Source organism: Bradyrhizobium sp. USDA 3240, from assembly GCF_054063295.1.
The window spans coordinates 6009633-6232681 of sequence record NZ_JBSSGD010000002.1; the positions used below are offsets into that span (position 1 = coordinate 6009633).

The window sequence follows — 223049 nt, forward strand, 5'->3', positions numbered from 1 at the left end:
ACGAGCAAGCCCGCACCGGGCCACAAGATCTACCCGTACCTATTGCGCGGATTGAAGATCGAGCGGCCGAACCAGGTCTGGGCAATGGACATCAGCTACATTCCGATGCGACGTGGATTCGTTTACCTCGCCGCGGTCGTCGATGTGTTCAGCCGAAGGGTATTGGTCCATCGCGTATCGATCACGATGGAGACGATATTCTGCGTCGAAGCGCTCCAGGAGGCGTTGGCGAAGCACGGCAGGCCCGAGATCTTCTTCAACACGGATCAGGGTAGCCAGTTCACCAGCCTCGACTTCACCGGCGTGCTGCTGGACGCGAACATCGCCATCAGCATGGACGGCAAGGGTGCCTGGCGCGACAACGTGTTCGTCGAGCGGCTGTGGCGCACTGTCAAATACGAGGAAGTCTATCTGCGTGCTTACGACAGCGTGCTCGAGGCGCGAGCATCGATTTCCAAATATCTGGCGTTCTACAATCGAGGACGTCCTCACTCGAGCCTTGACGAACGCACGCCCGACGAGGCTTACTTCGGCGCGCAAACGATGGTGACGGCCGCATGATCGTCGCCAACGATTTTGCTGCGGCTCTGGTCGGGCTTGCGCCCTCCCGACGCCACAGCAAAATCGTAAAGCCCCGCGTTCAGCATAACCCGGCAGGAATCCACTTAGTTTTCGCGGGGCCCTGTCCAAACAACCGGGACCAGCTCTGTTCTCTCAGGCCTGCTTTGGGTTCAAATAGAAAGGGGAATTGTGGTCAACCTCCAGCCTTCAGAGCGGCGACCGTACGACTGATTTGCGCAGTATCGGGGATAGGGCGCGGAGGCTCAAGACGACTGCGTTATTTCCACCACGCATCATTGCCACCACGCATCGCTCGTCGAGGATCCGTCCCTTCTCCGCTCGTGTGGCCGACCCGTAGCGCTCCGTTACCGCCGACACCACCTCGCGCCGCGCGCGCATGCTGATCTTTCCCGCATAGACGCCACCGACCAATTCGATGGCACCGCCCCAATCATCGGCGAAAAGTTGTCCAGTAACATTCTGGGTGAGGCAATGCGGGGGTCAAATTTGCAAACGATGACGTAATTGCGGTCGGCGCCCGCGGCTCGAAAGGCCCGCTATCTTCAAGCCTTCCCGCAATCTCGCGAATCGGAGGGGGCTATGAAGCAATATGTTGGGCTGGATGTCTCGCAAAGAGAAACGTCAGTATGTGTGGTCGACGAAGTGGGTCAGGTCTTGTTCGAGGGAAAGGCCAAGTCCGACCCGGGGGCGCTCACGGCACTCCTTCGCAAGCGGGCGTCACAGGCGGAGCGCATCGGATTTGAGACCGGGGCGATGGCGAGTTGGCTATGGCATGAACTTCGTAGGGTTGATCTTCCGGTGGTCTGCATCGACGCGCGGCATGCCCACGCGGCTTTGTCCGTACGCATGAACAAGAGCGATTGGAATGATGCTCGAGGTCTGGCCGAATTGGTGCGGGTTGGCTGGTATCGAGAAGTCAAAGTCAAGAGTGAGGAAAGTCAGAAGATCCGCGCGATACTCATCGCGAGATCTCGGCTCGTGGCCATTCGTATATCGAGAACCAGGTCCGCAGTCTAATCAAAGAATACGGCTTGCTCTTCCCACGCGCGATCGGACTGAAGTTTCGCAATCAGGTCTGCGAGCTATTGGGCGAAGATCATCAACTCCTCGGTGTGATCGCGCCGCTTCTGTCGATCCAGGAGCAGATCTGCAAGCAGCAAAGCAAGTTCGACGACGAAGTCCGCCAGTTGGCGAAGTCGGATGAGACGACGCGCCGCCTGATGACGGTTCCTGGTGTCGGCGTCGTGACCGCCTTGGCCTTCCGCCATACGATCGACGACCCATCGCGCTTCCGATCGGCATCAAGCGTCGGCGCCTATCTGGGTCTTACGCCCCGACGAAACCAGTCTGGTGAAACTGACATCAACGGCAAGATATCACGATGGGGCGACCGTCTTCTCCGAACATACCTGTACGGGGCGGCGACCGTCCTGCTTTATCGAACGAAGAAATGGTCCTCTCTCAAGGCTTGGGGCATGAAGCTCGCCAATCGGATTGGCATGCGAAAGGCAAAGGTCGCCATCGCGCGCAAAATCGCCATCGTTCTTCACTGTATCTGGGTCGACGGCGGATTCTCGCCTTTGACGGCCTTACTGCCGGAGAAGGCTTCTAGCCGGTCGAAGAAGCTCGAGTCGTCCGCGGTGACTGTGAACGATTCCCATTTGGACTGACCGATCTTGGAAGCGAAGGCGGCGGGGTAGCCGAAATCCGGACTCTTGGCAGCCAGGCGCTCCCAAAGTTTCCACGTCCTCCAGTTCGCTCCGTATTCAGCACGGGAACCGTGTCCATCGAACCGTAGCTCGTATCGGATGTCATTGACCCGTTGGTCACGAACACAAGATCCCGTTCGGCCAGATCGATGGCGCGATCTTCGCCGCAATGCCGATAGCGCAAGCGCGTCGCGGTCTTCGTCCCGCCTTCGGCGACAATGTCAACATCGGTCACTTCCGTCCCCATCTCCAGCCGCACGCCCCGCGCCGTCAACCATGCGACGGTCGGACGGACCATGGCGTCGAACTGGTTGAGCTGGGTGCGGTAGATCCCCGCGAAAGTGTCGATCGTCGAGAACAGATGCAGGAAGCGCAGACAGTATCGCTTGAACTCGACGGCACTGTGCCATGGCGCAAATGCAAAGGTTGTAGACCAGATGAGCCAGAACTTGCTGCGGAAAAGTGGGGTTCGAACCAGTTCTGGATCGTCCTGGCGTCGAGCACCGATTCTGGAGCCGCGCAAGGCGCGATCAGGTCGAGCCGATCTTTCTCAGTTCGTCTTTCGCCGATTTGGTCTCATCGGCAATCGAGGGAATGAAGGATAACAAGTCGTAGGTACAGTTGAACTTTTCCTCGAACATGCGCCCGCCGCGCATGACATATCCGTCCTTCGGATCGCCATGTGCGTCGAGGCTTCCGCCGAACTGCTCCATTTGCTCGAACAGGACGACATTCGGGCCGGATAGCCCGCCCTCCTTGACGAGGTAAGCCGCTGCGGCCAGGGCGGCGATGCCTGTTCCGACCAAATAGGCCTTGCGAGGAGCCGCCTGCTTCGGTGGATTAAGGCGAGAAACGAGAGAAGCAGAGGACATAAAGTTCGCCAGCATCTAGCGGTTGGAATGTCTATGCAATCGGCGCGCCGATGGCGCCGTGCAAAACAATATGATCGCGAAGCACAGCTCCCGGACTGCATCATAATCAACAAGCGCCAGAAGCCCTTCGGGGTGCACAGCCACATGCAATCGCCGTCGAGCGCCTGACCATAAGCAGCAACGGCGCAGCGATCATCGAATTGGATCAAGCCATACCAGCAGCGGCTGCGCGGCGCGCAAAAGCTGATTGCGGGCTTTGCTCGAAGACGTAATAGGAGCGCCGTCATGTCGGGCTTACAACCATCTCCGTCTTCAACCAGACAAGACAGAAAGCAACCGGACAAGACGGAAATTGAGACGGTGCCAGTTGTCGCCTTTGCCGAAGTCGAGCATACGTCAGTACGAAGATGCCCAAGGCGACCTTACAAGGTGCTTGGCCAGCGGCCGGGTTGAGTTCGAGCGCAAGCACGTACCCGGTCCTTTGCGCATCGCGAAAGTCTTTCGGGATGGCGCCACACTTCTGAACCAGGGTCCGTGCTACCTCCTATCTCATCTGTGAGGCGCTCCATACCCTGAGAGCCCGGGCTGTGAGGCTGGCGTTCGCCAGTTCTCTCCAGGACTTCCGTACTTCCATCCAACGGATTTTTCGAGCGGGCAAGGTATCAAGCAGTTTTCGGGCAATTGGTACAAACCGCACAGCTTCCGAGTTCGGGTCGCGCTTGGCATCTTCGAGAATTTTGAGAGTGGCCGCTTCGGACCGTCTCCAGCCCGACTCGGTGAACCTGCTCTCCGCGAAATACTCAAAACAGGTCCGGAACCTCAAAGCGCGGCCGATGATCGTATGGGCTGGCAATCCCGCCTCGCTCAGCCACCTCCGAAGATGGTCACACCACCCTTTGCTGCTGCATTCGAGAAGACCACCACCTTCCAAGACCAGAAGCGCTGCCATGCCAGCGATCTCGCATCGTACCTCCTCATTCTGGCCTTCGAACCAGTTCCGGACTGCATGCAGTGGCGTCACCGGCCGATTCACAATCGATACCTGTGCCGCGCCGGCGCGATAGAACGGAACCACGTTTTTCAGCGATGGCAGGCGCGGCCACGGCCTCCCTTCTGCGTCCCACAAGACCCAACGCTCAGCGATCCTCTTTGCCTCGTCGGGCGACCTGCTTCGCCAAAGCTCTTTGAGCGCCTCATTAACGTAATATGAGACGTCAGCTTTCAGACCGCATGTACGTGCTATTGCTGCGAGGCGACCGGCGTCAATGAGCCGCGCCGCGAAGTTGTTCTCCGCGTTCATTTGCCGACGTGCTTGGTTTGCTGCTCAGTTCCGATCATCAACCTTCAGAAGGTACCACAATCTCCAACTTGTTATACCCACCTCATTCGGTACGGCGTGGACGTATGCAAAGCCAATGGAAGTGGGCTGGCTGGGCCTTCGCGCTCTTATTGATTTTCGGAGAAGTCACTGACGGCGAAAAGGACAATCCACTTTCAGGCTAAGAAGTGCCACTTGGACTTTGCCAAGAAATCCTGGTCGAGGTCGTTCCGCGAGGGATCGAAGATGCTGGATCGTCGCAAAACACAGCCCCCCTCTGCGGTGAGGTAAGCTATTCACGCATCGCCGCACGAAGGGGACGATTCCGTACAAAGACCCCGCTGCTGTCCCGCTCAGAACTGAACGCCATGCCGAATTCGGTTGCTATGATACAGCGCCGCCTCAGGAGCGCGTTGGTTGGGCGTATAGCTAGGACGACTCCACATTCATTGAAGCCAAAAGCAGATTGCGGCGAGATGGACAAACGCGAGGAAGTTCGGCCCGTCGGTCGAATCGCGTAGCGAAGCGGCGGAAGTGTTTTGAGCTTGTTGAGCAGCGCTCGATGCGGTTTCTCAGCTTGTAGATCTGAGCTGCTGCCGGTTTGATGGACACCCGGTTAAGCTAATCCCACCTTGCGCTCGAACTCAACCGGGCTGAGATAGCCGATGGTCGAGTGCCTGCGGGTCGTGTTGTAAAATCGTTCGATGTAGTCGAACACATCGGCGCGTGCCTCATCTCTGGTTCGATAACTCTTGTTGGCCGTACGCTCGGTCTTGAGCGAGGAGAAGAAGCTCTCCATCGCCGCGTTGTCCCAGACGTTGCCGGAGCGGCTCATGCTGCAAACGATGCCGTGGTCGGCCATCAGGCGCTGGAACTGCTCGCTGGTGTACTGGCTGCCCTGGTCGGAGTGATGCAACAGTGCATCCGGCTTGCCGCGCCGCCAGACGGCCATCAACAATGCGTCCGTCACGAGCTGTGCCGTCATGGCGGCACTCATCGACCAGCCCACCACGCGGCGTGAGAACAGGTCGATCACCGCTGCGACATAGAGCCAGCCTTCGGCCGTCCAGAGATAGGTGAAGTCGGCGATCCACTTCTGGTTCGGCCGCTCGGCGGCGAACTGCCGGTCAAGGAGGTTCGCCGGTACGGTCTCGAGCTGTCGATCGCCGCTGTCCTTCGGCAAGCGCCGACGTCGCGGCCGCGCCCGCAAGCCTTGCAGGCGCATCAGCCGCTCAATCCGGTGCAGGCCCCAATCCGCCCCGTCGGCGAGCAGGTCACGCCACACCCGGCGTGCGTCATAGGTGCGGTCGCTGGCGGCGAAGCTGGCCTTGACCTTGCCGCCGAGCTCCTCGTCGCTGCGGGATCTGGTGCTGGGAGAGCGATTCAGCCAGGCATGGAAGCCCGACCGCGACACTCCCAGCGCATCGCATAGCCATGCCACCGGCCAGATCGTCCGGTGCTTCGCGACGAAGGCGAACTTCATGTCGCTTCCTTCGCGAAGTAGGCTGCGGCCTTTTTTAGGATATCCCGCTCGGCCTTCAGCTTGGCGACCTCACGGCGCAGCCGCTCGATCTCCTGCTGCTCCGGCTTCATCTGCCCGTAGCCGGGAAAGGCTTGCGCCGGGTCGGAGCCCAACTCCTTCACCCATTTGCGGAGAACATTCTCATGAACATCCAGGTCACGGCCGGCTTGCGCCACCGACACCCCACGGTCCCGCACCAGCTTGACCGCCTCGACCTTGAACTCGCGGCTGAACTTCCGTCTTTTCATCGCCACCTCCGGCTTCATGAAACACCTAATCTCGGTGTCCATCAAACCGGCAGCAGCTCAGTCGTTTCGTCGTGGGGGATCGGGACCTTGCGAGAGCGGCTGAGGAATTCTGCTTGGGAGTTCCTGTCTGCGATGGTTTTGCGCAGATGTCGTTGTAGTCATAGGCCTTGTCGGCTAGCACGGCCTCGGCCTCAAAGCCTTCGAGCAGGGCTTTCGTAGTGAGATTGCCGTGTCGTTGACCGGCCATGAGACGACCGAGGCCGTTGCAGAGCATCTGGATCTTGGTCGTCAAACAACCTCCGGAGCGCCCGAGTTCTTGAGTTTTGGCCCCCTTCTCCGCTCGCGGCCTGCTGGTGGACGCGAACCAGAGTGGTGTCGAGCATCAGGTATTTATTGTCGCGATCCCGGATCAGTTCGGCAAACACTTTCTCCCACACGCCGCTTTGGCCAGCGGGAAACCGCGCAGGCACGCTGTTCCACTTGCCATAGCGCTCCGGCAGGTGCAGGTGCTGCCAGTAGGCGCCGGACCGCGGAACCCGCAACCCCGTTCACGAACAGACGGTTGTCGACACCGCTGCGGTCGCGATCACCCACCTTGCCCGCCAGCATCTGCCCGAGGATCGATAGAACGCGCTGTCCAGGCGCAGGATCACGCAATTGATGAATGGGCGATTGCGGCCGACGTCATGATTCTTCTTCGACACTTCCTCGACCGGCTGCGCGACTCCCGAGAACCGTCCCAGTTAAGCCGCGCTCCACCTAGAAGGTGCCGGCATAGTCGCTTGCCTGGGTTAGTGCGGTATGGGCGATCTCCGGCAACTGGATTTTCCCGAGCTTTTTGAGCAACGAAGAATGCGGCGCGCCTGCTCGACCAGCTTCAGCGCGAACTTTCTGACCGAGAAGCCATTGCCCTGCTCCGGACTCATTCCGAAAAACTTTCTCGCTTTCGCGATGGTCGACGAAGAGAAATTGGTAAGTGGAGCTTCGGATCTGACCTGGAGAATGACAGCAAAAATGAGCGCCATGGCGCGGAGCGCCTGAGGCTAAGCGCGCGAATGAATGAAGCTTACGCGGCAATCACACGATTGCGACCTTCATGTTTTGCGCGATAGAGCCGCTGATCGGCGACGTTCAGCAATCCGTCAAGCGTGTCTCCATCGCGCCCGAACTCCGACACCCCAACGCTGATGGTGACGCCGACCGACGGCTGAGCTTCGACGTCGAATGCAGTGCCTTCAATCGTCGATCGAAGGCGTTCGGCTACCGCGTAAGCCGTGTCGAGCGTCGCCCCGGGCAGCAAGACCATGAATTCTTCACCGCCCACGCGTGCGACAGAGTCATAAGGGCGAATTGCCTCCAGACACTTTCGCACAAATGCGCGGAGCACCCCATCGCCGACGCTGTGACCACGTGAGTCATTGATAGCCTTGAAATGGTCGAGATCGAGCGACAGCAGAGATAATGGAGCACCGGTTCGTTTGGCCCGCGCGATCTCGGCGCCGATCTGGTCGAGGAAGTGTCGCCGATTTCCGGCACCGGTCAGTGGGTCGGTGGCGGCAAGGCGTTCTAACCTTTGATTGCTCACCTGCACTTGCTGTAGCGCCCTTTGAGTGTGGGTCATCGAATCGGCCAGGCGGGCCATCATTTCTTCCTGGCTATAGATGGTCGAGAAGGATTGCGTCGTTCGGAAAGCCTGGACAACGCCATAGCTGAGCAGGAAGAACCCGCCAGCAAAGATCGCGTGGGCGAGCCACCACATATGATTCCACGGTGCCGCCAAAATGAATGCGAGCGACGATAACGCAAACCACGCGACCGAGATGCCGAAAACAAGCATGAGCGGCGAGTGAATCCCTCGCATGAGCATGACCGCGACGTTCAGCGCGCTGAACACCAGTGCACCGCCCTCCATGGACAAGCGTACCGCCGGGTGTCCCGCATAGGGGGAGTAGGCGATCAATGCGACAGCTATATCCACGGTCAGGAACAGGCTGGTCCACATCAGCCATGTGCGCGCATCCGAACGCTTCTCGACCTCGTCTGATGGCTGGTTATAGCTGAGCAGCCCAACGAAGAGAAGAATCGACATCGCGAGACGCGACGCCGGTCCATAGAGCAGAAACAGCCAGATGTTGCGGTGTGCCATCCTGGTGAAGGCGCCGTGCAGTAAATAGATCAATACGAAGCCGAGAAAACCCAGCGTCAACCAACGCAACAGAGGTTCGCCGGAAGACCGGTAGCAGCGACACGTCACGTAGGTGACGAACAGCCCTTCGAGGGTGGCGAGGGCAATCGCGAATTCATGGAATGGGTGATTTTCGAATTTTAGCGTGGGATCCTGCTGGAAATACAGGTAGGCAATGAACTGGGCAGGCATCAAGGCGAAGGCGATGAGGAGAAGGCTCATATACGCCTGTGTGATCAGCCGGAGCGCATTAGGCGGCTCGGGTACCGCACGATTGGTGCTCATATGCAATACCGTCTCCCATGATGACGTCAGATCGTTTCGTGGACACTTGAGCGTCTCCGAAGGATACTGTCCCAGAGCACCTTCGGTCCTTGTGTACTAGCCAGTTGAAGGAACCAGGATGCGTCGCGGCCGGAGGCCGTTCAACAACTCGGAGCCCGCGATCACCGCTGCGACGGAGGCATGAGCTTGACCTTTCCGTCCTGCGGCACCCCATCGAGCAGGCGGCGGCGCGGATAGGGTCGGCCTTTTCGTCCAGCAGCGGCCAGCTCCCGCCGCCGCCGGGATCAGCAGCGCTGCGGACTGCGTTTATGTATTCGAGCCCACCGCGTTCAGGCCGCCCGCTCCGCTGGGTCAACGTGTCGTGTGTTCAGCAGATTATTCCGGCCCCTCCCGCGAGTTGTCACGGTCTGCGAGGCGCTCGAAAACCTCCATCGAAAGACAAGGAAATCACGATCCCGTTGGAAAGGAGTCTGCGTATTACCGTACTCAATCGTCTGCCTACCGCCCCCCGGTAGTGCCGCCGCCACAATCAGTCCGTTACCGGTTCGGCTCCGAGTCAACACGCGTAATGAGCAAAACCGTAAGCGTCAGCCCGCTTTGATTGGCGAGTTTCTTGTAGGCCATCTGCGATCTCCTTCGTCTGGGATGTCCCCGCACTGCGCGACCGGGGCCGTAGGATACCTAAGCTGGTTGAGTTAGCCGCCTGCCAAACCTTGTAGGTTCCCTAACGCAACCTGTGAGATTGGCTTACGGCAAGGACGAGTTACTCGATCCGTCATGGATCACGCACGAGGATATATCCGCGAGAAGGTAATCGCCGGTTGGCTCTATCGAATGCTTGGGCGGGGCGGGCAAGTGCTTCGGCCGAGCGGATCTACGCGCACTGGGCGTTCAACATCTACGACTATGACGATAAAGGTACGCTCGAGATCGGGTTCGTGCCGTGCCCGCTGCATTTGCCGGAAGAGAGGCTCATCGCTGGCGACGCGTCGGTCCGTATCCTGATGGACCGCGTCGAAGCCCATCGACCGTGAGGTCGGCATGCCAATTGGTTGGTTCTTCTTGATAATTCATGGTCATCAGGCTAAGCGAGAGGTTGGCCAAGCGATCGCCAAGGGGCTGCGTAATCTTTGACAGTCACTTCGGAGGAAGGCTCCTTGCTGGTCGATGCATGGATCTGGATCTTCCTCGAGGCCTTCTGCGATTCCAGGCCTGAGAGTGGCAAGCGGGAGCTGCGCCGCCGCTCCGCCATTCTTCCGATTTCGCGTCTGCTCTCCTGACGGCCCAATCGAGCGGTGCAAAGGTCGTCGCTTTGCCCGATTCGGGGGCAGACTTCGCCAATGCCCTGAAGCGGGCTGAGGAGTTCGGGCTCACGCAGAAGCAGCAGCTAGCTCCGCTGGGATTGATGATCAATCAGACGCACAGCATCGGCCTGCAGCCGCTGCAGAATGTACGTCTGACCACCACGTTTTACCGGGATAGGACGGACGAGACGCGCGCCTTCGCGAAGCGCTACGAGGCAGCATTCGATGGGCGGATCCCGAACGAGGCGCACGCGAGCACCTACAGTGCAGTTATGCACTATCTCAAGGCGATTGCCGCTGCGCAGACGGACGAAAGGCGAGGCGGTGGTGCGACAGATGAAGAACACCCCGGCTAATGATTTCGAGATGAAGAATGTTAGGATCCGCGCCGACGGTCAGGTGATGCGACCGCTCTATGCCGCGCGCATAAAGGCGTCGAACGAGTCAAAATATCCTGATGACTACTACGAGATCACGCGGACCATTCCGGCCGAAGATGCTTGACGGCCCGGCCGCGGACAGCGCCTGCAATCTCCTGAAGACGCAGTAAGTCGGACGGGCGGGCCAGCCCGATCTGTCTCGATCGGGCTACAGACAGTCAATCCGCCAACAACAATAGTTCTGCCCGACAACAGGGCGCTGGATAGACAACGTGTTCATCGAACGCCTGTGGCGCGCTAAAATATGAGGACATCTCAAGGGTTATTCGGATGGCCATGAGGCTGTAGATATGACGCTTCTCGCAAGCGAGACGCTTGGACAACGCTGCGCGTTGCCTACATCGCCAGGGCCACAACAGCAGCAAGCAAGAGTAGCGTAAGGCTATTGAGAAGAACGAACGGCAGCGGCTCCACTTAAGAAACCGGACCCAGCGGTCCTCAGTCTAGGGTCCATTTCAGTTATCCGAGCTAACCGGGCGAGCGGCGTAAGCGCGGCCGCTGATCCGCTGCAAACTACCGTTTCTCATAGGCTTTGCAGGTCACCGAATGTGGTCGAATGGGTATGGCGGAACGCACCATCGCCGGAGACCACCGATGTATTTCCACCTCTGTCAGGACGACAAGCGAGAGTGGTGTTGGTCGCTGCACGGCGGGAATCACCATAAGATTGCCAGCTCCGGTGAAGGCTACCATCGCAAGACCTGATGCTGTCCCTGCCCTTGGACTAGTCCAAGGGACGAACGAACGGTAAAGGATTGAAGACTGCGAATTGACCATCGTCGGAGACTTACGATGCATTTCGAATTATACCGAGACGAGCACCAGGAATGGCGTTGGAAGCTTCACGCGCGGAATGGTCTCTATATCGTCACCTCCGGCGAAAGCTACCACAAAAAGGATGATGCTATTCGCGCCATCAGGCTCGTCCAAGCCACGACTGACGAAACTCCGATCCGTATATCCACTACCTAGCGTCGGTAGCGTTGATAGGGAAATCGAGACATGTAACCGTAACTCATCGGCGATCATCAATGCTGCCGATCAAAATCAGGAGAGACGCCTATGCCGATCCATATTAGCTACGCTGAGAAAGAGCTAACCAACGAACGGCGCGCGTCGCAGCCGGCGAACGCCGCGCTAGCTCAAGCAACCCAATACTCGCTGTTGCTCAAGAATCGATCCGCTCAGCCCTGGATATTTTTCGTTTATCAGAGGTTGCCGCGCCTGCACGCGGGATATCTTCTCCTTGGCTTGGTTCTGCTCCCCCTATCAGATCCAAGTCGGCGATCAGATCAGGTTCACGTGGGAAATCGACTAAGTGCGGGGGCAATGTTCAGCGTCGATTCACAATCGAGGTCTCCGGCCTCGACCTCCCCGGCCTGCTCTACCAGCTGACCACCGCGACCTCGAAGCTCAACCTCAACATCGCCTCGGCGCACGTCGCGACCTTCGGCGAGCGCGCCCGCGACGTGTTCTATATCACCGACCTGCTCGGCGCCCAGATCACCGCGCCGACCCGGCAGGCCGCGATCAAGAGCGCGCTGCTGCATCTGTTGTCGACCGAGGACCAGGCGGCGAAGCCGGCGGCCTGACGCGTCGCCTCTCTCCACTCGTCATTCCCCGATGCGCAATTGCGCATCGGGGAATGACGACGGATGGGACTGCTGCAGGCCCACCTCATTCATGCCGCTCTAGCCGAACAGCCGCATCAGCAGGGCCTTGCCGACCGGCGCTGCGCGGACACTGCGGAAGGCGCGGACATATTCGCCGGCATAGAATGCGCGCACGACATTGATCCGCGTCGCAACCGCGTCCTCGAAACGGACGCCGAAGCCATCGCGGGTGCGGCGGACCACGAGCGCGGCCACGTTCTGTCCGTAGACATTGCACTTGATCGAGGCGCCGATTGCGGGAGGGGCGGGATCGATGAAGCGCGCGCCCGAGATCGAAATGTCGACCATCCGGACCAGCCGCGGCTCCGTACCATCGTGAATCAGGATCGGCTCGTCACGCTCGAAGCGCTCGGCCTTGCGACGCCGCGGCTGCTCGATGCAAATGAAGCACACGATCGCGAGCGCGACGCAATTATAGAGGCTCCAGGCCAGCGCCAGCCCGCCATAGGCGATGCTGTCGCCGCGCAGATGCAGGATGAATGCGTAGGCGATCGCCAGCAGCGTGATGAGCAAGGCGCTGCCATAGAGCCGCAGCAGCGGCCACTCGATGAAGCGGCGATTGCGGTCGCCGCCCTTGGCCGTCACCTTGAACTTGTGGCCTTGCGGCTTGGCGAGGCCGGTCACGACCGCCTTCAAGACCGCGGGGGCTGCGATGTATTGCGACACGTCGGTCATGATCGCGAGCGAGCGACCGCGCGAGATCCAGGCCATGGTGAAGGCGTGCCAGACATAGAACGGCATGAAGTACTTCAGAAGCTCGAACAGATCGGCGTGAACCGCCTTGATGCCGAACAGCAGATAGAGCCACGGCACGACGAGGCCGAAAACCTTGGTGCCATAGACCGCCGCCCAGCTCATGAAGGCGTCGACCAGCGACAGCCGGTCCATGAAGGCGAGCTTCGATTGCCGCGAGAACGGTCCGCTGCGACCCCTGAAGATCTGCATGAAGCCGAGACACCAGCGCCCGCGCTGCGTGATGTATTCCTTCAATCCCTCCGGCGCGAGGCCGATGGTCAGGCGCTCGTTGAGATAGACCGTGCGCAATCCCCTTTCCTTCAGGCGCAGCGTGACGAGATAATCCTCTGTGACTGAATCGGTCGGAAAGCCGCCGATCTGCATCAGGCCGGAAAAGCGGATCAGCGATGAGGTGCCGCAGCAAAATGCCGTGCCCCAGGCATCCTTGGCCGGCATCAGGATGTCGAAGAAGAAACGCTGTTCGTCGGGCCAGACGTCGGTTGCGGCGAGATTGGTCTGGATCGGATCCGGATTGATGAAGTGCTGCGGCGTCTGCACGACGCCGACGGTGCCGTCCTGCATCAGGCTCATCGCGCGCGTCAGGAAGTCCGGCATCGGGACAAAATCCGCATCGAGGATCGAGACGAACTCCGGCCGGTCCGGCAGCCCGGAAACGTGCTGGAGCGCATGATTGATGTTGCCGGCCTTGGCATGGCGGTTGTCCGGACGGGTCAGATAGTTGCAGGCGAGCTCCTGGGCGAGCCGGCGCAGCCACAGCCGCCGTCCGTCGTCGAGCACCCAGACGCGATAATTTGGATAGTTCAGCCCAGTGGCGCCGATGATGGTGCGCTCGAGGATCGCCTTCTCTTCATTGTAGGTGCAGATGAAGACGTCGACGCGCGGCGCATCCGTCAATGCCCTGGATTGACGCAGGATGGCATTGACCGCGGGCGAACGGTCGATGGTCCGGCTGAGGAACAGCAACGACAGGCACACCGCGATCATCGAGGCCGCCTCGGCCGCCACGAAGGGATAGCCGACCACCGCGTCGGCGGTGAGCCCCAACGGCGGCAAGGTCTGGGTCACCCGCCAGACGAAGTAGTGCAACAGCAGCAGGAACGATATGCCGGTCATCATGACGCGCCCCAGCGTCTGCTCGCGCCGGAGCATCGGCAGGATCGCAAGACAGGCGCCGAAGGCGACCAGCCCGGGCGCGAATGCCGCCATCATGGCTTTGCCGCGTCCGTGTTGAACACCACCCGCCCGGTGCGGCCGACTGCGCATTCCTTGCCCGTGGTATCGAGCTCCGGCATCGAGACCGTCACCCGGTACGGTTCCTTATTCAGCGCATCCGGATTGATCGCAAGGTTCGCGGGCGCCCCCGATGCACCGGTGAGGTTGACGATCTCACCCTTGATCGAAGCGCTGCCGTCGTTCGGCTCAAAGCTCGCCTGCTCACCAAGCCTGAGGCGGTTATAGACGCCTTCGGTGACATTGGCGGTGACCACCGCACCGTTGCAATCAAGCAGCTTGAGCAGGGGCTGCCCGGCCCTGACGTCCTCGCCTGGCGACGTCATCATCTCCCAGATGCGCCCGGCGACCGGCCCCTTGATGTCGGCTTCGGCCCGGTTGATGTAGTGCAATTGCTCCGAGGCAATCTCGTGGGTAAGCCAGTCGATCTCCGCATCGGAATGCACCAGATCGGCGCGCAGATCGCTGACGCGCTGGCGCATCTCCTCTTCGCGTTGCACGGAACTCGGCCGGTCATTGTAGCTGTCGCCAAGATAGGTGCCGTTCCTTGCCGCGGTGAGTTCGACCTTGGCGGCGTCGAGCCGGCGCTGCGCGCCTATCTCGGTCTGATGGGCGATCGCCTGCTCGCGCGTCAGCCGGGCCATTTCGACCGTCGAGACGCTGCCCGATTTGATCAGCGACGAGGCGCGTTCAACCGCCGCCGTCGCTTCTTCCCGTCGCGCGGCCGCGGCCTCGATCGCGGTCTGGATTTCGGCGATGCGCGCCTCGAGCTGGAGGATGCGGCCGTCGCGGAAGTGGGCCGCCTGGCGCGCGAGGTCCTGTTGCGACGTCTCGGCGGCCGCAAGCTTTGCGGCGAGGCTCGGGCGCTCATTCTCCATCCGGGACATCTGCCGCCGGAGATCGTCGAGCCGCACCCGATCGCCGCGCGCGTTGACGACATGAAGGATCGTATCGCCTTCGTGGACCACACTGAGCTGCGTGGAGATCTGCGGCTTCGCACTCACGGTGCCGTCGATCGGCGAGCGCAGGGTTACGATCCTGGCATTGACCACGGCCTCCACGCTCGAGGTCTGCAACACGGCTTTCAGCGGCAGCCATCCGAAGATCGCGACGAGGGCGAGGCCAATGCCGACCTTGAGCAGGCGTCGAACCCACCGGCCCGAGCCTGCAGGCGCTTCGGGATGGGGGGGGCTATCATTGACAGGCTCGCTGACCGGCTCGTCGTCCGCCGGACGCAAGCGGTCCTGCAAGTCGCGCTGCAATCCCCCGCGCGCCCGCTTCCTCGTCCTTGATGACGGGAATATCGCCTTCGGGAAGCGGCTTCTGCGGCTGTGCCTGATCCATGATGACCGGACCTGAACTGTCAGTGCGCGCGGGTTCAGAAACCATAATCCTGAACGGCCAATGTGCTTTTGAGGTGCCCCTTAGACATAGGCGCACCGTCCCACCGAACGGGGCCGTTATACGCTGGCCCATTGATGGCCACTGATGCTATCTTAGGTTTCTGAGGCCCAAGCCGAGGGTTGCAAACAACCTGGACGTTTGCAACAGTTAGTTTCTACTTAGGGTGCGGCGAAACCGCGCGCTCTCGTAAAGCGGTTGCAAGGCTCGACGCTGACGAAAGCCCCTGTGAATAGGCGTGGAATCCGGACGCCGATCGGCGTCCCAAGTGCTTGATTGACTTCGCGCGTGCGGAGTCACACCTGTGAGCGTGCCGCGCTCGATGCCACTAGCAGCGGCCGTTCTCGATTACGTCAAAGCACCCTGGATGGGCACCTGCCGTTCCTGGACGCGCAGTGGTCGTGCGTAGTCCTGCGCGCCGGGCTCATCCGCAAAGTGCTGCCATTCGGCCGGTGCCGAGGGGGCGTCTCCCAGCCAGTGCGCGGCAGCCTCATACAGAGATTGCTGCGCAAGCTAAGGTGGCGCTTCAGCCGCCGCCAGATTAGCGAGGACGTCGTCCGGCAGCGGGTTATCCCCGAACTCGAGGTTCTCCAAATGCGGGTAGCTAAAACTCGATAAAAGACCCTCAGGTAGGCTGGTCAGCCGGTTACCGCTGAGATTGAGCGATTGGAGCGGGCTCGGAAGAGGGGCGGGGAGGTTGGCCAATTGATTGCTGCTGACATCGAGTTCAATGAGCCCCGATGGGAGGGAGTCGGGGAGGTCGGTCAGCTGATTGCCACTAACCGCGAGCGAGGTGAGCCTGCTCGGGAGAGCGTCCGGCAGGCTAGTTAGTCGGTTGTCGCTTGCGTTCAGGATCTCGAGCCGAGCCGGAAGGTTGGCCGGCAGACTGGTCAAGCTGTTATCGGCCACCTCCAGCCGAGAGAGGGTCGCCGGAAGAGCGTCCGGCAAACTGATCAACCGGTTATGGCTAATGAGAAGATGCTGAAGACCGGGTGGGAAGCTAGCGGGCAGGCTGCTTAGCTCGTTGTGCCTGGCGCGCAGTTCAAGCAATCAGGGCGGCAGGCAAAGCGGTCAGGGAGAGGGAGGACAAATCCAGCAAGTGCGAGCCCGCGTTGTCCGAAACCCAGTTGTCCAGGATCTGCGCGCGCGCGGAGGCCGCGGTCCGATATCCCGGAGGACCGTCAACGTGGCAGCGTTCTGCCCTTAGCAGGCCTACCTGTCGATCAGCTGACGAGTGTCGCTGCAGAACCCCGGGTCGCTCGGTTGCCAGCGGTGACAGAAGTAAGCCCAGTTTGAGGTTGAACCGGTCAATCCTCTCAACCTTCGAGGAGGGAGCGCTCTTTTTTGAGGTCGCGCGCGTGCTATCTACGTAGCCCAGTCGGCCGCAAAAAGCCGTCACGCGGTTTCGAATTCAAGACATCGGAGGCTCCCGACCGCCGTGAAGCGGTCGTGATTTGCCGACCATACTCGCCCAGCAGCGGCTGGAGATGCTGTCCGTGAGCTGCTGCCGGTTTGATGGACACCCGGTTAAGCTAATCCCACCTTGCGCTCGAACTCAACCGGGCTGAGATAGCCGATGGTCGAGTGCCTGCGGGTCGTGTTGTAAAATCGTTCGATGTAGTCGAACACATCGGCGCGTGCCTCATCTCTGGTTCGATAACTCTTGTTGGCCGTACGCTCGGTCTTGAGCGAGGAGAAGAAGCTCTCCATCGCCGCGTTGTCCCAGACGTTGCCGGAGCGGCTCATGCTGCAAACGATGCCGTGGTCGGCCATCAGGCGCTGGAACTGCTCGCTGGTGTACTGGCTGCCCTGGTCGGAGTGATGCAACAGTGCATCCGGCTTGCCGCGCCGCCAGACGGCCATCAACAATGCGTCCGTCACGAGCTGTGCCGTCATGGCGGCACTCATCGACCAGCCCACCACGCGGCGTGAGAACAGGTCGATCACCGCTGCGACATAGAGCCAGCCTTCGGCCGTCCAGAGATAGGTGAAGTCGGCGATCCACTTCTGGTTCGGCCGCTCGGCGGCGAACTGCCGGTCAAGGAGGTTCGCCGGTACGGTCTCGAGCTGTCGATCGCCGCTGTCCTTCGGCAAGCGCCGACGTCGCGGCCGCGCCCGCAAGCCTTGCAGGCGCATCAGCCGCTCAATCCGGTGCAGGCCCCAATCCGCCCCGTCGGCGAGCAGGTCACGCCACACCCGGCGTGCGTCATAGGTGCGGTCGCTGGCGGCGAAGCTGGCCTTGACCTTGCCGCCGAGCTCCTCGTCGCTGCGGGATCTGGTGCTGGGAGAGCGATTCAGCCAGGCATGGAAGCCCGACCGCGACACTCCCAGCGCATCGCATAGCCATGCCACCGGCCAGATCGTCCGGTGCTTCGCGACGAAGGCGAACTTCATGTCGCTTCCTTCGCGAAGTAGGCTGCGGCCTTTTTTAGGATATCCCGCTCGGCCTTCAGCTTGGCGACCTCACGGCGCAGCCGCTCGATCTCCTGCTGCTCCGGCTTCATCTGCCCGTAGCCGGGAAAGGCTTGCGCCGGGTCGGAGCCCAACTCCTTCACCCATTTGCGGAGAACATTCTCATGAACATCCAGGTCACGGCCGGCTTGCGCCACCGACACCCCACGGTCCCGCACCAGCTTGACCGCCTCGACCTTGAACTCGCGGCTGAACTTCCGTCTTTTCATCGCCACCTCCGGCTTCATGAAACACCTAATCTCGGTGTCCATCAAACCGGCAGCAGCTCACCGCGAGTGAGTGCCCCGACGGGGCACTCATAAGCGCGGCAGGAGCTTTGGTTGGCCCTACGGGGCGAACGTCGCCGAGGTTCCCTGCTTATCGATGCAAGTTGTCCCTATCTTCGGGCCACCGATTGGACCAACCTGATATTCGCCAAGCACGTTGATTGCAGCAGCATGGCTTAGATTCTGCACCAGGATGGGAGGATTGAAATTGCCGTCAGCAACATAGCCGGTGGAGATAGTTGCAGTCCCAGCTTCGTTCAGCACCTCGGCATTTGTCGCGGTTGTACCTTCGACAAGCCTTCCGCGTCCATCAGCGGCGCGTACGACGGCAAAAGGCTTGATTGTCCACGTACCGTCAGCGTTGTATACGACGCTGAAGCTTGAATAGCCCGGCGTCGCATCGCAAACGGCGGCAGTGGCCGAAGATGCCGTGAAGTTCATCACCGTACCAGCGGTGTAATTGCCGGTCTGGACATAGAAGATGCGAATGGGCTGACAATCCAGATTGGTATTCGGCTGGGCTGTCACGAAATTGGATAATGTGACGCCACCGGTAAGAGTCTGCAGGGCCGATCCTGCATTGTAGTTCTCCAGGGTAGGGTTGTAGACCGGCGTTATAATCCGGAAAGAGCCGGCTTGCGGTCCGGACGTGGAAACCGGCGACGAGAGCCCGAGCGATGGAGTTACGGTCATCGTCGTCGTATTCTTGGTTGGTGTTCCGCCGGCCGCCGGCGTTACGTTGATCGCCTGCGTGGCCGAAAGTTGACCTGAGGGTTTACCGACCGTTGGGGGGGTAACCTGCTGTTGAACACCTGCGTAATCCTGCAGAATTAGTGAAAAGGTCAGGATCGCGCCGGATGTCGCATAGGGTAGGAGCGCTTGAGAATACAGACTATTCGTATACACCTCAGGCCCGCCCGTGTAGATAGCCGGCTGCTGGAAGAAGAAGAAGTTCTGAAGCGAGGGGCTGTTGTTTTGCACGTTGATTGTGATTGTCGTAGCCATGACGTTCCTCTCAATTCCGATGTGTTAAGTTTCTGAGACCGGCCATCAAGCATGTGAGCAGGGATCGTCCTCACACCCTGGCTCTGAGTTGGCTCATCTGAGCTTCAGCCCGCAATTGTGAGGCCGAAATGGTCGCACGAATCGGGTCCCTGCGCTTGATCAGCAAGCGGTGTGCCATTGCGGATACTGAGATGCTGTATTTGAAGAGAAGGGAAAGCATGTGCTTAGCCCTACGCTGCCGAAGCGCGTGCTCCGCCAAGTTGGACTTGTGCCATCAAGGTATTAAATCGGACAGGGTAGATTGCGACATGGTCCAAGCGCCAAGGGCGCGCGCCCATCGGAATTGGCGTGCGCATACCGGTCGAGAAGTCTAGCTGAGAAGGTCGTTGTGCCGATCAACTCGACGTGCTCGAGATCGAAGCAAATCCTCAGGCGCGACGGCCTTGCTACTTCACTGCCAGAATCATTACTCAGGTGATGCGGCCGTTAATGTCGGTTCGGCTCATCAATTTCATGTCGTTAAAGAGGGAGGTCTGTTGACCATCTGCCCATTGGATAACAACGCCAAAACGGCCCACGCTCCTTACGACGCCAAGGCCCGCCTCGGCAGTCCCTAGCCCTCAAACATAGTCGCCCCGCTTCAATTGCCTTGCCTCGTCTCCCGTCATAAGGCATTGACCGCAGAAGTATTGGGTAAAAAAGCACCGGCTAAAGCTGTTGGATGGGCGGACGTCCTCGCCCCGCATCGCCGATCTTCCCGCATCGCGTCTGCTCACGAACTATGCTGCCCTGGGAATGGAAGCTCCTGCGCAAAGCCGACAAACCCGCCGATCAGCAGGCGGCCTGACCTTCACGCAACAAGCCATCATAGAGCTCGACGCTCTCACGTGCATGTGCCAATCTGGCGGCCTTCGTCGTATGCGTACTCTTGATGTGAGCGGCGTAGAATTTCTCAATCATCATGGTCAAGCGCTGGCTGCCCGGACTGTGGGCTTTGAAGGCGCGCGCGATTGCATGTATGCGATCGATCGCAAGGCATTTGAATGGCAAATCACGTCGCTGCTGGACGGCGAAGAATACGATTTGCCCAAGCCGCGAAACGGACGTGCCATAACGGCTGTCGCCTATCCGGCATGTCCGCCTCACTAGGTCTATGGTTCGAATTACCGTTTTTCGCAGGATTGAAGGGCCCGGCTTTGGTCTAGGTCGAGACGGATGCGCGCCACAATCGGATACAGCGGTCCATCGACCCTTTCGCGTGCGCGCCGGGTCTTCTTTGCGTTCGCTCTCTCAAAGGCGCCGTCGGGCTCCTCCTGCCCCGGGCGGCTTGGCCGCCGACGCGGACACTGTTCCGCATCAACATCCCGAACTGCCGTCCGATCACCCGCATGTACGTGGAGAAGCATCCGGACATGCGCACGCTTATCTGATCGATGACCTGCACCACCGATGGCCTTAGCCAGACCACAGATTAGCCTTGTACGCCAGAAGGCCAAGCGCGACCGTCATCATATGGAGCGGCCCTTTTCCAACTTAACCTCTGGCCCCAAAATCGGGGTCCATTTCAGATGCCCAATGCGGTACCTGCACCAGAGATTTAGTTGCGGCTGTTCTACGCCAGCGCTTGGCCGGCCTTCCAATCCATGACGCCCGGCACAAACCTTAACTATAGATGAACTGGCTTCTCTGAGCGGGCCCGGCCGGCCCTGCCCCCTGAGGTATGCTAGCGCTCCATCTCGCCCATAAGGATTTCATCTGATGCGTATCGTGGATTGGAAATGAGAGTCCGCATTTCCGCATTCTTGTCCTCGTCCGTAAACCGGAATCCCTTCTTGTAGAAAAATTCTGAAGCTCCCTCATCTTGAGAGAGAAGGGATAGCGTGGAAAGTCCCGCGGACTCCCTAATGTGATCGGCGACTTCGATCATAGCCGTCCCGACCCCCTTGTACCTCGACCGGCCAACATTCTCTATGGTAAGAATTCGCAAACTGTCGCGCACCGGCGCCACGGTCATAGTCCCCACCTTATTGTGTTGACTGGCATCAGAAAACAAAGAAAGATTTTGGACGTTGCCAAAATTGCTACTTGCTCTGTGTAGCCTGACTGACTCACCTGTCCTCTTCTCAACAGCAAAAGAGGTCGGCCCTTCAGCAGCTAAAGCGGCCGTAAAAGCAGTCATATCTGCGCCAGAAGTGCCGGCCAACGCATCGCGCTGCTGGTCCACACTTTGCCCGTAGGCATTGTTGTAATTGGTTCTCATCGCAACGAGTTGTTATGTAGACAAGCTGACAAAAAGCTGACAAGTCGATATTTCTTGCCAATGCGCAGGCGTCGCCTGACACGCTCGCTTTGCGTCGTCCAAAGCAGTACTCAGCGCTCTAGGTGGTGTGGACTCTAAGGATTCCCTTTTAGGCGCAAATCAGATTCAAGACTGCTTTTGGGTAGGCAGTCTTGGGTGTGCCGCCGCATTGCCTCATTATTCAGTGGGCGCGCTTGAAGACCCGATGGAATCCGACGAGATCAAAGGGGGGCTTTGCGGGCTTAAGCCATACAGGGATTTCTGTCGCCATCAAAAAGTACGGCCCCCCAGAGTGGGTAGGGTCCCGATCCACTGCTGATGCAGTACCGTCAGTCCTCGTTAGCCTTTTCGAGCTGACACCGTGGGGCTTACCAGCGGGCAATGTGGGAAGGCCGAGCAAATTATGACAAGCGAAAGCGCGCCTTCAAGGCCGATTGAAGCCGCGTGGGAGGCGGTGACACTCGGAGAGGCGGCCAACGTCGCGCTAGCCATCTGGGCCGCAATAGTCGCGGCCCACATCACCGCAGCGTCGGTGTATTTTTGGCGGGAGCAGCGCAGCCCAGCATGGTTGGCCGCTCTTGCGATTTTAGCATACTGGCCGATCTTGGTGCTGATCACATGTCTCAGCCTCGCTTTTAAACATCTAATCCGGCCTCTGATTGAGCAAGTCAAACGAAGAAGGCCCGGTACCAAAAGCCGCCCATTAGTAAGGGCGCCTCAGTTGGCGGCCTCTTCGTCATCATCGATGTCGTCGCCGTATTCAAATGATGGCTGAGTTGGTTCAGTAATCGTGGATGCAATCGATCAAGCTTTGCTTTGAAGGCCGTTTCGATTCGGCGCGGGTCATGGACAAACAACCGATACCCATCGGTGAACAGATCATCACCATCGTCTTGCTGGTGATCTTCGCGCTCGTGATTTGGTACGGCACCATGATCTGAGACTTCTTTCTTTGGAGTGGGCCTTGTCTAGCCAGAGACGCCTTTGGCGAAATTGATCACAGAGCTGGTCTCGGTTGTTTGGACAGGGCCCCGCGAAAATTAAGTGGATTCCTGCCGGGTTATGCTGAACGCGGGGCTTTACGATTTTGCTGTGGCGTCGGGAGGGCGCAAGCCCGACCAGAGCCGCAGCAAAATCGTTGGCGACGATCATGCGGCCGTCACCATCGTTTGCGCGCCGAAGTAAGCCTCGTCGGGCGTGCGTTCGTCAAGGCTCGAGTGAGGACGTCCTCGATTGTAGAACGCCAGATATTTGGAAATCGATGCTCGCGCCTCGAGCACGCTGTCGTAAGCACGCAGATAGACTTCCTCGTATTTGACAGTGCGCCACAGCCGCTCGACGAACACGTTGTCGCGCCAGGCACCCTTGCCGTCCATGCTGATGGCGATGTTCGCGTCCAGCAGCACGCCGGTGAAGTCGAGGCTGGTGAACTGGCTACCCTGATCCGTGTTGAAGAAGATCTCGGGCCTGCCGTGCTTCGCCAACGCCTCCTGGAGCGCTTCGACGCAGAATATCGTCTCCATCGTGATCGATACGCGATGGACCAATACCCTTCGGCTGAACACATCGACGACCGCGGCGAGGTAAACGAATCCACGTCGCATCGGAATGTAGCTGATGTCCATTGCCCAGACCTGGTTCGGCCGCTCGATCTTCAATCCGCGCAATAGGTACGGGTAGATCTTGTGGCCCGGTGCGGGCTTGCTCGTGTTCGGACGGCGATAGATCGCCTCGATCCCCATGCGCTTCATCAGCGTCGCGACGTGGCGGCGGCCAACCTGCATGCCCTCACGCTGCAACAGCGATCGCAGCATGCGCCCCCCTGCGAAGGGATAATCGAGGTACAGCTCATCGAGCCGGCGCATCAAGACGAGTCCTCGGCCGAAACCGGCCGAGGTTCGTAGTAAACCGTACTGCGGGCAAGGTTCAGGACCTTCGCCTGGCGCACGACAGACAGATCATGGTCGCGGTCGATCATCGCTTTGCGCTCAGCAGGGCCGCCTTGGTGAGCGCGCCGGTCAAAAAATCGTTCTCCAACGCAAGCTCGCCGATCTTGCCATGTAACGCTTCAAATCGACCGGCGCCTCGGCCGGTCCGTTGTCCTGCCCAAACACTCCGGCGGCGCCTTCCAGGAGTTGGGACTTGCAGGTCGTGATCTGGTTCGGATGGACATCAAACAGTTGCGCCAGCTCGGCCAATGTCTTCTCCCCCTTCACGGCCGCCAAAGCCACCTTTGCCTTGAATGCCGGAGAATGCGTCCGGCGACTCCTCTTCGTCATCTTCGCTCCTGTTTCGCGGCAAGAAGCCTCGCCGCTCTCAGGCAGAAAATCCACTCAAGCTACTGTCCGAATTTGCGGAGCCAGCTCTCTGCGTGTGTGTCGCTCTCGCAACGTCACACTTGTTCGCTTGAGTGCAACCTGCCTAAGGCAGGAGACCAGAAACGTCCCGATTACGTCCGTGGTGCTCTTAGCCGTCGCGGGTTTATGCAGCGCAGTTAGGAGACGTTACGCATGTTAACGAGCGATGACATTTATGGAAGTCAGCGCTCGCTGACATTTTCAATTGTCGTCGAACGCGGACATATGGTAATGTAAGCGAACGACAACGTTTTGAATTGCCATGCTCATACGCACATCGGCCGATCTCGGGGCCATGATTCGGGATACCCGCAAACGGCACAAGCTTGATCAGTCCAGCCTCGCCAAGCGCATTGGCGTCAGCCGTCAGTGGGTCATCGAGGTCGAGCGCGGCCACGCGCGCGCCGAACTCGGCCTCGTACTCCGCGCTCTTGACGCTCTCGGCATCCATCTAGACGCAGGCAGCGAACAACCACATGGCCGCGGTTCAGAAAAGTCAGCCGTCGATATCAATGCAATCGTGTCAAAAGCCAAAAGAAGCAGGCCATGACCAGCGAACTCGTCGCGCTCCTGGACGGCAGGGAAGTCGGCCGCGTGCACAACGACGCTCGTGGCCGCCTCACCTTCGTCTATGACAGCGATTGGCGTCAAACGAGGGGCGCGTACCCCATTTCGCTCTCCATGCCACTCGCGGCCGAGGAACACGGTCCCGCCGCTGTTCAGGCCTTTCTATGGGGCCTGCTCCCGGACAATGAGCGCGTTCTCGATCGTTGGGCGAAGAAGTTTCAGGTCTCGGCTCGCAACGTCTTTGCCCTGATTTCCCACGTCGGCGAAGATTGCGCCGGCGCCATTCAATTCGTCACGCGCGATCGTTTGGAGGAATTGCGAAGCGGTACGAATGACAAGGTTGAGTGGCTTGACGAAACCGCCGTCGCAAAACGTCTGCAAGCATTGAGAGAAGATCATGCCGCGTGGCGGTTGCCGCGTGACACGGGGCAATTCAGTCTTGCCGGCGCCCAGCCGAAAACCGCGCTGCTTCTGCAAAAGGCGCGATGGGGGATACCGTCTGGAGGCATTCCGACAACCCATATCCTTAAGCCGCCGACCGGCCATTTCGATGGCCATGCCGAGAACGAGCACATCTGCCTCAATCTCGCGCGCAATCTCGGCTTGCCCGTCGCCGGAACCAAAGTCGTGCGGTTTGAGAAAGAGATCGCCATTGTCGTCGAACGCTACGATCGGCAGTTCAGTGGCAATGACGTCATTCGCGTCCATCAAGAGGACGCGTGCCAGGCACGCGGCATCATGCCAACCAAGAAATATCAAAGCGAGGGCGGCCCGTCCGCTGCGGATATTATCGAACTTTTACGCACCTACTCCACCGACAGTGTTGATGATCTCGATACATTCATCGATGCCCTCGGCTTAAATTGGCTCATCGGAGGCACCGATGCACACGCTAAGAACTACTCACTACTCCTAGCCAGCGGCCCCACGGTGCGACTTGCGCCACTCTACGATGTTGCCAGCATCCTTCCCTACGACGATGTCGACTTGCAGAAGATGAAGCTCGCTATGAAGGTCGGCGGGGAATACAGGCTAGCCCAGATAGGTGCGCGCGAATGGCAGAAATTCGCCCGCGAGACCCGTTTCGATGCGGAAAAAGTGATTGCTGGATTGAACTCGCTGGCCGAACTGCTCCCCGACAACGTGAGCGACGTGTGCACTGCCGCGCAAGCGGAAGGGCTAGATAACGTCATTATCGAGCGCCTTTCCGCCAAGTTGATCGAGCGAGCCAAAGAATGCCAACGCCTTCTGAAAAGGTGAAATGGACCCGCGGAGCGGGGCCGCTTGAGCCGGTTTGTTAGTTGGAAACTGACCGCTCCTGATTACTTCCTATCACGCTGCCAGAGACACTGTCGGCTGCTGTTGCTGCTGTGGGCATGTGGTCAACGCGTCGGCGTTGTCCACCATTCCACAGCCTTCGCGGCCTGCATCCGTTCGCGCCAGACCGCCATCGACGTGCGATAGCCGAGCGCCTGATGAAGGCGACGATCGTTGTAGAAGGCGATCAGCTCGCGATCCCTGCCTTGGCCTCGCGGCCGTCGGCATAGCCCTTGAGATAGATGTCCTTATGCTTGAGCGACCGCCACAGCCGCTCGATGAAGACGTTGTCCATCCAACGACCGCGGCCATCCATGGAGATCTTGATCCCTGCGCCCGCCAACGCGCCGGTGAAGGCCGCGCTGGTGAACTGGCTGCCTTGGTCGGTATTGAAAATCTCCGGCCTGCCGTACTTCGCCAGCGCCCCTTCCAGAGCCGCCACGCAGAACGAGACGTCGATCGTGTTCGATAATCGCCACGCCAGAACCGCACGGCTCGCCCAGTCGATGATGGCGACGAGATAAAGAAAAGCCACGGCCGATGGGCAGATACGTGATGTCGGCGGCCCACACCTGGTTCGGCCGGTCGATCGTCATGTTGCGCAACAGATAAGGAAAGATCTTGTGGCCCGGCGCCGGCTTCGTCGTGTTCGGCTTCGGTCCCAGCGCCGCGATGCCCATCTTGCGCATCAACCGCTGCACGCGCTTGCGATTGACCTGAAGCCCCTCAGCCTTCAGCATTGCGGTCATTCGCCGCGAGCCCAGGAACGGCCAGGCGATGAACAGCTCGTCGATCCGCCGCATCAGGGCAAGGTCGTTGTCGTTGGCCGGCCGGGGCGGCCGGTAGACCCCGGAGCGCGCGATGCCAAGCAACAGGCATTGCCAACGGATCGACAGCGCCTTGTCCGCGCGATCGAGCATTCCTCGACGGTCCGGCGTGCTCATCTTCCGGACCTCCGCGCTAAAAAATCGCGCTCGACCGTCAGTTGTCCAATCTTGGCGTGCAGCTTCTCGATCTCGCGTTCGCGCGTTTCCTCGCTCTCGCGCCCGACACCCGCATCAAAGGCCCGCGCCGCATGGTCCAGCAGTTGCTTCTTCCAGGCATAGATCTGGTTCGGGTGAACCCCATAGCGCTGGGCCAGATCGGCCACCGTCGCCTGCTCCCGCACGGCTTCCAGCGCAATCTTTGCCTTCAGTGCCGCGTCGATCTTGCGTCTCGTCTTCGTCGTCATCATGCCCTCCGTCTATCAAACGGAGCGGCCCTTTTCCAACTAACCTCTGGTCCCAAAATCGGGGTCCATTTCACTCGCGCCCCGTTCGCCCAACCCATCCCTCAAGCGCGTTGCAAAGTACCGGTCGTCAGGCGGTGAAAAGCCGAAGGCACCCGCGCGCCTCGTCAGAGCAGATGTGCGGCCCATCAATCGGACTAAAAAAACGCACTCTCACGAATAGGACGGGTTAGTCCCGGCATCTGCTGGAGCGGGTTGAGTGTGAATCGTTCTGGCTGGCAAGTCCAGCATTTGCAGATGTGTTCGTAAGGCGTGAGGCCGTTCAGGGTCTTCAAGCGCCGAGCGTAGTTGTAGGCGGTGATGAAAGGTGAGCTTCGAGCTGATCGTGTCGATCATAGTGGTAGCGTTGGACGGTCGCTTCCTTGATCGTGCGGTTCATGCGCTCGACCTGGCCATTGGTCCAGGGATGCTTGATCTTGGTCAGCCGATGTTCGATCCCGTTTTCTTGGCATCGCATATCGAACATATGCGTCACGTATATTGCTGTCGGGCCGTCCGCATAGCGGGGCGGGAAGGTGAACTGGATCCCATTGTAAGTGAGCACTGTTTGGATCTTGTAGAAATAAGCGATCGGATAAGCCTTGAACTTTTTCTTCGAAGGCTTGCCGCCTTCAACCTCCGGCAATCGGCTGATGCCGTGGCGCTGGAGGCAGCGATGCAGGGTGACCGCGTCAGATGCGGGATGGTCAGCTGCAAATTCCGTTTGCTATCCTACCCCAGCTCGTTGAGCCGGAGTATCGCCGAAACCTCGTCCAGCTCCAGCGTGACCTCCCTCCGCGGATCTTCGAACCGCAGAGGACCTGAACTGATTCGCTGCATAAACCCCGTTCTGACCGTGTCGCGAGGGGATCAATTCCTCGTCTCGTCAGGGAGCAATTTTCCACGTCGCCCGACAGCGCTCGTCAGGTACTCGACAGCTTCCTCTCATAGCAAAAATTGTGGGGAAGAACACCCGAGTGTCCGACTGCCTGCGGCGCGGACGGTTCGGACCCACGCTGGTTTGTTGCTGGATCCAACGTTGAGAGCACATTCTGTGCTGTGGATTTGGTCGCCGCGCTGCCGTCTCGATTGCCCCGCGCATGAGATCCAAACCGAGCTCTGATGCGCCTATATCTTCGAAAGTGAGAACGGATGGATTTCACCTCAACTAGCCGACTGCAGCAACAATCGAACAGTGCCGCCCAGCAAGAGACTGCACCGGTGTCCCCGTCGACAGACGCGGCGGCCTTTGAGCGGCAGCTAAGCGAGATCACCCGTCCAGGTGATCGTGTGCTGATGCAGACCCCCCCCCATCAAGTCGCCGCATCGCCATCGGAGGCGCAGCCCATCATGCAGGCGAGCGGGCGCGAATGCCCTCCAGCGTCGCAGGGTGAAGGCGGCGGGCCGATGCCAGGCGCCTCGGCGCTGCAGTCTGGCCAGTCAACAGAGGTTTACATAGGTATCAGCAGGCGTCCTCTTTATTCCCAAGATGCTGACCTTATTTTGGGGCTTGAGGAGGCCCTCATCAAAGGGGGGGCTGCCGAGCGCACGGCCAAGAACAATGTGAGTAATCTTCTCACTCTCGACCGCTGGCTCTTTGAAAACAAAAAGCAGGCCATTGCTGCTCGGCTTAACGACGAGTCGCTGACCAATGATGTCCAGGAGTTCATAAGAAAGGGCGGTACCAAGAAGGTCCGTACAGCACTAGATCATCTCCGGACCTCGCAGTCGACGGGCGGAATCGTGCCGATCGCAGGCCTCACTGAGTTGATTCCTTATCCCAAGGACGCGGCTCTCATCAAAGAGTGCAAAAACGAAACACCAACACATATCGTCCAGAACTATGCAACTGCTCTTCGCAGTTTCAGTGACTACCTGCGTGAAAATAACAAGAAGGGCATTGCTGCTCGGCTTTCCGACAAGTCGTTGGATAAAGATGTCGACGGCTATAAGAAAACGTCCGGTCGAGACCCGAAGATCGGGGCCGCTCTAACTTATCTCCGAGGCTCGCGAGCGGGCGCCCGAGCGATGGAACTCGAGCGCGTTATCTCACCCGTTCCTGATTCTGAAGACGCGGTCCTCATGGAGCCGACGCGAGTCAGGGACGCCGCCGCGCCGCGCAGCGCGTGGGAGAGATCTGGCAGCTGGCCAGAGGTCCTCCCCGTGGAAGGTCACGATCAAGATTTGCCTTTGGGGATGATGGACGAAACCCGCCCGTCGTCGCCTCCCGGACCAACCGCGCAAGTCGGTGCATCGCCATCGGAGGCGCAGCCCATTATGCAGGCGAGCGGGCACGAATACCCTCCAGCGTTGCGGGGTGGAGACGGCGGGCCGATGCCAGGCACCTCGGCGCTGCAGCCGGGCAAGTCACCTGGGGTTTTGGTAGGTCGCAGCAAGCGCCCTCTTTATCTCGAAGATAAGCCCCTTATTTTGGGGCTTAGCAAGGCACTCACCGGGGTCGCCGAGCGCACCGCCCAGGACAATGTAGGTCATCTTCTCAGATTGGGCCGCTGGCTCTTTGAAAACAAAAAGCAGGCCATTGCTGCTCGGCTTAACGACGAGTCGCTGACCAACGACGTTCGGGAGTCGATAGGAAAGGGTGATCCCAAGAGAGTCCGTAAGGCACTAGATCATCTCCGGACCTCGCTGTCGACGGGCGGAATCGTCCCGATCGGAGGCCGCGCTAAGCTGAATCCGCATCCCGGGGACGAGGCCCTCATCAAAGAGTACAAAAACGAAGCAACGACAGGTACCGGCATTACCTATACGGTTGCTCTTGGCAGTTTCAGTGACTACCTGCGCGAAAACAACAAGCCGGGCATTGCTGGTCGGCTTCCCAGCACGTCGTTGGATGGAGATGTCGAGGACTATAAGAAGGACGCCGGTGGTTACCGCAACATCAGTGCCGCACTGGCCCATCTCCGAAAATCGTCGGCCGGCGCTAAGGCGATGGAGCTCGATCGCCATATTTCTCATCCTGATCCCGAAGACGCGGCCCTGATGGAGCCGAGGCGGGTCGGCGACGCCGCTGCGGAGCACAGCGCGTCGCAGGAAGCTGGCAGTTGGCCAGAGGAGCTTCCTGCGGAAGCCCACGATCAGGATTTGCTTTGGGGGCTGATGGACGAACCCGGCCCGTCGTCCTCGGCGCTGCAGCCGGCTCGATCAACTGGGGTTCGCAGGAAGCAGCCTCTTTATTCCGAGGACGCTCGCCTTATTTCGGAGCTTGAGAAGGCCCTCATCAAGGGCGGGGCTACCGAAATCACCGCCAAGGCCAATGTGTGGCCCCTTCGCAGCTTTGGCCGCTGGCTTGTCACAAATAAAAAAAAGTCCATTGCTGCTCGGCTCGACGACAAGTCGCTGACCGATGATGCTGAGTTCTTTGGAAAGGGTAATCCCACGAGACTCCTTACGGCAATTGGTCATCTCCGGACCTCGCAGTCGACGGGCGGAATCGTGCCGATCGGAGGCCGCGCTAAGCCGAATCCTCCCCCCCAGGACGCGGCTCTCATCAAAGAGTACAAAAACAAAGCTGCGACAGGTACCGTACGTACCTATGCAGTTGTTCTTAACAGTTTCAGTGACTACCTGCGTGAAAATAACAAGAAGGGCATTGCTGCTCGGCTTTCCGGCAAGGCGTTGGATGGAGATGTCGAGGATTATAAGGACGCTGGTGGTAATCGGAAGATCGGTGCCGCACTGGCCCATCTCCGAAAATCGCCGGCCGGTAAGGCGATGGAGCTCGATCGCCATATTTCCCCCATTCCTGATCCCGAAGACGCGGCTCTGATGGAGTCGAGGCGGGTCGGCGACGTCGCTGCGCGGCACAGCGCGTCGCAGCAAGCTTTCAGCAGGCGAGAGGAGCTTCCTGCGGAAGGCTACGATCAGGATTTGCTTTGGGAGCTGATGGACGAACCCGGCCCGTCGTCATCTCTTCTTGAGCCAGCCGCGCGCCATGACCAGTCATCGGATCCCGGAGAGTCCATTCGTCCCTTGAATTGGGGCTCCGACCGCCAGCAGTTCCCGGACGAGCCGATCGGTGCACTTGCCAAGAGCAACCTCCTGCCAAGCAAGGAGGTCCTCATCAACGATGAGCATGACACAGCTGAATTGAGGCCAGCGAAGAGGCCGAGGACCCTAGACAATCTGCACGGCGTTGCCATTGAGCGGCAACTGAGCGAGATCGTCGCTTCAGGCGGTCGCCTGCTGACGTCGGCCCCCACCCATCAACTGGGTGCATCGCCATGGCAGGCGCAGCCGACGATGCAGGGGAGTGGGTACCAAGATGCCACGGCGCTGCAGCGAGCTGTCAGTCGGCCATTGGTCCTCCCGGAAGGTTATGATCAGGATCTGCGTTTGATGGTGGAAGACGGCCCACCGTGGCCCGGGGTTCCCCCGGAGCAGGCGCAGGACATAGTCCAAGCTGGACAGCAGGAACCTGCCTGGTCCGCCTCAACCTGGTCGCCGCAGATGCCGCTCAACTTTGATTGGGGTATGTGGCCGGTCCTGGAAGCATCGCCGGCGCACTCTGCCAGGGTTCACTCAGACACCTATGGCGGTCTTGAAGCAGCGGTTAATCCGAATTCGCCCGGATCATTTGAGTTGCGTGACAACGCTTGGAGCCCGCCGCCCGACTTTGCGCCGCCGTTTGCCAGGCCGGTACCGGGTCATCACCATGGCGCTCGACAGCTCGGCTCGCCGCAGCGGCTTTCTCCGATGCCAGCCTCCTCGGACGATGAAGCTTTGGCGTGGTTGAGCGAGGAGTTGTCGCGGCGGAAGATGCAAGCACCGGCGTCACCATCAACTGCCAGGGTTCAGCATCTCGCACTGGTGAATCCGAATCCGTCCGAGTTGCGCGACGATGCTCACTTTGAGCCAGCGCAGGCTGCCGGGGCTCGCTCAAGCACCTACGGCGGTCCTCCATTGGTTGATCTGACTGCGGCCACGCCGTCTGAATCACGCGACGATGTTAATTCTGTGCCGGCGTTTCCGAGCACCTCCTACGATGCTCAGATCGGGGCTTTAGGTCCGACAGCCTCGCCTCACGGCCGCGGGCTGGTGCTCGAGGACATGGAATGGCTGGGCGACGAGCATGTCTTGAGAGATTACCAGCTCCTGGCGCAAGAGTTGGGGGGGGGCAATCCGAATCTCGCCGCCCGGACGCGGTTCGTGGATCCTCTCATAACCCTTGTTAGCCTGCGCTTGGGCACCGAGAGCGAAATGCTACGCGCATTCCAGCGCATCGTCCATGATCAGAATGGTGACGACACAGCCGACTTCCTGTTCCTGCCAGTGAACAATGCCCGTGCTACGAATCTCCCCGGCACCCATTGGTCGTTGCTGTTTGTTGATCGCCGCGACCGCGAAAGGCCGGTTGCCTATCGCTACGACTCCATGGGGGAATACAACAACACGCCCGCAGCAGAGCTCGCAGCAAGGCTGGGCGCCCGCCTGGAGTCACGCGGCATGACCCAGCAGCTGAACACTTATGATTGCGGCGTCTTCGTGGTGGACGGCACGCGGGCGCTGGTTAGGCAATTGGAGCAAGGACGAGCACCACACCTGCTGAACCTCAGCAGCCTCGTTGCCAATCGGCAGGCGCTGCAGAACCGACTCAGGGGCTGATGTCGTACGCATACGACGAAGACCGCCTGATTGAAGCGTGCGCGCGGGCACGACGAACTCTATGATGGTTTGCGTGAAGGTCAGGCGGCTTGCTGACCGGCGGGCTCGGCGCAGGAGCTTCCATTCCCAGGGCAGCAGTTCGTGCAGATGCGATGCGGGAAGATCGGCGATACGGGCGAGGACGTCGGCGAGTCAGGCCTTGGGATCGACTTTGTTGAGGCGACAGGTCGTGATGATCGTCAGCATGATGGCGGCACGGTCGGCGCCACGCTGGCTGCCGGCGAAGGTCCAGTTGCGCCTTCCCAAGGCGATGCCTCTCAATGCGCGCTCAGCACAATTGTTGGTCAAGCAGATCCTGCCTGTCATTCGGCCCAAACAGGGCTCTGCGTCGAGGGTAGAGGGTACCGCCGCGCTACCGGACAGGGCTGGTATCGGTAGGGTCACGAGATCGGGACGAAGCGCGAAATTGGTTTGCATTTGCACGCCGCCAAGCCGCACCGATCGCGTCCAAGACAAGCCGCCCGAGATCGTATCGCCCCAAGATTGCGCGGCGGCGATCAGGGTGAGACTCCAGCGACAATCAAGGTGAGACTGCGTCGATGGGGACGGACCGAAGGGAGGGCGCAGCCCGACCGGAGGACCGTCCCCATCGGCGTCGCGTTTTTGGACCCGTCTGGCGGCCGGGTGCGGCTGGTGCAAGCTGTTGATTCGCCTCGACAAGAGGGAATCGATGCCTTGCCTGGCCTCCACATCACCGACCACCAGATGAGGCTGTACATGACCTACCGACTGACACTGTCCCCCGAGGCCGCCGCGGCCAAGGCGGGGTTCTCGAAGGCAAGCGCGGATCGAATCGAGGGCGATTGTCGCCCGCCATCGCAGAAGAAGACGCCGAGGGGCCGGCGCCGGTCCGATCCGCTCGGGCAGTATTGGGACGCCGAGATCGTTCCGATCCTGAAGGCTGCGCCCGGCATCCGCGTGATCGGCGGCTGGACGAGCTGCGCCGACGGCATCATGACTTGAACCCGAACATCCGCCGCACGCTGGAGCGGCGCATCAACGCCTGGCGCGCGCTCAACGGTCCCGAACAGGACGTGATCTTCCGCCAGCAGCACGAGCCCGGCCGCCTGGTCTGTCCGACTTCACCGGCGTGAGCGCGCTCGGTATTACCATCGCGGGTGAGCCGCTCGATCACCGGCTCTATCACTTCCGGTTGGCGTTCTCCGGCTTCGAGCATGCCCATGTCGTGCTCGGCGGCGAAAGCTTCGTCGCCCTGGCGGTGGGCTTGCAGAACGCGCTGTGGGCGCTCGGCGGCGTGCCGCGGGAGCATCGCAGCGACAGCCTGTCGGCAGCATTCCGCAATCTGGCCGCCGACGCACGGGAGGATCTGACGCAGCGCTACGCCGGGCTGATGGGCCACTATGGCATGGCGCCAACGCGCAACAATGCGGGCATCGTACATGAGAACGGCCCGATCGAGAGCGCGCACGGCCATCTCAAGCGGGCACTGGAAGATGCGCTGTTGCTGCGGGGGACGCGCGACTTCGCCAGTCTCGATGCGTACCGGGCTTTTGTCGACGAGATTGTCGGCCGGCGCAACGCCAACCTCGCCAAGCCGATCGCGCTCGAGAAGGAGGCCTTGGCGCCGCTGCCAAAAGGCCGCACGACCGACTTCGAGGAGAAAGTGATCCCGGTGACGTAGTCAGGCGGCTTCATCCTGCGGCGCGTGTTCTACACCGTGCCTTCAAGATTGATCGGCCATCGCCTGCGTGTGCGCATCTTCGACGACCGGCTCGAATGCTTCCTTGGCGTCACGCCGGTCGTGACGCAGCGGCGCGGTCGGCCTATGTCCGAGAGCCAGGGCGGTCATGTCGTGGATTACCGGCACGTCATCCATGCCCTGCGGCGCAAGCCGATGGCGCTCCTCAATCTCGTTTATCGCGACCAACTCTTCCCGCGTGCAGCTTACAAACGTCTGTTCGAGACCTTGCGGGAGCATGGTGATGACCGGCGCGCCTGCAAGGTGACGGTCGAGCTTCTGGCGCTGGCTCACGAGCGCGCCTGCGAAGCAGAACTCGCCGAGGTGATCGCGATGGATCTGGACGCGATCTTGCCGCGCTGCGCGGCCGCTTCCGACCCGAGGCGGCCTCGATCCCACGTGTCGCCGTGTCGCCGTCCAGCTGGTGCCGCTCGACGTCTACGGTGAACTCGCCTCCGTCAGCGTCATGTTGGGCCGCTCGAACCTGGGAGAGGCAGCATGACCGGTATCGCTACCTCCGTCGATGCCGCCCGTGTCGAGCTGCTTCTCAATGAGCTCCGCCTGCCGGGCGTCAAGGCGATCTGGCCGAAGCTCGCCGCACAGTCGGACAAGGAAGGGTGGCCTGCCGCCCGCTTCCTCGCCGCCCTTGCCGAGCACGAGGCGGCCGATCGCACCCGCCGTCGGATCGAGCGACACATGGTGGAAGCGCGTTTGCCCGCCGGCAAGACGCTCGCCACCTTCGACTTCGAAAGCGTGCCGATGCTATCAAAGGCACAGGCGATGGCGCTCGCCGCTGGCGACGCCTGGTTGAAGGCCGGCGCCAATTTGCTCTTGTTCGGTCCACCCGAGTCCGATTCATACTGCTCACCTCGCTATGCCGTTATAGTTCAAGCTCTCTTTGGCGCAGATCGTCGGACGGCGGCCGCCGGAAGCGTCGCGCCTGCGCGGCCTTCTTGACCTCGGGTTGCTCCAGATCAAGCGCTTTGATCACCCAAGGTGCGCCTTTGCACAGCTGGTGCGCAGGTAAGCTCTGCTCCGCGATCAGACGGTGAACCGTCGATGGGCTGACCTGCAAGGCTGCGGCGGCTTCATCCAGAGTGATTTCTCCTCTCTCCTTGCGTTCGCCCTCTCGGTAGGGCGCGATAGCCTGCTGGTTGCGCAAGTGGCAAACGCGGGCGCGGGTCCAATTGTTACCCCGCCCCGTCGACTTGCCGGCCCGGTTGAGGACTGCCGCGATCGTGTTGTCGGGCATCTGCCGTGCCAGAACACGCACGAGATCGATGGCATCCGCGGACGTCCTCCAGCGGTGTTGACCCGTACGGTTCTTCCTGGTCTTCAGTGCTGTATGATCGCCGCCCTGCCAGTGGATGACAAGCTCGATCGCCTCATCGTGGACGCGCACAACGATCTCGCGGATCACAGTTCGGATGATCCGCTTGCGCGTCGCAGGCGTCGCCCCAGGGCTGTTCCAGGCTCACTCCAAATCGGAGCCAAGCGCGAGTAACCGCTCGCGATCCGCCTCGCTCAGAGTCGTCTCCGGCTTGGCTAAAAACGCCCCGCGCTCATCCTCGAGCGCGCGGACAGCCAGCAGGCGTTCATTCCAACGCCGCTCCAACTCGCCAGCTACCAAGCGATGGTCGGGATCGACGGCCTCATAGTGCCGACGAGCACGAGTGGCCTCATAGCGCGCTTGCTCCAGAGCCAGTTCAAGTTGGCGCAGCTTCTCGGCGTGCTCACGGCCGCGAGCCTCCATGGCAGCCAGCGCAGCCTTGACACCGAGCGGCTGCAAACGTGCGATGACTTCCGCGCTGATTGCGCGATCCACGCGCAGGCCGCCGAATGAGATGCACGGATCTCCGCCATGGTTGATCTGGCTACCGCGGCAATGATAACGCCCAACAGTGCCGTGCGTGCCACTGTAGGCAACGTGAAGTTTGCGACCGCAGTGACCGCAACGAAGGAGCCCTGCAAGAAGGGCCTCGCCGCAGCGGACCGAGCCACGACTCATGAAGCTCTTCCCATTGGCGTTATCGGTGATCAAGCGCTGATTCCTCTCGAACTCCGCCCACGTAATGTAGCCCTCATGGTGATCCTTGATCAAAACTTCCCAGTCGCTGCGCTCCCGCCGGAAGCCCCGCACGATCCTCTTGCGGCCGGCCTCGATCGTCACCCGACTGCCCGAGCGCCCGAAGGCGTAGGCGCCAGCATAGATGGGATTGGTAAGGATGTGATAGATCGTATTGTAGACTGGTAACTTCCACTCGACGTGGCGACCCTCGGGGCCATGGCTGACCGCGGGCAAAGTGATTCGTTCTTGCCGTAACCACAGGTGGACCTGGCGAAGTGTCTGCATCTCAGCAAACCTGGTGAACACGAGTGCGAGCGCCTCCTGAATGCGCCGATCAGGGTCCTTCTCGATCCGATCGTGGGAGACTTTGAGATAACCGATTGCAACGTTGAGGAAGAGCTCCCCCCTGCGGGCCTTCTGCTTCAAGGCTTCAAGCGAGCGCTGCCGAAAGATAGACAGCTCCATCTCGCTCATTGTGCCCTTCATGCCGAGCAGAAGGCGATCATTGGGGTGGCGCGGATCATAGACGCCGTCCTCATCGGCGATCAGTGTTCCGACGAGCCCGCAGAACTCCAGGAGCGTATGCCAATCCCTGCCGTTGCGGGCCAGCCGAGAGGCCTCAATCGAGACCACAGCGCCAACTCGCCCTTCGCAAATGGCGGCAAGCAGCTTCTCGAACCCGGGACGCGTGGTGCCGCCACCAGAGCGACCGAGATCATCGTCGATCACGACCACCTCGCTCCAGCCCAGCTGCCGCGCACGGTCGGCCAAGCCGTACTGGCGGCGCTGGCTCTCTCGGTTGTTGATAACCTGGTCGGCCGTCGACTGACGAACGTACACGACGGCCTGGCGAGCAAGGTGCTCAGGCGTGATCTTGCTCACCGCTGTCCTCCCGGTTCACGTCGTTTGCGTCGACCGCGCTGTCGGTGAGTGCTTCGGTCAGAAGCTCCTTCAACAGCTCCAACATTTGCTGGTGGGCTTCGATTGGAATGCTGCTGTATTTTGGAGGGCTCCCGAAAAGATCCCCCTGACGACGTGATGCGTCCGCCATGACCGCCTCCTCGCGATTGGGACGATTCCCTGGGAGAGGAGGCTAAGACCGCGTCGGCAAGAACGCGCGCCTCCAGCAGACGATCCACCGGAAGCCGCGGATCAGCCGTCAGTCGGAAGGAAGCGGCGGCGGGGGCCGTCATCCATGCCGGCAGAAGCGTTAACGTCGCATCAGGTTGTCTGATAACAAAATGCGTCTCACTCCCGAGCCGCTTGCGGGCGACAACGACGACTAACGCTCCACATCGCGGATGAAATGGGTAGAGGATCTCAACCTCAGATCCCAGACACCCGGCATTATGACGCTGGCCCGCCTGGCGGCGGCAAGACCCATCTCGGCACGGCGATCGGCCTGGCTCTCGTCGAGAACGGTTGGCGCGTTCTCTTCGCGCGCACCACCGATCTGGTGCAACGGCTGCAGCTCGCGCGGCGCGAGCTGGCGCTGGAGTCCGCGATCGCCAAACTCGATCGCTATGACCTCCTGATCCTCGACGACATCACATATGTGAGCAAGGATCAGCCGGAAACCAGTGTGCTGTTCGAGTTGATCGCCGCCCGCTACGAACGACGCTCGCTGCTGATCACGGCCAATCAGCCATTTGGCGAATGGGGGCGTATCTTCCCGGACCAGGCAATGACGTTGGCTGCCATCGATCGTTTGGTCCACCACGCCACGATCCTCGAGATGAACGTCGAAAGTTACCATCGAAAAGTTGCCCTCGATCGCAGACGCGGTCCAGGCCGGCCGCCTGTTCACACTACCCCCAACGAACTCGACGGCGGCCAGCGTCAATTATCTCCTGACTCGGCCGCCTCGTCTCATCTTGATTGACGCGCCGCTCCCATCCTGATTGTCGCGTTATAAACGATAGGCGCTCGGTATCCGAATACGCCCACGTGGAGGCGAGGCGCGTCAGACCGCCAAACTCCTGTGATACAAAACCGCCCCGGGTTTGCCGGAGGCCATTTAGTTTAAGTTCTGCCGCCATGGCGGATTGTTCCAGCATGGCGTAGTAGCGTTTCTCGGCTTCGGCCGGCGGTATGTTGCCGATGGGCTCGAGGAGCCGTCGGTTGTTGAACCAATCCACCCATTCCAGGTCGCATGTCGCAATCTCGACGGCCTCGAAGCTGCGCCATGGGCCGCGCGGGATCACCTCGGCCTTGTAGAGACCGTTGATGGTTTCGGTGAGAGCATTGTCATAGGAATCTCCGAGGCTGCCGACAGAAGGCCCCACACCAGCTTCAGCCAAGCGCTCGATGTACTTAATGGATACGTATTGGCTGCCTCTGTCGCTGTGGTGCACGAGCCCGCCACGATGGACCGGCCGTCGATCTTGCAGTGCCTGCTCCAGCGCATCGAGCACGAAGCTGCATGCGCCGCGCGCGAGGCTCGCCAGCCCACAATCCTGCGGGCATAGGCGTCGATGACAAAGGCGACGTAGACAAAACCCGTCCAGGTCGCGACATAGGTGAAGTCGGAGAGCCAGAGAACGTTCGGCCTTGGCGCCTTGAACGGGCGATTGACGTGATCCAGCAGGCGTGGCGCAGCCTTGTCGCTGATCGTGGTCTTGATGGGTTTGCCGTGGATCACCCTTGCAAACCCATGTTCCGCATAAGTCGCGACACTGTGCAACGGGCAACATCGAAGCCTTCGCGCTTGAGCTGGCGCCAGACCTTGCGCACGCCGTAGAGGGAAAAGTTTTGATCGAAGGCGCGCCGAACCTCGATCTTCAGGGCGGCGTCCGGCTTGGCGCACGTCGACAGCCTGGCGGGATCGCGCCGTTTGGCCACATGGGCGTGGTAGGTCGAGGGGGCGATCAGGCAACACCTGACAGATCGGCTCGACCCCATGCGCCCCACGATGATCGTCAATGAAGGCGATCATGGCTTGGACCGGCGGTCGAGCTCCGCCATCGCAAGATAAGCGCTCGCCTTGCGCAGGATCTCGTTGGCCTGTCGAAGCTCACGGTTCTCCCGTTCCAGGGCCCTCAGCTTCTCGGCCATCTCCGTCGGAACGCCGGTCCGCTGCCCGCTGTCGATCTCGACCTTCTTGACCCAGTCATGTAGCGTCTGCGGTGTGCAGCCAATCTTGGCGGCAATCGATCTCACCGCCGCCCACCGCGAAGGGTGCTCGCTGGCGTGATCCGGAACCATCCGAACCGCACGGGCCCGAACCTCGGGTGAAAACTTGTTCGTCGTCTTGCTCGTCATGGCTCCATCCTCTCGGGAGTTGGAGCCTCCGGCAAACCCGGGGCGGTTCAGACTGCAACAAAAGTGAGTCAGAGCCAATTTTTTACGTCGTCCCACAGCGCTCGTCAGGTACTCGACAGCTTCCTCTCATAGCAAAAATTGTGGGGAAGAACATCCGAGTGTCCGACTGCCTGCGGCGCGGACGGTTCGGATCCACGCTGGTTTGTTGCTGGATCCAACGTTGAGAGCACATTCTGTGCTGTGGATTTGGTCGCCGCGCTGCCGTCTCGATTGCCCCGCGCATGAGATCCAAACCGAGCTCTGATGCGCCTATATCTTCGAAAGTGAGAACGGATGGATTTCACCTCAACTAGCCGATTGCAGCAACAATCGAACAGCGCCGCCCAGCAAGAGACTGCACCGGTGTCCCCGTCGACAGACGCGGCGGCCTTTGAGCGGCAGCTAAGCGAGATCACCCGTCCAGGTGATCGTGTGCTGATGCAGACCCCCCCCCATCAAGTCGCCGCATCGCCATCGGAGGCGCAGCCCATCATGCAGGCGAGCGGGCGCGAATGCCCTCCAGCGTCGCAGGGTAAAGGCGGCGGGCCGATGCCAGGCGCCTCGGCGCTGCAGCCTGGCCAGTCAACAGAGGTTTACGGTACCCGCAGGCGTCCTCTTTATTCCCAAGATGCTGACCTTATTTTGGAGCTTGAGGAGGCCTTCATCAAAGGGGGGGCTGCCGAACGCACTGCCAAGGAGAATGTAGGTCATCTTCTCAGATTGGGCCGCTGGCTCTTTGAAAACAAAAAGCAGGCCATTGCTGCTCGGCTCGACGACGAGTCGTTGACCGTTGATGCGTGCGAGTTCTTCGGAAAGGGTAATCCCACGAGACTCCTTACGGCAATAGGTCATCTCCGGACCTCGCAGTCGACGGGCGGAATCGTGCCGATCGCAGACCGCGCTAAGCTGAATCCTTATCCCCAGGACGCGGCTCTCATCAAAGAGTACAAAAACGAAGCAACGACAGGTACCGCCAGTACCTATGCATTTGCCCTTAGCAGTTTCAGTGACTACCTGCGTGAAAACAACAAGAAGGGCATTGCTGCTCGGCTTTCCGGCAAGGCGTTGGATGGAGATGTCGGAGACTATAAGAAGGACGCCGGTGGTAATAGGCGGATCGGTGCCGCACTGACCCATCTCCGAAAATCGTCGGCCGGCGCTAAGGCGATGGAGCTTGAGCGCCATATTTCCCCCTTTCCTGATCCCGAACGCGCGGCCCTGATGGAGCCGAGGCGGGTCAGCGACGCCGCTGCGGAGCACAGCGCGTCGCAGCGAGCTTTCAGTCGGCCAGAGGAGCTTCCTGCAGAAGGCTACGATCAGGATTTGGTTTTGGGGCTGATGGACGAACCCGGTCCGTCGCACTCGGCGCTGCAGCCGGCTCGATCAACTGGGGTTCGCAGGAAGCAGCCTCTTTATTCCGAGGACGGTCCCCTTATTTCGGGGCTTGAGAAGGCCCTCATCAAGGGCGGGGCCACCGAAATCACCGCCAAGGCCAATGTATGGCCCCTTCGCAGCTTTGGCCGCTGGCTTGTCGCAAATAACAAAGAGTCCATTGCTGCTCGGCTTAACGACGAGTCGTTGACCGTTGATGCGCGCGAGTTCTTCGGAAAGGGTAACCCCACGAGACTCCTTACGGCAATAGGTCATCTCCGGACCTCGCAGTCGACAGGCGGAATCGTGCCGATCGCAGACCGCGCTAAGCTGAATCCTTATCCCCAGGACGCGGCTCTCATCAAAGAGTACAAAAACGAAGCAGCGACAGGTACCGCCATTACCTATGCATTTACCCTTAGCAGTTTCAGTGACTACCTGCGTGAAAACAACAAGCCGGGCATTGCTGTTCGGCTTTCCGGCAAGGCGTTGGATGGAGATGTCGAGGATTATAAGAAGGACGCCGGTGGTAATAGGCGGATCGGTGCCGCGCTGGCCTATCTCCGAAAATCGTCGGCCGGCGCTAAGGCGATGGAGCTCGAGCGCCATATTTCCCCCTTTCCTGATCCCGAAGACGCGGCCCTGGTGGAGACGAGGCGGGTCGGCGACGCCGCTGCGCGGCACAACGCGTCGCAGCGAGCTTTCAGTTGGCCAGAGAAGCTTCCTGCGGAAGCCCACGATCAGGATTTGGTTTTGGGGCTGATGGACGAACCCGGCCCGTCGTCCTCGGCGCTGCAGCCGGCTCGATCAACTGGGGTTCGCAGGAAGCAGTCTCTTTATTCCGAGGACGCTCCCCTTATTTCGGGGCTTGAGGAGGCCCTCATCAAGGGCGGGGCCACCGAAACCACTGCCAAGTACAATGTAAATCGCCTTCTCAGCTTTGGCCGCTGGCTCTTCGCAAATAACAAAAAGTCCATTGCTGCTCGGCTCGACGACGAGTCGTTGACTGTTGATGCGCGCGAGTTCTTCGGAAAGGGTAATCCCACGAGACTCCTTACGGCAATAGATCATCTCCGGACCTCGCAGTCGACGGGCGGAATCGTGCCGATCGCAGACCGCGCTAAGCTGAATTCTTATCCCCAGGACGCGGCTCTCATCAAGGAGTACAAAAACGAAGCAACGACAGGTACCGCCAGTACCTATGCATTTGCCCTTAGCAGTTTCAGTGACTACCTGCGTGAAAACAACAAGAAGGGCATTGCTGCTCGGCTTTCCGGCAAGGCGTTGGATGGAGATGTCGAGGACTATAAGGACGCCGGTGGTAATAGGCGGATCGGTGCCGCACTGACCCATCTCCGAAAATCGCAGGCTGGCGCTAAAGCGATGGAGCTCGAGCGCCATATTTCCCCCGGTCCTGATCCCGAAGACGCGGCACTGATGGAGCCGATGCCCGCCGGCGGCGCCGCTGCGCAGCACAGCGCGTCGCAGGACGCGGGCAGTTGGCCAAAGGAGCTGCTTCCTGTAGAAGGCTACGATCAGGATTTGCTTTGGGAGCTGATGGACGAACCCGGCCCGTCGTCATCTCTTCTTGAGCCAGCCGCGCGCCATGACCAGTCATCGGATCCCGGAGAGTCCATTCGTCCCTTGAATTGGGGCTCCGACCGCCAGCAGTTCCCGGACGAGCCGATCGGTGCACTTGCCAAGAGCAACCTCCTGCCAAGCGAGGAGGTCGTCATCAACGATGAGCATGACACAGCTGAATTGAGGCCAGCGAAGAGGCCGAGGACCCTAGACAATCTGCACGGCGTTGCCATTGAGCGGCAACTGAGCGAGATCGTCGCTTCAGGCGGTCGCCTGCTGACGTCGGCCCCCACCCATCAACTGGGTGCATCGCCATGGCAGGCGCAGCCGACGATGCAGGGGAGTGGGTACCAAGATGCCACGGCGCTGCAGCGAGCTGTCAGTCGGCCATTGGTCCTCCCGGAAGGTTATAATCAGGATCTGCGTTTGATGGTGGAAGACGGCCCACCGTGGCCCGGGGTTCCCCCGGAGCAGGCGCAGGACATAGTCCAAGCTGGACAGCAGGAACCTGCCTGGTCCGCCTCAACCTGGTCGCCGCAGATGCCGCTCAACTTTGATTGGAGTATGTGGCCGATGCTGGAAGCATCGCCAGCGCAGGCTGCCAGGGCTCGCTCAAGCACCTACGGCGGTCTTGAGCCATTTCTTGCTCTGAATGCGCCGACACCGTCCGAGTTGGGCGACGACGCTCACTTTGCGCCAGCGCACTCTACCAGGGCTCCCTCAGACATCTACGCTGGTCTTGAGCCATTTCTTGCTCTGAATGCGCCGACACCGTCCGAGTTGCGCGACGATGCTCACTTTGAGCCAGCGCAGGCTGCCGGGGCTCGCTCAAGCACCTACGGCGGTCCTCCATTGGTTGATCTGACTGCGGCCACGCCGTCTGAATCACGCGACGATGTTAATTCTGTGCCGGCGTTTCCGAGCACCTCCTACGATGCTCAGATCGGGGCTTTAGGTCCGACAGCCTCGCCTCACGGCCGCGGGCTGGTGCTCGAGGACACGGAATGGCTGGGCGACGAGCATGTCCTGAGAGATTACCAGCTCCTGGCGCAAGAGTTGGGGGGGAACAATCCGAATCTCGCCGCCCGGACGCGGTTCGTGGATCCTCTCATAACCCTTGTTAGCCTGCGCTTGGGCACCGAGAGCGAAATGCTACGCGCATTCCAGCGCATCGTCCATGATCAGAATGGTGACGACACAGCCGACTTCCTGTTCCTGCCAGTGAACAATGCCCGTGCTACGAATCTCCCCGGCACCCATTGGTCGTTGCTGTTTGTTGATCGCCGCGACCGCGAAAGGCCGGTTGCCTATCGCTACGACTCCATGGGGGAATACAACAACACGCCCGCAGCAGAGCTCGCAGCAAGGCTGGGCGCCCGCCTGGAGTCACGCGGCATGACCCAGCAGCTGAACACTTATGATTGCGGCGTCTTCGTGGTGGACGGCACGCGGGCGCTGGTTAGGCAATTGGAGCAAGGACGAGCACCACACCTGCTGAACCTCAGCAGCCTCGTTGCCAATCGGCAGGCGCTGCAGAACCGACTCAGGGGCTGATGTCGTACGCATACGACGAAGCTTTCAATTACCCATAATTTCGCCGACTCGCGCTGATCCGCGAAATCTTGAATCGAAAGTATCACTTGTGATTCGGGGATGTCCCGGGTTCTGTTGAATTTCTGAAGAGGTCGGCGTTGCCCACCTTGAGCCGGTAGGCTCGGGGTGCTGATTCCACAAAGAAGAGCAACGCCATGATAGAGATATCACACCGGCTGGTTGGCCGGCGACCGGGGCGGTGGACGAAGCGTTTGCAGAAGTGCGGGCGAGCTTCGATCGGTTCTGCCTTGCGGCAGGGATCGAGGCGCTCGGCACGATGATGGAGGCGGATGTTGTGGCGGGCCGCGCCACGATCGCGAGGCGGCGCGGCGGACGCACCTTGGGCCGAACGCGGGGACGGATCGGCTTCCACGGCGGCAAGATCGAGGTCGAGCGCCCGCGGGTCCGGGGCGTGGATGGCGGCGAGGTCACGATCCCGAGCTGGGAAACGGCGGCGCAGGAGGATTGGCTCGGTCGCGGGGCGATGAACCTGATGCTGATCAATGTGTCGACGCGCCGGTTCGGCCGCGCCGTCCGGCTGCCCGAGGGTGACGTGCCGGTACCGCCCGGATCGGGGGTTTCGAAGTCGGCGGCCTCGCGGAGGTTCGTAGCGCTGTCGGCGGTGCGGCTGGCTGACTTCATGGCTGCCGATCTGTCCACGCTCGACCTTCTGGTGGTCCAAATCGACGGGCTGCATCTCGGTGCGGATTCCGATGATCTCGCCCGGGTGTACCGATTTGATCTCGCCCAGGATTCCGAGATGATCTCGCCCACCATTCCGATTTGATGTCGCCCGGGGGCGCGAGTGAAATGGACCCCGATTTTGGGACCAGAGGTCAGTTGGAAAAGGGCCGCTCCGTTTGATACACGGAGGGCATGATGACGACGAAGACGAGACGCAAGATCGACGCGGCACTGAAGGCAAAGATTGCGCTGGAAGCCGTGCGGGAGCAGGCGACGGTGGCCGATCTGGCCCAGCGCTATGAGGTTCACCCGAACCAGATCTATGCCTGGAAGAAGCAACTGCTGGACCAGGCGGCGCGGACTTTGATGTGGGTGCCGGGCGCGAGAGCGAGGAAACGCGCGAACGCGAGATCGAGAAGCTGCACGCCAAGATTGGACAACTGACGGTCGAGCGCGATTTTTAGCGCGGAGGTTCGGAAGATGAGCACGCCGGACCGTCGAGGAATGCTCGATCGCGCGGACAAGGCGCTGTCGATCCCGTCGGCAATGCCTGTTGCTTGGCATCGCGCGCTCCGGGGTCTACCGGCCGCCCCTGTCTTCGGCAGGCTTGATGCCGCCTACAACAATGCCGGCGTCCAGAATGTCGCGGTGGAAGCTGCCGAGTCCACACGGGAGGATTTTGACCGAGTGATTTCGATCAATCTGCGCGGCGTATGGAGTTGCATGAAATTCGAGCTCCGACAGATGCTCAAGCAGGCTAACGGTGCAATCGTCAACTGCTCTTCCATCGGCGGCTTGGTCGCCGGCCCCAAACGCGGAACATACCAGGCCTCGAAGCACGGGGTGTTGGGGCTCACGAAAAGCGCAGCGCTCGACTACGCCGCAAGGGGCATTCGCATCAATGCGGTATGCCCGGGTATCATCCATACGGCAATGTTAGACAAGATGATGGCCACTCAGGCAGACGCCCTCAACGCGATGCTGCAGAACGTTCCCATCGGCCGGCTTGGCCGCCCCGAAGAGATCGCAAGCGCCGTGCTCTGGTTGTGCAGCTCAGAAGCAAGTTTCATGGTCGGTCACGCGCTCGCCGTGGATGGCGGCTATACCATACGTTGAACTGTGGGATCGCCCACATCAGGGACGATGCCGGAGCGCCTCTACCAACAGCGCAAAGGCCGCAGAGGGTTGGCGCCGGCTGGGATAGTACAGATGGTAGCCCGGATACGGAGGGCACCAGTCGTCAAGCACCCGTTTAAGCCGGCCCTTGTTGATGTGTGGTTGCACCAGACCCTCCGGCAGATAGGCCAATCCCAAACCTGCGAGCGCGGCGTGGAACATCTGGGTCGTGGTGCTGAAGAACAGTTGGCCTTCGACGCGAACTTTCAGTGCGCGTGAGCCCTTGCCGAACTCCCAGGCGTATAAGCCACCATGGGTGGGCAGACGCAGATTGATGCAATTGTGCTCAACCAAGTCTTGCGGCTTCTTCGGTACGGGCTGATTTTTGAAATAGGACGGAGCGCCGACCACGGCCATGCGTGCATCCGGTCCGATGCGAACGGCGATCATGTCCTTCGCCACCTGCTCGCCGTCCCGCACCCCGGCATCGAAGCGCTGCGCGACGATATCCGTCAGCCCGTAATCGCTGACGATCTCGACCTTGATGTCCGAATTTTCGCGAAGCAGCTTCGCGAGCTTCGGCAGGAGTACGGCGTCGGTGGCATATTCGGTGGCCGTGATGCGGATCGTGCCCGAGGGTTTTTCCCGAAGGTCGCTCAGGGCCGCGAGCTCCCCTTCGATCTCCTCTATCCTCGGGCTGACGTTTCGCAGAAGGCGCTCGCCGGCAGCCGTGGGCGACACGCTCCGCGTAGTCCGCGTCAGCAGGCGCAGCTTGAGACGGGCTTCGAGCTCCTTGATGGTGTAGCTGAGCGCCGACTGCGACACGCCTAGTTTCGCCGCTGCCTTTGTGAAACTCCCCTCCTGGGCGACGACGAGAAAGACCGAGAGATCGTCGAGATTGCCACGCCGCATTTATCGATCCTGTTGATAGGTCCATCCCGATTATAGCGTCTAATCCCTATAGATGTGCGCGCTAAATTAGGAGCAGCGATTACCGAAGCGGCCCCCCCCCCCGCGACGCGACGGAGTTCGTCCGATGGACAGGGCGCACACGCTCTTACGGCTTTGCGGAAGCGCCCCGACGCCGGCGCAGCATGCCTTCACCCGAAGGAGCGTTCTCTGGGCCGGTGCCGCATTGGCGACGCTGATACCAACGCCTGCGGCCTTTGCACGCGCTGCGACAGTCAACAATGGAAGGTATGGAACGATGGACATCAAACGCAACGGCTCGCGGCCGTCCGGCAAAGGTCCCGAAGCATGGTTCAGCGGTAGCGTCCGGGTGGATCCGCTGTTTCAGGTGGGCGACCCGACACGCATCAGCGGCGGTCAAGTGACCTTTGAGGCAGGTGCCCGAACCATGTGGCACACCCACCCGCTCGGCCAGACTCTCATCGTCACGACCGGACTTGGCTGGGTGCAGAGCGAGGGTAGCCCGGTCGAGGAAATCCGCCCCGGCGATGTCGTCTGGTTTCCGCCTGGCGAGAAGCATTGGCATGGCGCGACACCGACGAATGCGATGACGCACATCGCCATCACGGAATCGCTCGACGGCAAGAATGTCGAGTGGATGGAAAAGGTCAGCGACGAGCAATACCACAAGTGACCCTGTGCGCGGACACCTCGCTGCGTCGACGCGTCCGAGCGAATCGGCCGCGGGCCGCGGGGGCGACCGTCAAACAAGGAGATTTAGCATGCAAACGCGCAAGCTTGGCGATCTTACCGTCTCGGCCATCGGCCTGGGCTGCATGGGCCTCAACTACCATCGGGGTCCCGCTCCGAACCGCGCCGACATGATCGCGCTCGTCCGGGCCGCTGTCGAGCGCGGCGTCACCTTCTTCGACACCGCCGAGGTCTACGGCCCGTTCACGAACGAGGAACTCGTAGGCGAGGCGCTGGAGCCGTTCCGGAGGGACGTCGTCATCGCCACCAAGTTCGGCCACGATCCTTGATACCGACGGGCTCGACAGTCGCCCCGAACGCATACGACAGGCCGTCGAAGGCTCGTTGAAGCGGCTGCGGGTCGAGGCGATCGACCTGCTGTACCAGCATCGGGTCGATCCCGACGTTCCGATCGAGGACGTCGCCGGCGCGGTGAGGGATCTCATCGCCCAAGGCAAGGTCAAGCACTTCGGCCTGAGCGAGGCTGGCGCCTCGACCATCCGCCGCGCCCATGCCGTGCAGCGGGTCGCGGCGGTCCAGAGCGAATATTCGCTCTGGTGGCGCCAGCCCGAGAAGGAGGTGCTGCCGGTCTGCGGCGAGCTGGGGATCGGCTTCGTCCCCTTCAGTCCCCTCGGACGGGGATTTCTGACAGGCAAGATCGACGAGACCACCTCGTTCGGTGGCAACGATAACCGCGCGAGCCTGCCGCGCTTCACTCCCGAGGCGCGCAAGGCTAACCGTGCTGTGGTCGATTTGCTGGAACGGATCGGCGCGCAGAAGCGCGCCACGCCTGCGCAGATCGCGCTGGCCTGGCTGCTGGCGCAGAAGCCGTGGATCGTCCCGATCCCCGGCACGACCAAGCTCGGCCGCCTCGATGAGAACATCGGCGCGGCCGCGATCGAGCTTACGCGCGAGGACATCCGCAACATGGATGCCGCCGCCGCGAAGATCAAAATCGTAGGCGACCGCTACCCGCCGGCAGAAGCCGAGCGCGCGCAGCGCTGACTGCACGCGTGCCGGAACGACGAACATACAGGAGAGCTACCATGAAGATCTCATTCGAAGGAAAGGTCGCGCTGGTGACGGGCGCGGCGTCCGGTTTGGGCCACGCCACGGCAAAGGCTTTCGCGGAATCGGGAGCCTCCGTCGCGCTCGCCGACTGGAACGAGAGGGCAACGCACGCTGCGGTCGACGAACTGATCGCGCAGGGCCATAAGGCCATAGGTATTCGGTGCGACGTCTCGGATGACGCGCAGGTCGAAGCCATGGTCGCGGAGACGGTCGCAGCCTTCGGAAGGCTCGACGCGGCCTATAACAACGCGGGAGTCCAGAACGTTCTGGCCGAGACGGCCGACACGACCCGCGAGGATTACGACCGCGTCATGGGCATCAATCTTCGTGGCGAATGGAGCTGCATGAAGTTCGAGTTGCGTCGGATGCGCGAACAGGGAAGCGGGGCCATAGTCAATTGCTCATCGCTTGGTGGACTCATCGGCGGCGCCGAGCGCGGCATCTACCACGCCGCAAAACATGGGGTAGTCGGATTCACCAAGAGCGCGGCTCTGGAATATGCGGCTCGGGGCATCCGTATCAACGCCGTTTGCCCCGGACTTATCCGGACGCCGATGTCCGATCAAATGGTTGCGGCCGGACAAGGCGACGAGCTCAAGGCCATGGAAAAGAGCATTCCGAAGGGACGGGTCGGCCGGCCCGAGGAGATTGCAAATGCGGTCCTCTGGCTCTGCAGCGACGCCGCCAGCTACGTCACCGGCCAGTCGATCTCCGTGGACGGCGGCTTCATAATGCGCTGACAAAGTCGGTGAGAGTCATTTTCGAGGGATTCAGCAGGCGATCTGCAGGTTGCCATCCGCTTCTGCCCGTAATGCCCGACCGGCGCCGGCCCAGAAGCGTTGCGGACGGCCAGGCCACTGTGATTCAAGTTCCCAAACTGGGGGCTCGAATCATGCGCTACGAACTCGCCGACTAGGAATGGGCTGCCATCAAGCCGCGTGGCGTTCCTCGGGTAAATGACCGTCGTGTCCTCAATGGCATCTTCTGGGTCTTGCGATCGGGAGCGCCCTGGCGTGACCTGCCGGAGGCGTTTGGCCCATACACGACTTGCTACAACCGTTTCATCCGCTGGCGGCGGGCCGGTGTCTGGGGCCGCATCATTGACGCACTTGCCTCTGCCCATGATGCCACTGTCCAGATGATCGACACCTCCATTGTCCGCGTGCATCAGATGGAGCCTGCATCACAAAGAACAAGCGCCAATTGACAGGAAGGTCACGCGGCGGCTTGACGAGCAAGATTCATGCGGTGGTCGATAGCAATGGTCTGCCAGTACGGCTGGCGCTGAGCCCCGGTGAGGCCCACGACGTTAGACTTGCCGGAAGGCTGCTGTCTCGCCTGAAATCCGGGTCGATGCTTGCCGACCGCGGCTACGATGCCGACTGGATCAGAGAACTCGCCATGAAGAAAGGCGCATGGGCCAACATCCCGCCGAAAAGTAATCGCAGCGACCCGATCTGCTTCAGCCCCTATCTCTACCGCGCTCGCAACCGGGTCGAGCGGTTCTTCAACAGGATCAAACAATGTCGTCGGGTCGCAACGCGCTACGACAGGCTTGCTGCCAACTACCTTGCCTTCGTTCAACTCGCGTCAATCAGGCTATGGCTGCGCCTTAATGAGTCCGCGTCCTAGGAGTGGATCCCGACAGCCTCGTGGAGACATCTAAGATCAGAGAGCGCGGCGCCCGCTATCACATTGTCAACATGTGCCGGCTTTTGGGCCAACAAGGCCGTAACGTGTTCCGCCCAGCGCTGAAGCGCCTTGCGCATTTCGGTTGCATACCGAGCGCGGTTATATACCCCGGCGACGCCGGCCCTGTGGCCGCTGACATGGTTTAGGATTGCTTCCACGACGTGCGGCAACACGCCAAGCCGGTCGGCCATCACCGTGGACGCCGATCTCCGGAGATCGTGAACCGTCCAATGGGGCAGGGGTTCGCCTAGGGCCTCGGCGATGCGCTCGTCAAGCGCGGCCTTCGACTTTGACCAGCCGGAGAACCCACGGTGTGGGTCACCGCTGCGTCGGGGTCCGTCACCGAAGAGGAAGTCTCGGCCGGTTCGGCGGGGCGGGAGTAGGGCCAAGGCGGCGGGAACCAGCGGGAGGGAGTGCTCGCGATGGTTCTTGGTCCGGGCGCTTGGCAGCGTCCAGATCCCCGAAGAGGTATTAAGTTCGGCCCATTGCATGCTGCCCACTTCATCGCGGCGTTGGGCTGTGACCAGCAACAAACGCACAATGCGCCCGTAATCGTCATCGCCACAGGCGTGCCAGATGACTGATAGCTCCGTCTCCGTGAGGACCCGTTCGCGGCTTCCCGGTTGCGCAGGTCGGTTAGTGCCGAGAACCGGGTTCGCGGCGATATCGAGGCCCTCGCGTATTGCCCAGTTGAACATTGAGGACAGGGCTGTACGGGCGCGGGCCGCTGAGACCTTTCCATGACGTGATGCGATGTCAGCGATACGAGCCGAGATATGACCCCGGGTGATCTGGAAGACCGAGACAGGATGCAAAGGTTTCCAACTGACCAACAGGTACCGTTCTATTCCCGCATAGGTCCCGGGCCTCAACCTTTGTTTGGCGTTCCGGAGATATTGATTTGCGATCACCCGGAGGGTGTCGGCCGCCTGCATGCGGGCCTTGGCCTTCTCGTCCGCCGGGTCTTTGCCATCGGCAACCAGGCCCAAAAGCCGCTTGGCTTCCCTGCGTGCAAGCTCGGGCGTCCAGGGGGCGCCATGAGGACCGATGGTAACAAAGCGCTGCCGGCCGAACATTCGGTACTTGAGGACGTAGGTCGCCTGGTCACGTTGACGCCGAACGCCAAAACCCCGCACCGCTTGGCGGTGGTCTGCGTCCCAAATAGCTTCGCCTGACTTGAGCGCTTGTACTGCGCGAATCGTTATACTTGAGACCGCCATCGATCGCCTCTGTAGCTACCATATAGCTACCACCATAACCCCAATTGGAGCGCAGTTAAGGCGAGGCGCGGCGGGCTTAACTATTGATAATAATGAGATTTTCGCGAAAACGGCGGGAATATCGTAATGCCGGCGGAGCTCTTGTTTTGTCTGTGGAACAGGAGGTCGGTGGTTCGAGCCCACCCAACTGTACCATCCACACCATCACCCACCGCGACTTCGCAAGCTCGGGGCCATCGCAAGATCGCTTGCCGTCTCGCTTGATCGCCGGTGGCGTGTCATCTCGCCCGCTTGCACTTCCTCGTGCCATCACCCACACTCCCCGAAACGACGCCTTAACGACACCTTAGTGCCACCTTGGGGGGACGCATGGGGACCGCCGGTTCAAGGAGATTTTCGTTTGCGTTGATATCAGCGGTCGGCTTTGCCGCGCTGCTGCTGCCGGGCCGGGGCGAGGCTTACACGCCCGATCAGCAGCAGGCCTGTACGCCGGATGCGTTCCGGCTCTGTGGTCCCGAGATTCCCGATGTCGATCGCATCACGGCCTGCATGATCAGGAACAGGGCGCAGCTGTCGCCGGCCTGCCGCGCGTTCTTCCGCGCGGGTCCCGAGCCGCGTGAGGCGAGCGAGCGTGTCGAGCGGCGGCCGGTCGCTGCGAAGCGGAAGGTCTCCAAGTCGCACAAGGCGAAGAAGTCGACCCACTGACGTCCGCCACTGATTTGATTCCCATCGCGCGCACGCGAGAGGCGCGAGCCCGGTGCTTTGTCTTGATGCGAACCGGTGTGGCTTCGCGGTGGAATGCTCAGCGCCAATTTCAAGACCGTCATGCGCGACAGACTGACGCCTTGTGACGCTGTCACGCAGCATCATCTCTGCTGTTGGTGTTGTCTGCCAAATCCGTTTCGCGACGGAACGGATGGAGTGAGGCGCGTGAGCGAATACGACAAGCAAGAGATCGATCGGCACTTCGCCTGGTTCGAAGCCAAGCTTCCGGAAAGGCCGGCACGCTTCGTCGCGTGGCTGCGCAAGCCGTCGTCGCGCTATGTGCGGATTCCACTCGCGATCCTCCTGATCATCGGCGGTATCTTCAGCTTCCTGCCGATACTCGGACTCTGGATGCTGCCGCTCGGACTCCTTTTGTTCGCGCAGGACGTCCCGTTCTTGCAGAAACCGACGGCGCAATTGCTCGGCTGGATCGAGCGCAAGTGGATCGCGCGGCAGCGCGCCAAGACTCGCGCCAAAACTGCCGAAAAGCGCTAGGCCTGAGTCTTATCAAACGCTTAGCGCTTCCATTTTCGGTTGTGTCATAAGTTGAGTGTGACTCAAAAAGCAGAATGCACCGGTAATCTTGGCCGCTTTGCGGATTGCAAGAAGTTTCTTCTTTCGCGAATCAGCGTGCTGATTCATTTTCGCCTCCTGGGGTCAATCTGGAGGCCAACGTATGAACGTGATTGTTTTCGCTTCGCGTAAGGGGGGCTCGGGGAAAAGTACCCTGGCTGCTCACCTCGCCGCGCAAGTGCACAAGGCAACGAAGCCCTGTCTGCTGATCGATGCCGATCCGCAGGGCTCGCTGACGCTCTGGCATAAATTACGCGGCACCAACGAGCCGGCGATCAAGACGGCGGTGAACTCGGTCAGCGGGATCATTGCTCAAGCCAAGCGCGACGGCATCGAATGGGTGTTCATCGACACGCCGCCGAATCTGTCGGCCGTGGTCGACGACTCCATCAAGAACGCCACGATGGTGATCATTCCGGCGCGGCCCGGCGTGTTCGACGTCAACGCGGTGCAGGAAACGATTCAGACCTGCCGTTCGATGCGCAAGCCCTACGCCGTCGTGATCAACGGCGCGCCTGCGCAGCGTGACGGCGCCGAAAGCCGCATCGTCGCGATCGCGCGTGAGGCGCTGGCGAAATTCCGCGCACCGGTGTGGAGCGGCCAGATCACCAACCGCGCCGACCTTCTGATGGCGCTCGGCCAGGGTGAAGGCGCCCGCGAATATTATGCGGAAGGCCGCGCCGCTGCCGAGATCAACCGGCTGTGGGCCGCGATCGAACGCTCGATCAAGGCAATTCGCGGCACGGCGTCGGCGTCCGGCGCGATGCACAAGCAGGCGGCGTAACAACGCCGCCTTGGTTCGAACTGGAAAGAAACGCGCGGCAGTCGCGCGTTTTTTGTGTGCTGAAGCGACGAGGCAATCGCAGATTGCCTCGCTGACTTTGGCGATGACGCGATGGATGGCGTTACGCCACCATCAGCAGATAGAATGCGATCACCGGCGCCAGGGTCAGGATCACCGACCAGATGCCGACAGCCCATAGAATATCCTCGGTCGTGAAGCCCGGCTCGGCACCCGGCCTCACGGCAAAAAAACCGTTCCTCGAATTCACGACGCCCCCGCGTTGATCTTAAGCGCAATGCGGAGACTGATACGCGAGCGGTTTTAAGATCCCGCCCGGAATTTCGCTGGCATTTTCGCAGCGGTGCTACTTCGGATTAACCACAGCCGGGGCGGCGGGCCGCATCCGGCCGGAGGCCGAACGCTTCAGTGCATGCTTCCGTCGCGATCGCGGATCGCGCCGAGATGCTCGTTGATCCGGAATACGATCAGGATGAACTCGGCGGCGATGCGCGAGAACACGATGCCGACGAAGACGCTGGCGATCGACGCGAGCAGCTGGATGAAGCCTACGAAAGGGCTGATCGCCATCGCGGTAAGGCTCCAGAGGATGCCGGAGATCCCGAACAGCACGATGACCGCGATCACCAGCCAGTAGAACGTCTTGATGATCGTGGGCGTGATGAAGCGGTCCCACTGAAACAGATCCTGGAAATCGAACATCATGGTTCTCCCGGCCAGCCGAAATATGATTCGCGTCGCGTGCATCCTACTGCGTCACCCCCGGCGTGATCACTTCGTCCCGCCAGCCTGCGCAGCAGGCTTCCGTCAGGACGAGGCGTCTCGCCGGGCCAATGGTTCGGGGTGGCGCCAAAGCGCCGCCGCACCCAAGGGGATCGATACCGCAGAAGCCCAATCAGTCTCGCCAAAGCCAGGCCCGGGACCGGGCGCCGGCAGTCCAGGGGCGAGCTATGCGAGTGGGCAGGTTGTGATTGCTGCAAATAACGGCCACAATCGGGCTTCCCTCCAGCATATCCTCACCCAATGACCACGCTGACCTTCGAAGACTTCAAGCCCGGCCGTTTCGGCACGTTCGGCCCGCGCCATGTTTCGCGCGAGGAGATCCTTGCCTTTGCCGCTGAGTTCGACCCGCAGCCGATGCATCTCGACGAGGAGGCGGCGAAGAAATCCATGCTCCGCGGCCTGTCGGGCTCGGGCTGGCATCTCGGCTCGCTGATGATGCGGATGATGTTCGACGGCTTCATCGGCCGCACCGCCTCGCTGGGCGCGCCCGGGGTCAACGAGATGCGCTGGGTGGCGCCGCTGCGTCCGGGCGACGATTTGACGCTGGATGTCGATGTCGTCGAAGCGCGCGTCTCGAAGAGCCGCCCCGAGACCGGCATCGTCACCTTCAAGAGCACGATCCGCAACGCGCGCGGCGAGATGCTGTGCGAGATGGAGGCGCCGATCATGATCGGTCGCCGTAACACTGCGAGCGCATAGGAGAGATCATGCGCTTTTTTGAAGACATGGAAATCGGAGCCCACCGCGCGTTCGGCTCATTCACCTTCACCGCCGAGGACATCAAGCGCTTTGCCGCGCAGTTCGATCCGCAGCGCTTCCATCTCGACGAGGAGGAGGGGCGCAAGTCGCTGTTCGGCGGGCTCGCCGCATCGGGCTGGCACGTCGCCAGCGTCTGCATGAAGCTGCTCGTCGCCGACGGCAAACGGCTCGCCGCCGAAGCCGCCGCGCGCGACGAGACGGTCGCGGTCTGGGGACCCTCGCCAGGCTTCCGCGAGCTGCGCTGGATCCGCCCGGTGCTGGCAGGCGACACCATCAGCTTCACCAACCAGGTCGAGACCAAGCGCACGTCCGAGAAGCGGCCGGAATGGGGCATCATTCAAGCCCGCAATACCGGCGTCAATCAGCGCAATGAGGTGGTGTTCTCGTTCCTCGCGACCGCCTTCGTACCGCGCCGGAATCCCGGTTCCTGATGTTGCCCGCACGCCTCTGATGTTGCACGGACGCCATGGTCGGCAGCTACTTCTGCTGCCGACGTAGTTGTGCGTTGCGTGGAACTCATTTTTTGCTAACGCATTTTGAACCTTTGTCCCTGCCTTATGGCCGGGGGCACGAGCACTTGAGCCGAACAGCTGGGGACTACTATGGCAGATCGCAGCGCGCTGAAACTCGTCGGCATTATCTTTGCGACGGTGACTGTTGTCGTGATGGTGGCCACCGGAATGGTCGTGAAGGGCTTCGCCGACGGCAATTATTCCTTCGAGACCACCGCGAGCATCGACCGCTGATCGACCGTCAGTGACGTCGGCGCTCGAGGGAGCGCCAGGTAGCGCGCATCCGCGCTTTTCAATGTGACCCCTCGGCAGGCTGCGTCACACTTCTCCCGATCCCGACATTTAACGATTCCAGATCAGCACCATCACGACGGTCGCGGCTGCCAGGATGCCGATGAACCGGATCATGATCGTGCCGATGCCCTGCTGCGGCTGGCGCAGCGGTATAGGATCGGCGGCGTTGTCCGGCCGGACGCTCTGCATGAATTCTCTCCAAATGGATGCCCCACCCAGGCGCGGTCCGGATGCGAATTCCGGATTGGACGCGGGCTCGGCATCCCAAGTTCAAATCGGCTTCTGCAAGAATTGACGCCACGCAGTTTACACCGCGCTGAATAACGAATCGTTCTGCACCCAATCGGCCCGCGCAAAACGAAGCCGCCGCCCCCGTTCGGGAGGCGGCGGCCATCAGTCTGGAAAACTGATCGGGATCAGCTGTTGCGCAGGCCGTCGGCGGCGCGCTTCCATTGCGAGACGTTGTCGGCGATCATCCGCGTCGACTTCATCGCTGCCTGGCTGAGCTGGGCATAGCCGGAGATCTCGCGCTGGACACGCTGGCCCTCGGCATGCAGCAGGTCGCGCAGGCTCTCGAGCTCGCCGATCAGCTTCTCGATCTCGGCGAGCGAGGTGCCGGCGACGCGCTGGATCAGCGAGTTGACGTTGCTGACGGTGGCATCGGTATTGGTGTCGGTCGGCGCGGTCTCCGGGCTCGCCACCGGGCGGCGCAGATAGGCGATGTCGTTGCGCACGAAGTCGCGGATACCGGCTTCGACTTCCGAGACCGCAGCAAGGTTGGAATCGACCTCGGACGTCGTTTCGGCTTCGGCTTCCTCGGTACGGTTGGTGGCGTTCATCGGCTTTCCCCTGGTTCGCAATAGCGAAGCGCGGCTTGTCCCCCGCACGACGAATTGATGAAGTTACGGACCTATCAGTGCCGCCGAATTTGACCGCATCTGGGCCAAGTTGGGGCAATGCCTGATCATTAGCGCGACAGGGCTAACAGATCGTTCACCATGAGCGCTTGTAGCCGGCGCCGATGCTCTTGTTGATCGTGCCCTGGGGCGTCTCGCCGACCGAGCCGGAGACGGTGACGCCGTCGAACAGCTTCTGCTCGGCGCCGACCCGGCGCAGCCATCTGTCATCGGAGGTCGACAGCGTCTGGCCGGCGGTGATGCTGGTGCCGGAGTCGGTCACGGACAGGCGTGCCGACTGATCGGCATCGTAGCTGCGCGACGGATTGCCAATGATGCCGGGCACCGGGACGAAGCCTTGCTGGATCAAATTGTAGCCGCTCTGCAACGTCAGCGAATACTGCTCCGACAGCGGCACCGATTTGCTCAGCGAGGTGCCGATCTTGCTCTGGTCGGCGCCCGGATCGACCCGCGCCTCGACCGAGGTCTTGTCCCAGATCGAAGCCACGCCTGGTGCCGACACCGAAGCCCAGGCCGAGCCGCCGGATTGCGGCAGGCTGCCGCCATTGGCGAGCCGCTCCGCCAATTGCTCCGACGTCGTCATCGTGCCCTGCTTGGCGACCGTCATGTCGGCGCCGATGCGGGTGTCGAGGAACGGCGAAACCGACTGCTTGACCGACACCGCGGACGAGCCGTTGGCGTTGTTGTTGGTCGACCAGGACGGATCGTTGCCGGCGACGCTGCTGCGTTTGGCCGCACTCTTCGGCGCCAGCGTGGGCAGGCTGGTGGAGTTGGTGTCGAGCTGGCTCCAGTCGAGCTTGCTCTGGTCGATGTCCTTCAGGATGTCGGCGTCATTGGCGTCGGCCGCCGGCGGCGCCTCATCGGCGGCAGCCTCGGCGTCGTCAGCGGGTGCGTCTTTCGCGGTCTCCTGGGCGGCGGGAGCGACCGGCCATGGTGAGGTCTGCGCCGTGGCCGAAAACGCTATAGCCACGCTGAAGCCGGCCGCCAGCACCGGCAGCCTCGTCCAGCCAAATCGTGATGTAGAAGTCATTCCCAGCCCGCAGATTCCAGCGCCGCAACATGCGGTTTTCTTGGTGCGAAATTGTGGCAGCGCAGTGCTTCAGGCAAGTGAGAGCCGCGTGATCGCCTAAGTGATCGTCATGTCCGGGACAAGCGCGCGCGTGCGCAAGGCCCCCCCGCGCGGCCGGTTCGGGGCTGGCAAAACCGGCCGCGTCCCGCCCGGAGCGCCGAACACGCGAAGACGCGCTTCGCGCTCGAGCCCGGACATGACGAAGGCGTGAAATCGTGGATCCGTCAGACCGCGATGCGCGGCAGATGGATCGGGTAACCGACCGTCTGCTCGACGAGGTCGAAACTGTCGACCAGCACGCGGAAGCTCGCGAGCTTGCCGGACTTGAACTGCGCGAAATGCGCGATCCTGAGCGAGATCGGCTTGTTGGAGTCCAATGCCGTCAGCGAATAGCGCAGCATCGAGGCCGCGGAATCCGCGCCCAGCATGATGGACTCCCGGTCGAAGCGGTGAACCCGCAGGTTCTCGCCGATCTGCCTGATCACCTCGAGCACGGCGGCCTTGCCGCGGCGCGAGCCGAAAAACGAAAACAGGTCGATCGGCCCGTAGATGGCCCATTCGACCTCGTCATCGAGCAACGGCTCGATGTCTGCAAGCTGGCGTTCGTTGATCGCGCGATGCAATGCGCGCGAAAAACGCCAGAGGCTGTGCTCTGTCATTTTGGTCTCGTCCTGAAACTGGATTTTCAAAGACAAACGAATGGCAGGCGGTCAGCGCCGACGCCCTGCCAGGTTGCTGCACGTCACTATTACGGCCTCAAATAGTGCGGCGCGGCCAAAACGCAAATGACTTTTTTGCAATGCACAATTGCGCCGGTCCTGACCGAAATGTGACCACCTGCCCGCAGAACCCGGTTCCGGTTCCGATGGGATCGGAACCGGGTCTTCTTCAGCGAACCGGTGTCCACCTCGCTCGAAAACGCTTCGGTCACCGCAATTCAGCGATCGCGCTGCCGCAGCGGCTGCCGCTCGATCACGATCTCGGCGTCGTGGATCGCCACCACCGCGAACAACAGCGCGCCGCCGATGCCGCCGATCGCGGCGCCGAGCGGCATGAAGGTGAAGAACACCAGCGTTCCGCTGTCGAGACCTGAGGTTTTGGCCAGTCCGATCCAGGTGAGCCCGGCTCCGATGCCGAGAGCGGCGCCGCCAAGGGCGCCCAGCGCAAGGCCAAGCACAGCGAGCAATGCGACTTTCATGGTGATTTCAGCCCCGACCGCAACAAGCCCAGTGATAGGTCAGCGCCGGGCCTGCGAGGTTCAACGGTGGCGGGGACGAATTTGCGGGGCGGGGGGCGTCGCCATGCGTTGCCCGGCTTTCCGGGAGCTATTCCGCGTTCTGCCCGGTCAGCGCCGCCGCGACGTCGCGCTCCAGCACCTGCTGGACGAGGTCGAATGTGTCGATGATCTCGCGGATCTCGGTGATCTTGCCGTCGCGCAGCGTGTAGAACACCGCGACATCGAACTGCACGACGCGCCGGTTGTTGCGCTTGCGGAAGAACACCCGCAGCTGCGCCGCGACCTTGTCGCCTTCGGCCACCACCATCGGCGCTTCGTAGCGCATGTCGGAATAGCGCTCGTGGATCGTGGTCCACATCTGGCGCAGCGCGGCCTTGCCGCGGTGCTGGCCCATATGCGGAAGAATGTCGATCGGGGCGTTGGCGAGAAACGCGACGTCGTCGCTGCAACGATCGAGCGCGCCCTCGATGCCGCCGGCATAGTAGACGTCGAGGAAGTTCAAGACGCGCTGCCGGTTCAAATCCTCGCCCATGATCGACTCCGCCGGTTCAGTCCGACTCGCCTCTGACTGGCCCTGGCCCGCATTGTGAACCGAAGCGTTTCACTCTCAAACATATGTTTTGACGCACGAGACGCAACTAGGTTCGGCAACCGGAACGTGCATTGCGGCAAAAAATGCGCACGGCGCCATCTCACTCGTTGGCGCCGCATTTATTCCGCAGGCGCGGCCTTGCCGGTCACGAGATCGATCGTGAACCGCTTCGTCTTCTCGGAGCCCGGCGGCACGAAGGCCTCGCCGGGTGCCAGGTCGTGGTAAAGCTCTTTCGGCTTCGGAAAGCCTTCGTCGCAGGCGGTGCGGATGGTCTCGTCGTCGGCAAGTCGACGTCGACCGCGACCGTGTTGTGGCGCGGACCCGCGGCGAGGTTGGAGAGGCCGAAATATTTCGGACCCTCGTTGCACATCACGACATTGGAGCCGTAGGCGTTGACCGCATCCTCGGCCCTGAGCAGGAAGTCGGGCGCGATCTCGATCCGCTTGCCGGATTTTTTGCTGAACTCCATCCGCGTCACCGCGCTTTCGAGAATGCCCTGGCCCATGTGGCCGACCGTGCAAATCAGCAGGTCCTGCTGCTCGTCCTTGGCCAGGACGATGCAGTCGTGGCCCTGCGCGCCGGGCAGGAAGCGGATGAAGCGATGGGCCGTGCCGTTCTGCTCGAACAGCGCGACACCGCCGAAATCGGTCGCGTGCGGTTCGCATTCGCTTTCATAGTTGACGGCGAGCAGCGCATTGCCGGCGGCGAGGAAGCGGCCGGCGTAGCGCTCCTGGGTCAGCTTGACGTCGCAGGCACGGCCGTCGGGATAGGATTTCGCCCGCGTGCAGGTCGATCCCTTGATGTTGGCGATGGCGCAGAATGTCAAAAGCAGCGCGCGGTCGTTGTCCGCTGCGCGGGCCGGGCTCGGTATGATCAGCAGCGCCGCGCCGAGTGCCGGCGCGAGAAGGGCCGGGATGAAGGCCGAGAGGAGAGCAATGTGTGATGTCCGCATGATCTTCAAGACGCTGTCGCAATGCGGCGGCATTTAGAGCATGATCGTGTCAGGCGCGCAGCGAATTTCTGCGGCGAAGCGGCGGGAACCGGCGGGGCGGCTCGGTCGTTACTGCCTTGAGAATTTCATCGGAGCCGCATCATGAAATCCATTCTTCTCGCTTCCGTCATTGCCGTCAGCGCGATTGCCGCCACCTCGTCTGCCGACGCCAAGGGCTGCATCAAGGGCGCGGTCGTCGGCGGTGTCGCCGGTCATTATGCCGGCCATCACGGCATGCTCGGCGCCGCCGCCGGATGCCTCTACGGCCGCCACCACGCCAAGGAGCAGGAACGTCAGCGCCAGCAGCAACAGGCGCAGCCCGCGCAGCAGGACAAACTGTAAGGCGAGTTGCGAGATGTCCGGAACGCCGCCCGCACGGGCGGCGTTGTCTCCTTGCGCAACGGAGACCGTGATGACGAAACCACTGAACAAGACCATCCAGCCCGTTCCCGACGCCAACCAAAGCCACAAGGGCCCCGGCAGCGCCCCCGGCGTTCCCCTCGACACCACCAGGGGCCACCGCGACGACGAGAAGCACAACATCCGCGAGCAGGCCGCGCACGGCAATTTGATCCAGAACACCAGCAACAAGCGGTCGGGGTAGAATTCCGGATCGCGCAGCAAACTCCGCCGTCGTCCCTGCGAAAGCAGGGACCCATAACCACAGGGTTGCGTTGTTGAGGAGGCTGTGGCCCCAGCGTCGCGCAACAATTGCCATTTGTGGTTATGGGTCCCGGGTCGCGCTGCGCTTGCCCGGGACGACGTGGGTGAAATTCCGCTTCACATGTCAAACGGACATGTAGGATGGGTAGAGCGCAGCGAAATCCATCAACTTGCAACCGCATGGCCAGATAACGGGTAGCCGCGCCGCGATCCCGCTTTCCCCGTGACCTGCATCACGCCGCAAGCGAGGGCGCGCGGCTAGCATGGCGGCATCGGATCACCCGTGTGCCTGACAAGGGATCGCCGCCATGAACGCCATCGCTGCACCGAAATCTCCGCGCAGAACCGGCTCGAAGGCTTTGCGCTCAGCGCCATCCTCCAGGGCCTGCCGACCTTCGCCGCCGCCGTGCTGATGCTGAAAATGTTCGGCGCCCCGGAGATCGTCGGCGAACGCTATGGCGCCGCGATCTACGTCGTGCTGGCGTCGCTGGTCTACGCCGCGATCACGCCGTGGCTTGCCGCCAAATTCCCGAAGCGCTTCGTGCACATCCACGCGCCGATGTTCTTCGACGCGAGTCTCACGTTCTCCGAGAAGATCGCACAATGGCGGAGCCAGCCGGGCGTCTCGCTGCAACTCATGACCACGATGATCATGATGTCGCTGCTGGCGGTCGCCGTCGTCAGCGTCGGCTAAGCTTGCGCGTCGCCGCCGATCGGCCTTATCTGCGCGCATGCAGATCAGAGACGAACGCGATGAAGACGCCGCCGCGGTCAGCCGCATCACGGCGGCCGCATTCGCGACAGCGCCGCACAGCAGCGGCACCGAAGCCCGCATCGTCGAGGCGCTGCGCCAGGCCGGCGCGCTGACCGTCTCGCTGGTGGCGATATCGGACGACGGTCACATCATCGGCCACGTCGCCTTCTCGCCGGTTCAGATCGACGGCGCGACCGGCCGCTGGTACGGCCTCGGCCCGGTCTCGGTCGCGCCCGGCCTGCAACGCCAGGGCATCGGCGGCGCGCTGATCCGCGAGGGGCTTGCCCGGCTTTCGGCCCTGAACGTCGACGGCTGCGTCCTGCTCGGCGATCCCGCCTATTACCGCCGCTTCGGCTTCGTCAACGATCCCGCGCTGACCTATGGCGGCGAGGCGAGCCCGTATTTGCAGCGGTTGGTGCTGAGGAGCGAGCCGCCGAAGGGGGACGTGAGGTACCATCCGGCATTCGACGTCGCGTGATCTGGCGCCGTTGCGGTGGCCTCCGTTTCCATGACAACCCCTGTCGTGATAACAACCTGCATCGGCAGTAGCCTGCGGCTTCAGCGAAAGCCATCGTCCGGGGCGAGGATGTCATTCGCGGATCTACACCTTCTGAAGTTGTTCTGGGGCAAGATCTTCGTAGCGATCTTTATCGGTCTTGTCCTGTGGTTTGCGAAGAACGCAATTTTCGCGCGCGGCATCAAGTACAACTGGTTTGCCGTTGCGGCGTCGTTTCTGGCAATCGGCCTCGCGCTCTATGTGGTGTTCTTCGTCCAGCCATAGCGCTCGCCGGCCATGCGATAGGCTGATCAACCAAGCTGCATCTCCTCAACCCGCGCCGGCGCCTCGCCAAAATCGCTGAACCGCACCCAGGTCGGCCGCACGCGGACATAGCCGATGTTCGGCCATGCCTCGCGCTCCGGGCCGTCGGGCCATGCCGCGAAGTAGACCTGCTTGCAGGCGGCGAGCTCCGCGCCGGTTGGAAAGTCGGCGACGCCCTCGAGCTGCGCGGTCTGCTCGGCGTCCCATCCGACCACCAGCGCGGCGCGGGGATCGGCGCGGAGGTTCTGGTACTTGCGCGAGGTGGTCAGCGTGTCGAAGATGATCTCAAGCCCATCACTGACCGCGATGCCGATGACGGCGGCCTGCGGCGCGCCGTCGTGGACGGTGCTGACAACAGCGAGCCGATGCATCCGCAGGAAGGCGAGAAGCTCGGCGCGCGTCATGGTCTACCTCTTCTTCCACCCGCCGCGCTTGCCCGGCGCTCCTCCGCTGGACCGCGGGCTCGGCCCGAACTCCGGCCCCGACTGCCGTGAGTCGGTCGGCTGGATGATGCGGCTGGTGGTGCCGAACGGTTTGGCCGGCAGCGCGCCGTCCGGGCGGAAGGGCAGCGATTCCGGGCCATGCATCTCGTCGAGGTCGGGCTTGTGCACGCGCGAGCCGGACTTGCCGCCGCGGCTCGCCTTGAGCGAGGTCTGTGCGGTCTTGTTCTTCAGCGCGGCGACCGGCAGGTTGGCGGCGTCGCCGTATTTCCTTGTGCCGGCATAGGCGCCGGCCTGCTTCTGCACGTTGCGCTGCTTGGCGGTGGGATCGTCGACCACGGCCATCTCGGTGGCGCGCAGCCGCTTGACCTCGTCGCGCAGCCGCGCGGCTTCCTCGAAGTTCAAATCGGCGGCGGCCTCGCGCATCCGTGTTTCGAGGTCGCTCAGCACGGCCTCGAAATTGTGCCCGATCGAGATCACGTCGTCGGCCATGCCGCCGTCGCCGATCTCGACCAGCACGTGATCCCGCTCGTAAACCGAGTTGAGGATGTCGCCGATCGACTTCTTCACGCTCTCCGGCGTGATGCCGTGGGCCTCGTTGTATTCGACCTGCTTCTCGCGGCGGCGGTTGGTCTCGGCGATGGCGCGCTCCATGGAGCCGGTCATCTGATCGGCATAGAGGATCACCTTGCCGTCGACGTTGCGCGCGGCACGGCCGATGGTCTGGATCAGCGAGGTCTCGCTGCGCAGAAAACCTTCCTTGTCGGCGTCGAGGATCGCGACCAGCGCGCATTCGGGAATATCGAGGCCCTCGCGCAGCAGGTTGATGCCGACCAGCGCGTCGAACGCGCCGAGGCGGAGATCCCTGATGATCTCGATGCGCTCGATGGTGTCGATGTCGGAGTGCATGTAGCGGACGCGGATGCCCTGCTCATGCAGATATTCGGTGAGGTCCTCCGCCATGCGCTTGGTCAGCACCGTGATCAGCGACCGGTAGCCGGCCTGCGCAGTGGCGCGGACCTCGCCGACGAGGTCGTCGACCTGGGTGCGGGCGGGGCGAATATTGACGGGCGGATCGATCAGGCCGGTCGGTCGGATCACCTGCTCGACGAACACGCCGCCGGACTCGTTCAGCTCCCAGCCGCTCGGCGTCGCCGACACCGCGACCGACTGCGGCCGCATCATGTCCCATTCCTCGAAGCGGAGCGGGCGGTTGTCCATGCAGGAGGGCAGGCGGAAGCCGTATTCGGCGAGCGTCGCCTTGCGGCGGAAGTCGCCGCGGAACATGCCGCCGATCTGCGGCACGGTGACGTGGCTTTCGTCGGCAAAGACAAGCGCGTTGTCGGGCACGTATTCGAACAGCGTCGGCGGCGGCTCGCCGGGGCGGCGGCCGGTGAGGTAGCGCGAATAGTTCTCGATGCCGGCGCAGCTGCCGGTCGCTTCCATCATCTCGAGATCGAAGGTGGTGCGCTGCTCGAGCCGCTGCGCTTCCAGCAGGCGGCCCTGGTCGTTGAGCTGGTCGAGCCGCATCTTCAATTCTGATTTGATCGACTTGATCGCCTGCACCAAGGTCGGGCGCGGCGTCACATAGTGCGAATTGGCGTACATCTTGATGAATTCGAGCTCGTCCTGCTTGTGGCCGGTGAGCGGATCGAACTCCTCGATGGTCTCGATGGTGTCGCCGAACAGGTTCACGCGCCAGGCGCGGTCTTCATAGTGCGCCGGGAAGATGTCGATGACGTCGCCACGGACCCGGAAGGTGCCGCGGGTGAAGTCGGCCTGGGTGCGCTTGTATTGCAGCGCGACCAGGTCGGCGATCAATTGCCGCTGGTCGATCCGCTCGCCCTTCTTCAGCGCGAAGGTCATCGCGGTGTAGGTCTCGACCGAGCCGATACCGTAGATACACGACACCGAAGCGACGATGATGACGTCGTCGCGCTCCAGCAGCGCGCGCGTCGCCGAGTGGCGCATGCGGTCGATCTGCTCGTTGATCGAGGAATCCTTCTCGATGTAGGTGTCGGTCCGCGGGACGTAGGCCTCCGGCTGGTAGTAGTCGTAATAGCTGACGAAATACTCGACGGCGTTGTCGGGGAAGAAGCTCTTGAATTCGCCATAGAGCTGCGCGGCCAGCGTCTTGTTCGGCGCCAGGATCAGCGCCGGGCGCTGCGTCGCCTCGATCACCTTGGCCATGGTGTAGGTCTTGCCCGAGCCGGTGACGCCGAGCAGCACCTGGGTGCGGTCGTTGCGCGCGATGCCCTCGACCAGCTCGGCGATCGCGGTCGGCTGGTCACCCCTGGGCTCGTAGGACGACTTGATCTCGAACCGCACGCCGCCTTCGGATTTTTCGGGGCGCGGTGGCCGGTGCGGAGTCCACACCCGCATCGAGCCGTCATCCCTGCGGAATTCCGGGCGGCCGTCGCGGATCAGGTTCTCCAGCGCGTCGGCGGTCGCCTTGACGCCGAGCGCCTCCATCTTGCTGCGCGGCGGACGGGCCAGTGCTTCGTCATCGTCCTCGGCGGTCGGCAGGCCGAGCTGCCGCGCCAGTTCCGGATCGAGCGTCGGGATGGTGGCCGAGGTGCCGTAATTGGCCTGCGGGGCTTCCTCGAGACCGGACGCGTCGCGCCTAGCGACGTCCTCGCTGGTCTCCCGCGTCGACGCCCGCGCGCGATGCGCGGCGGCCTCGCCGCCGGCGCGGCGGTCCCAGGAATTGTCCGGCGGCGGCTGCAAGCCGGTGCCCGAACCCATGCCGGCATCGCCGCGATTGATCGCGGGATTGAGCAGCTCGGCCAACGCCGGTCCGATCGGTTGGACTTCGGGCCGGTGTGCCTTGGATTTGGGGGATTTGCCGGGCTTTTTCGGAGTGTTCGGTGTCTTCGCCATGGCCGGAATATGGGACGAGTCCGGCGGCGAGAAAAGGGCAATCGGCGGCTGGATCGGTGCGCAGGCGATGCTGCTGACAGCAGGGTGTCAGCAGGCGGCGCTTTCGCGGATTTCAGGCCCGCGGCAGGTCGACGATGTCGAGATGGATGCCGCCGCAGCCGTCGCAGCGCATGGTCCAGTATTCGGCGGCACGGCCGGGAATCACGCGCAGCAGCGAGAGTTGGGCGGCGCATTCCGGGCAGCTGGTCCTGACCTGCGCCGGCCAGACCGGATCCGGCTCGCATTGCGGGACGACTGCGATCACGACGTTGCCGGTCACGCCGACGGAATTGTCATGCCATACCGTTGTGGGAACCGGTCGATAGTCCGCTTCGCGTCGTCGATCGCCGCATCCGGATCGGACCACGCAAAGCCGATGTCGAGCATCGGAAACGGCATGCCGTCGATGACGACCGGCCTTTGATCGACCCGTTGAATCCTGGCGTGCCATTGCCCCTTCCCCATCTCGAACGACTTGATCTCAAAACCGCTGTAAATCATCGCGACCTCGGGATGTCCCTTCTCATAGGAAGCACGGGCGCAAAGGCGCCCTATGTGAACCAGATCACAAGTCGCGCGGTTTATTTCCGTGGAGCAGAGGAGTTCCAGCTTTTTGTTTTGACACGGTTTCTTGAGGTGAACCGCACCAACCCGCTAGGCGCGGGCGGCGATGTGATCGGCGAGCACGGCCGCGTCGTCGCCGACGCCTGACAGGAACGAGGATTTCATCTTCGACAGCCATTGCAGGCCGAGAAAATACAGGCCCGGCACGTCGGAGACGCCGTGGCGGTGTCGTGGTGCTCCATTGCCGTCCAGCACCGGTATGTCGATCCAGTTCAGATCGAGGCCGTAGCCGGTGGCCCAGATCACGCTGCTGATCCGTTCGGTGCGCAGGTCGATGGTATCAAGCGGCGCAGTGAGGCAGGGCGGATCGGGCAGGCGGATCCGCGCCAAGGGATCGTCGGGATGATCGAGGCCGCGGGCCGCGACGAAGTCGTCGACGATCCCGAGGAATGTCGCGTAATAGGCGTCGCCATTGGCGATATTGGTGTCGAGATCGGGCGCGATCTCGAGCACGCCATCGCGCGCCGCCGTCACGCGGCCGAGCAGCGTCACGCCATCGGCGGCGAAGCGGCGGAAATCGATGGTGTGGCCGCCATGGGCGCCCGAAATCACCGGCAACAGGCGCGACGGGCCGCGCTGCTCGACCGGCGTCTCGTCGACGCCCATCGCGGCCAGCCACCAGATCAGGTCGCGGCCGCGATAGCGGCGCGGCAGGCGGTTGTGACGTCCGACCGAGAGCAAGACATGGCGGCCGGCGCGCACCAGCTCGTCGGTGATCTGCGCGCCCGAGGCGCCGGCGCCGATCACCAGCACCGCGCCGTCAGGCAATTGCGCGGGATTCTTGTAGTCGCTGGCATGGACCTGAAACAGGCCGGGCTGCTCGCGCAGCACGTCGGGCTGCAGCGGCCGCTGATACGGGCCGGTGGCGATGACGACGTTGCGGGCGGCGATGGTGCCGCCGGCGATCTCGGCAAGGAAGCCGCCGGCGTCGCGGCGCAGCTTCGTCACTTCGACACCGCAGCGGATCGGCGGTGCGACGAAGTCGGCGTAGGCCTCGATGAAGGTGATGATGGATGCGGTGTCCGAGAAGCCGTCGGGATCGCTGTGCGGAAACGCAAACTCCGGCAGCCGCACCGACCAGTTCGGAAACTGGAACATCAGGCCGTCCCAGCGTTCGCTGCGCCAGCGCTCGGCGATCCGCCGCCGCTCCAGCACCAGATGGGCGATGCCGCGCTGCTTCAGCCTATGGCTCATGGTGAGCCCGGCCTGGCCGCCGCCGATGACGAGTGTGTCGATGGTCTCGTCAGGCATTGCGCGCTCTCTTGCGGCGCGCGGCGGGCTCCGCAGCGGCGCGGATGATCCAGCGCCGGAACGCGGCGAAATCGCGCTGCTCGGCGTGGAAGCCGCGATAGACCAGGTACCAGCGCATGCCCTTCGGCACGCTGAGCGCAAATGGCGCGACCAGCCGGCCGGCGGCGAGATCGTCGTCGATATAGGGCCGGATCCCCATCGCGATCCCGAGCCCGTCGCTCGCCGCCTGCAGCGCCTGGCCGTAGAACTGGAATTCCGGCCCGCGCGCCGTCAGGCGCGGCACGCCGGCCGCCTTCAGCCAGGACGGCCAGTCGTCGGGCGAATGCGCGACGCGGATCAGGCTCGGTCCCTTGAGGTCGGCCGGGCGCTTCAGGGCGTTGGCGAGCCGCGCGGTGCACACCGGCATCAGGTCGGCGGCGAACAGCGGCTCGGCGACGAGGCCCGGCCACTGGCCGTCGCCGAGCTGGATGCCGCAGCTCCAGTCGTCGGCGAACGGCACCGCCATGCCGCCGGTGGTGATCCGCACCTCGATGTCGGGCTCAGCTTTGCGGAACTCGGCGAGGTGCGGGATCATCCATTTCAGCGCAAACGTCGGGCCGACGCCGACGGTCAGCACGCGCGCGCTCGCGGACGCCGTGACCTGCGCGGTGAGGCTCGCCAGCGCGTCGAAGATCGGCGTCAGGCCGCCTTGATAGGCACGTCCGGCCTGCGTGGTGACGAGGCGGTTGGCCTTGCGCTCGAACAGCGCGACGCCGAGCCGCTCTTCCAGGAGATGCACCATCCGGCTGATCGCGGCGGCCGAGACGTTGAGCTCGTGGCCGGCGGCTGCGAAGCTGCCGGTTCGCGCCGCCGCCTCGAATGCCTTGATGCCGTTGAGAAAGAGCAGCCGCCGCATGAACCCTCAGGAAAACTGATGCAAGGGCAAGATAACTCAGTTTGCCGGAATAGGCCAAGCGGCGCAGAAATACCGGAGACGATTTTGAATCCCTGCTGACCCCGGCGAGGACCAAATGACTGAGACCACGGACGCCCTGGTGCTCGACCTCGTGGAATGGGTTGCGCGCGAGCCGCGGCCCTATACCGAGGTGCTCGAGGTGTGGCGCACCTCGTGCCCGCGGCTGACGATCTGGGAAGACGCGGTCGACCGCGGCTATGTCGCGCGCCGTCCCTCGGTCGAGGGCATGCGGGTGATGGTGACGGAAACCGGCGAGACATTTTTGCGCGCGCATGGGCGGCTGCATTGATGCCGTCTTTCTTTGCCTCTCCCGCTTGCGGGGGAGGCCGACGCGCGTAGCGCGGCGGGTGGGGTGCTTCCACATCAAGATTCCGACTCGCGGAGAGAGCCCCCACCCCGACCCTCCCCCGCAAGCGGGAGAGGGCGCGCAGTCCCGTTGCGGCACTAGCGCGCCGGCTCGGCGAGCCGCGGTCGGATGATCTCGACCATGCGGTCGGCCGAGGTGCCCGGCGGGAAGAAGCCGAGGTAATTGCCGTCGCGGTCCATCAGATAGATGTAGGCGGTGTGATCGACGGTGTAGTCGCCGGCATCCTTCAGCGGCACGCGGGCATAGTAGACCTTGTAGGCATCCGCTACCTTGCGGATCGCATCATCGCTGCCGGTCAGCCCGATCAGCCGCGGGTGAAACAGCGGCACGTACTCCGCGAGATGCGCGGCGGTGTCGCGCTCGGGATCGACCGTGATGAAGATCGGCTGCACCTGATCGCCGTCAGCGCCGAGCTTGTCGAGCGCGAGCGCGATCGCCTGCAGATCGGTGGGGCAGACGTCGGGGCAATAAGTGAAGCCGAAATAGACCAGCATCAGCTCGCCGCGGAACTCCCTGTCGGTGCGGTCACGGCCGGCCTGATCGGTCAGCGCGAACGGCCCGCCGACCGGTTCCCTGTTCCACATCAGGATGTCCATGATCTCGGCGGCCGAACGCGTCGATTGCTGTGGCGCATCGTCGGCCAGCGCGGACGCCAGCGTCAGCCACAGGCCGGCGCCGGCGCATGCGAATCCGCGCAGGATCAGTCGGGTCATATGCCGAAGGAGAGGCGGCTGCCGGTTGTCGTGACCAGCACCTTGTCGCCCATCTGCGCGGTCGCCTCCTGCACGAAGTTGAGCCCGGAGCAATGCATCGGGATCAGCACGTCGGGGTCGAGCTTCTTGATCTCGGCGACGACCTCGGTGAGGTAGTCCTTCGGCGCCGGTCCGAGATGGAAGCCGCCGACGATCGCGTGCATCTTCTGGATGCCGGAGACTTCCTGCGCCTGCTTGACCGAATTGACGATGCCGACATGGCCACAGGACGAGATCACGACCAGGCCGAAATCCTTCAAATTGAAGCAGGTGGCGTGCTCGTGGATGTGCTCGTCGGGCACGATCTTGCCCTCCATCTCGGCCGGCAGATAGTGACTGGCGTTGCAACCGAGCCCGTCCTTCATGCCGAACTCGACCCAGGTCTGCGGCAGCACGCGCTCGATGCTGCGGCGGGTGATCTTGCCGGTCGTGAACGCGTGGCCGGCGATCACGGTCGGGGTCTCGCACAGCACCGTGGTGACGCGCTGGGCGGCGAGCTGGCGGCGATCCAGCGTGCCGAAATCGGCGAACTGGCCTTTGGTGGGCGTCGCGCTGACGCGGTGGCAGAAATTGTCCTCGCCGCCGGCATAGAGCTTCACGTCGGCCGGCAGTCTGTCGCGGAATTTGTCGAGGAAGCCGTTGAGGCCGCCGAAATGGTCGTAGTGCCCATGGCTCACGATCAGCGCGTCGAGCTTGGCGGGATCGACGCCGACCAGCTCCATGTTGTTGAGCAGCACCTCGGGCGTGTAGCCGTAGTCGAGCATCAGGCTGCGCCGGCTGCCCGCGGCCTCCGATTCCAGCCACAGCGACAGGCCCCATTCATTGTGCAGCGATTTGCGGAAATCGGCGCCGCGCACTGCCGGCGCGATCGAGACGCCGTTAGCCTGTTTCGGCTTGAAGAAGGCGTCGAAGCTGGAATCGACCAGCACGCGGATCGACAGCTTGTCGACGGTTGGCACCTCGATCGGCGCGGCGCTCGCGATCTCGACGCAGGAGAATGCGCCCGCGGCGGCGGCGCCGGCGATCGCCGCCGAGCCTTTCAGGAAATCACGTCGTGCCAAATCCCGTGTCATTATTATCCCCCAAGTTCTGAAAATTCTTCAATGCGAACCATGCGGAGCCTAGGTGCTATCGGGGCGCAGCTCAATCGGGCGCTTGCGTCGTTTGCAGATCACATTCGCGCGCGGCGCAATGCGCCGCCATTGACTTGGGTGCGGTTATGCGCCCAACTCCATGCATTCGCATCTTTCTCGCCGATGCGTCAGCAATCCCTGGAAATGCAGGATCACGCCCATGATCGATCTCCACTATTGGTCCACGCCGAACGGCCACAAGATCACGATGTTCCTCGAAGAGACCGGACTGGAATACAAGGTTTTCCCGGTGAATATCGGCAAGGGCGATCAGTTCAAGCCGGATTTCCTGCAGGTCGCGCCGAACAACCGCATCCCGGCGATCGTCGATCATGCGCCGAAGGGCGGTGGCAAGCCGATCTCTCTGTTCGAATCCGGCGCCATCCTGCTCTATCTCGCCGAGAAGACCGGAAGATTCCTGCCCCAGGATCTCTATGGCCGCTATGACGCCATCCAGTGGACGTTCTGGCAGATGGGCGGGCTCGGGCCGATGGCCGGGCAGAACCATCACTTCCGCAACTATGCGGTCGAGAAATTGCCTTACGCGATCGACCGCTACGTCAACGAGACCAACCGGCTCTACGGCGTGCTCAACAAGCGGCTCGCCGACCGCGAATTCATCGCCGGCGACTATTCGATCGCCGACATGGCGAGCTATCCCTGGGTCGTGCCCTACAAGAACCAGGGCCAGGAGATCGACGATTTCCCGCATCTGAAGCGCTGGCTGGAGACGATCGGAAAACGCCCGGCGACCGAGCGCGCCTATGCCAAGGCGAAGGAGGTCAACCCGAATTTCGGCCAGCCCGCGATCCGCACCGAGGAAGAGCGCAAGCTGCTGTTCGGACAGACCGCGGCGGTGGTGCGGTAGGGCGAGCTCCTCCGTCATTGCGAGGAGCGAAGCGACGAAGCAATCCATCTTTCCGCGCATGCGGGTCGATGGATTGCTTCGCGGAGCCTGTCATCCGGCGGCGCTTCGCGCCGACCGGGTGGCTCGCAATGACGAATGTAGCGCTAGCGGGTTTTCACGCCCCGAGATACTTCGCCGGCCGCCGCTCCTTCCACGCCGCGAGCCCCTCGGCGAGATCGTGGCTCGGCACCAGCGCGGCGAATTGCTCGCTCTCGACCAGCAGACCCTCGGCAATTGGCATGTTGAGGCCGCGGGTCGCTGCGGTGATGGTGCCGGCGACGGCGTCGGGCGAATGCCTGGTGATGCGGCCGGCGAGTTCGCGCGCGGCGGTCAGCAACTGATCGTGCGGCACGATCCGGTTGACGAGGCCGATCTCGCGCGCATGCTCGGGCGGGAACGGATCGCCTGATAGCAGCAGCTCGAGGGCGCGCTTGCGGCCAGCCAGCCGGGGCAGCCGCTGCGTGCCGCCAAAGGTCGGAGGCATGCCGAGCTTGATCTCGGGCTTTGCAAACAGCGCACGGTCGCTGGCGATGGCGAGATGCACCGCCTCGGTGATCTCGCAGCCGCCGCCGAAGGCGAGCCCGTTGACTGCGGCAATGACCGGCTTCTTGAACGCCTCCAGCCGCGCGGTCATGGCCTGACCGCGGCGGACGAAGTCGCGCACGGCGACCGCGGCGCCCTGTTTGACGCTCTCGGAAAACTCCTTGATGTCGGCGCCCGCCGAAAACGCCCGCTCGCCGGCGCCGGTCAGGATCACGGCGCGCACTTCGGCGTCGCCCTCGATGCGGTCGAGCGCCGCCATCAGCTGATCGATCAGCTGGTAATTGAGCGCGTTGAGCTGCGCGGGACGGTTCAGGGTGATCAGGGCGATCCCGTCGTCGATGGCGAGCAGGATGGGGTCGGGCATGGCGCAGTCTCCGGCATGGGGGTTCGTGGGCCGAACCTAGAGGCTGGCGGAATTTGTGTATATTCACTGGTGAGTATACATACGACGGATGCCCAGACCCTCCGAACCCACCCGCGAGCGCATCGTCCAGGCGGCGAATTCGCTGTTCTACAGTGAAGGCATCCGCCGCGTCAGCGTCGACGAGGTCGCCGCCAAGGCCGGCCTCACCAAGCGCACGCTGTATTATCACTTCAAGAGCAAGGACGACCTCGTCGCCGCCTATCTTGCCGCGCGCGACCAGCCCAATCTCGCTCTGTTCCGCAAATGGTTCGCGGAGGCCGAGGGCGGGCTGCCGGTGAAAGTCGAGGCGATCTTCAAGAACCTCGCGCGCTCGGCGCGGCATCCGAAATGGAAGGGCTGCGGTTTCCTGCGCACCTCCGCCGAGCTTGCCAACATGCCCGGCCACCCCGCGATCCGGATCGGCGGCGCGCACAAGAAGAAGTTCGAGGACTGGCTGCGCGCGACCTTCGCAGAGCAGGGCATCGCCGATCCGCTGAAATTGGCGCGGCAGATCCTGCTGCTGCTGGACGGCTCGTTCGCGGTCGTGCTGCTGCATCGCGACGCGAGCTACATGGAGACCGCCGGCGAGGCCGCGCGCACGCTGATCGAGACGGCGTTGCCGAAGCGGAGGCGTAAGCGGGGCTAGGGCCGCGTCCGCTTCATGTCGCCATGCGGCCACGAGCACCTTCCGCAAGGTGGGGAGGCAATGATATTACTGAAGGTTGCGGAGTTGAACGGTTACGTTGGTAAGGCTGAAGATTGATGAACGCAATCAAGTTCGAACTGCGCGACATTAGCGCTGAAATGGTTGAGGCGTGGCAGAAGTATTTCGTTGGCATTCCCAATGTTCGAATATCTCAAGGTGAGATATTCGACAGTTCGGCAGATGCCATCGTCAGCCCGGCGAACAGCTTCGGTTACATGGACGGTGGCATCGATCTGGTCTATCTGCATCGGTTCGGCTGGGAATTGCAGACGAGACTTCAGACACACATCAAGGCCGACTACGATGGCGAGTTGCCTGTGGGGCAAGCCACCATCATCGAGACTTTCGACGAAACAATCCCGTATCTAGTCAGCGCACCGACGATGCGCGTTCCGACGAACGTGGCAAATACGATCAATGCTTACTTGGCGTTCCGGGCAGCAATGCGCGCGATCAAGCAGCACAATAGCGAGCAACCTGGGTCCATCCGTACTGTCCTTTGTCCCGGACTATGTACAGCCATCGGACGAATGCCGGCCGAGCTCGCAGCTAGGCAAATGGCCGCCGCCTTTGAAGTTTGTATCCTCAATCAGACCGTGAGCCCGGCCGGGCACTGGTACCTTCTCGGCAATTGATCCAGCAACGAAGGTTGATGCCGGCTATGGGTCAAGAGCGATCAATGACGGCTAGAGCGCGCCGCGCTCTTGCAGCAGCGTCAGCACGGCGTTGAGGTCAGGCAGAACGGCCGCGCATTTCGCGCGGGTCTCATCGGTCGGCGGCGCCATGTCCGGCACCATCAGCGTGATGGCGCCGGCGGCGTGGGCGGCCGTGACGCCGTGGTTGGAGTCTTCCACGGCGATGCAGGCCGCCGGCGTCACGTCGAGCCGCGCGGCCGCCTTCAGATAGAGCTCCGGGTCCGGCTTGCCGTGGGTCACGTCGTCGAGCGTCAGCAGCGTCTCGAAGCGATCGCGGATGCCGGCGAGCGTGAGATGACGCTCGGCCGTGCGGCGGGATGACGAGGTCACGATCGCGGTCCGGCAGTCGCCGGCGGCGAGGCCGTCGAGCAGCGCGAGTGTGCCGGGCTTGAGCGGCAGGCCGGCGTCAAACATGCGATCGCGGGTGACGATGAAGGCGCGATTGACCTCCTCGAGCGGAAACGCCGCGCCGTAGTGATCGCGCAGCATCGCTTCGCAGACCGGGCCGGGGAGGCCGACCATGGAATGGCACAGCGCGACGACGCCGTCGGTGTAGCCACATGCATTCAGCGCCGTGACCAGGCTGTCGAAGTAGACTTTCTCGGTGTCGAGCAGCGTGCCGTCCATGTCGAGCAGGACGGCGTCAACGGTCCAGGGTGCGTTCACGTGGCGCTCGCCGCGGCTTGCTGTTCCGCCAGTCTCCGCAGGCAGGTGGGGCAGAGGCAGTCGCCGCCATCGGCCGGCATCGGCAGACGGAAGCTTTCGTCGGAACACCAGCACGATCCCGTGAGCGAGCAGGAAAATTCGCTGCCGCAGGCCGTGCAGGCAAGCCGGCGCGGTGAGGCTTGTTCGGAACGATCGTGTGAAGAGAGGTCCATTCTAACCGCGATTTAATGCGCGAATTAATCTCGGGTTCATCCCGGGCCGCGCTATGATGCCGGGCAACAGATATAGCCGGGATAGACGGTCAAGGGAATCGTTTAAGGGAATTCTGATGGCCCGTGATTCGCAAGCCGCGCTGATTGCCCTCAACCGGTTTGGATTCGGCGCCCGCGGCGGGGCGGCCGGCGACTTCACCAACGCGGCCTCCGATCCGCGCGGTTTCGTGCTGGCGGAGCTGGCGCGCCCGAACGGCGCGCTGCTCGAAGTGCCGGGCCTGCTTTCGACCCCGGAGCTCGGCAAGCAGGTGTTCGACTATCAGTTCGAGATCCAGCAGGCGCGCAACGCCGCGAAAGTCGCGCAGCAAGGCGCGAGCGAGACGCCGGCGCAGGGATCCGACGCGAAGCAGCCGCAGCGGCGCAATCTGTCGCTGTCGACTGCCGCCAAGGAAATCGCCGGGAAGGATCCGGCGATGCAGCCGCAGCCCGCCGACAACGCAAATGCAGCGATGACGCCGTCCGCGACGATGCAGCCTCCGACGATGCAGACGGTGGCTGGTCCGCCCAAGCCGCCGGCGCAGCCGCTCAACATCATTCAGAAGACGTTCCGCGCCGAGGCACTGGCGCGGCTGCAGCGCGGCGTGGTCGCCGATTGCGGTTTCGTCGAGCGGCTCGTCGTGTTCTGGTCCAACCACTTCTGCATCTCGGCCAACAAGGGCGCGCTGGCGCGGATGTGGGCCGGCTCGTTCGAACGCGAGGCTATCCGCCCGCACGTGCTCGGCCGTTTCTCAGACATGCTGAAGACCGTCGAGCAGCATCCGGCGATGCTGTTCTTCCTCGACAACCAGCAATCGCTGGGTCCGGAGTCGCGCGCCGGCATCAACCGCAACCGCGGCCTCAACGAAAACCTCGCGCGCGAGATCATGGAGCTGCATACGCTCGGCGTCGGCGGCGGCTACACCCAGGACGACGTCACGGCGCTGGCGCGCGTCATCACCGGCTGGACCTTTGCCGGCCGCAAGGGCCAGCTTGGTACGCCCGGCAGCTTCGTGTTCAACGCCAATGCGCATCAGCCCGGACCGCAACAGGTGCTGGGCAAGACCTATGCGCAGGCCGGCCTCGCGCAGGGCGAGGCGGTGCTATCGGATATCGCGCGGCATCCCTCGACCGCAAAGTTCATTGCGACCAAATTCGCCCGCCATTTCGTTGCCGACGATCCGCCGCCCGCGCTGGTGGCGAAGCTGCAGGACACCTTCACCAAAACCGACGGTGATCTCAGGGCGCTGGCCACCGCGCTCGTTCAGTCGAACGAGGCGTGGCAGGCGCCGCTGACGAAGATGCGCTCACCTTATGAATTCCTGCTCGCCTCCGGCCGTCTGCTGGCGCGTAATCCCGAAGATCCCGGCCGCTATCTCAACGGTCTCAATGTGCTCGGCCAGCCGCTGTGGTCGCCGGCCGGGCCGAACGGTTTCCCGGATACCGCTGCGGCCTGGGCGGCGCCTGAGGGCATCAAGCTGAGGCTCGACATCTCGGCGCAGCTTGGCTCCCAGCTCGCCGACCGGTTCGACCCGCGCGACCTGCTCGAGTTGATTGCGGCGGATGCCGCTTCGGTCGAGACGCGGCGCACCATCGAGCGCGCGGAGTCGCGGCAGCAGGCGCTGGCGCTGCTGCTGATGTCGCCGGAATTCCAGAGGAGATGATCATGGATTGCTCCGAGAGCCTGATGCTGCAGGCGACGTCGCGGCGCGCGCTGCTGCTAGGCGGCGCCTCGTTTGCGGCCTGGGCCTATCTGCCGAAATTCGCGCGCGCCGCCGATGGCCGCGATCCGCGCTTCGTCACCATCATCCTGCGCGGTGCGCTCGATGGCCTTGCCACCGTGGCCCCGATCGGCGACCCCGAATATGCCGGCCTGCACGGCACGATCGCGCTGAGGGCCGATGGACCGAACGCGGCGGTGATGCTCGATCCGTTCTTCGGCCTGCATCCGGCGATGCCGGAATTCGCGCGGATGTATCGCGCCAAGCAGGCGGCGGTGGTTCATGCCGTTGCGACCTCCTATCGCGATCGCTCGCATTTCGATGGCCAGGACGTGCTGGAGAGCGGCTTCCCCGGTCCCGGCCGGGTGCAGTCCGGCTGGCTCAACCGCGCACTCGAAGCCTTGCCGAAGGGGGAGCGGGTGTCGAGCGCGCTCGCGGTCGGCCCGACCACGCCGCTGGTGTTGCGCGGCGCAGCGCCGACCGTCGGCTGGGCGCCGACGGCGCTGCCGCAGGCCGCCGACGACACCGCGATGCGGCTGCTCGATCTCTACCAGCATCGCGATCCGACGCTGGCGAGTGCGCTGACGCAAGGTTTGCAGCTCGAGAAGCAGGCGCAGGGCAACGAGATGGAACCGCAGCCCGGCGGTGGTGGCCTCGCGGCGATGCGGCTGGTGGCGCGCGGCGCCGCCAAGCTGATGGCGGCCGATGACGGCCCGCGGATCGGCGCGCTCGCCTTCGACGGCTGGGATACGCACGCCAATGAAGGCGGGTCGGTCGGCCGGCTCGCGCAGCTGCTCGGCGGGCTCGACGGCGCGCTGGCGGAATTTCAGAACGGCTTAGGTGCGCGCTGGCGCGACACCGTGATCGTGGTCGCCACCGAATTCGGCCGCACCGCGCGCATCAACGGCACCGAGGGCACCGACCACGGCACCGGCACCATCGCGCTGCTCGCCGGCGGCGCGGTGAATGGCGGCCGCATGATCACCGACTGGCCGGGCCTGAAGCCCGCCAATCTCTACCAGGCCCGCGACCTCGCTCCGACCACCGACCTCCGCGCCGTGATCAAGGGCGTGCTGCACGACCAGTTCGGCCTCGGCGAGCGCGTGCTGGCCGATGCGGTGTTTCCGGACAGCGCCCCGGTGAAGCCGATGAAGGGGCTGGTGGCGTAACCTTTCCACCCGTCATTCCGGGGCGCGACGAAGTCGCGAGCCCGGAATCTATTGGGCCTCAGCATGATTGGAGAAATGGATTCCGGGCCTGCGCCTTCGGCGCATCCCGGAATGACGAGGACTACTTCGTAATCCGGTCGATCTCCGCCATCTCCTCCGCCTTCAGCTTCCAGCCGATCGCTTTGACATTCTGCTCGATCTGCTCGGGGCGCGTCGCGCCGGCGATGACGCTTGCGACTTGCGGGCGGGCGGCGAGCCAGGAGAAGGCGAGCTCCAGCATGGTGTGGCCACGCTCCTGCGCGAAGGCCTGCAGCTTTTCGACGATGTCCTCGTTGCGCGGCGTGACGTAGCGATCCTTCAAGGCCGGCGCCTTGGCGAAGCGGGTGTCGGCGGGCGCCGCAGTGCCGCGCTGGTACTTGCCGGTCAACAGTCCGCTGGCGAGCGGGAAGAACGGTAGCAGGCCGAGATTGTAGGCTTGAGCCGCCGGCAACAGGTCCTTCTCGATGCCGCGCACCACGAGGCTGTATTCGTCCTGGCAGGACACGAACCGGTTCACGTTCAGCTCGCGCGCAACGTATTCCGCCTCCGCGATCCGCCATGCCGGGAAGTTCGAGTTGCCGATGTAGCGCACCTTGCCCTGGCGCACGAGATCGTCGAGCGCGCGCAGCGTCTCGTCGATCGGGGTCAAGGGATCGTAATCGTGCTGCTGGTAGAGATCGATGTAGTCGGTCTTCAGGCGGGTCAGGCTCGCTTCGACCGCCGACATGATGTAGCGCCGCGAGGCGCCCTGTTTGGTGCCGTCGGTCGCCATCGGCTTGGAGAATTTGGTGGCGAGCACGATGTCCTTGCGGCGATCGCCCAGCACGGTGCCGAGCACCGTCTCCGAGCCACCCATCCCCGCATAGATGTCGGCGGTGTCGAACAGGGTGATGCCGAGATCGATCGCCTTGTGGATCACCTTGCGCGAGGTTTCCAGATCGGTGCGCTGGCCGAAATTGTTGCAGCCGATGCCGACCGCGGACACGCGCAGGCCGGAGCTGCCGAGATTACGAATTTCCATGAGACAATCCTGTGGGATAGGCGAGGGATGCAGCGCATTGTGACAAGCATGCCGAAGGGCGGCAAGGTGCGGCCCTACCGCCGATCGCGCATGGCACCTATCACGCATGGCAATGTCGAAAAAAAGCGGTCCCGGTCAGACGCGGCGACTGACGGGGACCGCTCGGGGCGCGAGATCTGAGACGGGGGGCCTGATCTTACGCACGCGGAAGCCTAGCCGGGCTTTGTAACGCGCCGGTGACATCTCCATGCCATCCACAGGCCGCGCAGGCGCGCTCAGATGATCTTGCGATAGATGACGAAGCCGGGCTTGTCCGCGACCTTGTCATATAGCTGCATCGCGGCGCGATTGGTCTCATGCGTCTGCCAGTAGACGCGCGGCGATCCAACGAGTTTCGCCTGTGCGTAGACGCCGTTGATCAAGGCGCGGCCGACGCCCTTGCCGCGCGCGGCCTCACTCGTGAAGAGATCCTGCAGATAGCACGTTGGCGCGATCGCCGTGGTCGAGCGGTGAAACAGATAGTGCGTCAGCCCGAGCAGCGTGCCGCCGGCGTCGGCGACCAGCGCATGCATCGGCTCGTAGGCGTCGAAGAAGCGCTGCCACGTCATCGCGGTGATCTCGGGCGCGAGCGCGGTCGGTCCTGAACGTTCATAGAAGGCGTTGTAGCCGTCCCATAGCGGAAGCCATTGGGCGTAATCGTCGCGCGTGACGAAGCGGATGGTGACGTCGTCGGACATGAACGAACCTTGGATGATCCCGCGTTGCACGATGTCTGCGCATCGCTCGCGACGGTTCTAGCGTCGCTCTCGCGTGGGATCAATTGCCGACGTGGTCGCGCCTCACTCGGCGGCGCGCAGCAGCCGCGCCAGATGGCGTTCGCGCCCGGCGCGCTGCGCGCGATATTCGTCGGCCTTCGCCGGATCGTCGGTGTGCCGCACGAGGTCGGTCACCGGGGTATAGCTCAGCATGCGGCCGCCGTCGGGCAGCGCCGTGCAGCTGAAGCGCAGCACCTGGCCGTCGGCGAGATTGAGGTTGATCGGCGTGGAATCGCCCGAGCGCATCATCGCGATGCGCTCGGCGATGAACGCGCTCAGCTCGTCTTCCGGCAATTCGTAGGCGCCGGTATCGCGGCCATGATACATCAGCGCGACGAACGGCGGCTTGCTGTCGGCCTGCGCATCGGAGAGCGCGAAATATTCGCGGAAGGCGCGGTTGATGAATTCGGCGCGGGTGTCGGCGTCGAGCAGCACGATGCCGATGTCGACCTGGTCGAGCGCGGCGGCGAGCCGCGCCGAGGTGGCGTGATGCTGCTGGTCCGCGGCGAAGGCGTCGATCCATTTCTGCCGCAGCATTCCGGTGATCAGGGCGGTGCCGGCCGCGGTCGCGGCCAGCATCAGCATCCGCGCGACGTCGGCGGCGTCGTAGCCGGGCAGCGCGCGATGATCGAGAAAGAACAGCGCCGAGGCGGCCACCGCGATCGCGGCGGAGACGAGCCCCGAGGCGATGCCGCTGATCGAGCTGGCGAGCGCCACGATGCAGACGAACAGCGGCGCGGGATTGGGGACGTGGACAAGGAGGCGATCGATCAGGAAGGCGGCGAGCGCCGTGATCGCCGTCAGGGCCGGACCTGAAATTGCACGCCAATCAAACCGCATGCGCGTTCTCGCCATCTGTCAAACGAACGATAAGGCAGTAGTTTGACGACAGCTCCGCAACGGCGCCGGGATTTCCGCCCCGACCGTTAAGCGGGCCTTGCAGGGGCCGAACCAGCTTTCGCTGCTTTCAAATCAAATGATATGCAGATCGGGATGGAACCCGGTTCCGGGCCTGCGGGTTACCGCGTGCCGTGCTTGTAAGAGGACATCGATGCCCGCCATTTCGCCTTCGCTGCTGCCGATCCTGATGCTGTTTGCCTCGAACGTCTTCATGACCTTCGCCTGGTACGGCCATCTCAAGTACAAGGATCATTCGCTCCCCCTTGTCATCATGGTGAGCTGGGGCATCGCCTTCTTCGAGTACTGGCTGGCGGTGCCGGCCAATCGCTGGGGCAGCGAGGTCTACAGTGCGGCGCAGCTCAAGACCATGCAGGAGGTGATCACGCTGGTCGTGTTCGCCGGCTTCTCGGTGTTGTATCTGAAGGAGCCGCTGGGCTGGAATCACGCGCTCGGGTTTGCCTTCATCGCCGCCGGCGCGTTCTTCATCTTCCACAAATGGAGCTAGCGCGCTTGCGCTAGAATCTATTTTGACGCGTTTTCTTCACGCGAACCGGTGTCCACTTCGCTCGAAAACGCTTTAGCGGTGCGGGGCCGGTTTGGCGGCAGGCGTCGTGACGTGCGCCGGGTGCGCGCGGTCCTCGCCCTGCGTACCGGTCACGATCAGGAGTGAAGCCGCAAGCAGGATCGCCGCCGACAGCGTCACAGTCACAAGTCCCACGGGGGTCTTCATCATGTCGCGCCGCTGTCTCTCCCGCGCCTTGCCGCGGATCAGGTGCCAAAAGGAAATCGCTGGGTTACGCCGGGATCGATGTCGCCATGCCGATGTTGCTCGCCAGCACCGTCACGGCGACGACCAGGCACAGCGTCAGTGCGCCAAGCGCGAGCGACGCGGCGATCGCGTTCGTCAGGCGGGATGATGCCACTGGGGCAGGGCGGCCATGGAAGCCTGCCGTGCCGGACCACCGTTTCATGGTCGAAATCCCTCAGGCCGCGAGCGAATCACTCGCGACATCCGAGCGAATCTGCCCAGCGTCACCGGCAACATTGCGGCGGCGAGGCCCCTCGAAAACGGCGAAAATGCGGTCTCGACGAGGGTTTTGCCCGTTATTTGGGCAGTTTCCCCGCTATTCCCGGAATTCAGATCCGTTGTTCAAACGCCTGCCACAAGGCGTGCCTGGGGCTCGGCCCCGGCACCAGGCTGCCAATCCATCGAGACAAATCCGGGGGTCTGCTCGACCCGTTTCAGCCAGGCGCGGATCGACGGGAAGGTCGCCAGGTCGAAGTCGCAGCGGTCGGCGACGTGGGTGTAGCCGTAGAGAGCAATGTCGGCGACCGTGAACTGCTCGGCCGCGAAAAAGGCGTGCCCCTTGAGGTGATTTTCCATCACCTGCAGCGCCGCATAGCCGCGCTCCATCCAGTCCTCCAGCGCGTGCGTCTGCAGGTCGCGCCCGCCCTTGACCAGCGACAGCCAGAAATAGGCGGCGCCGATATTCGGCTCCAGCGCGTGCTGCTCGAAGAACATCCATTGCAGCGCCTCGGCGCGCTCGATCCGCGACTCCGGCGCCAGCGGCGTGCCGATCGCGACATACCAGAGGATGGCGTTGGACTCGGCGAGATGGCGGCCGTCGGCGACCTCGAGCAACGGCACTTGGCCGCTCGGATTCTTGGCCAGGAAGTCCGGGGTGCGGCTCTCGCCGCGCAGGATGTCGATCTCGATCGCCTCGTATGGCGTGTTCAGCACCGCAAGCGCCAGCCGGACCTTGTAGCTGTTGCCGGAGCGCTGCATCGAATAGAGCTTGTACATTGCGTCGTGGTTCACTCGGTGCGTCAGGTTCACTTGGTCTGAGACGGTACGCTTGGAAGTTGCGCGGCCTGTCACACCGCAACGCCGCTAAACAATGATGCCGACAGGGGTGCGTCGCAAGCCCTGGAACGTGGAAAAAGTCGAAACGTCTACCGCACTGCACGCGTGCAGAACGATTCCATCAACACGGCAGAACAACTCGGATCACGGCCGCGCGAAGCTGTGCACGGTGTCGGTCAGTGCCATCGAAGTCGAGGTCGATACCGTGGCCGGCCCGCGGCAATTTACAAACGTTAACGCGCCATCCCGATCGGGCGATATGCCCACCGGTGGCTATAACGGACCGCCCGCCGTCGGCACCATCAGGCATGGGCCGCGCGGCAATTGTACTCGGAGCAATTCGCGCTGGCGCACGCGACCGCAGGCCTCGCCGGCAAGGCTGGAGCGGCCACAGCGGTGCTTGCCGGATATGAGTCATTTGGGGCCGGAACTTGCGGAAAATTGCGCATGTTGCGAGCCATGCCGGAAAGTTTTCGTGCTTTGTCGCCAAGCTTCTTGCGATGCAGCGGCGACAGGCCTAGGGTGCCGCGATCCCATTCAAATCAAGTCGTGGCCCAACGGCTCACGACGTTTGCCAGGAGATGATAATGGCCTTCCTGTCCGCTGCGCTCGACCGTGTGAAGCCGTCCGCGACGATCGCGGTCACGGACAAAGCACGCGCGCTGAAAGCCGCGGGCCGCAACGTCATCGGCCTCGGCGCCGGCGAGCCTGACTTCGACACGCCCGCCAACATCAAGCTGGCTGCGATCCACGCGATCGAGGCCGGCAAGACCAAGTACACCGATGTCGGCGGCATTCCGGAGCTCAAGGAAGCCATCATCAACAAGTTCTCGCGCGAGAACGGCCTGACCTACAAGCCGAACCAGATCATCGTCGGCACCGGCGGCAAGCAGGTGCTCTATAATGCGCTGATGGCGACTATCAATCCCGGCGACGAGGTGATCATCCCGGCGCCGTACTGGGTCAGCTATCCCGAGATGGTCGCGCTCGCCGGCGGCGAGTCGGTGCCGGTGGTTTGCCCGGCCTCGACCGGCTTCAAGCTGCGCCCGGAAGATCTCGAGAAGGCGATCACGCCGAAGACCAAGTGGGTGATCCTGTGCTCGCCGTCGAACCCGACCGGCTCGGCCTATACCAGGAGCGAGCTCAAGGCGATCACCGACGTGCTGGTCAAGCATCCGCATGTCTGGGTGATGACCGACGACATGTACGAGCATCTCGTCTATGACGACTTCGTCTTCACCACCGCGGCGCAGGTCGAGCCGAGCCTCTACGAGCGCACGCTGACCGTGAACGGCGTGTCGAAGGCCTACTGCATGACCGGCTGGCGCATCGGCTATGCTGGTGGCCCGGCGCAGCTGATCAAGGCGATGGCGACGATCCAGTCGCAGTCGACCTCGAACCCGTCGTCGATCGCGCAGTGGGCCTCGGTCGAGGCGCTCAACGGTCCGCAGGACTTCATCGCCGCGAACAACAAGGTGTTCAAGGAACGCCGCGACCTCGTGGTGTCGATGCTCAACCAGGCGAACGGCATCGAATGCCCGCGGCCGGAAGGCGCGTTCTACGTCTATCCGTCCTGCGCCGGCACGATCGGCAAGAAGGCGCCGTCGGGCAAGGTGATCGACAACGACGAAGCGTTCGTCACCGAGCTGCTCGAGAGCGAAGGCGTCGCGGTCGTGCAGGGGTCGGCGTTCGGTCTCGGACCGGCGTTCCGCATCTCCTACGCGACCAAGACCTCGGATCTCGAGGATGCCTGCAAGCGCATCCAGCGCTTCTGCGGTAATCTGCGGTAATTCGTTCTGAACTAAGAAACCAAAAACGCTCCCGCACTTGGTGCGGGAGCGTTTCCTTTTATGCGCTGAGATCGCGCGGCGGTAAAATTGGTGAGTCAAATCACATCGCGCTCATCTCACGCGTGTGTGTATGAACATCGATGCCACACGCTGGAAGTTTTTACGGCCTCTTTGCGAACTGCCTTGTTTTGGACACGACCCTTGCATTCTGTCCGCCGCACAAATTCAGTTCAGTTCACCTTGCGGAGACAGATAATGCGACTTTCGACTCTCACCCTTGCAGCGCTTGCGTTGCTGGCGCCGTTCGCCACCGCCAACGCGGCACCCCAGCAGGTTCAGGCCGGGGTTCTGCAATGCCAGGGCGGCGAGAACGTCGGCTTCGTCGTCGGCTCTGTTGCCCGCCTCGAGTGCGTGTTCCAGAGCGGCGGCCGCCGTCCCGAGCCTTATGTTGCGACCGTGAAGCGGATCGGCGTCGACCTCGGCGTCACCGCGACGACCCAGCTCGCTTGGGCCGTGAGCGCGCCGACCACGGTGGTTCCGCGCGGTGCGCTCGCCGGCAGCTACGGCGGCGTCGGCGTCAACGCTTCGGTCGGCCTCGGTGCCGGCGGTAACTTCCTGTTCGGCGGCCCGAACAACGCCTACGCGCTGCAGCCGATTAGCGTTCAGGGCCAGACCGGCCTCAACGTTGCGGCCGGCATCGCCGGGATCGATCTCGAGCCGGTCCGCACCGCGGGTCCGCGCCGTCATCATCGTCACCACCGTCATCATCACCACCACTAAGCTGGTCGGTGTTCGATCAAAGAGGCCCGCGAAAGCGGGCCTCTTTTTTTGCGGCCCGTCGCTTGTTGTCTGTTGCGTGACAGCTTCTGCCGCGCGCGCGGCATAGCAATGCCGCCACATCCTGCAACAATTGGTGGCCGAGCACCGCAAATTCTGGCTGCACATTCGATGTTATGGCATAGGATGCGCAGGGCGCCGCAGACACGGCGCCGTTCTGTTCTCTGCTCGCGTCATGCCCCTCAGCCGGAGACTCCCCATCATGCGTCGCTTCACTCTCCTTGCCGGTGCCGCCATCGCCACGCTGTCCGCAATCGTTGGCGTCAACGCCCAACAGCCGAGAGCCAGCGCGTTCAGGTCGGCGTCCTGGAATGCCGCGGCGGCGCGAGTGTCGGCTTCATCGTCGGCTCCGTGACCCATCTCGGTTGCGTGCTGCGCGCCAACGGCCTGCCTGAGGATCGCTACATCGCGACGATCCAGAAGGTCGGCATCGATCTCGGCATCACCCAGGAATCGGCGCTGGCCTGGGGCGTCTACGCACCGGTGGAGCGGCTCGGGCCGGGTGCGCTCTCGGGCAATTACGCCGGCGCGCAGGGCAGCGCGACGCTCGGCGTCGGCGTCGGCGGCAACGTGCTGGTCGGCGGCTCCGACAACACGATCGCCCTGCAGCCGCTCAGCGTGCAGGGCCAGGTCGGCGTCAACATCGCCGCCGGCCTTGAGAGCCTGGAGCTGCGTCCGGGCCGTTAAAGCGCGCGTGCACCGGTCCGCAATCCGCCGAAGAAGCCGCGGGCTTCTTCGGCAACGATCCCGGGCGCCTCGGCGTGAACATAATGCCCGGTGTCGACGAACCTGATCGAAGGTTCGCGCCAGTAGTCCCCCAGCCTGTCCGACCATTCCGGCGCGATCAGCGGATCACGGCGGCCCCAGAGAAAGCGCGAGGGGATTTCGATGCGCGGCTGCGCCCGCAGTCTGCCTTCCAGCCAGAGCCGGCGATTGGGCGCCGACGAGAGATACCAGTCGAAGCCGCCCTGGATGTTGCCCGGCTTCATGAAGTTATCGACATAGGCCTCTAACAGGTCGCCGAACACGGCGGGATCGTCGCCCGACCAATGGTCGAGGAAATGGCGGAAGTAGAGCCGGCAGGACTCGCGCGAGCTTCCGACCAGTTGCGCAGCCCATGGCAGCTGCTGGAAGTATTGATACCAGACCTCGATCAGGTGGCCGGGCTGGCCGTAGCGCTGGCCGAGGCCCGGATACGGCGTGCAGAGATAGAGCGTCCCTCGCAGCCGCCGCGGCTGACGATGCGACATCGCCTGCATGACATAGGCGCCGAGATCGCCGCCGATCACGCCGAAGCTGATATGACCGAGCGCGTCCATGAGCGCGAACATATCCAGCGCATGCCGATCCGCAGTGGCGGACGAGTCAGGTCCCGGCGCTGGCTTGCCGGTGTCGCCGCAGCCGCGCAGGTCCGGCGCGATCAGCTCAAAACTGTCGCCGAGCCGCAGCATCAGCGGACGCCACACCAGCCAGAATTCCGGCCAGCCGTGAAGCAGCAGCAGCGGCGGGCCTTTGCCGAAGCGCGCGACGTTGACGGACAGGCCGCCGATCTCGATCTTCTGCTGCGTGATGCCGGCCGCGGCTGCATCCGCGAAGGCTTTTTCCAGTGCCGTCATGGCGACCTCCTGTGGTTTGCCGCAGGCTGTCCGCGTTCGCGCGTCCGGTCCAATACTCGTTCGATACGCTAGCAGAGCTATTGCGTATGGCTGCAAGCCCCGGCCGGCGTGCTATATCGCCGGCATGGAATTGCGACACCTCAGATATTTCGTGGCGCTCGGCGAGGAATTGAATTTCACGCGTGCGGCCGAGCGGCTGCACATCGCGCAGCCGCCGCTCAGCCAGCAGATCCGTCAGCTCGAGGACGAGCTCGGCGTCACGCTGCTGCAGCGGAATAGCCGTCCGATCAGGCTTACCGAGGCCGGCGAGCTGCTTCTGGCGCGCGCACGCGTGCTGCTCGCAAATTTCGAGAGCGCAGTTGCCGACACGCGGCGTGTCGGCCGCGGCCAGGCCGGCAAGCTCGCAATCGGATTCGTCGGCTCCGCGATGTTTGCCGGCCTGCCCGATATCGTCGGCGCCTATCGCGATGCCTGTCCCGATGTCGAGCTCGTGCTCGACGAGATGCTGGCGGCGGAGATTGCCGAGGCATTGCGGCGGCGCCGGATCGATCTCGGCTTCGCACGCCCGGCGCTGTTGCCCGAAGTGGGTCTCGCGCAGCGCCTGATCCTCGATGAGCCCTATGTCGCGGCGCTGCCGCGCGCGCATCCCCTCGCGGCGCGCGGCGACATTGCGCTCGCCGAACTGTCCGACGATGCCTTCGTGCTGTATCCGGCGCAGCCGGAGCCTTCGGTCACCGGCCTGATCGTCGCGGCATGCCAGGCCGCCGGCTTCACGCCGCGGCTCGCGCAGGAAGTTCTGCATCTGCAAACCGCGATCGGCCTGGTCGCCGCCGGTGTCGGCGTGTCGCTCGTGCCTGAAGCCGCGGCGCGCGCGCAGACCGGTCGCGGCGTGGCGTACGTTTCGTTTGCCGCGCCTGTTGTGACGGCTCCGCTCACGATTGCGTGGCGCGAGGAAGATGTGTCGCCTGCCGTGCAGCGCCTGCTCGACATCGTGCAGCGCTGGCGCGAGATCACGCCGTTAAGGAACTGACGCTTCGGACGCTTTCGTTCGGCGAACCACGGCGCGCAACTCCGCCATCGCAAACTCCCGCGACGCCGCACCGCAGCGACGTTTTCCCGCTTGCCAAATGTCAAACGCAGGCAGAGCATAAACGGTCGCCGACCCAATCATGGGCCGAGCTCCAACACGAGGAGGCGGCAATGGGACAAGACGTCAGAAGTCCCCGAGGTCCACGGTGCATCGCATTGGTGGGCCCTTTCCAAAGCGGTAAAACCACACTTCTGGAAGCGATCCTGGCGCGCACAGGCGCCATCAAGTCAGCCGGCAGCGTCGATGCCGGAACCTCCGTCGGCGATGCCAGCCCCGAGGCACGTCAACACAAGATGGGCGTAGGCCTGACCGCCGCGACCACCACCTTTATGGGGGACAGCTACACCTTTATCGATTGCCCCGGCTCGATCGAGTTCGCGCACGACATGCGTGCCGCGTTGCCGGCGGTCGATGCCGCGGTCGTGGTCTGCGAGGCTGACGAGAAGAAGCTGCCGCAGTTGCAGATCATCCTGCGCGAGCTCGAGGAGCTCGGGATTCCCCGTTTCCTGTTCCTGAACAAGATCGACCGCGCCAACAAGCGCGTCCGCGAGACGCTTGCGACGCTGCAGCCGGCGTCGCGCGTACCGCTGGTGCTGCGCCAGATCCCGATCTGGAATGGCGATCTGATCGAAGGCTTCGTCGATCTCGCGCTGGAGCGCGCCTTCGTCTATCGCGAGCACAAGCCGTCGGAGGTGATGGCGCTCGAGGGCGGCAATCTCGATCGCGAGAAGGAAGCGCGCTTCTCGATGCTGGAGAAGCTCGCCGATCACGACGATGCGCTGATGGAGCAGTTGCTGGAGGATATCCAGCCGCCGCGCGATGCGGTGTTCGACGATCTCGCGCGCGAACTGCGCGATGGGCTGATCTGTCCGGTGCTGCTGGGTGCGGCGAGCCGCGAGAACGGCGTGCTCCGCCTTTTGAAGGCGCTGCGCCACGAGGCGCCCGGCGTCACTGAGACTGCCGCGCGGCTCGGCATCAAGGACCAGAAGGATGCGCTGGCCTATGTGTTCAAGACCGTGCATCTGCAGCACGGCGGCAAGCTGTCGCTGGCGCGCATGCTCGCAGGCCGGCTCGACGACGGCGCGACGCTGCAATCCTCAACCGGCGAGAGCGGACGCGTCTCCGGCATCCTCGCGGTCTCGGGCACGCATGACAGCAAGCGGCCGCAGGCGGAGGCCGGCGACGCGGTCGCGCTCGGCAAGCTCGATGCGATCAAGACCGGCGATACGGTGTCGAGCGGCAAGACGGCTCCGGCCTCGCTGGTCAAGGTCGAGCCCGTCGCGGCGGTGCTGTCGATCTCGATCGCCGCGACCGACCGCAAGGACGACGTCAAGCTCGGCCAGGCGCTACTGCGGCTGAACGAGGAGGATCCGTCGCTGACGATGATCCAGAACCCGCGCACCCACGACACCGTGCTGTGGGGGCAGGGCGAGATGCATCTGCGCGTCGCGCAGGAGCGGCTGAAGGACCGCTACGGCGTCAACGTCAAATCGCATCCGCCGGCGATCGGCTATCAGGAGACCATCCGCAAGGCGGTCACCCAGCGCGGACGGCACAAGAAGCAGTCCGGCGGCCACGGTCAGTTCGGCGACGTCGTGCTCGACATCAAGCCGAAGCCGCGCGGATCTGGCTTCGAATTCCACGAGAAGGTGGTCGGCGGCGCAGTGCCGCGCAACTATATCGGCGCGGTGGAGGAGGGCGTGGTCGACGCACTGGTCCGAGGGCCACTCGGCTTTCCCGTGATCGATGTCGACGTCACGCTGACCGACGGCTCCTATCACAGCGTCGACTCCTCCGACCTGGCGTTCCGTACCGCGGCGCGGGCCGGCGTCAGCGAGGCGCTGCCGCAGTGCCAGCCGGTGCTGCTGGAGCCGATCCATATGGTGGAGATCGTCTGCCCGACCGAGGCGACCGCCAAGGTCAACGCGATCCTGTCGGCGCGGCGCGGCCAGATCCTCGGCTTCGACACCCGCGAGGGCTGGAGCGGCTGGGACTGCGTCCGCGCCACGATGCCGGAATCCGAGATCGGCGACCTCATCGTCGAGCTGCGCTCCGCCACCGCCGGCGCTGGCACCTTCACCCGCCAGTTCGATCGCATGGCCGAAGTGACCGGCCGCGCCGCCGACCAGATCATCGCCGCGCATCGCGACGCGGCGTGAAACTGCTGCAACGATCACGCCGCGCGTAGGCGTGATCGTTGGCAGGATGGCCTGAGGCCGCTAGCCTGCGTCCCTGATGGGGGCGCAACGACATCATGCTTGAATCCCGCCGCAACCTGGCGCTGGCCTGTGCGCTCAGCGCGCTGGCCGGCTATGTCGATGGCATCGGCTATCTGCATCTCGGCGGGCTGTTCGTCTCCTTCATGAGCGGCAACTCGACGCGTCTCGGCGTGACCTTGGCTGAGGGGCACTGGCAGCATGCCCTGGAAGCGCTGGAGCTGATCGTGCTGTTCGTCGCCGGTGCTGCGGCCGGCAGCCTGGTCGTGCTCAGCCGCATCGCGCATCGCCAGCCGCTGATCCTGCTGGTCGAGGCACTGCTGCTGACATCGGCGGCCTTGGCCTATGGGTATGGCCTGCCGAATGCGGCGGTCGCCGCCATCGTGCTGGCGATGGGGCTCGAGAACGCCGTGTTCCAGCTCGAAGGCGGGGCCGGGCTTGGGCTGACCTATGTCACGGGCGCGCTGGTCAAGGCGGGGCAGCTGATCGCCGCCGCGCTGACCGGTGGTGCGCCCTGGGCCTGGCTGCCCAACGTATTGCTGTGGGCGGCGCTGGTTGCGGGCGCGCTCGGCGGCGCATTGGCCTACCGCTGGATCAATCTCGGTGCGATCTGGTTTGCCGCGGCCACCGCGTTCGCCCTTAGCGCGCTGGTTGCCGCAACCGCGAAGCGGACGGATTGACAGCGCGCCTGCCTTGGCCAATGTCACGGCCATGACATCCCAAGGCGACACTCACGGTAACACCCAAGGCAGCGCTCAAGGCAAAACCCGCGCCGCGTGCCTGATCGGCTGGCCGGCGGCGCATTCCCGCTCGCCACTGATCCATCATTACTGGCTGCGCACGCTCGGCATCGAGGGTGGTTACGTGATCGAGGCGGTGCCGCCGGAGGATTTCAAGGATTTCCTGTTCCGCCTGTCGCTGCGCGGCTTCGTCGGGGCCAACGTCACCATTCCGCACAAGGAGCACGCGCTGGCGCTGTCGACGCCGGATGCGCGCGCCCGCGCCGTCGGCGCCGCCAACACCTTGTGGTTTGCCGATGGCGAGTTGCGTTCGACCAACACCGATGTCGAAGGCTTCATCAACAATCTCGACGCCTGCGCACCCGGCTGGGACAAGACCGAAGATGCGCTGGTGTTAGGGGCCGGCGGCGCGGCGCGCGCGGTGGTGTTCGGCCTGATCGAGCGCGGGATTGCGCGCGTGCATGTGGTCAACCGCACCATCGACCGAGCCCGTGCGCTGGCCGACCAGTTCGGCGCACGCGTTCATCCCGCGACGTGGGGCACGGTCGGCGAGCTGCTGCCGCGCGCAGGGCTGCTGGTGAACGCCACGTCGCTCGGCCAGCATGGCCAGCCCGCGCTCGAGGTCGATGTGCGGTTGCTGCCGCAAAATGCGGTTGTTTCCGATATTGTCTATGTGCCGCTGGTGACGCCGCTGCTCGCCGCAGCCGAGGCGCGTGGCCTGAAGACCGCCGACGGGCTCGGCATGCTGCTGCACCAGGCGGTGCGCGGTTTCGAGCTGTGGTTCGGCCAGCGCCCGCAGGTCACGGCGGAATTGCGTGCGCTTGTCGAGGCCGATCTCACAAAGACTTGAGGCCTGGAATAGCGTCTCCGGAACGGGGTCTCGTGTTAGTCCCCCGCGTTCCCTCCCGGAGATCCCCATGACTGCCAGCCGTTCCCATTTCATTCGTCCGTTCATTGCGCTTGCGATGGTGACGGCATCCACGCTCTACGCGCTTGCGCAGCAGCCGCCGACGCCGACGCGCGTGCGTGGAACCGTCGAGAGCGTCGATGGCGATACGCTCGCGGTGAAGTCGCGCAGCGGCCAGGACGTCAAGCTGCACATGGCGGGCAATATGGTGGTGCTCGGCCTCACCAAGATCGGCCTGGCCGACATCAAGGTCGGTTCCTTCATCGGTACGACCACGGTGCCGGGGCCCGACGGCGCGCCGAAAGCGGTCGAGGTGCATGTCTTCCCCGAAAACATGCGCGGCACCGGCGAAGGTTCTCGGCCGTATGATCTGAAGCCGAACAGCAGCATGACCAACGCCACCGTCGCGGAATCCGTCGTCGGCAATGACGGTCATACATTGCTGGTCAAGTACAAGGACGGCGAGAAGAAGGTGCAGGTCACGCCCGACACGCCTGTCGTGACCTATGTTCCCGGCGACAAGGCGGACCTCAAGACCGGCGCCAAGGTCATCGCCTTCATGAAGAAGCTGCCCGACGGCTCGTTTGAGACCGACCGTGTCAGCGTCGGCCGCGACGGGCTCACGCCGCCGATGTGAGGCGAACGGCGGCCTCTCAACGTATCGTCCCGGCCTAGTGCGCAATTGCGCACGGGAGCCGGGACCCATAACCACCGTTCATAATTGTTGAGAAGAGCCGGGGCCACAGCGTGCCGAATCTCGCAGGGTCGTGGTTATGGGTCCCGGCTCGCGCTTCGCTTGCCCGGGACGACGAAGACTATTCGGGCCACGGGCCGTGGAGCGCTCAAGCATATCACCTGTCCGTTACCGCAGTAACGGCATCCTCATCCGGCCCGTAGTTGTCGTGCGCGCCACTTTCCCGCGAAGGGGAGGTAGCCGCACGGAATACCTGCAACTCCCCGGTGTTCCCTGATTCGCCAGCCAAACCCATGAGGAACACCATGCCGAAATCGACGCTGTTCGCCGCATTGCTTATCGTTGCCTTCACTTCGGCCGCATCCGCCCAGCAGCCGCCGATGGTCCGCATCCGCGGCACCATCGAGGCCGTCGACGGCGCGATGCTGTCGATCAAGTCGCGCGACGGCGCCGACATGAAGGTGCGCACCACCGACAACGTCGCGGTGTTCGGCGTCGCCAAGACCGATCTGTCTGAGATCAAGGCCGGTTCCTATATCGGCGTCACCGCGATGCCCGAGCCGGACGGAACCCAGAAGGCGATCGCGGTTCACATCTTCCCGGAAAACCAGCGCGGCGCCGCCGAAGGATTCCGACCCTGGGACCTGCGCGCCAACTCGACCATGACCAACGCCACCGTCGCCGAGACCGTGAAGGGCACCGACGGCCAGAACATCCTGGTGAAGTACAAGGACGGTGAGAAGAAGGTGGTGGTGCCGCCGGACACCCCGGTCGTCACCTTCGTCTCCGGCGACAAGTCGGAGCTGAAGCCGGGCGCCAAGATCATCATCTTCGGCGCGGTGAAGAAGGACGACGGCACGCTGGAAGCCAACCGCGTCAATGTCGGCCGCGACGGCATCGCGCCGCCGATGTGACGCGAAGCGTCATCCCGGGGCGACGCGAAGCATCGAACCTCAGATGCGCAATTGCGCATCGGGGGATCTCGAGATTCCGGGTCTGGTCCTTCGGACCATCCCGGAATGACGGGCTACGATAGGTCGCGCTTCGCTTGCCCGGGACGACGTGGGAGTACGTGGCTGCGCCCTAAACCGCCAGCACCTTGTCGTCGATCTCGGCGATGGTGTTGACGCCGCACAGCCCCATCGTGGTGGTGAGCTCCTTGCCCAGGATGTCGAGCGCCTTGGCGACGCCGGCCTCGCCGCCGGCGCCGAGGCCGTAGGCGTAGGCGCGGCCGATCATGCAGGACTTCGCGCCGAGCGCGAGCGCGCGCATGATGTCCATGCCGGTGCGGATGCCGCCGTCGAACATGATCTCGAGCTTCGAGCCGACCTCGTCGACGATCTCTGGCAGCACCTCGATCGAGGACGGCGCGCCGTCGAGCTGGCGGCCGCCATGGTTGGACACCACGATTGCCTGCGCGCCGGTCTTGGCGGCGAGGTCGGCGTCCTCGACATCAAGAATCCCTTTAAGGATCAGCTTGCCCGGCCAGATGCTGCGGATCCAGTCGATGTCCTTCCAGTTCAACGTGGTGTCGAACTGCGATGCGGTCCATTCCGAGAGCTTGACGATGTCGTCCATGCCTTTGACGTGGCCTGCGATGTTGCCGAAAGTGCGGCGCTTGCCTTGCAGCACGCCCGACACCCAGGCGGGCTTGGTCGCGAAGTCGATCAGCTTCGACAGCGACCATTCCGGCGGCACGGTCATGCCGTTCTTGATGTCCTGGTGGCGCTGGCCGATCACCTGCAGGTCGACGGTCAACACCAATGCCGAGCATTTCGCCGCGATCGCGCGCTCGATCAGCGACTTGATGAAGCCGCGGTCCTTCATGACGTAGAGCTGGAACCAGAACGGCTTGTCGACGCTGGCCGCGATATCCTCGATCGAGCAGATCGACATCGTGCTCTGGGTGAACGGGATGCCGGCCGCTTGCGCCGCGCGGCAGGCGTGGATCTCGCCGTCGCCATGCTGCATGCCGAGCAGGCCGACCGGCGCCAGGATCAGCGGCATCGCCGAGGGTTCACCCAGGATCGTGGTCGCCAGGCTGCGCTTGGACACATCGACCAGGATGCGCTGGCGGAACTTGATCTGCTGCAGGTCTTCGGAGTTGGCGCGCAGCGTATCCTCGGTGTAGGAGCCGCGGTCCGCATAATCGAAAAACGCCTTCGGCACCCTGCGCTTGTGCAGCTGGCGCAGATCTTCGATGCAGGTAATGTGCTTCATGGACGTTCCCGGCCCTTCTTCTCGGTCGCAAGTTAGATGCAGACGTCTTGCGGGTGTTCGGTCTTGCCGTCATCTAGCATGGTTGGAAGGCCCGCCAAATCTGAAGACGGACAGGAGAGCACGATGACGCAATCAGGCTCCAAGCCGAAGCCAGACGACAACGCCGAAAAGCGCCGGCTCGACGAGGCCCTGGAAGAGGGCCTGGAGGAGACGTTTCCCGGTTCCGACCCGGTCAATGTCACCCAGCCGGCCCCCAGCAAGGGCGACCAGCACGTCAAACGAGGCGGTAAGAGGTAGGGGACAGCAGTCGTTCCCGGGGATTGCCTGAAGGGCGATAATGTTATATTTTTCAGCGCGTTAATGCCGAAAAACGCGGTTCGGCCGCGGTAATGATTCATCATATTTTTTGAAGTCATTTTAGCGCCTGGCAGTCTATAAGGCCGATGCACGCTACACTGGTAGGCGTTCAGGACTCTCTCGCCGGGTGGTTCGAGAGGTCCGTGTTGGGGGTATCATGAGCCGCAAATATTTCGGGACCGATGGAATTCGGGGCCGCGCCAATGGGCTGATCACGCCGGAGCTCGCGCTCAAGGTGGGGCAGGCCGCAGGGTTGGTGTTTCAGCGTGGCGACCATCGCCATCGCGTCGTGATCGGCAAGGACACGCGGCTGTCCGGCTACATGATCGAATACGCCATGGTCGCGGGCTTCACCTCGGTCGGCATGGACGTGCTGCTGGTCGGCCCGATGCCGACGCCGGCGATCGCGATGCTGACCAAGTCGATGCGCGCCGATCTCGGCGTCATGATCTCGGCGTCGCATAATCTCTTCGAGGACAACGGCATCAAGCTGTTCGGCCCGCAGGGCTTCAAGCTCTCCGACGATGTCGAGAAGCAGATCGAGCAGCTGCTCGATGAATCGCTCGACCGCCGCCTGGCGCAGAGCGCGAGCCTCGGCCGCGCCCGCCGCATCGACGGCGTCCATGACCGCTACATCGAATTCGCCAAGCGCACCCTGCCGCGCGACCTCTCGCTCGACGGCCTGCGCGTCGTGGTCGATTGCGCCAATGGCGCCGCCTACAAGGTGGTGCCGGAAGCGCTGTGGGAGCTCGGCGCCGACGTGGTGCCGATCGGGGTCGAACCCGACGGCTTCAACATCAACAAGGAATGCGGCTCGACCTCGCCGGAAGCGCTGTCGCGGAAGGTGCGCGAGATGCGCGCCGACATCGGCATCGCGCTCGATGGCGACGCCGATCGCGTCATCCTGGTCGACGAGCGCGGCCACATCGTCGATGGCGACCAGCTGCTCGCGGTGATCGCGCAGAGCTGGAAGGAAGAGGGGCGTCTCGCCAAGCCCGGCATCGTCACGACCGTAATGTCCAATCTCGGACTGGAGCGCTTCCTGCAGGGCCTCGGGCTTTCGATGGTCCGCACCCCGGTCGGCGATCGCTATGTGCTCGAGCAGATGCTGAGCGGCGGCTACAATCTCGGCGGCGAGCCGTCCGGCCATATCATCATGTCGGACTATTCGACCACCGGCGACGGCTTCGTCGCTGCGTTGCAGGTGCTGGCCGTGGTGCAGAAGCTGCGCCGCCCGGTGTCGGAGATCTGCCGGCGGTTCGATCCTTTGCCGCAGATCCTGAAGAACGTGCGCTATCGCAGCGGCAAGCCGCTCGACGACGCCGAGGTCAAGTCCGCGATCACCGACGGCGAGAAGCGCCTCAACGGCCATGGCCGTTTGTTGATCCGCCCCTCCGGCACCGAGCCGGTGATCCGCGTGATGGGCGAGGGGGACGATCGCATCCTGGTGGAAGAGGTCGTCGACAACATCGTCAGCGCACTCGGCCACGCCGCGGCGGCGTAAGGCCCTTCCGGCTGCATCAGCCAGTGATCCGTCATCCCCGCGCAAAGGCTTCGCCTTTGTCGCTGGAGGAGCGCGCTCTTGCGCGCGTCTCGAAGGGTGCACGGCCCGGCTGGTGGCCGATTCATCCTTCGAGACGCGGCCCAAGAGGCCGCTCCTCAGGATGACGGCGAGAGAGTTCGCGCGTCGGCCACATAGCGCATCGCTGCCATCGTCCAGCGCAACTGGTCCGTTTCACCTCCGCGTCGTACGACACGGAGGTAGTTTTGCGAATCCTGCCGGGAATGCTGCATTGAACAAGCCCGTCGTAAGCGAGCAGGCACTGGGCGAACCGGTGCCGGTGCCGGAGTTGACTGCCGCGCAGGCCGCGAAGGCGGCCGCCGCTGCGGGGCCGGCCTATGTCGTGCTTGCCGGCATCAGCTTCTCACACTTCCTCAACGACACGATGCAGTCGCTGATCGCGTCGGTCTATCCGATCCTGAAGGACAATTACGCGCTCGACTTCGCGCAGATCGGCATGATCACGCTGGCGTTCCAGTTCACGGCGTCGCTGCTGCAGCCGCTGGTCGGGCATTTCACCGACAAGAAAGCGCAGCCGTTCTCGCTTGCGACTGGCATGGGCTTCACCTTCTTCGGGCTGCTGTTGCTCAGCGTCGCGCACTCTTACGGAATGATCCTGATCGCGGCGTCGCTGGTCGGTCTCGGCTCTGCGGTGTTCCACCCGGAATCCTCGCGCATCGCGCGGCTGGCGTCCGGCGGGCGTTACGGTTTCGCGCAATCGGTGTTCCAGCTCGGCGGAAGCTTCGGCACCTCGATGGGACCGGTGCTCGCCGCGCTGATCGTGGTGCCGTTCGGCCAGCCCTCGATCGCCTGGTTCTCCTCGATCGCGTTCCTCGCCATCGTGATCCTCTGGCGCATCGGCGTTTGGTACAAGCCGCAGATCGCAGGCAAGAAGGCGGTCACCATCGAGCGGCATCCCGACCATCCGGATCGGCGGCGCGTGATGACCGCGCTCATCGTGCTGGTCGCGCTGCTGTTCTCCAAGCAGCTCTATGTCTCGAGCCTGTCGAGCTATTACATCTTCTATCTCATCGACCGGTTCGGCGTCTCGACGCAGGCGGCGCAACTCTATCTGTTCATCTTCCTGGCGGCGAACGCCGCGGGCGCGTTCATCGGCGGACCGCTCGGCGACCGCTTCGGCCGCAAATACGTGATCTGGTTCTCGATCCTCGGCGCGCTGCCGTTCACGCTGGCGCTGCCTTATGCGGGTCTGTTCACGAGCGCCGTGCTGACGGTCGTGATCGGCCTGATCATCTCGTCGGCGACGTCGGCGATCATCGTGTTCGCGCAGGAATTGATGCCGCATCGCTTCGGCATGATCTCCGGCGTGTTCTTCGGCGTCGCGTTCGGCATCGGCGGTCTCGGCGCCGCGGTGCTTGGCCAGCTTGCGGACCACACCTCGATCGCCTTTGTCTATCAGCTGTGCTCATTCCTGCCGGCGATCGGCCTGCTCGCGGTGTTCCTGCCGAAGATGCCGAAGGCCGTTCGCTGAACGTCCGCGGCGAGGGCGCCGCCCTTCATTAAGCATTCGCTAACGCTCAGCGCTTGCGTGCGCTGCATACCGCGCGCGTGCGTCAACGCTTCATTAGCAACTGTGGCGAGATCGCCATCTTTCGCCGCTGCACGCGCGCCTTTATGGACCCATAAGCAACAGCCGCAGCAAAAGGTGAGAGAAAATCAACCTTAAAAATTAGGGTTAAGTGCCGCTTAAACATTTGCTGCCATCGTCCGCCCGTGAGTTTCAGACGTGGGGCCTTTCGTGTCGCCTCACTTGGGCCAAAAGGACGAAGCCAATGCGTAGCGTAAAGACCCTGATCGCCGCCGGAGCGGCATCCCTGTTGTCCTCGGCGGCGTTCGCTGCCGACATGCCGATCATGCCGCCGCCCCCGATGGCGTATGCTCCTCCGCCGGTCCAGGATTTCGGCGGCTGGTATCTGCGCGGCGACATCGGCATGACCAACACCCAGGCCAAGCTGCACGCCAATGCCTACGACACGCTGCCGGCCGGCACCACGTTCAACCAGTTCGGCACCGGCTTCGACAGCGGCATGCTGTTCGGCGTCGGCGTCGGCTATCAGTTCAACAGCTGGTTCCGCGCCGACATCACCGGTGAGTATCGCTCGAAGGTGAGCTTCAACGGCACCGACTTCTTCACGTTCCCCGGGCCGAGCTCCTTGGGCGACACCTACCACGGCGGTGTCCAGAGCTGGGTCGGCCTCGCGAACATCTACGCCGATCTCGGCACCTGGGGTTGCTTGACCCCGTTCATCGGTGCCGGTGTCGGTGCCGCGGTGATCAAGACCTCGGCCTTCTCCGACGTCGCGACGTTCCCGACCGGGTCCGGCGTGACCAGTTCCTTCGTCGCCGACGGCGCCACCAAGACCAACTTCGCCTGGGCGCTGCATGCCGGTGTCGCCTACAAGGTCACCAACAACTTCACGGTTGAACTGGCCTATCGCTACCTCGACATGGGCACCGCCGGCCACGGCCAGGGTCACTTCTTCGACGGCACGCCGACCGGTCCCTCGAGCTTCCAGTACCGCGACATGACCTCACAGGATGTGAAGCTCGGCGTGCGCTTCGCCTTGCCGTGCTGCGACGTGCTGCCCCCCCCGCCGCCGCCCCCGCTGATCCGCAAGGGCTGATCTGAGGGTTAATTTCGAGCCTTCACGGTTAACGATTGAAACGGCGCGGGATCATCCCGCGCCGTTTTTCTTTGCCGTGTCATGTCACGAGCTTCTGGAACTTGAGTGGTCGAAAGCTGCCGGCGACAACGATTGGTTAAGGTTAACAGGCGATGATCAACGCGCATTCGGTGAGTGGGATGGAGCGTTGCAATGCGTAGGTTCTTGCTGGTGGCGATGATGTTCGGGGCGGTGACCGGCGCGCAGGCGGCCGACATGCCTGATTTCCTTCGCGGCAGTCTTCCCGCTTCCAGCGCGCCGACCAGAAACTGGGACGGCTGGTATGCCGGCGGTCAGGTCAGCCAGACATGGATCAACACCGACTTCGGCGGCAGCGTTGCTTCCCTGACCAATTCCATCTTCCGCAACACCACGCTGCAGGCGCCGACGTCGCAATTCAATCTGCTGGGCCGGGTCAATGCGCAAAGCTCGGGCTTTGGAGCATTCGTCGGACGCAACTATCAGTTTGACGACGTCGTGGTCGGTGTCGAAGCAAACTATACTTATTGGTCCGGCCTGACGACAACGACCTCCGGAAGTCTGGGTCCGATTCAAGTCGCTCAGCCGACCCTGGTCCTGCCGGTCGGTGCCACTGCCGCCGACGGCGTGACGTTGAATGGAAGCGCGTCGCTGAAGCTCAAGGACGAGATGACATTCCGCGGCCGCGCGGGTTGGGCGACCGGTGACTTCCTGCCCTACGCCTTCGGCGGCCTCGCAGTCGGCCGAATGGATGTTTCGCGCACGGTCACAAGCTCCGTGAACCGAACGATCAACTTTGCTGACGGAAGTTCGACCACCTTTGCACTGCCGCAGTTTTCGCAAACCGCGACAGATGCGAAGACGGACGCCTACGTTGCCGGCTGGACCGCTGGTCTCGGCCTGGAATACATGTTGTGGAACTGTGTCTTCGTGCGCGGCGAGTGGGAATACGTCAAGTTCGCACCGGTCAAGAACACGTCGGTCACGCAGAACAGCGTGCGCGCCGCCATCGGCTACAAGTTCTGACGCACGCCGCCTCGCTTGACACTGCAATGTGCGGCTGATCGGATGTTGCTCCGCAAGCGGAGCGACCTCACATGAAAATCCACGGCGACGCCAATTCAGGCAATTGCCTGAAGGTGAAATGGGTGTGCGACAAGTTGGCACTGCCGTACACATGGGTCGAGATCGACACCATGAAGGGCGGCAGCCGCACCGCGGAATTCCTCAAGCTGAACGGTTGGGGCCAGGTGCCGACGGTCGAACTGGATGACGGCCGCACGCTCGCGCAATCCAACGCCATCATCGGCTACCTCGCGCGCGGCAGCGATCTGATCCCCGGCGATCCCTATCGCGCGGCGCAGATGGATGCCTGGATGTTCTGGGAGCAGAACAGCCACGAGCCCTATGTCGCCGTCTGCCGCTTTCAGACCGTGTATCTCGGCAAGGCTGTGTCGGAGATCGATCCGAACCTCATCAAGCGTGGCTATGGGGCGCTCGATCATCTGGAGCGGCATCTTGCCGGCACGAAATTCCTGGTCGGCGATGCGTTCTCGCTCGCCGACGTCTCGCTGCTTGCCTATACGCGCGTTGCGGAGGACGGCGGACTCGCGCTGGAACGCTATCCCATGATCCGCCGCTGGATCGCCGATGCCGAGCGTGTGCTCGGCCTGCCGGCGGTGCGCTAATCCCGAGTGAACGACGCCATGCGTGCAGCTTCATCGATCACGATCCGCCGCGCCCGCCGCGAGGATGTCGCCGCCATCGTCGGCATGCTGGCGGACGATCCGCTCGGCAGTGCGCGCGAGCGGATCGCGGATCCGCTGCCGCAAAGCTATTACGATGCCTTTGCGCGGGTCGAGCGTGATCCGAACCTGCAGCTCGTCGTCGCCGTCGACGGGGAGGGCGCCGTCGTCGGATGCCTGCAGCTTGCGGTTCTGCCAGGCATCAGCTCGCAGGGCTCTTCGCGCGGCCTGCTCGAGGACGTCCGTGTCGCAACACACTGCCGCAGCCGCGGTATCGGCGAGCAGCTCGTGCAGTGGGCGGTTGCGGAGGCGCGCGCGCAAGGCTGCATGCTCGTTGAGTTGCTGACGCATCACACGCGCGTCGATGCGCAGCGCTTCTATGAGCGGCTCGGATTCGCGCGCAGCCATGTCGGCATGACGCTCCGCTTTTGACGTGCACGCAAGAAGTTGTGCCGCATACAGGACAATGCCTGCGGTAGCCGCTGCTGCGCTATCCGGTTAACAGCCAATAAACTAAGCCGGTCTCCGTGAATTTACGGGGCGGAACGAGTCCGGTATGTCGGGCGTCTCCCACGGGGCGGCGGCGACTGGGGATTGGAATGTCGGATTATTCGATCGTGCGGGTCGGCAACGAGTACATCGTGCAGGCCGGCGATAAGAGCATTTTGAAAGTATCGAGCCGGCGCAGGGCAGTTAAGATCATGACTCTCGCGGCAGATTTGCTCGATCAGGAGACGATGCAGCAGGTCGAGGACGCCCCATCAATCAGCCGTGATCCCCCGATTGCCCCGGAAAAGTCCGAACTTCCTTGACGTTTTGGGGCCCTTCCACTATTTCCGACGGCGGGAAACCTCTCCCCACCGAGAGGCAGCTATCTGGAAGGGTAGATTATGACTGCAGCGAAGCCCGCTTCGCGGCCCAACGTGCCGCATTTCTCCTCCGGCCCCTGCGCCAAGCGCCCCGGCTGGAACCCCAACAATCTCAAGGACGCCGCCCTCGGCCGTTCGCATCGTGCGAAGGTCGGCAAGGCCAAGCTCAAGCTCGCGATCGAACTGACGCGCGAAGTGCTCGAGGTGCCTGCGGACTACAAGATCGGCATCGTGCCGGCGTCGGACACCGGCGCGGTCGAGATGGCGCTGTGGTCGTTGCTCGGTGCGCGGCCCGTCACCACGCTCGCCTGGGAGTCCTTCGGCGAGGGCTGGGTCAGCGACATCGTCAAGGAACTGAAGCTGAAGGACGTCACCAAGCTGAACGCGGCTTACGGTGAAATCCCCGATCTCGCCAAGGTCGACCCTGCGTCCGACGTCGTCTTCACCTGGAACGGCACCACCTCCGGCGTGCGCGTGCCGAACGCCGACTGGATCAGCGCAACCCGTGAAGGCCTCACGATTTGCGACGCGACCTCGGCCGCCTTCGCGCAGCCGCTCGATTTCGCCAAGCTCGATGTCGTCACCTTCTCCTGGCAGAAGGCGCTCGGCGGCGAGGCCGCGCATGGCATGCTGATCCTCAGCCCACGCGCGGTGGAACGGCTCGAGACCTACAAGCCGGCTTGGCCGCTGCCGAAGATCTTCCGCCTCACCAAGGGCGGCAAGCTCAACCAGGGCATCTTCGAAGGCGAGACCATCAACACGCCTTCGATGCTTTGCGTCGAGGACTATCTCGATGCGCTGAACTGGGCGAAGTCGATCGGCGGCCTGAAGGCGCTGATCGGGCGCGCCGACGCCAACACCAAGGCGCTCGCCGACTGGAAGGCGCGGACGCCTTGGATCGACTTCCTGGCCAAGGATCCCGCGATCCGCTCCAACACCTCGGTGTGCCTGAAGTTCACCGATCCCGCGATCACCTCGCTTCCCGCTGATGCGCAGGCCGACTTCTGCAAGAAGCTGGTCGCGCTGGTGGAGAAGGAGAACGCCGGCTTCGACTTCGCGTATTACCGCGATGCGCCGGCGGGCCTGCGGATCTGGTGTGGTGCCCACCGTCGAGGCCAAGGACGTCGAACTGCTGACGCAGTGGATCGATTGGGCCTTCGCCGAAACCAAGGCAGCGCTACCCAAGGCGGCATAAGTTTTCTCTTGTCACCTCTCCCCGTCCTTACGGGGAGAGGTCGGATTGCGCAGCAATCCGGGTGAGGGGCCATTTCGGCTTTTTCCTTGCCCGTGGCTGCCCCTCACCCCAACCCTCTCGCCGTAAGAACGGGGAGAGGGAGAAGTGATCTGAGACTTCACCACATTGGTCCAAGAGACCCGCCCGCTGCAGGGCAGAGGAACAGTCACATGACAAAACCCAAAGTTCTGATTTCCGACGCGCTGTCTCCCGCTGCCGTGCAGATCTTCAAGGATCGCGGCGTCGAGGTCGACTTCCAGCCCAATCTCGGCAAGGACAAGGAAAAGCTCGCCGAGATCATCGGCAACTATGACGGCCTTGCGATCCGCTCGGCCACCAAGGCGACCGCCAAGATCATCGAGAAGGCGACGAAGCTCAAGGTGATCGGCCGCGCCGGCATTGGCGTCGACAATGTCGAGATTCCGGCGGCGACCGCCAAGGGCATCATCGTGATGAACACGCCGTTCGGCAATTCGATCACGACCGCCGAGCATGCCATCACCCTGATGCTGGCGCTGGCGCGCGAGATCCCGCAGGCCGACGCCTCGACCCAGGCCGGCAAGTGGGAGAAGAACCGCTTCATGGGTGTCGAGATCACCGCCAAGACACTCGGGGTGATCGGTTGCGGCAATATCGGCTCGATCGTCGCTGACCGCGCGCTCGGCCTGCGCATGAAGGTGATCGCGTTCGATCCGTTCCTGTCGCCGGAACGCGCCAAGGACATCGGCGTCGAGAAAGTCGAGTTCGACGACTTGCTCAAGCGCGCCGATTTCATCACGCTGCACACGCCGCTGACCGAGAAGACCCGCAACGTCATCGACGCGGCCGCGATCGCCAAGATGAAGAAGGGTGTGCGCATCATCAACTGCGCCCGCGGCGGCCTGGTCGACGAGCAGGCGCTGGTCGATGCGCTGAATTCCAAGCATGTCGCGGGCGCCGCCTTCGACGTGTTCGTCGAGGAGCCGGCGACCTCGAACGTGCTGTTCGGCCATCCCAATGTGATCTGCACCCCGCATCTCGGCGCCTCCACCACCGAGGCGCAGGAGAACGTCGCGCTGCAGGTCGCCGAGCAGATGTCGGACTATCTGCTGTCGGGCGCGATCTCCAACGCGGTCAACTTCCCCTCGATCACGGCGGAAGAGGCGCCGAAGCTGAAGCCGTTCATCGAGCTCGCCGAGAAGCTCGGCTCGTTCGCCGGCCAACTCACCGAGAGCGGCATCCTCAAGACCACGATCACCTACGAGGGCCACGTCGCCGAGATGAAGATCAAGGCGATCACCTCGGCGGTGCTGTCCGGCCTGCTGCGGCCGATGCTGGGCGAGGTCAACGTGGTGTCGGCGCCTGTCGTCGCCAAGGAGCGCGGCATGGTGGTGGACGAGGTCGTTCGCGCCGCGCAGAGCGACTATGAGAGCCTGATCACCGTCACCGTCACCACCGAGCGCCAGGAGCGTTCGGTGTCCGGCACAGTCTATGCCGACGGCAAGCCGCGTCTCGTCGACATCAAGGGCATCCGCGTCGACGCCGAGTTCGGCAAGTCGATGATCTACGTGACCAACGAGGACAAGCCGGGCTTCATCGGCGCGTTCGCGAGCCTCTTGGGTGACGCGAAAATCAATATCGCGACCTTCCATCTCGGCCGCGTCAAGCAGGGCGGCGACGCCATCGCGCTGGTCGAGGTCGACGGTGCGGTGCCGGCGGATCTGCTCGCCAAGGTGCAGTCGCTGCCGCAGGTGAAGCAGGCCAAGGCGCTGACGTTTTGAGAAGGCGCTGACGTTTTAAACGTTGTTTGAGCGGCTCTCGTCATCGCCCGGGACGGGCCGGCATGACGCGGGAAGATACCGCTCAAGCACATCCAAATTCCGACCTGCGGAACATGACGCCGCCTCCGGTCCCGGAGGCGGCGTTTGCCGTTCCGGGGCGCCTGGTATAGCTGTTGCGCCCGATGAAAAATGTGTACGAAGGCGTCAAGACGCGCCACTATCCGGCGATCTCAGAGGGAGAAAACAATGCGTGAAGCCGTAATCGTTTCCTACGCGCGCACCGGCCTGGCGAAGTCCGGCCGTGGCGGATTCAACATCACCCCGCCGATGTCATTGGCCGGGCACGCCATCAAGCACGCGGTCGAGCGCGCCGGCGTCGACAAGGACTATGTCGAGGATTGCTATCTCGGCAATTGCGCGCATGGCGCGCCGAACATCGGTCGTCAGGCCGCGCTGCTCGCCGGCCTGCCGAAGTCGACCGCGGGCGTCTCGGTGAACCGTTTCTGTTCGTCGGGCCTGCAGACCATTGCGATGGCTGCGAACTCGATCCGTTCCGACGGCTCCGATTGCATCGTCGCCGGCGGCGTCGAGAGCATCTCGATTCCGGGCGGCGGCGCACCGAAGGAATCGATCGATCCCGACTTGCTGAAGACCGCGCCCGCCATCTTCATGGCGATGATCGATACCGCCGACATCGTCGCCGAGCGCTACAAGCTCAGCCGCGAATACCAGGACGAGTATTCGCTGGAGTCGCAGCGCCGCATGGCAGCCGCGCAGCAGGCCAACAAGTTCAAGGACGAAATCGTCCCGATGAAGACCAAGATGAAGGTGGTCGACAAGGCGACCAAGGCCGAGTCGATCGTCGACTACGTGGTCGATCGCGACGAGTGCAACCGCCCCGAAACCACGCTGGAAGGTCTTGCCAAGCTTGAGCCGGTCAAGGGCCCGGGCAAGTTCGTCACCGCCGGCAATGCCAGCCAGCTGTCCGACGGCGCCGCTGCCGTGGTGCTGATGGAAGCCAAGGATGCCGAGAAGCGCGGCCTCAACCCGCTCGGCCGCTTCGTGGCCTGGGCCTCGGCCGGCTGCGAGCCCGACGAGATGGGCATCGGTCCGGTGTTTGCCGTGCCGAAGCTTTTGAAGCGCCACGGCCTGAAGGTCGAGGACATCGATCTCTGGGAGCTCAACGAGGCGTTCGCCAGCCAGTGTCTCTATTCGCGCGACCAACTCGGCATCGATCCCGAGAAGTACAACGTCAACGGCGGCTCGATCGCGATCGGCCATCCCTTCGGCATGACCGGTGCCCGGCTTACCGGCCACCTCTTGCAGGAAGGCCGCCGCCGCAAGGCCAAGTGGGGTGTCGTGACCATGTGCATCGGCGGTGGTCAGGGCGGCGCAGGCCTGTTCGAGATCTACAGCTAAACGCGATCGATCCTGATCGTCTCAGAACGAGCGGCCCGGCGGTAACGCCGGGCCGCTTTCTGTTTGAAGCTGGTTATGTTGCCGGCAAATTCGCCGCGCGTTCGCCGAACTCGAGCGCCGCGATCAACTCGAGCGTCTGCCTGAGATCGGCGGCCTGTTTCGTGCCGAAAGCGGTCTCGAAGCGCTCCTGCGCCTCACGCCAGGCGGCCTGCGACTCGTCAAGCCGGGCTTCGCCGCGTTTGGTCAGCCGCACCAGGCGGCTGCGCCGGTCATTCTTGTCGACGGTGATGGTCAAAAGGCCGTCGCGCTCCAGCGGCTTGAGGTTGTGGTTGAGCGCGGTGCGGTCGAGCACCAGGGCTGCGGCCAGCTCGCCAATCGTCGGCGCGCCCGAACGTCTGATGTGGACCAGAATGGCGCGTTGCGTGCCGCGCAGGCCGGATGTCGCCAGGACCTGATCGTAGAGCTGCGACACGCGCCGCGTCGCCTTGCGCAACGCCGTGAGATTGCACCGGCTCGGTTCCGTTTTCACCATCGCTGCCTCCAAACTAGGCTTGACAGATACATGCATATGCACCTAATGGCAATAGATGCATATGCACATATTTTGGAGGATGTGATGTCGGAGATCGAGGCGGAGACGATCAGGCTGGCTATCGGAACTGACGCGCGGCCACGCTCCCGTGTCGCAACACCGCGCCAGGTGCTCGCGATCGTATCGGTGGGCATCTGCCTCGCAAACCTCGACCTGTTCATCGTCAATGTCGGGTTGCCGAACATCGCGCAGGAATTCCGTGGCGCCTCGCTCGAGGATTTGTCCTGGATCCTCAATGGCTATGCGATCGTCTATGCGGCGCTGCTGGTGTTTTTCGGCCGGCTCGCCGAACGCCACAGCCGCAATCTGAGCTTCCTGCTCGGCGTTGCGCTGTTCACGGCCGCGTCGGCGGCCTGCGCGCTTGCGCCCAACGTCGAATTGCTGGTCGTCGCCCGCGTCGCGCAGGCCGCCGGTGCGGCGTTGATGACCCCGACCTCGATCGGCCTGCTGCTGGCGTCGTTCCCTCCCGAGCAGCGTCCCGGCGCGGTGCGGACCTGGACGGCGATCGGCGGCCTTGCGGCCGCGCTCGGGCCGCTGGCGGGCGGCGTGCTCGTCACCTTCGACTGGCGCTGGATCTTCATCGTCAATGTCCCGATCGGTGTGGTCGCGCTCATCGTCGGCTGGCTGAAACTGCCCGAAGTGCCCGGCCATGACGTGCCGCGTCCGAGTTCATGGGCGGCGCTGCTGGTCACCTGCGGCATCGGTGCGCTCACCCTTGCGATCGTGAAGGCCAATGACTGGGGATGGGGTTCGCGCGGCGTCGTGCTTGGCTTTGCCATCGCAGCCGTCTCGCTCGCTGCCTTTACGTGGCACTGCCTCAACTCGAAGAATCCCTTCGTCGATCCTGCGTTGTTCAAGGTGCGCCCGTTCACCGGGGCGACGTTCGTCATGGCGCCATACTCGGCGGCCTTCGGCGCCATGCTGCTGTCGGTGGCGTTGTGGGAGCAAACCGTGTGGGGCTGGTCGGCGCTGAAGACCGGCCTCGCGATCGCGCCGGGTCCGCTGCTTGTCCCGTTCACCTCGCTGTTGTTTGCCCGACGCCTGATTGCGCGATTTGGCGCCGCGGCCGTTGTGTCCGCCGGGATCGCATCGTTTGCGGGCGGACTCACGATCTGGGCAACGCTGCTTGGGGCCGACCCCAACATGCCCGCCTTCGTGGTCGGCATGATGTTCACCGGTATCGGCGTCGGGCTGACCTTTCCGACCCTGATGGGCGTCGGCGCCGGTTCGCTGCCGCCTTCGTCGTTTGCCACCGGCTCCGGCGTCATCAACATGGTTCGGCAGGCGGCGCTGGCGATCGGTGTCGCGATCTTTGTCGCGATCCTGGCAACGCCGACCACGATGACTGAGCGGATCGCGGCGTTTCAGCACGGTTGGTGGATCATGATCGCCATCACCGTTGCCGGCTTCGTGCCGAATGTTCTGTTCATCCGGCGCCGGGCGGATCGCTGACGCCTGAAAGTCATCGCCGCGCCATCCGGCGCGCCGTGCCGCTGCCATTGTCGTGCCGCAGGGAAACCTCAATCGAACCAGTCCCTTCCTCGCTGCGTCTCACCACGAGAAACGGCGCGCCTTCGAGCCCGGCGCGCCGTTCGTCTCGCGCGCCATGCGGCGTTTTTTCCGGAGGGATGTCATGCGAAGGATTGCGAATTGTCTTGTGACCACCAGCCTGGTGCTGGTGGGTACGCTGGTTGCCGGGCCGCTGCAGGCGGCCAATCTCGATGCGGCGTCGCAGGTCGATGCCGTGACCGTCTATCCCGACGGCGCGAGCGTCACCCGCGTCATCACGCTGGATCTGCCCGCCGGCGACAACACCCTCATCGCCAAGGATTTCCCGATGGCGCTCGACACGGGCTCGCTGCGGGTGGAAGGCGAGGCTGGCGCCAAGCTCACGATCGGGGCCATCGACGCGCGGCATCCGCACCCGGTGTCGCCGGCCAACCTGCCCGAGATCGACAAGCGGATCGAGGCGCTGCGAGACCAGCGCGAGGATCTGCAAGGCATGATCACCTCGGCCGAGGCGCGGCGCAAATTCGCCGAACATTTCGCCGAGGCCGCGCCGGTCGGGATCGGCGAGAAGGGCGAGGCGCGTCCGGTCAGCGAGTGGCGCGCCGCGTTCTCGGCGGTCGGCGACGAGGTCGCGACCGCCGACAATGCGATCCGCGACGCCGCACGCAAGCAGCGCGACATCGATCGCGAGATCGTGCGGCTTGAAGCGGAGCGCGCCGCCAAGCCGCCGAGCAAGCTCGAGGTGCGGATCGAGCTGGCCTCCGCCGCTGCCACCCGCGCGACGCTGCGGGTGACCTATGCGGTGCGCAACGCGCGCTGGACGCCGCTCTACGACGCCCGTCTCGATACCGGGACCAAGGACCGCAAGCCGGCGATCGAGCTGGTGCGCCGCGCCGAGATCACCCAGACCACCGGCGAGGACTGGTCGAACGTCGCGCTCGTCGTCTCCACCGTCCGCGTCGCGCGCGGCGGCAACGCGCCCGATCTCCATTCGCTGATCGTGCAGTACCCACAGCCGCCGCGGCCGGCCATGGCCGGCAAGCTGCTTGACAGCGTGCAACAGCGATCCGCGCTTGCGCCCGCTCCGACGGCCGCCGCGCTCGAGGAATTCCGCCTTGGCGCAGGAACGGCCCTTGACGAGCAACAGGCAACCCCCGAGATCGGCGCCTTCCAGGCCACCTTCAAGATTCCCGGCCGCGTCAGCGTCACCGCCAATGAGGGCGCCAAGAGCCTGCGCATCTCGACGGCCATGATCACTCCCGATCTCGCCATCCGCGCCGTCCCGGTGATCGATCCGACCGCGTTCCTGGAGGCGAGCTTCGTGCAGGCCGACGACGCGCCGCTGCTGCCGGGGCTGGTCGCAATCTACCGCGACGGCATCTTTGTCGGCCGCAGCCGGATGGCGACCGCCGCCAAGGACGAGACCGTGCGGCTCGGCTTTGGTGCCGACGACAAGGTCAAGATCGAGCGCGCGGTGGTGAAGCGCAACGAAGGCTCCGCCGGCCTGATCGTGACCACGTCGAAGACCGACGAGCGCGCCTTCAAGACCACGGTGCGCAACGGCCACGACTTCCCCGTCAAGGTCGCGATCCAGGACCAGCTTCCGGTCAGCGAGAACGACGATATCGTGGTCGAGATGCTGTCGTCGTCGACGCCTGCGACGACGACCAACTTGCGCGACAAGCGCGGGGTGCTGGAATGGGCGTTCGAGGCCAAGGCTGGCGAAGTCCGTGACATCAATTTCGCCTGGCGGATGCGTTGGCCGAAAGACAAGGGCGTCGTGATGGTGCCGGCGGGCTGATCTGCACCGGTAGCCGATGACATCCCTCCCGATCTCGGGCAACACTTTGCCAAAGGCAAAAAGGCCTGAGATCGGGAGGATTCATGAGCTACGAGCACATCATCGTCGATGATCCGCGACCGCGCGTCCGCCGCATCACACTGAACCGGCCCGAGAAGCGCAACGCGCTGAACAACCGGCTGCGCGGCGAGATCTTCGAGGTGCTGGAGCAGGCCGACCGCGATCCCGACATTTCGATCTCGATCCTGCGTGGCGCGGGTCCGTGCTTCTCGGCGGGTTATGATCTCCGCCGACAACCGCGTCGACCAGCCCTATCATTCGGCATCCGGCCCCGGCCAGTGGTCGCGCCATGTCGTCGAAGGCTGGTTCTCGATCTGGGATCTCGCCAAGCCCGTGATCGCGCAGGTGCACGGTTATTGCCTCGCCGGCGGCACCGAGCTCGCGACCGCCTGCGACGTGGTCTATGTCGCCGACGATGCCCAGATCGGCTATCCGCCGGTGCGGCTGATGAGCCCGCCCGATATGCAGTATCACCCCTGGCTGGTCGGCATGCGCCGCGCCATGGAATTGATGCTGACGGGCGATGCGATGTCCGGCCGCGAGGCCGCCGAGTGGGGCTATGCGACCCGCTCGTTCCCGCTCGCCGAGCTCGAGGCGAAGACGCTGGATTTCGCCGAGCGCGCCGCGAAGGTGCCGGTCGAGCTGCAGCAGCTCAACAAGCGCTCAGTGCATCGCGCGATGGAGATCATGGGCGCCCGCGCCGCGATGCGCGCCGGCACCGAAATCCAGGCGCTGGCCTTCACGACCGAGGCGAGCAAGGCCTACATGGCCGGCTTCCGCCGCGACGGCGCCAGCGTCAAAGCCCAGCTCGACCAGCGCGACACCACGTTCGGGGATTACCGGACCAGGAAGGAATGATGGCTTTTGCGAATGCGGGCTAGAAGCCCGCGTCCTCCTCCAGCCATTGCTGATTGTCCCAGCGCGCGCGGCGGCCGACGACATATTCGCGAACATCGTCCATGAAGCGCACTTTGCTGGTGAGTGCTCCGATGAAAGCCGCCAGCGCCGCGATCCAGGGCCACAGATGCATCAGCAACGTGGCGGGTATTTGGTTGGCGAACCCCGCCTGCAGCGCGCCGGTGACCAGGTAAGCCAGCACGCCCCACGCAACGGCCAGTATCGTCGCCACGATCTCATAGCTGTTTTGGTGAAATCTCACCAACCGTCGCATCAGGCATAGGTAGGCAACGTGGACGATCGCGCCGAGAAGCAATGCGGCCAGTCCAGGCGGAAGGCCCCAGCTCTGGTCCCAGCTCAAATACGCAACGAAGCCGGCGGCGATCAACGCCTCGATGTAGGTCAGGCTGGATTTTTCTCGCATGATTTGCCCCAGGCGATTCACGTATCCGCCGAGGCTATCATCATTGAGCGCTTCGGTAGAAGGGCAATTGCAGAACAACCTTTGGAATGGGCTGGCTTCCGCAAATTCGCTGTCATGCCCCGCCTTGAGCGGGGCATCCAGTACGCCGCGGCTTGTCCGTTGAACTCGAACGCCTCTGGAATACTGGGTCGCCCGGTCGAGCCGGGCGACGACGCTGTTGTGTGTGACGCGAGCAGCCGCCTCACTTCGCCTTCAGGAAGTCACCGACTTCGAGCAGCACGAACTCGTCGTCATCGGCCTTGTTCGGATCGCGGCTCGAGGAGAACGGCAGGTTGTTGTCGTTGCCGACGATGATGTGGGTCTCGTCGACCCGATCGACGTTCTCGATGGTGAAGAACGGGAAGGTGTAGACGCCGTCGCTGAGCGGCTTGCGGGCCTTCTTGTTCGGGTCGCGGATCTTCATCAGGTCGATATAGGCGATCTTGCGTACCGGCTTGCCGACATTGGCGTCGGACAGCTCGATCTTGTAGACGCGCTTGAACTTGGCGAGGTCAGGGAAGCAGTTCTCGCCGCGCTGGCCTTGCGGGCAGGCCTTGTCGGCGGTGCCTTCGCCATTGTCGCGCTCGATCACGAGGCCATGGCTTGGATTGATCATGTTGAAGTCGCCGATCGCATTGCCGTTCTGCTCGAACACATATTGCCAGTGGCGACCGGTGAACTTCTCCGCCGCGACGTCGAATTCGAGGATGCGGGAGGCTTCCTTGCCGTCGACCTTCTCCCAGTCCTTCTTGTCGGCATCCCACAACGGCCCTTCGAGCAGGCCGTAGAGGAACTTGCCGTCCTTGGAGGAGGCAAAGCCCTCATAGCCCTTGGAGCGGCGCAGATTGACGTTGGTGTAGGTGGCACCGGGCGCGCCAGGCGACTGCACGGCCCAGTGATCCGGCGAGCGCACCGGCTTGCCGTCGGCGACCGTCTCGAACACGGCGAGGATCTTGCCGGTCTTGTCGGCCTTGAGGATGTAGGGCCCGAACTCGTCGCCGATCCAGAAAATGTCGTTGATGATCTGGAAGCCTTCGGTGTCGAAGTCGGCGCCGGTGAGGTAGCGCTTGGCGGTGTCCTCATGCACGATGCGGAACGGCACCTTCTTGTCGGGGTCGTGCAGGAACACGGTCTCCTGGCGTTCGATCTTGCCGTTCGCCCAATCCATCTTGTAGCGGTTCAGGTACAGCATCGAGTCCGCCGAGTTGTAGCGCGCGCCCATGCCGTTGTCGGTGATCACCCAGAACGAGCCGTCGGGCATCGCCTTGATGCCGGAATGGCCCTGCAGCGGCTGGCCCTTGAACGGCAGCGACACGCCGGTCGGCCGCTCGTAGGACTTGCCCATCACGGTGCCGATGGCGTCGACGCGCTTGCCGGTGGTGTATTTGCCCGACGTCTTCAAATCGTTCGGGGCGTCAGTGGGGGCGTCGATGAAGCTCTCTGCCGGCATCACGGCGTGTCCTGCCAGCGTCGCCGGGAATTCGCCCTCGCTCTGCGCGAACGCCGATGTGGTGAGCAGGATCGAGGCGACGGAGCAGAGCAGTGACAGGCGCATGGTTGATCTCCCAAAGGACAAACGATGCGGTGTTCTCCGAGCCGCCTGTTACAGCCGGCTGACAGTTTTGTGAATCCGCGGTGTTGCGACGGGATAAGCCTTGCGGCGTTACGTCGCCTTGCCCGCCGGCCGCATCGTCTGCGGCAGCAGGAACGGCACGCCACCCCCGGTGTAGCCGATGGTGGCGTCGATCTCGAAGATCTGCCTCAGCGTGTCGGTCTGCATCGCGGCGGCGCGGTCGCCGTCGACGGCAAGTCGGCCGCGATGCAGCAGCAGGATGCGGTCGGCGAACCGCATCGCGAGGTTGAGATCATGCAGGATCGCGATCACGGCGGTGCCGCGCGCGGCGCGCCGCCGGGCGGTCTCGACCAGGTCGATCTGATGCCGCAAATCGAGGCTCGAGGTCGGCTCGTCCAGCAGCAACAGCCCCGGCCCATGCAGCGCCTCGCCGCAGGCGAGTTGCACCAGCACGCGCGCGAAATGCGCGCGCTGCTGCTCGCCACCGGACAGCGTCGGCAATTGCCTGAAACGGAAATGCGCCAGCCCGACCTCGTCCAGCGCGGCAGTGACCAGCGCCCGCGTCACCGCGCGCGGGCTCTCGCCGGCGCCCATGCTGACGATTTCCTCGACGGTGAACGGGAAGGTGACGTTGACGTGCTGCGACAGCATCGCACGGTGCTGCGCCAGCTCGCGCGGACCGTAGGCATTGAGGTCGCGCTGCCTGAGCCGGATCGTTCCGCGCGACGGACGGAGATCGCCCGACAGCATCCGCAGCAAGGTCGATTTACCGGCGCCGTTGGGGCCGACGATCGCAACCATCTCGCCGGCGCCGATCTGCAGCGAGACCGCATCGACCAGCGTGGCACCGCCGATCGTCATCGATGCCGACTGCGTCGCCAGCAGCGCGCTCACAGTGACACCAGGGAGCGCTGGCGCAGCAGCATGGCAAGGAAGAACGGCGCCCCGATCGCTGCGGTCAGGATGCCGATCGGCATTTCCGCGGGGGCCACGATGGTGCGTGCCACTGTGTCGGCGCCGACCAGCAGGATGGCGCCGAGCAACGCGGAGGCCGGCAACAGCAGGCGATGCCCGGGTCCGATCACCAGCCGCAGCAGATGCGGCACCACGATGCCGACGAAACCAACCACACCGCAGACCGAAACCGCGACCCCGGTCATCGCCGACACCAGCACGATCGAGATCCGCTTCAGCCGTTCGACGTCGACGCCGCTGTGGAACGCCTCGGCCTCGCCGAGCACCAGCACGTCGAGCCCGCGCGCGATCGAGAGGCAGGCGATCAGGGCCGCGGCCAGCACCGGTGCCAGCGCCGTGAGCTTGCTCCAGGTCGCGCCGCTCAGCGAACCCAGCATCCAGAAGGTGATGTCGCGCAGCTGGCGGTCGTCGGCGACGAAGACCAGGAGCCCGATGCCGGCATTGGCGATCGCGGCAATCGCGAGCCCGGCCAGCAGGAAGATCGCAATCGAGGTCCGGCCGCCGCGGCTCGCAATGCCATAAAGCACGATGGTCGTGATCAGCGACCCGGCGAACGCCGCGATCGGCAGCAATTGATGTTGCAGGAAGCGCAGGCTCTCGCCGAGATGGCTGTCGGTGAACACGATCGCCACTGCGGCGGCAAACGCGCCGCCGGAAGAGACGCCGACCAGCGCGGGATCGGCGAGGGGGTTGCGGAACAGGCCCTGCATGATGGCGCCGGAGACGCCGAGCAGAGCGCCGACCATCGCAGCCGCTGCGATCCGCGGGATCCGGATCGACCACAGCACGAGCTGGTCGCGCGCGAGCAGCGGGCTGGCCGCGCTGTCGGCCCATAGCCCGAGCGCGGCGGGAAGCCGTGCCACTGGGATACCCGCGGCACCGACCGTCAGGGCGACGAGGGCGGCCCCCGCGAGCGCCGCAAGCAGGCAGAGCAGGGTGAGCGTCGCCGCCGGCCGTAGCGAAATGCCGGCGCGCCGTTGTTTCGCACGCGCGGAGCGTTCGGCCAGCACGCTCATTGCCGGCAATTCGCGGTCAGCGCCGCCGGTTTGAAGGTTGCGGCCTCCGGCGCCAGCGCCGGATAGAGCTTGACAGAGAGGTCACGCGCCGCGGCCGCGGTGCGCGGTCCGAAGCCGAGCAGATAAAGCCCCTCCATCGCGATGAAGGCCTTGTTGGCCGCAACCGGCGTCAGTGCGAAAGCCGGATGGGTGAACACGGCCTCCGACGTCAGCGAGTCCTTGCCGCGATCGATCGACAGCACGACGTCGGGTTTGGCGGCCACGATGGCCTCGTCGTTGACCGGCTTGTAGCCGTCGTAACCGTCGATCGCGTTGACGCCGCCGGCGAGCTTGATGATCTCGTCCGCGGCGGTCTTGTGGCCCGCGGCCAACGCCCGGCCGTTCAAGAACGACATCACGAACATCACGCGCACCGGCATTGTGACCTTGGCGCGCAAGGTGCGTAGTTGCGCGAGGTCGCTCTCCACCGCTGTGGCGAGGCAGGCGGCGCGCGGATCGGCGCCCATGGCATGGCCCACAAGTTTGATCTTCTCGACCAGCCCGGCCTCAGAGAACGTCTCGGGCACCAGCACCAGCGGCACCTTGGCCGCCTCCAGCACGTCCATGGTCTCCTTCGGCCCGGAGCCCTGCACCGCAAGCACCAGCGATGGATGCAGGCCGAGCACGCCCTCCGGCGACAGCTGGCGCATGTAGCCGACGTCGGGCTTCTCGCGCAGCGCAGACGGTGGGTAGAGGCTGGTCGCATCGACACCGGCGATGCGGTCCTCGAAGCCGAGCGCATAGAGGATCTCGGTGATTGCACCGCCGATCGAGACGATCCGGGTGGGATCGTCGATCACGACGTCACGGTCGCGTGCGTCGTGCACGGTGATGCCCTCGGCCGAGGCTGCGCCGATCGGCAGCAGACAGGAGAGCGCGAGCAAGGCGAGCGTGCGACAAATTGTCATCGGGGCGGTCATTTGGTCAGGATCAGCTTGTTCTGCGAGGTCAGCCGCAAGCGGTAATGCTCTTCGCCATGCACGATGATGATCTCGCGCTCGGCCGAGAACAGGTCGCGGCTGTCGAGGCGATTCCCGTGCATGACGAGCGTTTTGGCCGCTTCAGACGCTGATACGGCCTGCTTTCCCGCCGCGCCGATGTTGTCTCCGGAAGTTGCCGACATGCTCGTGGTGCTGCGCCTTCGAAATCTTCAAATGATGCTTGCTTGTATAAGCGGGCGAAGGTGCATTCCAACGGCCGCACTTTACAATCGATGTAAACAGCGCCGCCGCATTCTTGACCGTTTTGTTGCCGGCTCGTAACCAATCATCACACGATGCGAGCCTGTGGCTTGCATCGCAACGTAGCCAGCAAGCCGCTCGGTGGAGCGCACGCCAGCCAAACCAGAAAAGCGATGATCGGGCTGGGGCTAGAATGGCTGACGGGGCTAGGGTTTCGCGCGCCTTGATGTTGGGTGCGTCGGTGTTTTCATTTTCGGCAGCGCTGCCGGCAAGCGGTTTGGCGCAAACCGCCGATGCGTCGGCTGCGCGTCCCGCGACCGAGCGGCCGAAGCAGGCCCAGCGCAAGCCGAAGCTTGCGGCCAACCCGCAGGCGGCGGCGTCATCTGCGATGAATGCGCGCGCGCAGATCGGCGCGGTGCCGGTGCAATCACTCGACACTATCACGGCGGTCGCCTCCAAGACCGAAGAGCGCGCGATCGACGCGCTGGCGCCGGTCAGTTCCGTCACGCTGGAGAAGATTCAGGGCCTGCAGCCGAACCGGGTGTCCGACATCTTCTATAACGTGCCCGGTGTCTCGTTCCAGGAGCGCGGCGACGATCCGGCGACCGTCGTCAACATCCGCGGCCTGCAGGACTTCGGCCGCGTCGCGGTCGTGGTCGACGGCGCGCGGCAGAACTATCAGCGCACCGGCCACAACGCCAACGGCTCCTTCTTCCTCGACCCCGAACTGATCGGCGGCGTCGACGTGGTGCGCGGCCCGACCGCGAATATCTACGGCTCCGGTGCGATCGGCGGCGTGGTCTCGTTCCGCACCAAGGATATCGATGATGTGGTGCGTCCCGGCGAGCGCTGGGGCGTCGACATGTCGGGTTCCTACGGCAGCAACAAGGACCGCGGCATGGGGTCGGTGTTCGGCGGCGTGCGCGCCGATCCGAACGTCGATGTGTTCGGCGGCGCGGTCTACCGCACCCAGAGCAACTACAAGGACGGCGCGGGCACCGAGATCGGCAACACCGGCAACGATATCGCGGCCGGCCTGATGAAGGTGACAATCCGCCCGGCCGAAGGCCACGAGTTCAAGATCGGCGGCGTCTTCCAGGACTACCAGTATAATATCGGTCAGCCGAACCGCGGCCCGACCACGACTGCGGCGCCGCTGGCCGCGATCGCGGGCTCCTCGGTCTATGCCTCCGATGCGAGGAACTACACGGGTACGCTGAGTTGGCGATATTCCAAGCCCGACGACATGCTGTTCGACTGGAACATCTCGGTCTACGGCAACCGCACCGACAACGACCAGGTCAAGACCTACAACAACCGCATCACGTCAGGCGGCGGCGTCTGCACGCTCGCCAATCCCGGCAACAATATCTCCGGCTGCGTCGGCGACAAGCGCGGCTATTCGCTCGACACCGTCGGCCTCGACGTCAACAACACCTCGCGGTTCAATTTCGGCGACTGGCGCAACGCCGTGACCTACGGCTTCGACGCCTTCCGCGACGATGTCGAGACCTTCGACTCGCGCGGCAATTCCAACATCACGACACCAGGCGGCCAGCGCACGGTGTCCGGCGGCTTCGTGCAGTTGAAGCAGAACTATTCGACCTGGCTCGAGCTCGTCAGTGCCGTTCGCTACGATCACTACGAGCTCACCTCGGTCAACACCACGACCAGCGGCGACCGGCTGTCGCCGAAGATCACGGTCGGCGTCACGCCGGTGGCCGGCTTCACGCCTTATGTGAGTTATGCCGAAGGCTATCGCGCGCCGTCGATCACCGAGACCCTGATCTCGGGCGGCCACGCCACCGGCGGCGGCCCGGCGCTGTTCAATTGCCCCGACGGCACCAGCGGCCTGTTCTGCTTCCTGCCCAACGCGGCGCTGCGGCCCGAGGTCGGCAAGAACAAGGAAGCCGGCATCAACCTGAAGTATGACGGCATCTTCACCGCGAATGATTCATTCCGCGGCAAGATCAACGTGTTCCACAACGACGTCGACGGCTATATCGACCTCGTCGCGTCGACGCCAACCACGACGCCGTTCGGACGCTTCAGCCAGTTCTACCAGTACCAGAACATCGCCCACGCCCGCATCGAAGGCTTTGAGCTCGAGACGATGTATGACGCGGGTGACTGGTTCGTTGGTGTCGCCGGCCACCTGATGCGCGGCCGGAACACCGCGACCAATGTCGGGCTTGCCACCATCACGCCGCGCAAGGTGACGACGACGGGCGGCGTCCGCCTGCTCGACCGCACGCTGATCATTGCCGCGCAATGGTCCTCGTTCGGCGCCAACAACGATCTGCCGGCGGGCTATCTGCCCTCGACCGGCTACGAGCTGGTCAACCTCTATCTGACCTGGAACGCCACCAAGGACATCACCTTCACGGCGTCTGTCGACAACCTCTTGAACCAGTACTACCGGCCCTATGCGATCCCGGGCTCGTCGAGCGACGGCACGACGCAGAACGACGTGCTGTTCTCGAGCCCCGGTCCGGGCACCGTCTACAAGGCCGGGTTGAAGATTCACCTAGGTGGAGCGTAACGCGACGAGCCGATCATTCCATCCAGGTTGCTCCGGCCGCGCTGGTGCCCCCAGCGCGGCTTTGGCGCGTTCATGATATCAACGAGATCAACCGGCAGGATCCAAGGCATCGTCCGAGGTATCCGCCGTCAAAACAGGAGAAGGCTTTCATGTTCATCGCAATGAACCGGTTTCAGGTGATCAAGGGCAAGGAACAGGCGTTCGAGACGGTCTGGAAGACCCGTGAATCCTATCTCGGCGATCTGCCGGGATTCATCGAGTTTCACCTCGTGAAGGGCCCCGAGGCCGAGGACCACACGCTCTATGCGACCCACACCGTTTGGGCCAGCAAGGCGGCGTTCGAGGACTGGACCAAGTCGGATGCGTTCCGCCGTGCCCATTCCCGCGCCGGCAACGAGACCGGCGGCAGCCTCTATCTCGGCCATCCCAGATTCGAAGGCTTTGAGGTGCTGATCACCGAGCGCGCCAAGAGCCCGGCGTGACGGAGGCGGCCGTGCAGAACGCGGAGCTTGCCGGGTTGAAGGCCTACATGGCCGACAATCCCGGCGCTGTGATCGAGGACGTCGCGCGCGAACGCAAGATGACGCCGCGTGCGGTGCTCGAGGCGTTACCCGACAGCATGGTGCGGATCGGCGCCGGCGAGTTCGCCGCCGCGATGCAGGACATCGCGGAATGGGGCGAGGTGACGCTGATCGTGCACACCGATGACGCGATTTTCGAGTTCACCGGCGCCATTCCGAAAGGCGAGGTGGGCCGCGGCTATTTCAACCTGATGCAGCCGAAGGGGCTGCACGGCCACCTCAGGCATGAGCGCTGTGCGGCGATCGCGTTCGTCGAGCGGCCCTTCATGGGCAAGGTGTCGGCCTTCATAGCCTTCATCAATCTCGACGGCGGCATCATGTTCAAGGTGTTCGTCGGCCGCGACGAGACGCGCGCGTTGCGCGGCGATCAGCTGGCGCGTTTCCACGCGCTGGCGGACCGCATCGCACCGAAAGCGAGCTGAGACCGACGAAGGACGGGAGGCGACCATGTCGCATCGCAGGCTTGGGCGACGCATCGGGATGGTGGCGGGCGCCATGTTCGGAATGCTGCCGGGCGCAAGCCTTGCCGCAGCCGACGCCGCGCTGTTGCCGCGCAACCTCTCGCCCTGGGGCATGTTCGAGAGTGCCGACATCGTCGTGAAGGCGGTGATGATCGGACTCGCCTTCGCCTCGCTCGTCACCTGGACGGTCTGGCTTGCCAAGACCATCGAGATCCGCCGCAAGACCACGCTTGCGCGGCAGCGGATCGGGCTGCTGGAGCGCGACACGCAGCTCGCCGAGGTCGAGCAGGCCAGCCGCGACGGCAGCGATGCGGTCGCACAGATCGTGCAGTCGGCGTCGCGCGAAGCCGCGCTCTCCGGCGGCATGTTCGACGACGGCTTCAAGGAGCGCATCGCGTTGCGGCTGGAGCGGGTCGAGGCGGTGATGTCGCGGCAGATCGCGCGTGGCACCGGCGTGCTCGCCACCATCGGCGCCACCGCGCCCTTCGTCGGCCTGTTCGGCACGGTGTGGGGTATCATGAATGCCTTCATCGGCATCTCCGAGGCACACACCACCAATCTCGCCGTCGTCGCGCCCGGCATTGCCGAGGCGCTGCTGGCGACCGCGCTCGGCCTCGTCGCCGCGATCCCGGCGGTCGTGATCTACAATCACCTGACGCGTTCGATCGCGGCCTACCGTGCGCTGCTCGGCGATGCCTCGGTCATGGTGATGCTGCTCGTGAGCCGCGAGAACGATCGCAGCCTGTTCCGGCTGGCACGCGCTGCGGAGTAGGCGATGGGCGCGAAGCTCGGTTCTGGCGGTGCATTCGGCGGCCGGCGTCGCGGCGACGACGATCTGGTCGAGGCGCATGAAATCAACGTCACGCCGTTCATCGACGTGATGCTGGTGCTGCTGATCATCTTCATGGTGGCGGCGCCGCTCGCGACTGTCGATCTCGGCGTCGATCTGCCGGCCTCGACCGCGGAGCCGCAGCCGCGGCCGGACAAGCCGGTATTCGTCACGGTGAAGCCCGACCTCTCGGTCGCGGTCGGCGAGGACGTGATCGCGCGCGACGCGCTGACCGCGACCCTTGATGGCGCGACGCAGGGCAAGAAAGACGAGCGCATCTTCCTGCGCGCCGACAAGGCCGTCAGCTATGGCGACCTGATGGAGGTGATGAACCTGTTGCGCAATGCCGGCTATCTCAAGATCGCGCTGGTCGGCCTCGACGGGCGAAGCTGATCTCGATGAACGTGTATGCGCTCCATGGTGCGGGCGACGATATCAGGCTGAGGCGGTGGAGCCTGTCGGCGCTCGCGATCCTGGCCGCGCATGCTGCGCTGATTGCGCTCGGCATCACATGGGTCTCGGTGCCGCCGCCGGGCGTCGCGGTGCCGGCCGTGCTGGTCGACCTGACGCCGATCACCTCGGCGCCGGCGATTTCCGAGACCGAGCTGCCGCCGGGCCCGGCGATGCAGGAGGCCGACGCGTCGCCGCCGGAGCCTGCCGCCGCGCGGCCCGTGCCGGAGGAGATCGCGCCGACGCCGCTGCAGGAGAAGCCCGAGGTGACGGCGCCGCCGGAGCAGAAGCAGCAGGCCACGCCGCCGAAGCCCGAGCCCGCAAAGGTCGTTCCGGAGCGGAAGCCCGAACCGATCAAGCCCAAGGTGGTCCGTCGCGAGGCCAAGAAGCCGTCCGAGGCGACGCCGGCGCCGCGCACCAGCGCGCCCAGCCGGGCCGAGCGCCAGGCGCCGGCGGCATCCGCGATCAGCGCCGGCGCAGCGGCGTCGGCGATCGCGGCTTACAACGCACGTGTCCGCGCCCATCTGCTGCGTTTCCATTCCTATCCCGCCGGCGGCAACGGCCAGCGCGGGGTTGTCCGCCTAGTGTTCACGCTCGGTCGTGGCGGGCAGGTGCTGTCGAGCCATCTCGGCGGCTCCTCCGGCAATCCGACCTTCGATGCGCGGGCGTTGGCGATGGTGCGCCAGGCCCAGCCGTTTCCGGCGTTTCCATCCGAGGTCACGCAGGGCTCGATGGGCTTCAGCGTGCCGGTCGCGTTTGTGCCAAGGTAGCGTCCGATACTCTTGACGGGTGATCTCGCTATCCCGTCATCCTGAGGAGCGCGCAGCGCGTCTCGAAGGATGCACGGCCCGGCTGGTGGCCGTTCATCCTTCGAGGCTCGCTCCGCGCTCCTCAGGATGACGGTGACAGACTGAGTTCGCTTCGACCGATGCCCCCGCTACTCCTTCACAGCCCCCGTCAGCGACGACACGTAGTAGTCGACGAACAGCGAGTAGAACAGCGCGACCGGCAGCGAGCCGAGCAGGGAGCCGGCCATCAGCGCGCCCCACTGGTACACGTCGCCGGTGATGAGCTCGGTCAGGATCGCGACCGGCACGGTCTTGTTGGCGCCGCTCTGGATGAAGGCGAGCGCGTAGATGAACTCGTTCCAGGACAGCGTGAAGGAGAAGATGCCGGCCGAGATCAGGCCGGGCACCGCGAGTGGCAGCGTGATCCGCCACAGGATCTGCAGCCGCGTCGCGCCGTCGACCAGCGCGCATTCCTCGAGCTCGTAGGGGATCGACTTGAAATAGCCGATCAGCAGCCAGGTGCAGAACGGCACCAGGAAGGTCGGATAGACCAGGATCAGCGCCAGCGGTGAATCGAACAGGCCGAACTGCACGATGACGGTGGCGAGCGGAATGAACAGGATCGACGGCGGCACCAGATAGGCGAGATAGATGCCGAGCCCGACATAGGGGCTGCCGCGGAAGCGCAGTCTCTCGATCGCGTAGGCGGCAAGCGTCGAGGCAAACAGCGACAGGAAGGTCGAGCCGATCGCGACCAGCATGGTGGTCTTCAGCCAGCGCGGATACGAGGTGTCGAACAACAGATGCTTGACATGCGCGAGCGTCGGCGAGGTGATCCAGAACGGATTGTGCTCCTTGTAGTTCAGGAGCTCCGCGTTCGGCTTGAACGAGGTGATCGCCATCCAGTAGAATGGGAACAGCAGGATCAGGATGAAGCAGGCGAGCGGCAGATAGATCATCACCACGCGCCGGGCGCCGGAGTCCCACGACATCGTGTCCGGTGCGGCGCGCGCGACGTTGGAGGCTGCCACGTCAGTCATTGGCTTCTCCCTGCTGCCATTTGCGCCGCGCGAGGCCGAAATAGCTGAACAACGTCGCGAACACCAGGAACGGGATCATCGAGACCGCAATCGCAGCACCTTCGCCGAGTTCGCCGCCGGCGATGCCGCGCTGGAACGCCAGCGTTGCGAGCAGATGGGTCGAGTTGACCGGGCCGCCGCGGGTGATGGCGTAGACCAGCTGGAAATCGGTGAAAGTGAAGATGATCGAGAACGTCATCACGATCGCCAGGATCGGCATCATCATCGGGAAGGTGATGTAGCGGAAGCGCTGCCAGGAGGTGGCGCCGTCGAGCATCGCTGCCTCATAGAGCGAGGGCGAGATGGTCTGCAGCCCGGCCAGCAGCGAGATCGCGACGAACGGGATGCCGCGCCAGATGTTGGCTGCGATCAGCGAGAACCGCGCCGGCCAGGGCGAGCCGAGGAAGTCGACATTGCTGTCGCGCAGGTGCAGCACGTCGACCAGCAGATAGGAAATGATCGAGAACTGCGGATCGTAGATCCACCAGAATGCCAGTGCGGAGAGCACCGTCGGCACGATCCACGGCAGCAGCACGATGGCGCGGATCAGGCTCTTGAACGGGAAATGGTTGTTGAGCAGCAGCGCCAGCCAGAAGCCGAGCGCGAACTTTCCGAAGGTTGCGACCGCGGTATAGAAGATCGAGTAGAACACCGCGTTCCACCACAAGGGATCCTTGAGCAGATACTGGAAATTCTCGAGCCCGATATAGATGCCGCGCTGGCCGATCGTGGTGTCGGTGAAGGCGAGCCAGATGCCGAGGCCGAGCGGATAGGTGAGGAACACCAGCAGCAGGCCGATCGCGGGCGCCAGGCACATCACGATCAGGAACGGCTTGTAGTCGAACAGCCGCACGAGCCGGCCCGGCTGGCGCAGCACTCGTGCCCGTGAAGGGAGTGTCGTTACAGACATTGAATGCTCGTCAGCTGCCGTCATTGCGAGGAGCGAAGCGACGAAGCAATCCGTTCGCTCGTGTTACTATGGATTGCTTCGCTTCGCTCGCAATGACGGTTGGTCCAGATCCACGGTTCAATGACCGCCGTTACCGGCCCTGCCGCCGGAAGTACCGCTTGGCGCGCTGCTCGGCTTCCGCGGCCGCGGCTTCCGGCGTTGCCGCGTCGGTCGCCACCGAGGCGCACATCTGCACCAGCACATAGTCGGCGGTGACGGCGCCGGTCGCGGTCGAGATCGGCCCCTTGTAGCCGTTGTAATAGGGGCTCTTCATCGTGTCCTTGAAGATCGCGACCTTGGGATCGCCCGACCACACCGCAGCGTCCGCGTAGGCCGCAAGCGGCTGCGACCAGTAGCCGGAGTTGGCGTTGAGCCACGGCTCGTACTGCTCCTTCTCCAGCATGAATTTCAGGAACGCCTTCGCCGCGTTGGGATACGGGCTGTGCTTGAACGCCATCGCATTCAGAGTCAGGCCCGACATCGGCGAAGTCGATGCCAATCCCCTGGGCAGGAGCTGATGCTCGGTGTCGTCGGCGACCGCCTTGGTCGCGGGATCGTTCTTCAGCGAGAAATACAGCGAGACGCCGTTGGCGGTCAGGCCGATTTCCTGCGACGAGTAGGCGCGGTTGTTGGAGACGTCGTTCCAGGACGGCGTGCCGGAGATGAAGGTCGGATAGAGCTCCTTCAAATATTTCAGCGCCGCGATCGTCTCCTTGCTGTTGACGATGATATTGCCTTCCTCATCGAGCAGCGCTGCGTTGTGCGACCACAACAGCCAGTTGGCGAAGCCGTTGCCGTCGCCGACGGCGTTGCCGAGCGCGAAGCCCGCCGGCTTGCCGGCCGTCTTCAGCTTCTTGCAGAGTTCGAGAATGCCGGCGTGGTCTTCCGGCACCTTGTCGAAGCCGGCCGCGTTGACCAGCGACTTGCGGTAGACCAGCGGGCCGCCCGAGGCGCCGAACGGCAGGCCGATCCAGCTCTTCGACTTCGAGCGCATGCCGTAGCGGCGCGCCAGCGTCAGCCATCCGCCGTAGCGTTTGTCGAGATAATCGGCGACGTCGGTCAGTTCGATCAGCTTGTCGATATAGATGTGTGGCGCGTCGCCGAAGCCGATGATGATGTCGGGGCCGGCGCCGGAATTCGAGGTCACCGCGGTCTGCTGATTGATGTCTTCCCAGCCGACGAAGTCGACCTTGACCTCGACGCCGGTCTTGTCGGTGAACTTCTTGGCATTGGCGCGGAACACGTCTTCGTCGGCCTGCACGAAGCGCACCGGCCGCAGCATGCGCAGGGTCGCCCCCTTCTCGATCGGCAGCGACGGCGCCGTCACGTCGGCAGCCTTCACCTTCGACGCTTCCTGCGCCGAAGCGCCGGTGATTGCCAGTGCCGCCGCGGAAGCTCCCAGCGCCAGCGCGTCGCGACGCGTGACCTCGTACGTCATGTCGTTTGCACTCCCTGCCTCTATTGTTCCTTCCCGGCGTTGGCCGCCGGTGAAGGGTCTTGTTGTCACGACGCCCATCGTGCGAAGGGCTCGTATCGTCGGTGACACGAGCCTTCGTGCGAAGCGTGTCGCCCGCCTCAGCTGTTCGGACCGCGATCCATGCTGACGGGTTGCCAGCGGCGCAGCGCGGTGTCTTGCAGCACCGACGGGTTGACGCAGCTTACCGGCCACATGCCTTGCAGCACTAGTGACAATTCGTAGCCCACCCGACGCTTGCGCGCCTCGTCAAAACGTGCCGATGCCGAGGCGACATGAGCGGTCAAGGTAACATTGTCCATCCCGAGCATCGGATTGTTGTGGGACGGCGGCTCCTTCTCCAGCACGTCGAGCGCGGCGTGGGCGATCCAGCCCTCCTGCAGTGCCTTGATCAGCGATTCCTCATCGACGGTGGCGCCGCGGCCGGTGTTGATGAAGATGGCCGACTTTTTCATCTGACGAAAATGCTTCTCGGTCAGCATGTGATGCACTTCGGGCCGCGCCGGCGCGTGCATCGAGACGAAATCGGATTGCGACAGCACCTCCGACAGCGTCGAGGGAATCACGCCGTGGTCGTACATCAGCGTTTCCTGGATGAAGGGATCGTAGGCCACCATCCTGAGGCCGAACGGCGCGGCGCGCTTGGCCACCGCGCGGGCGACGCGGCCGAACGAGATGAAGCCGAGCGTCTGGCCCATCAGCCGTGGAATCTTCAAGAGCGCCGGGCGGCCCTCGGCCCAGCGGCCTGAGCGCACCATCTTGTCCTGCTCGATCAGGCGGCGGAAGCCGGCGAGCAGCAGCATCATGGCGTGGTCGGCAACTTCCTCGATGAAGGTGTCGGGGATGTTGGTGACCGGGATGCCGCGGGCGGTCGCGGCCTTGACGTCGACCGAGTCGACGCCGACGCTGCCGAGCGTAATCACCTTGCAGTTCTCGAGCGCATCGATCACCGCCTTGGTGATCGGCATGCCCTTGGCGTAGATCGCGTCCGCGGTGCGGGCGGCGGCGATGAATTCGGCCTCGTTGGCCGGTGCCTCGACGATTTCGGCGCCGATCGGATCGAGCGCCTCCCGCTCATAGTCATAGCCGCCGCCGGCGACCGTGAAGCTCGCACCCTTCGGCGTCACCACCCTGAATTTCGACATTGTCTGCTCCCGATTGAGGTCTTCTGTTCTTGCTTCTTGCTGGTCTGCTTCTTGATGTTCTTGATTCCCGGAGCGCGGCCTGGATCACCGCTGTCCCTACTTCTACGCGAGCGGCGCCGGTCTCTCCACAATTGCCGGTTGGTCCGCGGCCCGATTCTCCGGGCTTCTACGGGGAACCTCCGTAACCATCAGGTAAAGGGTCTCACATTACGGTGAGCGGAATCAATCCGCCTATCGCGTCGCGTTCCCCGCCTCTTCTGGAGATCCCCGTGAAGCTGTCAAATCTGAAGATCACCCCCAAGCTCGGCATTCTGGTGGGGGTGACCCTCCTCGGTCTGTGCACGGCCGGCATCCTCGCCGGTCAGCTGATGCAGCGTGAGATGACAAATGCTCGCATCGACCAGGCCAAGGCCATGGTCGAGATGGCGAAGAACATGGCAGCGAGCCTGAAGAAGGATGTCGACGCCGGAAAGTTGACCAAGGAAGCGGCACTGGCCGAGTTGGGTAAGCGCGGCAACGCGATGACCTACGATAATGGCTCGGGCTATTTGTTCGGCACCGACTACAACGGCATCACGGTGCTGGCACCCGATCCGAAGCAGGTTGGCACCAATCGGATGGACGTCGTGACCAATGGCCGCAAGCTCTCGCAGGAGCTGATGGACGGCGTGAAGGCCAAGGGCGACATTCTGCTGTTCTATGAATACGTGAAGCCGGGTCAGGAGACACCGATCCGAAAGCTTGGTTACGCGGTCGCAGTGCCCGGCTTCGACATGTATCTCGGCACCGGCGCCTATCTCGACGATATTGACGCCAAGATGCGTCCCATTGCCTGGTTGCTCGGGCTCGCGATCCTCGGCATCGGCATCATCTCGAGTTCGGTTGCCTGGCTGATCGGGCGCAGCATCTCCCGGCCGCTCAACCTGCTGGGCTCCCGCATGCGCGACATCGCCGACGGCAAGCTCGACGGCGACATCCCCGGCGTCGGCCGCGGCGATGAGGTCGGCGGCATGGCGGCGACCGTGCAGATCTTCAAGGACAATGCGATCCGCATCCGCGGCCTCGAGCAGGCCGAGGCCGAGACGCAGGCGCGCGCCACCGCCGAACGGCGGAGCGCGATGCAGGGCCTTGCCAGCGATTTCGAGCGCAGCGTGAACGGCATCGTCCGCACGGTGGCCTCCGCCGCCGCCGGCATGCAGACCACGGCGCAGTCGATGACCGCAACCGCCAGCGACGCCAGCGCGCGGGCCGCGACCGTGGGTGCTGCATCCGATTCTGCCTCCAACAATGTCGGCACCGTCGCCGCAGCGGCCGAGGAGCTCTCCAGCTCTGTTGCGGAAATCTCGCGCCAGGTGGCGCGTTCCAGCGAGGTCGCAAGCCAGGCGGTGGCCGATGCCGAGCGCACCAACGCGACCGTGCAGGCGCTCTCCACCGGCGCCGAGAAGATCGGCGAGGTGGTCAAGCTGATCCACTCGATCGCAGCGCAAACCAATCTGCTCGCGCTCAACGCCACCATCGAGGCGGCGCGCGCCGGCGAATCCGGCCGCGGCTTCGCGGTGGTCGCCTCCGAGGTGAAGGCGCTGGCCAACCAGACCGCGAAGGCGACCGAGGAGATCTCGGCGCAGGTCGCCGCGATGCAGGCCTCCACCGGCGAGGCGGTGACCTCGATCGGCGGCATCACCGCAACCATCGCGCAGATGAGCGAGATCACGGCCTCGATCTCGACTGCGATCGACCAGCAGGGCGATGCGACGCGCGAAATCGCGCGCAACATTCAGCAGGTCGCAGCCGGCTCGAGCGAGATCTCCGCCCATATCGGCGGCGTCACCACCGCGGCCGCCGCCACCGGCACCGCGGCCGGCGACGTGCTGTCGAATGCGCGCGAGCTCGACACCCAGTCCGGCATGCTGCGCAACGCAGTCGACGAGTTCCTGCAGAAGGTACGTGCGGCGTAACGATCGCGTAGGGTGGGTTAGCTAGCGAAGCGCAACCCACCCTGCGCATTCCACGACTGTGACGGAATTGACAGGCTTCGCAGGGGCGCGCCGCCAAAAATATCGAAAACAACCCCATGCAAAGTAGCCGGTGACAGCCGGCGTGCGCCCAGCCAACTTGACACGTCGGGCAAATCAGTGTCACATTTCTAATATTCCGAAATCGGCCGTAGGCGACGCTACGATCCCGCCGGGAAGACCTGCGCGACGTGAAACGCCTTGGTGGTGATGAGCCACCTGCCGTCGATCCGATGAAACACGAGATGGTCGATGAAGCCGGTTTGGCCGGCCCTGACGCGCACCTTGGCGATGACGAGATCAGACGCGGTCTGGTCGATGCTGATGATGGCCTCCTCGCGCGGCGACTTCATCGACGCCGGCGAGGGACGGCTGCGGATGAAGTCGCGGAATTCAGCGGCCGACCGCACGGTGTGCTTGCCGTCCCGGATGCCGTGCACGATGCAGGCATCGGAGAAGACGTCGCGGAACCGGCTGTCGTCGACGTCATACATCAGGTTGAAATATCCATCGATTGCGGATGCGATGGCCTGGATGTCGCTCATTGCAAAATCTCCGTAGCGGACGATGTGGGGTGGCCTCACCGGATCGAACCGGTGATCTGCGCCGACAGTGGCCGATATGGCGGCGGAGTGCTACGACTGGGCGGTCATCTCTTGGATGACTGAGAGGCATCGGCATGGACGAAGTTGACGGCCGGCTGGTTGGCGGCCTGGTGGTTCTCGCGGCGCTGGCGGATGCGCGCAGTTTCGGCCGGGCCGCCGAACGGCTCGGCATGACGCAATCCGGCGTCAGCAAGGCAATCGCCAAGCTCGAGGCGCGCCTCGATGCCAGGCTGGTTCACCGCACGAGCCGCGCCGTCGAGCTCACCGAGGAAGGACGCGCGCTGTGCGAGCGCGTTGCCGCGCATCTGGCCGGGATCGGCGAGGCGGCGGCGGAGACCTCGAAATCGCGCGATGCAGTGCGCGGCAGGCTGCGGGTCAATGTCGACCCGCTGTTCTCGCGCATGGTGCTGTCGCCGAAGCTGAGCGAGTTCCTGCTGCAGAATCCAGGCATGGAGCTGCGTATCGAGACCCGCGATCGGATCGCGGATCTGGTCAGCGACGGTTTTGATCTGGCGGTGCGTTTCGGCGAGCCGGCGCCGTCGGCGCTGATTGCACGCCGCGTCCTCGATGCGCGCGTGCTTACCGTGGCCTCGCCGATCTATCTCGAACGACACGGCCGGCCGCTTGATCCGCGGGAGCTCGCGAGCCGCGACCATCAGTGCATCCAGGCAATCGACGCGGCGACCGGGCGTCCGTTCGATTGGGAGTTTTGGCGCGGCGGCGAGGTCGTGCCGGTCGCGGTCAACGGGCGGCTCACCGTGACCGATGCAGGAACCAAGCTCGGCGCCTGCCTGGCCGGCTTCGGCATCGCGCAGGTGATCGATCTCGGCCTCGACGATCACCTGCGGAGCGGCGCGCTGGTCGAGCTGTTTCCGGACTGGCCCGATGAGCGCTTTCCGCTCTACGTCTATTACGCCTCGCGTAACCACGTGCCGGCCAAGGTGAGGCGGTTTATCGACTTCATCACGGACGCGCTGGTGGCAAAGCCGCATGCGCCCCGCAAATCCGCCGGCATGCGCAAGGCAGGCTAGCCGCATCCGCGGCGTCGGCTAACCCTTCGCGGATCCTTGCCGTGAGGCGATGATGACGCCGGCGAGCACCAGCGCGTAGCCGATCAGATGAAACGGCGCGAGCGTCTCGCCGAGCAGCAGGATCGCCATCGCCGAGCCGAACACCGGCACCAGATGGAAGAACGGCGCCGCGCGGTTCGGTCCGATCAGCGCGACGCCGCGGTTGAAGAACAGATAGGCGAGCGTGGACGGGAAGATCAGCACATAGGCGAGCGTCGCGCCGGTCAGCAGGTCGAACTTCAGCGTCACGCCGTTGGCGAATTCCCAAATCGCCACCGGGAGCAGCATCAGCGCGCCGCAGCAGGTGGTGAACGAGATCAGCGAGAGCTGATGGATTTTCGGCCGCCGCGGGATCAGCGCCGAATACAGCCCGAACGACACCAGCGAGGCGCCGAACATGATGTCACCGCGGTTGAAGCTGATGCTGGCGAGCGCCGAGAAGTCGCCGCGCAGGATGATGGTCAGCACACCCGCCAGCGAGATCGCGATGCCGGCAAGCTGCGCCGGCGTCAGCCGGACGCCGAACAGGATCAGCGACCACAGCGCCACGAACAGCGGCCCCGCCGACTGGATCAGCAGCGCGTTCAACGCCTCGGTATATTGCATCGCCCAGTAGGAGATCGCGTTGTTGAACGCGAAGCCGACGGCGGACAACAGCAGCATCAGCGGCAGCGCCCTGCGCAGCTTTGGCCAGTCCTCCTTCAGGTGCGGCCAGGCGAACGGCAGCAGGATCAGGAACACGCCGAACCAGCGGATCGTGGTCAGCGTGACCGGCGGCACATGGCTGCCGACATGCCGCGCCAGCACGATATTGGCGGCCCAGAACAGCGACGTCAGGCTGAGCAGCAGATAGGGCTGGTTGTTGAGCCAGTGCAGCGGCGAGCGGCGTGGGGTTGTGGCTGGGGCGGGCAAGGCGGTCATTATCTGGCGGATGTTGTGCCCGAATCCGCCGCCGCCACAAGACGAAAGAGCGGATTGGAGCCATGCGTACTCACACCGGTTGTCGTTCGCGGCGTTGCGACAGCTCGCTTCCGTCATCCTGAGGTGCGAGCGGAGCGAGCCTCGAAGGATGCACGGCCCGGCTGGTGGCCGTCGCCCCTTCGAGACGCGCGTGCCGCGCTCCTCAGGGTGACGGTGATGGGTTCACCTGCGCGGCCTCCAACCTACTTCTGCGGTCCCGACAGCGAGATGTCGCGCTCGGCGCGAAAGACGTTGCCGTAGAGATTGGCGATCCATTGCCGTCCGCTGGAGGTGATGTTGAGGTGGCGGATCGCCTTCTGCACGTGCGGCGCGACGCTGTCCCAGTAGAAGCGCGGATAGAGGTCGACGAGATCGGCCGGCGAATCGTAGCCGAGCTGGCGGTTCAGTCCAGCCTCCTCGAATTCGAGGTACAGCGCGTTGGCCTTGCGAATGTAGTGGGGATCGCCGAGCTGGCCGATCAGGTCGGCGGCCCGCAGCAGGATGGCCTCCTCGCCGAACTCCTCATTGCCATCAGGCGCGCTCTGCGGAAAGCGGGTGCCCTCTATGGCGCGCGCGATGCGCTCCTTGTCGAGGAGGGCGACGCCCTTGAGCCGCTCCATCACGAAGATCTTCGAGCGGTCGACATGATAGGACATCAGCGCCGCATCCGACGAGCCGCGCGGCAGGATCACCTTGCGGCCGTCGGCTGCGACCAGATAGCCATTGTGGTCGTCGGCATCGAACAGGCCGCGCACATAGCCGATGTCATGGGTGAGGCAGGCGACGATGACATGCGCATAATCCTCGGCGCTCATGTGCGAGTGCAGCGCGCGGCCGCGCAGGATGGCGTGGCCGGCCAGGGTCACCAGCATGGTGTGCTCGACATTGTGATAGAGCGCGTCGCTGTTGCCGATGCATTCGATCGCGATCCGCGCGATCGAGGGCACCATCTCGACCAGCTGGGTCTGCGAAGAGCCGAACCGGCGCTGCATGTATTCGCCGAGGAATTTGCCGAGCGCGTCGGCCGCAAGTTCGGGAAGGGTCATCACGGCATTGACCTCCGAGATTGGGCGGTGAGCTTACGGCCTGCCAGCATTTCAGGGTAGTCCCGCGATGTGACATAATCGTTGCGGCCGGACCGACCCGGCGCGGGACGGGAGCTGGTGGATGGGCGTCGATCTCTTGAACGTCAAAGGCTTGAGCGAGCTGGACCAAGAGGCTCCGGTCGTGATGGTCAACCTGATGCGGTTTCGCCAGCGGTCACTCGACGGCGACGGCTCGGGCTGGGATGCCTATCTGCGCTACAGCGCGCTCACCGTCCCCATGATCAAGGCGCGCGGCGGCACGCTGCTCTGGACCGGCGGCGCCGAGACGGTCGCGCTGGGTGAGCCGGCCGGCCAGCGCTGGGATTACCTCGCGCTGGTCTACTACCCGAGCGTCGCTGATTTCCTCGACATGATGACCTCGGCCGATTACGAGACCCGCTGCGACCCGCATCGCCGCAACGGCTGCGAGGAGCACGTCATCATCGCGACGCGCGAGGCCTACAGCAAGTTTAGGGTTGGGTGAGGGGGAGCGTGAACTTTTCCCGAGGCCTCGCCTTCAAGTCTATCACCGTCACCCTGAGGTGGCCGCTTCTTCAGCGGCCCTCGAAGGGTCGACGGCCCGACTGTGGCCGATTCATCCTTCGAGACGCCGCTTCGCGGCTCCTCAGCGACTGTGTTCTTCGTCAAGCGGGTTGCCATGGTTTTTGGTCCCTGAGCATGGCGTTGAGGGTGGTGAGAACTTTGCGCGCAACGGCGCTGAGGGCGACCATCTTGGGCTTACCAGCGGTCACCAGGCGCCGATAGAAGACCTTGAGCTGCGGATGGTATCGGCTGGCCGACAGAGCGGCCATGTAGAGCCCGGCGCGCAGCTTGGCTCTTCCGCCGCCGATCATGCTCTTGCCCTTCCAGCGGCCCGACTGGCGGGTGAACGGGGCAAGACCGGCGAGGCTCGCGATCTGGCGCCGATTGAGTGCGCCGAGCTCCGGCACCTCGGCAAGGAAGGTCCGCGCGAGGGTGTTGCTCACGCCAGGAAAGCTGACCAGCAGTTCCTCCTTAGCGCGCCAGACTGGCGAGCCGCGCACCAGCGTGTCGATGTCGTTGTCGATCTCCGGCAGCTCCTTCTCGAGGACCTTGATATGGCGGGCAAGGCTCTTGCGGACGCGGACATTCTCGGCCCGCTTCTCGCGCTGACGCTCGGCAACGATCATCTCGATGATCTGCCGTCGGCGACTGACCAGTTCAGCCAGCAGCCGGGCTTCCTGATCCGGCATGGCACGTGGCTCCGGCTTTACGGCCTCGACAAACCGCGCGATGACTGCCGCATCGATCGGGTCCGTCTTGGCACGCTGACCAACCGCCTGCGCGAAGTGCCGGATCTGGGCCGGATTGACCACCACCAGCGGCAGCTGAGCGCCCGCCAGCGCAGCAGCGACGATGGTCTCGAAGCCGCCGGTTGCCTCCACCGCAATCAGCGCTGGCGAGATCACCTGCAAGCGCGCAACGAGCTCTTCCAAGCCTTTGCCGTCACGCGCCACGGCAAAGGCTTCCCCGCTCGGACGCACATGCACGTCCAGCCGGTCCTTCGACACATCAATGCCAACGTAGATCGCGTCCATCTGCACCCCTCCTTGCGCAACCGGGCTCGCCAGGCGGCCCTCGCGACTGTTCGGGTTCAATGGAACAACGGACGGGGCGCCGCGCTGAGGATCGGGCTTCAAAGCCCTGGGATGAAGCGGTCTCCCGTCCGCTACCGCACCGGACACTCTATCCGATCCGGCGATTCGAGACTTACAAGGATGACGGGTTTGCTAGCGGCGCAAGGGCCGCGCGGCAGGCCGCCTGCACCACGCGGCAGACCTCATCCCTTGATCGTCCCGCGCTCAGCGAGGCAAAAGTCGGATAGCTCGTCAGTGCGAAGATCAGGTCGACGGCATCCTTGCGGGCCTGCGGCGATGCGCCCTTGCCCGCGATGCGGTCGATCAATGTGGTGACGCCGCGGCGGCGGCGCTCGTTGCGCTCGCGCAGGGCCTCGGCGAATTCGGGATCGGTCGCCATCGCGTCGTGCAGGCGGGCGACCGCGGAATCGCGGCTCCAGAAGCCGCAGAAGATCTCGACCATGCGGTCGAGCGCAGCGCACGGATCGGCCATCGCCATGGCGTCGGCGAGCTGGTGCAGCCCGCCATGACGCGCGATCTCGTCGAACACGGCTTCCAGCAGCCCGCGCCGCGAACCGAACTGGTTGTAGACCGTCAGCCGCGTCACGCCGGCGGCCTTCGCCACCGTATCAAGCGAGAAGCGCGCAATGCTCGCGCCTTCGCGCAGCGTGCGCGAGGCCGCCTCGATCACGCGCTCGCGGGTCTCGGCGGCGGCCGCGCTGCGCGCGGGGCTCACATAGCTGCGCGACGGCATCGGTTGGCCTTGCTTTCGTCGGATTGACTATACATTATGTATATCTAATTATCAATGCCCAGTTGGAGCGAGATCATGCAGACCGTCCTCATCATAGCCCTGTCCCTTCACGTCCTGTCATCGGTGTTTTGGGCCGGCTCCAGCTTCACTTTGGCGCGCACCGGCGGCCTCGGAGGCGAAAAGCTGCTGGTCCCGCAAATCGGCGCGGCGACGGTTGCGATCGTCACCGGCACCACGCTGTGGCGCCTGGTCCATGAAGGTTCGTTCGCATTGTCGGAGCAGATCCTGGCGGGTGGCGCGATCGCAGCGCTGGCAGCCGTTGCCGTGCAGATCATCGTCGGCGGCGGTGCGGTCAGGCAACTGCGTAATGGCGCGACCGATACGTCAGCTGCACGCTCGCAGTTGGCGGTCGCCCAGCGCATCGCAGCCGGGCTGCTCGCGATCACCGCGCTCTGCATGGGCGCGGCGCGCTACGCCTGATGATTTCTTACCTCTCCCGCTTGCGGGGTCGAGACGAGCGAAGCTCGCTCTTAGGTCGCTATGCCCGAAGGGCGCAGCGGGTGGGGGCTCTCGCCACACAACGACTCTCTCGCGAGCAGAGATACCCCCACCCTAACCCTCCCCCGCAAGCGGGAGAGGGGACGTAGTCCCGTTGCGGATGCAATCGTCTCAGAACTTCCGCACCAGGTCCGGGGTGATCTCTTTGATGCTGCGGATGCCGAGCAGTGCGAGGTCGCGGTCGATCTCGGCGTGCAGCAGCGAGATCGCGCGCGCTACGCCAGCTTCGCCCGCGACCACGGCGCCATAGAGGAACGGACGGCCGATCCAGACGAAATCGGCACCGAGCGCGAGCGCCTTGATCACGTCGGTGCCGCGGCGGATGCCGCCGTCCACCATCACGGTCATATCGCCCTTCTGCGCCGCGATCTCCGGCAGCGTGCGCAAGCCCGAGACGGTGTAGTCGAGCTGCCGGCCGCCATGGTTGGAGACCATCACGCCGTCGCAGCCGTGCTCGCGCGCCAGCCGCGCGTCCTCCGGCGAGATCAGCCCCTTGACCACGAGCTTGCCGGGCCAGCGCTTGCGGATCAGCTCGACGTGTTTCCAGGCGAGCTGATCGCGGCTGCCGATGTTGCGCATCAAGTTCTTGGACAACACCGGCGGCCCCCGCTTGGCGTCCATGTTCTCGAAATGCGGCATGCCGTGATTGAACACGGTGCGCGCCCAGGTGTTCAGCAGCCAGTCCGGATGGGTGATGGTGTCCCAGAACACCCGGGGCGTGATCTCGAGCGGCACCTGGAAGCCGTTGCGGATGTTGTTCTCGCGGTTGGGCGGCACCGGCACGTCGGCGGTAACGACGAAGGTGTCGTAGCCGGCCGCCGCGACGCGATCGACCAGCGGTTCGATGCGCTCGGGAAGCCCGGCGAGATAGGCCTGGTACCAGGCCTGCTGATTGGCGGCGCGGACGTCCTCCAGCGTAATCAGCGAGGAGGCCGAGAGGATCATCGGGACATTGGCCGCGGCCGCGGCGCGCGCCAGCACGATGTCGCCGCGATAGGCGCACAGCGCGGATGAGCCCATCGGCGGGATCCCGAACGGCGAGGCGTAGCTCTTGCCGAACAGCGTCGTGGTCTGGTCGCGGCCGGAGACGTCCTTCAGCACGCGCGGCACGAAGCCGTATTCGTCGAATGCCCGGCGATTATCTGACCGCGCCGCGTCGGTCTCGGCGCCGCCGGAGATGTAGCCGTAGAGGAATTTCGGCAACAGCCGCCGCGCTTGCGGCTCGAAATCGTCGAGCGTGAGATAGCGCCGCAAATGCCGGGGCACGGCGCTTGCCGCGCGGTTGACGGTTGCGGGAGGCGGGGAGAGCGCTGCGGTCCGGTCGTGCACGTTGGGCGTTTCCGTCGTTCTTGGTTCTTGGTTGGAGCGCGAGGCTAGCGCCTGCCGCCGCGCCCGACAATCTTCTCGTTGAACTGGTTGACGGACTGGCTGACGTCGCTGAGCGTCTTGCGGGTCTCGGCGATCATGGTGCCGGACTTCTTGTCGAAACTCTGGATCAGCTCGCGCAGCGAGATCACGGTCGGCAGCAACTCGCCACCATATTTGTCGCTGCCGAAGCTCTTCAGGAACTTGTCGGCCGAGGTCAGCTTGGCGTCGACAGTGCTGATGCCGTCGTCGGCGGCATCGATGAAGCCCGCGATCAGCTCGCCATTGCCGGACAGCGAGTTGGTGAAGTTCTCGAGCCCGAGCAGCGAGTCCTTGATGTCGGCCTGGTTCTCGGTGATGACGCGATCGACATTGCGCAGCGCGACCCGCAGCTTCTCCTGGATGCCCATGGTGCCTTCGGGATCGGCGGTCAGCTCGGGAATGCCGTCGGCGCCGAGCGGCGGCGGTGGGGCTTCGTCGGTGCCGCCGGTGAAGGAGATCGCGGCGATCCCGGTCAGGCCCTGGAATTCGAGACCGGCCTGGGTGTCCTTCTTGATCGGGGCGTTGCCCTCGATCCGCGTCATCGCCACCACGCGGTGACGGTCGAGCCTGATCGAGACCACCTCGCCGATCCGCACGCCGGCGAAGTTGACGCTGGCGCCGCGGCGCAGGCCGGAGGCCGAGCCCTCGAACACGACGCGGAACGGCACCATCCGCTTGATGCCGGCATAGCGCTGATAGCCCAGCCAGCCGCCGAGCGAGCCGGCGATCAAAGCGAGCGTCAGGGTGCCGATCACGAGATTGCTGGCGCGCGCCATGCGTTTGGGGACCTGTCCGCGAAGCAGACTTCAAGAGATAGCGGATTTGCCGCCGCTAGTCACCGCGCCTCCGGCGGGCGAGTTCAGGCCGACTGCCGCCGCGACGCCGCGAAGACCCCGGCCAGCACCAGTGCGAAGCCGATGAAATGGAAGGCCTGCGGATGCTCGCCGATGAACACGATCGACATGATGGTGCCGAACACCGGAACCATGTGGAAGAACGGCGCGGCGCGGTTGGCGCCGATCAGCTGCACACCGCGGTTGAAGCACAGATAGGCCACCGTCGAGGGGAATACCGCGACATAGAACAGCGACAGCAGATTGCCGGTCGTGAGCTGCATCACCGGACGCGCGCCGAGTTCCCAGACCAGGAACGGGACCAGGAACAGCGCGCCGCAGCCGAAGGTGAAGGCCGCGACCGACAGCCCGTGGATCCTGGGCCGCTTCAGGGTCAGCACCGAGTACAGCGCGAAGATAACCAGCGCGGCGATGAAGATCAGGTCGCCCTTGTTGAACTCGATCTTCGACAGCGTCGTGAGATCGCCGTGCAGGAGGATCACCAGCACGCCGGCGAGCGACAGCAAGACGCCGCAGAGCTGCGCCAGCGTGAGCCGCGCGCCGAGCAGGATCAGCGACCACAGCGCGACCATCAGCGGCACGGAGGATTGCAGCAGCAGCGTGTTGAGCGCCTGGGTGTGCTCGAGCGCCCAGTATTGCAGCGTGTTGAAGGCGCTGATGCCGGTCATCGACAGCAGCAGCATGATGCCGAGATTCTTGCGGATCGCGGGCCAGTCGCGGGCGAGGTGCTTCCAGGCAAGCGGCAGGATGATCAGGAACGCCACGAACCAGCGCAGGAACGACAGCGTCACCGGCGGAATATGGCCGGCGGCGAGCCGGCCGACGATCGCATTGCCGGCCCAGCACATCGCGGTGATGCACAGCAATAGATACGGCTGGTTGGCGATCCAGGAGCCGGACGCAGGCGTTGTGGTGGAATCGGTGGCAGACATTGCGAAAGGCCCGGGTTCACGACGCCGCGGCCCACCCGCCCGTCGCCGGGCCGGTACGGATCGCCCCGGCGTCCGTCACAGACACGGATTCCGCCCTTCTATCAATGGGGATGGACGCATCGCGACCATGCGCGAAGGCCCCTTACGGAAGGCGCGGTGGCGCTTTGCCGGGTCGCTCCGCAGCGGCGGCACGCGCCGCTTCGCACTTTTCCGGATCGTGCTCTAGCCGGTCTCCGATGGCGTGGTCTGGCGCTTGACGATCTGCTCGGCGAGCTCGATCAGGATCCGCTTGGTGTCGGGGTCCTTGACGTCGCGGAACACCCGCAGCATGCGCAGCTCGAGCAGGGATTGCAGCGATTCCGACGCCTGGCCGCCGTGTGTCTGCGCCGGGGTGGCAGGCCGGCGATTGAGGATATCGGCGGCGACCCCGAGCATCTCGGCGACGGTCGCCAGGCGGCCGGTATCGATCTTGACGGTGCCGTCCACGCCGTTCTTTTGCAGGGAGGCGCCCGCGCACAGGATCTCGGCGAGATCTGCCTGCGACAGGCCGATTGCGCGCCAGCGCGCCTGCACCAGTTGATCGATCTGGTCGTCCTGCGATGTGCTCATGGTGCGCCTGGGCGATCTCCAGCTACGTCCGTCGACAACATGTCCGCGACGATAATTGGTAGCAAATCGAACAGCGGTTCGTCGCGACGGGACTTCTACGGATAATCCGGATCGACAAACGGTCCCGGCGACCTGGAGGACGATCCGTGTTTTCACGATAGCCAGGCAGTCGTGCCGGGCGGGCACTGCAATACGCACCCATGGCCTGAGATCCCTGTCATCGGGCCGCAAGTAATTATGCAGCCTTAATATCAAGATCGTACGCAAATGCAATCTGAGGGCGATCGTTGAGGCAAATCCAACCCGGATGTGTGACCTTGCTACAGTTCGCGGCGTTACCGCTTACAGGTCGATGATTCCGAGCGCGATGCTCTTCGCCACCCCGTGCGTCTTGTTGGAGGCCTCGAGCTTGCGCAGCGCCTGCTTGATGAAGCCTTCAACCGTCTCCGGCGAAATGCCGAGGATCTGCGCGGTGTCGGCCACGGTCTTGCCGCGCGCCGCCCAGGCGATCACTTCCTTCTCCCGCGCCGTGAGCTTGATGGTCTCGGCGGCGTCGGCGGGCTTCAGGATGGTCGGCGCGTTGCGCTGGTCGCGGTTGACGATGTCCATCGCCCGCTGCACCCAGTAGATCATCAACAGATGCAGTTCATGGCGGTGGCAGATGAACAGCTTGTCGAAGTCGCGCGGCTGATCTTCCCAGAAGAACACCGTCGAGCTCGAATGCACGGCGCCGAGCCGGTCGCGGTAATGGAACGGCACGACGAAGCCGTCCTTGAATCCAAACTCGCGCGCGGCATCCATCGTCTTGGCCTCGGGTGCCCGCTTGTGTCCGCTTCGCTCCGGCAGCTTCAGGCTGCTCCAGCTGAACGGCGTGTTGGTGCGTCGTGACCGCGCCAGCGCCGGATCGGCATGGACGAACTCGTTCTGCACATACGCCCGCTTCCAGGCGTCGGGAAAGGTGCCGATGTGATAGGGCAGATCAAGGTCGGGCCGACCGGCATCGACAAAGGCGAAGCCCGAGAAGCCGTAGTTCTGGATGACACGGTGCAATGACGAGCTGAGCTCGTCGATGGTATCCGACGCCTCGATGGTTGCAATCGCGTCTACCAGGCCCATTGACTAAAACCCCCGGTTTCCGGGGGTACCACAGTTAACCCCTTTCGTTCCAGATGTTCCGCATTTGGAGGAAAGGATAATGCCGCATTCATTGGACGGATATCATGCCCTCATCACCCGGGAAGAGCTTGATCCGGCGCATGTCGGGGCGATGTTGCGGCTGCGCAAGCGGCTGTTCGTCGACCATTGCGGCTGGCTTCTGAACACGACCCGGCGACGTCGAACGCGATCAGTTCGACTGCTGGTACACCGAGCACTGCCTGTTGTTTTCGGGTGTCGATCTGGTCGGCGGCTTCCGGGCGATCCGCACCGACTATCCGTATCTGACCAAGTCGGTATTCCCGCAGCTTGCGGTGCGCCGCTTTCCGAGCCGCCGCGACGCCTGGGAAATCAGCCGTTTCGGCGTGCTGCCTGGTGTCGCGAGGTCGCGGACCGCACGCGTCAACTACGCGCTGATGTTTCGCTTCGCCGAGCTGCGCGGGGCGGCAGCGCTCGTGGCGCTCGCCGACCTTTCCTACGAGCGTTTCCTCACCCGCATGGAGATCCGCACCCGCCGCTACGGCCCGCCGCAGGTGATCGGCAACGATCGCATGGGCCGCCCGCTGACGGCGCTCGCCGGAGAAATCCCGCTCGGTCTCGCCGACAATCCCGGCCTGACCAAATTCCTCGACCTTGGACGGCAATTGGAGATTCACGATGCCTCACATGTTCTCGGACGTTCGAGCATTCCAGCGTGATCCGCTGCGTCTGCTGCTGACGCGCGGCAACGAGGCCGAGCGGGGGCTCGTGCCCCTGCGGCTCGGTCCTGCGCCCGTCTTCCTGGTGAACGATCCCGATCTGCTGCGCCCGATCCTCAAAGCGCCGGAGACCGACATCGGAAAGGGCAAGCTGATCAAGAAGCTGACGCCGGTGCTCGGCCGCAGCTCGCTGATGTTGAGCGGCGAGGAGCACAAGCGGCGCCGGGCGGTGCTGCAGAAGCACATGGCCAAGGGCAGCGTCGAGAAATTCCTGCCGCACATGTGCGCCGAGATCCGCGCGGTCGGCGCCAGCCTGGCGCGGCTCGGATCGTTCGATCCGCACCATGTCACCGCGATGCTGGCGTTGCGGACCATCTGCGTCGCGATCTTCGGCTCCCAGCTGATGTCGTCCGGCGACGAGGAAGCGCTGGTTCAGGCCGTCGGCGTGATCGAGGACGATCTGGCCGAGGAGATGTTCCGCGCGTTGCCGTTCGGTCCGGTGGCTTGGTACCGGCGCCGGCAGAACCGGGTTTGCGCCAAGCTTGCCATGTCGACGGTGGTGCAACGCCTGCGCAGTAAGGCGGGCTCCAGCAGCGCGCTGCGGGATCTCGAGGCGCTCGGCCTGAGCGATCGCGATCTCGAGGACGAGATCCTGACACTGCTGCTGGCCGGTCATCACACCACGGGTTCGACCGCGGCGTGGATGTTCTACCAGATGGCCGCCGATCCCGCCCTGATGGACGACATTGCCGACGAGGCGGCGGAGTGCCTTGGCGACGATGGCGAGCTGCGGCTTGACGCGGTGAAGCGCGCCAATCTGAGCGCGACGTTGGTCAAGGAGGTCTGCCGGCTCTATCCAAGCGCCTGGTGGTTCTCGCGCGAGGTGATGCAGCCGGTGACGATCGGCGGGCGCGAGCTCAAGGTCGGCACCTCGCTGTTGATCTGTCCCTGGCAATTGCAGCGCGATCCCAGGCATTTCCCCGACCCGGACCGCTTCCTGATGACGCGGCGCTACAACACCGACGCCTACATCCCGTTCGGCGCCGGCCCGCGCGCCTGCGCCGGGATGGGGGTTGCGATGCTCGAGCTGCAATTGCTCGCGCTCGAGATCGCTGCGGCCTATCGCTTCACCACCGTCAGCCCGAATCCGGCGCCGTGGCCGAAAGCCTCGGTGACGCTGATTCCGCCGCCGATGACAATCGGCATCGAAGTCCGCGAGCTGCCATCGCGCATCCCGCATCTCGGCGAGGAAGCCGAGCGGCTGCCCTACATTCCGTCCGCCAGCGCGGCGTCCATCAGCACATTACAATCGGTATCCCAATGACAACACACATCACGACGGCCGGCATCGGGCAGAGGGCCATGGATCAATTGCAAATGCGCAGTCTGCGCGACGTCATCGCTGTCTTGATCGAGCAACGCAGCATCGTGACGGCGGCCGGCGCGACCTTCGCCGCACATCTGCTCGACCTCGCGATCATGCAGCTCAGGCTCAACGTCAACGATATTTCGGCGGAGGAATTGTCCGGCCTGTCCGACTATGTCGGCGCGGAGTTCAACAGGGACAAGCCCTCGCATTGATCGCGCAAATGCGTCAAAACAAGAAGCTGGAGCTTCGGTTCTGATTCTATCAGAACCGAAACTCTATTCCTGCGTCGCCACCAGCGCCTTCATCGTGGCGCCGGCGGCGAGCGCGGCGTCGTTCGGATCGATCTCGATCTGCAGGCCGCGCTGGCCACCATTGACGAATACCGTGACATGGGTGAGCGCGGTCTCGTCGATCGCGGTCGGCACTTTCTTTTTCTGGCCGAACGGGCTGATGCCGCCGACATGGTAGCCGGTCAGCCGCTCGGCATCGGCCGGGCGCATCATCTTCGCCGACTTGCCGCCGAGGGCTGCGGCAAGCTTCTTCATGCTGACCTCGCAGTCGGACGGCACCACGGCGCAGACCGGCTTGCCGTCGACCTCCGCCATCAGCGTCTTGAGCATGCGGTTGGGGTCGACGCCGAGCGCCTCCGCCGCCTGCAGCCCGATGCTCTCGGCGCTGGAATCGTACACATAGGTGTGGAGCTTGAAGGCAATGCCTAGCTTGCGCAGCGCTATCGTCGCTTGTGTCGAATTGGGCATGATCCGGGCCGGTTGATACGGCCGAATGATCGCCGCAATGGGCCCGGCGATCAATCGGCCGTAAGGACAGCCCAAGGCCAGCCCAAGCCCACCCCAACATTAAATTCCCGTCAGCCCGCCGCGGCCGGGCACGGCATGGAATTTTGGGGGATATCAAAGGGATGTAGCTCGTCTAAAAGGCGCAAACGACCCCCTTCTTGCTTGCGCAGCCGACCCGCTTCCTTTATCCGGTAGGCGCCTTGCGTGTGCGCGGCCGGGCGCCGCGATTTGGGCTGGGCATATCATGCATGGTCGCTGTGGGCGGACGCGTTTTCGCCGCGATCATGGTCTCTGAAACACCTGAAGGGAACATCTTCGCAATGGCCAATGTTGTCGTCGTCGGCGCCCAATGGGGTGACGAAGGGAAGGGCAAGATCGTCGACTGGCTGTCGGAACAGGCCGACATCGTCGTGCGCTTCCAGGGCGGCCACAATGCCGGCCATACGCTCGTGATCAATGGCGAGACATACAAGCTGGCGCTGCTGCCCTCCGGCGTGCTGCGCCCGAACAAGCTCGCGGTGATCGGCAACGGCGTGGTGTTCGACCCGCAGGCTTTCCTCGACGAGGTCGCCAAGCTGAAGGGGCAGGGCGTTGCGGTCGGACCGGACAATCTGCGGATCGCCGAGAACGTCACGCTGATCCTGCCGCTGCATCGCGAGCTCGACTCGCTGCGCGAATCCTCCAACGCCGTCACCTCGATCGGCACCACCCGCCGCGGCATCGGCCCGGCCTATGAGGACAAGGTCGGCCGCCGCGCCATCCGCCTGATGGATCTCGCCGATCTCGATACCCTGCCGCACAAGATCGAACGCCTGCTGGCGCACCACAATGCGCTGCGCCGTGGCAACAATCTGGAGGAGATCGACGGCAAGGGCATCCTCACCGAGCTGACGGCGCTGGCGCCGAAGCTGCTGCCCTATGCCGAGACGGTGTGGCGGCTGCTCGACCTCAAGCGCCGCGAGGGCAAGCGCATCCTGTTCGAGGGCGCGCAGGGCGCGCTGCTTGACGTCGACCACGGCACCTATCCCTATGTGACGTCGTCCAACACGGTGGCGGCGCAGGCTGCGACCGGGACCGGCATGGGTCCGGGCGCGGTCGGCTATGTGCTCGGCATCTGCAAGGCCTACACCACCCGGGTCGGCCAGGGTCCGTTCCCGACCGAGCTGAACGACGAGATCGGCGAGGAAATCGGCCGGCGCGGCAAGGAATTCGGGGTCAACACCGGGCGCAAGCGCCGGGTCGGCTGGTTCGACGCGATGCTGGTGCGGCAGACCGTCCGGACCTGCGGAATTGCCGGGCTGGCGCTGACCAAGCTCGACATTCTCGACGGATTCGACAGCATCAAGGTCTGCATCGGCTACAAGCTCGACGGCAAGGAGATCGACCATCTGCCGGCGGGCGAGGGCGCACAGGCCCGCATCGAGCCGATCTATGAGATCATCGAGGGCTGGAAGCAGCCGACCGCCAACGCGCGGTCCTGGGCGGACTTGCCGGCCCAGGCCATCAAGTATGTCCGCCGGGTCGAGGAGCTGGTGGGGTGCCCGGTCACCCTGCTTTCCACCAGCCCGGAACGTGAAGATACTATTCTGGTACAGAATCCGTTCGAGGCTTAACGGGATATTACCTTTATCCCACCAATTGTGTGGAAATGGCTGACTACTACCCGCTGATCGCCCGTGCCATCGCCGGATTGGACCCGACCGCCCCCGGCGAAGCCCGCCGTGCGCTGTACGCGCGGGCGCGGACGGCGTTGATTCAGCAACTCCGCGGCGTGCAGCCGCCGCTCTCCGAATCCGAGATCACCCGCGAGCGGCTGTCGCTCGAAGAGGCGGTGCGCAAGGTCGAGTCCGAGGCCGCGCAGCGCGCCCGCGAGGCCTCGCGCCCGGGCGGCGGGGCTGTCCGCAGCAGCGACCCGCAGCGCCGCGCCAATCCAAGGCCGCCGGAGGCAAATGCAAGGCCGCCCGAGGCCAATCCCGCCGACAATGCCGCGCGCCCGCGGCCGTCGGCCGATCCCCGACCGCCGCGCAATTTGCGTCCCGATGCGCCGCCGGCCCAGCCGCGGCCGCAGAACCCGCAGGCTGCTGCCGGCGCCGACACCCAGGCGCCGCAGGGCCGGCCGACGCCGCCGCGCCGTGGCCCCGAAGGCGCGCCGCCCCCGACGCCGCCGGCGGCCCCGGGCGTGCGCGGCTTCCGCGACATCACCGCCGACGCCGACGACCTCGGGCGGGCCGCAGCGCAAGCCAGCCGCAACGCGCGCAAGACCTACGCCAACGTGCCGTCGCCTTCGCCGGAATTCGACCGGCTCGAGCCGAGCCTCGAAAACCGCGGCGGCGATCCCGAGGCGCCGTATTCCTACGACGAGGCGATCGAGGAGGCGGAGCGCTACACCCCGCAGCCGCCCCAGGCGCCGCCGCCACGCGCGCGGGTCAGCAATGCCGAGCGCGAGCCGAAGCCGCCGCGTGTCGGTTCGAGGTTCCCGTTCAAGACCGTGTTCGTGATCGGCGTCCTGCTGATCCTGGCCGGCGCCGGCCTGGTCTGGGGCAAGCCGGCCCTGACCTTTGTCAGCAGCCTGTTCAAATCCTCCGCCCCCGTCGAGGCGCCGAAGGATGCCGCGGCGACGCCTTCGAGCAAGAAGATCACCGACCGCGTCGGCCAGCCGTCGTCGTCGGGCGAGCCGGTCGCGCCGGTGGCGCAGCGCGTGGTGCTCTATGACGAGGACCCGTCGGATCCGAAGGGTAAGCAATATGTCGGTTCGGTGGTCTGGCGCACCGAGCAGGTCAAGGGATCGGGCAACCAGAAGCCCGACATCGCCGTGCGCGCCGACATCGACATCCCCGATCGCAAGTTCAAGATGACGATGTCGTTCCGCCGCAACACCGATTCATCGCTGCCGGCAAGCCATACCGCGGAATTGACCTTCATCCTGCCGCAGGACTTCGCCAATGGCGGCGTCGGCAATGTGCCGGGCATCCTGATGAAGTCCAACGAGCAGGCCCGCGGCACGCCGCTGGCCGGGCTCGCGGTCAAGGTCACCGACGGCTTCTTCCTGGTCGGCCTCTCCAATGTCGACGCTGACCGTTCGCGCAATCTGCAGCTCCTGAAGGAGCGCTCCTGGTTCGATGTGCCACTGGTCTACACCAACCAGCGCCGCGCCATCATCGCGATCGAAAAGGGCGCCCCCGGCGAGCGCGCCTTCAACGACGCCTTCGCGGCGTGGGGTGAGTAAAGGCTTCAGCGCTCACCTCGGTTCGCACGATCTCATCGCCCGGCTGCGTCCGGGCGATTCCGTATCGCAGCGAAGCGAAGTCTGGCTGTTGCAGCGCATCGACGCGATGATCCCGGAACATTGCGGGGCGCTTTCGATTTTCCCTAGAACCGTCGCGTGACTGCGTTACACTCGCCTGATGTCGGGCAGGGGCACGCCATGAAACGCTATCTGATCTTCGCAGCCATCGGGCCGTTCATCGGGGGCTTCCTGCTGCTGCTCATGACCACCTATCAGTCCGGCTACTGGACCGAGACCAATGGCGGCGAAGTGGCGAAGCTGCTCGTCGTGTTCGTGAAGTCGCTGCAATACAATTATCTGTTCGGCATCGTGCCGTCGCTGATGTTCGGCGCGATCGACGACATCCTGATGCACATGCGCCGGATCACGCCGACGGTGCGGATGCTGATCGTAGGCCTCGTGGCGTTCGTCGGCGCGGCGCTGACCTACGCCTCGCACGGCTCCGAAAGCGGCGCCGTGCAGTTCATCCTCTACGGACTGGTCGGCTTCATCCCGGGCGTGATCACGTCCTGGCTGGCGCACAAATATGCCGAAGAGCAGCACGTGCCGGCGACGCCGGCATCCCAGCATTAGCGCGTGTGCCCATTGTTTTTTGGAAAGCAGAAGTTGCCGGCTTTGACGCGATCGGCGATTTCTAACCGGTCGGCGCAATGAGCGCATCGTAGCCGGACAGGAAGCCGTGTCTAACGCATGGCGACCAGCGGCTCGCGCTATTAGAGTAATCTTGTCAATATATTAGGCGCCCGCCGCAAGTCGCGCGCAGCGTCTTTCATGGAACTGTCACACGGGCGTCATGTAAGCGTAGTCCCAATGTCACATGGCCGCTTTTGTCCTCCCGCGGCCGTGAGGGCGATCATATGAGCGATGTAGCGTTACCTGGTTCGATCGAGCCCGCGCGGCGCCGCGGCCCAGATCTCGAGAAGGGCTTTCATCCTCTCACCGGCATCATCTATCTCGGCGTGATCGGCGCCGCGCTGCTGTTCGTGGCCTACAGCATCTACGCGGACGTTGGCGCGACGGGCGCCGGCAAGACCTCGTATGCGGCGTTCCTGCTGCTGTTCGTGGCGCTCCTGATCTCGCTCGGCTTCGAATTCGTCAACGGCTTTCACGACACGGCGAACGCCGTCGCGACCGTGATCTACACGCGCTCGATGCCGGCTCACATTGCCGTGGTCTGGTCGGGCCTCTTCAACCTGATTGGCGTGCTTCTCTCCAGTGGCGCCGTCGCCTTCGGCATCGTCTCGTTGTTGCCGGTCGAACTGATCCTTCAGGTCGGCAGCAGCGCCGGTTTCGCCATGGTGTTTGCGCTTCTGATCGCGGCCATCATCTGGAACGTGGGCACCTGGTATTTTGGCTTGCCGGCCTCGAGTTCGCACACCCTGATCGGATCGATCATGGGCGTGGGGATCGCGAACGCCCTGATGCACGGACGGGAGGGGACGTCCGGCGTGGATTGGTCGCAGGCCGTCAACACCGGCAAGGCGCTGCTGCTGTCGCCGCTGTTCGGATTTGCGCTCGCTGCCATCCTGCTCTACGGGCTGAAAACCGCACTGTTGCGGGCAACGCCGGCGCTGTTCGGCGAGCCGAAAGGCGATCAGCCGCCGCCATGGTGGATTCGCGGCGTCCTGATCCTGACCTGCACTCTGGTCAGCTTCTTTCACGGATCGAACGACGGTCAGAAAGGCATGGGTCTCATTATGCTCATCCTGATCGGCGTGGTCCCAACCGCCTACGCTCTCAACCGCGCGATGCCTGCGAGCCAGATCGCGGCATTCACCGCGAATTCGGCGGCGGCGAGCAAGGTGATCGAGAGCAGGGGCGCCGATCGCAAGGTGACGGGCAATCCGCGTCCGGCGGTGACGAACTACATCGCGCTTCGGCAGCTCACCGACGACACCTATCCGTCACTCGCCGTTCTCGTCGGCGAAATCAGCGACCAGGTCGTGCAGTACGGTTCGCTGGCAAAATTCCCGGCCGAGACCGTCGGCAACACGCGTAACGACATGTATCTGGTATCGGAGGCGTTGCGCTCGCTGATGAAGAGCAGCGACAGCGGACTGAGCGATGCCGATATCGCGACGCTCAATCGCTACAAGGGCTCGCTGGACGCCGCGACCAAATTCATTCCGTCCTGGGTGAAGATTGCGGTCGCCATCGCGCTCGGGCTCGGCACGATGGTTGGCTGGAAGCGAATCGTCGTGACGGTGGGTGAGAAGATCGGCAAGACCCATCTGACTTATGCGCAGGGTGCCTGCGCCGAGATCACGGCGGCGGCGACCATCGCCGCGGCAGATGGATACGGCTTGCCGGTGTCGACGACGCATGTGCTGTCGTCCGGCATCGCAGGCACCATGACCGCGAACGGGTCCGGTCTGCAATGGTCGACAATCCGCAACATCGCGATGGCCTGGGTTCTGACCCTGCCGGTGGCGATGCTGATCTCGGGCGTACTCTACTTCGTTTTCGCGCATCTATTTTAGCCGGAGCAGCAAGACAACCGGATGCATGAGATCTGCATCCGGGTTCGGGGAAAGGAATTTCGAGTGGCAGATGCGAGCTTCAGCCTTCTGACAGGCAACGATATCGAAACGCGCCTGGTCCGGGCCGGCGGCATTTTCTTTCGCGAGGGCGAGCAGGCCAACGAGCTGTTCGTGATCAAGAGCGGCTATGTGCGCATTCAGGTCGGCAACAAGACCATAACGGACCTGCCGGCCGATACGATCTTTGGCGAAATGGCATTGATCGACAACGAGCCGAGGAGTGCGACCGCCACGGCGCTCACCGATGTCGAGCTCGTCCCGGTCTCGGAAAAGCAGTTTCTCTTCCTCGTCAGCCAGACGCCGCATTTTGCGCTGAAGGTGATGAGGACGCTGGCCCAGCGGCTCAGAACCATGAACAAGGGCGTCTTCTAGAGCGTTTTCGAGCGAAGTGGATCGAAAGCAAAAGCGGCGGACGTTTCCGTCCGCCGCCGGCGTGATGCAAAAGGCCTGGATGCTGAAATGCTCAGGTGCCGTTGGCGCGGCAGCGGCCGCCGGGACCGAGATACCAGCCGCGCGGACAGGCATGCATCCACGGCCGCGCGTAGTTGCGGCGGCAGCCGCCATAGGGACCGCGATGCCAGCCGCCGCCGCAGCCACCGGCGACCGCGATGACATCGGAATTCGGGGTGGTGGTAACGGGCGCGAGCGGCATGGCGCCGGCGCTGCCGAGTGTCGCAAGAAGGAAGGCGGCTGCAATCAATCTGGTCATGAGTGTCGTCCTTTGCTGATGTCAAAAATCATTCGTTGATCTCTTCAAAAATTTGCTGCGCTTCTCCAATTCGTGCGCTAGCCGCCGCCGGCGAACGCGATGCCGGCACGCACCTCGCCCATCGCCTGATCGATCAGGCCGAGCGCACGCTCACGGTGGCCGCCTTTGTTCGGCGTCGCCCTGGTGAGCTCGGCGCGCGCCGATTGCAGCATCGCAAGGCTTTCGTCCATGTGCGGCTGGGCGCCGATCGCGTAGCCGATCCCCACGCTGGTGGTGATCGCAACCCCGAGCAGCACCTTGCGGATCGCGGAAGTCTTCATCTCATGGTCTCCTCTGGCTGGCCCGCTTGTGTGCGGTGGCTCACTTTTGAATGGTCTTTCCGGCTGCGAGCCGGCGCCATCGGTAAGCCGCCGGCGGCGCGCGCGTCTTGGACTGGGAGGCGCCGGGGATTCCGGACTTGGACTGTCCGGCGCTGTGCACAGGGTCGGTTACTTCATCTGCCGTTCATCTCGTGGTAGCCAGATTGCCGGCCTGCACCTTGGTCCCGTCCTTCCGATGTCCGTCATCAAGAAAAGGCTGTCGACCGACATGCTGCCGCCCGGTCTGGGCGAGCGGCAGCGCTACATGTTCTTCGCCGAATTGTTCGAGCATTTTTCCAACACCGGCGAGCTCGACCCGTCACCGGCGGTGCCGTTTCGCGCGACGATGAACTCGATTCATATCGGCACCACTCTGCTCGGCCGTTGCAACGGCAGCTTCACCACCGTGCGGCGCGAGCGGCGCCAGGTGCTGGCGACCAATGACGACCGTTATTGCCTGGCGCGCAACACCGGCGACCGCGCCTCGACCGTCACCCATCGAGGGCGCGAATTCCAGATGCGGCCGGGCGCGATGGTGCTGCTCAAGCTCGACGAGCCGTTCTTCACCGCCGACGGCGCCCACCACAAGCGCTTCACCAACGTCCACCTGCCGATGGCGACGTTGCGATCGATGGTCGCCGGGGTCGACGACCTGGTCGGCCGCGAGCTCGCGCCGGGCGGCGCGCTGTCGCTGGCGATGGACTATAGCGACCTGCTGCTGCAATCGCCCGATGCCGTCGATGAGGCCGGCTTCGCCATCGCGGCGCATCTGTTGGATCTCGCAGCCCTCGGCCTCGGCGCCCGCGGCGATCTTGCAGCCGCAGCGCAACGCCGCGGACTTCGCGCGGTCCGGCTGAAGTCGCTGCTGATGATCCTCGCCAAGCGCTTCACCGAGCCGGATTTCTCCGCGCACAAGCTCGCCGCCGCGACCGGCCTGTCGGAGCGCTATGTCAACGAGCTGCTCTATGAGGCGGGCGCGAGCTTCACCATGCGGCTGACCGAATTGCGGCTGACCAAGGCTGCCGAATTGCTGGTCCATGACAGCGAGCGGCGGATCAGCGACATCGCGTTCGATTGCGGCTTCAACGATCTGTCCTACTTCAACCGTTGCTTCCGCCGCCGCTTCGGCCTGACGCCGTCGGCGGCGCGCGGCACGTGATGCGGCCTTGCGCGTGGCAGCCTTGCATGCAACGGCCTTGAATGTGACACAGTGGTAATGTGACGCAACTTGAACCACCTGCCTGCGTTACCATGTGATGGCCATGCCCGAGGACGACATTTTCTCCCCCCACGCCACGCGATCGCGGCCGCCTTTCGGCGGGGCGCAGGCGCGCGGCAAGGTCATCGATCAGGACGGGCGCGAGCTCGGCGATGGCCCGCTGCATCCGCAGTTCCAAGGTTTTCAGGGAGCCTTTCCGGAAGGCTTCAGCTTCGACTTTCGCAACTCCACCGCCAACCCGTTCGGCAATCTGACGCGCGAGGAGCGACTCGCGCGGCTGGAGATGATCGCAAAGCTGCTCGACGTCGCCTTCGTCGTGCCGGGCACCAATGTCCGCTACGGCATCGACGGGTTGATCGGCCTGATCCCGGTGATCGGCGATCTCATCACCACCGCGATCTCGCTTTGGCTGGTGCGCGAGGCCCGTCTGTTGGGCGCGCCCTGGCACATCACCGCGCGGATGCTCGCCAATGTCGCCGTCGACGGCGTGGTCGGCATGGTGCCGGTGGCAGGCGATGCTTTCGACGTCATGTTCCGCGCCAATATGCGCAATGTGCGGATGCTGCGGCGCTGGCTCGACAAGCAGCCAAGGCTTTAACGTAGCTTCCCAAAACAAAAGCCCCCGGATCGGTCCGAGGGCTTTTCGTTGTGAGACGAGCAGAATGGTTATGCGGCGTCGGCGTCGGTCTGGACCGGCTCAGCGCGCGGACGGCGCGGCAGCGGGAAGCCTTCGCTCTCATACAGCGAACGGATGCCGTTCTGGTCGAAACGGGCTTCCTCGACCTGGAGATAGGCGCCGTTCAGCGAATCCGCCGGCAGCTGCTCCATCGCGAACTGCACGGCCTCGGCAGCAGTGCCGAAACGGCGGTAGGCGAAGCCGGCGCGCTTCTTCTTGCGGATCGCGGCAGGGAACAGTTCGGCGGACGTGTTATAGTTGAACGGACGCAGGGGACGCATGGTCGACGACCTCTTGTGTTCTTGGCATAGAGCGGCGAAAGGGATTTTGGGGGACGGCGGCCTATAATCGGCGGCGCGCCGTACATGTCATTTCGATCCCTAATATAGGCCTCTTTGACAAAAATGCGACCCCAGAAGCGCCCCCGGCAGGGCACATCCTGAATCCGCGCATAGCACGCGGTCAATCAAAATAACTCCATTTTTTTCAATGGCTTATGGCCATTAAATCTTGTCGAGCCAGGCCAGGATCGCGACCACGATCAAAATCACCCCGAAAAGGCCCATTCCGGAGTGGCCGAGACCATAACCATAGCCGCGGATACGGCCGCTATAGCCGCCCAGCAGGATAACCAGCAGGAGGATGATGAGGATCAGTCCGAGCGACATGGCGCCCTCCTCAGAAGAGGCGGCAGCCGCTCGGCGAGACGCCGACGGCCCCGCGAATTCGGAGCAAAGCACATTCCGGGGCGCGAGTCGTTAAGGCTGCCGGCCGATCACGAGGATGTTGTCGGGCGGCTATTTCTTGCTCTCGTCGATCGGGAGCACCTTCAGGGGGGTCGGATAGGGCTCGACCCGCAGCGAGTCGCTGGCGATCAGGCCGATCTTGTGCAGCGGCGCCTGTTCGAGATCGCCGGAAGCGGATTTGTGTACCGCGTATTGCCAGACGCTCATCGAGCCCTTGGCGACCAGCATCTTGGCGATGCCGCCGGCATTCTGGCCTTCGACCTGGGCGAGGTCGGCGTCCGTCAGGCCGATGACGATTTCGTCCTTGGAAGTGATGACCTTGAACAGCGAGATCTTGTCGGCGGCGAACGCCGGCAGGCTCACGGCGCTGCCGATGATGAGACTGGCAAGACCGAGACCAAACAAAAGCTTTGCTGGAATCCGTGACATCAAAATTTCCTTGTGTTTACGCGCGCGGACGGACGGCCGGGCAAAACAAAACCCCGCGCGACCGGTTCTTGGTCGCGCGGGCGGAGAAATTGTTCGATATGAGGTCAGATATTTGCCAGACCCGCCGTCGTCATTGCCGGGCTTGACCCGGCAATCCATCACGGAGAAGCGCTCTCTCTTTCGATGGATGCGCGGGTCGAGCCCGCGCATGACCATCGGAGTTAGCGGCCGCTACTTCTTCTCGTCGAGCTTCAGCGCCGCCGAGTTGATGCAGTAGCGCAGGCCGGTGGGGCCGGGGCCGTCGTTGAAGACATGGCCGAGATGGCCGTCGCATTTCGAGCACAGCACCTCGGTGCGGACCATGCCGTGGCTCACATCGTGCTCCTCGTCGACATGGCTCTCGACCGCGGGCTTGGAGAAGCTCGGCCAGCCGCAGCCGGAATCGAACTTCTGGTCTGACTCGAACAGCGGCTGCCCGCAGCCGGCGCAGATATAGGTGCCCTTGCGGGGATCATGCTCATATTCGCCGGTGAACGGGCGCTCGGTCGCCTTTTCTCGCAGCACGGCGTACTGCATCGGCGTCAATTCCTTGCGCCACTCGGCCTCGCTCTTGCGGACCTTGCCGTCGGTTTTGGTATCGGACATTCAACCTCCTTTGCGAGATGCTCAGTTGGTGGCCTTGGTGCTGCCCACCAGCGTCGGCTTCTCGATGTAGTTCTCCGCGAAGATCTTCTTCAGGTTCTCGACCTTCGGGATGTCGTTATACGCAATATAGGGCTGGCTCGGGTGCAGCGTCAGATAGTCCTGGTGGTAGCCCTCCGCCGGATAGAACGCCTCCAGCGCGCCGACCTTGGTGACGATCGGCTTCTTGTAGACCTTGGCCGCGTTGAGCTGGGCGATATAGGCATCCGCCACCTTCTTCTGCTCCTCGCTGGTCGTGAAGATCGCCGAGCGATATTGCGTGCCGGAATCGGGGCCCTGGCGGTTCAGCTGGGTCGGGTCGTGCACGACGGAGAAGAAGATCTGCAGGATCTTGCCGTAGGAGATCTTCTGCGGGTCGTACTTGATTTCGACGGACTCGGCGTGGCCGGTGCTGCCGGTCGAGACCTTCTCGTATTCGGCATTCGCCTTGCTGCCGCCGGAGTAGCCGGACACCGCGCTGACGATGCCGGCGGTGTGCTGGAACACGCCCTGCACACCCCAGAAGCAGCCGCCGGCGAGCACCGCGGTCTTGATGCCGGTTTCCGGCGCGCTCGCGGCCGGCGGCGGGATGACCACGGCGTCCTCGGCGGCAAGCGAGGGCGCAACGGCAAAAGCGGCAACGGCCAGCGCGCCGATCGCGGCGGCGCAAAGCGAGAGGCGGCTGAGGGAGCTGGGCATGGGTTCCTCGTGGGATCGCAATTGGGGGCCAGTCTAGAGCGGGAGCCGGCATTGGCAAACCGGGCCGGGCGGCTTCGACACTTCAAAATACGGGCGAGGGGGCGTTTTGTTACGGTGCCGGCCACACGGTTTCGTGAGGGAAATGCCGGTCATTCAAGGGGGTAGGTGCCTTGCGCCCGTCATCCTGAGGAGCCGCGGAGCGGCGTCTCGAAGGATGCACGGCCCGACTGTTGGCCATGCATCCTTCGAAGCTCGCTTCGCTCGCACCTCCAGCGACAAAGGCGAAGCCTTTGCGCGGGGATGACGGGTCTATGGAGCGCGCGGGGCCTCTACACCACGATGCTGAGCCGCTTCGCCGCGCGCGTGATGCCCGTATACAGCCACCTCGCGCGCGAGTCCTGGAACGCAAAGCTCTCGTCGAACAGCACGACGTCGTCCCATTGCGAACCCTGCGACTTATGGACGGTCAGTATGTATCCGTAGTCGAACTCGTCATAGGGCTTGCGCTGCTCCCACGGAATGCCCTCGATGCCGCCGTCGAAGCATTCGCCGCGCACCGACACCTTGGTGACCTTGTGGCCGAAATCCTCGTCCGGCATCACGCGCATGGTGATGATCTTGGACTTCGACTGCGCGCGCGCCTTGACCCGCCACAGCCCGCCGTTGAACAGCGCCTTCTTGCGGTTGTTGCGCAGGCAGACCAGCTTGTCGCCTGCGACGGGGAGAGGATCTTCGATGTTCAGCCGCTGCCGCATCCGCATGTTGTAGGCGCGGCGGGTGTTGTTGCGGCCGACCAGCACCTGGTCGGCGCGCATCACGCGGTCCGGATCGAGCTCCTTGCGCGACACCACCTCGCTCTCGCCATGGCGGCCGATCTCGAGCTCGCGGCCCTCGCGGATATCCATCGACATCCGCACGATCGGATCGTCCTGCGCCTGGCGGTGCACCTCGGTCAGCATCGCGTCCGGCTCGGCGTCGGTGAAGAAGCCGCCGCCCTGGATCGGCGGCAATTGCGCGGGGTCGCCGAGCACCAGCAGCGGACATTCGAACGACATCAAATCGCGGCCGAGCTCGGCGTCGACCATCGAACATTCGTCGATCACGATCAGCTTCGCTTTCGAGGCCGGTGCGTCATCCCAGAGCTCGAAACTCGGCTGCTCGACGCCGGACTCGCGGGCGCGGTAGATCAGGGAATGGATCGTGGAAGCGCTGTCGCAGCCCTTGTTGCGCATCACCAGCGCCGCCTTGCCGGTGAAGGCTGCGAATTTCACCTCGCCGTCGACGCCTTCGGCGATGTGCTGGGCGAGCGTGGTCTTTCCGGTTCCGGCATAGCCGAACAGGCGGAACACCGGCGGCGTTCCGTTCTTGCCCGGCTTGGCTTTCAGCCAGTCGGCAACGGCTTTCAGCGCGGAGTCCTGATGCGGCGTAAAGGTGGTCATGTGACTTTCGGAAGAATGAGCGCGCGACCGATAGCGCCGCGACTCACACCCGCACAAGCTAAACATTCATGCGTTCCAAGCAAGCCGTCTCCCGCCGCGCGGAATTGGGGTTTCGCGCCCGAGGCTAGACTTGACCCGGGGCGGCACTAGACTGACCGAAAACAACAGGGGTCGGGACCACCACAAGTGGTCGGGGACGACCTTGGGAGTGACGCCATGAAATTCGGCATCTTTTACGAGCTGCAACTGCCGCGCCCCTGGAACGACGGCGATGAGCTCCGGCTCTACCAGAACGCGCTGACACAATTGGAGACCGCCGACCGGCTCGCTTACGACTACGCCTGGGTCGTCGAGCATCACTTCCTCGAGGAATATTCGCACTCGCCGGCGCCGGAATCCTTCCTCGCCGCCGCGAGCCAGCGCACCAAAAACATCCGACTCGGCCACGGCATCTTCCAGCTCACCACCAATCATCCCGCGCGCGTCGCCGAGCGGGTCGCGGTGCTCGATCTGCTGTCCAACGGCCGCTGCGAGTTCGGGATGGGCGAGAGCGCCTCGATCACCGAACTGACGCCGTTCGGCCGCGACATGGAGACCAAGCGCGAGGTGTTCGAGGAAGCCGTGCAAGCGATCTTCCCGATGTTCACCAAGGTCGGCACCGAGCATCACGGCAAGTATTTCGACATCCCGCTGCGCAATGTCGTGCCGAAGCCGGTGCAGAAGCCGCATCCGCCGCTCTGGATGGCCTGCTCGCAATTGCCGACGATCGAACGCGCCGGGCAGAACGGGTTTGGCGCGCTCGGCTTCCAGTTCGTCAGCGCCGAGGCGGCACACGCCTGGGTGCACGCCTATTACAACGCGATCACCAAGCGGCTGAAGAAGCTCGCCGACTACGAGATCAATCCGAACATGGCGCTGGTCTCGTTCTTCATGTGCGCCGAGACCGATGAAGAGGCGCGCAAGCGCGCCGACGGCGCGACCTTCTTCCAGTTCGCGCTGCGCTATTACGGCCAGGCGCAGAACCGGCAGCGCCCGGCGCCCGGCACCGTCAACATGTGGGACGAGTACAACAACTGGAAGCGCGAGAATCCCGAGGCGCAGGAGGCCGCATTGCGCGGCGGCCTGATCGGCTCGCCGGAAACATTGCGCAAGAAGCTGCGGCGTTTCCGCGCCTCGCATATCGACCAGGTGATCCTGCTCAACCAGGCCGGCAAGAACACCCATGAGCACATCTGCGAGTCGCTCGAACTGTTCGGGAAAGAGGTGATGCCCGAGTTCCAGCACGATCCCGAGCACGATGCCTGGAAGAAGGGCGTGCTCGACGGCTCGATCCAGCTCGAGGAGATCGACACCCAGGCGTTCTCGGACCGCTATGGTAAACTCGCGGTCAATGTCGGCCCGAAGACCGCAGCCGCCGGCTGATCGATTCCTGTGCAGCGACCTCGCGATCGCGTGAAGAAAATAATTCGCTACGCGCGACCTGCGCCTTAAACGAAACGGCACGCGCGATGCCTGCAGCGAAGTGCAGGCATCGCTATTTTTGTGCGGTGCTCGACAGCTTCATTCGCGCGCCCCATCATCCTGGCATCGCATGATCGCGTGTTGAGAAACGCGCTTGATCGTCAGGAGAGTTTTGGAATGAAGCGTCGTGAGTTCCTCCAGCTGTCGTTCGTCGCAGCCGCCACTGCCGCGCTGTCACGAAACGCGCAGGCCCAGACGGACGCGAAGGAAATTCGTATCGGCTACCAGAAGAACGGCGTGCTCGTTATCACGCGCCAGCGTGAGGCCTTGGAAAATCATTTCAAGCCGCAGGGAGTGAGCGTGAAATGGGTCGAGTTCTCATCGGGGCCGCCGATGATGGAAGCGATGAATGTCGGCAGCGTCGATTACGGCGCGGTCGGCGATTCCCCGCCGATCTTCGCGCAGGCCGCGGGTGCGGCCATCGTCTATGCCGCCGCGCAACCCATCATCAATGGCTCCGGCATCCTGGTGCCGCAGAATTCGGCAATCACGGGCATCGCCGACCTCAAAGGCAAGCGTGTCGGCTTCACCAAGGGATCCAGCGCGCACAACGTCGTGATCCAGACGCTGGAGAAGGCCGGGCTGACCTATGACGACATCACGCCGGTCTATCTGACGCCGCCGGACGCAGGTCCTGCCTTTGCCAATGGCGGCATCGACGCCTGGGCGATCTGGGATCCGTATTTCGCGATCGCCGAGACCAAGCAGAACGGCCGGATTCTGGTCAAGACCCGCGACATCACCAAGACCAACTCGTTCTACATCGCCAACCGCGACTTCGCGAACAGGCACGGCGCGCTGCTGCAGCAGATCGTCGATGTCACGACATCGACCGCGGCATGGGCGCAGGCGCACCCTGACGAGGTCGCGAAATCGCTGGCCGCCGTCACCGGCGTCCCGCTCGATATCCAGACCATCGCGGCGAGGCGGGCCGGATTCTCGGTCGGCCCCGTGACCGACGACATCATTGCGACCCAGCAGGGCGTCGCCGACCGCTTCTTCAAGCTCGGCCTGATCCCGAAGCAGATCGCGATCCGCGACATCGTCTGGCGCAATACCCAGACCTGATCGGCGCGCTTGGTCAATTCAATGCAGAGGATATTCCCATGACGCGTTTGTTTCGACGCTGGGTTGCCCGCGCGGTGCTGTCGGTCAGCATCGTCGCGGCGACCGTCGGCGCCTCCTACGGCCAGGAGAAGGTCGTCCGCATCGGCTATCAGAAATACGGCAAGCTGGTGCTCTTGAAGAGCAAGGGTTCGCTCGAGGAGAAGCTGAAATCTGTCGGCACCAAGGTGGTGTGGACCGAGTTTCCGTCGGGGCCGCCGCTGCTTGAAGCACTCAATGTCGGCGCTATCGATTTCGGCAACACCGGCGAGGCGCCGCCGATCTTCGCGCAGGCCGCCGGCGCGCCGATCCAGTATGTCGCCTATGAGCCGCCGGCGCCGAAAGGCGAGGCGATCCTGGTGCCGAAGGACAGCCCGATCAAGTCGGTCGCCGATCTCAGGGGCAAGAAGGTCGCGCTGAACAAGGGCTCCAATGTCCACTACCTTCTGGTGAAGGCGCTGGAGAAAGCCGGCGTCAAATATTCCGAGATCGAGCCGGTGTTCCTGGCGCCGGCCGATGCCCGCGCGGCGTTCGAGCGCGGCGCGGTGGATGCCTGGGTGATCTGGGATCCGTTCCAGGCCGCGGCGGAGGCTGCGACCGGCGCACGCACCGTCGCCGACGGCACCGGCGTCGTCGCCAACTATCAGTTCTACTTCGCCTCGAAGAAGTTCCTGCAGGCCGAACCGAAGATCGTCGAGCTCGTGCTGGCGCAGCTCAGCGAAGTCGATGACTGGGCCAAAGGCGACATCCACGCCGTCGCCGAACAGCTCGCGCCGAGCATCGGCCTGTCGGTGCCGGTGGTCGAGGTCGCGCTGAAGCGGCAGGCCTACGGCATCAAGCCGGTCACGGACGCTGTGATCGCGGATCAGCAACAGGTCGCCGACACGTTCTTCGCGCTCGGCCTGATCCCCAAACAAATCAAGATTTCCGACGTCGCATGGAGACCGGGCACGTGAGCACCCCAACCAACGCCAACATCCTCTGGTTCTTGCCGACCCACGGCGACAGCCGCTATCTCGGCACGGCGATCGGCGGCCGCGAGGTGAATTTCAACTATCTGCGCCAGATCGCGCAGGCCGCCGACCAGCTCGGCTATTACGGCGTGCTGCTGCCGACCGGGCGGAGCTGCGAAGACTCCTGGGTGGTGGCCTCAGCCGTCGCGCCCTGGACCGAGCGCCTGCGTTATCTGGTGGCGGTCAGGCCCGGCCTGCAATCGCCGAGCGTTGCCGCCCGCATGACCGCGACCTTGGACCGGCTGTCGAACGGTCGTCTCTTGATCAACGTCGTCACCGGCGGCGATCCGATCGAGAACAAGGGCGACGGCATCTTCCTCGACCACGACGAACGCTACGCGGTGACGCGCGAGTTCCTCAACGTCTATAGCGATCTGCTCGCCGGCAAGACGGTCAATGTCGAAGGCAAGCACATCCGGATCGAGGACGGCCGCCTGCTGTTCAATCCGGTGCAGTCGCCGCGCCCGCCGCTGTATTTCGGCGGCTCGTCGGACGCCGGCATCGACGTTGCGGTCGACACCGTCGACAAATATCTGACCTGGGGCGAGCCGCCGGCGCAGGTCGCCGAGAAGATCGCCAAGGTGAAGGCCGTCGCCGCGCAGCGCGGCCGCAAGCTGTCGTTCGGCATCCGGTTGCATGTGATCGTGCGCGAGACCAACGCGGAGGCCTGGAAGGCCGCCGATGAGCTGATCCAGTACGTCACCGACGACACCATCGTTGCCGCGCAGAAGATCTTCGCGCGGATGGATTCGGTCGGCCAGCAGCGCATGGCGCAGCTGCACGGCGGACGGCGCGACAAGCTCGAGATCAGCCCGAACCTCTGGGCCGGCGTCGGCCTGGTGCGCGGCGGGGCCGGCACCGCGCTAGTCGGCGATCCCCAGACCGTCGCTGCGCGCATCAAGGAGTATCAGGACGTCGGCGTCGATACCTTCATCATGTCGGGCTACCCGCATCTTGAGGAAGCCTATCGGTTCGCCGAGCTGGTGTTCCCGCTGCTGTCGCTGGCGCAGCCCGGCAACGTGACGCCGATCCGCGTCAACACCGGGCCGTTCGGCGAGACCATCGGCAACGACTACCGTCCGCAGAAGCAGGCATCGCAATCATGAGTCTCATCGACAGTCTCCCGCGCGTCGGCGCGCCCAAGCTACCGAAGGTCGACGGTCTGATTCCCTGGATCGTGCCGCTTGCGATCGTGCTGGTCTGGCAGCTTGCCTGCGTCACTGGCTTCGTACCCTCGCGGGTGCTGCCGGCGCCGACAGATGTCGCGCTGGCCGGGTGGAAGCTATTGCTGTCCGGCGAACTGGTCCGCAACATCTGGGTCAGCTTCTGGCGCGCCTCGATCGGCTTTGTGATCGGTGGCGGCATCGGCTTCGCGTTCGGGCTCGCCAATGGGCTGTCGCAACTCTCGGCGAAGCTCACCGACACCACGCTGCAGATGGTGCGCAACATCCCGCATCTGGCGCTGATCCCGCTCGTCATCCTGTGGTTCGGCATCGACGAGTCGGCAAAGCTGTTCTTGGTCGCGCTCGGCGTGTTCTTCCCGATCTATCTCAACACGCTGCACGGCATCCGCACCGTCGATCCGCAGCTGATCGAGATGGGCCGCATCTACGGCATGACCGACGGCGAACTGTTCCGCCGGGTGATCTTCCCGGGCGCGCTGCCCTCGATCTTCGTCGGGCTGCGCTTTGCGCTCGGCATCATGTGGCTGACGCTGATCGTCGCCGAGACCATCGCGGCCTCGTCGGGCCTCGGCTACATGGCGATGCAGGCGCGCGAGTTCATGCTGATCGACGTCGTCGTGCTCTCGATCCTGATCTACGCCTTGCTCGGCAAGCTCGCCGACAGCGCCTCGCGGGCGCTGGAGCGGCTGACCCTGTCGTGGCACCCCGCCTTCCAGAAGAAGTGAGAATGAGAATGCAAGAAGCGCTTCGTTTCCAGCCGGTCGACGCCGAACCGGTCGACCACGCCGACATCGTCGTGAAGGCGCGGCATTTGCGGCGCGTGGCGGAAGGCGCGGCCCGCGGCCTGTCGCTGACCATCCGCGGCTTGCGCAAGGCGTTCGGCGACAATGAGGTGCTGCGCGGCATCGACCTGCACATCCCGGCCGGCCAGTTCGTCGCGATCGTCGGCCGCAGCGGCTGCGGCAAGAGCACGCTGCTGCGCTTGGTCGCCGGCCTCGATGCGCCGACGGCGGGAAGCATCGCCTTTGGCGAACAGCCCCGGGCGCAGGATGTCCGCGTCATGTTCCAGGAGCCGCGCCTGCTGCCCTGGGCGCGGGTGCTGTCCAATGTCGAGGTCGGTCTGGGGCGCGAGCGCTCGTCGGCGGATGCACAGGCGCGCGCCGAGCGCGCGCTGGTCGAGGTCGGTCTCGGCGACAAGCGCGACCAATGGCCGGCGGTGCTGTCAGGCGGCCAGAAGCAGCGCGTGGCCCTGGCGCGGGCGCTGGTCAGCCAGCCGCGCGTGCTGGCGTTCGACGAGCCGCTCGGTGCGCTCGATGCGCTGACCCGCATTTCGATGCAGCAATTGCTGGAGCGCGTCTGGCGCGACCAGGGCTTTACCGCAATCCTGGTGACGCACGATGTTGCCGAGGCGGTCGCGCTCGCCGACCGCGTGCTGGTCATCGAGGACGGCCGGATCGCCGAGGATGTCACGATCGACCTGCCGCGGCCGCGCCGGCGCGGTTCGGCCGAGCTCGCCGCGCTGGAAGGCGAGATCCTGAAGCACCTGCTCGAGGGCAGCGAAGACACGTCCGGTCTGTGAGGTCGCCATGAATTCCATCGTCCGCAATGTTTCGATCGAGCCCGCGGTGGCGGCCGATGAATTCCGTGGCGCGATGCGCCATCTCACCGGCGGCGTCAGCGTCATCACGGCCGGCCGGGGCAAGGAGATCTCGGGAATGACGGTGACCTCGGTGTCGTCGCTGTCGGTCGAGCCACCGTCGCTGATCGTCAGCATCAACCGCGCTGCCTCGTCATGGCCTCTGATCGCGCGCCATGGCGTGTTCGGCGTCAACATCCTGACCGCGGATCAGCTCGACATCGCCGAGCGCTTCACAGGCAAGGGCGGCATGAAGGGCGCCGATCGGTTCACTGGCGCCGAATGGACGACGCGCGCCTCGGGCGTGCCGTTGCTGGTCGGCGCGCTGGCAGCGATCGACTGTGAGGTCGAGGAGGTCATCGAGCGGCATTCGCACGCGATCGTCATCGGTCGCGTGCTCGATGTGATCGCATCGGAGCGCACCGCCGCGCTGGCGTATTGGCACGGCGAATATGTCGCGATCGACCGCGATGAAGACGCCGCCAGGTTGGCCGAGGTCAGCCTGCCGTCACGCCACGTTCACGCCCGGGGCGTGCGTTAGAGCGTTTTCGAGCGAAGTGGGCACCCGTTCGCGTGAAGAAAACGCGTCAAAACAAGAAACTAGAGCTTCGGTTCTGATGCAATCAGAACCGCAGCTCTAGCTCATGATCGCCGTCAAGGTCGCGGGCGTGTCAATGATCACGTTGCTGCCGCGGACGCTGGACCAGACGGCCTGAATGGTTTGAGGGGCATTGCTGAGCGGGATGCCGGCCACCAGTGTCGTCGGGACACGGCCGCTGGCTTGCGGGACCGGCTCGTTGTAGGTGAAGCCCGCGACGACCCCGGACATCACGCCGTTGACGGTGATCCCGAAGCTCCCGCCGGGCGTATCGTTGCCCGTGGCGTACGGGAACGGGACGTTCAGGATGATGATGGCGGTAACGCCGACGCCCTCGGGGAGCGTTATCGCGAGGCCTTTGATCGGTGTAAAGGAAGCGGAGTTGGTGGACAGGGTGCCGCTGGTCTGCACGTAAAGGGCCATATCGCTCTCCAGTTGTCGAAATACAAAGGCACAATAGGAGATTGAATACGGCAACTGCCCGCAAGACTCAAGGGATGAGTGGCAAGGGGAACGGCAAGGGGGCTGGCGCGGCATGTTGGCCGTGGCGCTTTGCCGGCAAGCGCACTAAAAGCCGCGGATGTTTCGCAGACGTGACGGTTCGATGAAGCGCGTGGGAGCCTGGCTGTTCTATCTCGTCGGCGCAATCGCCGTCGCTTATCTCGCGCTCTATGCGTATGTGACCTTCACCGGCCGCGACATCACACCCGGCGATCCGATCCGGATCTTTCGCAAGCCCGATGCGCCCAACTATTCGTGAGGCGCGGCAGTCGCGGCGGGTTTGGTCCGCCGCTCCTCTTTCTCAGCCGGCGCTTGCCATGCGCTGATAATCGGGCGCGCCATTGCCGGCCGGGGTGATCGGGATGCCGCCATCGGCATATTCGTTCAGCTTGTTGCGCAACGTGCGGATCGAGATGCCGAGGATGTTGGCGGCATGGGTGCGGTTGCCGAGGCAGTGCTTCAGCGTTTCCAGGATCAAATCGCGTTCGACGTCGGCAACGGTGCGGCCGACCAGCGCGCGGGTGACCTGCTCGGCGGCCAGCGTGGCGTGCGCGACCGCGGGCGCGGTCTTGGCGAGGTCGAGACGGTCGCCGTCGGGGGTTAGGATCGCGTCGGTACCGATCTCGTCGCCCTGCGCCATCAGGACCGAGCGATGGATCGTGTTCTCGAGCTCGCGGACGTTGCCCTGCCAGCGGTTCGCGGTCAGGACGCGGCGGGCGTCGGCAGAGATCGGACGGACCGCCACGCCGTTGGCTTCGGCATATTTCTTGGCGAAATGCTGCGCCAGTTCGAGGATGTCGGCCGGACGATCGCGCAGCGGCGGGATCTTCAGGTTGACGACGTTGAGGCGGAACAGCAGGTCCTCGCGGAAAGAGCCTTCGCGCACCGCCTCCGACAGATTGCGGTTCGAGGTCGCGATGATGCGGATATCGACCGGGACCGGCTTGGTGCCGCCGACGCGGTCGATCACGCGCTCCTGAATCGCGCGCAGCAGCTTGGATTGCAGGCGGACGTCCATCTCTGAGATTTCATCGAGCAGCAGCGTGCCGCCGGTCGCTTCCTCGAACTTGCCGATGCGGCGCGCCACTGCGCCGGTGAAGGCGCCCTTCTCATGGCCGAACAGTTCGGATTCCAGGAGGTGCTCGGGGATCGCCGCGCAGTTGATCGAGATGAACGGCCGCTTGGCGCGAGCCGAGCGGGAGTGGACATAGCGCGCCAGCACTTCCTTGCCGGTGCCGGACTCGCCGGTGATCATCACGGAGGCGTCGGAGCCCGCGATCTGCTGCGCGAGCTTAATCACCCGGCCCATCGCCTCGTCGCGATAGATCAGATCGCGTGCGTCGTTGGCGACCGCGGCAAGCACCGCTGCGATCAGCTCGGGGTCGGGCGGCAGCGGGATGTATTCCTTGGCGCCGGCGTGGATCGCGGCGACCGCGGCGCGGGCATCGTTGGAGATGCCGCAGGCGACGATCGGCACGTGGATGTGTTCGGCCTCGAGCCGCATCACGAGGTCGCGGATGTCGAGGCCGACATCGACCAGCAGGAGGTCGGCGCCCTTGCCGCTGCGCAGCACGTTCATCGCCTGCTCGGCGGCCTCGGCGTGAGTCACCGAGGCGCCGTTGTCCATCGCGATCTTGGTCGCGGTCGTGAGCTGGCCCTTCAGGGTGCCAACGATGAGAAGCCGCATGATGATCTCCTGTTCGTCTGGTCGCGCAGGTTCCGCGCGCTACCGTGAATTTGTTACGAGCGTTCTGCCTTGATGATTTCGGTCATGGTCACGCCGAGCTTGTCTTCCACCAGCACCACTTCACCACGCGCCACCAGGCGGTTGTTGACGTAGATGTCGATCGCCTCGCCGACGCGGCGGTCGAGCTCGAGCACGGTGCCCGGTCCGAGCTTCAAGAGGTCGCCGACGTCCATCTTGGAGCGGCCGAGCACCGCCGAGACCTGCACCGGCACGTCGAACACGGCCTCGAGATCGGCGGCGATGCGCGCGGCATTTTCGTCCTCGTTGTAGCCGATGTCGTCGATCCCAGGCGCGTCGGCGGCGTTGAGATCGGGAAGCGGGACGTGGGTGTCGGTGTCGCTCATGGTTCAGCCCTCAATCCTTCAGCCGGTCTGGCCGCGGGACGCCAGATAGCGCCCGACGAGTTCGTTGATCTTGCCTTCGATCGCGGCGCGTTCCAGCACCACGCCGCCGTCGGCCCATTCGATCCGGCAGTCGCCGGTCGCAATCGTGGGCTCGGCCAGGATCACCAGCCGGCCCTGGAAGCCGGAATGCGCCGCCAATCGCTCGATATTGTCGTGCGCCGCCTCGTAGAGCGCGTCATTGATGCGGACCACGAGATGCGGCGTCGCCACCAGATGCGAGAAGCAGTCGGAGACCAGCGCGGTGATCTCGCCGAGCGGCTCACGTGCGACCAGTTCGGAGCAGAGCTTGCGGGCGACCGCGACCGCGACGTCGACCGCCTCGGTCTCCATCCGGGTCTCGATGCCGCCAAAGCGGGCGGCGATGCCCTTGATCGCGGTGCCGATCTCTTCCAGCGCCTGCGCCGCGCGGCGGTCGCTCTCGACCTTGGCCTCGCGCAGCGCGGCCTCGTAGCCGGCGCGATAGGCCCGCGCCTCGGCGTCGGCGACCTTCTGCGCGACCTCGGCCGGGGTCGGCGCGCGCTCGCGCGAACGGTCCGGCGCCGAGAAGTCGGTGTCGAACAGGAATTTCGCGGGTGCGGCCATCAGTACACCAACTCGTCGTCGGCGCGGTTCTTGGTCAGGGTGATCTCGCCGCGGGCGGCGAGGTCCTTGGCGAGGTTGACCAAGAGCGCCTGGGCCTCGTCGACGTCGCGCAGGCGCACCGGGCCCATCGCGGCCATGTCGTCCATCAGCATCTTGCCGGCGCGCGAGGACATGTTGCCGAGGAAGAAGCTGCGCACCTCCTCGTTGGCGCTCTTCAGCGCGACGCCGAGCTTGTCCTTGTCGATGTTGCGCATCAGCGTCTGGGCCGAGGCGGAATCGAGCTTGATCAGGTCGTCGAAGGTGAACATCAGCGCCTTGATGCGCTCGGCGGATTCGCGGTTTTCCTCTTCCAGCGAGGTGATGAAGCGGGTCTCGGTCTGACGGTCGAAATTGTTGAAGATCTCGGCCATCACCTCATGGGCGTCGCGACGGCGGGTCTGCGACAGGTTCGACATGAACTCGGTGCGCAGCGTCTGCTCGACGCGCTCGATCACTTCCTTCTGCACCGCCTCCATCCGTAGCATGCGGCCGACCACGTCGAGAGCGATGTCCTCGGGCAGGATCGCCAGCACGCGCGCGGCGTGCTCCGGCTTCAGTTTCGACAGCACCACGGCGATGGTCTGCGGGTATTCGTTCTTGAGGTAGTTGGCGAGCACCTCTTCCTGCACGTTGGAGAGCTTCTCCCACATGTTGCGCCCGGCGGGGCCGCGGATCTCGTCCATGATGCCGGTGACGCGCTCGGCCGGCAGATATTGCTGCAGCAGCCGTTCGGTGGCGTCGAAATTGCCCATCAGCGCGCCTGAGGCCGACATCCGCGAGACGAATTCCAGCATCAAATCCTCGACCACGTCTGCCTCGACGGTGCCGAGCGTCGACATGTGGACCGACAGCTCGCGGACCTCCTCGTCGTCGAGCATCGACCAGATCTTGCCGCCGTACTGCTCGCCGAGCGCGAGCATCAGGATCGCGGCGCGCTTGGGGCCGGGCAGCGGCTTGCCCTTGGCGCGGCCGCTCTGCCGGCTCGCCAGCGTCGAGAGGACGGTGGCGATGTCGTTGGCGTTGGTGGTCTGGGGTACGGCGGCCATGTCAGTTCTCCACCGGCTCGCTCAGCCATTGACGCACGATGGAGACGGTCTCGTTCGGATTGCGTTCGGCGAGTTCGCCGACCCGGTGCACGGCCTGGGCGTGGACCTGGCCCTGGATCTGGGCGACGTCGATCAATTGCGCCGCGCCGCTGCCGCTCGGGATCAGCGCCTGGCTGGATGCACCGGCGCTCTCGGCATGGGCTTCGGCCAGCGCGGGCAGGCCCGCACCGCCGGCCAGCGCCGGGATCACGTCGGCGGCCACGATGCGCTTGACCAGCGGGCGCACCACCATGAACAGCACGACGAGGCCGAGCATCATCATGACGCCGAGCTCGATGACATACATGACGTCATCCTTGGTGAATTGCAGCATGCCGAGCAGGCCGGTCGGCTCGGCGATCGGCTGCGCGGTCGGCGGCTCGGCGAAGCGGAGGTTGACGACCTCGACCTGGTCGCCGCGCTTCTGGTCGAACCCGATCGCGGAGCGGACCAGGGCGGCGATGCGGTCGAGCTGCTCCTTGGTGCGGTCCTGGTAGACCATCTCGCCTTTTTCGTTCTTGGCGTAGGCGCCGTCGACCAGCACCGCGACCGAGATGCGGTTGACGCGGCCGGCCTCGGTCACCTCGGTCTTGGTGGTGCGGGAAATCTCGTAATTGTTGGTTTCCTCGCTCTTCTTGCTCTGGTCGCGGGCGCGGACCGCGTTGTCCTGGTTCTGGTTACCCGGCAGCTCGTTGTTGACGGTGACCTGGCCGGAATTGTCGGCGGTGGCGCTCGATTCCTCACGGGTCTGGGTCGAGCGCAGCACGCGGCCTTCGGGGTCGAACTTGTCCGAGGTCTGGGTGATTTTGTTGTAGTCGAAATCGGCGGAGAGCTGGACGCGGGCGCGGCCGGCGCCGACCACCGAGGAGACGATGTCCTCGACCTGCTTGCGCATCCGCTTCTCGAAGGCGGCGCGGCGCTCGTCGCCGACCGCGGCATCGGCATCGGATTGGGCGCCGTCGGCAAGCAGCTGGCCGGCCTCGTCGACGATCGAGACCCGCTGCGGCTTCAGCCCGTTGACGGCGGAGGCGACGACGTGGCGGATCGCGCGGATCTGCTGCGGCTCCAGCGCGCCGCGGACCCTGAGCACGATCGAGGCCGAGGGTTCCGGCGTCTCGCGCGAGAACAGCGGCTTTTCCGGCAGCACGAGGTGGACGCGCGCGGCCTGGACGCGGTCGATGGCGCGGATGGTGCGGGCGAGCTCGCCCTCCAGCGCGCGCAGATGATTGATGTTCTGGACGAAGCTCGTGGTGCCGAGCGCGTCCGATTTGTCGAAGATCTCGTAGCCGACACCGCCGCCCTTGGGCATGCCGCCCTCGGCGAGCTTCATCCGGAGCCGCGTCACCTTGTCCTTCGGCACCATGATCGCGGCGCCGTCGCTGCGCAGTTCGAACGGGATCGCCTGGCGCTCCAGCTCCTTGATAATGGCCGAGGAATCCTCGGTCGACAGGTCGGTGAACAGGGTGGTCATCTGGGGCGTGGTGACGCGCATGATGACGAAGGCGAAGAAACCGATCAGGGCTGCGGTGACCGCAACCATGGCCGCGAGGCGGGCCGCACCTAGACCTCTGAAGAAAGCAACCAGACTTTGCACCAACGGCCCCCAGGGATTCGGCCCACGCGGGTCCGACTGGGCAAATATTGCCTAGGGTATGGTTTCCATATGGTTAACGAAGGTTAAGAACCGCGGCAAAAACGCGGACATGAAAAAAACCGGCTTCGCAAAGCGAGGCCGGTTTTCGTCAAATACCACTGTTTTCGCGAAACTTACTGCCGGTACTGCTGGATACGTGTAGTCCGCAGTCCGGCCAGACCATGCTGGTCGATCGAGAACTGCCAGGAAAGGAATTCATCGACGGTCAACGTGTAGCGGCTGCAAGCCTCCTCAAGGGAGAGCAGGCCGCCGCGGACCGCAGCGACGACTTCGGCCTTGCGGCGGATGACCCACCGCTTGGTACCGGGGGCCGGCAGGTCCGCAATCGTTAACGGGCTGCCGTCAGGCCCGATGACGTATTTCACCCTCGGGCGATGGGGTTCTGTCATGGCGTACTCACAAACTCTCAACCACTGAACTCGCGATAGGTAACCTACGCCCACCGGTTTAAAATTTGCCTAAGCCCAAGGCTTCAATACGATTCTCGTTGGAACGGCCGGGAACAGGGTGGCGGATTGGGCGCTTGGGAGCGGTGTGATGCCGGTCTTAACCCCTCCCATCTGGCCGCCTGGCAAGCCGCATCTGCGGTTGATCCAGCCCCGCTGGGAATAGAAACCGACCTTCGGTCGGGCGTTTTCCCGCTGTGTCGTCGACCTCACGCGAGGTGAACATTGGTCAAGCTTCCCACGTGTTCAACTATCCTTGATCTCCCCAGCGACGTCGCGCGTAACCAATCGCCTTTGTGTGCGTAGAAGAGATTGTCCGCTCACCGCAGGTGCGCGTTTCCTCAATCACTCCATCCGAGCCTTTATCATGATGATGAACAGACGCATCTTCTCGACCGCCCTGCTTGCCGGCGCTGCAGCTTCGCTGGTGTCCTCGCGCGGCATCGCCGCAACCACGCCGCCGGTGAAGGCGCGCAACGTCGTGCTGGTGCACGGCCTGTTCGCCGACGGCTCGTGCTGGTCGGAAATCATTCCGCGCCTCCAGGCCGCAGGGCTCAATGTGACGTCCGTGCAAAATCCGTTGACCACACTGCCGGACGCGGTCGCCTCGGCGCAGCGGGTGCTTGATCGTCAGGATGGCCCGACCGTTCTGGTCGGTCATTCGTTCTCAGGCATGATCGTCACCGAGGCCGGCATGCATCCGAATGTTTCGGCGTTGGTCTATGTCGCCGCGCGCGCACCCGATGCGGATGAAGACTACACCGCACTGGCCAAAACCTATCCGACGCCGCCCGCGAGCGCCGGCATCGTGTTCGATGGCGATGAGGGCCGGCTGAGCGAAGCCGCGTTCCTGCGCGATTTCGCCGGCGACCTGCCGGAGGCGAAAGCAAAGGTGCTCTATGCCGTGCAGCAGCCGTTCCACAAGGAACTGCTGGCCGGCAGAACCAGCCACGCGGCTTGGCGCAGCAAGCCGAGCTACTACGCCGTCTCGACCGAGGACCGCACCATCAATCCGGATCTCGAACGCTTCATGGCCAAGCGCATGGGCGCCACCACGATCGAGGTGAAGGCCAGCCATCTCGCGCTGATCTCGCAGCCCGATCCGATTGCACGGCTGATCCTCGACGCCGCGGGACGATCGGAGTGAGGGGCGGCTCCTCCCCGCACCGATAACGAAACTCCCCCGGGAACGTGGAGACGTTCCCGGGATCGCTTTGCATGCGCTCTTGTCCGCTTGATCCGGAGCCGCTTGATCCAGACGACGAGTCTCCGGGGCACTGCCCTGTCGAACGTGACAAATGCCCGATATCCGGCACGATTCAAATTTTGATCAAGGGCGATACGCCGACGGAGCAGCGACGGCTCTCAGCTGCGGATCGAGAACGGTCCTGCGTGCGCGATCCTCAACTTTGGGATTTGCAACGGCGGCGGAAATGTCCCGATCGACCGCGCCCACCGCAGGCTTGCGCTTGGTGCTGAGCGCGTTCAGGAGCGCCGCGGCGGCGATCATCATCAAGACGCCTCCGAGACTGACCGCGATCTGCATCGAAAGCCGGTTCGAAATGTCGAGCAGATCAAGCTGGCTAACGAGCGCCAGCACAACGCCGAGACAATAGATCGGCAGCGAATTCTCGCCACAGCACCGCGCGCTGCGCAGGATCGGCGTCGATAGTCCTCGCCAACCGGCGGGAACGAGCCATGACGTCACGATTGCAAGAGCGAGGAAATGCAGCAGCCGCAACAGGCTCAGATTCGATTTGTCCAATGGAAATAGCAGATCCGTCACGGCCTGCGGCAGCACCTTGAGGTCCTGGCCGAGCGCGAGGACGAGGCTCATCACCAGAAAGAGAGCGGAAAGGATCAGCGCAGGGCGCGACGTCATCCATTCCCGGATCGTCTTCCCCTCGACGACGTACCATGCGCCCAGCACGACCAGAAACTGCCATGCCAGCGGATTGAAGAACCAGAAGCCGTCAGGCCAGGCAGGAACACGCCAGCCGAAGACATGCGCCAGCGCATAAAGCAGCAGCGAAACGCCAAGCGTCACGTTTGGTGCGCGCAGCAGCAGCCACAACAACGGTGCGAACAAGACGTGACAGATCACAAAGACCGGCAAGACATCGGTATTGACAGGGCGGAATTGCAGGATTGCGGCGTGAGCGAGCGTCGCGCCCGGACGCTCGAACAGAACCTTTGTATTGCTCTCGTCGGCAAGATCGCCGCCCGCGACATGGACGAGCACGGCGCAAGCGAGCACAAGCAGGAGGAACGCGACGTAGATGTCCCATCCCCGCCGCAGCGAACGGCCGATCATGCCTCTCCAGCCGTCACGTTGACGGGCTCTGCCGTAGGCCAGCGCGCAAGTCACGCCCGAGATGAACATGAAAATCTCGGCCGCATCGCAGAAGCCGTAGTTGCGCAGCGTCAGCCAGCTTCCGACGTTGTTTGGAATGTGGTCGAGAAATATCCACCATAACGCGATCCCGCGGCAGACGTCGATGCGCGGGTCGCGATCCGTCGATCTGAATTCCGGCGGAGTTTCGCCGATCAATCGCTTCGAGGTGTGGGTTCGATCATGCATTTGTCGATCTGCCTGGCGCGCGCACGGCTTCCCGTCAGGCACAGGTCCACGGGACGCTTTTGATGCTCCAGGGCGTGCGCGTGCCGGATCAGCCTCCGGCCAAGCCATGGGATTGGACGCTCCAGCTACCCGAGGGTTGGCGGCGCTTTTGCCTGCCAGCCGCAGTCACGGGGCCCGGAACGATCGCCGTCTTCCGGCGGCACCTGCAGGACTTCGCCGACGAGCGGTATCGAAAGCTGCTTTCGCATTTCCGCGAGGCGGGCACGACAGTACTCGTGATAAAGCATGTCGAATATGGTGGACATGATCGAACGCCTTCCTGATCACTGAGGTTGACTTCCCACGTGACAGATTTCGACCATTTCAACCGGCGGCCAAAAGCCAGCAGTGCCGCAGGCACTTTATGTCCGACAAATTCTGCTTAGCGATTTTGGCTAAAGCAGCGAAATAAGATCGGTATCTGCAATCTTTCAAAAATGACCTGCCCGCGGCTCCGTAAACCGGATCAATTGCGAACAGGGGCATCAACTGCTCCACCCTTGCGCGTCGCCAGGGATGTCCAATGAATCCGATGGCGGCAATTACAGATAGAGCCATCACGACCGTCTCCTCCTAAGGGAGAAATAAAGGCCGCGACTTTCGCGATCAGTATAAACGTAATATTCTGACCGGTACGTGAACCAGTTCACATCAGCATCGATCGCAGGCAAATCAGACTAGCAGATCGATAGCATGGCTTCTTGGACTTGCGCGCACGGATCGAGAGAACGCCGGTGCGTGAATTGCAAAATGCAGACATGAAAATGGTGTGCCGCAGCATTTCATCCTGACGCTCTGTGAAGGCTGGAGGTCCCCATGCCTACGGACGCAGCCGATTTTGCATCGTATCGATTTTCAACGCGCGACCTTCCGGAGCGTATTCGTCTCTCTCTATGGCGCGAGCACTTTGGGCGATGCGTCGTGCACGCCGACATCGAGCCGCTGTCGAACACTCCGATCCAGGCCGATGCGTCGCTACGGACGATTCAGGGTCTGCGCATACTCGCGCTAAAGGGCACGTCGATGCGCTTTGAGCGCTCGCGAGCGAGCCTCGCCGATGGTGATGATTCCATCGGCGTCATCTTCTGCTCCCCCGGCAGAAGTCGGCTGTCGCAGCGCGGCCGTGACGTCGAGCTTCGCGCGGGTGATGCGATCGCAATCCTGCATTCTGAAGCGGCCAGCGTCACCTATGTTGATGGATTGCAACTTGGTCTGGCGGTGCCGCGCGCGGAGCTTGAGCAGCGCGTATCGGGTGTCGAGAGCCTGGTCATGCAGCCGATTGGGCACCGAAAGGAAGCATTCCGGCTATTCGCGGCCTATCTGAAGTCGGTGCTCAAGGCGAGAGCACTGACCGCCCCAAAACTTCGTCATACGATCGTGACCCACATCCACGATCTCGTCGCACTCGCGATCGACGAGTGTCCTGCCTTGGGCGAGAGCAGCGCGAGCGCCGTCATGGCTGCGCGGCACAACGCAGCCCTCGACTACATCACCCTACACTTTCAGGAGCCTGGGCTCAGCGTTCAAACGGTCGCCCGTTGTCAGGGCATCTCGCCCCGCTATCTACAGCGCCTGATGGCGTCATCGGGAACGTCGTTCACCGAGCGCCTGAATGAATTGCGTCTCCAGCGCGCGCTCGAATTGCTAACCGGGTCTCACGTTGGCAGTCAGCGGATTTCCGATATCGCGCTGGAGGTTGGTTTCTCGGATGTTTCGCATTTCAATCGCTCGTTCCGAATTCGTTTCGGCGATTCTCCGCGCGGCGTTCGGCTTGCCCGAAAGGTGGCCAGCTGAGCCGTGCTAACGTGATCGGCACGTGTGCAATGCCCAGCAAAGGACCTCTTGAAGAGATTGTAGGGCCATCGACGGTCGATTCTTCACCGGGGGCTCGATGTCGGCCGCCAGGACAGGTCGTCGGACCAAAGGTAGATCGCGATCGCCGCCAGGCACAAGGCGATGCCGATCCAGAAAACCGGCGAGTGATGGATGGGGCGTCGATCGCTCGGAACTCCCTTCATTCAATCAACTCATTGCGCGCGAATATTGAGGTCGGCAATACCTGGAACCGGAAGTGTCGCTCAGCCCGGACGCTCTTTGCAAGCCATCCTTTGCTGGCGCCCACGGACGCCGCTGGCGCGGTTGCGTCGGTTGCAAAGCAGAGTGAGCTAGATCACGGCGTGTGCGCGCGTCACGTATCATTGTCGGGGCGTGGCATCGGAGCGACGAATGGAAAACGAAGGACCCCGACATCATCTCCAATATCGACCATAAGCAAGGCACCTATACCATCGCCGCCAATTCGAGCCAGCCGTTCACGTTCTGGTGGGGCAAGGATTCGAAAGCGCCGAACGAGTTTTTCGACGTATCGATCGCGCCGCACTTCGAGAAGAACCAGACCTCGATGGAGCCCCTGCACGAAACCGACCGGGCCGTGTACTGGGATCACCGCGGCGGTGTCGGCGTCGTGCTCATCCTGACCTTGCAGAATCGCAACAACTTTCCGGTGACGTTCGAGCCCAATCACGTCCGGATCTATTGATGCGGCACGCGCATGGAGCGGGCCGCGCCGGTTGCGTGGCCGGCACAGGCCAGACCTGTCAGCCATGACGGACGTTCGGGGGGCGTGAGTTGGGCGGGACAGCCTCGCTTTGTCACTCCACTCCGGCCGCGTTGTTACTCGCCGGCAGTCGGCGGCAGCCGTTCCCGAAGCACTGCGATCTCGAGCATGACCGTGATGGCGATGGTCCTGAGGCGCGCATTCTCGGTCATTGTCTCGGCAAGCTGCGGGTGGGGTGTCACCGCATGCCGTGGCGTGGTCTGGGCGTGGTCTGGCGGGGTCGGGCGTGTCGGGGTCACTGGCTAACTCTTGCCGGCGGTCAAAGCGCAAAGCTTGGCAGCTGCGGAGTTTCAGGGCGGAATCGGCGTTCAAGCGCCGAACTTGAAGATAATGCCCGCTTGCTTACAGGAAGCTGACGCGCAGCGATTTATTGCTGTTTATGTCTGCTAATGCCGCTTGGTAAGCATCGGTCTCGGCACTGATTTGCCCGACGGCGCAAGCCCCCTCGCGAGAACGCGGATGTATGACTGGCAGGCCGGTCTGCAAATTCGGTGTCGTCCCTGCCTATTGCGCAATTGCGCACGGGAGCAGGGACCCGTAACCACCGAAGGTCGTTGTTGCGCGTTGCTGATATGCCGAGTCCCGCCAACGACACGAGCCGCGGAGTATGGGTCCCTGCTTTCGCGGGGAGGACAGGTGTGTATGCGGCAACTCGCGATGCGCGAAAGTGCACACGCAATTCCCGCGAGGTTGAACACCGGATCGGCTGGATGCCGCGCAGCCTTGACTTAGCTGCTGCTGCTCGTCGCGCCGCGCACCACGCGCTTGATCTTGTCGGTGGTGTAGGTCTGGCCGCCGATCGAGAGCAGCGGCGGGGAGGCGGTGAGGTCGACGGAGTCGACCACGCCCTGAATCTCGGTCGAGATCGCGAGGTCCTTGCCGGTGGAATCCTTGCCGGTGGCGGTCAGCGTGTAGGTGCCGGCCGGCCATTGCGTGCCGTCCGTGCCCTTGCCGTCCCAGACGAAGCTGGCGTTGCCCTGCTTCAGGTTGAAATTGCCGGAATAGGCGGTCTGGCCGGTCGAGCTCGTGATCGTGATGGTGGCGCTGGTGGCTTGCGGGGATACCAGATTCCAGGTCGCGGATTTGTTGAACTGCGTCTTGCTGCCGTCGACGGCCACCGTGTTGCCGACATAGACCAGCGCCTGGGTCGATTGGGCGCTCTTCTCGATCGCGATCAGCTGCTTGAGCTGATCGTTGGATTTCAGCTGCTGCTCGACGCCGGCGAACTGCACGAGCTGCTGGGTGAACTGGTTGGTGTCGAGCGGGTCGAGCGGGTTCTGGTTCTTCAACTGGGTAGTGAGTAGCGTCAGGAAGGTCTGGAAATTGTCTGCGATGCCCGCCGTCGTCGTCGACGCACCGCTGGTGCTGGTGCTGCTGCTTCCAGAACTCGTTCCGTTGCCGGTGCCCGGTGCTGAGACGACGGGCGTCGGCATGGTTGCATCAACTGCCATGGTGAACTCCTTACACTCTGATATCGACGCCGCCGAGGGCGCCGGTTGCGCGGCCGTAGGAGCGGCCTGCCGCTGCGGCGGGAGCGTTGTCCTCTTCGGCGACGATCAAACGCTGGGCATTCGGATTGGACTGGCCGTTGTTGTTCTGGCCCGACTGCGACTGATCGCGCAGGCTGAACTGCAATCCGCCATTGCCGGTCGACAAGCCGGCATTGTCGAGCGCGCGCTGTAGCTGGTTGGCGTCCTGGCGCAGCATCGACAGCGTTTCCGGCCTTTCGACGGTGAGATGCGAGGTCACCTGGCCGTTGCGATCGACATCGATGCGGACATCGATGCGGCCGAGCTCGGCGGGGTCGAGCCGGATCTCGAAGCGGCTCTTGCCGCTCTTGGCGGAGGCAGCGATCTGCATCGCAAGCCCGTTCAGTGGCACGGCGGCGGTTTGCGCGGCGTTGGTCACGGTTAATTGCGCGGTTGCCGACGGCGTCGTCTGGCCGGTCGGCAGTTGCGGCTGGAGTGCATTCGCCGCCTGCGCGCTGGCATCGGGCGTGGTGAGCTGCGCCTGCGCAGCCGCATGGCCGCCGGCCGTCGGCGTCGGTGCAGCGTTGCCGTCGCCGCTTGCATCGGCCTTGATGGCATCGGCTGCGCCGTCTGCGGTGGCCTTCGCCTTGCCGGATACAGCCGTCGGCTGCGTGGCCGCAGGTACGATGTTGGTCGGAGTGGCCTGTGCGGTGGGGTTGCTGCTTTGGGCCGCGCCGTCCTGGCCGGTCGGCGGTGTCGCGGTCGCGTCCTTTGCGGCCACCTGCGCCTTGGCCTGCGTCGTCGTCTTCGTGGCAGGCGTTCCGGCAGCGACGGTGGCGGCGAGTGTCGCATCGCCGGTCGCCGTCGCTGCGCCCGAAACCGTTGCCGCATCCGTCGTGATGGCCTGTCCCTCGGTCTTGACGCCGGCCGCCTTGGCGACCTTGTCGGCGTTCGCCGTGGTGGTCGCCGCCGTTGCGGTGTCGGCGCCGGCCGGCGCACCGGTACCGGCAGCGGCACCAGTGCCGGCGATCGCCGCGCTTGCCGCGATGGCCGCCGCTGCGATCGCCAGTGGTGCCGCCGGTTGGCCGGATGGCGCGCTCGCCGTCGCTGTCGGGTCAGTCGCCGCTGCAGCGGCGACGGGAACGGCAACCACGGCGTTGGCCGCTGCCGCATTGGCTGGATCCGGTTGCGGCACGGCTTGCGCCGTGGCCTTGTCGCCGGTGGATTGCGCATCGGTGCTCGACTTCGAGTCATCCGATTTCGATTTCGACTTGGTCTTCGGCGGCGCGTCGCTGTCGACCTTGTTGTCGTCGCGCGAACTGCCCGAATCCCGCGACGTGCGGTCGGGGGCCGTGCTGGTGTCGCGGGAGCGTGCATCGGTCGTCGAGGTCGAATCGTCCGACCGGCGCGCAGGCGCCGGTTGGGTGTCGTACCTGGTGTTGTCGCTCGTGGACGCGGAATTGCTGTCGACCAGCGCGGCAAAGCCGTCGTTCCCCGCCTGCGAAGCGGGATCGGGCCGCGCCGACCGTGTCGTCGGGCCCTGAAAAGACCGGCTTGCCAATGCTTCCGACGTCACGCTGACCACTGCCAACCCTCGCAAATGAGACTTCCGGCCTTTTGTCAGCAAGGAGCGGGCCAACCATCGGGTGGACAAAATACTCAGCTATATCAGCTGGTTAGGTGCGGCTATCGCGGTCCGGGACAGGTTCCCGACAGGTCTCCTTTTTGCCCGGCGGCAAGATTTGCCGTCCGCGCACGGTAAGCCACGGATTCCGCCGGATTGCCTCGCCGGAATACGGCCTATATTAAGGGTGGCCTCCGACGCGTCCCGAACCGACCGAACCGGCCTTGGACGCGTTCTAAGGCTCTCTGGACAAAGGCTTTTTCCAATTTCGTCGCGGAGCGCATAAGCTCGCCGCGACAGTGACCAATGACCGCTTAGAGATGCTCAACAGTCTGGATCTTGAAAGCCGCCCTGAAGACACACGGATCGTCGTTGCCATGTCCGGCGGCGTCGACTCGTCGGTGACGGCTGCGCTGTTGAAGTCGCAGGGCTATGACGTGGTCGGGATCACGCTGCAGCTGTACGACCATGGCGCCGCGACCCATCGCAAGGGCGCCTGTTGCGCCGGCCGCGACATCCACGATGCGCGCAATGTCGCGGAGCGGATCGGTATCCCGCACTACGTGCTCGACTACGAAAGCCGCTTCAAGCAATCCGTGATCGACAATTTCGCCGACAGCTACGCGCTCGGCGAGACGCCGGTGCCGTGCATCGAGTGCAACCGTTCGGTCAAGTTCCGCGATCTGCTCTCGACCGCGCGCGAGCTCGGCGCGCAGGCGCTGGCCACCGGTCATTATGTCGCCTCGCGCCGGCTTGCCGACGGATCGCGCTCGCTCATCTGCGCGGCGGATGCCGATCGCGACCAGAGCTATTTCCTGTTCGCGACCACGCGCGAGCAGCTCGACTTCCTGCGCTTCCCGCTCGGCGACATGACCAAGCCGCAGACCCGCGAGCTGGCGCGGCGCTTCGATCTCGAGGTCGCCGACAAGCAGGACAGCCAGGACATCTGCTTCGTGCCGACCGGCCGCTACACCGACATCATCGGACGGCTGAAGCCGAATGCGATCGCGCCGGGCGACATCGTCGATCTCGCCGGCAACGTCATCGGCCAGCACCAGGGCATCGTTCATTTCACCGTCGGCCAGCGCAAGGGCCTCGGCATCGCATCAAGCCATCCGCTCTATGTGGTCAAGCTCGATGCGGCGACGCGCCGGGTCGTGGTCGGGCCTCGCGAGGCGCTGCGGATGGATCGCATCGCGCTGCGCGACGTCAACTGGATCGGCGACGGCGCGCTGGACCGCGTGATCGGCGAGGGTATCGAGATCTATGTCCGCGTGCGTTCGACGCGCGCGCCGCAGCCGGCATGGTTGCGCGCCGTCGATGGCGGCTATGAGGTCGAGCTCGTCGCCGGCGAGGAGGGCGTATCGCCCGGCCAGGCCTGCGTGTTCTATGATGCAGCCTCCGGGCAGGCGCGTGTGCTCGGCGGCGGCTTCATCAGAAGTGCGAGCGCGAGCCGCGTCGTGCGGGCCGCGACGCAGGATGCGATGGCGCCGCTCGCGGAAGCGGTTCGCGGCTAGACAGAAGAAACATCGGGGCAGGGGAATGGCTGGGGACATCGACCGCGAGGGGGTCGAAAAGGCGTATGGCCGCTGGGCACCGATCTACGATCTGGTGTTTGGCAAGGTGTTCGATCAGGGCCGGCAGTCGACGATCGCGGAAGCCGACCGGATCGGCGGGCGCGTGCTCGACGTCGGTGTCGGCACCGGATTGTCGCTGTCGGACTATGCGCGCACCACGAAACTTTGCGGCGTCGATATTTCCGAGCCGATGCTGCGGCGGGCGCTCAAGCGCGTGCACGCGCTGGGCCTCAGCAATGTCGAGACGCTGGCGGTGATGGACGCCAAGAACCTCGCATTTCCGGATTCGTTTTTCGACGCGGTGGTCGCGCAATACGTCATCACCGCGGTGCCGGATCCCGAGGCGACGCTCGACGATTTCGTCCGCGTGCTGAAGCCGGGTGGTGAGCTGATCCTGGTCAATCACATCGGCGCCGAGAGCGGCCCGCGCCGCATCTTCGAGCTCGCCTTCGCGCCGCTGGCGCGGCGGCTCGGCTGGCGTCCGGAATTTCCGTGGGAGCGGCTGACCAATTGGGCCGCCAAGCATGGCGGCGTCAGCCTCGCGGAACGCCGGCCGATGCCGCCGATGGGGCATTTCTCGCTGATCCGTTTCCGCAAATCGTGAGGCTGCGGCGATTTTGACGGGAACATCGGCGCGTCGTGCCGGTTTTCTCGTCATGAGGATCAATCGAACGCTCGCTTTGTCCTGTGCCCTGATCATGGCGCCCGTCGTTGCCGCGGCGCAGGCGCCCCCGACATCAGCCACGCCGCCGGCACAGACCGCGCCGCCGGCGCCGTCTCGCGCCGCCGCCAATTGCGCGCCGCAGCAGCCTTCGCGTCCGGGCGTCGCGGTTCCGGAAGGAACCACCACCGGGCAAGCTTTGGGCGACAAGCTCGCCAGATCCGACGGCGTGCTGTGTCCGCCGGCCGGCGTCGACCCCGAAATGCGAGCGCCGACCCCGCAAGGCGGCAACACGCCGGTGATTCCTCCGCCCGGCAGCCCCGGTGGCGACCCCTCGGTGAGGCCAAAATAGCCCCTGCGTGCAATAAGTTGCGGTCCTGTCCGGGTTTGCTTGACAGGCGAGCATGCCACTCTTTATATGCCGCGCGTTCGCACCCGCGGCTCCATGCCGCCGATCGCGAGCCTGTGGCGGGGTAGCTCAGCTGGTTAGAGCACGGGAATCATAATCCTGGGGTCGGGGGTTCGAGTCCCTCTCCCGCTACCACCTTTACCCCCGACGTCTCGTTACTGGGGAATTGGCGGTACCGCCCTCCCGCTAGCATATTTCCCCACGCTCCTTTGACCCGGTTCGGATAAGCCTTCTCGCCCAGGAGGGCGTTGAGCCGGCCTGCGATCTCCACGGTTACACCGCCTGGCCGCTCCGGATCGCGGAAGACGGTGACGGTATCGACCAGATCCCTGATCGCCTCGGCGGCCTCTCCATCGCCCGCGCTGACACCCTTTCCTAGTGCTTCCTCAAGACGGCCGAGTTGCTCCTCATATCGCTTCAGGATGGCGGGATGCAGCGCAACTTCTTTTGGGGTTGGCGGTGCACTCTGCAAGTCCGCCGAAATCCGCTTTCGTTCGGTATCCAATGCAGTCGATCGAGGGCCAAGAACGGATGGATCGCCGAGTCCTTTTGCGATCGCATCAACCAGCCGGTCGATTTCCCGGTTCAGTTTTCCGAGTTGCTGCTCAAGACCTTGTCGCTTCGCAACTGATGCAACTGCGAGGCGCCTCCGTTCGTCGAGATATGTGCGCACATACTCGGAAATAATTTTCGGCGCGCGCAGTTCAGCCTTCAGGCCGCTGAGAACTGCACTCTCGACCGTGTCCAAATAGAAGGTCTTGGCATCAGGACACGTTCCGCTCTCCGTCGCGGCCGAGCAGCGAATGCGAACGCGCCCTGATTTGTCTCGTCCACTGGTTGCCATGCCCGAGCCGCATGAACCGCAACGGATCAGGCCGGACAGCATCCGACGTGGCCGACGTTGATAGCTAGGATGGGTGCGGCCACGCTCCTCTTTGCGTTGCTGAGCTGCCGTAACAGTTCCGAACTGATGATCGCAAGATGCGGCACTTCAGCGGTCTGCCAGTCGCTCTTCGGATTGGGACGTGACAGACGCTTTCCGGAGTCCGGATCCTTCACCATCCTGACCTTGTTCCAGACGAGGCGCCCTACGTAGAGCTCGTTCTGCAGAATGCCGGCACCCCGCTCGAGATTGCCGTTGATGGTTGAAGCATTCCATGACCGCCCTCGCGGAGGTGATATTCCCTCCTTGTTGAGATCATGCGCGATTTCGCGAGGCGTCCGACCATCGACGTATTCCTGAAAGATGCGCCGGATCACTTGTGCCTCGGCCTCGACGACGACCCGCTCGCCGCTTCTGCCGGCGATCGCCGCGTACCCGTACGTCAAGCCACCTCCAGCCAAGCCTTGCTTGATCCGCCCAGCCAGGCCACGACGCACCTTGTGAGCGTTATCCTCGCGATAGAGCTGCCCGACCAGGCCACGAAGGCCGACCAGTACAGTATTGACGACGCCTTCGTGCACCGCCCGGATCTCGATACCGAGAAAAGACAGCCGCTTATGGATGCCAGCGAGATCTTCCATGTCGCGGGAGAGACGATCGAGTGCTTCGACGACAACAACATCAAAGGACTTCTCTCTTGCATCGTCCAGCAGTTGCAGCAAGCCGTCGCGCCCCATCAACGAGCCGCCCGAGCGGGCCCGGTCTTCATAGGTGCGGATGACGCTTAATCCTTCGCGACCAGCATAGTTCTGACAGAGCGAAAGCTGATCCTCAATCGATCGTTCATTCTGAAGGTCTGTCGAGAATCGGGCATAGATTACCGCTCTCTTCTTTGCTTCTCCGATTGGCTTGCTCTCTTTCATGATCTTCCCTTGCAGCCACACGAGCGAGTACGCGCGCAAGGCGTAAGATCGCCCCGTCCGGAATCGGCTGCAAGGACAATTTGCGATGCGCGTCGCTCACAATCGAACCTTTAGGTCTGCGCGCAACTCAGCAAGGTGCACGCACCTGCGATGGCGCCAATTCACGAATGTTGGCGGTGGTGATCAACTCGAGCATTTTGCTCGAACGACACGTGAGCGAAACGGCCCCAATGAGCTCGTCGTGCTATTGGATGCCGCAGCAAAGAAAAAGGAACGGAGACTCAGGGCTTCGCACACCGAGCTGCTCGGTGGTGGGAGTCGGTTCGCGCAGCGCTTTGTGATCCGGTAGATACTGGGGCGAAACTCCGGGTGCGATTACAAACAGACTCTGACTACCTGTTGATTTCTTAGCTAGTTTGGCCTGAGTTGAACCTGTAACCAGACCATTATGAGAGGCGGGAAAACAATCGGCTTCGTTGATGTTGCTGTCTTTTTGCCTCAATCCGATCGCGCTTTTTGCGCGTCAATTGGGTCGTTTCTGGTGCGAAACTGGTGCGGTCACGCCTGCCTGCACGGACGAGTGGAATTGACATCTATAGGTCTCTATCGCGGAACTCTTTTCAGGATGATTTTCGAGTGGTTTGACTTACCCTCTCAAGGCTGAAACAGGGGTTCGATTCCCCTAGGGAGCGCCAGCAAACTCAGGTACTTAGGTCGCCATCAGCCACGTTCGTCGAATAACGGTTGAATAAGACGCTGGTGAACAGCGGCGAACGCTTAGGGAATTTGCTGCCGACATTTAGCAGACTGGCCTCGGAGCAATGCCTCGCTGTGGCTGGCGCATTCGCGAAAAATTTCCTCGTCGCCCCTTTGTGTCCGGGAATATTCAAACCGCCGCTGACGTGCGCTGTGGTACGCGAGCGCCCTCGGATGCTCGCATTGACGTTGCTCAGCGCACAATCAACCCTTCCGTCGAGCTTTGCGCGAATAGGAGGGTCACGTGAGACACAATCGACGAGAGAAAACTGGCGGACAACAGTCACAAGTCAGTCCATGCGCTCCGAAAGCCGCAGAACCCAGCACGATGCCGTTCGCCCAGCGGCTCACCTGCACGATTGGCGATGCATGCGAAGTGACCGGCTTGGGACGCACGAAGCTTTACGAGTTGATAGGAGCTGGGCGTATCGTCACGACAACGATCGGACGTCGGCGACTAGTAGTGGTTCGCTCTCTTCTAGCGCTTCTTGACACCAACATGTCGAACTAATGGACGTGCGACTTGATGGAGCAACCCCACTTTGAACGCGCTCCTCACGCACTCATTTTGATGACACGACCGTGCTCCCTCAGCCGATCGAACTCATCCGCCCACCACCGCATCATCCGCACGGCGCTCCTGCCAGAATTCGGAGGCATGGGTATAGGTGCCACGGATTTCATTCGCCTCCTGATGCGCAAGTTGACGTTCGATCGCACCCGCTTGCCACTTGCCGCTTTCGATTGGCGAAAGATTCGCGGTCAATCAGTGAGTGCAGATACCGGCTTTGAAAGCGATCAAGCAGGTCATTTTCGTTCGTCATAGAAAGCTTTAAGCCGTAGCAAATACGTCAATCCGCTTCTCTTTTGAGCTTCTTCCTTGTCGTTCTTTGCCGCAACCTCAACGAAGAACTGGGCCGCGGTCGCCGTAATCGCTTTAGTCAATGCCGCGTGCGGGCCGCCGGCAAGAAAAGCTCCTCCGACTTCGGGGATAATCTTGATGGCGTCAATCGCGCGCTTGTGCCACGGACGGGCGGGATCGTTCATCGTGGCGTTCAGCTCGTCCATCGCGGGGACGATCTGGGTTTCGATGAAGAATTTCGTATGCTTCTCGAACGCCTCGCGGTCCATGTCTTTGATCTTGCCGTTAAGGTCCGCCGCGTAACGAAGCATCGACCTCCGGAATCCTCTGAGTAACGCTGCATTGGCGTCGCGGAATTCCATCAAGTCTTCAGGCAGCAGCAACGGCGTCGGCGGGAGAGCGATCCGAGTACACTCGACGGCCAGAATAGAAGCCAGAAGCTTCGCGTCGTCTACCGGCGCAATGTCGGGCATGCCCGGTATCTGCAAGCCGGGAATATCATTAAGGAGAGGCACTCCGGTTCGTCCGGAATGCACGATAGCTCCGGCAATGTAGTGGTAGTCGCCGGGATAAATGAGCGTTTCAGCACCGTCGCCGAGCCCTTTGGCGTGCCCCGTACTGAACGATGGAATGAAGTCAGGTCGTGGGGGTCCATGAATTGAGTCGTAAACGGCCTGGACCAGTTGGCCGGGCACAGGGTCCTTTCGCAGGAATGGATCATCAGGATCGGCGGTGAACTCGCAGAAGCCGTCAAGCGTCTTCGCCTGCAGCAGTAACTTCATTGCTCCGATGAGCAATTGTGTGTCGTGCCAGCGGTCATTTAATCCTTCAAGACGTGCGATTTCCTTCTCGACCTCTTTGGGGTCATAGCCGGACTTCGGCATATGAACTCCCGGGAAATACACCTTGTCGAAGACGGCTCCGAGCACCGTGAGGACGCCGAGGTTACGCGGCACTGGGCCGGTCAAATAGACCGCCTCAAGTTTCAGCGTTTCATCTAATCCTGTTTGCGCCATCGGTCCCGGTATCCACTGGAAAGAAATATGTCTATCCGTATCGCTCTGGCGCGGGCTGAACTTAGGCCGCGCTAAACGACGTTCTTAAAGCCCGGCGGAAGGATGATTGTCGGCTGGCCAAGTGCTTTCACCGGATAAAGCAGAACAATGACATTGTGTGTCGTGTCGAAAGCCTCCGCCACGCACTCGTGAGCCGTGCCGTTGCGATCCTTCAGTGAAAGGGTTGTGGGGCGTGTCATCTTTCGGCCAACGGGCAGGATACGGCCAAGACTATGATCGGGCGTGATAACGGTATCTGTGGGCTTGCCAAACTGAAGCATGAAGGAAAGGGAAGGTTCAATACGGCGGACGGCGGCCCGCGCACCGTGACCCGGAACGAACTCGATAGGCTCGAGGATATACACGACGCAGGCGCGATGGTGAGTACGCGCGAATTCCCGCGCTGAGGCGTAGTTGGATGCGCCGAATTTTTTCGCGAGTGTGATCGGTGTCTTGATGTCGAATTTGCAGTCAGCGGCATGCCGGGCATAAGTGTCGCCCTTAAACAGGGCGAACCTAGCAAAGTTGTTCGCCTCGCGTTCAAACTGGTCCGAGATCTCAGGATCGAGATGTTGTTCGCTATCCTGGAAGAACCGAAACATGCGCTTGTGCACGGGAAGATCGTGATGCGCGGTTTCGTGAAGCGTCAGGAAGGTCTTTTTTGATTTTGACTTTATAGCGCTGTCGTCGATGTGGATCAGCGTGTCAGCGGAATCGTATAGGCCGAACAACTTGCCAAGGGCAGATTTAACGACGGTTTGCGTCGGCATGGTGCTCTTCAACGAGGCCTGGAAAAAAGGCAGCCGAGGTTTGGGGGCGGCCGCGCTCCAAGGTTGCGCCGTGATCGCGTCGTCCACGGCTTCAATCGTTGGCATCTGGCTGATTGCAACGTTCAGTGACGAGTGGAGCTGGCGCATCGGTCTGCTGAGTGGCGGCGTGCCCATTCTGCTGATCATCTTTATTCGCTTCTTCATGCCTGAATCCAAGATCTGGCTGGAGTATGAGGCGCAACGCAAGGCCGGCCGGGCCACGGCAGAAGCTCGCACATTTCCCCTCGCGGATCTCTTCCGGAATGGGCTGGCACGGCAAACCGTCATCGGCTTCGTCTGGTTGATGAGCTATATGCTCTGCTACTACAGCGTCGTCTCTTTTATTCCGACGCTGCTGCTGCGTGATATGCATACGCCGGGTGATGTCGTCCGTACGACGGCCGTCCTGCTCTCCGTAGTCAGCGGCATTTGCTACCTCGCGAACGGCTTTTTCAACGACAGAGCCGGCCGCCGCTTCGGAGCTCTCGTGCCCGCGCTGTTTTGGGTCGGGTCTCTGGTCGGTATGGCCGTATGGGGCAGTCAGCTCTACGCCGGATCGAAGACCGAATGGCCGATGTTCTGGCTCTACATCGGTTTCGGCATTGGCAACGTGGCGCTGGGTGTGACCGGCGTCTGGATTTCCGAACTCTATCCGGTCAACCTGCGTGCGACTGCAGTGTCTACATTCTATATGGGAGGTCGAGGGCTCGGCAGCATCGCACCCGTGATTGTACCGCTTGCGGCCGGGCATTTAGGTGGGAGTCTGCTGAACGGCATGGTCGCCGTGGCCCTTCCCGCTGCGACTATCTTCATTCTCTCCTCACTTCTGCTTCCCGAGACCCTGGGTCGTGATTTATCCGCAAGGGGTTTTAAGGTCGACACGGAAACGGAAGGCAACATGAAGGCAGCTTCGGTTTCGGGTGTTTGACAGACGAACGAGCGGATGGCGGCACGCGCATTATGCGCATGCGGCATATCTCGAGGTTGTGCCGGCTGCACTGACATTGGATGAAAAGATATTCCGCGCACCTATGTCGACAACTCGGCCGAGTATAGTGGCCTCGAACAGAAGCGCATCGCAGCAGCTGCGGCTGAACGCAAAATTCTGGTGGTCCTCGGCGTGAGCGAACGCGACGTGGCTGGTCGCATCTACATGGCGCAATTTGCCGATCGCACCGAATCCACTTGCGCCACTACCCGCGCAGTCAGGGATATCTGCGTGGCCTATGTTCGCGATTTTCCGCATGGATGTTGCTGCCGGGAAGATCGAGGAATAGGGCGGGATGAATGCATCGATCGCTGTTATCGTTGCCGCATTCGTGGGAGCCGTCCTGGTCGGTCTTCTGGCACGGGGCGGCCGCAAGTGCCAGGCGTCATTGGCGATTTTCTTGAAGCGTTTCGTCCAGTCGCGGCCACGGCGGGTGTAGATATTCACCTCTTCATGGGCGAGGTGGATCTGGACGCGATAGCCATCGAATTTGATCTCGTGCACCCAGCGTTCGCCGCTGGGCACCCTGTCGATCGGCGAAGCCAATGCCGGCGCAATGAAGCCCGGAAACAGCGCCTTGATGCCGATCGCCGCCGGCTTTTTTGCGCTGGAACGGCATGCTTAAACCAGACGGAGCGTCAGCTGCCGCCGATCTCCACTCGCATGGCGATCGACAAAGGCCTGCAAGTGCGACGGAACGTCGGTCAGCTGGAGATCGCAGCGGCGTTGGATCTCTCGAGCGATGTCCTCTGACCAGCGCTCCGACGTATTGAAGGCAGCCACCCGGATGGGATTTGAGTACTCGCCGGCGAGCATCTCCTGGATGACGGTCTCGAGGTCCGCGGCCTCAAGGTCCGCTTCTCGCCAGGCGCGTCCGATGGGGCCAAAGTCGTCGGCAACGAGGTAAATGGCCTGATCACCGCTGGGGACGATCGACGGTGTCCAATTGGACTTACGCATAAATCAACTCCACGCAACACAATCGGGATTCAAGCAGGCGCCGCCCGATTCGTTCCGGAGCAACGCCTTGCAAGGAACCCTTGAAATGTACTTGCGTTTGGCCCTCGCGACAGGGAGGCCTGAATGGCAAAGAAGGCGAAGAAGCAGACCTCGCGCGGTCGCAAGCAGGACCGCGCGCGTGTCGCCGATGGACAAGATTATGAGGTGCGGTACGAGGCGAAGAAAACCGGCAAGTCGGCGGCGTCCGTGAAGAAGGCCGTCACGAAGGTCGGCAACAGCCGCACGCGAGTGGAGCGGCGGCTCGGGACATCGCTGAAGAAGTCTTTGGGAAAGAGACCTTCGAAGTGACGTTGGCCTACGTCGCTCGTGAGGGAGCGGCATTGGCGGACGAACGTGTCGCGGTCTTACACAGGAACGAATCCGGTTTTCGGAAATTGGATAGTCCGGCGAGTGCACCGATTCTGCCAAGCCGCGTTTCATTCGCCTAAAGTCCCAGTGCTTTTTCCCCGGGAGCGCTGGGATTTTCTGTTCCGGCTTACTCGCGAACCAACTGAGGCGGCCTCACACAGGGCGAGTTCGCTCTTTCAGTTTGCGGTTGATCAGCGCCTCGGCGCGCCGCTTCGCCAGTTCGACCAATCGAGTCCGCACGGTGTGACGAGACTTTTGTCCGTCAAAATGAATATCGATCTTGAATACGTCGTCGAAGGTGTGCGTCACGGTGAACACGACACCTCTATGAGTGAAGCTGCTGGGCATGCGCGGGACATAGCAAGCAGCGCGCGAGCTCTGCACCGGGAACGCACGGGGAAATTGTCCCACTACGGGAATGGGCCTATGCCCGAGGAACTCCGTTCACGACGGAGAATTCGGAAGGTCGGGTAGCTTTGCGGCGAAGGAGGCCGCCAACCGAGGCGGGGCGGCCTTACTTCGACCCCTTCTCCACCTTGAAGGTAAGCCTGATGTCCATCACGGGGCCAGTTTCGTCCCGCACTTCTATCGCCATGTTGCGCGTGTTTTTGGGCTGCGCGTCGTACAACTCGTCCCGGGCCATATCAGCTAGGGACCTAGCGGCCTCCAACTGTGCGGATTGTATGCTTTTAAGTTCCAAACCCTCTTCGTCTGGAACTAGTTCGTCCCCGTCGCGCAGATCGAAGAAATAGCGAGGCATATTCCGCCTCCCCGCGTTTATGATGATGAACAAGAGCAGACACGTGGAATACGTTCCTACCGGCGCGCTTCTCGGCCGATCGGGCGGCGAGGAAGGTGGTCACGGCCCGGGCGCGCGCCAACTCCTTGGTCAATGCCTTACGGTTGCCGCCGGATAGAGGTGTGGGATGATGTTTTTAGGCCATAGGCTTCATTTTCCCGCTGAATCGGGCGAGCGGGAAGTCGCTAGAGATTGTCGAGTGGCCTCGGTGCCCCGCTAGAAGTTGGTCAATCGGGCGCTGGTTCCTGAGCTCAGGACGGACGATGTCCCGTCGGAATGGGGCAGGTCCGCGGTCGTGGTCGACTCCGGAAGTACACTGGCTAAACTGCCCGTCGTTGGCCCCCTCCAGCGGCGAGCGCTTTGTGAGTTGCGTATGAAGCGGATCGAGATGCTTGGGTTCATTAAACCCCAGCTAGCGACCCTACGGAGCAAAGCTCCCTCGGGGCTGCAGTGGATTCACGAAGTCAAATACGACGGCTACCGCGTACAGCTCCATCTCGACCGCGGTAAAGCCAAGGCCTTTACCCGTAATGGCCTGAACTGGATAAAGCGGTTCTCCGTCATTGCCAGCGCCTTCGACATCTCCGGGCAGGCGATCATCGATGGGGAGGTCGTCGTCGTCCATGAAGGCCGTACCAACTTCTCCGAGCTGCAGGCAGAACTCGCCAGAGGCGACCAGGACCGCTTGCTTTATTACGCCTTCGACCTCCTATGGCTCGATGGGCAAGACTTAAGGAAAACGCCGCAGCTTGAGCGCAAGGCCATGCTGCAGGGCCTGTTCGATACCTACCAGCTCGAACCGCCAGTCCTCTTCAGCGAGCACGTCACCGGGAATGGGGAGCAGCTGTCCGAGCACGCCGCGAAGCTCAACTACGAGGGCATCATCTCCAAGCGGACCGATGCGCCATACCGGTCGGAGCGGGGCGAGGCCTGGCTAAAGGTGAAGACGGTTCAGCGCGAGAAATTCCCGATCGTCGGCTTCGTCAAGGACCCCACTGGCGTGGCAGCCCTTTACCTTGGCAAGCAGCAGGGGAAGGAGCTTGTCTACATGGGTAAGGTCGGCACCGGCTGGAATCGGACTACCTCGGCGCAGATCCGTAAAGCCCTGGATACCGTCGTCAGCCCGAAGGCCAAGCTCACAAAGCCGATGCGGAAACCGAAGGCAACCTGGGTCGAACCCAAGTTCTTTGCCGACGTCGAGTACCGCGACATCACGTCCGAAGGTCTACTTCGAGCCAGCTCGTTCAAGGGGCTGTCCCGGAAGTAGCTTGGGGCTTTCAACCCACATCGGGGTATCAGCCTTTGGGTCCAGTCCATCGCAGGAAATACAACGTAAGTCGGTCCGCTGGTCGAGTGACATGACGGCCTTGAGCGGTTTGCCGCAGCGCTGGCATCTGGTGAGGTCCATGGTCTTTTCCATTTTCCCCATAACCAGCCGAAGGAACAAAAAGTTCCTGCGCGGCGTTGTGGGATTTTCTCGGGAGGATTTGAATGGAGACTGTGGTTGAGCGGGTTGTTCGTACCTACGGCATGATGGTCACGCTGGCGCCGAACGAAGAGGAAGAAGTCAGGCAGCGAGTTATGAAATTCGTCGAGGGACAGGCGGGCGATGACAACACCATCGCGGTCGAGGCAATCAAATTCCTCAGAGGGTCGAAGCCGTCCCGCAGGCGCCGGCCGAAGTGATAAATCCGAACTGTCCGATTTGCCACGGCCTTGGCTGGGTGTGTGCAAGCCATCCTCATCTTGCCTGGACGGATGAGGCCGGAGGCTGTCAGTGCGGCGCAGGGATGCCGTGTGAGTGCCAGCGGTCGGGCGATGTTGATGCCGGGATTGAAGAGCCGAAAACCAGCTCAATAATCGACGTCGTCGAACGCATATAGTGGTTCGATAGCTCGGACTGTGAAGAAGCGTGGCGGTCGCCGCGGGGCGAACTCGCAGTCTAATCGTTGTGGACCTCAGGCGACGTTTTTCATCTCGAAGACGTTCGTTTGAGATCGGATTCAAGAGGTCGCTGTGGCGGCTTCCATCGGCTGGACGGCGTAGTGGGCACGATGCTGTTCTATATGATATTTGGCCCAAGCTGACGGGATAGCGTGGGTCGCCGGGCCATGCGCACCCACCGGCTGCTTTTTCATGCAGCCGGCGTTCGGATCGGCGAGCATCATGCGGCGCGCTGGTTTACGCTGTTGACGGCCATGTCGTTGAGCTTCTTGTCTGTCGCCTTCTCCTCGTCGAGGTTTTCCTGGAGGACGGAGGCGCAGTCGTCGCGTCCGAGCTTCTTCGCCCAGGCGATCAGCGAGCCGTAACGTGTGATCTCGTAGTGCTCGACGGCTTGCGCCGCCGCGATGAGGGCCGCGTCGAGGACCGTCTTGTCGTCGACATCGCCGGCCACGTCGCTCGCTTCCTTGAGGATGCCGTCGATGGCAGGGCAGTTCACGCCCTTAGCCTCGACACCGTGCATCTTAAAGACCTTCTCCAGCCGCGTAATTTGAATCTTCGTCTCCGCGAGATGGGTCTCGAACCCGTTCTTTAGGGATTGGTCGCTGGCCTTGTCGATCATGTCCGGCAAGTTCTTCGCAATCTGCTGCTCGGCGTAATAGATATCCCGCAGGGTGTGCACGAAGAGGTCGTTCAGTGTCTTGATGTCTTTGGTGAAGAATCCCATGGATGCCTCCTATTATGGAATGGTCGCACGGCAAACGACGATGAATAGGAAGCGTTCCTAAGTGGCCGGCAAGGTTACGCGGGCTACGAAGAAGAGTGTTTACGTCGTTCCGCATCGGCGCGGCAGAAGCTCCTGATGGACAGGAGTTAATGCGATGACGTCGTTTGGACGCACTAGGGTGTTGCTGTCGTCACATCAGGCCGTTAGACGGGCACGATGAAAAGAATTGAAATGATGAGATCTGTCTTAGAAGAGGCTGCGCGAGAGTTGTCGGTCAGTGTTGCAACGCAGACGAAGATGGCTCAAACCATCGTTATGAGAGCAGCAGCGGGCGATACGCGCGCTGAACTGAAGTCTGCGGCACTGGAGACCGGCAAGACGCCTGCAGCCTAATTAGGGACCCGCCTTCACGGAGCGAGAGGAACGGCGGCGCTTCGAGGGTGTTCATATCCAATGACCGAACCACTGCCGCCCCTCGTCGAAAGCTCGCTGCAGATCGCCTGGGATTTTCTCAGCGGTCTGGACGAGATTGCCGATCCTCAGCAAACCGCAGAATATCTACTTGGGAACATTAAATCACAGGTGATGAGAGGGGAAAGTCGGAAGCTTGTATTGGCGAACCGCGCCATAGATAGCTTTCGCCGGCGCCCCCCAACTCGTCACCGATTAATTCCGCTACCCGATCTGCCATGGTCCGCGACTTGCACTTAGCTTTCGCAGCGACGGGGTTGGCGGTTCCGAGCGAGATGCAGATTTAATTTTGTGGACCAATCGGCGGACGGCTGGTCTTCAATAGCTCGCAGGCTGGGCATTCGGTTCGGCGAGAGCATGCGTCTATCCCACCTCAGGCACGTTCGCCGAATGGCCGGTTCAGCCGGACAATTTTGAAGTTGAGAAACGCCGCGTAGGTCACCCATAGCAGGTAGGGCAACAGGAGCCAGACGGCCAATGACGAATACTGTCCAACCGCGAGCATAAGCGCCGCGATCGAGAGCCAAAGAAACGGGACCTCGGCCAAAGCCCAATCCGGTCTCTTCAAGGCGAAGAAAAGCGGGCTCCACAGCATATGCAGGACGATGTTCGAGGCGAATAGCGACAGAATGAGGATTCGACCCGGCTTATCGCCGATGGCATTCGTCCAGGCCGAGACGCCCGACCAGCCGGCGAGAGCCAGTATAGCCGTCCACGCCGGTCCGAAGACCCAATCCGGCGGATTCCAAGATGGCTTGCGTAAGTCCCGGTACCAGGTGCCCACCGTCGTAGTCCAGCCGCCCACGGCAAGGACGAGGATAACGAGGGTGCTCGCTACAACGATGGGAACGGCCACTTGGTTTTTCTCTATCTATAAGATTTTCAGACCGAGCTAATGTAGTCAGCGCGGAGATTCAGTGCGCAACGCCGCCCGCTTAAAATACACACGGGCAGCGTTGGCTCTGGCCCCAGGATGTAAAGTGCAAAATCCTGACGGATAGAATACTCCGCAGGGGCGCAATCGTTTCTTACCTCTGAGGAGGTAGTTCGCTGATCGTTGTTTCTAGGAACGAATGGATACGGAAAGAGTCGGCTTTCAAGCTCCCGGTCTGCTCCTCAGCCGCTGGGAGTAGCGATCCCTGGCGCTGTGACTAAAGTCCGGCGCTGGGGGCGCTGGTTTTAAGCTATCGTTACGTGCGCGGGGCTGCGGCAGCGACTTCCATCATGATCTCCAGTTTTCTGAAAATGGCACGCGGCACCCCATGTCATGCCAGTTGGGTGTAACGTGCACTGCGCCGGCCACACCGCAGACCTTGCGGACCAAACGCCAGCCGACGCGCGACCGGGGCTGATCCTGGGGCAGGGCATCCAGGCGTACATCCACCATCCGATCGCAGCTACCATGGCGCTGGATGTTGCAGGTGACATGGCCGCCAGCGAGCCATTCCGCGGGACTGACAGACGGGAATGAGCGGCCGGACCATTTCGTCTATCGACGCTGGCGCACCAGTGATGATCGCGCCGATCGCGAGCGAGGGAAAGCCACTAGAAATTACGGCAACAATGGCGCAACAGACAAGACGTTGGTCAACAAGCCAGTCGGACTGCGCGCAGCCCAGCCAATTTGGATTACCGTTTTGGAAGCGCCTCGCCTGTAGCGCTTGTTGGCTTCAGAAACACTTCAGTTCGCGATAATGAGCCATATACGTAAGGCTGTTGAGCGCCTCTAGTAGCGAACATGACGTCATCGCGAACTCGCCGGAAAAGGAAATTCACCTCCAATCCTGGCGTCTCGATGTGCTTTAACAACGCCGTAGTAAATGGGCTGTTTCTACCATCACCGTCGTTCGCCGTGGTGCCGTCTTTGGCCGCGAACGCAATTAGAACATTGCCTGATGGCTCGGTAAGCGCAAGACCTCGCTTTACTGATCGAGAGGGTTGGCTAGCGTCACTTCCGGAGTCAGATGAATTGATCGCGGCGCTCTGGGTTTTGCCAGGCATGAGGGGATTGTCCCGGCAAGCATCCAAAATAATCAACCCAAGCAATTTTGATTTTGCAACATCCGTGCTGAGAGTCTTTAAGTTGATCGCCTCGTCACTCAAATCTCCATCACGAAGAGCTTGAGCGTCGATGGGAATCATCCAATTCTCACCGTAAGCTTCAACGCCGTGACCGGCGTAATAGATTACGGAAATGTCGGAATCCAACGCGTCTCTTTCAAACTGAGCGACTAAGTCTTTCGTGCGCTGGAATGTGAGATTGTTGGCCAACGCGACAGAAAAACCAAGTCGGGTCAGTGACGCATCGATAGCGGCTGCATCGTTTGGCGGATTTGAAAGTGTAGGAACGTGCTCATAGGCGCCGCTACCGATGACCAGCGCAACTCGCTTTCCAAGGTTCGCAGGAGAGTTCGATATTTTGGAAGACTCGAGCGTAGCGGTAGTCGCGGGGCTTCGACTTCATCGCGTCGTTAATCTGGCCGCGATCTGCGACTTTCGCCTGAGATTCGGCGGCGCGCTCAGCGGTGTTTTTCCTGGACTGAGCTTGAACTGGTTGCTGTACACCGCGCTCCGCGACGACCTGAGGACGGCTGCTGCCCCCACCATGTGCGACCACGCATTTTCGAACGCGCGGACCGAATTCCGGAAATTGATATCCCGCTTGACGAGGAATCCCCATTTCCGCTCGGACGATGGCACTACATCCGTAAGGATCATCTCGCTTCGCCTCAGGCCTGTTCCAGCCGGCCGCCTCAGACCTGTTCATGATGATCGCTTGGCCGATGCTTGATAGCAATACGGCGGCCAGCAAGCGCGAAAATACCTTGACCATCGGCGTCCCCCTTTAGCGTCATTCTAATTGGGGTAGGTTGACCGGCAAGTGACCAAGATCACATAGCGCCCTTGTCTGGTCGAAGATTCTATCGCGAGTTAAGTCGTACCGGAGGGCGGCCATGCCAGATTTCAGGATAGTCGAGGGCAGTGGGCCCAACAAAGAAGAGCGCGATATGCAACAGCGGGAGCTCCAGGAGCAGCGTGCGCTGGGACCTTTTGGCTATCTGCGGTGGAATACTCGCGAGTGGCGCGATCGCTTGGAGCTTGTGGGGAAATCCGACGAATGTGCCGCACATGCACGGGCTCCAAACCATGGCGGCGGATCAAGATTTGAGACTCGTTTCCCGGCGGAGTCCATATATGCGGGATGAGCGTTAGAGCCGATCATCGCTCTCACGGCCACCAAGTTGAAGGCGGATTCATTGTGGAGATTTTGGTCGTCCGCAGCGCTACAAGGTGGCTGCGCTTGAAAGGGTGGCCGTGCCGGCGCGATCACTGCTTGCACCGCATGTAGCGTTCGAGCTCGTGGATCGGCGTCCACTTCGGCCGCCTGACGATGTCCAGCGCCGCTTCTGTTGCGTCTCGCAGCGGGCATTCATGCTCCGCCGGTTTTCCTTGCAGCCGCCGGCGCTCCCGACTTAGGCTGCCGCGTTATCTCAAGAGGAGAGGCGACGTGGCTACAGGTACTGTTAAGTGGTTTAATCCAACCAAAGGATACGGATTCATTCAGCCCGACAACGGCGGCAAAGACGTATTCGTGCACATTTCGGCGGTCGAAAAGGCCGGTCTGAGCAGTCTCAACGAGGGTGCAAAGGTAAGCTATGAAGAGAGGGAAAATCGGGGCAAGACGTCTGCCGAGAATCTGAGAGTCGGCTAACGAGGTTCGGAGCCGATCCCCGCCGGTTCACGCCCGGCGGGCCTTCGTTTTAAAGCTAGCGCACGCGCGCCGGTTAGTGGCGATGGTGCCCCCAACCATAATGGTGGCCGCGGCCCCAGCCGTAGTGATGCCCGCGCCCGCCGTGATGGCCCCATCCATGGCCGTGGCCATGACCGCCCCTGACTCGGATGACGGTATCGGCGCTGCCGAGAGCACTCGGCGTTGCGGCGGGCAGCGCGGATGCACTTCCAGGCGATATAGTCTCTGACGCGCCGTGGAGGCTCAGATGTCCGGTTTTGGCCCCTTTTCGGACGTGCCGAAGGTTCAGCTTGGATCCGGAATTCGCCAAAATGTTCAATCTGACATTCCTTGGTACCTCGGCCAGCGTGCCGTCCGCCGATCGCAATCATCCGGGCCTTCTCATCGAGGCCGGAAGCCATCGGTTCCTGGTGGATTGTGGGGAGGGAACGCAGCGGCAGCTATTGCGCAGCGGCGCGGGCTTCCGGCGGCTCGATCGCCTCCTGCTTACTCACGCGCATTTTGACCACGTGCTTGGGATTCCAGGACTCTTTTCGACGCTCCGGCTGCGCCAGAGCGAGGATCTCGTGACCATCCACGGCAGTCCGGGCACGCTCGACGTCGTCGTCAGGATGTTGGCCGGGCTCTGGGGCGAAAACAGAGCGCCGATCCCCTTGCAACTCGTGCCGCTGCAGCCAGGCTTGGTCCTCGACGCCGACGAGTTCTCGGTCGGGTGCTTTCCGGTCCGCCATCGCGACACCGACAGCTATGCCTTCGTCTTCGAGAGCGCGGCGCGCCGCCATCTTCGCCCCGACCGCCTGGCGGCATTCGGGGTACCTGACGGGCCGATCCGGAAGGACTTGGTTGAGGGCCGCTCGATCACCCTGGCGGACGGCCGAACGATCGCTCCGGAGAGCGTTCTGGGGCCGCCCGAAGGAGCCCGGAAGCTTGTTATCGTCGGCGACGCCGAGACAACCGACGGCTTGGCGGGGTACGTGCAGGGTGCCGATATGTTGGTCATCGAAGCCACCTTCCTGGCGCGCGACGCTGGACTAGCGCGCGACTACGGACATCTCACCGCGGCGGAGGCAGCGTTACTGGCGGCGGAAAACGGCGTGAAGCAACTCGTCCTGACACACATCTCGGGACGCTATCCGGATGAAGAGTGTGTTTCGGCATGGAATAAGGACCCCGTTTCGGGGTGATCGGCATCCAATCGGGACCCCGGGATAAGGGTCCACAGTGGCTTCCATCGAGTCATGGAAGCCGAGGTTGGGATGCTGGTGGTGGAGACGATTGGTAAGATCCGTCGCGCCTACTTTGTTGATGGTCGTCCGATCAAGGCGATCTGCCGAGAACTTGGCGTATCGCGGAAGGTGGTTCGCAAGGTCATTCGTTCTCAAGCGACGGAGTTCCGGTACGAGCGCGAGACGCAGCCGCTCCCGAAGATGGGTGCCTGGAGTGCCGAGCTTGATCGGTTGCTGGCAGGGAATGAGAGCAAGGCGGCGCGGGAACGGCTGACGCTGATCCGGCTATTCGAGGAACTCCGCGGCCTGGGTTATGCCGGCGGCTATGATGCGGTTCGTCGATACGCCCGACGGTGGACCAAGGAACGCGGCACCTCGACAGCGTCGGCTTATGTGCCGCTGAGCTTTGCACCAGGCGAAGCCTACCAGTTCGACTGGAGCCACGAGGTGGTCCTGCTGAGCGGCACCACGGTGATGGTGAAGGCTGCTCATGTTCGGCTCTGTCACAGTCGCATGCTGTTCGTGCGGGCCTATCCGCGGGAGACGCAGGAGATGGTGTTCGACGCCCACGACCGGGCATTCGCCCTGTTCAAAGGCACCTGCACCCGCGGCATCTACGACAACATGAAGACCGCGGTGGAGACGATCTTTGTCGGTAAAGGCCGTCTCTACAATCGCCGCTTCCTGCAGATGTGCAGCCACTATCTGGTCGATCCGGTCGCCTGTACGCCAGCGTCGGGCTGGGAGAAGGGGCAGGTCGAGAACCAGGTCGGGCTGGTCCGGGAGCGCTTCTTCACGCCGCGGCTGCGGTTCAAAAACCTCGACGAGTTAAACGCCTGGCTGCTCGACAAGTGCATCGCCTACGCCAAGGCTCATCGCCATCCGGAGCTGGTCGATCAGACGATCTGGGACGTGTTCGAAGCCGAACGCCCCAAACTCGTTCCCTATGCCGGCCGCTTCGACGGCTTCCATGCGGTGACAGCATCGGTCTCGAAGACCTGCCTGGTGCGCTTCGACAACAACAAGTACTCGGTCGCAGCCAGTGCAGTCGGACGACCGGTCGAGGTTCAAGCCTATGCCGATCGCATCGTGATCCGTCAGGATGGACGTATCGTTGCCGAGCACCCGCGATCCTTTGGCCGCGGCGATACCGTCTACGACCCCTGGCATTATGTGCCGGTGCTCGCCCGCAAACCCGGCGCCTTGCGCAACGGTGCTCCCTTCAAAGACTGGGTGCTGCCGGCCGCGATCGAGCGGATCCGGCGCAAGCTGGCCAGCACCGACGATGGCAATCGGCAGATGGTCGACATCCTCACCGCGGTGCTGACTGACGGTCTGTCCGCGGTGGAAGCGGCTTGTGCCGAAGCGCTCAGTCACAGCGTCCATTCCGCCGATGTCGTTCTCAATATCCTGGCCCGTCAACGTGAACCCGCCCCACCGGCCAACATCATGACGCCGGCCGCACTGACGCTCCGTCATGCACCGATCGCCGATTGTGCCCGCTACGACAACCTCCGGAGGACCATCTGATGGAACGAACCCAAATCTTCGACCTCATGGGCGAACTTAAGCTCTACGGCATGAAGGCTGCCTTCGACGAGATCATGGCAACTGCCGTCAAGCGCCAGCACGAGCCTCAACGCATTGTCGGCGACCTGCTCAACGCCGAGATCAACGAGAAGCAAGCCAGGTCGATCAAATACCAGCTCACCATTGCAAAGCTGCCGCTCGCCAAGGACATCGCCGACTTCCAGTTCGACGGCACGCCGATCAATCAGACTCTCGTCAATGATCTCGCTGGCGGCGGCTTCATCGCCCAACAACGCAACGTCGTGCTGGTTGGCGGCACCGGTACAGGCAAAACCCACCTGGCGATTGCCATCGCCAGAAGTTGCATCCGCGATGGCGCCAGAGGACGCTTCTACAACGTCGTCGACCTCGTCAACCGGCTCGAGACCGAGACCCGCAACGGTCGGCAGGGACGGCTCGCCGAGCATCTGACCCGCATGGACTTCATCGTTCTCGACGAGCTGGGCTATCTGCCGTTCGCGCAATCCGGCGGTCAGCTCCTGTTCCATCTCATCAGCCGGCTCTACGAGCGCACCTCCATCATTGTCACCACCAATCTTGCGTTCGGCGAATGGCCCAGTGTGTTCGGTGATGCCAAAATGACCACCGCGCTACTCGACCGATTGACCCATCACTGCGACATCGTCGAGACCGGCAACGACAGCTGGCGATTCAAAAGCCGCGACGATGTTCAAACAACCCGCGCTCGCGCCGTCTCCGCAACCCCGACCAGCTCCGACGACCCGAGCGCTACCAGCAGAGCACGCCGATCAAAGGGGTCCCTTTTGGATGCCGATAGGGGGTCCCAGTCGAACGCCGATTGACAGTCGACCGCGCCGAGCCGCAACGCCTCGAGCGTGGCGTCGGCCCCTGCCGTCGTCATCGACGACACCATGACGACCGGGCAGGGCGTCTCGATCATGATCCTGTCGAGGCAGGAGAGGCCGTCCATTTCCGGCATGTGAACATCTAGCGTCACCACGTCGGGCCGAAAGCCCTTAATCGCGGCAAGCGCCTCACGCCCGTTTCGGGCGAAGCCGACCTCGAAATCGGCCTCTCTTGAAAACGCCTGGCCGATCAATTTCCGGACGAGCGCGGAATCGTCGACGACAAGGACTTTGATCACAGCTTCGTCTGCCGGCTCTCTTTGCTGAGGGCTTCCTTGTCAAAGGAATCCAGCAGGCCTCGTTCGGTCCGGGTCAATAACTCGGCAGGGTCGAGCAGCAGGACGATCCTGCCCGACGCCTCGAGATTGATGACCGAATGCACAACGCCGAGTGCATCCCCGGTTAGATCGGGGGATGGCTTGATCGATTCAGGCGCGCAACGCAGGACCTCCTGTACGCTGTCGACGATCAGGCCGGCACGATGCTGCTTGGTCCGAACCACGACCAGCCGGCGGTTCTCTCTCCCGCGATGGTTGCGGTCATGTCAAAGCGGCGTCTTTGATCGACAACCGGAAGGACTTCTCCCCGAAGATTGACCACGCCTTCAAGGAACTTCGGCGTCTTCGGAAGGCGGGTCATGCGATCCGGCACCCTTGCGACTTCCTCTACTGCCTCGATGGGTAGTGCGAACTCACCGCCGTCGAGCCGGAAGACCAGAAACTGCAGCTCCGCGGCCTTAGCCTCGCCGTGACTGTCCTCGACCTTCGCTTTCATGGTTGCATCGCCCTGCATGAGCTTTTGCATGATATCCTCGCGAAACAAGCGCTCCGGCGCCAGAATCGAAACGAGCCTGCCTTGCGCTGCACGATAGATTTCCTTGATTTGCGCTTCCCCACCGGCGCGGGCAGCGAGAACGGGGGGCGCCGGTTCGACCCGGCTGGGATCGACCGAAAGAACTGCGCGGCTGCGATCGGCGACAAATCCGACCACGACGTCGCCAATGGCGACGATCAGCACCTTCTCTCGCGAAAGGACGGCCGACGGCAGCCCTAGCAGCCGCCGCAACGATAGCAATGGCAACAGCCCGTCACGGTAGGGCATGACGCCACGTACCGCCTCATCGCTCCCGGGAACGAACGTCAAGCTCTCGGGCGCAGTGACGATCTCCCGAACCGCCTCGAGCGGAAGCGCATATTCCTGACCGGCGACCTCGAAGGTGACCAGACGCTGCCGGATGCCCTCGACCGCGGCATCGCGTATGGTTGCCGCTCCGATCGGCGCAGCCCGCATTTGCCGTTTTGTTGTGCTCTGCGCGAAGCCCCGGCGCAACAGTTCGGCAACGTCCAGAATCTTGGTGACGTGAGTGCCGCTGTCGAAAACCCCGGTCAGATGTTCGCCGGCTTCGGACGCCATCTCGGCCTCCGCCGTCTTGACCTGTCCAGGCACAACACGAACCAGGTTCGCGATCTCGTCCACCGCCAACGCGACGGGCGATGCGCCAGCAAGGACGATCAGACGGGTGGTCGGTGTCGAGGCGGCTTCCTCGCGTCCCAGAAGCCTCCGGACGCTCGCCACGGGGAGCACCGCGCCGCGATGGTTGGCGAGACCCAAAAGGCTCCCGGGGGCCTGCGGGATCCGCGCGACAGGCGGCATCCGGGCCACTTCCGACACCAGCGCGGCGGGCACGGCGTAAAACCGACCCTCGCTCTTGAACGTCAGAAAACGTTCGTCGGTCAACTCTCTGGCTTCGACGATATCAGCCATTCTGCTTCGTCAATGCCTCAGATAAGGATGCAATCTCTTCGATCGCGGCTGCAAGGTCGTCCGCACCCTGAGCTTGCTCGGCGGACGCCGTCGCGGCTTGCCGCGAGGCTGTGCTTGCTTCCTCCGCGGCGGATGCGATCTGTCGGGCTGCGGCCGCGGTCTCTCCCGCCGCGGTCAAAATTGCGCCGGCGCCTTGCTCGATGAGCTTGTTGGCATTTCCCAATGCTGCGAACTCGCCGGTGGCATCTTCGAGCGCCTTGATGACCGATCGATTGTCCTGAACTTCGACTTCTCCCGCGGTGATGATCTGTTCGAGATCGCGCCGAAGCAGCGCGATATGATCAAGAATGCCGCGTACTGTATCCTTGATGCGTTCGACGCTTTCCGACGCCTCGCGGGCGAGGGAGCGAATGTCATTTGACACAAGGGCAAAGCCCCGGCCGGCTTCGCCGGCGCGCGCTGCTTCCACGGATCCACTCACAGCAAGCATGTTGGTCTGAATATTGACCAGGGCGATCGCATCGACGATCTTCTCAATCTTGCGGCCGATCGCTTCGAGGGAGATGATTTTTTCGAGGCTCGCACGGGTCTTGTCGAGGGCCTTGGCTACACCTTCGATCAGGCTTTCAACAGCTTCGCGACCATCCGCGAGCGACTTGACCATGATCGTGATACGGTCGGTAGCCAGTCGCCCCTTTTCCTGCGCGATTCGCGCGCTCTTCTCGATTTGGGCCAGCGCGGCCGAAGTCTGCTGCGCGGCCGCAGCCTGCTGTTGCGACCCGCGATTTATTTGTTCGACCGCGGTCGAGATCTGACTGGCTGCGCTGGACAGCTCCTGAATGGTCGCCGAAAGCTGCTCCGCCATGCTGGCGATCTGCTCGGCCGCCGAAGCGCCGGCGCTGCCGGTGCGAAGACTTTCCGAGATAGACGCAAGGGACTGGGCGGCTGCCTGGCCTTGATCCAGCGATTGAGCCTGCTGACGGATCGCCGACTGGGCCTCGTTTGCAGCGGAGGCCTGTTCCTCGGCCGCTCCAGCAACGAGTTCGGCACCTTTTTGTGCCTCCTGGATGGCGTGCTCGGCTTCGATGGCCGCCGTGAGCGTCTCTTGGCTGCCGTCGGCGAGCTCAATCATGCCGGCCCGCAGCCTGCCCAGAATTTCGACGACAGACTGCCCCGTCTTGGCATGTTCGACGGCCATATCCGCCGCCGCTTTGACCGTTCCGGCGGTCTCACGAACGTTCGACTGGATGTCCTCCGCCAGTCCCTGCACTTCAATGGCGCTCTTGTCCGAAACCTCAGCGAGAGCTCTGACCTCTTCGGCGACGACGGCAAAACCGCGCCCGTGATCGCCGGCACGTGCGGCTTCGATGGCGGCGTTGAGAGCAAGCAGGTTCGTTTGATCTGAAATTCGGCTCACCGCGCCGGTGATTTCGCTCACATCCTTCGCCCGACGTTCAAGCTCGCGTATAATCGCGATCGAGGAGACCTGGCGTTCAGAATTTCGCTCGACGGATTGAATGGACGCGCCGATCTGGGCCGCGGTCTCGGCAAGCAGAACCTGGGCGGTTTCCGTCCTGCGCCGGGAATTGTCGGCTTCTCCGCGGGCCGTTGTCAGGTTGGCTGTAACCTGCCTGATTGCCGCCAACTGCTCTTGGGAAGCGCCCGCCGCCTCGTCGGCACCCGCCGCAATCTGCTCCATGGAGCGCCGAAGTTCTTCCGCGGCTGCCGAGGCTTCCGAGAGGCCGCTGGACAATTCTTCCGTGGCGGCGGCCACCCTCTCGGACACCTTGTCGTTGCCTAAAGCATTCCCGGCCCTCGACGTCCGCCGTGCCGGGGGCTGCACGCCCCCAGCTGCGCGCTGACCTTCGGCCGAGCGCCGGGCCTTTGCCGCCGAACCTACTATTTTGGACGTCTTTACAAGGGCCATATGGAATCTCGCTTGAACGGGCGCCGGGCTTACGAGCCGGACCATACGCCATATTTGCACAGATTGGGTATTGCCATTGATCCGACGCGCCGCTTGAACTGAAGGAGTGGCGAGTGAATGACCTACCGGCACTGGGATACATACGGGGTGGCTGAGTGCCCCGAACGGCAACGCCTTGGCTTGCAGGATACCGACGTAAGAAGAGCGGCGAGCGCACCGATCCACCACAGCAAGTTCGGCCTCGCAACGTGCCGGTTGGCCTGCCAGGCAGGAAAAGCCTCACTCAATGGGATCGCCGGGCTTCGATCAAAAGCCCGGCAACCGCAAGAACCCGTTTAGTGGACCCAGGCGTTGCTATGCCGCAAGGTCGTGTTCAGCTTCGACATTGACCAGGGTCTCGGCGAGTCTGGAGAGGGCCGAATCCGTGGCTCGCTCTTCGTCCAGCGTCGCCTGCAAAAGTTGGACGGCATCCGGCATTCCGAGCTCTTCGGCCCATGTCCGCAACGTACCGTAACGCGACATCTCGTAATGCTCGACGGCCTGGGCCGCCGCCAACAGACCGGCGTCAAGTGCGGGCATACCCTTGAAGGCCTTCATGATCTCCGCACCCTCTTCGGTAATGCCATTGATGGCAGCACAGGTCTTTCCGCGTGCCGGCTTGCCGATGATCTTGAAAACCCGATTGAGCCGCTTGATCTGGCCCTCGGTCTCCCGCAGATGCTTGGTAAAGGCCTTCTGCAAGTCTTTCGACTGTGCCGCCTTCGCCATCTTCGGGAGTGTCTTGACGATCTTGTTCTCGGCAAAATAGATGTCCTTGAGCGTTTCGTGGAAAAGGTCGCTCAGCAGCATTGGCTTTTTGGCCATGGGTTTTCCTTAGTTTGAGAACTGTCCGCGTCCGAATCCGGCTTAGCGCAAGAGCAGGATCAGGATGATGATCGGGATCGGTATTCCAACTAACCAGAGAAGAATCGGCATTATTTTGCTCCTGTCAGGTGCGCATTGCGGGTTTAAGCCGGGAGTGAGAGCCCCATGTTCCGTCCCGCAAGCCACCACCTTCGGTCGCGGCAAGACTGGCGCAGAAAGCTCCCAATAGCAGCGACGCGGTCAGCCAGAACGCAAGCTGGGCCGTAGCCTTTCGTGCCGCATCGGTATCGGCCTTGATCTGCATGACGACGTCGTTGACGCGTTTGTCGGCCGCGGACTGGTCGAGCCCGGTTCGCGCTGCCACGACTTTTGAGACGTACTCCCGATCAGTCGCCTTCATCTCGCCGCCCGCCTGGAAGCTCGACGTGAACAATCGGAGCATTTCGAGGCGAGAGTCGTTTGCTGTCGCTTGCGCCGATGGAGTATTCGGCCGTAGCAGGGTGTCGACGTAGCCGTCCATTGGGCCGGATCGGTTCGCAAACGAAGCCGCGCCTTGGCCGGCGGCGCCGAGTCCACCTCCGATCAAACTGGTTGCGGGAGTGGCTAAGAGAATTACGCCGACGACGGATGCAAGCGCCCAGGCGATAAAGCCGTGAGCCGTGTCCCTGAAATAAACCTCATCCGTGTGGATGCCGATCCAGCGGGATCGCAATCGGCCTGCAATGTAGCCACCGATCGACGACGTCAACATGGCGATGACGATCAGATAGAGGCCAGTCCCGATTTTGAAAGTGGTGGTGGAGACGCCGGCGCCGGTCCACGGAGAGACGACAGATAAGCCAAATCCGACGCCGAATGCCAACAACACCAAGGTCAATGCGCAAGAGACCACGGCCCCGGCCGTGACTGCACCCCACGACACGCCCGAGACGGAAGGTTCACCGGCATCGGATGCTGGTTGGACGACGACGGTATCGATCATGATGCTCATCCCAATTTGCGATGAGATCAGCTCATCGTGCCGCAACAATAGGCAGCCGTGGCAATGGTTCCTCGGTGAACACGTTATGATTTGGCATCCAAGCGTCACCGTTTACAGGTGACTAAAGTGAAGCCGGCGCGGATTGAGCCGGCTCAATCCGCGTGGAAGTGCTGAACGACACGCGGGTGCTGGCGATGCCGTTCGTTACTCTAATCTGTCTTGCGGCGGTTCAGGTGCGGCCTCCGTGCGGACTTCGCGCTCTGCTTGCAACCAGAAATCCATCTCCGACCCTTCGGTCTTGCCGCTTTGCTCCCAAAGCTCGTAGGCGCGTTGTCGAATCTTGTCTTCGAGGCTGGTCATAACCGTCTCCGTTCCTAGGGCATCTTGACGTTTGGCTCACGTTCCCAGACGCGGAGCTTGGCGAGGCCATCGACAAACGATTTGGCATCCTTGGCGCTTTCCAAGGCGACACAGCCTTCATCAAAATCTTCGGTGGCGATGCCGGCTTTCTCGAGCAACGGCAGCGCAGAGCCGACGTATCCGATGAACTTGCAGTGAGCAAACGCGTCGGCGACGAAGTCCCGTGCTGAAGACTCATGGAGCAGGTCGTCCATGGCTGCCTGGGCCGGCAGCAAGGCAACGGCATCGTACAACACCGAGGGGCCACCATCGATCATTTGATCGGCGTCGATCCAGCTGCCGTCGCTCGCTTTGGCTCCCGTGACCGTCGGCGCGATGATCTCGTACGTCGCTCCGGCCTTCTCGAGCGCGGCCTCAAGTGCCTGGAGGAGACTGGCATCTGTTCCATCGGAAATCAGGATACCCAACTTCCGGCCCTCGAAGCGCTCGGGTCCGTTTTCGACGATGCTGAGCGCCGGCGAGGGATCGAGATCCTGACGCGTTGGCACAGCAGCGTCTGCCGGTTTTGGCATCTTCTGCAGACCAAGTTTGCCGGCGACGTTGTTGGCCAGAGCCTCATCGATGTTGAGGAGATGCGAGACCATCCGTTCCCGGATCGCGGGCGTTTTGACCTTGCTGAGTTCGAACGTCAAAGCGGCGACGATGTGTGCCTGCTCTCCCATGGTTTGACTGATGAAGAACTGACGCGCCTGGCTGTAGTGGTCTGCGAAGCTCTCGGCACGCAGACGACGTTTTGGGCCCTGTTCGACGTCGGCGAATGACGTGAAGCCGCGCTGTGGCGACTCTCTCGGACCTTCGCCGAAGGAATTCGGCTGGTAATTGGCGCGCCCGGCCGGGTTGCGCATGGCCATGTGACCGTCCTGCTGAAAATGGGCGAACGGACATTTGGGCGCATTGATCGGGATGTGCGTAAAGTTCGGGCTTCCGAGCCGCTTGAGCTGCGTGTCGAGGTACGAGAAGTTGCGTCCCTGTAGCAGCGGATCGTTGGAGAAGTCGATCCCCGGCGGAACGTTCTGGGTCATGAAGGCGACCTGTTCGGTTTCAGCGAAGAAATTGTCGGGCATCCGATTGAGCACCAGCCGACCGACAGGGAGGGGAGGCAGGATTTCCTCCGGTATGAGCTTCGTCGGATCAAGCACGTCGAAATCGAAGGAATCAGCGAAGGCCTGATCGAACAATTGCAGCTGAAGTTCCCATTCCGGGAAGTTGCCGCTCTTGATGGCGGTCCAGAGATCCCGGCGATGGAAGTCAGGATCGGCACCATTGATCTTGACGGCCTCGTTCCAGACTACCGATTGCATGCCCAATTTGGGCTTCCAGTGAAACTTGACGAAGGTGGACTCGTTCTTCGCGTTCACAAGCCGGAAGGTGTGGACGCCGAAACCTTCCATGAAGCGGAACGAGCGTGGAATGGTGCGATCGGACATCACCCACATGATCATGTGCATGCTCTCGGGGGTGAGGCTGACGAAATCCCAGAAATTATCGTGTGCCGATTGCGCCTGCGGAAAGGCGCAGTCCGGCTCTTCCTTTACCGCGTGGATCAGGTCGGGAAACTTGATTGCGTCCTGGATGAAGAATACCGGGACGTTGTTGCCGACGATGTCCCAGTTGCCTTCCTGTGTGTAGAGCTTTACGGCGAAGCCGCGGACATCACGGGCAAGGTCGGATGAGCCCTTGCTTCCGGCCACGGTCGAAAAGCGCACAAACGCAGGCGTTTTTTCGCCGGCGCGCTGGAACAGGTCAGCCCTGGTGTATTTCGACAACGGCTTGTAGTTCTCGAAGAAACCGTGCGCCGCGTAGCCACGTGCGTGCACGACTCGTTCTGGGACCCGTTCGTGATCGAAGTGGAAGATTTTTTCCCGAAAGTGCAGGTCCTCGAGTAGCGTCGGACCGCGCGGGCCGATTTTCAGGGAGTTCTGGTCGTCGGAAACGGGACCGCCCTGCGCTGTCGTGAGCACCGGCGTTTTATCTGATGCGACCTGATGAAGTTCGCCTCCTTCACCACGGTCAAGCTTTTGATCGTGGATCGTTGCCGTCCCGCCAGATCTGCGGGCCTTCTTCGTTGTCTTCGTCATTGTTTTGCTTCCCGGGACGGAATTGAGGAATCCTTAATCCGACGAGGTGCGGTGCTGTTCCTATTTCGAGCATGATCGTGATGCCGTCTGGATGCTTACAGCGACATCGAAACCGGTCGCCCACGGTAGCGGCAAGGGAGCTCTCGCATGTCCATCGATCATGCTGACACCGGTGCGCTCAGTCCGATGGCGATCCGTCCACCGCTTCCGCACAAGCTCGCCCGCAACCAACTTAGGAACTTTGCGTCTCGATTGAAACTATCTCAGCGGGGTGAACTCGCTTGGGCAGAGGCGAGTTTCCGGGAGTTGACGTCAGTCTGCGCTGCGGGAGTATGGAGAGCGTCCGGAAAGTTGGGGAAGCGTAGACGGCCTGGTCATCCCCGGAAGCTGTTCAGGCGAACGTGGCGCGAACCGCGACGTGTCACGGCCTGCATGTCTCGGCTGGCGTGCTCCGGCCGCTGACCACTGGCGCAGGTTCTGGCAAAGGGATTCCGGGGCCGACATCCAGTGCCGCATCTCTTGCTTCGTGCTGTTCTGGGTGACGGAGGTCTCGATCGTCCGTCTGCCCGGAGCGGGCAGATGAACGATCAAGGCAGGGCGCGGAGCCTTCTCTTGGTGGAGGCGCAGTTCGTCAGACCTGCGACCCGTCCCCCGGAGCGCCCGACGGACGCTGATCCAGTCCGCCGACCGCTGCAAGCTAATTCAAGCGAGAGGCTGCAAACTTACCAATCTTCCTCGCGCCGTCCCAAAGTTCGACTGGCTGAGCATTAGTAGTCAAGTTTTGAGCCTGCTCGCGCGCATCATCGTCATTGCTGCAGAACAGATCGACCCGCCACAATATGCGCGAGAACGTCGTCCACGCGGTATTGGTTCCCGACGCTCCGGAAGAGGCGTTGCGCCCGAAACCAAGAAAACTCCGCCAGTTTCGGGCGCCCTCCGAGGACTTCGCTGGGTGCTCGATCTCGTCAAGTTGCTTCGGCTCTACCCCAATAACCTTGCTCCGACACCCTTCTTCAAGGACTTGGGAGATGACCTTGAAGGCTAGAGCTCCGGGATCGGACGTGCCGCGGTTAGCTTGCGGAGTCTGCCTTCACATGATGCTTCGGTGCGCCCGAGCTGCTGCGCGATCTCACGCATGTCTTTGCCTTGCGCGCGGAGTTCGAGGAGTTTCCGTTCCTCCTCGGCACTCCAGCGCACAATTCTCCAGCCGCCTTCAACGTGACGCATAGGCGCACGCTTATTTTACTTCGCCTGTAGTCGGCGTGTTTTCTGGATTCTGCGCCCCGCCAGACTTCGGGATCACGGTGTCCTTCATGTTGGTGGGAGGCATGTTGGGCAGTACCTCGACCTTGTTCTCCGGCTTAAGCGCGGCGCAGTCCATGCCGTAGATGAGCTCACCCTTGGCAGACTGGCCGATAGGCTTGCAGGCTTGCAGGGCAGAGGGGTCGACCCCCTTGTCATCGGCCAGCGCTGGTGACACGAGTAGCGCAAGCGATAGCGCGAACGAAATGCGTAACATGGGCTCCTCCGGCAATTATTAATTGTACCGGTGGCGTAACCAGTACCGAAGCGACTAGTTCCATGATCCCCTAACGGTGCCGCGAAGAAGCGCTCGCAATTGAAGAAACCCGCTTACCAGGCACAATAAAATGGTGGCTAGTTCAGGCCTGTCCAAAAATCGGCGCGAAGAGGTTTACGGGCGTTCATCGCGAGAAATAACAGCCTGACGTCGCGGGCAACAACGCCTTCGTCGACAACATCCCCCGCCGCACATTACGACTGTGCAAAGCATCGATGCGTGTCCCAGTTAAGCGACTAGTAAAACCCAAATTGATTGAAACTGCCATTGGTTCCCTCTCACCGCTCTCCTGACGCTCCGGCACGGGCATTAGGACCCAGGTCGAAGCTGGCGCGTTGGGCTAGATGGAGATCCGGCTTTGAGAACCATGCCTACGACCGCGCGCATTAAAGCAAGCCGCATTCGAGGCGCACCAATTTTCCCGATAACCGTTCGTCCGACAGCGGCGGATGCCGCAATCGCGCGCGTGATCAGCCGCAACACCGCGCCCGCGCCCGAAGCAATCGCGCGCGGGCTGACCTGGGGCGCTGACGAAAAGGTTCTACTTGTTCTCGCCGCCGCCGGCTGGATCGCCTCGCGCGGACACGATACCTCGCTGCAGCGCGCCGGCAATCACGCGCTGTTGGTGACGATCGCGGCGTCGCTCCTGCCGCACGGTCTTAAATTGCTGTTCAACCAGACCCGCCCAGACCGCCTGACTGTGGTCGGCCACGCCCACGGTATCTCAGTTTCGGGCAACCGTGAGGACGCATTTCCATCCGGCCACGCGCTGCACATGGGCGCGCTGGCTTCAGCGGCAGGAACACTGCCCGCCGGCGCGCGCCGCGCAACACAGGCAGTAGCGGTCGCTCTTTCCGTGACGCGGGTTTTGGTTCTCGCACACTGGTCGAGCGACGTGGTCGCAGGATTCGCGCTCGGAGCAGTTCTTGAGCGACTGCTGCGATTCTGGACCGGCTATCCGACGGTTGGCGCGCGGTGGAGCAAGACGTGATAGCCGAATACGTCCTCCGCTTTCCACAGGGCGGAGCCGTGGCATTGACCTCCGCGACGCTGGGAGACTTCTGCGCCCGACGAGCTTCGCCGGTCTGCTCGGAGCGACGCCGTCCGTTGCGCTGGCGACGCTCGGCAGCACCGTGTACCAGCATCTGCTTGACTACCAGTGGCTCTCGCCTCGCAGAACCGATGCGAGGGAAGTGCGATGATCTGACTGAAGTCATGATCCAGTCTGGCCACTGGATGATGCAGGAATGGCCGGTTGCAGTGAACAGTGCACTTGCGAAATGGCTGGGAGGGAAGTTGCCGAACGTCTGGATATCGTGACGGACGATCGATCTGACGCCCAACGATCGCGTTTGCTAGCGCCACATGAGGTGCTCATATCTCGGATCAGGCGCTCTCAAATGAAACAAGAAAGCTTCTGGACGACTACATCCGCCATTGGCTGCGGGTGATTGGATCTCCATAGCGGCGCTCTACCATATACCCTGTATCCCCATGCGAGGGGCCGAGTCGCTGCATTGCTTCCAATCAGACAAAGAGATTGAAGAAGAAGTTTTTCAAGGCGTGGACGCACGCTACGACAGGGAAGGCAATCTCGGGCCGGGTCGCGATCACAGCCTGACGACCCAACTCATCGGCGCACAAAGTTTGCTCGCTAACGTTAGCGCGGCAAATGGTTCAGAAGGACAGGAGCGTCCTTCGCGAGAGCCGCAATCAATCTCGTGCGCACTAACGGAAGATAGCAGATACTAGTTGCGACAATCCATGTCGAATAATCGGATCGAGCACCTTTGCGCCTATTCGAACTTGCCGTTGTCAATCGAACGGCAGCGCAGCATGAGTCTGCTTTTGACCCTTAGCGGCCGTTACGTCCGCGTGACTACCACGCAGCTACCATGTTGCGCTTCTATGGACACTGGGTGCCAAGCCTAACCCTACATTGCCCACTACACGGTCTCGAATAGCAGTACTATTGGCCGCCGGATTATCGGCAAGGCAACCCGGGAGTCAGTCATGAAAGCTTACGCAATGGCATTGCTCGCAGGTGTCACCATCGGGGCCATCGCAGTCCAGGGCCTCCACGCTCAAGGAACCAAATTGAAAGCGTACACGGTCAGCGAAGTTGAAGTCCTCGACCCCGCAGCCCAAGCCGCATACCTGCCGGCCGCCCGGAAGGCGATTGAGGCGGCCCATGGTCGAGCCTTACGCACCGCAGCGGGACGGGTGGTTCAAATTGAGGGCGCGTCGCCTCCCAAGAGTGCGGCCATCGTCGAATGGGACAGCATGGATGACGCCGTAGCATTCTACAAGTCGAAGGCCTGGTCGGATCTTGCACCCCAGCGAGACAAGGCAACCAAGGTCATACGACGTTACGTCGTCGAAACCGAAAAGTAGCCTGTTGCGCGAATATCGTTGCCGATTTCCACCGCGCAACGTGCGCCCCCGGCGGGCGGGATTGAGGGCTAACGCTGAAGGCGGCGGGCTACGCTAGCGGCCCGCCGTTAGCCGCCTCCTTGATTGCTTTTGCGGTGTGCTGGGTCTCCTCCTGGCCCATCGCTTCCGGTGACGTGCTGCAGCTAGTTTCTCCTGATGGGAACGGACCGGAAGTCCGTCGCTGATCGCCGCGATTGACCCGACACGGGCATTGGGGCGCCGTGGTTTGCTTTCCCAAGCCGTTCATCAGTATTAAATTTCACCGAAACCGTTCCCGCCAACGGCGATCGAAGGAAACTATTGCTGGATTGTCGGTTGAAGTTCCGGGAACAACGGAGGCTTCGGAAATGAAGAAAGCAGCATTGGCGTTCGTGACCGCTGCCACCATCGGTGTCTCTGCCTTGGTGGCCCCATCGCCAGCCCAAGCGTGGCGCGGTGGCGGCTGGGGCGCTGGACTTGCGGCCGGACTAATCGGAGCGGCGGTGGTTGGTGGCATAGCCTCCAGTGCCTACGCCTATGGCCCAGGTTACGGCTACTACGGCGGACCGGGTTATGGCTATTACGGGGGTTACGCCCCAGCGTATTACGGCGGCTATGCACCGGCATACTACAATTATGGCTACGCCCCCGCATACTACGGCGGATACCGGTCGTACTACGCTCGTCCAGTGTACCGGCGCGTTATTCGCCCCGCATACGCTTACGGCCCCAGATACTATCGCGGGTATGGCTATCGCTGGTGATCGCCAGCGGCGACCGAAGTCTGGCCAACGAACGTCGCGGGCGGACGCGCTCAGTGTCGTGCCGCGGTTGCTTGAGTGTTTGCGCGGCCGGCCAGTCGCCACTACCGGGAGAACTATCTTGGCTGTCGGGGTCAGAGCCTGTCTTTCGTGTCCGGGATTCGAAGATATCCGGCGGCGGCGCTGGCGGACGTGCATCGGAATTTTGTTGTTCGGCAGGTTGGTCTTGAGCCTTCGGCCGTTGCCCGCGGCGCGACTATTGTGGTGCGTCTCGCACCCGAGGCACTTCACCTCAGGTTAGCGTTAGCACGGCGACGGCTTCTGCCGTTTTTTGGCAACGGTCCACAAGACGAAGGTCGTAGCTTCGCCTCATTCTGAGGTTGGCATAGTAGCAAGTCAGCGCGGGGCAGGCGCGCGGGCGACTGCGCCCGGAGTGAAGCGCTTGCACCGCCAGCCGCGATCGCGCTCCTCCGGGCTGCGCGTCGCGTTGCAACCGCCGCTTTTCGCTACCGTTCTCCGTTGAATAGCGCAACGCGCGGCGTAGCGTAGGGAAGCGCCAGGCTGGCCCGCCGCCCAGCGAGGCGTTGCCCCGGCTCGGCCGCCCACGGCCCCCAGCCAGCCGGGCTGGGGCAGCCGGCGTTTTGACCCACTTCTTGCGTAGAAAGCTGCCTCCACGCGCGAGCTCGAGGTCACAGAACTGTGTCGGCTCCGCAACGTCACGACAGTTCCTTTTGTGGATAGACTTGTTTGGACTTCACGGAGTTGCCAATTCATCGTTTAAGAATGCCGGACCTGCGGCGGCGATTTTATTTCCAAGACGTTCATTTGAGATCGGGTCTAAGAGGCCGCTGTCGGCGGCCAGCGGCCTCTTCATTTCTTTCTTTTTCATTGCAGGAGGAATACTCCAATGCCAATCCAGGCGTGGGCGCTAGCCACTTCGATCGGCTGGACAGCCGTTGTGGGCACGATGCTGATTTATAGGATTTTCGGACCGAGCTAATGTAGTCAGCGCGGAGATTCAGTGCGCAACGCCGCCCGCTTAAAATACACACGGGCAGCGTTGGCTCTGGCCCCAGGATGTAAAGTGCAAAATCCTGACGGATAGAATACTGCGCAGGCGCGCAATCGTTTCTTACCCCTGAGGGGGGAGCTCGCTGATCGTTGTTTCTAGGAACGAATGGATACGGCAAGAGTGCTCACCACCCGGCCCGCCCAATGGCTACCGGATCTCTGGGGAAGGCTCTGGCGGCATTGCTGGCTTTGCCAAGGACGGGGCCACAGTGAGACTTGCATCGGATGGCCCAGATGCGACCATCCTCATCTATGAGGTCGATGCGCAGATTGGGGGAAGCTCGCCCAGCTCGGTGGGCGTCTGATCGATTCCACAGCCAGGAAGCTGGCAAGCCAATTCTTTGCCGCCTTCGGCGAAGCGGTCGGCAACGTCGCGGTACCCGATGCTTCGGGCGTCCTTCAATCTGCGCGCTCCGCATGATTGCGGGTGGCAGGCTCTGTGCCGCCGAAAGGTGGAATTCCGGGCTCGAGTGGTAGTCCAGACGGTGGGTCTTGGTCCCGAAATGACGAAAATGGCTTGTCTTTCATCAGGAAGCCACTTCGCGAGTTGAGCCGCCCTCGGAGAAGAAACCAGGATTCCGAGCATAGCCGGTTTAGACCCGCGACTCGAACCTCCGAAGTTTCATCTCATCTTATGGCCCTTCTGAGCTGCCCCAACTCGTATCGGGCCATTCCGACACGAGGAAATCCAGTTAAGGGTTAACGTCGGTTCAACAGGACGCTTGTCGGAATGGTCGTCGATTTTGGCACCAAAACATGCGTTTCTTAATCAGCGGCTGTGTAGGCCTATGGTCAGAGCTTAACGCTATGCGGAAGATTGAAGCTGATACCGTAGATCCGCCGAGTGTGGGGAAAGGCGGTAGCGCTCTCCCGCTACCAAGGCTGCGAATTGGTGCGCTCGTCCACCATTTCTGGCGATTTTGTGCCCCCGACGGTCGGTCTGTCAGTTGCCATCGATGAAATGCAGAAGGGCCGCATTGAACAATGCGGGATCCTGCAGGAAGGCGAAATGACTGACGTTGGGCAGGATCAGCAGCCCGGCGTTCGGGATGGTGGCGGCGATATATTCGGTGTGAGCGCGCTTGATCGCTTCATCATGATCGCCATCCACCACCAGGACCGTCGCCTTGATCGAACGTAGCTGATCATCAGTCCAGTTCGGTTCGGTCTCCCACATCTTGGTGATCTGCGTGACGAAGGCGTCGTAATCCTTCGGTGTGGCGGACAATTTGGCGTACTCGCCGCGGGCTCGCTCGATGAAGCGCGCGAACACAGGGGCTCTCTCCACGCCCTCCTGGACACCCGACGTGACCGTGTTGGCAGCGAACGCGAAGACCTTTCCGACACGGTCTGAATGACGGAGTGCGATATCGAGCCCGAGAATGGCACCGTCGCTCCAGCCGACGACGTCGGCCTTGGCGATATGCAACGCATCGAGAAGCGCGACGACGTCATCGGCCATCAGGTCGTATCCATAGGGGCGGTCGTCACGTGTGCTGCGGCCGTGGCCACGGCTGTCCACGACGATCACCATGTGCCGGCGGGCGAGCGCCTTGACCTGATGACCCCAGTAGTCCGAATTGGAAAGCCCGCCATGGAGCAGGACGACCGGCGGTCCGTGGCCGATGGTTGCGTAGTACAGGCTGATGCCATTGACCTTGGCATGGCCGCTGCGTTCACCGGAGACAGCGGGCGGCGTCGGCGGAAGGGTTTGCCAAAGCGGCGCGGCGGAAACCTGCACGGGAAGCAGCAGCAGGAGAGCCCACAGGAGCAAGCGCATCGATAGTCCCTTTGACGAGCCGGATGATGACGATGCATCGATTGGCCCGACGAGGCAAGCGAGGCGCGGCCTGGCGAGAGTTGCGCTCGCGTGGCCCGAACTCTCTTATCGCGCGAAGTGCGCCGATCTGATCGTCAATCGTGCGCCACGCTTGGCTACGCTGGTGCAAGTGCCGGGACGGGCAGGGCGGTCACCGACTTGATCTTCTCCATTGCGAAGCGTGAGGTCACATTCTTCAGCGCAATCGCGCCGATCAGCCTCTTGTAGAACAGATCATAGCTCTGCATATCAGCGACGACCACACGCAGGACATAGTCGATGTCGCCGGCCATGCGGTAGAACTCGATCACCTCGGGCATCGCGCTGACGACCGACGCAAATCTCCTCAGCCACGTGTCGGAGTGGTCGTCGCTCTCGACGGACACGAAGACCGACAGACCCAGACCGATCTTGTTCTGGTCGACGAGGGCGACCTTGCCGGTGATGACCCCCTCGTTCTCCAGACGCTGCACGCGCTTCCAGCAAGGGGTCGAGGAAAGTCCAACGCGCTCGCCGATCTCGGCGACCGATAGCGATGCGTCTTCCTGGAGAACCCGCAAGATCTTGCGATCGATCGCATCGAGGCGGCGAGGCGTGGCCGCCGAAAGCGTTTGGATGTCGGTCATATGCAGAACTTTCGTTCAAATGAAATGCCTGCATCAATGCTAGATGAAAGAATCTTCTACGCAAGCCGCCGCTATTTTGAAAAAAGCGATCGCCGGAGAAATCCCTTCTGCGGGTTCTGCGCTTTGTAGTTCATCTATCCGGTTGCTGTAGGTCGGAAGGCGTCGCGCTCAACGCTCGAGAACGTGCGCCAGCAGATATCGTAGGCTTGGTCGGTGTGGGGAAAGGCGCGGTAGCCTTCCCCCGTTACCAAGGGCACCGATCTTGTGCGCCGAGCCGCGGTTTTCAACGAATAGGCGACGCGGCCTCCGGGCTGCTACTTCAGCATCGCCGCAACGTTGTCCTTGGTCACGATGTCGAGACCGGTGTGGATGATCTCCGGCACCTTCTGGCCCTTCTTGATGGCAAGCAGCGTATCCATCGCTTTCTCGCCCATCTCGAACGGGCGCTGGCCGATCAGTCCATTGGCATAACCCTCGTTCAGAAGCTCAAGCTGCATCCTGAGGGTGTCGGCCACGACGAGCGTGAACTTGCCTGCGTCGATCTCCTTCTTGCTCTTGCTGGCGAATGCCTTGAAGCCTTCCGGCGCGAACATCGGCCAGCCGCCGACCGGGATGATCGCAGCAAGGTCGGGAGTTGCGGTGCGCAGATCGGTCATCTGCTGAACGCCCAGCGCAGGGTCGTCGTTGCAGAAGGTCGGCGATCCCGCGACTTCGGTCCACTTCGAGCCCTTGAGCGCTTCGCGGACGCCATCGACGCGTTCGGCGAGGTTGGCCGCTCCCGGTCCGCCGGAGATCATCGCGTATTTGCCGCCATTGGGCCGGAGCGTCAGCAACTGCTTGCCGAGCGCGACGCCGAACTCCTTGTTGTCGGTGCCGATATAGGCAATCCGCTTCGAACCCGGCGCATCGGAGTCGAACGTGATGACGGCGATGCCGGCCGCCGTCGCCGCCTCGATCGACTTGGTCATCGCGGCAACGTCGGCGACCGAGATGGCGAGGCCGTCCACCTTCTGGGTGATGAAATCCTGGATGATCTGCGCTTGCGTCGCCGGCTCGTGCTCGACAGGACCCTTGTAGATGCATTCGATGTTGGCGCGCTTCTGGCAACCGTCGCGCGCGAAATCGAAGAACGGATTGTTCATCGCCTTGGGCACGATCACGAACTTGTAGCTCTGGGCAAAGCCGGGCGTCGCCATCATGACGAGGACCGCGGCGGCAAGAAGTGTCTTCCTCATTGCTTCCCTCCACATTATTTTTGTGCCTATTCCTTGAAATCAGTGGCTCCCGGAGGCGGATAGGCGGACATGGGTGATCCCCCGGGGACGAACTCTTCAGGCCATGCGCGAGCGGAGGCGATCGACCAGCACCGCTGCGATGATGATCACGCCCACCAATGTCTGCTGCCAGTAGGAGTTGACCTGCGCGAGCACGAGGCCGTTGCGGATCACCTCGAGCAGCACGCAGCCGACGATGGCTCCGAGCGGACCGCCGGCGCCGCCGGCGAGATTGGCACCGCCGATCACGGCGGCCGCAATGACGTTGAGCTCGTAGGACGTCGCCATGTTTGCCGGCGCCGATCCCAGCCAGCCGCAGATGATGATGCCTTGCAGACCCGCCGCCAGCGCGCAGATCACGTAGATCTCGATCTTCACCCGCACGACCGAAATGCCGGTCAGCGCCGCCGCCTTCTCGTTGCCGCCGATGGCAAAGACGTGGCGGCCGAAACTCGTGTGGTGCAGCACGACCGCCATCGCGACCGCGAGAACGACGAGGTAGATGAACGGCGCGGGCATGCCGAATACGACGCCCGACGTCAGCGTGTAGAAATAGCTCGCTTCGGGGCCGCTGGGAAAGCTGCCGCGGCCGTTGGAGACGACGTAGCCGAGGCCGCGCACGATCGAGAGCATGCCGAGCGTGGTGACGAAAGGCGATAGCCCGAGCACCGCGATGCAGAAGCCATTGACGAGGCCGACGATCAGCGCGACGCCGAGTCCTGCCAGGATCGAGACCAGCAGGATCAATCCGGGCAGATTGGCGATCACGGTCTTGCCGTCGCCGGCCAGATGCACGAACCAGTCTGCGCCGGGCATGCCCGGTGTCGAGATGTGAGTCATGACCATCGAGGTGCTCATCGCGGAGAAGCACATCACCGAGCCGACCGAGAGGTCGATGCCGCCCGTGATGATGACGAAGGTCACGCCGAGCGTGGCGATGGCGATGAAGGAAAAGTTCTTCGCCACATTCTGTATGTTGCCCTCGGTGAGGAAATAGGGGCTGGCGAAGTTCATCACCACGAACAGCGCGACCAGCGCGAGCAGGACGTAGCCGGTCTGCGAGGCAAAGAAGCCGCTCTGCCACCATTTGGCCTTGCCGACATTGGTGAAGGTGATGGGAGAGTCCAGGGGCGTGGCCATCACGCAGCCTCCTTCGCTCCCGTGATGAGGGAGGTGACTTCCTCGGGGCTGGTATCGCCGATCGCCTTGTCGGCGCGCTTCTCGCCGCGGCGCATGACGACGACGCGGTCGCAGACCGCGAACACGTCGGGCATGCGGTGCGAGATCAGCATCACCGCGACGCCCTGTTCCTTCAGGCGATGGATCAGGCCCAGCACCTGCTCGACCTGCCGGACCGAGATCGCGGCCGTCGGCTCGTCCATCATCACGAGCTTGGCATTGGACAGCCGCGTCCGTGCGATCGCGACCGCCTGGCGCTGACCGCCCGACATCTGCCTGACGAGATCGTGCGGCCGGGTCTCCGAGCGCAGTTCGCCGAACAGCTCCAGCGCGCGGGCTGCCATCGCCTTGTGGTCGAGCAACGCGAACGGACCAAGCTTGCGCTTGAGCTCACGGCCGAGGAAGACATTGGCCGCCGCCGTGAGATTGTCGGCGAGCGCGAGGTCCTGATAGACCACTTCTATACCGATCGCGCGGGCATCGATCGGCCGGGCGAAATGAACCGGCTTGCCATCAAAGCGGATCTCGCCGTGGCTTGGCGGGAAGTTGCCGGCGATGATCTTGACCAGCGTCGACTTGCCGGCGCCGTTGTCTCCCATCAGGCCGACCACCTCGCCGGGAGAAACGCGCAGGTCGACGCCATGCAACGCGCGAATGGCGCCGAACTCCTTGCCGATGCCCTTCAACTCAAGGACCGCGAGCCCGGCGTCGTGAGGGGTTACCATGGCTGGTTTCGCTCAGACATGCTGGCAACCCCTCCCGATCAGAAGTGCACCAGCGTGCGCAGACCAAGAACCCAGGCATTCTCGGTCTTGATGCCGGCGGCATTGTAGCCGCGCCCGCCGGGATTGATCACGTACTGGGCGTCGAACTTGAGGTTCATCCAGCCAGTTGCCTGCCACCCGTACCAGGCTTCGATCGGAACTTCGTTTCCGCCCGCATTCAGGGTGAGCGCAGCCGAATTCACGTGGGTCGTGCCCACCGCGAAACCGACTTCGTCTTCGGGGCGCCACGAGAACGTTCCGGTGTGCCTGAAGCCCAGGGCGACCTGGTAATCCTGATACGACGTCCGGTGATCGGCGACGGTCGTATTGAGGAACATGTACCAACCCTGTGCCTTTGCACCTTCAACGGTCAGCCGCTGCAGGATCGATTCATAGATGCCATAGCGGCCGCGTTGATCGCCCAGATTCTGGTCCGAGACGCCGCCGATGCCGGGCGCGATCGCGATGATACCGGGGAGGCCACCGTCGATCGTCGACGCGCTGTCATACCAGCCGCCGAAGCGCCAGGTCCCGTTCAGCGGACCGCTCGGCGCCCAGACCACCTCGACCGGCACCAGCACGCCGGAGGCCCGGCTCGAGCCGGGAACGCCCGGCAGGAAGTAGGTCGCGGAGTCCGACGTCGTCAGATAGTTCGGGTTGGCGTCGTAGACGCCGACCGAAAGCTGCCATTCCTTGGCGAAGTTGTAATGTGCGACACCGGCCCATTGGCTCACCGGCCAGTTGTAGATGTAGCCGCCCTGGATATTGCCGGGCTGACCGCCGCAGAAGGTCAGGTTGATGAACTCGCACAGGCCGAAGAAGAAGTCGGAGCCGACCGGCAGACGGCCGCCCTTGAGTTCAAGGCGGTCATCGAACAGCTTCTGCGAATAGTAGAGTTCGGTGAGGCGAAGAATGCTGCCGCGGCCGAATACTTCGTTGGTCAGCTGCAGCGCCGGAATGCCTGCCTCGTCATTCAGGTTGCGGCCGAAGCGGTCGACCAGCGTGAGGCCGACAGTACCGCCCTGGATGCCGGCAAGCTTCGCCATGTCGAACTTGGCCTGAAAGAACAGCTGCCCGGCCTGGGTCGCAGTGTTCCTGTTGCCGCCCGACAAATTGCCGACGGCTTCGTCGCCGAGCGTCAGGGCCAGCGAGATACCCCGCTCCTTCAACTGCGTCCTGCCGAGATCACCGAACAGATACGGTCGTGTCCAGAAATCATCGGTCTCCGTGTAAGGCACAGGCGGAGCCTTCGTTAAGAGATCGGCTGCATGCGCGCCGCCGTCGAACAACGATAACAGAGCGATCCCCACGCCGCATGCACGCGCGGTGTTTACAGACCAAAGTGACATTTTCTGCACTCCCAGCGTCCCCGGCTTTGTCCATTCTTGTGTCGCGTTCCGGCCCAAAGCCCTTCAGCCTGGAACGCGCGCCCGTCAGTGTAGCGACACGTCAACTTGAGATTGAAAATCCACGCGCACCAAAGCCATTCAGGACAGTGGTGAGGTCTGCCCGCGGCCGGGCTCGGCCCACAGCGCCGACATGGACGCGAGCGTCGGATGCTTGATCAGTCTTGCGCATCGAACTCTTCCCTTGTCTCTCTACCCAAGTCGCCGCGGTCATATTCCCGATCCTGGTTCTTCGTCATCGAGTTAAGCCTGATCGCCCGCGCTCGTCGGCAACGCTGCGGCGCCGCGCGGAGATGCGTTTTGCAGGATTGTGGTTTCCTTTGATCGCGGTGCCGTGCGAGCGAGGCCGGCGAGCGCCGCCTTGCGTCGCCGACGCGCCTGCAATTGCTGATCCGCCAGCACGCCGATCAGGATCACGGTTCCCATCACCGCGAAGTTCAGGGAGTTCGGAATGCCGAGGATGTTCACGAGGTTTTGCAGCACCTGCAGCAGCGCCGTGCCCAGCACGATGCCGAGAATCGAGCCTTCGCCGCCGCGCAGGCTGCAGCCGCCGAGGACGGCCGCCGCAATCGCATAGAGTTCGTAGAAGTTGCCGAAGGAACTCGGAGAGACCGAGTTGGTGTAGAAGACGAACATCACGGTCGAAACGCCGGCGAGGCCGCCGCTGATGACATAGGCGGTCGCAATCACGAGGTTCGTCCTGATGCCGGAGTAGCGCGCCGCCTCCTCGTTCTTGCCCACGGCATAAAGCCAGCGTCCGTAGACCGAACGATGCAGCAGCACGCCGAGGACCAGCGCCAGGATGATCAGGAAGATGAAGGTGTTCGGAATGCCCGCGATATTGCCGGAGGCGATGTTGCCCAGCGTGCTGGCCTCGTCACCATAGCCGAAGCCGCGCGTCGAATCGCTGGTGTAATAGCGCGCGGCGCCGCGATAGATCAGCAGCCCGCACAGCGTCACGATGAAGGGCTGCATCTTCAGCCGGGTGATCAGGAAACCCTGGATGCCGCCCAGCGCCAGCCCGCCCATCAGGACCAGCATCAGTGCGAAGGGCCAAGGCACCTGATATGTCGTCAGAAGATCGATGAAGACGACGCCAAGCAGCGCGAACATCGAGCCGAGCGAAAGATCGATGCCTCCGGTGATGATGACCAATCCTTCGCCCAGCGCGAACACACCGAACAGGCCGATCAAATTGGCCATGTTCAGCAGGTTCACGAACGACAGGAAGGCCGGATTGATCGCGCCGGTGATGGCGGAGATCACCGCCAGCAGCAAGAACAGGCCGAGTTCCTTCTTCATCATGGCGCAGCGGTCTCCAGGGTTTCGAGCGCCTGGCCGACCGCCAGCCTCAATACGTTGTATTCGCTGAACTGGTCGCGCTCGAGCACGCCGCTGACGATGCCTTCATGCATCACCGCAACCCGGTCGGAGACGCCGATGACCTCTTCCATGTCGGAGGAGATCATCACGATGGCGACGCCCTGGTCGGCGAGGCTGCGCATCAGGGCGTAGATCTCGCTCTTGGCGCCGACGTCGATGCCGCGGGTCGGCTCGTCGAAGAACATCACGCGCGGCTGCATGGAGAGCCACTTGCCGAGCACCACCTTCTGCTGGTTGCCGCCGGAGAGCGTCACGGTTTCGATGTCGATGCTGGGCGCCTTGATCGACAGGCGCCTCGCTTGTTCCTTCGCGATCTTGCGCTCGGATCCGCCGTTGACCAGCCACATCCGCGCATGATCCAGCAGGCT

General features: G+C 63.0%; 216 protein-coding genes, 2 tRNA genes, 23 pseudogenes and 1 other annotated feature (2 of these 242 cut by a window edge). Of the genes and pseudogenes, 119 read left to right on the forward strand and 122 right to left on the reverse strand.

Features of this window, described 5'->3' with window-relative positions; translation table 11 throughout:
* Both ACVIGA_RS28980 and ACVIGA_RS28985 read left to right on the forward strand, forming a co-directional pair.
* Window positions 1-561: pseudogene (locus tag ACVIGA_RS28980) on the forward strand (IS3 family transposase); it begins 570 nt to the left of the window's first position.
* A gap of 600 nt (window positions 562-1161) precedes the next feature.
* Window positions 1162-2150 (forward strand): annotated as a pseudogene (locus ACVIGA_RS28985) (IS110 family RNA-guided transposase); the annotation flags it as partial.
* On the opposite strand, the pseudogene ACVIGA_RS28990 reads toward ACVIGA_RS28985, so the two are convergent.
* The 4 genes and pseudogenes from ACVIGA_RS28990 to ACVIGA_RS29005 form a co-directional block, all read right to left on the reverse strand.
* Window positions 2129-2814: pseudogene (locus ACVIGA_RS28990) on the reverse strand (oleate hydratase). The pseudogenes ACVIGA_RS28985 and ACVIGA_RS28990 overlap by 22 nt on opposite strands.
* 7 nt (window positions 2815-2821) lie before the next feature.
* The gene (locus ACVIGA_RS28995; RefSeq protein WP_456668720.1) at window positions 2822-3163 is read right to left on the reverse strand and encodes an oleate hydratase; all 342 of its coding nucleotides are present in this window, start codon (window positions 3161-3163) and stop codon (window positions 2822-2824) included.
* Window positions 3164-3707: 544 nt separating this feature from the next.
* A complete protein-coding gene (locus ACVIGA_RS29000) occupies window positions 3708-4463 on the reverse strand; it encodes an HAD family hydrolase (protein ID WP_166103985.1) in 756 nt (251 codons plus the stop codon).
* A 634-nt stretch (window positions 4464-5097) separates the two neighbouring features.
* Window positions 5098-6251, reverse strand: a protein-coding gene (locus ACVIGA_RS29005; protein WP_456670909.1) for an IS3 family transposase whose coding sequence is annotated in 2 segments (ribosomal slippage) — window positions 5098-6002 and window positions 6002-6251 — 1155 coding nt in all. Because the reading frame shifts where the segments join, the coding sequence is not laid out codon by codon here.
* Window positions 6252-7052: 801 nt separating this feature from the next.
* On the opposite strand from ACVIGA_RS29005, the gene ACVIGA_RS29010 reads away from it, so the two are divergent.
* Window positions 7053-7292: a hypothetical protein gene (locus tag ACVIGA_RS29010; RefSeq protein ID WP_456668721.1), complete on the forward strand. Its 240-nt coding sequence runs from the start codon at window positions 7053-7055 to the stop codon at window positions 7290-7292.
* A gap of 25 nt (window positions 7293-7317) precedes the next feature.
* Here ACVIGA_RS29010 and ACVIGA_RS29015 read toward each other — a convergent pair whose 3' ends face one another.
* Complete coding sequence (locus tag ACVIGA_RS29015) at window positions 7318-8721, reverse strand: GGDEF domain-containing protein (RefSeq protein ID WP_456668722.1); 1404 nt, start codon at window positions 8719-8721, stop codon at window positions 7318-7320.
* Between the two features lie 821 nt (window positions 8722-9542).
* Here ACVIGA_RS29015 and ACVIGA_RS29020 point away from each other — a divergent pair.
* The 6 genes and pseudogenes from ACVIGA_RS29020 to ACVIGA_RS29045 form a co-directional block, all read left to right on the forward strand.
* The gene (locus ACVIGA_RS29020) at window positions 9543-9755 is read left to right on the forward strand and encodes a hypothetical protein (RefSeq protein ID WP_166051786.1); all 213 of its coding nucleotides are present in this window, start codon (window positions 9543-9545) and stop codon (window positions 9753-9755) included.
* Window positions 9756-9878: 123 nt separating this feature from the next.
* The gene (locus ACVIGA_RS29025) at window positions 9879-10001 is read left to right on the forward strand and encodes a hypothetical protein (protein WP_338696346.1); all 123 of its coding nucleotides are present in this window, start codon (window positions 9879-9881) and stop codon (window positions 9999-10001) included.
* Window positions 10002-10033: 32 nt separating this feature from the next.
* Window positions 10034-10381, forward strand: a complete 348-nt coding sequence (locus tag ACVIGA_RS29030) for an ABC transporter substrate-binding protein (protein WP_414643265.1) — start codon at window positions 10034-10036, stop codon at window positions 10379-10381.
* Window positions 10362-10529 carry a hypothetical protein gene (locus ACVIGA_RS29035; protein WP_456668723.1) on the forward strand — a complete coding sequence of 56 codons (168 nt, stop codon included), beginning with the start codon at window positions 10362-10364 and terminating at the stop codon, window positions 10527-10529. The genes ACVIGA_RS29030 and ACVIGA_RS29035 overlap by 20 nt, the downstream gene beginning before the upstream one ends.
* Window positions 10530-11257: 728 nt before the next feature.
* Complete coding sequence (locus ACVIGA_RS29040; RefSeq protein ID WP_173640838.1) at window positions 11258-11437, forward strand: YegP family protein; 180 nt, start codon at window positions 11258-11260, stop codon at window positions 11435-11437.
* Window positions 11438-11814: 377 nt separating this feature from the next.
* Window positions 11815-12057, forward strand: a pseudogene (locus ACVIGA_RS29045) (hypothetical protein); the annotation flags it as partial.
* A 99-nt stretch (window positions 12058-12156) separates the two neighbouring features.
* Here ACVIGA_RS29045 and ACVIGA_RS29050 read toward each other — a convergent pair.
* From ACVIGA_RS29050 to ACVIGA_RS29070, 5 genes and pseudogenes are all read right to left on the reverse strand, one after another.
* Entirely contained in the window at window positions 12157-14103 is a 1947-nt protein-coding gene (locus tag ACVIGA_RS29050; RefSeq protein WP_456668724.1) for a glycosyltransferase, read from the reverse strand.
* Window positions 14100-15374, reverse strand: a complete 1275-nt coding sequence (locus tag ACVIGA_RS29055) for an HlyD family secretion protein (RefSeq protein WP_456668725.1) — start codon at window positions 15372-15374, stop codon at window positions 14100-14102. The genes ACVIGA_RS29050 and ACVIGA_RS29055 overlap by 4 nt, the downstream gene beginning before the upstream one ends.
* Before the next feature lie 550 nt (window positions 15375-15924).
* A pseudogene (locus tag ACVIGA_RS29060) lies at window positions 15925-16699 on the reverse strand (E3 ubiquitin--protein ligase); the annotation flags it as partial.
* 353 nt (window positions 16700-17052) lie between these two features.
* A protein-coding gene (locus ACVIGA_RS29065; protein WP_456670909.1) for an IS3 family transposase occupies window positions 17053-18206 on the reverse strand; the annotation gives its coding sequence in 2 pieces (ribosomal slippage) (window positions 17053-17957 and window positions 17957-18206; 1155 coding nt in all).
* A 117-nt stretch (window positions 18207-18323) separates the two neighbouring features.
* Entirely contained in the window at window positions 18324-19268 is a 945-nt protein-coding gene (locus tag ACVIGA_RS29070; RefSeq protein WP_176396269.1) for a hypothetical protein, read from the reverse strand.
* A gap of 795 nt (window positions 19269-20063) precedes the next feature.
* Between ACVIGA_RS29070 and ACVIGA_RS29075 the strand changes: the two genes are divergently transcribed.
* Complete coding sequence (locus tag ACVIGA_RS29075) at window positions 20064-20417, forward strand: hypothetical protein (RefSeq protein WP_456671019.1); 354 nt, start codon at window positions 20064-20066, stop codon at window positions 20415-20417.
* Between the two features lie 574 nt (window positions 20418-20991).
* Here the strand turns inward: ACVIGA_RS29075 and ACVIGA_RS29080 are convergent.
* Window positions 20992-21528, reverse strand: coding sequence for a GNAT family N-acetyltransferase (locus tag ACVIGA_RS29080; RefSeq protein ID WP_166103967.1), 537 nt, complete (start codon window positions 21526-21528; stop codon window positions 20992-20994).
* A gap of 833 nt (window positions 21529-22361) precedes the next feature.
* Here ACVIGA_RS29080 and ACVIGA_RS29085 point away from each other — a divergent pair.
* On the forward strand, window positions 22362-22508 hold the full coding sequence (locus ACVIGA_RS29085) for a hypothetical protein (protein ID WP_166051656.1): 147 nt from the start codon (window positions 22362-22364) through the stop codon (window positions 22506-22508).
* 207 nt (window positions 22509-22715) lie between these two features.
* On the opposite strand, the pseudogene ACVIGA_RS29090 reads toward ACVIGA_RS29085, so the two are convergent.
* A pseudogene (locus tag ACVIGA_RS29090) lies at window positions 22716-23846 on the reverse strand (IS3 family transposase).
* A 373-nt stretch (window positions 23847-24219) separates the two neighbouring features.
* On the opposite strand from ACVIGA_RS29090, the gene ACVIGA_RS29095 reads away from it, so the two are divergent.
* Both ACVIGA_RS29095 and ACVIGA_RS29100 read left to right on the forward strand, forming a co-directional pair.
* Entirely contained in the window at window positions 24220-24474 is a 255-nt protein-coding gene (locus tag ACVIGA_RS29095) for a helix-turn-helix domain-containing protein (protein WP_456668726.1), read from the forward strand.
* Window positions 24471-25751, forward strand: a complete 1281-nt coding sequence (locus tag ACVIGA_RS29100; protein ID WP_456668727.1) for a type II toxin-antitoxin system HipA family toxin — start codon at window positions 24471-24473, stop codon at window positions 25749-25751. The genes ACVIGA_RS29095 and ACVIGA_RS29100 overlap by 4 nt, the downstream gene beginning before the upstream one ends.
* A 122-nt stretch (window positions 25752-25873) precedes the next feature.
* Here ACVIGA_RS29100 and ACVIGA_RS29105 read toward each other — a convergent pair.
* Together ACVIGA_RS29105 and ACVIGA_RS29110 are read right to left on the reverse strand one after the other, a co-directional pair.
* Window positions 25874-27039: pseudogene (locus tag ACVIGA_RS29105) on the reverse strand (IS3 family transposase).
* 194 nt (window positions 27040-27233) lie between these two features.
* A pseudogene (locus ACVIGA_RS29110) lies at window positions 27234-27792 on the reverse strand (integrase core domain-containing protein); the annotation flags it as partial.
* A gap of 435 nt (window positions 27793-28227) precedes the next feature.
* Here ACVIGA_RS29110 and ACVIGA_RS29115 point away from each other — a divergent pair.
* On the forward strand, window positions 28228-32697 hold the full coding sequence (locus ACVIGA_RS29115; protein ID WP_456668728.1) for a Ulp1 family isopeptidase: 4470 nt from the start codon (window positions 28228-28230) through the stop codon (window positions 32695-32697).
* Window positions 32698-32811: 114 nt separating this feature from the next.
* On the opposite strand, the pseudogene ACVIGA_RS29120 reads toward ACVIGA_RS29115, so the two are convergent.
* Window positions 32812-33057 (reverse strand): annotated as a pseudogene (locus ACVIGA_RS29120) (transposase domain-containing protein); the annotation flags it as partial.
* A 375-nt stretch (window positions 33058-33432) separates the two neighbouring features.
* On the opposite strand from ACVIGA_RS29120, the pseudogene istA (ACVIGA_RS29125) reads away from it, so the two are divergent.
* Both istA (ACVIGA_RS29125) and ACVIGA_RS29130 read left to right on the forward strand, forming a co-directional pair.
* A pseudogene (istA, locus tag ACVIGA_RS29125) lies at window positions 33433-34869 on the forward strand (IS21 family transposase); the annotation flags it as partial.
* A gap of 85 nt (window positions 34870-34954) precedes the next feature.
* Window positions 34955-35302 (forward strand): annotated as a pseudogene (locus tag ACVIGA_RS29130) (ATP-binding protein); the annotation flags it as partial.
* 34 nt (window positions 35303-35336) lie between these two features.
* Here ACVIGA_RS29130 and ACVIGA_RS29135 read toward each other — a convergent pair.
* The 3 genes from ACVIGA_RS29135 to ACVIGA_RS29145 are packed head-to-tail and all read right to left on the reverse strand — an operon-like array spanning window position 35337 to window position 37575.
* The gene (locus ACVIGA_RS29135) at window positions 35337-35876 is read right to left on the reverse strand and encodes a helix-turn-helix domain-containing protein (protein ID WP_456668679.1); all 540 of its coding nucleotides are present in this window, start codon (window positions 35874-35876) and stop codon (window positions 35337-35339) included.
* Between the two features lie 54 nt (window positions 35877-35930).
* Window positions 35931-37406, reverse strand: a complete 1476-nt coding sequence (locus ACVIGA_RS29140) for a recombinase family protein (protein WP_456668729.1) — start codon at window positions 37404-37406, stop codon at window positions 35931-35933.
* The gene (locus ACVIGA_RS29145; protein ID WP_207835012.1) at window positions 37387-37575 is read right to left on the reverse strand and encodes a hypothetical protein; all 189 of its coding nucleotides are present in this window, start codon (window positions 37573-37575) and stop codon (window positions 37387-37389) included. Before ACVIGA_RS29145 ends, ACVIGA_RS29140 begins: the two co-directional genes overlap by 20 nt.
* Before the next feature lie 306 nt (window positions 37576-37881).
* Here ACVIGA_RS29145 and ACVIGA_RS29150 point away from each other — a divergent pair.
* A pseudogene (locus ACVIGA_RS29150) lies at window positions 37882-38406 on the forward strand (ATP-binding protein); the annotation flags it as partial.
* Between the two features lie 148 nt (window positions 38407-38554).
* On the opposite strand, the pseudogene ACVIGA_RS29155 reads toward ACVIGA_RS29150, so the two are convergent.
* Window positions 38555-39785: pseudogene (locus ACVIGA_RS29155) on the reverse strand (IS3 family transposase); the annotation flags it as partial.
* Window positions 39384-39501, reverse strand: a sequence feature (AL1L pseudoknot). Its footprint overlaps the pseudogene before it by 118 nt.
* Window positions 39786-40118: 333 nt before the next feature.
* Between ACVIGA_RS29155 and ACVIGA_RS29160 the strand changes: the two are divergent.
* The 4 genes and pseudogenes from ACVIGA_RS29160 (at window position 40119) to ACVIGA_RS29175 (ending at window position 46169) form a co-directional block, all read left to right on the forward strand.
* Window positions 40119-44330 (forward strand): Ulp1 family isopeptidase, encoded by a 4212-nt coding sequence (locus ACVIGA_RS29160; protein ID WP_456668730.1) that lies wholly within the window; start codon window positions 40119-40121, stop codon window positions 44328-44330.
* Between the two features lie 205 nt (window positions 44331-44535).
* Window positions 44536-45078, forward strand: a pseudogene (locus ACVIGA_RS29165) (IS256 family transposase); the annotation flags it as partial.
* A gap of 170 nt (window positions 45079-45248) precedes the next feature.
* Window positions 45249-45497: a transposase gene (locus tag ACVIGA_RS29170; RefSeq protein WP_173640844.1), complete on the forward strand. Its 249-nt coding sequence runs from the start codon at window positions 45249-45251 to the stop codon at window positions 45495-45497.
* Between the two features lie 36 nt (window positions 45498-45533).
* Window positions 45534-46169: an SDR family oxidoreductase gene (locus ACVIGA_RS29175; protein WP_173640845.1), complete on the forward strand. Its 636-nt coding sequence runs from the start codon at window positions 45534-45536 to the stop codon at window positions 46167-46169.
* A gap of 18 nt (window positions 46170-46187) precedes the next feature.
* Here the strand turns inward: ACVIGA_RS29175 and ACVIGA_RS29180 are convergent, their stop codons facing one another.
* Window positions 46188-47081 (reverse strand): LysR family transcriptional regulator, encoded by an 894-nt coding sequence (locus tag ACVIGA_RS29180; RefSeq protein ID WP_173640846.1) that lies wholly within the window; start codon window positions 47079-47081, stop codon window positions 46188-46190.
* A 295-nt stretch (window positions 47082-47376) separates the two neighbouring features.
* On the opposite strand from ACVIGA_RS29180, the gene ACVIGA_RS29185 reads away from it, so the two are divergent.
* From ACVIGA_RS29185 to ACVIGA_RS29200, 4 genes and pseudogenes are all read left to right on the forward strand, one after another.
* Window positions 47377-47772 carry a (R)-mandelonitrile lyase gene (locus tag ACVIGA_RS29185; protein ID WP_173640847.1) on the forward strand — a complete coding sequence of 132 codons (396 nt, stop codon included), beginning with the start codon at window positions 47377-47379 and terminating at the stop codon, window positions 47770-47772.
* Between the two features lie 88 nt (window positions 47773-47860).
* Window positions 47861-48833 (forward strand): annotated as a pseudogene (locus ACVIGA_RS29190) (aldo/keto reductase).
* A gap of 41 nt (window positions 48834-48874) precedes the next feature.
* Window positions 48875-49639 (forward strand): SDR family NAD(P)-dependent oxidoreductase, encoded by a 765-nt coding sequence (locus tag ACVIGA_RS29195; protein ID WP_456668731.1) that lies wholly within the window; start codon window positions 48875-48877, stop codon window positions 49637-49639.
* A 188-nt stretch (window positions 49640-49827) separates the two neighbouring features.
* Window positions 49828-50531, forward strand: a protein-coding gene (locus ACVIGA_RS29200; RefSeq protein WP_371821831.1) for an IS5 family transposase whose coding sequence is annotated in 2 segments (ribosomal slippage) — window positions 49828-50071 and window positions 50071-50531 — 705 coding nt in all. Because the reading frame shifts where the segments join, the coding sequence is not laid out codon by codon here.
* Here the strand turns inward: ACVIGA_RS29200 and ACVIGA_RS29205 are convergent.
* Entirely contained in the window at window positions 50528-51811 is a 1284-nt protein-coding gene (locus ACVIGA_RS29205) for a tyrosine-type recombinase/integrase (RefSeq protein WP_224924249.1), read from the reverse strand. The genes ACVIGA_RS29200 and ACVIGA_RS29205 overlap by 4 nt on opposite strands.
* A 369-nt stretch (window positions 51812-52180) precedes the next feature.
* On the opposite strand from ACVIGA_RS29205, the gene ACVIGA_RS29210 reads away from it, so the two are divergent.
* From ACVIGA_RS29210 to ACVIGA_RS29220, 3 genes are all read left to right on the forward strand, one after another.
* Entirely contained in the window at window positions 52181-52516 is a 336-nt protein-coding gene (locus tag ACVIGA_RS29210; protein ID WP_456668732.1) for a hypothetical protein, read from the forward strand.
* A 216-nt stretch (window positions 52517-52732) separates the two neighbouring features.
* Complete coding sequence (locus ACVIGA_RS29215) at window positions 52733-53071, forward strand: hypothetical protein (RefSeq protein ID WP_456668733.1); 339 nt, start codon at window positions 52733-52735, stop codon at window positions 53069-53071.
* A 181-nt stretch (window positions 53072-53252) separates the two neighbouring features.
* A complete protein-coding gene (locus ACVIGA_RS29220) occupies window positions 53253-53933 on the forward strand; it encodes a ParA family protein (protein WP_021081815.1) in 681 nt (226 codons plus the stop codon).
* Window positions 53934-54356: 423 nt separating this feature from the next.
* Here the strand turns inward: ACVIGA_RS29220 and ACVIGA_RS29225 are convergent, their stop codons facing one another.
* Entirely contained in the window at window positions 54357-54653 is a 297-nt protein-coding gene (locus ACVIGA_RS29225) for a DUF4282 domain-containing protein (protein WP_050404422.1), read from the reverse strand.
* A 321-nt stretch (window positions 54654-54974) separates the two neighbouring features.
* Here ACVIGA_RS29225 and ACVIGA_RS29230 point away from each other — a divergent pair, with 321 nt between their 5' ends.
* The 3 genes from ACVIGA_RS29230 (at window position 54975) to ACVIGA_RS29240 (ending at window position 56239) form a co-directional block, all read left to right on the forward strand.
* A complete protein-coding gene (locus tag ACVIGA_RS29230; RefSeq protein ID WP_456668734.1) occupies window positions 54975-55433 on the forward strand; it encodes a MaoC family dehydratase in 459 nt (152 codons plus the stop codon).
* A gap of 8 nt (window positions 55434-55441) precedes the next feature.
* Window positions 55442-55924 carry a MaoC family dehydratase gene (locus ACVIGA_RS29235; RefSeq protein WP_456668735.1) on the forward strand — a complete coding sequence of 161 codons (483 nt, stop codon included), beginning with the start codon at window positions 55442-55444 and terminating at the stop codon, window positions 55922-55924.
* 171 nt (window positions 55925-56095) lie between these two features.
* Window positions 56096-56239 (forward strand): hypothetical protein, encoded by a 144-nt coding sequence (locus tag ACVIGA_RS29240; protein WP_223969772.1) that lies wholly within the window; start codon window positions 56096-56098, stop codon window positions 56237-56239.
* Between the two features lie 108 nt (window positions 56240-56347).
* Here the strand turns inward: ACVIGA_RS29240 and ACVIGA_RS29245 are convergent, their stop codons facing one another.
* From ACVIGA_RS29245 to ACVIGA_RS29275, 7 genes are all read right to left on the reverse strand, one after another.
* Window positions 56348-56488, reverse strand: coding sequence for a hypothetical protein (locus ACVIGA_RS29245; protein ID WP_167350365.1), 141 nt, complete (start codon window positions 56486-56488; stop codon window positions 56348-56350).
* Window positions 56489-56715: 227 nt separating this feature from the next.
* Window positions 56716-57138: a hypothetical protein gene (locus ACVIGA_RS29250; RefSeq protein ID WP_223969771.1), complete on the reverse strand. Its 423-nt coding sequence runs from the start codon at window positions 57136-57138 to the stop codon at window positions 56716-56718.
* Between the two features lie 154 nt (window positions 57139-57292).
* The gene (locus ACVIGA_RS29255) at window positions 57293-58246 is read right to left on the reverse strand and encodes a hypothetical protein (protein ID WP_456668736.1); all 954 of its coding nucleotides are present in this window, start codon (window positions 58244-58246) and stop codon (window positions 57293-57295) included.
* 263 nt (window positions 58247-58509) lie between these two features.
* Complete coding sequence (locus ACVIGA_RS29260; RefSeq protein ID WP_456668737.1) at window positions 58510-58944, reverse strand: nuclear transport factor 2 family protein; 435 nt, start codon at window positions 58942-58944, stop codon at window positions 58510-58512.
* Window positions 58945-59222: 278 nt separating this feature from the next.
* Complete coding sequence (locus ACVIGA_RS29265) at window positions 59223-59483, reverse strand: hypothetical protein (protein ID WP_298378539.1); 261 nt, start codon at window positions 59481-59483, stop codon at window positions 59223-59225.
* A 127-nt stretch (window positions 59484-59610) separates the two neighbouring features.
* Window positions 59611-60054 carry a nuclear transport factor 2 family protein gene (locus ACVIGA_RS29270; protein WP_456668738.1) on the reverse strand — a complete coding sequence of 148 codons (444 nt, stop codon included), beginning with the start codon at window positions 60052-60054 and terminating at the stop codon, window positions 59611-59613.
* Window positions 60055-60259: 205 nt separating this feature from the next.
* The gene (locus ACVIGA_RS29275; RefSeq protein WP_456668739.1) at window positions 60260-61066 is read right to left on the reverse strand and encodes a hypothetical protein; all 807 of its coding nucleotides are present in this window, start codon (window positions 61064-61066) and stop codon (window positions 60260-60262) included.
* Window positions 61067-61207: 141 nt separating this feature from the next.
* On the opposite strand from ACVIGA_RS29275, the gene ACVIGA_RS29280 reads away from it, so the two are divergent.
* From ACVIGA_RS29280 to ACVIGA_RS29300, 5 genes are all read left to right on the forward strand, one after another.
* On the forward strand, window positions 61208-61447 hold the full coding sequence (locus tag ACVIGA_RS29280; RefSeq protein ID WP_223969765.1) for a hypothetical protein: 240 nt from the start codon (window positions 61208-61210) through the stop codon (window positions 61445-61447).
* 70 nt (window positions 61448-61517) lie between these two features.
* Complete coding sequence (locus ACVIGA_RS29285; RefSeq protein ID WP_456668740.1) at window positions 61518-61709, forward strand: hypothetical protein; 192 nt, start codon at window positions 61518-61520, stop codon at window positions 61707-61709.
* 342 nt (window positions 61710-62051) lie between these two features.
* Complete coding sequence (locus tag ACVIGA_RS29290) at window positions 62052-62462, forward strand: hypothetical protein (protein WP_456668741.1); 411 nt, start codon at window positions 62052-62054, stop codon at window positions 62460-62462.
* Between the two features lie 37 nt (window positions 62463-62499).
* The gene (locus tag ACVIGA_RS29295) at window positions 62500-63000 is read left to right on the forward strand and encodes a GNAT family N-acetyltransferase (RefSeq protein ID WP_456668742.1); all 501 of its coding nucleotides are present in this window, start codon (window positions 62500-62502) and stop codon (window positions 62998-63000) included.
* Window positions 63001-63108: 108 nt separating this feature from the next.
* Window positions 63109-63303, forward strand: a complete 195-nt coding sequence (locus ACVIGA_RS29300; protein ID WP_456668743.1) for a hypothetical protein — start codon at window positions 63109-63111, stop codon at window positions 63301-63303.
* Between the two features lie 26 nt (window positions 63304-63329).
* On the opposite strand, the gene ACVIGA_RS29305 is transcribed toward ACVIGA_RS29300, so the two are convergent.
* The 6 genes from ACVIGA_RS29305 to ACVIGA_RS29330 form a co-directional block, all read right to left on the reverse strand.
* Complete coding sequence (locus ACVIGA_RS29305) at window positions 63330-63746, reverse strand: pyridoxamine 5'-phosphate oxidase family protein (protein ID WP_456668744.1); 417 nt, start codon at window positions 63744-63746, stop codon at window positions 63330-63332.
* Window positions 63747-63749: 3 nt separating this feature from the next.
* Window positions 63750-66662 carry an excinuclease ABC subunit UvrB gene (gene uvrB, locus ACVIGA_RS29310; protein WP_456668745.1) on the reverse strand — a complete coding sequence of 971 codons (2913 nt, stop codon included), beginning with the start codon at window positions 66660-66662 and terminating at the stop codon, window positions 63750-63752.
* Window positions 66663-66774: 112 nt separating this feature from the next.
* Window positions 66775-66981 carry a hypothetical protein gene (locus ACVIGA_RS29315; protein ID WP_456668746.1) on the reverse strand — a complete coding sequence of 69 codons (207 nt, stop codon included), beginning with the start codon at window positions 66979-66981 and terminating at the stop codon, window positions 66775-66777.
* On the reverse strand, window positions 66978-67202 hold the full coding sequence (locus ACVIGA_RS29320) for a hypothetical protein (RefSeq protein ID WP_456668747.1): 225 nt from the start codon (window positions 67200-67202) through the stop codon (window positions 66978-66980). The genes ACVIGA_RS29315 and ACVIGA_RS29320 overlap by 4 nt, the downstream gene beginning before the upstream one ends.
* 153 nt (window positions 67203-67355) lie before the next feature.
* Window positions 67356-68576, reverse strand: coding sequence for an NAD(P)-binding domain-containing protein (locus ACVIGA_RS29325; RefSeq protein WP_456668748.1), 1221 nt, complete (start codon window positions 68574-68576; stop codon window positions 67356-67358).
* Window positions 68569-69471 carry a LysR substrate-binding domain-containing protein gene (locus ACVIGA_RS29330; RefSeq protein ID WP_456668749.1) on the reverse strand — a complete coding sequence of 301 codons (903 nt, stop codon included), beginning with the start codon at window positions 69469-69471 and terminating at the stop codon, window positions 68569-68571. Before ACVIGA_RS29330 ends, ACVIGA_RS29325 begins: the two co-directional genes overlap by 8 nt.
* Before the next feature lie 115 nt (window positions 69472-69586).
* On the opposite strand from ACVIGA_RS29330, the gene ACVIGA_RS29335 reads away from it, so the two are divergent.
* The gene (locus tag ACVIGA_RS29335; RefSeq protein ID WP_456668750.1) at window positions 69587-69820 is read left to right on the forward strand and encodes a hypothetical protein; all 234 of its coding nucleotides are present in this window, start codon (window positions 69587-69589) and stop codon (window positions 69818-69820) included.
* A gap of 155 nt (window positions 69821-69975) precedes the next feature.
* Here the strand turns inward: ACVIGA_RS29335 and ACVIGA_RS29340 are convergent, their stop codons facing one another.
* A complete protein-coding gene (locus ACVIGA_RS29340) occupies window positions 69976-70611 on the reverse strand; it encodes an SCO family protein (RefSeq protein WP_456668751.1) in 636 nt (211 codons plus the stop codon).
* Window positions 70608-71723, reverse strand: a complete 1116-nt coding sequence (locus tag ACVIGA_RS29345; RefSeq protein ID WP_456668752.1) for an MBL fold metallo-hydrolase — start codon at window positions 71721-71723, stop codon at window positions 70608-70610. Before ACVIGA_RS29345 ends, ACVIGA_RS29340 begins: the two co-directional genes overlap by 4 nt.
* Window positions 71724-71943: 220 nt before the next feature.
* Here ACVIGA_RS29345 and ACVIGA_RS29350 point away from each other — a divergent pair, with 220 nt between their 5' ends.
* The gene (locus ACVIGA_RS29350; RefSeq protein WP_456668753.1) at window positions 71944-72651 is read left to right on the forward strand and encodes a glutathione S-transferase N-terminal domain-containing protein; all 708 of its coding nucleotides are present in this window, start codon (window positions 71944-71946) and stop codon (window positions 72649-72651) included.
* Between the two features lie 154 nt (window positions 72652-72805).
* Here the strand turns inward: ACVIGA_RS29350 and ACVIGA_RS29355 are convergent, their stop codons facing one another.
* On the reverse strand, window positions 72806-73597 hold the full coding sequence (locus tag ACVIGA_RS29355) for a crotonase/enoyl-CoA hydratase family protein (protein WP_456668754.1): 792 nt from the start codon (window positions 73595-73597) through the stop codon (window positions 72806-72808).
* An 88-nt stretch (window positions 73598-73685) separates the two neighbouring features.
* On the opposite strand from ACVIGA_RS29355, the gene ACVIGA_RS29360 reads away from it, so the two are divergent.
* Both ACVIGA_RS29360 and ACVIGA_RS29365 read left to right on the forward strand, forming a co-directional pair.
* Window positions 73686-74282, forward strand: coding sequence for a TetR/AcrR family transcriptional regulator (locus ACVIGA_RS29360; protein ID WP_456668755.1), 597 nt, complete (start codon window positions 73686-73688; stop codon window positions 74280-74282).
* Window positions 74283-74398: 116 nt separating this feature from the next.
* The gene (locus tag ACVIGA_RS29365) at window positions 74399-74977 is read left to right on the forward strand and encodes a macro domain-containing protein (protein ID WP_456668756.1); all 579 of its coding nucleotides are present in this window, start codon (window positions 74399-74401) and stop codon (window positions 74975-74977) included.
* 51 nt (window positions 74978-75028) lie between these two features.
* Here ACVIGA_RS29365 and ACVIGA_RS29370 read toward each other — a convergent pair whose 3' ends face one another.
* Window positions 75029-75703: an HAD family hydrolase gene (locus ACVIGA_RS29370; protein ID WP_456668757.1), complete on the reverse strand. Its 675-nt coding sequence runs from the start codon at window positions 75701-75703 to the stop codon at window positions 75029-75031.
* A 328-nt stretch (window positions 75704-76031) separates the two neighbouring features.
* On the opposite strand from ACVIGA_RS29370, the gene ACVIGA_RS29375 reads away from it, so the two are divergent.
* On the forward strand, window positions 76032-77615 hold the full coding sequence (locus ACVIGA_RS29375; protein ID WP_456668758.1) for a DUF1800 family protein: 1584 nt from the start codon (window positions 76032-76034) through the stop codon (window positions 77613-77615).
* The gene (locus ACVIGA_RS29380; RefSeq protein ID WP_456668759.1) at window positions 77612-78841 is read left to right on the forward strand and encodes a DUF1501 domain-containing protein; all 1230 of its coding nucleotides are present in this window, start codon (window positions 77612-77614) and stop codon (window positions 78839-78841) included. The genes ACVIGA_RS29375 and ACVIGA_RS29380 overlap by 4 nt, the downstream gene beginning before the upstream one ends.
* A gap of 121 nt (window positions 78842-78962) precedes the next feature.
* Here the strand turns inward: ACVIGA_RS29380 and ACVIGA_RS29385 are convergent, their stop codons facing one another.
* The 3 genes from ACVIGA_RS29385 to ACVIGA_RS29395 form a co-directional block, all read right to left on the reverse strand.
* On the reverse strand, window positions 78963-79901 hold the full coding sequence (locus tag ACVIGA_RS29385; RefSeq protein WP_456668760.1) for an aldo/keto reductase: 939 nt from the start codon (window positions 79899-79901) through the stop codon (window positions 78963-78965).
* Between the two features lie 275 nt (window positions 79902-80176).
* On the reverse strand, window positions 80177-80638 hold the full coding sequence (locus ACVIGA_RS29390; protein WP_456668761.1) for an N-acetyltransferase family protein: 462 nt from the start codon (window positions 80636-80638) through the stop codon (window positions 80177-80179).
* A gap of 102 nt (window positions 80639-80740) precedes the next feature.
* Complete coding sequence (locus ACVIGA_RS29395) at window positions 80741-81556, reverse strand: PAS domain-containing protein (RefSeq protein WP_342713191.1); 816 nt, start codon at window positions 81554-81556, stop codon at window positions 80741-80743.
* A gap of 211 nt (window positions 81557-81767) precedes the next feature.
* Here ACVIGA_RS29395 and ACVIGA_RS29400 point away from each other — a divergent pair, with 211 nt between their 5' ends.
* Window positions 81768-82121 carry a DMT family protein gene (locus ACVIGA_RS29400; protein WP_456668762.1) on the forward strand — a complete coding sequence of 118 codons (354 nt, stop codon included), beginning with the start codon at window positions 81768-81770 and terminating at the stop codon, window positions 82119-82121.
* Window positions 82122-82193: 72 nt separating this feature from the next.
* Here ACVIGA_RS29400 and ACVIGA_RS29405 read toward each other — a convergent pair whose 3' ends face one another.
* The 3 genes from ACVIGA_RS29405 to ACVIGA_RS29415 form a co-directional block, all read right to left on the reverse strand.
* Window positions 82194-82349 (reverse strand): hypothetical protein, encoded by a 156-nt coding sequence (locus ACVIGA_RS29405; protein ID WP_176533486.1) that lies wholly within the window; start codon window positions 82347-82349, stop codon window positions 82194-82196.
* 61 nt (window positions 82350-82410) lie between these two features.
* Entirely contained in the window at window positions 82411-82587 is a 177-nt protein-coding gene (locus ACVIGA_RS29410; RefSeq protein ID WP_223969740.1) for a hypothetical protein, read from the reverse strand.
* A 179-nt stretch (window positions 82588-82766) separates the two neighbouring features.
* Window positions 82767-83420 (reverse strand): glutathione S-transferase family protein, encoded by a 654-nt coding sequence (locus ACVIGA_RS29415; protein ID WP_223969739.1) that lies wholly within the window; start codon window positions 83418-83420, stop codon window positions 82767-82769.
* Between the two features lie 647 nt (window positions 83421-84067).
* Between ACVIGA_RS29415 and ACVIGA_RS29420 the strand changes: the two genes are divergently transcribed.
* The 3 genes and pseudogenes from ACVIGA_RS29420 (at window position 84068) to ACVIGA_RS29430 (ending at window position 86794) form a co-directional block, all read left to right on the forward strand.
* Window positions 84068-85270: a pyridoxal phosphate-dependent aminotransferase gene (locus ACVIGA_RS29420; RefSeq protein ID WP_456668763.1), complete on the forward strand. Its 1203-nt coding sequence runs from the start codon at window positions 84068-84070 to the stop codon at window positions 85268-85270.
* A 255-nt stretch (window positions 85271-85525) separates the two neighbouring features.
* The gene (locus ACVIGA_RS29425) at window positions 85526-86050 is read left to right on the forward strand and encodes a DUF992 domain-containing protein (RefSeq protein ID WP_223969737.1); all 525 of its coding nucleotides are present in this window, start codon (window positions 85526-85528) and stop codon (window positions 86048-86050) included.
* A gap of 259 nt (window positions 86051-86309) precedes the next feature.
* Window positions 86310-86794 (forward strand): annotated as a pseudogene (locus ACVIGA_RS29430) (DUF992 domain-containing protein).
* Here ACVIGA_RS29430 and ACVIGA_RS29435 read toward each other — a convergent pair.
* A complete protein-coding gene (locus tag ACVIGA_RS29435) occupies window positions 86791-87723 on the reverse strand; it encodes an alpha/beta fold hydrolase (protein ID WP_456668764.1) in 933 nt (310 codons plus the stop codon). The pseudogene ACVIGA_RS29430 and the gene ACVIGA_RS29435 sit on opposite strands and share 4 nt — an antisense overlap.
* Before the next feature lie 124 nt (window positions 87724-87847).
* Here ACVIGA_RS29435 and ACVIGA_RS29440 point away from each other — a divergent pair, with 124 nt between their 5' ends.
* The 6 genes from ACVIGA_RS29440 (at window position 87848) to ACVIGA_RS29465 (ending at window position 94284) form a co-directional block, all read left to right on the forward strand.
* A complete protein-coding gene (locus ACVIGA_RS29440) occupies window positions 87848-88753 on the forward strand; it encodes a LysR substrate-binding domain-containing protein (protein WP_456668765.1) in 906 nt (301 codons plus the stop codon).
* Window positions 88754-88923: 170 nt separating this feature from the next.
* Window positions 88924-90972, forward strand: coding sequence for an elongation factor G (locus ACVIGA_RS29445; RefSeq protein WP_456668766.1), 2049 nt, complete (start codon window positions 88924-88926; stop codon window positions 90970-90972).
* 95 nt (window positions 90973-91067) lie between these two features.
* A complete protein-coding gene (locus tag ACVIGA_RS29450) occupies window positions 91068-91709 on the forward strand; it encodes a YoaK family protein (protein WP_223969731.1) in 642 nt (213 codons plus the stop codon).
* 31 nt (window positions 91710-91740) lie between these two features.
* Window positions 91741-92619, forward strand: a complete 879-nt coding sequence (locus ACVIGA_RS29455) for a shikimate dehydrogenase (RefSeq protein WP_456668767.1) — start codon at window positions 91741-91743, stop codon at window positions 92617-92619.
* A gap of 115 nt (window positions 92620-92734) precedes the next feature.
* On the forward strand, window positions 92735-93313 hold the full coding sequence (locus tag ACVIGA_RS29460) for a hypothetical protein (protein ID WP_456670910.1): 579 nt from the start codon (window positions 92735-92737) through the stop codon (window positions 93311-93313).
* 362 nt (window positions 93314-93675) lie between these two features.
* On the forward strand, window positions 93676-94284 hold the full coding sequence (locus ACVIGA_RS29465; protein ID WP_456668768.1) for a hypothetical protein: 609 nt from the start codon (window positions 93676-93678) through the stop codon (window positions 94282-94284).
* A gap of 169 nt (window positions 94285-94453) precedes the next feature.
* On the opposite strand, the gene ACVIGA_RS29470 is transcribed toward ACVIGA_RS29465, so the two are convergent.
* The gene (locus tag ACVIGA_RS29470; RefSeq protein WP_456668769.1) at window positions 94454-95590 is read right to left on the reverse strand and encodes an alpha-hydroxy acid oxidase; all 1137 of its coding nucleotides are present in this window, start codon (window positions 95588-95590) and stop codon (window positions 94454-94456) included.
* 123 nt (window positions 95591-95713) lie between these two features.
* On the opposite strand from ACVIGA_RS29470, the gene ACVIGA_RS29475 reads away from it, so the two are divergent.
* From ACVIGA_RS29475 to ACVIGA_RS29525, 11 genes and pseudogenes are all read left to right on the forward strand, one after another.
* Window positions 95714-95887: a hypothetical protein gene (locus ACVIGA_RS29475; protein ID WP_173640907.1), complete on the forward strand. Its 174-nt coding sequence runs from the start codon at window positions 95714-95716 to the stop codon at window positions 95885-95887.
* A 217-nt stretch (window positions 95888-96104) separates the two neighbouring features.
* A complete protein-coding gene (gene glmM, locus ACVIGA_RS29480; protein WP_223969726.1) occupies window positions 96105-97451 on the forward strand; it encodes a phosphoglucosamine mutase in 1347 nt (448 codons plus the stop codon).
* Between the two features lie 289 nt (window positions 97452-97740).
* Window positions 97741-99000 (forward strand): MFS transporter, encoded by a 1260-nt coding sequence (locus tag ACVIGA_RS29485; protein WP_456668770.1) that lies wholly within the window; start codon window positions 97741-97743, stop codon window positions 98998-99000.
* 301 nt (window positions 99001-99301) lie between these two features.
* Window positions 99302-100153 carry an outer membrane protein gene (locus ACVIGA_RS29490; protein WP_456668771.1) on the forward strand — a complete coding sequence of 284 codons (852 nt, stop codon included), beginning with the start codon at window positions 99302-99304 and terminating at the stop codon, window positions 100151-100153.
* A gap of 216 nt (window positions 100154-100369) precedes the next feature.
* The gene (locus tag ACVIGA_RS29495) at window positions 100370-101197 is read left to right on the forward strand and encodes an outer membrane protein (protein ID WP_456670911.1); all 828 of its coding nucleotides are present in this window, start codon (window positions 100370-100372) and stop codon (window positions 101195-101197) included.
* A 71-nt stretch (window positions 101198-101268) separates the two neighbouring features.
* Window positions 101269-101859 carry a glutathione S-transferase family protein gene (locus ACVIGA_RS29500; protein WP_456668772.1) on the forward strand — a complete coding sequence of 197 codons (591 nt, stop codon included), beginning with the start codon at window positions 101269-101271 and terminating at the stop codon, window positions 101857-101859.
* 18 nt (window positions 101860-101877) lie between these two features.
* Window positions 101878-102348: a GNAT family N-acetyltransferase gene (locus ACVIGA_RS29505; protein ID WP_456668773.1), complete on the forward strand. Its 471-nt coding sequence runs from the start codon at window positions 101878-101880 to the stop codon at window positions 102346-102348.
* A gap of 167 nt (window positions 102349-102515) precedes the next feature.
* A complete protein-coding gene (locus tag ACVIGA_RS29510) occupies window positions 102516-102728 on the forward strand; it encodes a hypothetical protein (RefSeq protein WP_223969720.1) in 213 nt (70 codons plus the stop codon).
* Window positions 102729-102806: 78 nt separating this feature from the next.
* Window positions 102807-103980: pseudogene (locus ACVIGA_RS29515) on the forward strand (phosphoserine transaminase).
* Window positions 103981-104189: 209 nt separating this feature from the next.
* Window positions 104190-105779 (forward strand): phosphoglycerate dehydrogenase, encoded by a 1590-nt coding sequence (gene serA / locus ACVIGA_RS29520; RefSeq protein ID WP_456668774.1) that lies wholly within the window; start codon window positions 104190-104192, stop codon window positions 105777-105779.
* A gap of 246 nt (window positions 105780-106025) precedes the next feature.
* A complete protein-coding gene (locus ACVIGA_RS29525; RefSeq protein WP_456668775.1) occupies window positions 106026-107198 on the forward strand; it encodes a thiolase family protein in 1173 nt (390 codons plus the stop codon).
* 73 nt (window positions 107199-107271) lie between these two features.
* On the opposite strand, the gene ACVIGA_RS29530 is transcribed toward ACVIGA_RS29525, so the two are convergent.
* Window positions 107272-107730, reverse strand: coding sequence for a MarR family winged helix-turn-helix transcriptional regulator (locus ACVIGA_RS29530; RefSeq protein ID WP_456668776.1), 459 nt, complete (start codon window positions 107728-107730; stop codon window positions 107272-107274).
* Window positions 107731-107814: 84 nt separating this feature from the next.
* Between ACVIGA_RS29530 and ACVIGA_RS29535 the strand changes: the two genes are divergently transcribed.
* The 4 genes and pseudogenes from ACVIGA_RS29535 (at window position 107815) to ACVIGA_RS29550 (ending at window position 112018) form a co-directional block, all read left to right on the forward strand.
* A complete protein-coding gene (locus ACVIGA_RS29535; protein WP_456668777.1) occupies window positions 107815-109242 on the forward strand; it encodes an MFS transporter in 1428 nt (475 codons plus the stop codon).
* Between the two features lie 181 nt (window positions 109243-109423).
* Window positions 109424-111100 carry a mucoidy inhibitor MuiA family protein gene (locus tag ACVIGA_RS29540; protein ID WP_456668778.1) on the forward strand — a complete coding sequence of 559 codons (1677 nt, stop codon included), beginning with the start codon at window positions 109424-109426 and terminating at the stop codon, window positions 111098-111100.
* A gap of 83 nt (window positions 111101-111183) precedes the next feature.
* Window positions 111184-111333 (forward strand): annotated as a pseudogene (locus ACVIGA_RS29545) (enoyl-CoA hydratase-related protein); the annotation flags it as partial.
* A 46-nt stretch (window positions 111334-111379) separates the two neighbouring features.
* Window positions 111380-112018: an enoyl-CoA hydratase-related protein gene (locus ACVIGA_RS29550; protein WP_456668779.1), complete on the forward strand. Its 639-nt coding sequence runs from the start codon at window positions 111380-111382 to the stop codon at window positions 112016-112018.
* Window positions 112019-112037: 19 nt separating this feature from the next.
* On the opposite strand, the gene ACVIGA_RS29555 is transcribed toward ACVIGA_RS29550, so the two are convergent.
* From ACVIGA_RS29555 to hemP, 6 genes are all read right to left on the reverse strand, one after another.
* Window positions 112038-112502, reverse strand: coding sequence for a hypothetical protein (locus tag ACVIGA_RS29555; RefSeq protein ID WP_456668780.1), 465 nt, complete (start codon window positions 112500-112502; stop codon window positions 112038-112040).
* A 220-nt stretch (window positions 112503-112722) separates the two neighbouring features.
* On the reverse strand, window positions 112723-114075 hold the full coding sequence (locus ACVIGA_RS29560; protein WP_456668781.1) for an esterase-like activity of phytase family protein: 1353 nt from the start codon (window positions 114073-114075) through the stop codon (window positions 112723-112725).
* A gap of 108 nt (window positions 114076-114183) precedes the next feature.
* Window positions 114184-114987 (reverse strand): heme ABC transporter ATP-binding protein, encoded by an 804-nt coding sequence (locus tag ACVIGA_RS29565; protein WP_456668782.1) that lies wholly within the window; start codon window positions 114985-114987, stop codon window positions 114184-114186.
* Window positions 114984-116084 (reverse strand): FecCD family ABC transporter permease, encoded by a 1101-nt coding sequence (locus ACVIGA_RS29570; RefSeq protein ID WP_456668783.1) that lies wholly within the window; start codon window positions 116082-116084, stop codon window positions 114984-114986. The genes ACVIGA_RS29565 and ACVIGA_RS29570 overlap by 4 nt, the downstream gene beginning before the upstream one ends.
* Complete coding sequence (locus ACVIGA_RS29575; protein WP_456668784.1) at window positions 116081-117031, reverse strand: heme/hemin ABC transporter substrate-binding protein; 951 nt, start codon at window positions 117029-117031, stop codon at window positions 116081-116083. The genes ACVIGA_RS29570 and ACVIGA_RS29575 overlap by 4 nt, the downstream gene beginning before the upstream one ends.
* Window positions 117032-117039: 8 nt before the next feature.
* Window positions 117040-117246, reverse strand: a complete 207-nt coding sequence (gene hemP, locus ACVIGA_RS29580) for a hemin uptake protein HemP (RefSeq protein ID WP_456668785.1) — start codon at window positions 117244-117246, stop codon at window positions 117040-117042.
* Window positions 117247-117497: 251 nt separating this feature from the next.
* Between hemP and ACVIGA_RS29585 the strand changes: the two genes are divergently transcribed.
* The 6 genes from ACVIGA_RS29585 (at window position 117498) to ACVIGA_RS29610 (ending at window position 122937) form a co-directional block, all read left to right on the forward strand.
* Window positions 117498-119846: a TonB-dependent hemoglobin/transferrin/lactoferrin family receptor gene (locus tag ACVIGA_RS29585; RefSeq protein ID WP_456668786.1), complete on the forward strand. Its 2349-nt coding sequence runs from the start codon at window positions 117498-117500 to the stop codon at window positions 119844-119846.
* 149 nt (window positions 119847-119995) lie between these two features.
* The gene (locus tag ACVIGA_RS29590; protein ID WP_097673166.1) at window positions 119996-120328 is read left to right on the forward strand and encodes an antibiotic biosynthesis monooxygenase family protein; all 333 of its coding nucleotides are present in this window, start codon (window positions 119996-119998) and stop codon (window positions 120326-120328) included.
* A 47-nt stretch (window positions 120329-120375) separates the two neighbouring features.
* Window positions 120376-120849 (forward strand): heme utilization cystosolic carrier protein HutX, encoded by a 474-nt coding sequence (hutX, locus tag ACVIGA_RS29595; protein WP_456670912.1) that lies wholly within the window; start codon window positions 120376-120378, stop codon window positions 120847-120849.
* A gap of 73 nt (window positions 120850-120922) precedes the next feature.
* A complete protein-coding gene (gene exbB, locus ACVIGA_RS29600) occupies window positions 120923-121660 on the forward strand; it encodes a tonB-system energizer ExbB (protein WP_456670913.1) in 738 nt (245 codons plus the stop codon).
* Window positions 121661-121663: 3 nt separating this feature from the next.
* On the forward strand, window positions 121664-122110 hold the full coding sequence (exbD, locus tag ACVIGA_RS29605; protein ID WP_375778828.1) for a TonB system transport protein ExbD: 447 nt from the start codon (window positions 121664-121666) through the stop codon (window positions 122108-122110).
* A 5-nt stretch (window positions 122111-122115) separates the two neighbouring features.
* Window positions 122116-122937, forward strand: coding sequence for an energy transducer TonB family protein (locus tag ACVIGA_RS29610; protein WP_223969704.1), 822 nt, complete (start codon window positions 122116-122118; stop codon window positions 122935-122937).
* A gap of 167 nt (window positions 122938-123104) precedes the next feature.
* Here ACVIGA_RS29610 and ACVIGA_RS29615 read toward each other — a convergent pair whose 3' ends face one another.
* The 4 genes from ACVIGA_RS29615 to ACVIGA_RS29630 all read right to left on the reverse strand — a co-directional run bounded on the left by ACVIGA_RS29615 (window position 123105) and on the right by ACVIGA_RS29630 (window position 127602).
* Window positions 123105-123947 carry a carbohydrate ABC transporter permease gene (locus ACVIGA_RS29615; RefSeq protein WP_298379720.1) on the reverse strand — a complete coding sequence of 281 codons (843 nt, stop codon included), beginning with the start codon at window positions 123945-123947 and terminating at the stop codon, window positions 123105-123107.
* Between the two features lie 40 nt (window positions 123948-123987).
* Entirely contained in the window at window positions 123988-124944 is a 957-nt protein-coding gene (locus ACVIGA_RS29620) for a carbohydrate ABC transporter permease (RefSeq protein ID WP_223969703.1), read from the reverse strand.
* A gap of 130 nt (window positions 124945-125074) precedes the next feature.
* Window positions 125075-126421, reverse strand: coding sequence for an ABC transporter substrate-binding protein (locus ACVIGA_RS29625; RefSeq protein ID WP_456668787.1), 1347 nt, complete (start codon window positions 126419-126421; stop codon window positions 125075-125077).
* A gap of 137 nt (window positions 126422-126558) precedes the next feature.
* Window positions 126559-127602 (reverse strand): C-terminal binding protein, encoded by a 1044-nt coding sequence (locus ACVIGA_RS29630; protein ID WP_212316156.1) that lies wholly within the window; start codon window positions 127600-127602, stop codon window positions 126559-126561.
* A 269-nt stretch (window positions 127603-127871) separates the two neighbouring features.
* On the opposite strand from ACVIGA_RS29630, the gene ACVIGA_RS29635 reads away from it, so the two are divergent.
* The gene (locus tag ACVIGA_RS29635) at window positions 127872-129557 is read left to right on the forward strand and encodes a methyl-accepting chemotaxis protein (RefSeq protein ID WP_223969700.1); all 1686 of its coding nucleotides are present in this window, start codon (window positions 127872-127874) and stop codon (window positions 129555-129557) included.
* 218 nt (window positions 129558-129775) lie between these two features.
* On the opposite strand, the gene ACVIGA_RS29640 is transcribed toward ACVIGA_RS29635, so the two are convergent.
* Complete coding sequence (locus tag ACVIGA_RS29640) at window positions 129776-130159, reverse strand: nuclear transport factor 2 family protein (protein WP_456668788.1); 384 nt, start codon at window positions 130157-130159, stop codon at window positions 129776-129778.
* 134 nt (window positions 130160-130293) lie between these two features.
* Between ACVIGA_RS29640 and ACVIGA_RS29645 the strand changes: the two genes are divergently transcribed.
* Complete coding sequence (locus tag ACVIGA_RS29645; RefSeq protein WP_456668789.1) at window positions 130294-131250, forward strand: LysR family transcriptional regulator; 957 nt, start codon at window positions 130294-130296, stop codon at window positions 131248-131250.
* Window positions 131251-131268: 18 nt separating this feature from the next.
* Here ACVIGA_RS29645 and ACVIGA_RS29650 read toward each other — a convergent pair whose 3' ends face one another.
* Window positions 131269-132210, reverse strand: a complete 942-nt coding sequence (locus tag ACVIGA_RS29650) for a DMT family transporter (protein ID WP_456668790.1) — start codon at window positions 132208-132210, stop codon at window positions 131269-131271.
* 242 nt (window positions 132211-132452) lie between these two features.
* Entirely contained in the window at window positions 132453-133298 is an 846-nt protein-coding gene (locus tag ACVIGA_RS29655; RefSeq protein ID WP_223969696.1) for an HD domain-containing protein, read from the reverse strand.
* 118 nt (window positions 133299-133416) lie between these two features.
* On the opposite strand from ACVIGA_RS29655, the gene ACVIGA_RS29660 reads away from it, so the two are divergent.
* Window positions 133417-133818 carry a DUF1330 domain-containing protein gene (locus tag ACVIGA_RS29660; RefSeq protein ID WP_456668791.1) on the forward strand — a complete coding sequence of 134 codons (402 nt, stop codon included), beginning with the start codon at window positions 133417-133419 and terminating at the stop codon, window positions 133816-133818.
* A gap of 160 nt (window positions 133819-133978) precedes the next feature.
* Here the strand turns inward: ACVIGA_RS29660 and ACVIGA_RS29665 are convergent, their stop codons facing one another.
* Together ACVIGA_RS29665 and ACVIGA_RS29670 are read right to left on the reverse strand one after the other, a co-directional pair.
* Entirely contained in the window at window positions 133979-134911 is a 933-nt protein-coding gene (locus tag ACVIGA_RS29665) for an IS110 family RNA-guided transposase (RefSeq protein WP_456668792.1), read from the reverse strand.
* 172 nt (window positions 134912-135083) lie between these two features.
* Window positions 135084-135704, reverse strand: coding sequence for a TetR/AcrR family transcriptional regulator (locus tag ACVIGA_RS29670; RefSeq protein WP_456668793.1), 621 nt, complete (start codon window positions 135702-135704; stop codon window positions 135084-135086).
* 75 nt (window positions 135705-135779) lie between these two features.
* Here ACVIGA_RS29670 and ACVIGA_RS29675 point away from each other — a divergent pair, with 75 nt between their 5' ends.
* Window positions 135780-136184 carry a hypothetical protein gene (locus ACVIGA_RS29675; protein ID WP_223969693.1) on the forward strand — a complete coding sequence of 135 codons (405 nt, stop codon included), beginning with the start codon at window positions 135780-135782 and terminating at the stop codon, window positions 136182-136184.
* 189 nt (window positions 136185-136373) lie between these two features.
* On the opposite strand, the gene ACVIGA_RS29680 is transcribed toward ACVIGA_RS29675, so the two are convergent.
* From ACVIGA_RS29680 to ACVIGA_RS29700, 5 genes are all read right to left on the reverse strand, one after another.
* A complete protein-coding gene (locus ACVIGA_RS29680; protein WP_456670914.1) occupies window positions 136374-137528 on the reverse strand; it encodes an alpha-hydroxy acid oxidase in 1155 nt (384 codons plus the stop codon).
* A 107-nt stretch (window positions 137529-137635) separates the two neighbouring features.
* Window positions 137636-138445, reverse strand: coding sequence for an MlaD family protein (locus ACVIGA_RS29685; RefSeq protein ID WP_456668794.1), 810 nt, complete (start codon window positions 138443-138445; stop codon window positions 137636-137638).
* 83 nt (window positions 138446-138528) lie between these two features.
* The gene (locus ACVIGA_RS29690) at window positions 138529-139455 is read right to left on the reverse strand and encodes a DMT family transporter (protein WP_456668795.1); all 927 of its coding nucleotides are present in this window, start codon (window positions 139453-139455) and stop codon (window positions 138529-138531) included.
* Window positions 139456-139677: 222 nt separating this feature from the next.
* Window positions 139678-140064, reverse strand: a complete 387-nt coding sequence (locus tag ACVIGA_RS29695) for a hypothetical protein (RefSeq protein ID WP_456668796.1) — start codon at window positions 140062-140064, stop codon at window positions 139678-139680.
* Window positions 140065-140406: 342 nt separating this feature from the next.
* Window positions 140407-141180 carry a LuxR family transcriptional regulator gene (locus ACVIGA_RS29700; RefSeq protein ID WP_456668797.1) on the reverse strand — a complete coding sequence of 258 codons (774 nt, stop codon included), beginning with the start codon at window positions 141178-141180 and terminating at the stop codon, window positions 140407-140409.
* A 230-nt stretch (window positions 141181-141410) separates the two neighbouring features.
* On the opposite strand from ACVIGA_RS29700, the pseudogene ACVIGA_RS29705 reads away from it, so the two are divergent.
* The 3 genes and pseudogenes from ACVIGA_RS29705 to ACVIGA_RS29715 form a co-directional block, all read left to right on the forward strand.
* Window positions 141411-141917 (forward strand): annotated as a pseudogene (locus ACVIGA_RS29705) (acyl-homoserine-lactone synthase); the annotation flags it as partial.
* On the forward strand, window positions 141877-143241 hold the full coding sequence (locus ACVIGA_RS29710) for a cytochrome P450 (protein ID WP_456668798.1): 1365 nt from the start codon (window positions 141877-141879) through the stop codon (window positions 143239-143241). The pseudogene ACVIGA_RS29705 and the gene ACVIGA_RS29710, both read left to right, overlap by 41 nt.
* Before the next feature lie 38 nt (window positions 143242-143279).
* Window positions 143280-143498: a hypothetical protein gene (locus ACVIGA_RS29715; protein WP_456668799.1), complete on the forward strand. Its 219-nt coding sequence runs from the start codon at window positions 143280-143282 to the stop codon at window positions 143496-143498.
* A 63-nt stretch (window positions 143499-143561) separates the two neighbouring features.
* Here the strand turns inward: ACVIGA_RS29715 and ybaK are convergent, their stop codons facing one another.
* The gene (ybaK, locus tag ACVIGA_RS29720; RefSeq protein WP_456668800.1) at window positions 143562-144044 is read right to left on the reverse strand and encodes a Cys-tRNA(Pro) deacylase; all 483 of its coding nucleotides are present in this window, start codon (window positions 144042-144044) and stop codon (window positions 143562-143564) included.
* Window positions 144045-144403: 359 nt separating this feature from the next.
* On the opposite strand from ybaK, the gene ACVIGA_RS29725 reads away from it, so the two are divergent.
* From ACVIGA_RS29725 to ACVIGA_RS29750, 6 genes are all read left to right on the forward strand, one after another.
* Window positions 144404-145696, forward strand: coding sequence for an adenylosuccinate synthase (locus tag ACVIGA_RS29725; RefSeq protein WP_223969684.1), 1293 nt, complete (start codon window positions 144404-144406; stop codon window positions 145694-145696).
* A gap of 35 nt (window positions 145697-145731) precedes the next feature.
* Window positions 145732-147309, forward strand: coding sequence for a hypothetical protein (locus ACVIGA_RS29730; protein ID WP_456668801.1), 1578 nt, complete (start codon window positions 145732-145734; stop codon window positions 147307-147309).
* The gene (locus tag ACVIGA_RS29735) at window positions 147302-147469 is read left to right on the forward strand and encodes a hypothetical protein (RefSeq protein ID WP_223969682.1); all 168 of its coding nucleotides are present in this window, start codon (window positions 147302-147304) and stop codon (window positions 147467-147469) included. Before ACVIGA_RS29730 ends, ACVIGA_RS29735 begins: the two co-directional genes overlap by 8 nt.
* A gap of 38 nt (window positions 147470-147507) precedes the next feature.
* A complete protein-coding gene (locus ACVIGA_RS29740; protein WP_223969681.1) occupies window positions 147508-147942 on the forward strand; it encodes a DUF5413 family protein in 435 nt (144 codons plus the stop codon).
* A gap of 284 nt (window positions 147943-148226) precedes the next feature.
* On the forward strand, window positions 148227-149849 hold the full coding sequence (locus ACVIGA_RS29745) for an inorganic phosphate transporter (protein WP_456668802.1): 1623 nt from the start codon (window positions 148227-148229) through the stop codon (window positions 149847-149849).
* Between the two features lie 63 nt (window positions 149850-149912).
* Entirely contained in the window at window positions 149913-150281 is a 369-nt protein-coding gene (locus ACVIGA_RS29750; protein ID WP_456668803.1) for a Crp/Fnr family transcriptional regulator, read from the forward strand.
* 91 nt (window positions 150282-150372) lie between these two features.
* Here the strand turns inward: ACVIGA_RS29750 and ACVIGA_RS29755 are convergent, their stop codons facing one another.
* A complete protein-coding gene (locus ACVIGA_RS29755; RefSeq protein ID WP_223969678.1) occupies window positions 150373-150618 on the reverse strand; it encodes a GCG_CRPN prefix-to-repeats domain-containing protein in 246 nt (81 codons plus the stop codon).
* Between the two features lie 77 nt (window positions 150619-150695).
* Complete coding sequence (locus tag ACVIGA_RS29760; RefSeq protein WP_223969677.1) at window positions 150696-150938, reverse strand: hypothetical protein; 243 nt, start codon at window positions 150936-150938, stop codon at window positions 150696-150698.
* A gap of 235 nt (window positions 150939-151173) precedes the next feature.
* On the opposite strand from ACVIGA_RS29760, the gene ACVIGA_RS29765 reads away from it, so the two are divergent.
* The gene (locus ACVIGA_RS29765; RefSeq protein WP_456668804.1) at window positions 151174-152136 is read left to right on the forward strand and encodes a helix-turn-helix domain-containing protein; all 963 of its coding nucleotides are present in this window, start codon (window positions 151174-151176) and stop codon (window positions 152134-152136) included.
* A gap of 97 nt (window positions 152137-152233) precedes the next feature.
* The gene (locus ACVIGA_RS29770; protein ID WP_342713158.1) at window positions 152234-152794 is read left to right on the forward strand and encodes a DUF4112 domain-containing protein; all 561 of its coding nucleotides are present in this window, start codon (window positions 152234-152236) and stop codon (window positions 152792-152794) included.
* Window positions 152795-152862: 68 nt separating this feature from the next.
* Here ACVIGA_RS29770 and ACVIGA_RS29775 read toward each other — a convergent pair whose 3' ends face one another.
* From ACVIGA_RS29775 to ACVIGA_RS29800, 6 genes are all read right to left on the reverse strand, one after another.
* Window positions 152863-153153 carry a hypothetical protein gene (locus tag ACVIGA_RS29775; RefSeq protein WP_223969674.1) on the reverse strand — a complete coding sequence of 97 codons (291 nt, stop codon included), beginning with the start codon at window positions 153151-153153 and terminating at the stop codon, window positions 152863-152865.
* Between the two features lie 222 nt (window positions 153154-153375).
* Complete coding sequence (locus ACVIGA_RS29780; RefSeq protein WP_074131060.1) at window positions 153376-153540, reverse strand: DUF3309 family protein; 165 nt, start codon at window positions 153538-153540, stop codon at window positions 153376-153378.
* Between the two features lie 129 nt (window positions 153541-153669).
* Complete coding sequence (locus tag ACVIGA_RS29785; protein ID WP_456668805.1) at window positions 153670-154257, reverse strand: hypothetical protein; 588 nt, start codon at window positions 154255-154257, stop codon at window positions 153670-153672.
* A gap of 21 nt (window positions 154258-154278) precedes the next feature.
* Complete coding sequence (gene msrB / locus ACVIGA_RS29790) at window positions 154279-154692, reverse strand: peptide-methionine (R)-S-oxide reductase MsrB (RefSeq protein WP_456668806.1); 414 nt, start codon at window positions 154690-154692, stop codon at window positions 154279-154281.
* 21 nt (window positions 154693-154713) lie between these two features.
* Window positions 154714-155427 (reverse strand): peptide-methionine (S)-S-oxide reductase MsrA, encoded by a 714-nt coding sequence (gene msrA, locus ACVIGA_RS29795; RefSeq protein ID WP_456668807.1) that lies wholly within the window; start codon window positions 155425-155427, stop codon window positions 154714-154716.
* Window positions 155428-155756: 329 nt separating this feature from the next.
* Window positions 155757-156866 carry an ATP-dependent DNA helicase gene (locus ACVIGA_RS29800; RefSeq protein WP_456668808.1) on the reverse strand — a complete coding sequence of 370 codons (1110 nt, stop codon included), beginning with the start codon at window positions 156864-156866 and terminating at the stop codon, window positions 155757-155759.
* 216 nt (window positions 156867-157082) lie between these two features.
* Between ACVIGA_RS29800 and ACVIGA_RS29805 the strand changes: the two genes are divergently transcribed.
* The 7 genes from ACVIGA_RS29805 (at window position 157083) to ACVIGA_RS29835 (ending at window position 163865) form a co-directional block, all read left to right on the forward strand.
* The gene (locus ACVIGA_RS29805) at window positions 157083-158288 is read left to right on the forward strand and encodes an LLM class flavin-dependent oxidoreductase (protein WP_456668809.1); all 1206 of its coding nucleotides are present in this window, start codon (window positions 157083-157085) and stop codon (window positions 158286-158288) included.
* A 216-nt stretch (window positions 158289-158504) separates the two neighbouring features.
* A complete protein-coding gene (locus ACVIGA_RS29810) occupies window positions 158505-159455 on the forward strand; it encodes a sulfonate ABC transporter substrate-binding protein (RefSeq protein ID WP_456668810.1) in 951 nt (316 codons plus the stop codon).
* Window positions 159456-159493: 38 nt separating this feature from the next.
* Window positions 159494-160447: a sulfonate ABC transporter substrate-binding protein gene (locus ACVIGA_RS29815; RefSeq protein ID WP_456668811.1), complete on the forward strand. Its 954-nt coding sequence runs from the start codon at window positions 159494-159496 to the stop codon at window positions 160445-160447.
* Window positions 160429-161610 (forward strand): FMNH2-dependent alkanesulfonate monooxygenase, encoded by a 1182-nt coding sequence (gene ssuD / locus ACVIGA_RS29820; protein ID WP_456668812.1) that lies wholly within the window; start codon window positions 160429-160431, stop codon window positions 161608-161610. The genes ACVIGA_RS29815 and ssuD overlap by 19 nt, the downstream gene beginning before the upstream one ends.
* Window positions 161607-162413: an ABC transporter permease subunit gene (locus ACVIGA_RS29825; RefSeq protein ID WP_092117282.1), complete on the forward strand. Its 807-nt coding sequence runs from the start codon at window positions 161607-161609 to the stop codon at window positions 162411-162413. The genes ssuD and ACVIGA_RS29825 overlap by 4 nt, the downstream gene beginning before the upstream one ends.
* A gap of 8 nt (window positions 162414-162421) precedes the next feature.
* Window positions 162422-163267 carry an ATP-binding cassette domain-containing protein gene (locus ACVIGA_RS29830; protein ID WP_456670915.1) on the forward strand — a complete coding sequence of 282 codons (846 nt, stop codon included), beginning with the start codon at window positions 162422-162424 and terminating at the stop codon, window positions 163265-163267.
* A 7-nt stretch (window positions 163268-163274) separates the two neighbouring features.
* Window positions 163275-163865 (forward strand): flavin reductase family protein, encoded by a 591-nt coding sequence (locus ACVIGA_RS29835; RefSeq protein WP_456668813.1) that lies wholly within the window; start codon window positions 163275-163277, stop codon window positions 163863-163865.
* A gap of 96 nt (window positions 163866-163961) precedes the next feature.
* Here the strand turns inward: ACVIGA_RS29835 and ACVIGA_RS29840 are convergent, their stop codons facing one another.
* Entirely contained in the window at window positions 163962-164345 is a 384-nt protein-coding gene (locus tag ACVIGA_RS29840; RefSeq protein ID WP_456668814.1) for a hypothetical protein, read from the reverse strand.
* 181 nt (window positions 164346-164526) lie between these two features.
* Here ACVIGA_RS29840 and ACVIGA_RS29845 point away from each other — a divergent pair, with 181 nt between their 5' ends.
* Window positions 164527-164682 (forward strand): hypothetical protein, encoded by a 156-nt coding sequence (locus tag ACVIGA_RS29845; protein WP_171947754.1) that lies wholly within the window; start codon window positions 164527-164529, stop codon window positions 164680-164682.
* A gap of 42 nt (window positions 164683-164724) precedes the next feature.
* Here the strand turns inward: ACVIGA_RS29845 and flbD are convergent, their stop codons facing one another.
* The 6 genes from flbD to sciP all read right to left on the reverse strand — a co-directional run bounded on the left by flbD (window position 164725) and on the right by sciP (window position 170323).
* On the reverse strand, window positions 164725-166110 hold the full coding sequence (flbD, locus tag ACVIGA_RS29850) for a sigma-54-dependent transcriptional regulator FlbD (RefSeq protein ID WP_456668815.1): 1386 nt from the start codon (window positions 166108-166110) through the stop codon (window positions 164725-164727).
* Window positions 166111-166163: 53 nt separating this feature from the next.
* Window positions 166164-166514, reverse strand: a complete 351-nt coding sequence (fliN, locus tag ACVIGA_RS29855; protein ID WP_021076999.1) for a flagellar motor switch protein FliN — start codon at window positions 166512-166514, stop codon at window positions 166164-166166.
* 18 nt (window positions 166515-166532) lie between these two features.
* Window positions 166533-167156, reverse strand: a complete 624-nt coding sequence (locus ACVIGA_RS29860; RefSeq protein ID WP_456668816.1) for a FliH/SctL family protein — start codon at window positions 167154-167156, stop codon at window positions 166533-166535.
* Window positions 167156-168241 (reverse strand): flagellar motor switch protein FliG, encoded by a 1086-nt coding sequence (gene fliG / locus ACVIGA_RS29865; RefSeq protein WP_223969659.1) that lies wholly within the window; start codon window positions 168239-168241, stop codon window positions 167156-167158. The genes ACVIGA_RS29860 and fliG overlap by 1 nt, the downstream gene beginning before the upstream one ends.
* Before the next feature lies 1 nt (window position 168242).
* Entirely contained in the window at window positions 168243-169820 is a 1578-nt protein-coding gene (gene fliF, locus ACVIGA_RS29870; protein ID WP_456668817.1) for a flagellar basal-body MS-ring/collar protein FliF, read from the reverse strand.
* A 227-nt stretch (window positions 169821-170047) separates the two neighbouring features.
* Complete coding sequence (gene sciP / locus ACVIGA_RS29875) at window positions 170048-170323, reverse strand: CtrA inhibitor SciP (protein ID WP_002714638.1); 276 nt, start codon at window positions 170321-170323, stop codon at window positions 170048-170050.
* Between the two features lie 424 nt (window positions 170324-170747).
* On the opposite strand from sciP, the gene ACVIGA_RS29880 reads away from it, so the two are divergent.
* Window positions 170748-171527 carry an alpha/beta fold hydrolase gene (locus tag ACVIGA_RS29880; protein ID WP_456668818.1) on the forward strand — a complete coding sequence of 260 codons (780 nt, stop codon included), beginning with the start codon at window positions 170748-170750 and terminating at the stop codon, window positions 171525-171527.
* A 183-nt stretch (window positions 171528-171710) separates the two neighbouring features.
* Here the strand turns inward: ACVIGA_RS29880 and ACVIGA_RS29885 are convergent, their stop codons facing one another.
* Together ACVIGA_RS29885 and ACVIGA_RS29890 are read right to left on the reverse strand one after the other, a co-directional pair.
* The gene (locus tag ACVIGA_RS29885; protein ID WP_456668819.1) at window positions 171711-172961 is read right to left on the reverse strand and encodes an OpgC domain-containing protein; all 1251 of its coding nucleotides are present in this window, start codon (window positions 172959-172961) and stop codon (window positions 171711-171713) included.
* A gap of 125 nt (window positions 172962-173086) precedes the next feature.
* Window positions 173087-173266, reverse strand: a complete 180-nt coding sequence (locus ACVIGA_RS29890) for a hypothetical protein (protein WP_456668820.1) — start codon at window positions 173264-173266, stop codon at window positions 173087-173089.
* 550 nt (window positions 173267-173816) lie between these two features.
* Here ACVIGA_RS29890 and ACVIGA_RS29895 point away from each other — a divergent pair.
* Window positions 173817-174794 carry an AraC family transcriptional regulator gene (locus ACVIGA_RS29895; protein ID WP_456668821.1) on the forward strand — a complete coding sequence of 326 codons (978 nt, stop codon included), beginning with the start codon at window positions 173817-173819 and terminating at the stop codon, window positions 174792-174794.
* A gap of 385 nt (window positions 174795-175179) precedes the next feature.
* A complete protein-coding gene (locus tag ACVIGA_RS29900) occupies window positions 175180-175539 on the forward strand; it encodes a hypothetical protein (protein ID WP_456668822.1) in 360 nt (119 codons plus the stop codon).
* A 134-nt stretch (window positions 175540-175673) separates the two neighbouring features.
* Here ACVIGA_RS29900 and ACVIGA_RS29905 read toward each other — a convergent pair whose 3' ends face one another.
* The 3 genes from ACVIGA_RS29905 to ACVIGA_RS29915 form a co-directional block, all read right to left on the reverse strand.
* Window positions 175674-175856, reverse strand: a complete 183-nt coding sequence (locus ACVIGA_RS29905; protein WP_456668823.1) for a hypothetical protein — start codon at window positions 175854-175856, stop codon at window positions 175674-175676.
* Between the two features lie 489 nt (window positions 175857-176345).
* Window positions 176346-177068 carry a flagellar hook assembly protein FlgD gene (locus tag ACVIGA_RS29910; RefSeq protein WP_456668824.1) on the reverse strand — a complete coding sequence of 241 codons (723 nt, stop codon included), beginning with the start codon at window positions 177066-177068 and terminating at the stop codon, window positions 176346-176348.
* Window positions 177069-177078: 10 nt separating this feature from the next.
* Window positions 177079-178281 (reverse strand): flagellar hook-length control protein FliK, encoded by a 1203-nt coding sequence (locus ACVIGA_RS29915; protein ID WP_456668825.1) that lies wholly within the window; start codon window positions 178279-178281, stop codon window positions 177079-177081.
* Between the two features lie 40 nt (window positions 178282-178321).
* Here ACVIGA_RS29915 and ACVIGA_RS29920 point away from each other — a divergent pair, with 40 nt between their 5' ends.
* The 6 genes from ACVIGA_RS29920 (at window position 178322) to ACVIGA_RS29945 (ending at window position 181988) form a co-directional block, all read left to right on the forward strand.
* Window positions 178322-178630, forward strand: a complete 309-nt coding sequence (locus ACVIGA_RS29920; RefSeq protein WP_456668826.1) for a hypothetical protein — start codon at window positions 178322-178324, stop codon at window positions 178628-178630.
* Between the two features lie 400 nt (window positions 178631-179030).
* Window positions 179031-180227, forward strand: coding sequence for a tRNA 2-thiouridine(34) synthase MnmA (gene mnmA, locus ACVIGA_RS29925; protein ID WP_456668827.1), 1197 nt, complete (start codon window positions 179031-179033; stop codon window positions 180225-180227).
* Between the two features lie 25 nt (window positions 180228-180252).
* A complete protein-coding gene (locus ACVIGA_RS29930; protein WP_456668828.1) occupies window positions 180253-180891 on the forward strand; it encodes a class I SAM-dependent methyltransferase in 639 nt (212 codons plus the stop codon).
* Between the two features lie 52 nt (window positions 180892-180943).
* On the forward strand, window positions 180944-181300 hold the full coding sequence (locus ACVIGA_RS29935; protein ID WP_223969648.1) for a hypothetical protein: 357 nt from the start codon (window positions 180944-180946) through the stop codon (window positions 181298-181300).
* Window positions 181301-181415: 115 nt separating this feature from the next.
* A tRNA-Met gene (locus ACVIGA_RS29940) sits at window positions 181416-181492 on the forward strand.
* A gap of 295 nt (window positions 181493-181787) precedes the next feature.
* The gene (locus tag ACVIGA_RS29945) at window positions 181788-181988 is read left to right on the forward strand and encodes a hypothetical protein (protein ID WP_456668829.1); all 201 of its coding nucleotides are present in this window, start codon (window positions 181788-181790) and stop codon (window positions 181986-181988) included.
* A gap of 141 nt (window positions 181989-182129) precedes the next feature.
* Here ACVIGA_RS29945 and ACVIGA_RS29950 read toward each other — a convergent pair.
* Together ACVIGA_RS29950 and ACVIGA_RS29955 are read right to left on the reverse strand one after the other, a co-directional pair.
* A pseudogene (locus ACVIGA_RS29950) lies at window positions 182130-182243 on the reverse strand (recombinase zinc beta ribbon domain-containing protein); the annotation flags it as partial.
* Complete coding sequence (locus ACVIGA_RS29955) at window positions 182228-183163, reverse strand: recombinase family protein (RefSeq protein WP_456668830.1); 936 nt, start codon at window positions 183161-183163, stop codon at window positions 182228-182230. The gene ACVIGA_RS29955 and the pseudogene ACVIGA_RS29950, both read right to left, overlap by 16 nt.
* A 628-nt stretch (window positions 183164-183791) precedes the next feature.
* Between ACVIGA_RS29955 and ACVIGA_RS29960 the strand changes: the two genes are divergently transcribed.
* Both ACVIGA_RS29960 and ACVIGA_RS29965 read left to right on the forward strand, forming a co-directional pair.
* Window positions 183792-183858 (forward strand) — tRNA-OTHER (locus tag ACVIGA_RS29960).
* Between the two features lie 389 nt (window positions 183859-184247).
* Entirely contained in the window at window positions 184248-184430 is a 183-nt protein-coding gene (locus ACVIGA_RS29965) for a helix-turn-helix domain-containing protein (RefSeq protein WP_456668831.1), read from the forward strand.
* A gap of 93 nt (window positions 184431-184523) precedes the next feature.
* Here ACVIGA_RS29965 and ACVIGA_RS29970 read toward each other — a convergent pair whose 3' ends face one another.
* The 3 genes from ACVIGA_RS29970 to ACVIGA_RS29980 form a co-directional block, all read right to left on the reverse strand.
* Window positions 184524-184685 carry a hypothetical protein gene (locus ACVIGA_RS29970; RefSeq protein ID WP_456668832.1) on the reverse strand — a complete coding sequence of 54 codons (162 nt, stop codon included), beginning with the start codon at window positions 184683-184685 and terminating at the stop codon, window positions 184524-184526.
* A 41-nt stretch (window positions 184686-184726) separates the two neighbouring features.
* Window positions 184727-185797, reverse strand: coding sequence for a hypothetical protein (locus tag ACVIGA_RS29975; RefSeq protein ID WP_456668833.1), 1071 nt, complete (start codon window positions 185795-185797; stop codon window positions 184727-184729).
* 71 nt (window positions 185798-185868) lie between these two features.
* Complete coding sequence (locus tag ACVIGA_RS29980) at window positions 185869-186606, reverse strand: ImmA/IrrE family metallo-endopeptidase (protein ID WP_456668834.1); 738 nt, start codon at window positions 186604-186606, stop codon at window positions 185869-185871.
* On the opposite strand from ACVIGA_RS29980, the gene ACVIGA_RS29985 reads away from it, so the two are divergent.
* Window positions 186605-187573, forward strand: a complete 969-nt coding sequence (locus ACVIGA_RS29985) for an MFS transporter (RefSeq protein WP_456668835.1) — start codon at window positions 186605-186607, stop codon at window positions 187571-187573. The two genes, ACVIGA_RS29980 and ACVIGA_RS29985, sit on opposite strands and share 2 nt — an antisense overlap.
* Window positions 187574-187603: 30 nt before the next feature.
* Here the strand turns inward: ACVIGA_RS29985 and ACVIGA_RS29990 are convergent, their stop codons facing one another.
* Window positions 187604-188137, reverse strand: a complete 534-nt coding sequence (locus tag ACVIGA_RS29990) for an ATP-dependent DNA ligase (protein WP_456668836.1) — start codon at window positions 188135-188137, stop codon at window positions 187604-187606.
* A 117-nt stretch (window positions 188138-188254) separates the two neighbouring features.
* The gene (locus tag ACVIGA_RS29995; RefSeq protein WP_456668837.1) at window positions 188255-188593 is read right to left on the reverse strand and encodes a hypothetical protein; all 339 of its coding nucleotides are present in this window, start codon (window positions 188591-188593) and stop codon (window positions 188255-188257) included.
* Between the two features lie 123 nt (window positions 188594-188716).
* Here ACVIGA_RS29995 and ACVIGA_RS30000 point away from each other — a divergent pair, with 123 nt between their 5' ends.
* Window positions 188717-188941 (forward strand): DUF3606 domain-containing protein, encoded by a 225-nt coding sequence (locus ACVIGA_RS30000; RefSeq protein ID WP_456668838.1) that lies wholly within the window; start codon window positions 188717-188719, stop codon window positions 188939-188941.
* A gap of 213 nt (window positions 188942-189154) precedes the next feature.
* On the opposite strand, the gene ACVIGA_RS30005 is transcribed toward ACVIGA_RS30000, so the two are convergent.
* Complete coding sequence (locus ACVIGA_RS30005; RefSeq protein WP_456668839.1) at window positions 189155-189319, reverse strand: hypothetical protein; 165 nt, start codon at window positions 189317-189319, stop codon at window positions 189155-189157.
* Between the two features lie 196 nt (window positions 189320-189515).
* Window positions 189516-189761, reverse strand: a complete 246-nt coding sequence (locus ACVIGA_RS30010) for a DUF6894 family protein (RefSeq protein WP_456668840.1) — start codon at window positions 189759-189761, stop codon at window positions 189516-189518.
* Between the two features lie 412 nt (window positions 189762-190173).
* Between ACVIGA_RS30010 and ligD the strand changes: the two genes are divergently transcribed.
* Window positions 190174-191067: a non-homologous end-joining DNA ligase gene (ligD, locus tag ACVIGA_RS30015; RefSeq protein WP_456668841.1), complete on the forward strand. Its 894-nt coding sequence runs from the start codon at window positions 190174-190176 to the stop codon at window positions 191065-191067.
* 224 nt (window positions 191068-191291) lie between these two features.
* Complete coding sequence (locus ACVIGA_RS30020) at window positions 191292-191486, forward strand: hypothetical protein (protein ID WP_223970372.1); 195 nt, start codon at window positions 191292-191294, stop codon at window positions 191484-191486.
* Window positions 191487-191964: 478 nt separating this feature from the next.
* Here ACVIGA_RS30020 and ACVIGA_RS30025 read toward each other — a convergent pair whose 3' ends face one another.
* The gene (locus ACVIGA_RS30025) at window positions 191965-192468 is read right to left on the reverse strand and encodes a YciE/YciF ferroxidase family protein (RefSeq protein ID WP_456668842.1); all 504 of its coding nucleotides are present in this window, start codon (window positions 192466-192468) and stop codon (window positions 191965-191967) included.
* Window positions 192469-192684: 216 nt separating this feature from the next.
* Between ACVIGA_RS30025 and ACVIGA_RS30030 the strand changes: the two genes are divergently transcribed.
* Window positions 192685-192861 carry a hypothetical protein gene (locus ACVIGA_RS30030; RefSeq protein ID WP_456668843.1) on the forward strand — a complete coding sequence of 59 codons (177 nt, stop codon included), beginning with the start codon at window positions 192685-192687 and terminating at the stop codon, window positions 192859-192861.
* 451 nt (window positions 192862-193312) lie between these two features.
* On the opposite strand, the gene ACVIGA_RS30035 is transcribed toward ACVIGA_RS30030, so the two are convergent.
* From ACVIGA_RS30035 to ACVIGA_RS30045, 3 genes are all read right to left on the reverse strand, one after another.
* Entirely contained in the window at window positions 193313-193795 is a 483-nt protein-coding gene (locus ACVIGA_RS30035; protein ID WP_456668844.1) for a TspO/MBR family protein, read from the reverse strand.
* Window positions 193796-194568: 773 nt separating this feature from the next.
* Window positions 194569-195357, reverse strand: a complete 789-nt coding sequence (locus ACVIGA_RS30040) for a caspase family protein (RefSeq protein WP_456670916.1) — start codon at window positions 195355-195357, stop codon at window positions 194569-194571.
* Entirely contained in the window at window positions 195305-195772 is a 468-nt protein-coding gene (locus ACVIGA_RS30045; RefSeq protein WP_456668845.1) for a hypothetical protein, read from the reverse strand. Before ACVIGA_RS30045 ends, ACVIGA_RS30040 begins: the two co-directional genes overlap by 53 nt.
* Before the next feature lie 675 nt (window positions 195773-196447).
* On the opposite strand from ACVIGA_RS30045, the gene ACVIGA_RS30050 reads away from it, so the two are divergent.
* From ACVIGA_RS30050 to istB, 4 genes are all read left to right on the forward strand, one after another.
* Complete coding sequence (locus tag ACVIGA_RS30050) at window positions 196448-196651, forward strand: cold-shock protein (protein WP_076865209.1); 204 nt, start codon at window positions 196448-196450, stop codon at window positions 196649-196651.
* A 350-nt stretch (window positions 196652-197001) separates the two neighbouring features.
* Entirely contained in the window at window positions 197002-197874 is an 873-nt protein-coding gene (locus ACVIGA_RS30055; protein ID WP_456670917.1) for an MBL fold metallo-hydrolase, read from the forward strand.
* A 72-nt stretch (window positions 197875-197946) separates the two neighbouring features.
* Window positions 197947-199446 (forward strand): IS21 family transposase, encoded by a 1500-nt coding sequence (gene istA / locus ACVIGA_RS30060; protein ID WP_166309211.1) that lies wholly within the window; start codon window positions 197947-197949, stop codon window positions 199444-199446.
* Entirely contained in the window at window positions 199446-200309 is an 864-nt protein-coding gene (gene istB / locus ACVIGA_RS30065) for an IS21-like element helper ATPase IstB (protein WP_166107168.1), read from the forward strand. Before istA (ACVIGA_RS30060) ends, istB begins: the two co-directional genes overlap by 1 nt.
* Before the next feature lie 2 nt (window positions 200310-200311).
* Here istB and ACVIGA_RS30070 read toward each other — a convergent pair.
* The 11 genes and pseudogenes from ACVIGA_RS30070 to ACVIGA_RS30120 all read right to left on the reverse strand — a co-directional run.
* Window positions 200312-200611: pseudogene (locus tag ACVIGA_RS30070) on the reverse strand (response regulator); the annotation flags it as partial.
* Window positions 200608-200874, reverse strand: a complete 267-nt coding sequence (locus tag ACVIGA_RS30075) for a chemotaxis protein CheW (protein WP_456668846.1) — start codon at window positions 200872-200874, stop codon at window positions 200608-200610. The pseudogene ACVIGA_RS30070 and the gene ACVIGA_RS30075, both read right to left, overlap by 4 nt.
* On the reverse strand, window positions 200841-202136 hold the full coding sequence (locus ACVIGA_RS30080; RefSeq protein WP_456668847.1) for a chemotaxis protein CheW: 1296 nt from the start codon (window positions 202134-202136) through the stop codon (window positions 200841-200843). The genes ACVIGA_RS30075 and ACVIGA_RS30080 overlap by 34 nt, the downstream gene beginning before the upstream one ends.
* Window positions 202129-203268, reverse strand: a complete 1140-nt coding sequence (locus ACVIGA_RS30085) for a methyl-accepting chemotaxis protein (protein ID WP_456670918.1) — start codon at window positions 203266-203268, stop codon at window positions 202129-202131. The genes ACVIGA_RS30080 and ACVIGA_RS30085 overlap by 8 nt, the downstream gene beginning before the upstream one ends.
* Window positions 203254-204108: pseudogene (locus tag ACVIGA_RS30090) on the reverse strand (methyl-accepting chemotaxis protein); the annotation flags it as partial. The gene ACVIGA_RS30085 and the pseudogene ACVIGA_RS30090, both read right to left, overlap by 15 nt.
* Window positions 204109-204417: 309 nt before the next feature.
* Complete coding sequence (locus tag ACVIGA_RS30095; RefSeq protein ID WP_456668848.1) at window positions 204418-204927, reverse strand: YciE/YciF ferroxidase family protein; 510 nt, start codon at window positions 204925-204927, stop codon at window positions 204418-204420.
* A gap of 124 nt (window positions 204928-205051) precedes the next feature.
* Window positions 205052-205909, reverse strand: coding sequence for a hypothetical protein (locus tag ACVIGA_RS30100; protein WP_223970017.1), 858 nt, complete (start codon window positions 205907-205909; stop codon window positions 205052-205054).
* Window positions 205910-206113: 204 nt separating this feature from the next.
* On the reverse strand, window positions 206114-206269 hold the full coding sequence (locus ACVIGA_RS30105) for a DUF2934 domain-containing protein (protein WP_223970016.1): 156 nt from the start codon (window positions 206267-206269) through the stop codon (window positions 206114-206116).
* Window positions 206270-206283: 14 nt separating this feature from the next.
* Window positions 206284-208407, reverse strand: a complete 2124-nt coding sequence (gene katE / locus ACVIGA_RS30110) for a catalase (RefSeq protein ID WP_456668849.1) — start codon at window positions 208405-208407, stop codon at window positions 206284-206286.
* A gap of 1041 nt (window positions 208408-209448) precedes the next feature.
* Entirely contained in the window at window positions 209449-209634 is a 186-nt protein-coding gene (locus ACVIGA_RS30115) for an SANT/Myb-like DNA-binding domain-containing protein (RefSeq protein ID WP_223970010.1), read from the reverse strand.
* Window positions 209635-209644: 10 nt separating this feature from the next.
* Entirely contained in the window at window positions 209645-209926 is a 282-nt protein-coding gene (locus tag ACVIGA_RS30120) for a hypothetical protein (RefSeq protein ID WP_456668850.1), read from the reverse strand.
* A 427-nt stretch (window positions 209927-210353) separates the two neighbouring features.
* Between ACVIGA_RS30120 and ACVIGA_RS30125 the strand changes: the two genes are divergently transcribed.
* Window positions 210354-210977, forward strand: a complete 624-nt coding sequence (locus ACVIGA_RS30125) for a phosphatase PAP2 family protein (RefSeq protein ID WP_456670919.1) — start codon at window positions 210354-210356, stop codon at window positions 210975-210977.
* A gap of 1022 nt (window positions 210978-211999) precedes the next feature.
* Window positions 212000-212380 (forward strand): DUF1330 domain-containing protein, encoded by a 381-nt coding sequence (locus ACVIGA_RS30130; protein WP_223970007.1) that lies wholly within the window; start codon window positions 212000-212002, stop codon window positions 212378-212380.
* Between the two features lie 1533 nt (window positions 212381-213913).
* Here ACVIGA_RS30130 and ACVIGA_RS30135 read toward each other — a convergent pair.
* Complete coding sequence (locus ACVIGA_RS30135; RefSeq protein WP_263009980.1) at window positions 213914-214048, reverse strand: hypothetical protein; 135 nt, start codon at window positions 214046-214048, stop codon at window positions 213914-213916.
* A gap of 319 nt (window positions 214049-214367) precedes the next feature.
* Here ACVIGA_RS30135 and ACVIGA_RS30140 point away from each other — a divergent pair.
* Window positions 214368-214651 (forward strand): annotated as a pseudogene (locus tag ACVIGA_RS30140) (SRPBCC domain-containing protein); the annotation flags it as partial.
* A 522-nt stretch (window positions 214652-215173) separates the two neighbouring features.
* Here ACVIGA_RS30140 and ACVIGA_RS30145 read toward each other — a convergent pair.
* From ACVIGA_RS30145 to ACVIGA_RS30180, 8 genes are all read right to left on the reverse strand, one after another.
* Window positions 215174-216010, reverse strand: a complete 837-nt coding sequence (locus ACVIGA_RS30145) for an alpha/beta fold hydrolase (protein WP_456668851.1) — start codon at window positions 216008-216010, stop codon at window positions 215174-215176.
* 155 nt (window positions 216011-216165) lie between these two features.
* Window positions 216166-216675, reverse strand: coding sequence for an Lrp/AsnC family transcriptional regulator (locus ACVIGA_RS30150; protein WP_456668852.1), 510 nt, complete (start codon window positions 216673-216675; stop codon window positions 216166-216168).
* 314 nt (window positions 216676-216989) lie between these two features.
* Window positions 216990-217910, reverse strand: a complete 921-nt coding sequence (locus ACVIGA_RS30155) for a sugar-binding protein (RefSeq protein ID WP_456668853.1) — start codon at window positions 217908-217910, stop codon at window positions 216990-216992.
* 96 nt (window positions 217911-218006) lie between these two features.
* Complete coding sequence (locus tag ACVIGA_RS30160) at window positions 218007-219089, reverse strand: ABC transporter permease (protein WP_456668854.1); 1083 nt, start codon at window positions 219087-219089, stop codon at window positions 218007-218009.
* Window positions 219089-219853, reverse strand: coding sequence for an ATP-binding cassette domain-containing protein (locus tag ACVIGA_RS30165; protein ID WP_456668855.1), 765 nt, complete (start codon window positions 219851-219853; stop codon window positions 219089-219091). Before ACVIGA_RS30165 ends, ACVIGA_RS30160 begins: the two co-directional genes overlap by 1 nt.
* A gap of 38 nt (window positions 219854-219891) precedes the next feature.
* On the reverse strand, window positions 219892-221241 hold the full coding sequence (locus ACVIGA_RS30170) for a carbohydrate porin (protein ID WP_456668856.1): 1350 nt from the start codon (window positions 221239-221241) through the stop codon (window positions 219892-219894).
* Window positions 221242-221541: 300 nt separating this feature from the next.
* Window positions 221542-222603 carry an ABC transporter permease gene (locus ACVIGA_RS30175; RefSeq protein WP_456668857.1) on the reverse strand — a complete coding sequence of 354 codons (1062 nt, stop codon included), beginning with the start codon at window positions 222601-222603 and terminating at the stop codon, window positions 221542-221544.
* A protein-coding gene (locus ACVIGA_RS30180; RefSeq protein ID WP_456668858.1) for a sugar ABC transporter ATP-binding protein crosses the window boundary here: on the reverse strand, window positions 222600-223049 show its end. The gene runs 1077 nt beyond the window's last position; 450 of the gene's 1527 nt are visible here — the last part of the coding sequence; its start codon lies off the right edge, out of view — the gene reads right to left on this strand; the stop codon is at window positions 222600-222602. The genes ACVIGA_RS30175 and ACVIGA_RS30180 overlap by 4 nt, the downstream gene beginning before the upstream one ends.

Coding starts and splice junctions, on each gene's coding strand:
- ACVIGA_RS28995 (WP_456668720.1), bottom strand. CDS start 3,163: ATGTCCTCTGCTTCTCTCGTTTCTCGCCTTAATCCACCGAAGCAGGCG.
- ACVIGA_RS29000 (WP_166103985.1), bottom strand. CDS start 4,463: ATGAACGCGGAGAACAACTTCGCGGCGCGGCTCATTGACGCCGGTCGC.
- ACVIGA_RS29010 (WP_456668721.1), top strand. CDS start 7,053: ATGGGCGATCTCCGGCAACTGGATTTTCCCGAGCTTTTTGAGCAACGA.
- ACVIGA_RS29015 (WP_456668722.1), bottom strand. CDS start 8,721: ATGAGCACCAATCGTGCGGTACCCGAGCCGCCTAATGCGCTCCGGCTG.
- ACVIGA_RS29035 (WP_456668723.1), top strand. CDS start 10,362: ATGAAGAACACCCCGGCTAATGATTTCGAGATGAAGAATGTTAGGATC.
- ACVIGA_RS29040 (WP_173640838.1), top strand. CDS start 11,258: ATGCATTTCGAATTATACCGAGACGAGCACCAGGAATGGCGTTGGAAG.
- ACVIGA_RS29050 (WP_456668724.1), bottom strand. CDS start 14,103: ATGATGGCGGCATTCGCGCCCGGGCTGGTCGCCTTCGGCGCCTGTCTT.
- ACVIGA_RS29070 (WP_176396269.1), bottom strand. CDS start 19,268: ATGGCTACGACAATCACAATCAACGTGCAAAACAACAGCCCCTCGCTT.
- ACVIGA_RS29075 (WP_456671019.1), top strand. CDS start 20,064: ATGGAAGCTCCTGCGCAAAGCCGACAAACCCGCCGATCAGCAGGCGGC.
- ACVIGA_RS29080 (WP_166103967.1), bottom strand. CDS start 21,528: ATGAGAACCAATTACAACAATGCCTACGGGCAAAGTGTGGACCAGCAG.
- ACVIGA_RS29085 (WP_166051656.1), top strand. CDS start 22,362: ATGCAATCGATCAAGCTTTGCTTTGAAGGCCGTTTCGATTCGGCGCGG.
- ACVIGA_RS29095 (WP_456668726.1), top strand. CDS start 24,220: ATGATTCGGGATACCCGCAAACGGCACAAGCTTGATCAGTCCAGCCTC.
- ACVIGA_RS29100 (WP_456668727.1), top strand. CDS start 24,471: ATGACCAGCGAACTCGTCGCGCTCCTGGACGGCAGGGAAGTCGGCCGC.
- ACVIGA_RS29115 (WP_456668728.1), top strand. CDS start 28,228: ATGGATTTCACCTCAACTAGCCGACTGCAGCAACAATCGAACAGTGCC.
- ACVIGA_RS29145 (WP_207835012.1), bottom strand. CDS start 37,575: ATGGCGGACGCATCACGTCGTCAGGGGGATCTTTTCGGGAGCCCTCCA.
- ACVIGA_RS29160 (WP_456668730.1), top strand. CDS start 40,119: ATGGATTTCACCTCAACTAGCCGATTGCAGCAACAATCGAACAGCGCC.
- ACVIGA_RS29170 (WP_173640844.1), top strand. CDS start 45,249: ATGACGACGAAGACGAGACGCAAGATCGACGCGGCACTGAAGGCAAAG.
- ACVIGA_RS29175 (WP_173640845.1), top strand. CDS start 45,534: ATGAGCACGCCGGACCGTCGAGGAATGCTCGATCGCGCGGACAAGGCG.
- ACVIGA_RS29180 (WP_173640846.1), bottom strand. CDS start 47,081: ATGCGGCGTGGCAATCTCGACGATCTCTCGGTCTTTCTCGTCGTCGCC.
- ACVIGA_RS29185 (WP_173640847.1), top strand. CDS start 47,377: ATGGACATCAAACGCAACGGCTCGCGGCCGTCCGGCAAAGGTCCCGAA.
- ACVIGA_RS29195 (WP_456668731.1), top strand. CDS start 48,875: ATGAAGATCTCATTCGAAGGAAAGGTCGCGCTGGTGACGGGCGCGGCG.
- ACVIGA_RS29205 (WP_224924249.1), bottom strand. CDS start 51,811: ATGGCGGTCTCAAGTATAACGATTCGCGCAGTACAAGCGCTCAAGTCA.
- ACVIGA_RS29210 (WP_456668732.1), top strand. CDS start 52,181: ATGGGGACCGCCGGTTCAAGGAGATTTTCGTTTGCGTTGATATCAGCG.
- ACVIGA_RS29220 (WP_021081815.1), top strand. CDS start 53,253: ATGAACGTGATTGTTTTCGCTTCGCGTAAGGGGGGCTCGGGGAAAAGT.
- ACVIGA_RS29225 (WP_050404422.1), bottom strand. CDS start 54,653: ATGTTCGATTTCCAGGATCTGTTTCAGTGGGACCGCTTCATCACGCCC.
- ACVIGA_RS29230 (WP_456668734.1), top strand. CDS start 54,975: ATGACCACGCTGACCTTCGAAGACTTCAAGCCCGGCCGTTTCGGCACG.
- ACVIGA_RS29235 (WP_456668735.1), top strand. CDS start 55,442: ATGCGCTTTTTTGAAGACATGGAAATCGGAGCCCACCGCGCGTTCGGC.
- ACVIGA_RS29240 (WP_223969772.1), top strand. CDS start 56,096: ATGGCAGATCGCAGCGCGCTGAAACTCGTCGGCATTATCTTTGCGACG.
- ACVIGA_RS29245 (WP_167350365.1), bottom strand. CDS start 56,488: ATGCAGAGCGTCCGGCCGGACAACGCCGCCGATCCTATACCGCTGCGC.
- ACVIGA_RS29250 (WP_223969771.1), bottom strand. CDS start 57,138: ATGAACGCCACCAACCGTACCGAGGAAGCCGAAGCCGAAACGACGTCC.
- ACVIGA_RS29255 (WP_456668736.1), bottom strand. CDS start 58,246: ATGACTTCTACATCACGATTTGGCTGGACGAGGCTGCCGGTGCTGGCG.
- ACVIGA_RS29260 (WP_456668737.1), bottom strand. CDS start 58,944: ATGACAGAGCACAGCCTCTGGCGTTTTTCGCGCGCATTGCATCGCGCG.
- ACVIGA_RS29265 (WP_298378539.1), bottom strand. CDS start 59,483: ATGAAAGTCGCATTGCTCGCTGTGCTTGGCCTTGCGCTGGGCGCCCTT.
- ACVIGA_RS29270 (WP_456668738.1), bottom strand. CDS start 60,054: ATGGGCGAGGATTTGAACCGGCAGCGCGTCTTGAACTTCCTCGACGTC.
- ACVIGA_RS29275 (WP_456668739.1), bottom strand. CDS start 61,066: ATGCGGACATCACACATTGCTCTCCTCTCGGCCTTCATCCCGGCCCTT.
- ACVIGA_RS29280 (WP_223969765.1), top strand. CDS start 61,208: ATGAAATCCATTCTTCTCGCTTCCGTCATTGCCGTCAGCGCGATTGCC.
- ACVIGA_RS29285 (WP_456668740.1), top strand. CDS start 61,518: ATGACGAAACCACTGAACAAGACCATCCAGCCCGTTCCCGACGCCAAC.
- ACVIGA_RS29295 (WP_456668742.1), top strand. CDS start 62,500: ATGCAGATCAGAGACGAACGCGATGAAGACGCCGCCGCGGTCAGCCGC.
- ACVIGA_RS29300 (WP_456668743.1), top strand. CDS start 63,109: ATGTCATTCGCGGATCTACACCTTCTGAAGTTGTTCTGGGGCAAGATC.
- ACVIGA_RS29305 (WP_456668744.1), bottom strand. CDS start 63,746: ATGACGCGCGCCGAGCTTCTCGCCTTCCTGCGGATGCATCGGCTCGCT.
- uvrB (WP_456668745.1), bottom strand. CDS start 66,662: ATGGCGAAGACACCGAACACTCCGAAAAAGCCCGGCAAATCCCCCAAA.
- ACVIGA_RS29320 (WP_456668747.1), bottom strand. CDS start 67,202: ATGATTTACAGCGGTTTTGAGATCAAGTCGTTCGAGATGGGGAAGGGG.
- ACVIGA_RS29325 (WP_456668748.1), bottom strand. CDS start 68,576: ATGCCTGACGAGACCATCGACACACTCGTCATCGGCGGCGGCCAGGCC.
- ACVIGA_RS29330 (WP_456668749.1), bottom strand. CDS start 69,471: ATGCGGCGGCTGCTCTTTCTCAACGGCATCAAGGCATTCGAGGCGGCG.
- ACVIGA_RS29335 (WP_456668750.1), top strand. CDS start 69,587: ATGACTGAGACCACGGACGCCCTGGTGCTCGACCTCGTGGAATGGGTT.
- ACVIGA_RS29340 (WP_456668751.1), bottom strand. CDS start 70,611: ATGACCCGACTGATCCTGCGCGGATTCGCATGCGCCGGCGCCGGCCTG.
- ACVIGA_RS29345 (WP_456668752.1), bottom strand. CDS start 71,723: ATGACACGGGATTTGGCACGACGTGATTTCCTGAAAGGCTCGGCGGCG.
- ACVIGA_RS29350 (WP_456668753.1), top strand. CDS start 71,944: ATGATCGATCTCCACTATTGGTCCACGCCGAACGGCCACAAGATCACG.
- ACVIGA_RS29355 (WP_456668754.1), bottom strand. CDS start 73,597: ATGCCCGACCCCATCCTGCTCGCCATCGACGACGGGATCGCCCTGATC.
- ACVIGA_RS29360 (WP_456668755.1), top strand. CDS start 73,686: ATGCCCAGACCCTCCGAACCCACCCGCGAGCGCATCGTCCAGGCGGCG.
- ACVIGA_RS29365 (WP_456668756.1), top strand. CDS start 74,399: ATGAACGCAATCAAGTTCGAACTGCGCGACATTAGCGCTGAAATGGTT.
- ACVIGA_RS29375 (WP_456668758.1), top strand. CDS start 76,032: ATGGCCCGTGATTCGCAAGCCGCGCTGATTGCCCTCAACCGGTTTGGA.
- ACVIGA_RS29380 (WP_456668759.1), top strand. CDS start 77,612: ATGATCATGGATTGCTCCGAGAGCCTGATGCTGCAGGCGACGTCGCGG.
- ACVIGA_RS29385 (WP_456668760.1), bottom strand. CDS start 79,901: ATGGAAATTCGTAATCTCGGCAGCTCCGGCCTGCGCGTGTCCGCGGTC.
- ACVIGA_RS29390 (WP_456668761.1), bottom strand. CDS start 80,638: ATGTCCGACGACGTCACCATCCGCTTCGTCACGCGCGACGATTACGCC.
- ACVIGA_RS29395 (WP_342713191.1), bottom strand. CDS start 81,556: ATGCGGTTTGATTGGCGTGCAATTTCAGGTCCGGCCCTGACGGCGATC.
- ACVIGA_RS29400 (WP_456668762.1), top strand. CDS start 81,768: ATGCCCGCCATTTCGCCTTCGCTGCTGCCGATCCTGATGCTGTTTGCC.
- ACVIGA_RS29405 (WP_176533486.1), bottom strand. CDS start 82,349: ATGATGAAGACCCCCGTGGGACTTGTGACTGTGACGCTGTCGGCGGCG.
- ACVIGA_RS29410 (WP_223969740.1), bottom strand. CDS start 82,587: ATGAAACGGTGGTCCGGCACGGCAGGCTTCCATGGCCGCCCTGCCCCA.
- ACVIGA_RS29415 (WP_223969739.1), bottom strand. CDS start 83,420: ATGTACAAGCTCTATTCGATGCAGCGCTCCGGCAACAGCTACAAGGTC.
- ACVIGA_RS29420 (WP_456668763.1), top strand. CDS start 84,068: ATGGCCTTCCTGTCCGCTGCGCTCGACCGTGTGAAGCCGTCCGCGACG.
- ACVIGA_RS29425 (WP_223969737.1), top strand. CDS start 85,526: ATGCGACTTTCGACTCTCACCCTTGCAGCGCTTGCGTTGCTGGCGCCG.
- ACVIGA_RS29435 (WP_456668764.1), bottom strand. CDS start 87,723: ATGACGGCACTGGAAAAAGCCTTCGCGGATGCAGCCGCGGCCGGCATC.
- ACVIGA_RS29440 (WP_456668765.1), top strand. CDS start 87,848: ATGGAATTGCGACACCTCAGATATTTCGTGGCGCTCGGCGAGGAATTG.
- ACVIGA_RS29445 (WP_456668766.1), top strand. CDS start 88,924: ATGGGACAAGACGTCAGAAGTCCCCGAGGTCCACGGTGCATCGCATTG.
- ACVIGA_RS29450 (WP_223969731.1), top strand. CDS start 91,068: ATGCTTGAATCCCGCCGCAACCTGGCGCTGGCCTGTGCGCTCAGCGCG.
- ACVIGA_RS29455 (WP_456668767.1), top strand. CDS start 91,741: ATGACATCCCAAGGCGACACTCACGGTAACACCCAAGGCAGCGCTCAA.
- ACVIGA_RS29460 (WP_456670910.1), top strand. CDS start 92,735: ATGGTGACGGCATCCACGCTCTACGCGCTTGCGCAGCAGCCGCCGACG.
- ACVIGA_RS29465 (WP_456668768.1), top strand. CDS start 93,676: ATGCCGAAATCGACGCTGTTCGCCGCATTGCTTATCGTTGCCTTCACT.
- ACVIGA_RS29470 (WP_456668769.1), bottom strand. CDS start 95,590: ATGAAGCACATTACCTGCATCGAAGATCTGCGCCAGCTGCACAAGCGC.
- ACVIGA_RS29475 (WP_173640907.1), top strand. CDS start 95,714: ATGACGCAATCAGGCTCCAAGCCGAAGCCAGACGACAACGCCGAAAAG.
- glmM (WP_223969726.1), top strand. CDS start 96,105: ATGAGCCGCAAATATTTCGGGACCGATGGAATTCGGGGCCGCGCCAAT.
- ACVIGA_RS29490 (WP_456668771.1), top strand. CDS start 99,302: ATGCGTAGCGTAAAGACCCTGATCGCCGCCGGAGCGGCATCCCTGTTG.
- ACVIGA_RS29495 (WP_456670911.1), top strand. CDS start 100,370: ATGATGTTCGGGGCGGTGACCGGCGCGCAGGCGGCCGACATGCCTGAT.
- ACVIGA_RS29500 (WP_456668772.1), top strand. CDS start 101,269: ATGAAAATCCACGGCGACGCCAATTCAGGCAATTGCCTGAAGGTGAAA.
- ACVIGA_RS29505 (WP_456668773.1), top strand. CDS start 101,878: ATGCGTGCAGCTTCATCGATCACGATCCGCCGCGCCCGCCGCGAGGAT.
- ACVIGA_RS29510 (WP_223969720.1), top strand. CDS start 102,516: ATGTCGGATTATTCGATCGTGCGGGTCGGCAACGAGTACATCGTGCAG.
- serA (WP_456668774.1), top strand. CDS start 104,190: ATGACAAAACCCAAAGTTCTGATTTCCGACGCGCTGTCTCCCGCTGCC.
- ACVIGA_RS29525 (WP_456668775.1), top strand. CDS start 106,026: ATGCGTGAAGCCGTAATCGTTTCCTACGCGCGCACCGGCCTGGCGAAG.
- ACVIGA_RS29530 (WP_456668776.1), bottom strand. CDS start 107,730: ATGGTGAAAACGGAACCGAGCCGGTGCAATCTCACGGCGTTGCGCAAG.
- ACVIGA_RS29535 (WP_456668777.1), top strand. CDS start 107,815: ATGTCGGAGATCGAGGCGGAGACGATCAGGCTGGCTATCGGAACTGAC.
- ACVIGA_RS29540 (WP_456668778.1), top strand. CDS start 109,424: ATGCGAAGGATTGCGAATTGTCTTGTGACCACCAGCCTGGTGCTGGTG.
- ACVIGA_RS29550 (WP_456668779.1), top strand. CDS start 111,380: ATGATCTCCGCCGACAACCGCGTCGACCAGCCCTATCATTCGGCATCC.
- ACVIGA_RS29560 (WP_456668781.1), bottom strand. CDS start 114,075: ATGCGCCTGTCACTGCTCTGCTCCGTCGCCTCGATCCTGCTCACCACA.
- ACVIGA_RS29570 (WP_456668783.1), bottom strand. CDS start 116,084: ATGAGCGTGCTGGCCGAACGCTCCGCGCGTGCGAAACAACGGCGCGCC.
- ACVIGA_RS29575 (WP_456668784.1), bottom strand. CDS start 117,031: ATGACAATTTGTCGCACGCTCGCCTTGCTCGCGCTCTCCTGTCTGCTG.
- hemP (WP_456668785.1), bottom strand. CDS start 117,246: ATGTCGGCAACTTCCGGAGACAACATCGGCGCGGCGGGAAAGCAGGCC.
- ACVIGA_RS29585 (WP_456668786.1), top strand. CDS start 117,498: ATGGCTGACGGGGCTAGGGTTTCGCGCGCCTTGATGTTGGGTGCGTCG.
- ACVIGA_RS29590 (WP_097673166.1), top strand. CDS start 119,996: ATGTTCATCGCAATGAACCGGTTTCAGGTGATCAAGGGCAAGGAACAG.
- hutX (WP_456670912.1), top strand. CDS start 120,376: ATGGCCGACAATCCCGGCGCTGTGATCGAGGACGTCGCGCGCGAACGC.
- exbB (WP_456670913.1), top strand. CDS start 120,923: ATGTTCGGAATGCTGCCGGGCGCAAGCCTTGCCGCAGCCGACGCCGCG.
- exbD (WP_375778828.1), top strand. CDS start 121,664: ATGGGCGCGAAGCTCGGTTCTGGCGGTGCATTCGGCGGCCGGCGTCGC.
- ACVIGA_RS29610 (WP_223969704.1), top strand. CDS start 122,116: ATGAACGTGTATGCGCTCCATGGTGCGGGCGACGATATCAGGCTGAGG.
- ACVIGA_RS29615 (WP_298379720.1), bottom strand. CDS start 123,947: ATGTCGTGGGACTCCGGCGCCCGGCGCGTGGTGATGATCTATCTGCCG.
- ACVIGA_RS29620 (WP_223969703.1), bottom strand. CDS start 124,944: ATGTCTGTAACGACACTCCCTTCACGGGCACGAGTGCTGCGCCAGCCG.
- ACVIGA_RS29625 (WP_456668787.1), bottom strand. CDS start 126,421: ATGACGTACGAGGTCACGCGTCGCGACGCGCTGGCGCTGGGAGCTTCC.
- ACVIGA_RS29630 (WP_212316156.1), bottom strand. CDS start 127,602: ATGTCGAAATTCAGGGTGGTGACGCCGAAGGGTGCGAGCTTCACGGTC.
- ACVIGA_RS29640 (WP_456668788.1), bottom strand. CDS start 130,159: ATGAGCGACATCCAGGCCATCGCATCCGCAATCGATGGATATTTCAAC.
- ACVIGA_RS29645 (WP_456668789.1), top strand. CDS start 130,294: ATGGACGAAGTTGACGGCCGGCTGGTTGGCGGCCTGGTGGTTCTCGCG.
- ACVIGA_RS29650 (WP_456668790.1), bottom strand. CDS start 132,210: ATGACCGCCTTGCCCGCCCCAGCCACAACCCCACGCCGCTCGCCGCTG.
- ACVIGA_RS29660 (WP_456668791.1), top strand. CDS start 133,417: ATGGGCGTCGATCTCTTGAACGTCAAAGGCTTGAGCGAGCTGGACCAA.
- ACVIGA_RS29665 (WP_456668792.1), bottom strand. CDS start 134,911: ATGGACGCGATCTACGTTGGCATTGATGTGTCGAAGGACCGGCTGGAC.
- ACVIGA_RS29670 (WP_456668793.1), bottom strand. CDS start 135,704: ATGCCGTCGCGCAGCTATGTGAGCCCCGCGCGCAGCGCGGCCGCCGCC.
- ACVIGA_RS29675 (WP_223969693.1), top strand. CDS start 135,780: ATGCAGACCGTCCTCATCATAGCCCTGTCCCTTCACGTCCTGTCATCG.
- ACVIGA_RS29685 (WP_456668794.1), bottom strand. CDS start 138,445: ATGGCGCGCGCCAGCAATCTCGTGATCGGCACCCTGACGCTCGCTTTG.
- ACVIGA_RS29690 (WP_456668795.1), bottom strand. CDS start 139,455: ATGTCTGCCACCGATTCCACCACAACGCCTGCGTCCGGCTCCTGGATC.
- ACVIGA_RS29695 (WP_456668796.1), bottom strand. CDS start 140,064: ATGAGCACATCGCAGGACGACCAGATCGATCAACTGGTGCAGGCGCGC.
- ACVIGA_RS29700 (WP_456668797.1), bottom strand. CDS start 141,180: ATGGGCCTGGTAGACGCGATTGCAACCATCGAGGCGTCGGATACCATC.
- ACVIGA_RS29710 (WP_456668798.1), top strand. CDS start 141,877: ATGCCTCACATGTTCTCGGACGTTCGAGCATTCCAGCGTGATCCGCTG.
- ACVIGA_RS29715 (WP_456668799.1), top strand. CDS start 143,280: ATGGATCAATTGCAAATGCGCAGTCTGCGCGACGTCATCGCTGTCTTG.
- ybaK (WP_456668800.1), bottom strand. CDS start 144,044: ATGCCCAATTCGACACAAGCGACGATAGCGCTGCGCAAGCTAGGCATT.
- ACVIGA_RS29725 (WP_223969684.1), top strand. CDS start 144,404: ATGGCCAATGTTGTCGTCGTCGGCGCCCAATGGGGTGACGAAGGGAAG.
- ACVIGA_RS29730 (WP_456668801.1), top strand. CDS start 145,732: ATGGCTGACTACTACCCGCTGATCGCCCGTGCCATCGCCGGATTGGAC.
- ACVIGA_RS29740 (WP_223969681.1), top strand. CDS start 147,508: ATGAAACGCTATCTGATCTTCGCAGCCATCGGGCCGTTCATCGGGGGC.
- ACVIGA_RS29745 (WP_456668802.1), top strand. CDS start 148,227: ATGAGCGATGTAGCGTTACCTGGTTCGATCGAGCCCGCGCGGCGCCGC.
- ACVIGA_RS29755 (WP_223969678.1), bottom strand. CDS start 150,618: ATGACCAGATTGATTGCAGCCGCCTTCCTTCTTGCGACACTCGGCAGC.
- ACVIGA_RS29760 (WP_223969677.1), bottom strand. CDS start 150,938: ATGAAGACTTCCGCGATCCGCAAGGTGCTGCTCGGGGTTGCGATCACC.
- ACVIGA_RS29765 (WP_456668804.1), top strand. CDS start 151,174: ATGTCCGTCATCAAGAAAAGGCTGTCGACCGACATGCTGCCGCCCGGT.
- ACVIGA_RS29770 (WP_342713158.1), top strand. CDS start 152,234: ATGGCCATGCCCGAGGACGACATTTTCTCCCCCCACGCCACGCGATCG.
- ACVIGA_RS29775 (WP_223969674.1), bottom strand. CDS start 153,153: ATGCGTCCCCTGCGTCCGTTCAACTATAACACGTCCGCCGAACTGTTC.
- ACVIGA_RS29780 (WP_074131060.1), bottom strand. CDS start 153,540: ATGTCGCTCGGACTGATCCTCATCATCCTCCTGCTGGTTATCCTGCTG.
- ACVIGA_RS29785 (WP_456668805.1), bottom strand. CDS start 154,257: ATGCGCGGGCTCGACCCGCGCATCCATCGAAAGAGAGAGCGCTTCTCC.
- msrB (WP_456668806.1), bottom strand. CDS start 154,692: ATGTCCGATACCAAAACCGACGGCAAGGTCCGCAAGAGCGAGGCCGAG.
- msrA (WP_456668807.1), bottom strand. CDS start 155,427: ATGCCCAGCTCCCTCAGCCGCCTCTCGCTTTGCGCCGCCGCGATCGGC.
- ACVIGA_RS29800 (WP_456668808.1), bottom strand. CDS start 156,866: ATGACCACCTTTACGCCGCATCAGGACTCCGCGCTGAAAGCCGTTGCC.
- ACVIGA_RS29805 (WP_456668809.1), top strand. CDS start 157,083: ATGAAATTCGGCATCTTTTACGAGCTGCAACTGCCGCGCCCCTGGAAC.
- ACVIGA_RS29810 (WP_456668810.1), top strand. CDS start 158,505: ATGAAGCGTCGTGAGTTCCTCCAGCTGTCGTTCGTCGCAGCCGCCACT.
- ACVIGA_RS29815 (WP_456668811.1), top strand. CDS start 159,494: ATGACGCGTTTGTTTCGACGCTGGGTTGCCCGCGCGGTGCTGTCGGTC.
- ssuD (WP_456668812.1), top strand. CDS start 160,429: ATGGAGACCGGGCACGTGAGCACCCCAACCAACGCCAACATCCTCTGG.
- ACVIGA_RS29825 (WP_092117282.1), top strand. CDS start 161,607: ATGAGTCTCATCGACAGTCTCCCGCGCGTCGGCGCGCCCAAGCTACCG.
- ACVIGA_RS29830 (WP_456670915.1), top strand. CDS start 162,422: ATGCAAGAAGCGCTTCGTTTCCAGCCGGTCGACGCCGAACCGGTCGAC.
- ACVIGA_RS29835 (WP_456668813.1), top strand. CDS start 163,275: ATGAATTCCATCGTCCGCAATGTTTCGATCGAGCCCGCGGTGGCGGCC.
- ACVIGA_RS29840 (WP_456668814.1), bottom strand. CDS start 164,345: ATGGCCCTTTACGTGCAGACCAGCGGCACCCTGTCCACCAACTCCGCT.
- ACVIGA_RS29845 (WP_171947754.1), top strand. CDS start 164,527: ATGAAGCGCGTGGGAGCCTGGCTGTTCTATCTCGTCGGCGCAATCGCC.
- flbD (WP_456668815.1), bottom strand. CDS start 166,110: ATGCGGCTTCTCATCGTTGGCACCCTGAAGGGCCAGCTCACGACCGCG.
- fliN (WP_021076999.1), bottom strand. CDS start 166,514: ATGAGCGACACCGACACCCACGTCCCGCTTCCCGATCTCAACGCCGCC.
- ACVIGA_RS29860 (WP_456668816.1), bottom strand. CDS start 167,156: ATGGCCGCACCCGCGAAATTCCTGTTCGACACCGACTTCTCGGCGCCG.
- fliG (WP_223969659.1), bottom strand. CDS start 168,241: ATGGCCGCCGTACCCCAGACCACCAACGCCAACGACATCGCCACCGTC.
- fliF (WP_456668817.1), bottom strand. CDS start 169,820: ATGGTTGCGGTCACCGCAGCCCTGATCGGTTTCTTCGCCTTCGTCATC.
- sciP (WP_002714638.1), bottom strand. CDS start 170,323: ATGACAGAACCCCATCGCCCGAGGGTGAAATACGTCATCGGGCCTGAC.
- ACVIGA_RS29880 (WP_456668818.1), top strand. CDS start 170,748: ATGATGATGAACAGACGCATCTTCTCGACCGCCCTGCTTGCCGGCGCT.
- ACVIGA_RS29885 (WP_456668819.1), bottom strand. CDS start 172,961: ATGCATGATCGAACCCACACCTCGAAGCGATTGATCGGCGAAACTCCG.
- ACVIGA_RS29890 (WP_456668820.1), bottom strand. CDS start 173,266: ATGTCCACCATATTCGACATGCTTTATCACGAGTACTGTCGTGCCCGC.
- ACVIGA_RS29895 (WP_456668821.1), top strand. CDS start 173,817: ATGCCTACGGACGCAGCCGATTTTGCATCGTATCGATTTTCAACGCGC.
- ACVIGA_RS29910 (WP_456668824.1), bottom strand. CDS start 177,068: ATGGCAGTTGATGCAACCATGCCGACGCCCGTCGTCTCAGCACCGGGC.
- mnmA (WP_456668827.1), top strand. CDS start 179,031: ATGCTCAACAGTCTGGATCTTGAAAGCCGCCCTGAAGACACACGGATC.
- ACVIGA_RS29930 (WP_456668828.1), top strand. CDS start 180,253: ATGGCTGGGGACATCGACCGCGAGGGGGTCGAAAAGGCGTATGGCCGC.
- ACVIGA_RS29935 (WP_223969648.1), top strand. CDS start 180,944: ATGAGGATCAATCGAACGCTCGCTTTGTCCTGTGCCCTGATCATGGCG.
- ACVIGA_RS29945 (WP_456668829.1), top strand. CDS start 181,788: ATGCAGCGCAACTTCTTTTGGGGTTGGCGGTGCACTCTGCAAGTCCGC.
- ACVIGA_RS29955 (WP_456668830.1), bottom strand. CDS start 183,163: ATGAAAGAGAGCAAGCCAATCGGAGAAGCAAAGAAGAGAGCGGTAATC.
- ACVIGA_RS29965 (WP_456668831.1), top strand. CDS start 184,248: ATGCCGTTCGCCCAGCGGCTCACCTGCACGATTGGCGATGCATGCGAA.
- ACVIGA_RS29975 (WP_456668833.1), bottom strand. CDS start 185,797: ATGGCGCAAACAGGATTAGATGAAACGCTGAAACTTGAGGCGGTCTAT.
- ACVIGA_RS29985 (WP_456668835.1), top strand. CDS start 186,605: ATGGTGCTCTTCAACGAGGCCTGGAAAAAAGGCAGCCGAGGTTTGGGG.
- ACVIGA_RS29980 (WP_456668834.1), bottom strand. CDS start 186,606: ATGCCGACGCAAACCGTCGTTAAATCTGCCCTTGGCAAGTTGTTCGGC.
- ACVIGA_RS29995 (WP_456668837.1), bottom strand. CDS start 188,593: ATGCGTAAGTCCAATTGGACACCGTCGATCGTCCCCAGCGGTGATCAG.
- ACVIGA_RS30000 (WP_456668838.1), top strand. CDS start 188,717: ATGGCAAAGAAGGCGAAGAAGCAGACCTCGCGCGGTCGCAAGCAGGAC.
- ACVIGA_RS30010 (WP_456668840.1), bottom strand. CDS start 189,761: ATGCCTCGCTATTTCTTCGATCTGCGCGACGGGGACGAACTAGTTCCA.
- ligD (WP_456668841.1), top strand. CDS start 190,174: ATGAAGCGGATCGAGATGCTTGGGTTCATTAAACCCCAGCTAGCGACC.
- ACVIGA_RS30020 (WP_223970372.1), top strand. CDS start 191,292: ATGGAGACTGTGGTTGAGCGGGTTGTTCGTACCTACGGCATGATGGTC.
- ACVIGA_RS30025 (WP_456668842.1), bottom strand. CDS start 192,468: ATGGGATTCTTCACCAAAGACATCAAGACACTGAACGACCTCTTCGTG.
- ACVIGA_RS30030 (WP_456668843.1), top strand. CDS start 192,685: ATGAAAAGAATTGAAATGATGAGATCTGTCTTAGAAGAGGCTGCGCGA.
- ACVIGA_RS30045 (WP_456668845.1), bottom strand. CDS start 195,772: ATGGTCAAGGTATTTTCGCGCTTGCTGGCCGCCGTATTGCTATCAAGC.
- ACVIGA_RS30055 (WP_456670917.1), top strand. CDS start 197,002: ATGTTCAATCTGACATTCCTTGGTACCTCGGCCAGCGTGCCGTCCGCC.
- istA (WP_166309211.1), top strand. CDS start 197,947: ATGCTGGTGGTGGAGACGATTGGTAAGATCCGTCGCGCCTACTTTGTT.
- istB (WP_166107168.1), top strand. CDS start 199,446: ATGGAACGAACCCAAATCTTCGACCTCATGGGCGAACTTAAGCTCTAC.
- ACVIGA_RS30080 (WP_456668847.1), bottom strand. CDS start 202,136: ATGGCTGATATCGTCGAAGCCAGAGAGTTGACCGACGAACGTTTTCTG.
- ACVIGA_RS30085 (WP_456670918.1), bottom strand. CDS start 203,268: ATGATTGAGCTCGCCGACGGCAGCCAAGAGACGCTCACGGCGGCCATC.
- ACVIGA_RS30095 (WP_456668848.1), bottom strand. CDS start 204,927: ATGGCCAAAAAGCCAATGCTGCTGAGCGACCTTTTCCACGAAACGCTC.
- ACVIGA_RS30100 (WP_223970017.1), bottom strand. CDS start 205,909: ATGATCGATACCGTCGTCGTCCAACCAGCATCCGATGCCGGTGAACCT.
- ACVIGA_RS30105 (WP_223970016.1), bottom strand. CDS start 206,269: ATGACCAGCCTCGAAGACAAGATTCGACAACGCGCCTACGAGCTTTGG.
- katE (WP_456668849.1), bottom strand. CDS start 208,407: ATGACGAAGACAACGAAGAAGGCCCGCAGATCTGGCGGGACGGCAACG.
- ACVIGA_RS30115 (WP_223970010.1), bottom strand. CDS start 209,634: ATGCGTCACGTTGAAGGCGGCTGGAGAATTGTGCGCTGGAGTGCCGAG.
- ACVIGA_RS30120 (WP_456668850.1), bottom strand. CDS start 209,926: ATGTTACGCATTTCGTTCGCGCTATCGCTTGCGCTACTCGTGTCACCA.
- ACVIGA_RS30125 (WP_456670919.1), top strand. CDS start 210,354: ATGCCTACGACCGCGCGCATTAAAGCAAGCCGCATTCGAGGCGCACCA.
- ACVIGA_RS30130 (WP_223970007.1), top strand. CDS start 212,000: ATGAAAGCTTACGCAATGGCATTGCTCGCAGGTGTCACCATCGGGGCC.
- ACVIGA_RS30135 (WP_263009980.1), bottom strand. CDS start 214,048: ATGAAAAAGAAAGAAATGAAGAGGCCGCTGGCCGCCGACAGCGGCCTC.
- ACVIGA_RS30145 (WP_456668851.1), bottom strand. CDS start 216,010: ATGCGCTTGCTCCTGTGGGCTCTCCTGCTGCTGCTTCCCGTGCAGGTT.
- ACVIGA_RS30150 (WP_456668852.1), bottom strand. CDS start 216,675: ATGACCGACATCCAAACGCTTTCGGCGGCCACGCCTCGCCGCCTCGAT.
- ACVIGA_RS30155 (WP_456668853.1), bottom strand. CDS start 217,910: ATGAGGAAGACACTTCTTGCCGCCGCGGTCCTCGTCATGATGGCGACG.
- ACVIGA_RS30160 (WP_456668854.1), bottom strand. CDS start 219,089: ATGGCCACGCCCCTGGACTCTCCCATCACCTTCACCAATGTCGGCAAG.
- ACVIGA_RS30165 (WP_456668855.1), bottom strand. CDS start 219,853: ATGGTAACCCCTCACGACGCCGGGCTCGCGGTCCTTGAGTTGAAGGGC.
- ACVIGA_RS30170 (WP_456668856.1), bottom strand. CDS start 221,241: ATGTCACTTTGGTCTGTAAACACCGCGCGTGCATGCGGCGTGGGGATC.
- ACVIGA_RS30175 (WP_456668857.1), bottom strand. CDS start 222,603: ATGATGAAGAAGGAACTCGGCCTGTTCTTGCTGCTGGCGGTGATCTCC.